This window comes from Paraburkholderia sp. D1E (assembly GCF_052682275.1).
Window position 1 is genome coordinate 4591629 of sequence record NZ_JBQYMB010000001.1, and the last position, 230686, is coordinate 4822314.

Consider the following 230686-nt stretch of genomic DNA (forward strand, 5'->3'; position numbering starts at 1 on the left):
CCCGACCTCTTCCCCGATCCGCGCGCACGGGTGCGCTGGCAAGTGGTGATGGCGGCCGCCTACGGGATCGGCACTGCAGCGGGCCCGTCGCTGGGCGGCTGGATGAGCGAGCATTGGGGCTGGCGTTCCACCTTCCTGATCAATCTGCCGGTCGGCGCGGCGGCGCTCTATTTCATCTGGGCGCATCTGCCCAATCTGCAGCGTCCGCATGAAGGCGAAGTCAAGATCGACTGGCTCGGCGCAGCGCTGGTCGCCGTCGTGCTGGGCGGCCTTCAGGCTCTCATTGAAGCCGTGCCGAAACACGGTCTCACGGCCGGCAACCTGGCATTGGCGGCTTTCGTGGTTGCGGGCGCCATCGCATTGCTGGTGTGCGAGAAACGCGCCACGCATCCGATCATTCCGCTCGACCTGTTCAAGGACGGGCAACTCGTCACGCTATTCATACTGGGCTTCCTGTCCGGCTTCGTGATGTTCTCGCTGATCTTCTTCGCGCCGCTGCTGTTGCAAGGCGGCTTCGGGCTGTCGCCGCAACAAGCCGGTCTGCTCGCTACGCCGATCGCCGCCTGCATCGCACTCGGCAGCCTGCTCAATACGCGCATCGTCATTCACATGAAGAAGCCCACGCAGATTCTGTCGATCGGTTTCGCGCTGCTGCTGTTCGCATCGATCGCGTTGGCGTTTGCCAATCCGGAGACACCGCACGTATGGATCGAATTGCCAATGGTGGCCGTCGGCATCGGCCTGGGTTTCATCCTGAACAATCTGAATGTGTTCGGCCAGGAGATTGCCGGGCGCGAACGCTTCGGCATCACAACGGCGCTGCTGCAGTCCACGCGGATGGTGGGCGGGATGCTAGGCACCAGCATCGTCGCGACCGTGGTGTCGCACCACTATCGCGACGCGGTCACCCGCACGATGAGCGTGCTCGGCGAGCCGGCCGTATCGCAATGGCAGCCGCGCTTCGTCGATCTGCGCATCCTGATCGACGAAGCGTCACGCGTAAAACTGATTACGGATATGAAGCCGTCAGGGCTCAATACACTGGCGCTGATCGACACGGCGCGCGATGCCCTGGTGCAGTCGATTCATATCGGTGTGTGGCTGACGGCGGTGGCAGCGCTTGTGGCCGCGTTGCTCGTGCAGCGCATCTCGCACGTTGTGTTCCGGCGGAGTTGACTGCTTACTGCGCGCCGAGCTTCCTGATCAGCACGTCGAGTTGCGCCAACTCTTCTTCAGTCAGATCGGTCAGCGGTGCGCGCACCGGACCTGCGCTACGTCCGACCAGCTTCGCACCCGCCTTCACGATGCTGACGGCGTAACCCTGGCGGCGGTTGCGGATCGCCAGATACGGCAGGAAGAATTCGTCGAGCAGCTTGCCGACGGTCGCGTGATCGTCCGCGGCAATCGCGCGATAGAAATCCATCGCGGTCTTCGGAATGAAGTTGAACACCGCCGACGAATACACCGGCACGCCGAGCGCCTTATAAGCCGCGGCATAGACTTCCGCGGTCGGCAGCCCACCCAGATACGAGAAGCGGTCGCCGAGGCGCCGGCGAATCGTCACCATCGCCTCGATTTCACCCACACCGTCCTTGAAACCGATCAGATTCGGGCAACTGTCCGCGAGACGTTCGAGCATGTCCGCATTCAGCTTCGAATTTGCGCGGTTATAGACGATCACACCGATGTTCTTCACCGCCTTGCATACTTGCTCGACGTGCGCGGCAATCCCTTCCTGCGATGCCTCGGTCAGATAGTGCGGCATCAGCAGCACGCCACTTGCGCCAAGACGCTCAGCTTCCTGCGCATAGTCGATCGCCACACGCGTCGGGCCACCCGCACCGGCCAGAATCGGTACCTTGCCGCGGCAGGTCTCGGTCGCCGTGCGAATCACGTTGGTGTAATCGCTTCTGGTCAGCGAGAAGAACTCGCCCGTGCCACCGGCGGCAAACAGTGCGGTCGCACCATACGGCGCGAGCCAGTCCAGGCGCTCAGCATAAGTATCGGCGCGGAAATCGCCCTGTTCGTCGAAATCAGTTACCGGGAAGGACAGCAGGCCTTCAGAAACGATCGCTTTGAGTTCTTGCGGTGAGGTCATAGCGTAATAGCTTGATAGCGTGAATTGCGGGTGAGAGCGAACGGCCGCATGGACCACCGCTCAGATCATAGGAGACTCAGCGCACCAGACACGGGCGCTTGTTATCGAACTTCCAGTTCGGAATCAGGTACTGCATGGCAACGCCGTCGTCGCGCGCGCCGAGGCCATGTTGCTGATACAGCGCGTGCGCCTTCTCGATCTCGTCCATATCCAACTCGACACCTAGGCCTGCGGCCTGAGGCACTTTGACCTTGCCGCCGACGATCTGCAACGGCTCACGCGTGAGGCGCTGGCCGTCCTGCCAGATCCAGTGCGTGTCGATCGCCGTGATCTTGCCGGGTGCCGCCGCCGCGACATGCGTGAACATCGCGAGCGAGATGTCGAAGTGATTGTTCGAGTGCGAGCCCCAGGTGAGACCCCATTCGTTGCACATCTGCGCCACGCGCACCGAGCCCTGCATGGTCCAGAAGTGCGGATCGGCAAGCGGAATATCCACGGACTGCAACTGGATCGCGTGACCCATCTGGCGCCAGTCGGTAGCAATCATGTTGGTCGCCGTCGGCAAGCCGGTCGCGCGGCGGAATTCGGCCATCACCTCGCGGCCCGAATAGCCGTTTTCCGCGCCGCACGGATCTTCCGCATAAGCCAGCACGTCGTGCTGGTCGCGGCACAGGCGCACCGCTTCCGCGAGCGACCATGCGCCGTTCGGGTCGAGCGTGACGCGGGCGTTGGGGAAACGTTCAGCGAGCGCCGTGACTGCTTCGATTTCGGCGTCACCGGGCAACACGCCGCCCTTGAGCTTGAAATCGTTGAAGCCGTAACGCGCTTGCGCCGCCTCGGCAAGTCGCACCACGGCCTCGGGCGTCATCGCTTCTTCAGTACGGACGCGCTCCCAGGCGTCGTGTCCGTCCGCCCCACTGGCATATGGCAGATCGGTTTTCTTGCGCTCGCCGATGTAGAACAGGTAACCGAGCATTTCCACTTCGTCGCGTTGCTGGCCTTCGCCGAGGAGTGCCGCGACGGGCACGCCCAGATGCTGACCAAGCAGATCGAGCAGTGCGGCTTCGAGCGCGGTCACCGCGTGAATGGTGGTGCGCAGATCGAAAGTCTGAAGACCGCGCCCGCCGACGTCGCGGTCGGCGAACTGCGTACGCGCTTTGTTCAGGATAGCTTGAAGATTACCGATCGACTGACCGACAACCAACGGGCGCGCGTCGTCGATCGTCTTGCGGATGCTCTCGCCGCCCGGCACTTCGCCGACACCGGTATGGCCGGCACTGTCGCGCAGAATGACGATGTTGCGCGTGAAGAACGGGCCATGCGCGCCGCTCAGATTCATCAGCATGCTGTCACGACCGGCGACGGGCACGACGCGCAGTTCGGTCACGATCGGCGTAGCGTTCGATTGAGATGAGTTCGTGGACATGAGAATGGGCCCGGTTGAATTAGTGAGCCAGCACGTGGGCGTCCGCGTGCTGCACAAGCGCGCTTGAAACCCATGCCGGACAGAAAGTGAGAAATGCGTTATTCACAGTCGACAATTTTCGCCGGTCAGTGGGCTTTGCTATGCAGCGCTTCCGGCAACGTGTCGGAGTTCACACGGCGATTGCGGGTCAGGAAGCTGGCCGCCGCCGCGATCAGCGACGCCACGCCCAGGGCGTACAGGCCACCGGTAATCGAGCCGGTGTGCTGCTGCAGATAGCCGAACGCGGCCGGCGCGAAGAATCCGCCGAGGTTGCCCACCGAATTGATCAACGCAATAACCGCAGCGGCAACGCGTGCATCCAGATAACCCTGCGGAATCGGCCAGAAGAGCGAAGACGCGGCCTTGAAGCCGATCGCCGAGAAGCAGATTGCCACGAATGACAGTACCGGGTTACCCGAAGTCGAGGCGAACAATCCGCACGCCGCGATAACGAGCGCCACGGCCAGCCACGCCTGCTGGAAGCGCCATTTCGCCGACAACACCGCGAAACAGTACATCGCGACCATGGCGATGAGCCACGGGATCGCATTGAACATGCCGACCTGGAAGTCCGAGAGCCCACCCATCTTGCGGATGATCGTCGGCAACCAGAAGGTAGCCGCGTAAATGGTCAATTGGATCGCGAAGTACAGGAAGCAGAACAGCAGAATCTGCGGGTCCTTCAGCAGCTTCATCGCGGGCAGATGCGCACCGCCGTGCGCCTCGCGCTCGGCCTGCTCCGCCGCAATCGACGATTCGAGAATGGTCCGCTCTTCAGCCGTCAGCCACGAGGCATCGCGAATGCGCGACTTCAGCAGCATCCAGCTGACACCGCACAGCACGATCGAGAAAGCACCTTCAATGAGAAACATCCATTGCCAGCCGTGCAGGCCGAAGCCGCGAATGGACAGCAGGCTGCCGGTAATCGGACCGGACAGCACCGACGCGAGTGCGGAACCCCCAAGAAAAACCGCCACGGCCTTGCCCCGCTCCTTTTGCGGCAGCCATTGGGTGAAGTAAAACACTACGCCCGGAAAGAAGCCGGCCTCGGCGACACCGAGCAGGAAGCGCAGCACGTAGAAGGACGTATCGTTCCAGACAAATGCCATAGCGGCCGCGACCAACCCCCAGGTGCCCATGATGCGGGTCAGCCAGGCGCGCGCGCCATACTTCTGCATCAGCACGTTCGACGGCACTTCGAAGAGCGCGTAGCCGATAAAGAACAAACCGCTCCCCAGCCCGTATGCGGCCGCGCCAATGCCGAGGTCCGTCTGCATGTGAGCGTTGACGAATCCGATATTCACGCGGTCGATGTAGTTCGCGATGAACATGATCAGAAAAAGCGGCAGCACGTGCCGCTTGACCTTCGAGACCGCGGACTCAAGCGGGTCGGCGGCCGTGGTGAGAACAGATGTCAAGGGTGTCTCCAGTGTCGGCCACTCCGCGGCCTGCCCGAACGCACCACCATGCATTCGAGCAGGCCGGGTGATCCGGTTCCGAATGCGTGATACGTTGTCTGACGACAGTCTACTACTTTCTATCGACCGATTCCACGGGGGCGTTTACCCTGCCTTGCAAGGCATATACATTGGAACTTCGCCGCGAATATACTGCAACAACATGTCATGCCACAAAAATGCACTAAGACGTCTGATGACTTGAATTCTGCCCAGGAGGCAATCCATGAAAACACTGGCGACGGCGCCCGCCGCCGAACCACAAACGGCGGGGACTGCGACGGCCGAAGAAGATTCACTGTATTCACTGGTCACCCGCAGGCTGATGCCCGTGCTGCTCACCGCGTTCTGCATTGCTTATCTCGACCGGATCAACGTGGGTCTCGCCAAGTTGCAGATGGCGTCCGATCTCGGATTCAGCGACGCGGTCTACGGTTTCGGCGCAGGAATCTTCTACCTGGCCTATGCGATCTTCGAAGTCCCCAGCAATCTGATCATGCATCGGGTCGGCGCGCGCCGCTGGATCGCCCGCATCGCTGTCTCATGGGGACTGGTGTCGATGTGCATGCTGTTCGTGCGCACGCAGGCCTCGTTCTACGCCCTGCGGCTGCTTCTCGGGATGGCCGAGTGCGGCCTCTTTCCGGGCATCATCCTGTATCTGACCTACTGGTACCCGGCCCATCGACGCGGCAGGATCGTCGCGATGTTCATGGCGGCGCTGCCCATCTCCGGGCTGGTCGGCGGCCCGCTGTCAGGCTGGATCATGCAGCGGTTCACCGGCGTATCGGGCCTGCACGGCTGGCAATGGCTGTTCTTCCTCGAGGCGCTGCCGGCGGTGGTTATCGGTATCGTCATCTGGTTTCTGCTGCCTGACCGGGTGGCGGACGCACGCTGGCTCTCCGACGAACAGAAAAGCATCATCGCCGCCAATATCGCCAAAGAGGATGCCCAGAAGCCGACGTCGAACACGCGCAGCGTCTTCACGAGCGGACGCATCTGGCTGATGAGCCTGATGCTGTTCGCGTTCGCCACCGGCAACATGGGTATCAGTTTCTGGCTGCCGACCATCCTGCAGCGTGCAGGCCATGGCAGCGCGCTGAACGTCGGCCTGCTGAGCGCGATTCCGTACGCGTTCGCGGCGGTCGCCATGATTGCCCTCTCGATGAGCTCGGACAAACGGCGCGAGCGCCGCTGGCACCTCGCTTTACCGGCGTTTGCTGGCGCCGCGCTACTGGCGCTCAGCACGGTGTGGAGCAACGACCTGACCATGACGATCGTGACGATGACCGCGGCGTCGATGTGCGTGTTCGCCGTTGCACCGCTGCTGTGGGCTCAGCCGACCGCCCTGCTGAGCGGCGGAGCGGCTGCGGCGGGCATCGCGATGATCAGCTCGCTCGGCAATCTGGCGGGACTCTTCTCGCCTTCGTTGTTCGGCTATCTCACCGTACGCACGCATAGCACGTCGGCAGGGATGTTTCTGCTGGCGGGGTTCATGGTGCTCGGCGGACTGTTGGCGCTGATGACACCGGCACGCCTCGTCAACAAGTGATCGCAGGCGAGCCGCTGCTTTCAAGCGGCGTCCTGTGCCATCCTTTGAGGGAATTTCGGCGCGGCCACCGCGCCTGATTCTGACTGGCGCTATGATGGCCGTATCGAGACGTGAAATGACGTCTCTCGCACACAGCTTGTATTTCCAGCCGATTAGTCACTAAGCCACAGCAATGAGCAGCCTAACTGAGAAGGTGGTGGCCACCCTTTCCGATGAAATCCGACGCGGCGCCCTGAGGCCGGGAGATCGCATCCCGACAGAAGTCGCGATGATGAAGCAGCTCTCGGTGAGCCGCTCCGTGGTTCGCGAAGCGATCTCGCGCCTGCAGGCGGCCAAGGTGGTCGAGACGCGCCACGGCATCGGCACGTTCGTTCTGGAGCCGGCCACGGAGCAGTCCATGCAACTGCCCGCCGCCGACCTGTCCAGCATGCTGGACGTCATGGCCATTATCGAATTCCGTATCGACGTCGAGGCGGCCTCAGCCGCGCTCGCCGCAGCGCGACGGACCGAGCAGAATCTCAGGCAGATTCGTGCCGCGCTGGAGCGTTTCGAGTCCGAACTCGAGCGGGGAAGTACTGACACGCTGGCGCACGACATCGAGTTTCATCTGCAGATCGCGCGCGCAAGTGGCAATCGCTATTTCTTCGATGTACTCAGTCAACTCGGCCGCGCGGTGAGCCCGCGCACGCGCCTCGGCACCGCTGAGATCGCGGAGCTCGACCATATCGAGCACCTGCGCAACGTGCTTAGCGAGCACCAGATGATTTATCGGGCGATCGAACGTCAGGACGCGGACGATGCACGCGCCGCCATGCGGATGCATCTGAGCAACAGCCGCGAAAGACTTCGCCGCGCGCATGAGTTGAGCAAGGCGAGCGGTTAACGGTTAGCGCTAACGCATACGCGAAACGGTCACGACTCATGGCCGGGTCCGGCAACCCGACCAGATGCTGCGCGGCGATCGCGCGCGGGGATGGATTGCCAGACCGGCTCGAAACGAATCTACGGCGTAGGGGCCTCGACATCCAGCCCCATCAACGCCGAACTCAAGGATTTGCCGTGCGCGTCGAGCGCAAGCGAGCGCGTCACGCCTCCGCCGAGCGCATGACCGAGTACGAAGTTGAACGCGGCAATGCCAGGCAGTTCATAACGCACCACGTCACCTTGAACGACATCGCCCAGATGCGCCTTGACCCGCTCCGGTGTCAACACCGCTCGCAGATGCCCATAGTGCTTCGCGTCGTAACAGATCACGGAGATGTTCAGCGTATTGCCCTTGTCGCCGGTACGCGAATGAGCAACCTCACGTAGTTTCATATCAGGCCTCCACCAGTGAGAAAGCGGGCTTCACATGCTCGCGCGGCAACAGGACCGATTGCACCGCGACGACTTCGCGCGATAACTTCGTGACGCCGCCACCGCCCGCCGGACCATTGGTGTAAAGCGTCTCCACCTCATTGCCGATCTGCACCGCTTGCGCCTGCGATGTGGTGCGCCCTGCCACCCGCGCTCGCACCTCATAAGGCTCGGCGTAACCGGCAGCCACCGCTTCGCCATGCAACGCGTTCACGCCGATCAGATCGAAGCGCAATTCGCGCGTTTCCACGCCGGTCAGCGCAAGCCGTTCCCGCACGATATCGAGTGCCAGCCGGGCACGCGCCAGCGCGCCGGGACCGCCGTACGAGATCTGCCCTTCGCCGATATAGCCGTCGAAGTACGCGACGGACACCTTCAGGGTATCCGTACGCGGTGTGCCACGTCCACCGCTCACATGAACGCGATCCGGCGCTTCCCGCCTGACGCGCACCTGGGTGAAATCGGCGACCACGTCCGGTTGCAGATAGCGCTGCGGGTCGTGAATCTCATACAGCAGTTGCTCCTTGCAAGTCGCCTCGGTCACCTGTCCGCCGGATTGCGCGAGCTTGGTGATGACCACGGAGCCGTCGAGCGCCACTTCGGCGATGGGAAAGCCTAGCCTCGCCAGATTGGGGACATCCTTGAAACCCGGATCGGCAAAATAACCGCCCGTGATTTGTCCGGCGCATTCGAGCAGGTGGCCGATCACCGTCGCCTGCCCGAGCGCCTGCCAATCGTCCATCTGCCAGCCGAATTCGTGGATCAGCGGCGCCACGAACAACGACGGATCGGCGACACGTCCGGTCAACACGATCTGCGCACCGGCGGCAAGCGCATCGACAATCGCCGACGCGCCGAGATACGCATTCGCGGACACGAGGCGATCCTTGTACGAAGCGACGCTTTCACCGGACTCCTCGAAGCGGAAATTGCCCTGACGCACGACGTCGAGCACATCGTCCCCGATGACCGCGGCAATCTTCACATCGCCGAGACCGAGCGCGCGCGCGATCTCCGCGGTCTTGCGCGCCGCCGCGAGCGGATTCGCCGCGCCCATGTTCGAAATGATCCGCACGCCGTTGCGTATCGCAGCGGGCAACACGGCCTTCATGCGCGTTTCGAGCAGCGGATCGTAGCCGAGCTCAGGGTCTTTGCTGCGCGCCTGCTGCGCAATCGCAATGGTGCGTTCGGCGAGGCATTCGAACACGAGGTAATCGAGCGCGCCGTATTCCGCCAGTTCGACCGCGGGTTCGATGCGGTCGCCGGAATATCCCGCGCCCACGCCGATTCGCACCTGGCGTCTAGCTTGAGTGGTCATCATGCTGGTCGTATCCATTCAGTGAAACAGTCAAGCTCACAACGAGAAGATCCCTAGCACGACACAGGCAATCGTCATCACGATCGACGCGCCGAACAGCAGAGGGAACGTGAATTTCTGATGATCGGCGAGATCGATACCGCACAGGCCGACCACGAGAAATGTCGCGGGCGTCAACGGGCTGACCGGAAAACCAGTCGTCATCTGGCCGAGCAGCGCGGCCTGGCCGACATGCACGGCAGGTACGCCGAACTGGCCGGCCACCTCGGCAATCACCGGCAGCACGCCAAAGTAAAACGAGTCCGGGTCGAACAGCATGCTCAGCGGCATCGACATCAAGCCGAGCGCGACGGGAATGTGGCTTGCCATCGCGGGCGGCACGAAGCCCACGGCTGCCTGCGCCATCGCTTTCAGCATGCCGCTGCCTTGCATCACGCCAGTGAACACGCCGGCCGCGAGCAGAATGCCGGCCATCATCAACGCGGCGCGCGCGTGAGCGTCAATACGCTTGCGCTGCATGTCCACGTTCGGATAGTTCACCATCAACGCGATGCACAGCCCCACCATGAACATGATGGCCGGTGGAATCTTCTCGCCCATCACGACCATCGTGCCGAGTACGAGCAGCGTCAATACGATGTTGAACCAGAAGTTTTTCGGCCGGCGCAAGGCTTGCTCCTCGGGCGTCAGTTCGCGCTTCGGCATCGGCACCGAACCGCTCGCACCCGTGAGGCCAAGCCGCTTTTCCTCGCGCCGCCCAAGCCAGAATGCCATACCGAAGACAAACACGAGGCCGATTGCCTGCACCGGGATCAGCGGATTGAACAATGCCGAAATCGGCAGATGCAGCGACGCCGACGCGCGGATCATCGGCCCTGTCCATGGCAGAAAGTTGATGCCGGCCGCCATCGAAACGGCCGCGGCCAACACCCGCCGATCCATCTTCAGGCGATCGTAGAGCGGCAGCATCGCGGGAATCGTGACGAGAAAGCAGACCGCGCCGGAGCCGTCCAGGTGAATCAGCAATGCGAGCAGCGTGGTGCCCATCACAATGCGCGTGGGCCGTGTGCCGACGGCCCGCAGGATACGGTCGATGATCGGATCGAGCGTGCCGGCGTCGGTGATGGTGCCGAAGTAGAGAATCGCGAACACGAACATTCCGACCACGGGCGCGAGGCTCTTGAGCCCGTCGATCACAAACTTGCTTGTTTGAAAGCCGAAGCCGCCGATGAGCGACGCCGCGATCGGCACGATGATGAGCGCCACCAGTGGCGACATCCGTTTCGACAGGATCGCGCCGAGCAGCACGACGATGGTGGCCAGCCCCAGCAATGGCAGCATGTGCTTGTCTCCAATGTTGTTTTTTACTGCGATCCAGCGTAAGTTCGAGCCGGCAATAAATCAATTGAAATGATTTGATCACAGCAATTACAAACCATTATGGATCTGAACCTTCGGGACATTCGCGCGTTTATCGCCGTCGCGCAAACGGGCAGCTTCACGCGTGCGGCGACACGACTGCACCTGTCCCAACCGGCCTTGACGGTGCAGATTCGCCGCCTCGAGGAAACCGTGGGCATGCGGCTCTTCGATCGCAACAGCCGCAATGTCGCGCTCACGCCGACCGGCCGCGAACTGTTACCGCTGCTGCAGAAGTCGCTGCACGACATGGAACACGTGCTGATCGACGCGCGCGCGCTCGGCGAGGGTACCAGCGGCACAGTACGGATCGCGTGCCTGCCGACTTTCGCGGCCAGCGTCTTGCCCGAACTCGTGCAGGAGATGAAGAAGGCCGTGCCGCGCGTGAGCTTCCACGTGCGCGACGTGGTCGCCAGCATGGTCAACACGCTGGTGCGCAACGAAGAGGTCGATATCGGGCTGACCGGCGGCGAACTGGATGATGCCGGCTTCGAGGTACTGCACGCGGGCATCGACCGGCTGGTAGCGGTTTTTCCGAAGCGTCATGCGCTGGCACGGCGGCGGCGCATCACGCTGGCCGACCTCGCTGCCGTGCCGCTCGTGTTGACCGCCCCAGGCACGAGCGTACGGGCGGTGGTCGATAGCGCCTTTGCAAACGCTCGCTGTGTGCCGGAGATCGCCTGTGAGCCGACCTACATGATGAGCGCCGTCGCTATGGCACGCGCCGGGCTCGGCGTGACTATCCTGCCCGCGTCGGCTCGCGAGGTTCGAGCGGAACCTGAACTGGTGGTCCGCCCTGTCGACGATCCCGCGTTCACCCGCCCGATTGCCCTCATCAAGAAACGCGGCAGGACCCTGCCGCCCGTCACGGAAACCTTCGTTGCGGTATTGATCGACAAGCTCGGCGACTCAGCGTCGGAGTAAGTACATCGCGCTGCGCGGTGGATATCGGCGGGGGTGCGGATATTCACCGCGCAGGAGAGGAATATCTCCAAAGGGCCTAATAAATCCCCATCGCCCCTTCAACACTGCGCACCATCGAAACCAGCCGCGGCCCGATATCCCCCTCCAACTGATTCTCCTTCAGCAGATAGGAAGGCACCCCGCAGTTGAACACCAGAATCTCGCCGTCGCTCGACGGTTTCATCGGCACGGCGACGGCGTGCACTTCCTGTCGCAAGTCTCCGTACGAGACGCAGAATCCGCGTTCGTAGAAGTAATCGATGCCGCTCATCACCCGCTCGCGAAACGTATTCCATTCGTTCGGCGCCTTGACCGCAATCTCATTGCAAAGCGCCTCGCGGCGCTCGGCCGGCAGCGCGGCGAGCAGCGCCCGGCCCATCGCGGTGCGCACGATCGGATAGCTCAGGCCGATATCCGCCGGCAAGCCCAAAGGTGTCGTGCTGCGGCTGCTTTCCAGATACACGACATTGAGCCGGTCACGCATGCCGAGCGAGACCGAGCCGCGAATCTGATCCGCCAGGTCCTTCATCGAAGGCCGCGCGATCTGCCGCACACTCAAGCTCGCGAGCAACGGATAGCTCAACGACAGCACGGCCGAGCCGAGCTGGAACTTGTTGTTCATACGATTGACGCGCAGGTAGCCGAGGCGCGTGAGCGTGTAGGTGAAGCGCGAGATGGTGGCCTTGGTCATGCCGGTGCGCGCCGCCAGTTCCGCGTTGCCGAGTTGCGATTCGCGTGGCGTGAAGCAATGCAGGATGTCGAGGCCGCGCGCCAAAGTCGTGGCGAATTGCCGGTCGCCGTCGAATTCGTCGGGCACATAGCGGGCCTTCGAATCCAGATAGTCGCTTGTCAGCGCTGCCGCTTTGGAAAGCTTGTTGCTGGCTGCCATGATCGTCTCCTCCAGATAGCCTATTTTGCGCGCCCTGTTCAGCATATCCAAACTCTGTTCTGCAGAGTCGAACAAATCACGCCGTCAGCCTGTAAATCTTCGATAGTAAAGCCATAAATCGACTCACATGACGGAGACAGGCATGACCATGAACCCCTCGCATTTCGACTCAATGCTCGCGGACGTCGCGCGTTTCGTTCGTGAAGAAGCGATGCCGCGCGAAAACGAGATCGAGAAGGCGGATGCCGTGCCGGCGGATCTCGTCGAACGCATGCGCGAACTCGGCTATTTCGGCTGGAGCATTCCGCGCGATTTCGGCGGCGCTGGACTTTCGACAGAGCAACTCGTGCGCGGCGCGTTCGAACTATCGCAAGCCTCGGTGGCATTCCGCGCACGGGTCGGTACCAATACCGGCATCGGTTCGGAAGCGCTCGTCGCCGACGGTACCGACGCGCAGAAGCAGCACTATCTGCCGCGTCTCGCCTCGGGCGAACTAACTGGCGCTTTCGCGCTGACCGAAGCGGACGCCGGCTCGGACGCCACCGCGTTGCGCACCACCGCGCGGCGCGAGGGCGATCACTACATTCTCGACGGCAGCAAGTGCTTCATCACCAACGCGCCGATCGCGGACCTGTTCACGGTGATGGCCCGCACCGATCCTGCCACGCCCGGCGCCGGTGGCATTTCCGCATTTCTCGTCGAACGCGGCATGCCGGGCCTCTCCACCAGCGCGCCTTACGACAAGATGGGCCAGGCGGGCTCGCCGGTTGGCGACGTGGTGTTCAACGCTTGCCGCGTGCCTGCGGCGAATCTGATCGGTGGTGTCGAAGGCCAAGGCTTCCGTACCGCGATGAAGGTATTGAACAAGCAGCGCATTCACCTGGCCGCGCTGTGCACGGGCCCCGCCATGCGGATGCTTGAAGAAGCCGTTGCGTACACGTCGAAGCGCGAGCAGTTCGGCAAGCCCGTCGCCGAATTCCAGCTCGTGCAGGCGCTGATCGCCGAATGCCAGACCGAAATTTTCGCCGCGCGCTCGATGATTCTCGAAACTGCCCGCAAACGCGATGCGGGCGAGGACGTGGCGCTGGAGGCGTCGATGTGCAAGATGTTCGCCTCGGAGATGTGTGGTCGCGTCGCGGACCGCGCGGTTCAGATGCTCGGCGGACGCGGCTATCTCGCGGGCAATGCGGTCGAGAGGTTTTATCGCGACGTGCGCGCGTTTCGCATCTATGAAGGCACCACGCAGATTCATCAGTTGAACATCGCGAAGATCACGCTGCGGCGCGCGGCTGAACGCGATCTGGCGGAACAGAAGGACAGCAAGAAGGACAGCGTGCAAGCCGCCGCTGCGCGTGCAGCATGAACACCGTCATGAACCCAACCACGCACACCGCAAACACGCTCGACATCGACCGGCTCGTCGATCCGCGCTCGATCGCGATCATCGGCGCCTCGAACGATCCGAAATCGATCAGCGGCCAGCCGATGCGCTTTCTCATCCAGCACGCTTACCAGGGCGCGCTGTATCCGGTGAATCCGAAATATGCGGAGATTGCCGGCGTGGCATGCCATGCCAGCATCGCCGCGTTGCCCGCTACGCCCGATCTCGCGCTGATCCTCGTTGCGGCGCGTCGCGTTCCGGACATGCTGCGCCAATGCGGCGAAAAAGGCATCGGCTTTGCGATCATCTACAGCTCCGGCTTTGCGGAAGCGGGCGAAGCCGGCGCCGCATTGCAGCGCGAATGCGCAGACATCGCCAAGGCGTTCGGCATCCGTGTAATAGGCCCGAACTGCCAGGGATTCGTCAGCACGGGCGCCGGCGTCTACGCCGGATTCGGCGCACCGTTCGGCGTCGATTACCGGCGCGGCGGCCTGTCGTTGATTTCGCAAAGCGGAGGTTTCGGTTGCGCGCTATTGCTGATGGCCGACGAACTCGGCATCGGCCTGCGGCATTTCATCACCACCGGCAATGAGGCTGACGTCAGCCTGCTCGATCTTGTCGATGCATGCATCGCGGACCCGCAAACGTCGCTGATCGCCGCGTATATCGAAGGCTTGAAGGATGCGCGGCGTCTCCTCGACGTCGCCAACCGCGCGCTCGACGCCGGCAAGCCGCTGCTCGCATGGAAGGTCGGCAATACTGCCGACGGCGCCAAGGCAGCCGCGTCGCACACAGCGAATCTGGGCGGCGCATCCGCGCTCTATCGCACGGCTTTCCGCCAGACCGGCGTGATCGAAGTCACCGATGTCGCGGACCTCGGCGACTACGCCAAGGCGTTCGAAGCCAAACGCCTGCCGCGCGGCAACCGGATCGCGGTCGTCACGCTCTCGGGCGGCGCCGGCATTCTGATCACCGATGCCTGTGCTGAACGTGGCATGTCGGTGCCCGCGTTGTCGGCCACCACGTTGGAACGGCTCAAACCGGTCGTGCCCGCGTTCGCCTCGCTGAACAATCCGATCGATCTCACCGCGGGCATCCTCGCCGAGCCGAAGATTTTTGCCGACGCATTGCAGATCATTGCCGACGATCCGAACATCGACGCCATCGCGATCATGGCCGCCGCAGCGAGTGGAGAAGTGGCGCGCACAATGGCCGAGGCGATCGTGCGCGTCTACGGGAGCACGACCAAGCCGATGATGCTCGCCTGGAACGCGCGCCGCGATATGGCGCGCGAAGCGTACGAGATGATCGAGACGCATGGCGTGCCGCTGTATGCAACACCCGTGCGTTGCGGACGCGCGTTCGCGGCGTTGTCGGACTATGCGCAGGCGCGGCGGACGCGTGCAGCGGCATGCAGCAATGAACCGCTCGCACCGCCGCAATACGATGTCGAGCAAGCTCACGCGTTGCTGGCCGGTAGCCGGGGCGACCTGACCGAACACGCATCGCAGGCGTTGCTACGCAATTACGGCATCGAGACGCCGAGGAGCGAACTCGCGCATAACCGCGATGATGCATGCGCCATCGCGCGATCAATCGGCTTTCCGCTCGTGATCAAAGTGCAATCGCCCGACATTCCGCACAAGACGGAAGCCGGCGCAGTGCGGGTCGGCATCCGCGATGAAGCGACACTCGCCGACGCTTTCGACGAAATCGCCGCGAACGCGCGCCGCCATGTGCCTCACGCGCGAATCGAAGGCGTGCTGGTGCAGGAAGAGATCCGCGATGCGATCGAGATGATCGTCGGCATCGAGAACGATGCGTCGTTCGGACCCGCTGTGATGTGCGGTCTCGGCGGGATCTACGCCGAAGTGCTGAAGGACGTGACATTCCGGCTCGCCCCGGTCACGCACGCCGACGCCCACGCGATGATCCGCGAACTGCGCGCCTTCGCGATGCTCGACGGTGCGCGCGGCAAACCGCCTGGCGATATCGAGGCGCTCGTCGAAACGATTGTCGCGCTCTCCGCGATGGCGCTCGACCAGCAGACGAGCCTGAAGGAACTGGATATCAATCCGCTTTTTGTGCTGCCCGCAGGCAAGGGCGTGCGGGCCGGCGACGCGTTGGCACGCTGCATGCCGCGCGCGGCCGGCGCCGCGGATGTTGCCAATGCCGCTGCCGCCAGCGACTTGCACGAAAGCGAGCATTGCGCTCCGGCTGTCGTGGACGGATAGTAAGGCGGTGCCAGGCCGCTTTGAGACCGGACGCCGCTGATTTTCCGCACTGCATACAGCGCTCTATACATCGCGCTAAAACCGCACGACGCGTGGCAACACGCATCGCAACAGACACAGCGACGTTCACCGCAGTTGGCATTCTTCGCGAGACCATCATGCACGGCTATTCGCATTCAGGCACATCGAGCACCGACGACCTTACGCCCGTCGAAGTCGAACGCACTTACCGCAAGATCTTTTTCCAGCTGATTCCGTTGCTGTTTCTCTGCTACGTGATCAGCTATATCGACCGCGTCAACATCAGCTTCGCCAAGCTGCAGTTCATGCACGACCTCGGCTTCTCGGAGTCGACATATGGCTTGGGCGCAGGGCTTTTCTTCATCGGCTACGTGTTGTTCGAAGTCCCGAGCAATCTGTGGATGCAGCGTGTCGGCGCGCGCCGCACACTGCTGCGCATCATGTTCGCGTGGGGGCTGGTGTCGAGTCTGATGATGTTCGTGCGCACGCCGACACAGTTCTACGCGATGCGCTTCCTGCTCGGCGTGACCGAAGCGGGCTTCTTCCCCGGCATCATCTTCTATCTGAGCTGCTGGTTTCCGGGCGCGCGGCGCGCTCGCGTCACCGCATTTCTGATGATGGCGACCGCCGTGGCGGGGATCATCGGCGGCCCGATGTCCGGGTTCATCATGACGCGGCTGGCGGGCGTCGGCGGCTTGCCAGGCTGGCAGTGGCTGTTCCTTCTCGAAGGCGTGCCGGCCGTGACGCTCGGGATCGTCGCGTTCCTCATGCTCGGCGACAAGCCGGAAGACGTGAACTGGCTCGACGCGCGCGAGAAAGCGCTGGTGTCGCGTGAACTCGCCGCCGATGAAAAGACCAAGCAAACCGGTCATGTCGACGGGCTGCGCGGCGCGCTCGCGAACCCACGCGTGTATTTCGCGGCGCTCGTCTATTTCGCGGTGATGATGCCGTTCAACGCGATCGGCTTCTGGGCGCCGACCATCATCCGCGACATGGGCGTCGCCAACGTGCTGGACATAGGGCTGCTGTCCGCGCTCGTCTTCATTGCGGCTGCGCTCGGCACCTATGTGGTGGGCGCCAGTTCCGACCGGACCATGGAGCGGCGCTGGCACGTCACGGCAAGCGCTTGCGTCACCGCGCTGGCGTTCGCGCTGCTGCCGGCCGCCGGGCATAACGTCGCGCTCGGCGTGGGTTTGCTGGCGCTGGCGGCGGCTGCGTCGTACGGCTCCTTTGTGGTGTTCTGGACGATTCCGCAAACCTTCCTGCCGCGCTCGTCGGCGGCGGGCGGCATCGCGATGATCACGAGCCTCGGCGGCACCGGCGGTTTCGTGAGTCCGGCGTTCGTCGGCTGGGTCAAGACGCAGACCGGCAGTGCGCAATATGGGCTGATTGGATTGGCGGTCGTGCTGCTGGCCGGGGTCGTGTTGATGCTGGTGGTATTTCCGGCGCCGGGCAGAAGCGTGTCGAATACGGCCGCGCAACACGGGCTCGGGCACACCAATTATTGATGAGGGGAGGCACCGGCGCCGAACCACGCTTCCAGCCTCGGTATCGCCTTACTGACCGAGATTCTGCGGCACGCGCAACGCAGGCACACGGGTTCGCGTGCTGCCGGACGGAACTCCGCTTACCACGACGCGGCATACGTTGACGCTGCCCAACCACGGTCCGGGCACGAAAATCCGTAACCTGGTTGATTTTCTGGTGGCGGCGCTGGCAACCTAGGCGATCCTTGAGTTGCTGAGCTCACCAGGAAGGAACCGTTTATGGAATTCCACGACGACGACCTCACCCATTTCGAAGCGCACGGCGCGGCCCCATTGCCGGTCTCGAACGACCATGGCTACGTGGAGCACGAAGGCGCGCGAATCTGGTACGCGTCATATGGGAGCGGCGCACCGGTGATCCTGCTGCATGGCGGCCTGGGACACAGCGGCAACTGGGGCTATCAGGTCCCGGCGCTGGTCGCTTCGGGGCATCACGTGGTGGTGGTCGACAGCCGCGGCCATGGCCGCAGCACCCGCGATGCACGCCCCTATATGTATGAGCTGATGGCCTCCGACATTCTGGCCGTGATAGACACGCTACAGCTCGACCGGGCGGCGATGGTGGGCTGGAGCGACGGCGCCTGCGTCGCCCTGGTGCTGAGCCGCCTGGCCCCGGAACGTGTCGCAGGCGTGTTTTTCTTCGGCTGCAACATGGATCCAGGCGGGACGAAAGAATTCGTGCCGACGCCGATCATCGATCGCTGCTTTGGGCGGCATGCCAAAGACTATGCGCAACTCTCCGCGACGCCCGCCGACTTCGACGCATTTGTCGGCGCGGTCAGCGAAATGATGAGAACCCAGCCCAACTATTCTGCGCACGATCTGGCCGGGATTCGCGTGCCGGTTGCGATCGTCCAAAGCGAACACGACGAGTTCATCAAACCGGAGCACGCCGAATATCTCGCCCGCAGCATCCCCGGCGCGGCGTTGACTCTCCTGCCTGGCGTGAGCCACTTCGCCCCACTGCAACGGCCGGCGCAATTCAACCGCGTGATGCTCGCTTTTCTGAAGCGTGTTCTTCCCTGAACGGAGCGATCGCGCCTGACGTTTCGCTCCGCCGCGAATGCATGCTGCCCCACTATTTGGCCACAACGCCGAAATTTCACGATGTGGCATGAACCCTTGCTTCGTAAAAAATCGTGGTGCGTGGCACAAATTCGCCATTTCGCAATGTCGCCCCACGTTGCACATCGTAAAACGCAGAATGCAAGTCTTTATTTTTAAACGATATTTTTTGATCGAATGAACCGTCTAACAGGCCCTTGCGCCATGACCCGCTGACGTAGACTCTTTTACAAGAGCCGCCGCTTCATAGGACGCAGCGAAAAGGGTGCAGCGAAAGACGGGACGAAGACGCAGTCGCAGTAAGTCCCCCGCCCGCACATGAAGCAGGTCACGGCATCGCGGTTTTTAATTGGCAATTGGGAGACTAAAAATGAAAGGCTTTCGCTTTGGATCGACCCAGGGAGCGTTCTACATTTTGCCGGGCCAGGATGGTTGGGAGGCAACCTACGGCAACGAAACGCTCGGTGAATTTTCCAGCCCGCAACAGGCTGCCGATGAAGTCGCACGCGGCCTGAGCTGCCCGCAGCTGACGGAGGTGGACACCTCGACGCTCGAGATTCCTGAAAAGCTCTGCGATTGGGAAATCGTTCACGTGTGAGCGCAGGCATGACCGCCGCTCACGTATGCGTAGAAATGACGATGGCGCTCCTGAGGAGCGCCATCGTCTTGCTGACCGCTGACTTTTTTGCCTATCTGAATGCGTTAGGCAACAGCGTCAGAGCCTTATTCAGCACCGCATTCAGACCATCAGGCAATCGCGTCGACGATCTTGTTCAGCGTCGCGCTCGGGCGCATGGCCTTGCTCGTCAGTTCGACATCCGGACGGTAGTAACCGCCGATATCCACCGGCTTGCCTTGCGCTGCACCCAGTTCTTCGATGATCTTCGCTTCGTTGTCGGCCATCGCCTTCGCCACGCCGGCAAACTGCGCCTGCAATGCGGAGTCTTCGGTTTGCGCGGCCAGTGCTTCGGCCCAGTACATGGCCAGGTAGAAGTGGCTGCCGCGGTTGTCGATACCGCCAATCTTGCGCGCCGGCGACTTGTCGTTGTCGAGGAACTTGCCCGTTGCCTGATCCAGCGTTTTGGCCAGAATCTGCGCCTTCGGGTTGTGATACGCGCCGCTCAGGTGTTCGAGCGAAGCCGCCAACGCCAGGAATTCGCCCAGCGAATCCCAACGCAGGAAACCTTCTTCGACCAGTTGCTGAACGTGCTTCGGCGCCGAACCGCCCGCGCCGGTTTCGAACATGCCGCCACCGGCCATCAGCGGGACGATCGACAGCATCTTCGCGCTGGTGCCCAGTTCCATGATCGGGAACAGGTCGGTCAGGTAGTCGCGCAGCACGTTGCCGGTGACCGAGATCGTGTCCTTGCCGGCGCGGATGCGCTCGATCGAGAACTTCGTCGCTTCAACCGGGGTCATGACACGGATATCCAGACCGCTGGTGTCGTGGTCCTTCAGGTATTGCTCGACCTTTCTGATGATCTGGGCGTCGTGCGCGCGAGCCGCGTCCAGCCAGAAAATAGCCGGCGTGCCAGTGGCGCGAGCGCGGTTCACCGCGAGCTTGACCCAATCCTGGACCGGCGCATCTTTGGTCTGGCACATACGCCAGATGTCGCCGGCTTCAACCGCCTGCTCGATCAGCACCGTACCGGTTGCGTCGGTCACGCGGACCACGCCGTTCGCGGAAATCTGGAACGTCTTGTCGTGTGAACCGTATTCTTCGGCGGCCTGCGCCATCAGACCAACGTTCGGCACCGTACCCATCGTGACCGGGTCGAAAGCGCCGTTCTTCTTGCAGTCTTCGATCACAGCCTGGTAGACGCCGGCGTAACAACGGTCCGGGATCACAGCCTTGGCGTCGTGCAGTGCGCCGTCCGCGCCCCACATCTTGCCCGACTCGCGAATCATGGCCGGCATGGAAGCGTCGACGATCACGTCGCTCGGCACGTGCAGGCTGGTGATGCCCTTGTCCGAGTTGACCATGGCCAGTTGCGGGCGTTGCTCGTACTGCGCCTTGATGTCGGCTTCAATCGCTTCACGCGTTTGCTCCGGCAAATCCTTCAGACGCGCGTACAGATCGCCGATACCGTTGTTCGGGTTGAAGCCGGCTTGCGCCAGCGCGTCGGCATGCTTGGTCAGCACGTCTTTGTAGAACACCGACACCACGTGACCGAAGATGATCGGATCCGACACCTTCATCATGGTCGCCTTCAGGTGCACCGAGAACAGCACGCCCTTGCTCTTCGCATCGGCAATTTCCGCTTCGATGAAACTGCGCAGCGCGTTCTTGCTCAGCACCGAAGCGTCGATGATCTCGCCCGCTTGCACGGCCGTCTTTTCTTTCAGGACCTTCGTCGAGCCGTCGGCGGCGATCAGTTCGATCTTCACGGCGCCGGCGGCTGCGATCAGCGCCGATTTTTCGCTGCCGTAGAAATCGCCGCTGCTCATGTGCGCCACGTGCGACTTCGAGTCCGCGCTCCAGGCGCCCATCTTGTGCGGGTGCTTGCGTGCGTAGTTCTTGACCGACAACGGCGCGCGGCGATCCGAATTGCCTTCGCGCAGAACCGGGTTCACGGCGCTGCCCTTGATCTTGTCGTAGCGAGCCTTGACGTCTTTTTCGGCCTCCGTATTCGCTACGTCCGGATACGGCGGCAGCTTGAAGCCCTGATCGCGCAGCTCGGTAATCGCGGCCTTCAGTTGCGGCACCGAAGCGCTGATGTTCGGCAGCTTGACGATGTTCGCTTCCGGACGCGTGGTGAGTCCACCCAGTTCCGCCAGATCGTCGGAACCCTTCTGTTCCGCGGTCAGGTAGTCCGGAAATGCAGCGATGATCCGGCCAGCAAGCGAGATATCGCGCGTTTCAACGATCACGTCGGACGAGCGCGTGAACGCCTTGACGATCGGCAGCAGCGAGTAAGTCGCCAGAGCAGGCGCTTCGTCGGTCAGGGTGTAGATGATCTTCGGCGGAGTGGACATGTTTGATGCTTTGCTAGATGAAGTGTTAGACAGAGCGTTCGTGGCGCTGAGCCCGCGAGTTGCGACGAAGCAGCAAAAACGCAGCGCGACCCACGGCACTACTTTTTACGGCCCGACCGTGAGTATATGCGCGTTTTCCAGTAGCTGCTGCTAAACAAACATATCGCCGCACCGCCCCAAAAGGGGCCGATCCCCGCCACTCAAGGCTTACAGCCTATTACCCTATGTCTTAAGACAGATGTCTTATAGATGACTTACCACGCGAAATAGATTGTTAATGCGAATCAGATGCATTACCATTCGTATGGAATCGCAGTTTGAACCATCCGTTTAACCACCACTCGCTCGCATGCTGCCGTTTCGCACATCTTTGGTGCGCGGCGGCGCCACCCTGCCCAATTCAAACAACATGCAGAATCTATTTGTCGCCAGCCGCTCAGCGCGGCCAACGTTTATGCGCGGCCAACGCCGTACTCCGTCGCTACTCAGTGCGGGGCTTCTCGTCAGCGTCGGTTTATCGTTGTCTACGCTGTCGTCATCGGGCTGGGCGCAGGCGGTGCCGGCAAGTGACGCTGCCGCCACGCTGCCGGCCGTGAGTGTCTCGGCAACGAAAGACACCGCCGTGGCACAGGCCGACACGGTCAGCGCCGGCGCGCTGGGTTCGCGCAAGCAGGTGGACACGCCATTCTCGACGCACGTGGTGACGAGCGACGAGGCGCAGAACCTGATGGCGGCAACCGCCAACGATCTGTTCAAGTACGACCCGGCGGTGTCGACCATCAGCGAAAACGGGATCAGCGAAAACTCCATGTTCACCGTGCGCGGCATGCCGATCGACACGCTGAACAGCATCAAGGTGGATGGCCAGACGTTCCCGTCGTGGGACACGGATCTCTCGCTCGAACCGTTCGAGCAGGTCGAATTGCTCAAGGGCCTGTCCGGCTTCATGTATGGCTTCGGCTCGCCGGGCGGTATCGTCAACTACGTGCTGAAACGCCCGACCGACGATCCGTACCGCAGCATTTCGATCGGCTACAAATCGGCCGGCGTGTTCAGCGAAGCGGTCGATCTGGGTGGCCGTTTCGGCAACGACAATCGTTTCGGCTACCGCCTGAACCTCGTCAATGAAGACGGCAACACGGCGGAAGATCACGGTCACGTGCGCCGCCAGGTGGCCTCGCTTGCATTCGACTTCCGCATTACGCCGGACCTGACCTTTAGCGCCGACGCTTTCTATCAGAAGCGCAAAACCAACGGCACGCTATTCGGCCTGATGTTCGGCTCCGGCCTCGGCATTCCCGACGCAAGCACCGTCACCCATGCGCTGACGCAGCCGCAGAATTACTACCAGACCGAGATGGCCTCGTTCGGCACGGGCCTCGATTACCGCCTCTCCGAAAACTGGCATGCGAGCGTGAAATACCGCTTTGCCAAGGAAAACCGCACTAATTCGGACAGCTTCCTGTATGTCAACGACGACGCGGGCAATTACTCGAACACGCTCTATGCGGCGATGACGCGTTACTTCTATCAGAACGTCGACGCGATGGTGCAGGGCAAATTCAACACCGGCAGCATCAAGCACGACGTCGTACTCGGCGCGGGCTTCGAGACGCAAACCAGCGAGTACAGCAACAGCACAGGCTGGAACGACGGCTACTTCCTTGGCAACGGCAATCTGTACAACAGCACGCTGTTGACCAACGATGAAGTCAGCATCGGCTCGGAGCTGTACCGTCAGCAGCGCACCACGCAGGCCGCCGTGTACGCGAGCGATACGGTGCAGTTCACGTCACGCCTGTCCGCCCTGATCGGCGTGCGCTACACGCAATACCGCGAGCACGTGTACGACCCGAGCGGCGCCGTCTCGTCGCAATACAATGCGGATCCGGTCACGCCGACCTTTGCGCTGATGTTCAAGACCGATCCGTACTCCACGGTGTACGCGAGCTATGTCGAATCGTTGGAACAGGGTGGCGCGGCATCGAACACCAACCTCAACTACCCGGCCACGTTCGGCCCGCTGAAGAGCAAGCAGTACGAAATCGGCTTCAAGACGGACCACAGCAAGTGGGGCGCCAATCTCGCGCTGTTCCGTGTCGATCAGGGCTACAACTATACGAACTCGGCCAACATCTTCGTGCAGGACGGCACGAAGCGCTATACCGGCGTCGATGCAAGCGGCTGGCTTGCGCTGACGAACGAATGGCGCGTGATGGGTGGCGTGATGTGGCTCGACACGAAGGCAGTCGATGTGGACGATGCCAGCGTCGAGGGCAAGCGCGTGTATGGCGCACCACGGTTTACCGTGACCGGTCGTATCGAATACAACCCGTCGTACCTGCGTCCGCTGACGCTGGCGTTTGGTGGGAAGTACGTCGGCAACCAGGCGGTCGACGCGGCTAATACGCAGTTCGTGCCGGCTTATGTCACTTACGATTTGAGCGGCCGCTACGAGACCAAGATTGCCGGGAAAGATGTGACGTTCCGGGCGGGGATCAACAATCTGTTCAACCGCCGTTACTGGACCACGGCATGGGGCTATTACGTGGCGCCTTCGCCGACGCGGACCGCCGTGGCAAGCGCCACGTTGCAATTCTAGTCACGACGCACAATGGGTGCGCCTGCCGCAGGCGCACCCAGCATAGCGGGAATCTCCGCAACCAGCGCGTCGATCGCGCAGCGCGTTTTCAAGGGTAGATATCGACTCTTCGGCCACACCACGTGAATCTCCTGAGAAGGCCGGAAGCAGTTCTCCATCACCGTCACCAGTTCGCCCGTTTCCGCATAGCGAGCCAGCAGCCAGCTCGGCAGCCAGGAAAGGCCGAACCCCGCAATAGCGGCATCGACAATTCCCTGCATGTCGTCGAAAGCAAGCTGCGGCCGAACATCCGCGCGACGGATTTGTCCATTGACGTCGAGCACATCCCATGGGTCAGCGGCCCCGGCCCTCAGGTAAGCAATCACGACGTGCCCACGCAATTCATCCACGTTGCCCGGCGTGCCATGCCGCGCCAGATAGGAAGGAGCGGCGCCAATACTCGCATACTGCATACCGAGCTTTCGCGCCGCGAGGCTGACGCTGTCGACCAGCGGACCGATCCGCACAACGAGGTCGAAACCTTCTTCCACCATGTCCACGAAACGATCGCTAATCGAAATATCGATCCTCAATTGCGGATGCCTGCGCGCGAGCCGGAGCAGCACCGGCGCCACACAATGATGACCAAAGGCCTGCGGCACGCTCACCCGCAAACGCCCTTTGGGTTCGCGCCGCCCTGAATCCAGATCGGCTTCCGCGGCTTCGAGTTCGGCGAGCGCGCGCACGCAGCGGTCGTAATAGGCTTGCCCGTCTTCCGTGAGACTTTGGCTGCGCGTCGTGCGCGTGAGTAAGCGCACACCAAGACGCTTTTCGAGCCGGACAATCACTTTGCCGACCGCCGAGCGCGTCAGGCTCAAGCGTTCCGCGGCCAACGCAAAACTACCCGCCTCCACGACGCGCACGAACGTCGTCACACCATCCAGGATGTCGCTCATCACCTCACCTCATCTAATTGGTTCCCCACAGGACGCATTTCCGGGATCAACACGCGTCAATCGGGACCTAAATTCCCTCTATATTACACAGTCCATGGTGGCTAAGCCCACCGACTATTGAGGTGAATTTCTATGTCCAGGTATCGGATCGCTCCGCCAGGGCGCGACAGGCAACCCCAGGCGGCCGCTGCAGCAGAACGCCAATCGACTTCGCGTAAGAGGCCGGTGGCTCAGGCGGGCCGCCCCTTCCCAATTCCAAAGAACATGCTGGCGCTGGCCGCCGTTTGCCTGTCTTCCTTGATGTTCGGCCTCGAGATCTCCAGCGTGCCGGTGATCCTGCCCACACTCGAACGGCTGCTGCATGGCGACTTCAAGGGCATGCAATGGATCATGAACGCCTACACGCTCGCAGTAACGACCGTGCTGATGGCGACCGGCACGCTTGCGGACCGATACGGCCGCAGACGGATATTTGTCATCGGGATTGCGTTGTTCGGCATCACGTCGTTGATTTGCGGATTCGCGCAGAGCGTACCGACGCTGATCGTCGCGCGTCTGTTGCAAGGTGCGAGTGGCGGCGTGATGTTGATATGCCAGGTGGCGGTCCTTTCGCACCAGTTCAACGAGGGACCGGAGCGCGCCCGCGCGTTCAGCGCGTGGGGCATCATCCTGGGCATTGGGCTAGGCTTTGGGCCGATCATCGGCGGGATGATCGTTGCGTTGTCGGGTTGGCAATGGGTTTTCTGGGTGCACGCGCTGCTCGCCGCCGCCACCTTGATGTTCGTGTTCGGCGGCGTGCAGGAGTCGCGTGATCCCCACGCGCATACGCTCGATATTGCCGGCATCGTCACGCTCTCACTGGCGGTATTCGGCCTCGTGTACTTCATCACGCAGGGCTCGGACATGGGCTTTACGAGCCCGCGCGCGATCTTCATCGTCGTGGCGACGCTGGTGGCCTTCGCAGCCTTTCTTTGGGCGGAGCAACGCAGCGCCCGCCCCATGTTCGACTTTTCGGTCTTCAGGATTCCGCAGTTTTCTGGCGCGCTGATGGGTTCCGCGGGCATGAATTTCAGCTTCTGGCCGTTCATGATTTACCTGCCGATCTATTTCCAGATCGGTCTTGGCTACGACAGCGTGAGCGCGGGATTGGCGCTGCTTGCGTACACGCTGCCGACGCTGCTCTTTCCACCGCTTGGGGAACGGCTCGCGTTACGTTATGGATCCGGAATCGCCATCCCTGTTGGGCTCTTTACGATCGGCCTCGGCTTCATCCTGATGCGATACGGCAGTAGCGCCGCGCATCCGGGCGTGCTGGCCATGCTGCCAGGCTGCGTACTCGCCGGCGCCGGTCTGGGCTTGACCAACACACCCGTCACCAATACGACGACCGGCGCGGTTCCCGCCGAGCGCGCGGGCATGGCCTCCGGCATCGACATGAGTGCACGGATGATTACGCTTGCGATCAATATTGCGTTGATGGGCGCGATATTAATTGCCGGCATTCTGTTTCATCTGAAGGCAAGACTGCCAACGACGATCGACACCCGCCTGCTCGCACGATTGGCCGAGAAAATTGCCGCGGGAGATGTTGAAGCCATCAGAGCGGGAATTCCTGCGTTGGCGCAGATCGATCCCACTGGAACCGCCGTTCACGCTGCACTGATAGAAGGCTTTGGCTGGGTAATGCTATACGGCGGCATCGGTGTATGGGTGCTGGCCGCGCTCAGCTTTTTGATTTCCGGAAGCACGTCGAGAAACCCGAGGCAAGTCAGAGCGGCCACGCCAGCCCCCTCCCTTCCCGCCGACCCTGGCTAAACGTCAATTCGGTAGTTCACGCACCTTCGTTTGATGCGATTTGCATACGTCTTTTTCAGGCAATTTGATTTCGGAGTTGTCTGATTCTCCCTTTGGTCTGCCCCTGCAAAACTCGATTAAGCATTCACTTCATAACGAATGCACCGATCCCTTCTTTGGGGATCGGTGGTCGTCTCGACATGCCCAAAGAGAGACAAAACCATGGGACAGAGTCACCCTGCTACAGCACGAACTGCGTGCCACGCAGCAAAAATGCACCGCATCGGATGCGTGCAGTCGCGCTGGCCAGACCGTCATGACGATCTGGCTGGATGCCAGTGATGCTTCGCTCGCCTCACACTGAACGCCAATCGACAGAGTCCCACGGCCTTCGTCGTCTCCGGTCACCTGCGCTTGTCTCCGGGCTACTGGCATTGTCTTTTCTGACCGGAGCTGCCCACGCTGCAAATCTGTCCCAACTGGCTGACGACGCTATGGCGCATGACGCCACGCTTGCGAGTGCTGAAGCGTCCTATCGCGCCGGTCTGGAGAAGGAGCCCGAGGCGCGCGCCGCGCTGCTTCCGCACCTCGGGCTTACCCAGTCCGATTTCAGGAATGCGATCCATGTCCCGGGACAACCTGCCGCGCCCTATTCCACGGTGGGGGCGACCCTGTCGTTCAATCAGTCGCTATTCAAGTGGGACGACTGGCAGGCCTATCAGGAAAGCAGGCTCTCAGTCGTTGGTGCCGGCTTCACGTTCGCCAGCGCGAAGCAGGATCTCCTCCTGCGTGTGGCCCAGGCCTATTTTGATGCGCTTGCCGCGAAAGATACCTTTCTGCTTTCGCAGGAGCATCTGCGCTCGATCGATGAACAGTTGGGCCTGACCAGGCGAAGCTTTGCACTGGGCGCCGCGACGGTCGTCGACCTGGATGAGGCGCAGGCAGCGTCCGATTCCGCGCATGCCGATCTCGTCAAGGCGCAGGGGGAACTTGCGAGGCGCTACGCCGCGCTGCAAAAGATAGTTGGCCATTCCGTCGATGTGGTTGAACCGCTCGATGCAGACGCAAGCCTCACGACTTTTACATCCAGTTCATCCGATACCTGGGAATCGGTCGCTCAAACATCCGGGCTGGGTGTCAGGCAGCAGCAGATTGCACTTGAGGTCGCAAGGCGAGAGGTCAGCAAGGTGGATGCGGGCTATATGCCAAGCGTGTCGATAGTCGGCAACGCGAGTAACGGCAATGCCGCGTTCATCAACGGACAGACCAACTTCTATACCGGCGCCCACCGGGCTTCATCCGGCGAGATTGGCATCCAGATCAGCATTCCGCTGTTCGACGGCCTTTCAACGTCGAGTAAAAAGCGCGAAGCCCTGGCGCTCAGAGACAAGGCCGAACGCGATCTCGAGGACGCGCGCCGCTCGGCCGCGCTTGATGCCCAGCAGGCATTTCTCGGCGTGCGCGATGGGCTCGCGCAGATCGCCGCGCTACGCACTGCGCAGCGATCCGCCGAGACGGCCCTGCAGTCCGACCGCAAGGGTTTTCGTGTGGGCGTGCGCATCAATGCTGACGTTCTCGACGCCGAGGACAAACTCTTCAGCACGCGGCGCGATCTTGCCAGGGCGCGATACGACACGCTGATGCAGTTCCTCCACCTCAAGGCAAGCGTCGCGCAGCTTGACGAAGCGACGCTTGCACAACTTGACCCGCATGATGGCCAGAAGGCCGCGCCCTCCCAGAAATAAAACATGACGATGTTTCAGGCAATCAGGCGGCATCTGCTATTCGCGACGTTATTTGGCATCGCGAGCAATCTGCTCGTACTGGCCCCCACGCTCTATCTGCTTCAGGTCTACGACCGTGTTTTGCCGAGTCGCAGCCTGGAAACGTTAGCCATGCTGATGATCTTCATGGCGATTTCGTTGTTCATGATGTTTGCGGTGGATGTCGTACGCAACCGCGTGCTGGCGGATCTCGGCCGGCAACTCGCGGACCGACTGGACCGGCTGGCGCTGGCGGCCCGCGTCGAGACACTGGCAAGACGAACGCCTCGGCCCGATCTCGCTACGTCACAGGACGTGGCCGCTCTCCGGTCGTTCCTTTCTGGCGCGGGAGTAACCGCACTCCTTGATATGCCCTGGCTCGTCGTTTATCTCGTGCTCATGTTCCTTTTTCACTGGTCGCTCGGTCTGATCGCGGTGGTGAGCGCAATCATTCTGGTCTGCCTGACGCTGCTCAACGACAGGTTGACGAGAGGCGGAGTCCGCTCCTACATGGCACGTCAGCGCAAGACCGAGCAAATCGCCACGCAGATTGCGCGCAACGCGGAGATTGTGACGGTACTTGGCATGAACGGCACCGTGATTGACGCCTGGGCAGCCCGGCGGAGCCTGGATCTCGACGCTCAGGAGCAGGTAACCGACACGTCAATGTTGAACAGGAATGTCGGTAAGACACTGCGTCAGGCCATTCAGGTTCTGATGATGGCCGCGGGTGCATGGCTCGTTATCAACCAGTATGCAACGGGTGGCGTCATGCTTGCCACGACGATCCTGCTGGGCAAGGCACTCGCTCCGGTCGAGCAGATGCTCGGAAGCTGGAAGCAGCTTACGGAGGTCCGGCAAGGCTGGGACCGGCTGAATGCACTGTATCGCTGGACGGCTGGACGCAGCGCGATCGCGTTACCTCGACCAGAGGGCCGGCTGACTGTCGAGGCACTGACTTTCAGCAGTCGCAACGTCAACGATCAACGGGGCCGTCTTCTGCTTAAGGGCATTCAGTTCGCGCTGAGTCCCGGTCAACTGCTTGTGATTGTCGGCGCCAGCGCATCCGGGAAATCGACGCTTCTGCGGCTTCTGGCGGGCCTGTGGGAACCGCAATCAGGCACGGTCCGCCTTGACGGCGCTGACATTACCCAGTGGCCGCGCGATACGCTGGGACGATATCTGGGGTATGTGCCGCAGGATGTTGAACTCTTTTCCGGCAGCGTGGCAGGCAACATTGCGCGCGATCCCAACCCGGCGAGTAACGATGCCCAGGCGATTGTGCTCGCGGCACAACGCGCGGGCGTGCACGAGATGATCCTCAAATTGCCGAATGGCTATGAAACAGACATCGGTGACTCGGGGGAGACGCTATCAGGTGGTCAACGCCAGGCAATCGCGCTGGCCCGTGCACTCTATGGTGACCCGCGTCTCGTGTTGCTCGATGAGCCAAACGCCAATCTCGACGCCGATGGCGAACGTCAGTTAAACACGGCTCTGCTCCAGTTGAAACGGGACGGGGTAACCGTCGTAGTAGTGACGCACCGGCAGACCGTGCTCTCGATCGCCGACCGCGTAATGATGATGCGCAGCGGACAGATTGAATGCTTCGGCACGCGCGAGCAGGTCGAGGCGTGGGCGCGCTCGAAGGCCCGACCGGCAGGACCTGCGTCGGGCAATGACCACCGTCGGGAGATCGTCGCATCATGAAACTGCGCCCTGTCGTAAAGGACCTGCGCGCACGCATCCGCAGCGCGTTGGCTGACCCGGGCCGATCATTCGAGCCGCAACGGACAGTCGAGCGCTTGCGTTTGCCGCGCAGGGCGATTGCATCGGGGTGTCTTGTGCTCGTCCTTGGGTGTAGCGCGCTAGGCATCTGGGCCGCTCTCGCGCCGCTGTCGGGCGCAGTCGTCGCAGAGGGTGTTGTGCGTGACGATGGCGAACGCAAGACGGTAATGCATCAGGAAGGCGGGATCGTCAAGGCCATCCTTGTGAAAGACGGCGATCATGTCAAGGCCAGACAGGTGCTGCTCACGCTCGACAGCGTGCGGCCCGATGCCGAAGTCTCGGCGCTGCAATCGCAACTGGCCGACGACGAAGCAAAGGCCGCACGGCTCGAAGCAGAACGTGACATGAAGAACTCGGTGATGTTCCCTGTGCAGTTGACCGCCCGGTCGTCGGACCCCGCTATTGCCGCACTGCTGCAGCGAGAGCAAACGCTGTTCGACTCCGAGCGGCAGACTCTGGACGACCAGTTGCGTCTGTTGCAGGAGCAGGCGGCCCAGACCCGCCAGGAAATCGCGACCGAGACTGCGCTTGTACGCACCAGCGGTGAAAGTCTCGGCATTTCGAAGCAGGAGCTTCAGGTCAATGAACAGTTGCGCAGCGAAGGCTACGTGACCGAAACAAAGATGATGGAGTTGCGGCGCGCCGCGGCAGATTATCAGTCACGCCAGCAATCGGATACGGCGGAACTGATTCGCGCGCGACAGAAGCAAACCGATCTCGATCTGAAGATCACTGCGCTGCGCAATGACTATGTGAAGTCGGCCGACACACAGCTGAAGGACACGACGGCAAAAATCCAGCAGGTCACCGATCAGTTACGCCCGGCACAGGATATCGAAACGCGCACCAGGATCGTCGCACCGGTCGATGGCGAGGTCGTCGGACTCATGGTGCACACAATCGGCGCGGCCATCGGTCCGCGCGAGCCGCTTCTCGATCTGGTGCCGTCAGGCACCCCGTTAATTGTTGAAGCGAAGATCAAGCCCGACAACGTGCGCGAGATTCTGCCAGGCAGCAAGGCGGATGTCCGGCTGACCGCGTACAACCCGCGAACCTCTCCGGTACTTGAAGGCACCGTGACGTATCTCTCCGCCGATTCGCTGAACGAGAAGGAGACGCGGCAGCCTTTCTATCTGGCGCATATCGAGATTCCCGCTGACGTCATTGCACACGCGAACAGCGTGGCGCGTGAGCCGATTCAACTCGGGCCGGGATTGCGGGCGGAAGTATTCATCAAGACCCGCTCGCGCAGCGCGTTTGATTACCTGTTCGAACCGCTTTGGGACGGCATCCAGAAATCCATGCGGGACTAGGACACGACTACACGCATATGTACGGAAACATCATGAATAAAAGAACCAAGTCATACGTTGTATTTTTTGCATTTCTGCTGCTGATTCCCATTTCGTACGGCTCAATATTAATTTTCAGTTGCGGACCGCTCAATAGAACGCTGCCAACCAGTCTTTATATTCTGATTGGTTTAGGACTTGCCATCTTCACTGCCGGGTCAGTAATCGGTGCGATATTCGCGATTTTCAGATTGTTCGCGACCACACGCCACAGTTCAGAGGCGGTTATCTCAGGGAATCTGGGGCGATATTTTATCGCAGGATTCGGACTATTCCTGATTGCCTATGTTCTCGTATCCAAAAAAATTTGCAGTTAATTTCAATCAATCTGGAGGCTCAGAGAAAAAGTGCGTTTTATTACCTGTTCGAACCGCTCTGGAACGGAATCCAGAAATCCATGCGAGATTAATCCGTTTTAATTTTAATCGGACGACAACATGCATCAGATGATATTGAAAATCGTAACCTCGACAGTCTGTCTGCTGCCATTGGCGGGCTGCGTCCCTGCCTCTCATCCAGCATCACCAATGGCTTTTGCGCCGATAAAAAGAAACGTTGGCAAAGGAAGAAAATGCACGCCTGAACGGAGACTCGGCAATATTAATCGTCCGGCGCGAGGGATTATAGAATGGAACGGTTCGTTTCTAACTCCTTCTTGGGAGCTGTACGTTATCGACCTAGACACCGAAAAACTGTCAAAAATTGAAAGCGCCCGGACTTTCGAAGGGGGGAAGATGATCGCCCAATCCAATAAAACACTGACCATTGACCTCGATTCCAGTGAGGTTCACGCCGTCGTCGCACTTGCGAATTCCGTCTGGGCAAGCCCAATCGATACTCCCAGCCACCCTATGACCGATGTCGCATGGAATATCGATCTCGTGGATGGGCAAGAAGAAAAATGTGAATCAGGTATGGGTGAGGCGGCAGGAGATGGCAGCCTTCTAACGAATACCATCTACGCAATCTGGAGATCTCATCAGATGGCAGAAAAATAAAGCAACAGATTTTAGCAGATGAGTAGTGGCAGTGCGCTAAATCTCACATGTGATCTTGACACGAGAGGGAAAGGAATTGAATCAAATATCATCTAAGCGTCTTGTCTTGACTTTCATTGCGGGGATTCTGAATTTTCACTCAATGCTTACATTAGCTGACGCCACAACTGAGCGTGAGACGGGAAAATTCACGCCTAAAAACCCTGATGAGATCGCAAAGAATATTTATGACCTTGTCACTCATGACGAGTTGGCGGACGAACAATACTACTCAGAAAAAATGGACGTCGTTATGAAGGGGGGCGAGAAAGGCTGGGTGAAAGATCCAGCGCCATGTGGACTGGCACTAATCCCCAAGATTGATCTAAAACTTGAACAGCGTTTTTCTTACTCTGAAATTCCATGGTTTTTTAATAAAAATTATGGCCGAAATTTTCGTTGCGATCAACCTTATATCAAGGAATTTCTTCCAAACGGAAAAATTGCGGTTCGAGCAGGCATGGAAATAGATTTCAATAAAGCATGCATCACAAAAGGTGATTTAAAAAAATATTTCACGAAGGCGATTTTTTCGCCCGACCGAGGAGGATTCACTATGAAATATCTGCAACAAGGAGAAAATTCTATATATATAGAAATATGGTCAACCGCGTTAGAGAAAAAATGCGTCACCTCAATCACATTGAAACAAAATAGCCAATAAGGATTATAGAAATGACTGATCGCAGTCTTAACTCCCCCATTACCGGTCAAGAATCCATGTGGAACACGATCAAATCCCCCACAACGGAAGAACTGGCACTCATCAATGCGAGTCCACTCCTGGTTCAAGAACTTAACAACTATCAGAGTGCGATTGACAGTGGCACCGCATTACCGTTCGGCAGGTATGACTTATCATCTGTCGGTCTCCAAACTGTTGCCAGCTATAACGGGCAGAATGTCCAGCTGCAAAGCCAGTTCGGCTCCCAGATAATCGGAGAAGATGCAAATAAATTTGTCGGCGACTTGAGCTATGAGCTTGGTCACTTCGTAAATTATCAGAATGACAAGCAGGTCTATGATGCGCTAGGAAATCTTAATCCGAATGACCCAAACTATGGGAGCATGGCGGGATTCCTTGGTAGTCTGGAGGAGGCCGAATCCGAAGCCAATAATTACGCAGTACAGCAACAAATTTTAAATACAACCAGCAAGTCCGGTAATCCGGTTTTGATTAAACTGAATGGCGATGCCAATTCGGACGGCGATTTACAGCCAAAACTTGATGGCGCATATGCTTCAGACAAGGCAAGTGGGATCGATGCGGGGCAGGATCTTAGCAAGTTGACATCGGCGGCTTCAGCGATATCCGGCACGATACCTGTTACCGCGGAACTTGGCCAGCCCATTAATTTCTATGATTACTACAGCGAGAACGCAGGCCCTCTGCACGACTATTTTTATCCAGCATCTACCGGCAGTGCTACTCAGACCGGTGTACAAGGGGCGCAATTTGGTGATCCGACGGAAATATCTTTTAAATATAATCCGGATGGCACGCTGAAGTCCGCCACCGCCGATTTTTCATTGGGCCAGTTCGAGACGGTCAATTTTAGTGGGGCCGCTGTCAGTTCATCCGCCATTGTTGACCAATTCGGCAATGTTGTTTCGCAGACTGTTTACTCGCACAATGCCGACGGCAGCTATGTTGCTAACGTCTATGACGGTCAGGGTCACGCCACCGACCAAGACCAGTTCCACGCAGACGGCTCTGAAGTTGCCTACCACTTTAATAGCAATGGCACGCAGAACGCGACGGTCTACAACGCGCAAGGAACTGAGACCGAGTACGCGACTTTCGGCACCAACGGCACGAAAACGCAGGACGTATTTTTCGACGCCACGACTGGACGCGAAACTCAGGAAAACGATTTCAACGCCGACGGTAGCCAGGTTGACCACATCTTCAACGCTAACGGCACGCAGAACGCCGCGGTCTTCAACGCCGCCGGTCACGAGACCGAGTACGCAACCTTCGGCACCAACGGCGCGAAAACGCAGGATGTCTTCTTCGACGCCACGACTGGACGTGAAACTCAGGAAAACGACTTCAACGCCGACGGCAGCCAGGTTGATCACCTCTTCAACGCCAACGGCACGCAGAACACCGCAGTCTTCAATGCCGCCGGTCACGAAACCGAATACGCGACTTTTGGCACCAATGGCGCCAAGACGCAAGACCTGTTCTATGACGCAACGTCCGGCCGTCTGACGCAGGAGAACGACTTCAATGCCGACGGCAGCCAGGTCGATCATCTCTTCAACACCAACGGCACGCAGACCGCCTATGTGTTCAACGCCGCAGGCCACGAAACCGAGCAGGCAACCTTCGGCGTCAACGGCGCGAAAACGCAGGACCTGTTCTATGACGCAACAACCGGACGTGAAACGCAAGAGAACGACTTCAACGCCGACGGCAGCCAGGTCGATCACCTCTTCAACGCCAACGGCACGCAGACCGCGTATGTATTCAACGCCACTGGTCATGAAACCGAGCAGGCCACCTTTGGCACCAACGGCAAAATAACGCAGGATCTCGTCTATGACGGAGCGACTGGCCGAGAGTTACAGGAGACTGACTACAACACGGACGGCAGCGGCGTCGCACACATATTTAACCCCGACGGGACGCAGAACGCTGCCGTGTTCGATCCGTCAGGCCATGTCTCCGAGTACGCGACGTATGGCACAAACGGCAAGATTACGACCGACGCCTTTTACGATGCAAATGGCCGTGAGACGCAACTGACCGAATACTCTGGCAACCAGACGACCGTCCACATGATCAACGCCGACAATTCGCAGACGGCGACCGTCTATAACAGTAGTGGCGACGAAACTGAATATGCAAAGTTCAATACGAGCGGCCAGAAAACGGACGACTATTTCTTTGACGGATCGACCGGCCGTGAAACGGAATACGACCAGTACGGCAACAACGGCAGCATGACCGCGCATCTGTTCAATAGCGATAACACACAGAACGCTATCATCTTCAATGGGAATGGACAGGAACTGGAATATGACTCGTTCGACAGCAGCGGTAAGCTCACCGGCTTCACCCAGTTCACCTACGGAGCCGGCGGTGGCTATAACGCAATTGCATATGGTCCGACCGGATATGAAACTGGCTGGGCAGACTACGGAAGCAACAACATGCTCGTTTCATCCGGCGGGGGCCAGTACAACTTTACGCTGGGTGATGAATATGGCAGCGGTAGCAACTACCTCGGCTTTGATTGGGGGTTCGAACAGGATATGGGATATTCCACGGATTTTGGATTTTCGTTCTAAATCTTAAGTACTCCTGGTTACATCATTGCTCGCCGCGCTTCGCGCGCGGCGTCCCTTTTTGTTTGACTGAAGGGCCTTCGGCCGGGCGATCGACCCCACCATCCCCACGTACTTTGACCGGGAAAGGAGAGTTCTTTGGGGAAAGCTGGACGTCCGCCCGCGAACGCGGAAGCGGTCGGGCCGAAACAAGGCTATTTATGGGATGAACGAGTCTTTACTATGTGCAACTCCATTTTTTTTCGCTTCCGCATGTCTTATCGCCTATTCACATTTTGCATGAGCTTGTTTATCGCCGGTTGCGCTGGCGACATTACTGCGCCGTATCAACGGCCGAGCGGGGCCAGCCTGCTGCCAGCGCAATACCGATGCACTAAATTTTGCACAGTTGACTTCCTGCAAAACACGTTCAGAGTGCCGAGGCATGGACTGCTTATTGGCCGTGGCGCTATTCTGACGGAGTACGCCGACTGGACGATGGTGGACTATGACTCTCGAAGTCTCACGAGAATTAGAACCGTCGTTGAAAGCAACTCAACGGGACGATCCCAGCTGCGAGTCGTCGAGCGTTCCGATACGCCTCTTAGTCAAAAGGAGATGGCCGCCGTGCAGACTAGCGCTGACAGGATATGGGCGTCGCCCAGCAGCGTGCCCACACAGTTCACGTACCATCGAGTCTGGAACATCTATCTTTTGGATGGCCAAACAGTCCGGTCGGAGTTCGGACCAGGAAATCCGGACGGCCTCGGACGTGAGTTGCAAGACATGCTTGACAGTCTTTGGAATAGTCACCGGTAACAAGAAAGTCATCGTTGCGGACCGCAGACATCCTGCTGCATCGCTATCAAACACAGTATGCCGGACGGCGACGCGATGATCATCCGCGAGACCACGCACCACTTCAGTCCACTGTCGCTTCACCGTTCGACGGTTGGGCGGCGCCTGCCGATTCTGCTGACTGCCGCCGGGCGCGCTTACTTTGCGATGTGCCCCGAGGGCGAACGCGAAGACATTCTCGATTTGCTGCGTTCGGGTGCGGGCGGAGACGAGCAGAAGGCGCTCGCCTCCAAAAATGCGTTGATCAAAAGCCGAGTACGGCGGGTTCGCGCGGACGGCTTCGGAATTAACCCACGGCGATTGGGCCGCGCAGAGCAAAATCGGCGCAGTCGCCGTCGCGATCGTGTCTCAGGCGCGCGCGCCGCAGTACACCTCAGGCCTCAATCCGCACTGCATGCCCAGCCATCATCGCAAGCCCCTCATGCAACGCAGGAAACAGACTCCGATTAAAGTTATTCCAGCGCAGCTCCAGAATGGTATCGTCCTTATCGATCTCAGTGCTCAGCACATCATGAATCACCTCACCCGAATCGATCCCGTTGTCGACGTAATGAAACGAAGCCCCGGTGAGATAAAGCGGCTCCACCTCCACGGTCTCCATCGTCTTCCAGTCGATCACCTTCTTGCCACGCGCCCCATACAAAGCATCGAGCGTCGCATACGCCCCACGCCGCTCATACGGCGACTCCTCCCGCGTTACGCCCGGATGAATATTCACGATCTTGCGCTCGAACAGCGCCCCCGGCCGGACCAGTTCATCGAGAATGATCAACAGTCCATCCAGCACAACGATATCGGCCTTCAGTTCGACCAACGTATCGAGCAAATGCTTCTCAAACCGGCTCTTCCCCGCCACACGCCCCGCGGCCCCAAGCGGCTCACGCCGATAAGCCGACGGAATGGCAAGCAACAGATCATTGACAGCTTTACCCTGCACCCGCAAATTCGGCGGATAGAACCACCGCTTACCCGGCTCATACGAGAACCCATACTCCTTCAGCTTCTCGCGGTCCAACGCGGATCCCGCATCGTCGTCATAGATCACCTTCTCCAACGAATACTGCTCGCCGAGTTCGGTGTCGTTGAGCGCTTCCACGAGCGATTCAAGCACGGACTTCATATACCGCATGCCGCTCCTGTACGCGACATCCTGCCCCGCTTTGTCAGCGGCTGCGTTTCTCAGAGACCAGATGTAAACGAGCTTTTTCTTCGGCATAGTCGGATTGAATGAGTATTGATAGTTGCGAATAAGATGAAAACAACGGGTGTTCGGACAGTACACACCATCACAACAACGATCCGAACACCCACCGCTTACCAGTCGTATCTCGCCGTGGCGATCACCGTGCGCGGATTCCCATAGAAGCAGGTATTCACCGACTGGCAACCGCTCACAAACCGGCGATTGAAAATGTTCTGCCCATTAACCGCGAAACGCCAGTTGCGCATCTCGTAGTGAATCGCCGCGTCGTACACGGTGTAGCTCGGCACGTACAGCGAGTTGTCCGCCGCGCCCGCTGTGCCGCTTTGATAGCGGATACCCGCACCAAAGCCGAGGCCGGCGAGCGGCCCGACGTGCCACGTCCAGTCGCCCCACAGCGAAGCCATCTGACGCGGTCGTGGAATATCCACGGGCCACTTGCCCAGGGTATCGTCGCCGGCCTTGATGTTTTTCACGTCCTGATACACGTACGCGGCAATCACCGAGAAATTACGCGTGACGTTGCCCACCCCGCTCAACTCAATGCCACGCGAGCGCACTTCGCCCGTCTGCACTGACGTACTGCCGGTCGGGTCGAGGGCGAGATCGGGCGTGACGACGTTGGTCTGGTTGATCTGATAGACCGCCGCGTTCAACATCAGATTCTTGCCGGCCGGTTGCCAGCGCAACCCCGCTTCGATCTGCTTGCCCTTGGTCGGTTCGGCAATACCGCCGCCCGCGATCTTCACGCCGATCAGCGGATTGAACGAGGTCGAATAGCTGATATACGGCGACAGCCCGTAATCGCCGAGATACACGAGCCCGACGCGTCCCGAGAAGGCATGATCGTTCTGCGTGAGCCGCGTGCCGCCGGCGAGATCGTTCTGCGTCGTGTCGCTCCAGTCCTGGCGCCCGCCGAGCGTCAGTACCCAGCGCTGCCACTTGATCTGGTCCTGCGCATACACGCCGAACGAATTGAGCGTCGACTTCGTGTCGGTGCGAGGAAACGCGGTGGGGCCACTGAAAATCGCGTTGGTGATCGGCGTATACACCGGGTTGTACATATTCAGACTCGGCCCGGTCGCCATCGACTCGCTATCGGTCGTCGACTGCCGGTTGTATTCAAAGCCAAGCAGTACTGTATGGTCGAGCGGGCCGGTGCGGAATTTGGCCAGCGCCTGGTTGTCAACGTCGAAACGGCTGTAATTCAGCTGATACAACCCGACATAGCGCAGCAGCGACGCCTCCGTGGGATCCGCCGGATCGAGACCACCACCGAACACTTGCCCCTGATCGAGCGACAGGTGCATCAGGCGCGTGTTCTGCCGGAACGTCCAGACCGGATCGAGCTTGTATTCGAACTGATACCCCACCGACCACTGCTTCTTACGATAATGGGAAAACTCCGGATCGCCCGTATAGAGATCCGGTGAAATCTTACCGTTCGGATTCGGCAGAATCGTGCCTTGCGCTGGCAGAAAGTTGTTCGACGCGTCGCCCCAATCCTGCAGATAGGTCGCCTCGACGGTCAGCGAGGTCTTCGCGTTCGGCTGCCACTTCACCGAAGGCGCCAGCGCCACGCGCTGCTCCGGGTTCGGCCCAGTCTGCGAATTGCCGTCGCGTCCTACTCCCTGAACACGATAAGACAGCGTGCCGTCCTTATCGATCTTGTCGCCCACATCGAAAGCGAGTTGCTTGCGCGCGTAATCGCCCACCTGCATTTCGACTTCGCGGATGCGCTCGCCGTTCGCGAGCTTGCTCTGCACGTCGATAATCGCGCCCGGGTCGCCCTGGCCATACAGAACGGAAGTCGGACCGCGCAGCACCGTGATGCTGTCGATCATGTACGGATCGACACGCCAGCTCGAGAGATTGAGCGTATTGGGCACCTGCAGACCGTCGACGAAGACTGTTGGCGTAAAACCGCGCAGCACCGAATACCAGTCGGAGCGCACATCCGAGCCATACGTCGAAAAGCCCGGCACGTAGCGCAAGGCTTCGTTAATGGAAGTCGCGCCGGTTTGCTCGATCTGCTCCGCGGTTACGACGTTGATCGTCTGCGGGATCTCCTTCAGCGCGGTGTCGGTCTTGGTGCCCGTGCTGCTGCGACGAGCGACGAGGCCCACCGTTGACTCGCTTTCAGCCGCCCCTTTGACGCTGATCGAAGGCAGCGTATTGGCTGGCGTTGCGTCCTGTTGTGTTGTGTTGGTTTGCTGTGCGTCGCCCGCTGACTGCGCGGCAGGTTGGGATACCTGCTGCGCCTGCGCATGCCCGGCTGCCGCCGCGTAAAACGCCATGCTTGCCGCGGCTGCGATCGCACGCCGACGCGTGCCTATTGCCCACTCCATCTCTCGATGCTCCAGGTTGTTATGCGGCCAATTGGCCGCGTTTTATTAAAGAGCGAAGGCCATGCGGCCCGTGCGCGTCCCGTTTTCTTCTGTTTGTGTGGTCCGGCTGGTCAACCGGTCTTGTGATGTGTGGCGGGAGAGCGACGCGACGATTTCGTCGGAGCGCAGCGCGAGGACCGACAGCAGCGTGTCGGAAAGCCCGTGGCTGTCTTCACAGCAGCCCTGGAGGTAAATGCGCGGTTTGAAACTCGTGGGCGTGGCAAGCCGGTAATCGCGTTCGACGTTGCCCTGCGCGAGCGCATCGCCCAGATGCGGCGCAAGGCCTTCGAGCAGTTCGAAATGCGTGTCGCGGCGATACCCCGTCGCCAGCACGAGCGCATCGAATTGCTCGGCACGCGCGTGGCCGCTCAGACGGTCGCGCAGCGTGAGTTCGATCTGGCCGTTCGCCGTGCGCACCGCCGTCTCGATGCCCGTGTTGGCCAGCAAGCGATGACGCGGCTCTGCCGCAACGTTCTGCATATAGAGCATTTCGTAGATCTGCTCGATCAGCGGACGGTCGACCACCGCGTAGTTGGTGTCGCGAAAGCGCTCGATCAGCGAACGGCGCCCGTCTCTCGGCTGCGCGTAGACGATATCGGTAAACGCCGGGCTGAAGATCTCATTGACGAACGGACTGTCGTCGGCAGGCTTGAGCGCGCTCGAACGGATCACGAGACTTGCGTCGACATGCGGATAGCGGCGTGTCAGATCGATGAACACTTCCGCCGCACTCTGCCCCGCACCGATCACGGCCACGCGTTTGCGCGCCCCGTTGGCGTCACCCACCACCCGGTCGATCGAAGTCAGATACTTCGACGAGTGCACGATATTGTGCGAACCGAGTGCGGCAAAAGCCTCCGGCACCTGCGCGCCGCCGCCGATACCGACCGACAATGCGCGCGTCACGCGCTGCCACTCGCGGCCCTCTTCGTCGCGCGAAAACACGCGCAGCGCTTCGACTTCGTTCGCGTTACCGGCAGATTTAACCGCTTCGATACCGATCACTGTCTGCCCGTAGTGCGCGCGATCATCGAACGACGCGGCCACCCAACTGAGATAATCGTGAAACTCGACACGCGTCGGATAGAAACTCTTCAGATTCACGAATTCCGCCAGACGTCCTCGCTCGAACAGATAGTTGATGAACGTGAAGCGGCTCTTCGGATCACGTAACGTAACGAGGTCCTTGAGGAAGGAGATCTGCATCCGGCAGTCGTCGAGCAGCATGCCGCGATGCCAGCCGAACTCGGGTTGTCGCTCGATAAAGCAATGTGCGAGGTCTGATACGCCGGCCTCTTCGGCAAGGCGCACGGCAAGCGCCAGATTCGACGGCCCGAAGCCGATGCCGATCAGATCAAATACGGTGTCTCTGTGCATGTCGCAGGTCCTTATCGGTGTGAGCCGGCGCGCCGGATGCGCTGGCCGGAGAAAAATGTTTGTTGGTGGCGTGAGCTTCAACCGGCATCCCGCACCTCGGCGACGGTCGATGCCCCCGCAACGATCCGCGCGCCCAGGCCAGTGAAGCTCGGCGCGGCAAACACGTCGGCAATCGAGAGTGCATGACCGGCTGCTTGCGCCGCGTCGACAAAGCGCACGACGTCGAACGAAGTCGCGCCCGCTTCGAATAGATCATCGTGATGTGCCGGCGTGTTGCCTTCGAAGAGATCGCTCCAGACGCGTTCGAGCGCCTCGGCGAGCCGGGTTGCTTCGTCTTGATGTGCGCCGGGCGCGTTCATGCCAGCAGCAATGGCAGGCGTTACCAGTGCAAACCGCGCCGGCGACGCGCCGAGCGCGTCATGCGGCGCATCGACGAACTGCTGAACCACGTTGACATAATCAGCCGTCAACGCCTCGACGAACCGGCCGTCGACCAGTTCATCCGCATACGAAAACGCACCTGTCACGCGTCCATCCGGATGCTCGACCACGTCGAGCTCCAGTTCGAACACGACGCGATGCCGGACGTCGTTGAAATCGGCGAGCGTGAGACCCGCCCAGTCACGCTCCGCTGCGCCCGCGGGGCGTAGATAGTTGAACATCACCGAGAAAATCGGATTGCCGGGTTCCAGGCGCGGCGCGCGCACCGCCGCGACCACGTCGGCGAAGGGCGTATCCGCATGCGAATAGGCAGCGAGAGCCGCATCGCGAACCTCAGCCAGCAATGTGGCGGGCGTGTGTGTTTCGGCGAGCCGTGTGCGCACGACCACCGCGTTAATGAAGAGCCCGAGCGCGCGGCGTGCGGTCTCGCCCGTCAATTCACGTGTTGATGCCAGAACGCCGACCGGTTGATCGGTCGCGCCGGTTGCACGATAGAACGCGACGTTTAACGCAGCGTGCAGCAGCATCGGCAACGTTGCGTGGACTTCAAGCGCCATCGTACGGGCACGTCGCACCACGTCCGGAGAGAAATCGAACGCGAGGCGGCCCGCGGTCCAGCGCGGCGCTGCGGATCGACCCGACGGCGGCGCCGGTAAAACATGCGCGGGTGCGTCGGCAAGCACGTCGCGCCAGAACGACAGGCGCGCACGCGGCGCCGCGATTGGCAGGACCAGCGCGTGGGGCAAAGGTGATGCCTGGCTCGAAGCCGCGGGCGACGCACCCCGCACGATCGCCACATAGATCGTGCGGACTTCGTCAAGCCACAGGTCGATCGACTGTCCGTCCGACACGATGTGATGCACAACCAGCGACAACACATGATCGTGCTCGCCGACACGCAATAGCCGCACGCGCCAAAGCGGCGCGTCGTCGAGCAGGTCGAATGGCGTCAGCGCATCTTCGTCGGTGAGCGTAACGGCGGCGGCCTCGCGCGCGCTGTCTATGTTATCCGCGGTGTCTGCTGCTTCGAGCGAAAGCAGATCGATCACCGGCAGTTCGAAAGGCGCGATCGTCGCAATCCGTTGGCCCGGCAATTCTCCGTTCCGCTCGACGAGGTGCGTACGCAACGCCGGATGCCGCGCCATGGCCCCGGCAAACGCTTCACGCAATGCATCGGCATCGAGCGGCCCGCGCAGACGCAGCGCGACAGGAATGTTGTAGGCCGCGCTGTCCGGCTGCGCGCGCCACAAGAACCACAGGCTCAATTGCGCGGCAGACAGCGGCAACACGCCTGGCGCTTCGGCAAGCGCGCGCGATTTCGTCGATCCGCTCGCGAAGCCCGAATGCGACCCGGACTCGGCGTTCACTTCGACCACCGCCTCACTCCGCGCCGCAGCCATGACCCGCTGCGCGTACTGAGCCAGAATCGGTGCTTCGAAGAGTGTGCGCACCGACACATCTCGTGCAAGCCGTTCGGCTACGCGTGTCGCCACGCGAACTGCCGCGAGCGAATGCCCGCCGAGTTCGAAGAAGTGATCGCCACGACCGACGCGCTCCACGCCCAGCACCTCCCGGAAAATCAGCGCGAGCGCCGTTTCGAGGCCGGCGCCAGGCGCCTGATAGGCGCGTGCGACCCGCTGCGGCTCCGGCAATGCAGCGCGGTCCACCTTGCTGTTCGCATTGCGCGGCAATGCATCGAGCACGACGATATGCGCGGGCACCATGTAATCGGGCAATGTGTGACGTAGATGCGCGTCGAGTTCGGCGGCGTCCGCCCGCGTGTTGCGCTCGCGCGCTTCCGCGCTCAACTCGACATACGCCACCAGCGCCGCTTGCGCTCCCTTGCCGTGCACGATCGCCACCGCTTCGCGCACGTCCTCATGTGCGGCGAGTTGCGCTTCGATTTCACCCAACTCGATACGCAAGCCTCGCAGCTTCACCTGATGGTCCACGCGACCGATAAAGTCGAATACACCGTCCGCGCGCCGTTTCACCAGGTCACCCGTGCGATAGAGCCGCGCGCCCGGCGCACCGAACGGATCCGGCACAAAGCGCTCCGCGGTAAGCGCGGGCCGGTCGAGATAACCGCGTGCGACGCCCACGCCCTCGCCGCCCAGATACAGTTCCCCGATCACGCCAACCGGCAGCGGATTCAGGCGTGCATCGAGCACATGCGCGGATCGGGCGCCGACCAGCGTGCCGATCGGCAGATAGGCACTGTCGGCGAGCCTTGCGACATCGTCGCTGGGATAGAACATCCACAGCATCGGGGTGATGACGGTCTCGGTCGGCCCATAACCGTTGACGATGCGAGCGTTCGGAAACGCGCGACGCATCAGCGCAAAAGCTTCACGTGAAGTCGCTTCGCCGCCCACCGTCAGCGATCGCAAAGTCGGCGGCGCACCGTGCGCGAGCGCCCATTCCGCAAGCTGCGTCGCGCAACCGGGCGGCACGTAGGTCATCGTCACGCCTTCGCGCACCATCATCCGGCAGGTTTGCGCGGGCGGCCACAGTGTGTCGGCGGTGATCGCTACCGCGGCGCCGGACATGTACTGCGAGAACCATCCCTCGTGAGCACCGTCGAAATTGACCGACTGGAACAACAGGAAGACGTCGTTTTCATCCGCGCCGTAACGCTCAGCAATCGCCGCACAGTGCAGCGCGAACGAACCGTGATCGACCACAACGCCTTTCGGCTTGCCGGTCGAGCCCGAGGTGTAGATCACATAGGCCGCCTGGTGCGGCGAGACGGCAGGCAACGCGGTTGGCGCAGACGATAGATCGCCACGCTGTGGCTCTTCGTCGATCAACCACAAGCGCAGGCGATCCGACGCCGGCAGCGCGGCCAGACTAGCGCGCTCGGTGATGACATGCGTGATCTGCGCGTCATCGAGAATCTGCGCGAGACGCTCGCGCGGATGGCTCGGGTCGAGCGGCACAAACGCGCCGCCGGATTTCAGCGTAGCAATCAGGCCGACCAGCAGATCGACCGAGCGGCCCAGCGCCACCCCAACGCGCATTTCCGCGCTCACGCCGGCTGCCACGAGTTGCAGCGCAAGCCGTGTCGCGCGCGCGTCCACTTCACCGCGTGTAAGCGAACGTTCGAGATCCGCCACGCCGCGTGCATCTGGCCGTGCATGCGCATGATCGGCCACACGCTGGTGAACCGGTCTGAAGGCCTCCTGGTGATTGACTGCCGTGCTGTTCCACGCATCCAGCTGGGCACGCTCGGCGTCAGGCAGCCATTGCAAATCGCCGACCGTCGTCCCGGGCGCGGCCGTTGCATTCGACAGCAATTCGATGAAACGTGCAGCTAGCCGCTCAACGGCATCCGCCTCGAAGAGATCAAGCGCGTAGATGAAGTAGGCATCGACGGAACCGTCGTCGCGTTCCTCGAAGCTCAGCGTCAGATCGAACTTGGCGAACGGTGCTCCCGATGGCAATTCCGTCATGCGAACGCCGGCAAGCGAAGGCAAACGCCGACGCGCACCATAAGCCGCCATCACCTGAAACAGAGGATGGTGGCTCGCACTGCGCACCACACCAAGCGCTTCGACCACCTGTTCGAACGGCACATCCTGATGCGATTGAGCGTCGATGAGCGTTTGCTGCGTCGCTCCAACCAGCGCGGCGAACGGTTGCGTTGCGGCAACAGGCGTCGCGAGCGTCAGCGTGTTCACAAAGAAACCGACGAGGCCAGCCACTTCGCCACGCTCGCGATTCGCGGCGGGCACGCCGATCTGAATCTGCGCCTCAGCCGACGAGCGCGCGAGCACGGCATTGAGCGCTGCGAGCAACACCGCGAACGGCGTAGCGCGCTGGGCATTGGCGAGCGCCTTGACCTGCGTGACAAGCGCGGCATCCAGCACGAACCGATGCCGCGCGCCACGCGCGCTCCGTTGCGCCGGACGCGGCGCCGTCCCCGGCAGCATCAATACGTCGCGGCTCGCATCCAGCCTGGCACGCCAGAATTCCAGCTGACGCTCACGCTCGCCCGCATCGAGCCAGCGGCGCTGCCACAGCGCATAGTCGGCGTACTGGATCGGCAACGGCGCCAGCGATACGGCTTCACTCTTCGCATATGCGTGATAGAACGACGCCAACTCCGCGAGCATCACGTCAGCCGACCAGCCGTCCGACACGATGTGATGCGTCGTCAGCACGAGCCAGTGCGTCGTCGCGTCGAGCCGGATCAAATGCGCGCGCATCAGTGGGCCAAGCGACAGATCGAAGGCCTGCGCTTCATCCGCTTGCGCAATGGCAGCCGCGCGCGCGTCACGCTCATGCGCGGGCAGCGTGCTCACGTCGCTCGCATGCCACGGGCAGCGCGACGGCGCATGCACGGTCTGCAACACGCCGTCCGCGCTCTCGGTGAAGGTCGTGCGCAACGCCTCATGGCGCGCGATTAGTGCATCGCACGAAAGACGCAGTGCATTCGCATTGAGCACGCCGTCGAGCCGCAGACGTTCGGTGATGTGATACGCGGCCAGCTCGTCGATCATGCGCGCATGCAGCCACAGACGCGTTTGCGCGAACGAAGCCGGCACGCTCGCGGTTCGCTCGGCGCGCGGCGGAATCGGCAGCACGCGAAAATCGATGCCGGCTGCGTCGAGCTTCGTGAGAAAAGCCTTGCGCTGCGCGTCCGGCAAAAGCGCGAAACGTGTCGCGAGGGAAAGCAGATCCGGTTTGGCTGTCGTCATGCTGGGTTGTCTCAGTGCTCAATGCTTGTCGGCGTGATGGTTTATTGCAACTCGAGTTCGCCGAGGAGTGCGTCGATCGCACTCGCGGTGTCCTCACCGGCACCCGTACCGCGCTCGGCTAACGCGCGATCGATCGCGGCGGCGCAGCGTTGCAGCGTGCGTTCGTCGAAGAGCGTGCGCAGCGGGAGGATCAGCGTCCAATGCAGATTGGCCTGCGCGTTGGCCTGAGTCGCGAGCAGCGAATGACCGCCGAGCGTGAAGAAATCGTCGTCGCGACCGATCGCTTCCAGATGCAGGACGCGTTTCCATATCTCGGCCAGCTCGCGTTCGGTAGCGGTTTGCAGAGAAGCAACCGCGTCCTCGCCAGATGAAAGACGACGAACCGGTGCGGGCAATGCATGGCGATCGCACTTGCCGTTCGGCGTAACCGGCAGCGCCTCCATGTCAATCAATTGCGCGGGCACCATGTACGCGGGCAACTGGGCACGCAGCGCCTCGAGCAACGCATGCGTGTCGATCGTGTTGTCCACGCCTCGCGCAACATAGCCGACCAGTTGCTCATCACGCACGATCACCACCGCGTCGTGCACACCCGGCTCTGCACGCAGCAAGGCTTCGATTTCACCGGGTTCGATGCGTTGACCGCGCAGCTTCACTTGCGTATCGATACGGCCGAGATAATCGAGGGCACCGTCCGCGCGACGGCGGGCGAGGTCGCCGGTTCGATAGAGACGGGCACCTTCAATGAAAGGATCCGGGACGAAGCGCTCCGCTGTCAGTGCGGCACGACCGAGATAGCCGCGTGCGAGTCCCACTCCGCCTAAATACAGCTCACCGACCGCTCCTTTCGGCAACGGCTGCAACGCCGCATCGAGTACATGTAGTTGCAGGTTCGCGATCGGGCGACCGATCGGCACGGAGACCGCGTTTGCATCACGCGTATCGCAACGCCAGTGCGAGACGTCGATAGCAGCTTCGGTCGGTCCGTACAGGTTGTAGAGGCGTGCATTCGGCAAATGCTGCGCGACGCGCGCCACCAGTTCCGGTGCGAGCGCTTCGCCGCTCGCGACAATCCGCTCGATGCTCGAACAGCGAGCCGCAACTTTGAAATCTTCCAGGTGAGCAAGGAACGCGGCGAGCATCGACGGTACGAAATGCAGCGTTGTGACGCGATGCGTTTCGATTGCCACGACCAGACGTGCCGGATCGCGATGATCGCCCGGCGCCGCAATCGCAAGTTTCGCGCCGACCGCGAGCGGCCAGACAAACTCCCATACCGATACGTCGAAGCCGAACGGCGTCTTGTGCAGCACGACGTCGTCAGCGTTCAGACGATAGGCGTCCTGCATCCACGCAATCCGGTTCGCCAGCGCGCCATGCGTATTGCCGGCGCCCTTCGGCTTACCCGTCGATCCGGATGTGTAGATCAGATAGGCGAGTTGATCGGAGGCGACTTCCACCGGCGCAGCGAGCGTGGCGTCGGCGCTGAGCAGTTCGTCGACGCTCAGAATCCTGACGTCGATGCCTTCGACCGCTGCGGCGACACGTTCACGCAGATGCGGCTGCGTCAGCACGACGGCCGGGTTTGCGTCGTTGAGCAGATAGGCGATGCGCTCGGCCGGATAGTCGGGATCGATGGGCAGATACGCCGCGCCCGCTTTCAGCACACCGATTAGCGCCACCACCATGTCGAATGAACGCTCGACGCACAACGCAACCGCCGTATCCGGCTGAACGCCCACTTCGATGAGCGCAGCCGCGACCCGATTGGCGTTCGCATCGAGCGCGCCGTAGGTCATTTGCTGCGTATCTCCTTGCGGATCGGTGAATTCAAGCGCGATTGCGTCGGGCGATGCGAAAGCAGCTCGCTCGAACTGCCGATGCAACGGCTGCTGCTGCGCTTGCGGCCACGATTGCGTGGTCGCATTGGCGCTCGCCAGCGTGGCGAGATCGTCGGCGGTCGCAATCGAGATCGTGCCGAGTGGTGCATGCGGATCGGCGATCAAGGCGGTCAGGCACGCGGCAAATGCGCTATGCAAAGCGGCCACCCGAGTCGCATCGAGCTGCGCGGTGTCGTAGCCGTAGTCGATCGTGAGCGCCGTGCCGGCTTCGATCACGAGCGTGAGCGCGAAATCGGTGGCCTCGATATTGCGCAGCTCACGCAGCTTGAGGGCGCGTTCGTCGCGTCCTTGCCAGGCTTCATCGACCGGATAGTTTTCGAATACGACCAGCGTGTCGAACAGCGCGCCGCCACCTTGCCCCGCCCACTGCTGGATTTCGTAGAGTGGCGTGTGCGCGTGTTCCGCTGCGGCGGCATTGTCGCGTTGCAATTCGTGCAGCCATGCCGATGCACTGCGTTGCGGCAATGGCGCGGTAATGACCGGCAGCGTGTTGATGAACAGGCCCAGCACGGTATCGGCATCGGCTAGCGCGTCGGGGCGGCCTGCCACGGTTGCGCCGAATGCGACTGCCGTGCGATGTGTCATTCGTTGCAGAGCAAGCGCCCATGCGCCCTGCACCATCGTGTTGACAGTGACTTTCAGACGGCGCGCCGTTTCGGTAAGACGTGTCGTTGTATCGGCGTCGAAGGTTTCGCGGCGCGTGAGATGTTGCGTCACACGTGAGCTTTCCAGGTCGCGATCATGTTCGCGCTCACGGTCGGCGATCAATGTCGGTTCATCGATCAGCGCAAGACGTTGCAGCCAGAACGCACGCTCGCCTTCAGTATCGCGCGCCGCGAGCCACGCGATGAAATCGCGGTAGCGCGTTTTAGCCGGTGCGGCGAACGGTTGCGGACGCCGCGGCTCGATATAGTCGCGCAGTACGTCGGCGAAGAAACGCGCCGTGCTCCAGCCGTCGAGCAGCAAATGATGGCGGGTCCAGACGAGACGCCACGCCTGATCCGTCACGCGGATCAGCGCGACGCGCATCAAAGGCGGGGACGTCAGATCGAAGCCGCGCGCGCGGTCGTCAGTGAGCCAGGTTTCAAATGCGCCGAGTGCACCCTCACCTCGTTCACGCCAATCAAGGATCTCAACCGGCAGGCGTGCCTGGCGATGCACGATCTGCATTGGCGTGGCTTCATCGGGCGTAAACCCGGTGCGAAGGATGTCGTGACGCGGCACGGCGCCCTCAAACGCGGCGCGCAGACGCTCGACGTCCGGATCGATCAGCGTCGCGACCAGTTGATTCACATACGTCGATTGCTCGGGCGCAAACAGCGAGTGAAACAGAATGCCGTGCTGCATCGGCGAGAGCGGGTAGATATCGTCGATGGTGCGCAGATCGAGGGGCAGGCGCTCCAACGCAGCCTGCGTGAGACCTCCCGTACGCGCGAGCGGATAGTCGCCGGGCGTGGCGCCGCCGCCGCGTTGTGCGAGACGCGCCGCGCATGCGGCGCTCAACTCAGCGAGCGCGGCTTCGAAACGCTGCGCGAGCGCGTCGATCGTCGCGCGCTCGAACTGGGTCGCGCCGTACACCCAATGGATTTTTAGCGTGCGTGCGGCATCGCCGTCGATATACGCGTGAATCGCCAGCGCGTTGCCGATCGGACCAGCGGGATCGCGCTCGCAACCTGCGCCGCCGAAACGGGGCACCAAAGCCGCTTCGCGCGGTGCATCGAACTGGCCGAGGTAATTGAAGGTCACATGCGGCCGCGGCACGGCGGCGAGCGCCGCGCGCGGCGTCGCATCGCCGTAGTGGCGGAGCACACCGAAGCCGAGCCCCTTGTTCGGCACCGCGCGCAGTGCGTCCTTAACCGCGCCGAGCGTCGCCGCCGGCGTGCTTTCGACCGTAAACTGCACCGGATAGTGGCTCGTCAACCAGCCGAGCGTGCGGCTCACGTCGGCATCGTCGAATAACGCCTCGCGGCCATGGCCTTCGAGTTCGATGCGGCATCGTGGCATGCCGAGCGACTGCACCAGGGCCGCGATCAGCAATTCGATCATCTGCGTACGGTAGGCCGCGTTTGCCTCGGTCAATGCGGCGCGTGTCAGATCGGCGTCGATCGTCTGGATGGCGGTTTGCGCGTCGGCGTTGCTTGCCTTGGCGTGCGGATGGTCGAGCGGCAGTTCGTCGCAAGGTTCCGTGAGGGCCGCCCAATACGGCACTTCGGCGGCAAATGGCGAGTTCGTTGCGTCGCGCGCCGCATGAGCAAGCCGAGCCGCCCAATCCTGCGCACTCGTGCCGGTCGACGCAAGACGTACCGTGCGGCGTTCGCGCGCTGCACGATAGGCGGTATCGAGATCGTCCAGCAGCACACGCCACGACACACCGTCGACGATGAGGTGATGAATCGCCAGATAAAGCTTTGTCGTTCCGTCCGGCAATAGCGCGGCGAAGGCGCAGACGAGCGGGCCATGCGTCAGATCGAGCGTGCTTTGCAGCGCGTCGAACTGGGCGAGCGCATCGGTTTGGTCGCGTGCGGCAGCAACCGCGAACGGTAGCGCTTCGAACGCGCGCCCGGCGAACGTGATCTGCCATTCTCCAAGCGGGCCGCTCGGTGCGAAACGGTGGCGGAAAACCTCGTGATGCGTCAGCAAGGTTTCGAATGCGCGGGCGAAAGCATCGGTGTCGAATGGTGCCTGGGCATCAAGTTCGATGGACTGGTTCCAGTGACCACGCTGCGGGATATCCAGCGCGAAGAAGCGCAGTTGGGCGGGAGTGAGCGTCGTGCTCTGTCCAGACGTTGACGGCAAACCCTGTGCTTTGGGCGCAGCCGATGTGGAATGCGCTTTCGACGCAGCCGGTGCGGCCGCATCCACCGCTGTTGCAACACAGGCGAGTTGCGCGAGCGTAGGCGCGTCGAACAACTGCTTCGGCGTAAAGCGCACACCGCGTTTGCGTGAGCGCGCGATCACCTGCAACACCAGAATCGAATCGCCGCCCAGTTCGAAGAAGTTGTCGTCGCGGCCCACGCGTTCGGTTTTGAGCACTTCCTTCCAGACGGTGGCAAGTGCCTCTTCCGTCGCCCCTTGTGGTGTGTCGCCTTCTGCAACGGACGGTGTCGGCGCGACGGCAAGCGCGCGCAATGCCGCTCGATCGACTTTGCCGTTCGCGGTCACGGGCAACGCGGCTACGATCAGCAACACCGCGGGCACCATGTAATCCGGTAGGCGCGCGGTCAGCGCTGCACGTAGCGTCGGCTCGTCGAGGCGTGCACCGTTAGAGGACGCCACGAATGATGCCAGGCGCAAACGGCCTTCATGGTCCACAGCAAGCGTCTCCGCCTGAGCGACGCCCTCGAGTGCGCGCAGTGCCGCACTCACTTCGCCAGGCTCGACGCGATAGCCGCGAATTTTCACCTGATCGTCCAGCCGCCCAAGAAAATCCAGCCGACGGTCGGCGCGCAGTCGTACACGGTCGCCGGTTCGATAGAGGCGTTCGCCCGGAGCGAACGGATGCGGTACGAAGCGCTCGGCAGTTGCGGCAGCGCGGTTCAGATAGCCACGTGCGAGGCCTGGACCACCTAGATACAGTTCACCGATCCCGCTAGGCGGCACGCTCGCGCCGTGAGTGTCGAGCACGCACGCATAGGCGTTTGGCAGCGGCAGGCCGAGCGGCACGGTTTGCGTGGGTTGCGTGGGTTGCGCAGCAAGGCCCGCTTGCACGGCGCGAGCGTTCGATAAGCGCAACACGGCCTGCGCCGGCGCGGACGTATCGAAGGTCAATGCGCCAACCGTTGCTTCGGTCGGACCGTAGTGATTGATGACACGGCACGCCGGCTTGAGCGCCGCAATCCGTTCGACAAGCGACCACGGCAGCGTTTCGCCGCCCGTTACCAGCGCGTGGGCGGGCAGCACGTCGGCAGCCTGCTGCGCATCGAGCAGTGCATGCAGATGACTCGGCACGATCTTCAATACGCCGATGTCGCGCGTACGCATTTCGTGAGCGAAGCGATCGGGATCGAACGCGCATTGAGCCGGCAGCAGATGCAGTGTGCGGCCCGAGCAAAGCGCACCGAATAGCGTCGTGTGACCGAGGTCGGCGGCAACGGTGGAGACCATCGCCATCGACGCTCCTGCGGCAAAGGCGAGCTCGTCCAGCATGCCTTCAACGTAATCAACCAGCGCGCGATGCGAGATCACAACGCCCTTGGGCGCGCCGGTCGATCCTGATGTGAAGATCAGATAGGCGGCCTGGTCGGGCAACGGAGCCGGACGCGGGGCGTTGGCGTTGGCGTTGGCGTTGGCGTTGGCGTTGGCGTTGGCGTTGACGTTGACGTTGCGGCCGACGTTGGCCCCGACGCTCACCTCCGCGTTAGCGCCCAAGTTGATACTTGAACTCGCGCTTGCGGCAATCTCCAGCCCAGCAAGCGACGAACCTTGCGCAAGTGCATCGAGATCCAGCGTCGTGGCATCGCCCACCGCCAGCGTGGCTTGCACGCCCCCTGCGGTCAGCATCCATTGCGCGCCGCAGGCATCCACAGCAGCCGCCAACCGCTCGTGCGGCGAAGCTGGATCGAGCGGTACTGCGTAGGCCCCCGACTTCATCACACCAAGCAGCGCCACCGCGAAGCGCACCGAGCGCTCGATACATACTGCAACCGGCTGCTCCGCACCCACTCCACGCCGCTGCAGGGCGAGCGCTATGCGGTCCGACGCGTCGTCGAGTTCGGCGAATGTAAGTTGCGTGTCCGCGTCCGCAAGCGCGACGCGATGCGGCGTTTCACTCGCATGACGCGCGAAAAGCGCAAACACGCTATCTGTCTCAGGCTGAAGCTCGCGTCCATGTCGCGCCGCGCCATATTCAGCCCCATCCGCGCAATCCAGTTCAGCAATCGCGCGTTGCGGATCACGCACTGCATCGGCGACTAGCGCGGCATAGCTGTTGAGCCACGCCTGGGCGGTCGCTTCATCGATGCCGTCGAGTGCATACGCGACCACCAGTTCGATGCCACGCGGATCGTCGGTGAAATCGAGTGCGAGATTGAAGCGCGCAGCAAGATCGAGCCCCGGCGACATCTGCACCGCAGCGCCCGGCAATTCAGCCGTCAATTCCAGATCGAACTGCTGCGCAAATTTGACCTTGAGCCATTCTTCGCCACGCCGCACCGGCGGCTTGACCGCATCGAGCACCTGATCGAACGGCACATCCTGATGCGCGAAAGCATCGAACGCCGAGCGACGCACACCATCGAGCAAGGCGGCGAACGATTGACCTGGCGCGACACGCGCGCGCAATGCGAGCGTGTTGAGGAACAGTCCGACCAGTGGCGCGGTTTCCGCACGTTGCCGATGCGCAATCGGCGCGGCCACTACGATGTCGGTTGCGCCAGTCAGTCGATAGAGCCAAGCGTCGAAAGCAGCCAGCAGCATGGTAAAGGGTGACGCCTGTGCGCGCCGTGCGGTTTCGCGCACCGCGGCGGAGAGCGTTTCCGGCAATCGCAAGGCGAGCCGGCCGCCGCGATAGTCGTGTTGCGGCAGGCGCGTCCGGTCGAGCGGCAATGCCAGCGGTTCGGGCGCAACGCGCAACGCGTCGCGCCAATACGCGAGCTGGCGCTCGCCTTCGCCTGCGGCGAGCCAGTCGCGCTGCCATTGCGCATAGTCGGCGTATTGAACCGGCAGCGTGGGCAATTGCGGCGTGCGCCCCAGGGCGAACGCCGTGTAGGCCGTTTGCAGTTCGTCGAAGGCGCAACGCGAGCTCCAGCCGTCGCTGATCGCGTGATGGGTCGTCAACAGGAAGCGTTGCGTGTTGTTGGTCAGCGTGATGAGCGTGGCACGCACTAACGGGCCGTTCGATAGATCGAACGCTGCGCCGACGTGTTGCTCCATCAACGCCGCAAGCCGCGATGTCCGCTCGCCTTCACTACTGGTGTGCAGATCGACATCGGCAATCCGCACGGGCAATGCGGCATGAATGCGCTGCATGACGATACCCTCGTCCGTTTCGACGAGCGTGGTGCGCCAGGCCTCCTGACGCCCGATCAGAGAATCGAGCGCACGTTGCAACGTGCCGAGGTCGAGTGCGCCCTGCACGTCCCATTGCACGGCGACGTGATACGCCGAGCCGGCGTCCTGAGTTTGCGCGAGGACCCAGAAACGCTGCTGGGCGAATGAAGCAGCACGGTCGACAAACGCGGCGGCTGAAGGCTGCATTACCGTAATTTTCTGGTGCCGGTTCACAGCCGATTCAGTCTCGCTGTTGTCGATCAGCGCCGCGAGTGTCTCGAGCGCTTGATCGTCGAACAGTGCATCGAGCCGTAAATTCACGCGCCATTCGATCCGGATAGCCGCCTGCAATTGCATCGCCGCGAGCGAATCGCCGCCGCGTGCAAAGAACCGGTCGGTGCGACCGATCGGCGTGGGATCGTTCAGGAGTGTTTGCCAGAGGTTGGCAAGCCGCTGCTCAGTGGCGGTCTGGGGCGCGACATAATCGGCAGCGGCCACAACGGGCTGTGCCGCCACGGCATCGCGCAACGCAGCACGATCGAGCTTGCCGTTCAGCGTATAAGGCAGACGGGCGAAGCGCGCGAAGCGATGCGGCAGCCACGCTTGCGGCAAATGCGCAGCGAGATGCGCCTGCAATACTGCGTCGCCGAGCGCTTCCTTCTGTACCACACAGGCGATCAGTTGCGTCCTGCCACCCATTGGTTCAGCGAGCACACCCGCATCGGCGATCGCCGGATGCGTCAGCAGGCATGCCGCAATCTCACCGGGTTCCACACGAACGCCGCGCACTTGCACCTGATCGTCGATGCGGCCCAGATAATCGAACGAGCCGTCCACGCGTTCGCGCGCGAGGTCGCCGGTGCGGTAGATCCGTTCACCCGGTTCGCCATTGGCGTCCGGCAAAAAACGTTCGGCGGTAAGCGCCGCGCGGCCATGATAGCCACGCGCGAGACACACGCCGCCAAGCAGCAGTTCGCCCGCCTCACCGCGTTGCGCCGCGCCTTCGATACGCGCCACGCGGCGCCCGATCGGCCAGCCGATCGGCAGCGACGCGTAACCGTTTCCGACCTCGAGTGCCGGTGTCGTGCCCGGGTCGACCGGCCACAGCATCGGTGAAATCACCGCCTCGGTCGGCCCGTAACCGTTGACGAGCCGGATCGACGGGAACACGCGGCGAATCTCGTCGAAGCTGTCCTGCGACATCGCCTCGCCACCGAACAGCAGCACGCGCAGCGAAGGTGGCACGCCAAGGCGCTCGCAAACGTTCGCGAACTCGCGCAGATAAGCGGGTGGCAGTGTGGTATTGGTCACGCCCTCTCGCAGCATGAAGCCATGCGTGGCCTCTGGCGGAAACGGCGGCGGATCGCTGATCACCACACTGCCGCCCACGGCAAGCGGCACCAGCCATGCTTCGATCGAAACGTCGAAATTCACCGAAGCGAAATGCAGCACGCGATCCGTGCCGTCGATCGGCAACGATTCAGCGAGCGCATCGCCGTGCGCGGCAAGCGGCCCGTGTTCGACGGCCACCGCTTTCGGCGTGCCCGTCGAACCGGATGTGTAGATCATGTAAGCAGCCGCGCGCGGATGCACCGGCTCGTCGTCGCCATCGAAACGCGCAGCGGCGACGTCTGTCAAAACATCGTTTTCCACGTCGAAACACTGCGTGAAACGCGCGCGCATGGCCGCATCGGCGGACGCGTCGACAATGCCGTGAGCAAGACCCGCATCCTGCGCGACCCAGTCGAGCCGTGCCGCCGGATGTCGTGGATCAAGCGCGACGAACACGCCGCCCGCCTTCAGCACGGCGAGTAATGCGACAAACAGATCGCACGAACGCGCGACACATACGCCGACGCGCACCTCCGTCGTGACGCCTGCCGCCCTCAGTTGCGCGGCAAGCCGCGCCGCACGGCTATCCAACTCTCCGCGCGTCAGCCGCACGGTACGTGGCGTGAACGACGCCAGCGCGGGCGCATCGGGTTCGATACGCGCCAGAGCGCGGATTCGGTGGTGCAATGCAATCGGGAAGCTCGTCATGGGCGTGAAATCCGTTAGAACTGGCCGCATCGGCCAAGTCGCAGGCCGCAATGGGCCGCTTCATTGGGTGTGACGAACCGCGACCGAGAATCTTTACCGCTAGCATCGATTTATTCGGACTGCATCGCTTCGATGCGACAAACAGCGATAGACGGTAAATGTTTGCAGCGGCCATTCGTCTATCAAGCGAGGGGCGTGTCTTTGCGCCCCACTGATATGCCGCCCGCATGCGCTGCATTTCACCGATCCCTTGCGACCCACTGCGACCCTTTGCCGATGACCGCTGCCAACGAGCGCTACGACGCGCCACCCTCGCTTTCTCCCACAACCGCCAGTCAAGCCACTGGCAAACCGGCCATGCGCCTGATCGTGGCATTGCTCAAGCGCTCGCGTGGCGCCTTCGCGATCGCGCTCACCGCCTGCGTGCTGAACGGCATCGCGAGCGTGCTGCTCGTCGCGACCTTGAGCCGCGCGCTGTCGCAATCTGGCGCCGCCGACATGTCGCTTGCGATGCGTTTCGCGCTATGCGCGGTAATTGCACTCGTCACACGCGTCATCACCGGCGTGCTGTTTGCGCGGCTCTCGCAGGACACGATGGCGCAACTGCGCGCGCATGTCGCGCGACGCGTCGCCGAGGCCGAGCTGCGCGACGTCGAACGGATCGGCGCGGCGCCCGTGCAGTCGGTGCTGACCGACGACGCCACCAACGTGTCGATGCTGTTCTTCGCGCTGCCGAATCTCGTGATGCACGGTTCGATCGTGTTCGGCTGCCTCGGCTATCTGGCGTGGCTGTCCTGGCCGGTCTGCCTGCTCGCGGTCGCCGCGATTCTGGTCGGTTCGCTCGGCTATCACGCGGGTGACAAGCGGGCCATCGCCTCGCTCGAAGCCGCCGGCCGCTCGCAGGACAAACTGTTCGGCTATCTCGGCGCGCTGTTCACGGGTGCAAAAGAACTGAAATTGCATCAGGCCCGCTCGCGCCAATTCGTCGACGGTCAGCTCGGCTCGGCTATCGACGAAGTGCGCGACCACCGGCGTCAGGCGTTCAGCGCCTATGCGGTCGGGGTCGGCTGGATCGTGTTCCTGTTTTATGTGTTTCTGGGCGTCGCCGCGTTCTGGCCGGCGCTCGGCGTGCACGCCGACACGCCTTCCGCGTCGGGCTATGTCGTGGTGTTCCTGTTCATGCTGCTGCCGCTGGACGGCTTGCTGAACAACGTGCCGACGCTGAATGCCGCGCGTGTCTCACTCGACCGCATCGAAAAGGTGATGAGCGAATTCGGCGCACTGCGCACCGCGCCGCCGCCTGATGAAAACGCGTCACACGCGCCGTACCAGACCCTGACGTTGCGCGACGTCACCCACTCGTATTTCCATGAGCGCGACGAACGGATGTTCCGCGTCGGGCCGGTCAATCTGACTTTCAGGCCCGGCGAGATGGTGTTCATCGTCGGCGGCAACGGCAGCGGCAAAACCACGCTCGCGAAGGTGCTCACCGGCCTGTACGAACCGGAAGACGGCACGATCGAACTGGACGGCAAGCCGATCGGCCTGGCCGAACGCGCCGCGTACCGGCAGCGCTTCACTGCCGTATTTAACGACTTCCACCTGTTCGACGCGCTGCTGGGTATCGTCGATCCGAACGCCGCATCGCGTGCGCAGGCCGACGCCCGCGCGAACGCACTGGTTGCGAAGCTGGCACTCGACCACAAGGTCCAGGTGGTGAACGGCGCGTTCTCGACGCGCGCGCTCTCCACCGGGCAGCGCAAACGTCTGGCGCTGGTCGTCGCGTATCTGGAAGACCGGCCGTTCTATCTGTTCGACGAATGGGCTGCGGATCAGGACCCGCAGTTCAAGGCGGTGTTCTACGAGCAACTGCTGCCGGAATTGCGCTCGCGCGGCAAGACGGTGCTCGTAATCAGCCACGACGATCGCTACTTCCACCTGGCGGATCGCGTGTTGAAGCTGGATAACGGCAGTATCGTCAGCGAGACCTATGGCGCCGCGCAGGCTGTGGAGCATAGTCCGGTTGCAAACGGCACAGTCGGATAAGTGAGTTAGGTGAGATCCACGCCGGGCTTGTTGGCCTGAACGCCCGGTGTGCAGCAACTGCAATAAAGACCTAGCCTGAGGTCGAATAACGCTAATCCGTTTGCCGCCGCTTACTTGCTTGCGGACGGAGCCGGTAGGGAGAGCAGTGTTTCCGTCATCGTATCGGCCATCCGCAACGCGGACATCGGCCCACCAAAACCCCAGATATTCCGTTCGACCAAGCCCACGCGCCCCGCGCTGCGTGCCGGCACGAAGCGCCAGATCGGCGAATCGAGTTTGGTCGCGAGCGGCACGCCGGGTTCCGTCGCGCTGACGAACAACACCGTCAGATTAGGCTTCTTCAACAGATCTTCCGACGTCACATAGGACGTGCCTTCCCGCGTCGGTTCGGCGGGCCACGACTCGAGGCCGAGCGCGTGCGCGACGCCGGCTGCCGTACTGTTGCCGGTAAACGCCCAGTAACGGTCGGGCAATCCCAGCTCCTGTAACCACGCTACCTGTTCGCCTCGGCGGCCGGCTTGCGCGAGGCGTTGCGCGTCGCGTGCAAAACCCGCGTCGACCGTGGCTTCGACTGTGCGCGCCGCTTCCTCGCGGCCCGTCAGGCAGCCGATCGTACGGAGAATTTTGCGGCCCCAATCGAGTTGCGTGACGCGGGCGCCATCTTCGGCGAAGTTCGGACCGTATTTGAATAGCACGGTGGGCGCGATTCGTTCGAGCGCTGCAAAGATCGGCGCGTGGCGCAGGCCCACGCCGAGGATCAGGTCCGGTTTGGCCGCCGCGATCGCCTCGAGACTCGGCTCCTGACGCGTGCCGATGTCCGGTACCGAGGCAAGGCGCGCATCGTCGTAACCGATCCATATCGGGTAGTACTCGGGATCGGCCATGCCGGCCGGAGTAATGCCAAGCGCGGCAAGGTCTTCGGCGAACATGAATTCGAGCACGACAATGCGTTTCGGCCGCATGGGCAACGAGGGACTTGCCTGGGAGACGGCTGGATTGTCGGCGAGCGATGCGCAGGTTTGCTGGGCTTGCGTGCTGGTGCGAACGGCCGGGGCTGCGCTGGTAGCGCGGTTTTCGCCGCTTTCGCGCACGGAGCTGGCTCCGCTGCCCTGCGCGAACGCATGGGAGTTGGCCAACAGCGTGACCGCCATCGCCGTGGCCGCACACACTCGCGTGATCTGTTGCGTTTTCCTCGCGCGACTCGTCAATGCGACGCTCCCTGCAAAGCGATTTCCGCGTCGTTCATCGTCAACAGCAAGGGGCAGCGTCCACACAGTTGCATCTCTCCAGGAATTTCATAACGTACGCGGCACGCGCGTGGCGCGCGAATTCCGTTACGGCGACGCCGACAGGCTGACCGGGTTCGTCTTCGGCTAACGTGGGTTCGTCGCTTGCATCGGGCGTGCCGAGCCAGACATGTGCCAAATGGTGCGCGATCGAGTCCGGCACATATTCCGCGAAGCACTGTGCGTGGAAATCGTCGTTCAATGTGATGGAGAACGAATACCCCTGCTTCTGCCTCACTGTTTGCCCCGCTTCTCGCGCCGAGCCTCGACGATCAGCAACGCAAGCAGATAAGGCGCGCCGATTAGCGCCGTCAGCACGCCTGCAGGAATTTCGCGCGGCGCCAACAGCGTGCGCGCCGCGATATCGGCGACCACCAGCACCAGCGCACCGCACGCGGCGGCGAGCCACAAACGCGTGCGATGCGCACGCGCCCCCAGCATCGATGCAAGATGCGGCGCCATCAAACCGATAAAGCCGACCGGTCCAACCGCGGCCACCGCGGCGCATGCAGCCAGCGTCGCCACGGTCAGCACCAGCGGACGCAGCACGCCGATCGGCAAACCGAGCGCCGCCGCCTGGTCATCGCCTAATGCGAGCAGATCGAGCGGCCGCGCGAGCAGCGCAAACACGGGCACTGCCAGCACGCACCACGGCAGCAACGTCGTCACTTCACCCCAACTGCGCCCGTACGTACCGCCGACCAGCCACACGACGAAACGCGCGGGTTGCACGCTTTGCTGCGTGATGAGCCATTGGGACAGCGTGGTCCATAGCGTGCCGATCACGATGCCTGTCAGCGCGACAGCCAGCGGCGCATAGCGATGCCGTCGGTTAAGCAATAACGTGAGCGCCAGCGTTACGCCGCCACCCGCGAGCGAGGCCATCGCCAGCGTCGAATGTCCTGCGAGCGGCCACGCGACGAGCGCCGCGAGCGTGGCCAAGCCCGCGCCTTGCGTCACACCCAGCACTTCGGGCCCGGCAAGCGGATTGCGCACGATGCTCTGCATCAGTACCCCGCTTGCGGCCAGCAACGCACCTGCCAGCAAGGCACAGATGAGGCGCGGCAGGCGCAACTCGAGTAGCATGCGCGCGAGTTCATCACGCTGATCCAGGACGGCCAACCAGCGATGCAAGCCGATCGTGGTCGGGCCAAACGATGCGCCCGCGCAGACGATCAGGATGCCGAACGTCAGCAATACCATCGCCGTCAACGGCCATGGCCACGCATCGAGCATCCGCACCCAGCGCGTGCCGGCGCGCACGGCAGGACGGTCCTGTCCGGCATGCAACGCGCCCGACCACGCCGCGCCGCTGCGAATCATCGCCAGCATCAAGGGCGTGCCGACGAAAGCGATCGCCACACCGGTCGAGAGCGTCGCGCCGAGATCGAGCGCCTGCACCGCGCTATCGGTGAACAGCACGAGCGCACCGCCCACCAGGGCGGACAACGGCACCAGCACGGCCAGACGCGAGGCCTTCGCACTGCGTGCCTGCCGCAACAGATTCGGTGCGATCAAACCGACATACGACAGCGGTCCCGCCACGCTCACCGCAACGCTCGCGAAACCGACTGCCACCACCATCGCCGCGAGCCGCGTCGCGTCGACGCGCACGCCGGCCGCAGCGGCCGCGTCGTCGCCGAGTGCGAGCGGGTCGAGCGGACGGATCACGAATGGCAACGCAATGAGCGGCAGCACGAGCCAGGCGGCCGCGATCTTCAGACCCGCCGCGCCCGGTTGATACAGACTGCCGCTCGCCCACAGCGACACGCCGACGATGCTTTGCTCGAAAAACGCGAGAATCAGCGTGGTGAGTGCGGAGAACAGCAGCATGCAGACGCTGCCGGCAAGCACGAGACGCAACGGCGTCGCGCGCCAGCCGCCTGCTGCTGCGGCCACGCACGCTGCGGCGGCGAGGCCGCAAACGAACAGCAGCGGCACCGAGGCCACGCCCGCCAGCGACGGCACCAGCATCGCGGCGACCAGGCCGAGTTGAGCACCACCGGTGATGCCAAGCAAATCGGGCGAAGCTAGCGGATTGCGAGTCAATGACTGGAACAATGTCCCTGCTATAGCAAGGCAACCGCCTGCGACCAACGCCGCCAGGATACGCGGCGCGCTCAGGTCGAACAGCAAAATGCCGGCGAGTTGCGCGGCATCGCTGCCCGCAGGCGCGGCAAGCCACGTGCGAAAACCGGGCGCGAGGCGCAATGCAGCCACTACGACGATCAACGCGACGAGCGCGCCCCCGATCATCCCTGCACGGCTTTTCACGGGCGCACGCCAGCCATCGATGACAGACTCGTGACGGCGCAGGCGTTTGCGCGCTGCAAGCGTCGTCATGCGGCGAGGTCCTTGCTCGTGGATACGGCGTCGCTCAATGCCTCGTGGTTGAATCCAGCGCCGGCGATATCCATGGCATTGCCCTCATAGGCCGGCACGCACATCGGTGCGCCTGTCTGCGGATGCGCGATCTTGAGCATCGGCACACTGAAGGTGTCGTTCAGATGACGCGGGTCGAGCATCGCGTCGGGCGACCCGTGGGCGATGATGCGGCCTGCGCGCATCAACACGATTTCGTCGCTGTAGGCCGCCGCCTGATTCAGGTCGTGCAGCACCCAGACGATCGTCAGGCCGCGTTCGCGGTTCAGGCGCCGTAATTCACGCAGGATGTCCAACTGATGATGGATGTCGAGGTACGTGGTCGGTTCGTCGAGCAACACGATCGGCGCCTGCTGCGCAAGCGCCATCGCGATCCATGCTCGCTGGCGTTCGCCGCCTGAGAGCGCTGCGACGTCGCGCGCGGCGTCGTCCGCGAGCCCGCTGGTGACGAGCGCTTCGTCAATGGCCGCATGGTCCGCGTGCGAAAGTCCGCGCAGCCAGCCGCCGTAGGCATAACGGCCGTATGCGACCAACTCGCGTACGGTAAGGCCCGACGGAATCTGGTTGAATTGCGCAAGCATTGTCAGCGTGCGCGCCAACGCACGCCGCCGGTATGAAGCGAGCGGCTTGCCGTCGACTTCAACGCTGCCGGAGCGTGCCGGCTGCAAACCGGCGAGCGTGCGCAGCAACGTGCTTTTTCCGCAACCGTTCGGTCCGCACAAAGCGGTGACGCAGCCGGCCGCGATTGTCAGGTTCAAACCGTGGAGCACGACATGATCGCGGTAGCCGACCGTCAGCGATTGCGCCGCGAGTGCCGCGCCCTGCGTTTTCGTCATTGCGCGGCCGTCCGCTGGTCGTCGTCGCTTCTATCTGTGCGTGTGCCTTTGACTGCGACTTCATCAGCGCCGGTGCCTTTGACTACGCCCTTGCCGTGACCCTCGCTATAGCTCTGCGCCATCGCCACGACAACTTTGCGAGGCCCTTCGAACGGATCGCGCGCATGTGCCGTCAACATGTTGTCGAGCATCAGCACGTCGCCCGTGAGCCATGGAAACACAACGCGCTGCTGATCGAGCACACCGCGGATCTCCGCGAGCGCATCCGCCTCGAGCGGCTCGCCGTCGCCGTAATAGACGTTGCGTGGCACGTTTTCAAGCCCGACCGAATCGATCAAGGCTTCCTGCATGTCTTCATCGAGCGACGAGAGATGGAACAGATTGGCCTGGTTGAACCATACCCTCTCGCCGGTGCGCGGATGGCGTGCTACCGCCTGACAGCGCTCGCGCGTACGCAACAGCAGTTCGCCATCGTCACTGTCACGCCATTCGCAATCAATGCCACGCGTGCGGCAAATCCGTTCGACCACACTCGGGTCGTCCGAACCGAAGGCCTGTTCCCACGGCAGATCGAGCCCTTGCCCGAAGTTGCGGATGTATAGCAGCTCGCGCTTCGCAAAACGCTCGACGAGCACCGGGTCGAGCGCACGATAGATCGCGCGGCTGTCGGCAATCGGTGTCGCGCCGCCAGCGCGCGCGGCGAGCGCACAGTGGAACCAGATGCGCAGCGGCCACTCGCGCGTGTACGACTGCTCGTTATGCAAAGGAATCGAGCGATGCGGCGGATATTCCGTCGACGTGTACACCGCGCCTTCCACCTGACTGCGCGGCGTCGAGGCAAATTCATAACCGATCAGTGGATGCCCGAACGAACCGGCAAAGCTCTGGAAGGCATCGATCGAGGCCACGCGAAAGCCGGTGAACAGCACGCCGCCGGCCTTTTCGAGCGTATCGTCAACGATCGCCTGCAGCAGCGGCGCAGCCTCTTCCAGTGAAATCTCCGCGCCCGAACGCGGCGAGACGACAGTCGGCAGACCCGGCTCGATCAATAAATCGGCGAGCGTGGGCAACGGCATCGAAAGCATGGTCATGCGAACTCCTCTTGCAGAAGCGACGCGACCTGGGGCTCGTCCAGGCCGGCCCGATTACGCTGCGCTCGCCTTCGAGGCGGCCTCGTCCATGTGACGGCGCAAGCTGGCCGGACGCATATCGGTCCACACGGACTCGATATGCGCGAGGCAGGCGACCTTCGGGCCGCTGACACCCACTTCGCGCCAGCCGGCCGGCACGGCGCGGAAGGTCGGCCAGATGGAGTACTGCTCTTCGTCATTGATGACGACCGTATAGACAAGATCGTCCGCCTCGCCTGCTGCGGCGGAAGGGGTTTGCTGTGCTTGCGTCATGATGAATGGCTCAGTCGATGAATGGTCGGGATGCCTCAGCAGACTGCTGATGGATTGCCCCGGAACAGCGGCGGCGGCATCTCGCTCGCCCACCGCATCTACTCAATTGACGTTTGATGCGCGCGCTTTTTTACCGTCGGCGGGCGCGGCCGCTGCAGAAGGCGGGACCCGCCACGCCGCGATTGCAGGCGTCGAGGCAGTCGGCGCAATGCTTCTCGGCATCGCGCACCATGAAATGCACGAGCGTTTGCGAGACGTCGAGCGCGCGCGCCGTGCTTTGCAGCGTTTCCTCGCGCAAGCGCACCATCTCGAACGCCGCGCGGCTGCGCGGCGGCAATTGCTCGAGCGCGTTGTAAACATGCCGCAGCGTGTCGCGCACGAGCAGCGCCGCTTCCGGCGAAGGCTCCGGCGAAGGCACATGCAAGCCATCGTCTTCGTCGGCGTGATAGGTGTTTTCGAGGCTCTGGCGGCGGAATGCATCGATCGACGCATTGCGCACCATGCGGGTCACGTAGGCGACGGGTTGCCGCACGGCATCCTGAGCCGGGAAATCGACCAGTTTGATAAAGACGTCATGCACCACGTCTTCCGCGAGACTCGCGCAACCCACAAAGCCGCGCGCCAGATTGACAAGCATCGGCCGGTTGTCGATCAGCACGTCGAGCAGCGTGCCCTTTTCCCAATCGACAGAACGGGATTCGGTGCGCGCCCGCCGCGGAACCGGAGGACAGGCGACGCCGGCGCTGAAAACAGACATCGGTATCGCTGTTGAAGGCTCCCGCCGGATGAGCACCTCGGCCATAGATTCGCTCCGTATTTCTCAAGGAAGAGCGTCAATCTAACGTAAACGCGAATCATTCTCAATCAAGATTTGGAATAACCTTACATTTCCGATAGTTTCGACGGATGAATCAGGCGCCCACGGGCTGGCGGCTGAAAAGACAGGGACTCAGGGGTCGGTGCTCGGTGCTCGGTGCTCGGTGCTCGGTGCTCGGTGCTCGGTGCTCGGTGCTCGGTGCCCAGCACCGTATCGTCCAGTTCAGGCGGCCACGAAATTACATTAGGTATCCATATCTTTTTTCTTTGCAATTCAAAACAGGGAACAGCCGCGCAATAGTGGAAATCCCTGCCCCGCCTCAACCCGCCTCGCTCGATTCTCTTCCTCACAACGCTTGACACTTTTCACAACGCATCATAAAGTTTGCCTGCAGATCTAGATAAGAGACTATCTGTAAGATGGTCTCTTACGCCTTAGCGGAACACATCCGTGATTTGCACCGCGAACAGCACCGGCCTCTTACAGAAAAACTAAAGGAGACCGATTGTGCAAACGATCGCGATTAAGATTCGTGGCATCGACGATGTCATTTCATTCATCGACTCATGTTCAGGCATTCCCGGTCGAGCCGGCGTTATCTGGTGGCTTGCACTCGGTGGCCTGTTTCTGGACGCATTTTCCAATTCTGCTTTGAGCGCGGGCCTCGGGCCCATGACGCGAGATCTCCATCTCGGCGCGCCTCAAATTGCGCTCATGACGTCGTTTGCGTCCTGGGTCGCCATCGCCTTTAACCCGATCGGCGGCTGGATGGCCGATCGCTGGGGGCGCATCCGTCCTTTAGTGCTGGCCAAATTCCTCGCGGTGATCGGCGCGGTGCTGGTGGTATTCGCACCGGGTTTCGAAGTCATTCTGGCGGGCCGTTTCTTTGTTGGCATGGCGTACGGCATCGACTTCGCGATTGCCATGGCGATGCTCGCCGAGTTCACGCCGGTCAAGCTGAAGAGCCGCCTCAATGCGTGGCAGGGCATGTGGTACACCGCCGTCTGCTCCAACCTGCTGCTCGCCCTGCTCTTTCAATCGTGGCACGTGGGCGATTCGATCTGGCGTTATTCGGTGGCGGCGACCGCCTTGTTCGGCATCGCGATCCTCATACTGCAACTGGTGTTTCTGGTCGAGAGTCCCATCTGGCTGGCGCGCAAGGAACGTCTCGTGGAAACCGCCACCGCGATGAGCCGCATCTACGGACGCACCTTCTCCGCCGCGCCGGTCGAAGAACGCGTGCCGGTGCTGAATCAGGCCACACGTGGGCTCGCGAACGTCGCACTGATCTTTCGCGGCATCTATTTGCCACGCACCCTGCTCGCCGCCACCGTTCAGGTCGGCCAATCCATTCAATACTTCGCGATCGGCTGGTATCTGCCGTTGATCAGCGCCGCGTTGTTCGGCAAGGACTTCGTCTACGCAACGCTCGGCGCGCTGCTGTTCAACGTGTTTGGCATCGTCGGCGGCTTCATGTCGCCGGCCATCGGCAAAAGATTCGGCTTGCGGCGCGCATCCGCATTCGGCTTCGCCGCAGTCTTCGTGATGCTGCTGGCACTCGGCCTGTTCGGCTCGAAGATGCCGCTGTGGCTCGCGGTCATCGTGCCGTCGCTGTTCATTCTGTTTCACTCTTCGGGTCCCGGCGCGAACGGCAAGAGTCTTTCTTCGCTGTCGTTTCGCAGTGAGATTCGCGCGGGCGCCAACGGCGTGATCGGCGCGCTGGGTTCGATCGGCGCCGCGCTGGGTCTGCTGGTATTCCCGCTGTTCCGTGAGCACTACGGGCTCGACAAAACGTTCCTGATTCTGGCGATCGTGCCTCTGGTGGCGAGCGTGATCTGCTTCGTCATCAAGTGGGACCCGACGCGCACCTCCATCACCCCAGACAACGAACCCGATGCGCCGCAATTCAAAAGCGATGCAGAGGAAGCACCCGTCTTCATGAACCCGGCAATCGAGAAATCCCAGCGATGACCCGTAATCAAAACGTTATTCTTGCGATCGACGAAGGAACGTCCGGCACGCGCGCGGCAGTCGTCGGCGCTGACGGACAGGTCTCCTGTCTGGAGTACCAGCCGCTCAGTGTCGACAGCCCGCGGCCGGGCGTCGTCGAGCAGGACGCGAACACCATTCTTGAGAAAACCATCGCCGTGTGCCGCGAGACGCTAACACGCGCGGCCAGCGCGAAGTTGAACGTGGTCGCGCTGGCCATCGCGACACAACGCGCCACCGCCGTGCTGTGGGACACCCACACCGGCCGCGCGCTGGTGCCCGCGATGGTCTGGCAGGACACGCGCCACGCAAGCGAACTGGACCGGCTGGCCGCAAAGTGGGACAGCACGCTGATAGAACGCGTGGGACGCCCTGCCGGCGTGCGCTCGCCTTACCTGTGGGCTGCCCATCACCTGCAAACGACGCCCTCTGTGATCCTCGCACATCGCGAGCGCCGCCTCGCGTTCGGCACCGTCGACACGTGGCTGCTCTGGCATCTGTCCAACGAGCGCGTTCGCGTGACGACGCCGACCAACGCGACCTCGGCGAGTGCGTATCTACTTGCCGACCACCGCTATTTTCTCGACTGGATCGACGCCCTTGGTTTCCCGCAGGCCCTCCTGCCAGAACTTCGTCAGGATGCCGATGAATTCGGTCGAACCCGCCCCGAGGTGCTAGGCATCGACGTACCGATTCTCGCCTGTGCTGGCGATCAGCTGGCAGGCGCGGTGGGCCTCGGCTGCCTCGATCGCGGCCAGTCGATGTGCGTGCATGGCACCGGCAGCTTCGTCGATCTGCTGGTGGGCACGCACATTCCGCCTACCACGGAGACCTCGCACGAAGGCACGCTGACGATGACCGCACGCCGTCAGCACAATGTCTCGCACTACTCGCTCGAAACCTTCGTCGCGACCACCGGATCGGCGCTGAACTGGATCTGCGAGAAATTGCACTGGTTCGACAATCCCGCGCAGATCAGCGCCCTCGCCGCGACGGTGAACTCGGCGCGCGGCGTGACTTTCCTACCCGCCTTGACCGGCTTGCGCGTGCCGCAATTGCAGCCAAACGCACGCGCTTCTCTCAGCGGTATTTCCATCGCCACGACGCAAGCCGACATCGCCTACGCGATTCTTGAAGGCATCGCCCACTCGGTCGCGTTGTGCATCGACGCGAATCAGGCGATCGCGGACGTCGAAGCCACCGAACTGGTGGTCGGCGGCGGGCTGTCGAGCAGCGACACGCTGCTGCAAATTCAAGCCGATCTGAGCGGCATGCCAGTGCGCCGCATGCATGAGAGCAATCGAGCCAGCCTGCGTGGCGCAGCGTTTCTCGCGGGGTCGTCGGGCTTGCTGTGGGATTCGCTGCAGCACGCGCGCACCACTACCGTCACTGAAGCGGTGTTCGAACCGTCGGCGGAATCCGGGGCACGCGCGAAGCGGCGCGCCTCGTGGCATGCAAGGGTCGAGGCGGAGCTCGCCCACGCAAGCGCATTCGATAACAGTCGGGGGGACTGATACACATGTTGTTTATTCCATCGAGAAAGGCCTCGAAAGAACGCGCTGAGATGACCGGCACCGAGCCCTTGCGCATGGTTCGCGACGAGCAACTCGACCGGCTCGGCAGCGAAACATTCGACATCGTGATCGTGGGCGGCGGCGTAACCGGCGCCTACGCGGCACTCGACGCGAGCTTACGCGGCTATCGTGTGGCGCTACTGGAAAAGAGCGATTTCGCTTCGGGCACATCGTCGAAGTCGTCGAAGATGGTGCACGGCGGCCTGCGCTATATCGAGCAAGGCAATCTTGGGCTGGTGCGTCACTCGTTGCTCGAACGGCAGCGTCTGCGCAGAAACGCACGGCACCTGGTGCAACGCTTGCCATTCCTGTTCCCCGTCATGGAGAAAGACGGTGTATTCGACAAGCGCCTCGCCAAAGCCTTCGAAAGTCTGCTGTGGACCTATGACATTGCCGGCGGCTGGCGTGAAGGCATCCTGCATCAGAAGCTGAGCAAGGCGGAAGTGCTGTCGCACTGCCCCACCTTCAACGAAGAGAATCTCACCGGCGGCTTCATGTATTTCGATGCGCGTGTCGACGATGCACGCCTCACATTGAATCTCGCGCGCACGGCGGCGTTTCATGGCGCGGCCGTCGTCAATCACGCGAAGGTCGTCGAGATCACACGCGACGGGCACGGCAGTGTCGACGGCGTGATCGTGCATGCGGACGAGCGCGAGATTCGCGTGCGCGGCGGCGTGGTGGTGATGGCCACCGGCGTCTGGTTGCGCGACTGGAACGGCCGCAGGAAAGACGACCCGGCTGCCTTGCAAATCCGTCCCGCGAAAGGCGTCCACGTTGCGATTCCGTGGCTGAAGATTCGCAACGACTGCACGGTGACGATTCCTGTGCCGGGCCGCAGCCGCCGCGCGACGATCACGCGCTGGGGCAACGTGTCCTATCTCGGCACCACCGACGAAGACTATCGCGGCGATCTCGACGACATCTGTTGCACGCGCCAGGAACTCGACTTCCTGATCGAAGGCGCGCGCTCCGCCTTGAAGACCGATCTGCAAGCCGAAGACGTGGTGGGCAGCATCGCCGGTTGCCGGCCGCTGGTTGGGCCGCCTGGCGGAAAAACGCTGGAAATGAAGCGCAATCACGAGATTCATACCGCGCCGGATGGGCTCGTCACGATCGTGGGCGGAAAGCTCACGACCTCGCGGCACATGGCCGAACAGACCATCGACGCCGCCCAGAAGGTAATCGGCAAACGCGCGAAATGCCGTACGAAGTCGGCGTATCTGCTCGGTGCGGCGGGCTACGACTCGCAAGCGATCGTCGCGTCGGGTGGCTTGTCCGCTCAATTAGGAGAACGCTACGGCACGGAAGCGCGTTTCGTCACCGACATTCTCGAAAGCGATGCGAGCTTGCTGAAGCCGATCGTCGAAGGCCTGCCGTACACCGAAGCGGAAGTGCTTTACGCCATCAGACACGAACTCGCGAGCAACGTGGATGACGTGCTGTCGCGCCGCATCCGCGCACGCCTGATGGCACGAGATGCATCGGCACGCGCCGCCGCGCGGGTGGGTGAAATTTTACAGACGGAGCTCGGCTTGTCCGAGGCGATCGTCGCAAAGCAGGTGAGCGACTACGTCGCCGCCGTCGAACATGAAAAGTCTGTTCTTATGGGAGAAACCGAATGATCAGCAAGGAAGCAATCAAGCGTGGCTATAACCGCGGCAACTATATCGTCGGCGCGCATACTCCGCCGGCTTACGCCGCCACGATCAAGGACACGACCGGTGAGGCCGGTCTGCAACGCGATCCGGTCAAGGTTAGCGCGCAACATGTCGACGCGCTGCGCGCCGTAGCCGACGAAGTCCTGACGCTCGCGCCCGATGTCGTCGCATGGACGCGCGACTGGTGGGCCGCCTCGATGGTGACCGAAACCGCCGGCAAGCCGGCCACGCCGCACGCCGTGATCGTGCGCGTCTCGAAGGTCGAGCAGATTCAAGCGGTCATGCGTATCGCCCACGCAGCAGCGATTCCCGTGACCGTATCCGCGGGACGCAGCAATGTGACCGGCGCGGCACTGCCCGTGCGCGGCGGCATCGTGCTGGATGTGTGTGAGCTGAACCGCCTGGTGGGCTTCGATAAGGAAAGCCAGATCGTCGAAGTCGAAGCCGGCATGTTCGGCGACATCTTCGAAGAGACGATCCAGCGGGACTACGGTATGACGATGGGTCACTGGCCCTCTTCGTATGCGATCAGCACGGTCGGCGGTTGGGTGGCATGCCGCGGCGCGGGTCAGCTCTCGACGCGCTACGGCAAGATCGAAGACATGGTGTTCGGCATGGACGTGGTGCTCGCCGACGGCAGCCTGATCAGCGTGGGCGGCTATTCGCGCGCCGCCATCGGCCCCGATCTGCAGCAGCTTTTCATCGGTTCGGAAGGCACGCTCGGCGTGATCGTGCGTGTGCGTCTGAAGCTGCATCGTCTGCCGGATTACGGCCGTGCGATCGCGTATGGCTTCAAGACCTTCGCGATCGGCCTGGAAGCCTGCCGCCAGATCATGCAACAAGGTGCGAATCCGGCGGCCTTGCGTCTCTACGATGAACTCGAAAGCGGCGTGCAATTCGGCCTGCCGGAATCGAACGTGCTGCTGATCGCCGACGAAGGTCCACGCGAAATGGTCGAGGCCGTGCTGACGATTAGCGAGCGCGTGTGCAAGGAACTCGGCGAGCAGCTGGACGATAAGGTGATCTTCGAGAAGTGGCTCGACACGCGTTACCTCACCGGCAAGAGTGCGGAAGGTTTTAAACGCAGCCCAGGCTTTGTCGCCGATACGCTGGAAATGGTCGGCCCCTGGAAAGATCTGCCGGGCATCTACACCGACGTGGTGGCCGCAATCAACGCTGTGCCCGGCACGCTGGCCGGTTCCGCGCACCAGTCGCATGCGTATGCGGATGGCGCGTGTCTGTATTTCTCGTTGCGCGGCGAAGTCGAGGTCGAGCATCGCGCGACGTGGTATCGCGCGGCATGGGATGCCGCCAACGCCGTGCTCATCAAATACAATGCAGCGTTGAGCCACCATCACGGCGTCGGCCTGTTGCGCGCGCCGTATATGAGCGAATCGCTCGGTAGCGCATTCCCGGTTCTGCAGGCAGTCAAGCGCACGCTCGACCCGAAGAACATTCTCAATCCCGGCAAGCTTGGCCTGACTGACGAGCAAGCTCAAGACGCGAAGCAGTAATCACATGGATAAGTCACTTGGGGCGCGCCTCACGCGCCACCCGGTCATTGCGACGCTCTTCGGCGTCGAGCAGATCGACATCTTTCTGAAAAGCGCCGCTGAAATCTCGATCGTCGCGAATGTCGAATTGCGCAAACTGCACCCGGTGGTCGCGGCCCTGACGAAAGCCGGCAAGTATGTCATCGTCAATATCGACAGCTGCGATGGGCTTTCGCAGGACAAAGGCGGCGTAGAGTATCTGGCGGACATCGGCGTCACCAGCCTCGTCTCGACCCGGGTGGCCACGATCCAGCGCGGCAATCGGGCCGGTCTTGTCACGATGCAGAAAGTGTTCGTGACGGACCGCTCGACCTGGCCGCGCAGCGTGAAGGCACTGGAGCAAAGCGATCCGAATCTGGTACAACTGATGCCTGCGCCGATGCTCTCGCATCTGTCCGCGCAAGACCGCAAGGCTTTGCCGCCGATCGTCGCCTCGGGCTTCGTCTGCAATAAGGGCGACGTATTCGATGCGCTGAAGAACGGCGCCGTCGCGGTATCCACCAGCGACAGCGAATTGTGGAATCAGGATCCTGAACGTTGAAGGTCCCATCTTGTTGGAGTCATCGATGGCTAACGCTTATCTGCAGGTAATCGCGCATTATTTCGCCAAACCCGGAAACGGCGACGCGATTGTGAAGCCCCTCACGGAACTCGCGGTGGCGACCCGCGCTGAACCCAGGAATCTCTACTACGAATTCTTCCGTTCGCCGGTCGATCCCGATCACTTCGTGATTCTGGAAAAGTACAGCGACGCCGATGGCCTTGCGGCGCATCGCGATACGCCGCACTTCCAACGCCTCGGCTTCGGCACCATCATTCCTCTTCTCGACCGGCGCGAAGTCTCGAGCCACATGGTGTCTGGGGACGCAGCATGATGAACGCATTCCGGTTTCAAACCGTGCCGACCATGGTCGTCGAATTCGGCGCGGCGCGCCGTCTCGGCGCTTTGTTGCGCGCGCAGTTTCCGTCGCTCACACGCCTGTGCGTGGTGACCGACGGTTTTCTTCACAAGAGTGGGCTGCTGAATCCCGCGCTCGCCGATCTCGCGGCGCACGGCTGGACTGCCACCGTCATCGACGACGTGATCGCCGATCCGCCCGAGGCATCGTCGCTCGAAGCGACGTCGTGGGCACGCGAGGCCGGCGCCGAGATTGTGCTGGGACTCGGCGGCGGTTCGTCGATGGACGTGGCGAAGCTGATCGCCGTGCTCGCTCCGCAACGGGAGCAGGCACTCACCGAGATGTACGGCGTGAACAAGGTCACGGTGTCGCGCTTGCCGCTCGTGCAGATGCCCACCACCGCGGGCACCGGCTCCGAAGTCACGGCCGTGTCGATCGTGACGGTGGGCGAGGCGAAAAAGATGGGCGTGGTCGCGCCGCAACTGGTCGCCGATCTGGCGATTCTCGACGCGGAACTCACGCTCGGGCTGCCTACTGCCGCAACGGCGGCAACCGGCGTCGACGCAATGGTTCATGCGATCGAGGCGTACACCTCCGCGCATCTGAAAAATCCGGTGTCCGACATGCTGGCGGTGAAGGCGCTCGAACTCCTGTCGCGCAATCTGTTGCCCGCGTGCGAGAACGGCCAGAACCGCACGGCGCGCGAAGCGATGCTGCTCGGCGCAGCATTCGCCGGCCAGGCGTTCGCCAATTCGCCGGTGGCCGCAGTGCACGCGCTCGCCTATCCGATCGGCGGCATTTATCACGTCCCGCATGGTCTTTCGAATGCGCTCGTGCTGCCGCACGTGCTGCGATTCAATGCTGAGGCGGCGGCGCATCTGTACGCTGAGCTCGCCGAGGTGATCGTGCCGGGCATCGCAGGCAGCGCCGAAAGCAAAACGCTGGCGTTGATCGAGCGGCTCGAACAGATGATTGCCACGACTGCCATTCCGGCCCGGTTGCGCGATGTCGGCATCGAACGCAGCGGGCTCGAACGGATGGCGAGCGACGCGATGTTACAAATGCGGCTTCTGGTGAATAACCCCCGGCCCGTTACTGAGGCCGACGCGTTGGCGATCTATACCGCTGCGTTTTAATCAGCGTGAGGCATCAGTAAGTGCGGGGGGCGCTGCGGTGTTTCGCGGCGGCTCCGCGCCGTTACAGCCAAGCGGCGCGTTACGTAACACGCGCGCGGAACATGGCGTGGCCGTTTTAGGCGAAATCGTGTTTTTGACGCCATAAGTTCTCTATTTTTAAATTTTTTTAAACACATATGCGTTGAAACGTCGAGACGACGCTATAACTCGTATTTGGCGCACAACTTGCAACGTTGCCCCCATCAATAGTCGTTCAACGGGGACATCATGCAAAATTTCGCTGGTCGGACAGCCATCGCTGTAGCGACGTCTACATTACTCGCGCTTTACGGTTGCGGATCCAGTCTCAACACCCCCGGTAGCGGACTTGGTGGGGGCGGACTCAGTGGGACTTCCGGGACTTCCGGGGCCATAGGCACTTCTGGCACGTCGGGTACTTCCGGCGGTAGTTCGGGTACTTCCGGTACGTCGGGCGGTAGCTCGGGTACGTCAGGTACTTCGGGCGGTAGCTCGGGTACGTCTGGTACCTCGGGCACTTCCGGTACGTCTGGTACCTCGGGCACTTCCGGTACGTCTGGTACCTCGGGCACTTCCGGTACGTCTGGTACCTCGGGCACTTCCGGTACGTCTGGTACTTCCGGTACGTCTGGTACCTCGGGCACTTCCGGTACGTCAGGTACTTCCGGTACTTCGGGTACTTCGGGTACTTCGGGCACGTCGGGCACGTCGGGTACGTCGGGTACGTCGGGTACGTCGGGCACTTCGGGTACTTCGGGTACTTCGGGTACTTCGGGTACTTCGGGTACTTCGGGTACTTCGGGTACTTCGGGCACTTCGGGCACTTCGGGCACTTCGGGCACTTCGGGCACTTCGGGCACTTCGGGCACTTCGGGCACTTCGGGCACTTCGGGCACTTCGGGCACTTCGGGCACTTCGGGCACTTCGGGCACTTCGGGCACTTCGGGTACTTCGGGTACTTCGGGTACTTCGGGTACTTCGGGCACGTCAGGTACGTCGGGTACGTCGGGCACTTCCGGTACGTCGGGCACTTCCGGTACTTCGGGCACTTCCGGTACGTCAGGCACCTCAGGCACCTCAGGCACCTCCTCCACCCCGATCGGCAACGTCGTCACTCAGGGTGGCAACCTCATCACAGCCGTCGGCACGACAGTCGCCGATACGGGCTCGAAGATCACCGGCACGTCGGTGCCGGGCCTCAACGGCGCAACGACGGCCGATCTCGGCACCGCGATCACCGACCTCGGCAATGGCGTCAAAGTCCTCGGCAACGGCACCGCCGCTGGCCTGGGCACCCTGGGCAGCTCGACCAATCCGCTTGGACCGACCCTGACCTCCACGTCGGGCGTCGTCTCCGATGCCGGCGCCGCCGTCAAGGCGGTCGGCGGTGTGGTGTCGAGCCTCGGCAGCGGACCGCTCGCACCGCTCGCTCCTGTGACGACGACTTTGGGCAGTGTCGTCGGTGGCGTGGGCAGTGGCGTCGTCGCCGTGGGCTCGGGATTGAACAAGGTCCTCACCAGCGGGCCGGTCCAGCAACTCGAGACGCAACTCAGCACGGCGATCAACCCGATCACCACCACCGTCTCGAACACGACGCAAACCATCGGCAACGCCACGGGTCTGGGTGGGCCGCTCAACAGCCTGCTCAGCACGATTGGCAACGGACTCGACGCGGCCGGCCTGAAAGTATCGGGCGCGACCGGCGATCAGGTGGGCAAAGACGTCGGCGGAGTGGTCAGTCAGTTGGGCAAGACCGTGACCAGCACCGGTGGACTGTTCACTGGCGCGACCACCAATCCGCTCGGTCCGATCACGGGCCTGCTCGGCGGCCTCGGCGGCACGGGCACCGGTCCCATCTCCATTCCGCCGCTGACCGGACTGCTCGGCAATCTCGGATCGCTCGGCGGCACAGGCAGCAGCGGCAACCCGCTCGCACCGATCACCGGACTGCTCGGCAACCTCGGTTCGCTCGGTGGCACGAGCGGCAGCAGCGGTAACCCGCTCGCGCCGATCACCGGACTGCTCGGCAACCTGGGTTCACTCGGCGGCACGGGCGGCAGCAGCGGCAACCCGCTCGCGCCCATCACCGGACTGCTCGGCAACCTGGGTTCGCTCGGTGGCACCTCCGGCGCCGGCGGTCCGCTTGCACCGGTCACCGGTCTCGTCAACACGCTGACTTCGACACTGGGCGGCGCAGCGGGCCAAGGCTCATCACCGCTCGCACCGATCACGGGTCTCCTCACCACGGTGACCTCGACTGTCGGCGGCGGCACCGGCAAGACCTCGCCGCTCGCGCCGGTCACGGGCCTCGTGACGGGTCTGACCGGCGGTACGGCCAGCGGCGGTTCAACCGGCACGAGTCTGCTGACGCCAGTGACGAATCTTCTCGGCGGCCTGCTTGGCGGGGTTGCCCCCAGCAAATAAGGCGGGCGAATCAGCAGTACTTCGGCACAGCGGCCGGGCCAAAAAAATCAACAGCCCGGCCGCCTTCAATGTCATGAATACGAGGATGACATGAACTCCACCTTCGATACCGTAGCGCACGTACAAGATATGCGTCCGCGTTCGGCAACACCATTTTCGGTCGGCCTGCTCGGCATCACCGCCGGTCTTGTCACGCTCTGGCTGCTGCGCAACAGCACCGCGCTGGACGGCGCGGCCCGCAGCACCGCGGCCAGTCTCGCGATCATCGCGACCATCGCCGTCTACGAACTATTCGTCGCGCGCGTCTATTTGCGCCCGAGCGCCGGTCTTGCCGGCAGCGCGGTGCGACCACTGAGCACCGCGCGCGTCGGTTTGCGCCTCGCCGCACTGGCCTCCGTGTATGCCGGCATCGGTCTGCTCTACTGGTTGTTGCCCGAGTATCACGGAGCGTTCTACAACCCCTTCTGGTCGCTGATCAACACACTCGCGCCCTATGTGATCGTCGCGGCGCCGTTCTACTTTATGTGGATGGACCGGCATCAGCGCGAAGTCGACGACGCATACCTGCTGTGGGCACGTTTGCTGTTTCGCGGCGAGCGTCCCGCGAATTGGCGACCCGTGCGGGAAATGCTGGCCGGCTGGATGGTGAAGGCGTTCTTCCTTCCGCTGATGATCGTTTATCTCTCGACCAATGCGGATCATCTCACTGCCTCACTGAACAGCGCGCTGGACGTACCCTTTTCTCTCGCGACATTCAGGTTCATGTACGACCTGTCGTTCGCGATGGATCTGATGTTCGGCACGGTCGGCTACCTGTGCACGCTGCGCATACTCGACAGTCACGTGCGCAGCGCCGAGCCGACCACGCTCGGCTGGCTGGTCGCACTGATCTGTTATCAGCCGTTCTGGTCGTTGATCTCGAACCAGTACATTCATTACGAAGGCTCGATGTTCTGGGACAACTGGCTCACTTCATTCCCAGTTATCAGAGTGATCTGGGGCACCGTGATCGTTGCGTTGCTGGTGTGCTACGCGCTCTCGACAATCTCGTTCGGCCTGCGGTTTTCGAACCTGACCAATCGCGGCATCATCACCTCGGGTCCCTACCGTTTCACCAAACACCCCGCCTACATCGCGAAGAATCTGTCGTACTGGATGATCGCGGTACCGTTCATCGAACCATTGGGCTGGCGGCCAGCGGTCACGCACTGCGCCGCACTCCTGGCCGTGAACCTGCTGTATTTCCTGCGCGCCAAAACCGAGGAACGGCATCTGATGAACGATCCCGACTATCGGGCCTACGCAGAATGGATCGCAAGGAATGGGCTATTCGCCAGAATCGCACGCGCGTTTCAATAAGGCGTTTATACGCCAATACAATTTAAATTGTATTTTGCAGCGCACCATTCATCGACAGGCGTAATCACTGCGATTGGATTTTTCCGACCACCGGTAATCAGTTGCCGGTGAAAGCAGACAATTGCTTCGGTGGCGTAAAGGCATAATTTTCGGCGAGCAGGGGATGCTCGCCTCAACGGCATGGCGCACAAGACGTTACGTAACGTCTTGTGCCTTCGTCACGGCTCGCTGCGTAGCGTGAGGACGTTGGCCAAGCCAGCCTTCGGGCGTGAGAACACGAAGCCTTGCACCAGTGCTTCCGGCCATGAGCGCAGCCATTGCAACTGTGCTTTGGTCTCGACACCGTTCACCACGACCTGTACGTCAAGCGCATGGAGCAGATCCAGCAACGCCGACATCACCACGCAGGCACGAGGATCACGCGGAACCGTGGCCATCAGTTCCGGCGCCATCGTGACGGTGTCCACATCGAGCGCGCCGAGTTGTGCGAGCGAGGACGCGCCGTTACCCCACTTGCCCAGTGAAATGCCAGCGCCCGCAGACCGGAGGCCCGCAGTCAAGGTCCGCAGAGACAGGAGACGGGTCGCGTCAACGCTTTCGGGCACTTCGATTTCAAGCAGGTTGGCCGGCACGCCATACGAGCGCGCAATGCGTGTCAGATCGTCGGCAAACGACTCGAGCACCGCAACCTGTGCCGGCACGGTAATCGCGACCGGCAGCAGCGTTATCTTCGCAGAGAGACAGTCGCGCAGTTCGCGGCACACGCCGTCGATGACGAACAAGGCCATCTCCAGCGCGACCTGCGGATGCTCGAGTGGCATCATGAAAATGCCGGGAAGCAACAGCCCGTAGTCAGGATGCGTCCATCGGACCTGCGCTTCGAGGCGCGCCAGCGCTCCGCTTGCCGCGCGGTAGGCAGCTTGAAACACGAGATGAAATTCGCCCGCGCGCAGACCTTCGCTGACGCGGCTGTCGAGTTCGCTCAGTGCCATAGGATCGTCGCGCAAGTCGACCCAATCAGTCTGTTCAGCGCACGCGGCACGCGTGCCGAACGTAGTTGCGAGCGATACGGGCTTTTCATATTCGAGCGTTAGCATGACGTAGGCGCAAATTTTTAACCTGGCTAACGTATGCACATGTCGTGCCAAGCGGCGCGTTCTTTACGCAACGTAACGGCGACCATGACCGAGCAACCCTATCGGGCAATGGTTTACGGCGATACAGATCAAATCTGTCGAAGCGCAATTTCTATCGTCATACGATTGTATGAATCGCGAATGTTACGTAGCGTTTCACCTCGACGTTACGGTGCACCGCGCAGCGAGTTGATTACCACACGTCATTCCCTGCGCACTGGTAAACTGTGACATGCATTGCGAATAAGATCGCTATACAACAAACGGCGAATTAAGGTGTCGCACTGCAACAATAAAATTTGACCGAGAAAAAAAGATTTACTAGTATCGGCACGAACGCAGCATGCAACGACTGCGCATTTCCCACACAGTCATTCAAGGCGGCCGATGCTTCAGATTCCTCTCACCGACACCGACTGGGCTCGCGTCCAGAGTCTCTTTCCTGTGGTCTCGTCAGGCCGCGGGCGACCCCGTCGCAGCGATCGCGAGATCCTCAACGCGATACTCTGGGTGATGCAAACGAAAGAAAAATGGCACAGGCTGCCGGCAACTTTTCCGCCGCAACAGACTTGCTATCTTCGATATATGGCATGGAAAAGAACGGGCGTTCTCGACCAGGTGAATGAGCGCCTGCCTCTGTGCGATCCCGAGCTTTCAACCTGCTGACTCAGCAACAATCACTGCTTCGCATACCACATCGATTCAGAAACGGCCCACTCTCTGCCGGATCGCTTCTGTGATCGCTCGCGCCTGACGTGTCAGACCTTGCCGCTCATCCGATCCATCACCGCCAGTAGATCGGCGAGCGACTGCTTGCATTGCGCCGCATTCGGCGTGCTGGCGCGCAACGCGCTCAGCGAGCGGTCGATCGCTTTGTCGACGGTGTGCCAGTCCGCTGCGGCACGAGGCTTCAAAGAAGGCTCGGCGTCGTCCCAGGCGAGTTCCAGATCTTTGACGCGCGCCTTACCACCCGTAAGGTCGCCCTTGTCGACCAATGCCGCGGTATCGGCGGCGATCTTGCGGAACGGCGACAGGTCGCCGAGCTTCGACGCCTTGACAGGTTCCGCCGCCTCCGCCGATGGAAAACCTGGCCTGCCCGCCTCGCGATGCCCGAAGCTGATAGCGGAAATAGCGATGAAGGAAGCGATGACAGCTTTGCTGAGGGTGCGTTGAGTCATGATTGTTCTCTTCTCTTTGATCCGATATGCGATTGAAAAAGACTGCGTGTACGACTGCTCGAATGAGGCGCACTCAAGGTTCGCGCGCCGTGACAGTACGCGGGGACCGCTGCTCGACCGCGCTCGCGAAAATGACCAGCACGACGATTGCACTGAGGAATAGCACGCTCGTATTGATCGTACCGAGACCGATACCGCCGTATGCACGCGACTGTGAAAGCAGATCGCCAAACGAGGCGCCCAACGGCCGCGTCAGAATGTAGGCAAGCCAGAAAGTGAGCACCGGATTCACGCCAACGTAATAGACAGCGCTCACCAAAGCGATCAGCGCGCCGAATGCCACGACGCCGATCATGAAACCGAGCCCCAACGCTTCAGTCGCGAGATCTCCGGCCGCAGTACCCAGCGCGAATGTGAACAACACAGTCGCCCAGTAGAAAAGCTCCCGTCGCGTCGTGTAGATAGTGTGTATCGACAGCGTGCGCTCGCTGTGATACCAGAGCGCGAACACCACGGCCAGCGCGAGGGCGAACACAATCGTGCTGACATAAAGACTGATGCCGAGCTTGTCGGTCAGTGCGTCGGTAATCTGCGTGCCGACTACACTGACCAGTACCACCGTCAGCCAGTAGATCCATGGCACGTACTTGCGCATGCGAAGTTGCACGGCCAATGCTGCAATCAGTAAGGCGAGCATCATCGCGCCGGTGAGCGCGGTGCCTAGCCCCACGTGCACGGCCAGATAGTCCGCGCCGGTTTCGCCAACCGTTGTCGCCATGATCTTGATCGCCCAGAAGACAAGTGTTGCCTCGGGCACTTTGCTGCGCATCTCAGCAACACGATAAGTCGAGGTCTCTAGCAAGCGGGTTCTCCCATGAACAGGCATTTAATTCGACGTGGCGAGCAGGTGTGCTCGCGCTCGCGCTAACTCAATGCGCCGAATATGCAACGGGAAACCTTATGAATACCTTACGGAGATACCGATAGGCAGAACGCCGTACACACCTTTTTCTATCGGGAGATCGGATGGCGATTCAGACAGACGATCGGCCGATGCATCGCACAAGCACCGGCATCAGCCGCCTTGCCGCCGCCCGCGATGAGATCACGCTGGCGAGGCCCAAAAAAATGCCGTGTGCATACACGATGCACACGGCGTTATGACCACAGGCTTTCAGCAGCGCCTCAACTTAACCGTGCGCCACCTCCCCAGCCTTCAAATCAATGCTTAGAAACGCGTGCGAATACCCGTCGTCAACTCCAACTGGTTCTTCGCGCCGTACGTCGTCGCCACGACATAGCCGTGGTGCAGCTTCATGTAGTCGCCGGCCACATAAAGCTCGGTGCGCTTGGACAGGTGATAGAACATCGAGGCGTACAAGGTCTCCTTGTAGCCGCTGCCAGTGCCCGTATCCGGATCGAAGCTCAGGTTGGCATTGGCAATGCTGCCGTTAGTGTCGAATGCGGCGTTCGTCGTGTGCATCTGCTGATAGCCGATTTCGTAGTCGAGCGGGCCCTTCGGCGCCAGCTTGAACGACACGGTCCACGCATTGTCACGGCGTTGGCCCAACGCCCCCTGATCGCCGGTGTAGTGGAAATAGCCGGCATTCACGCGGAAGATGCTGTACGTGTAATTGCCGCCCACCGAGTAGGCCTTATTGGTGAAGCCGTTATTGTTGACGTGGTTGTAGAACGACGACAGGTTAAACGGACCGCCGTTGTAACCGAGGGCGGCCGTATATGTGGCGTTGTTGCCGAAGCTCGTCTTGTTGCCGAACGCATAACCCGCCGACGCGAAAATGCCGTTATTCCACAGCTTCTTCCAGACGAGCCCGTTCTCGTAACGGGTGCCGGTTGCGCTGCCCGCGTAAAAAATAAGCTGCTTGAAGTTGTTGGTGTTGGTCCAGCCGCCTTCTTCGGTGGTCAGCTTCGCGCTGGTGTACGGGTCGCCGTAGATCGCAGCCGCATCTCGCGCAACCGTGTTCTGGAAACCGGCGGTGAACTTGCCAAAGGTGTCGCTCTCCACGCCCACCCATGCATCGCGGTCGAATATCTGGCCCGGGTCTTCCATGGCGCCGTCGCTCACGCGGTACTCGGCTTCCAACTTGAAAATCGCCTTCAGGCCGCCACCCAGGTCTTCCGCACCCTTCATACCGAAACGGCTGCCACTGAACCACGGCTCGCCGTTGATACCCATTGAAACCACATGCTTGCCATCAGCATTCGCGTTGGTCTGATAAGACACCGCGCTCAGATCAATCAAGCCATAAAGCTGTACGTTCGACTGCGCGTGAGCGCTTCCCATCGCCAATGCGCCGGTGCTCGCCACCAGCAACAAGCTGCTTTTTTTTACCATCGTCCCCTCCGATCCTGCTGCGTTGAAATGATCTGATATCCACTTGAGTAGCAGAACAAAGGATAGTCAGACCAACCCTTCACGCCTCTTTCGCGGAAGTGCAGGAAACGTCGGTGAAAACACTAAACACAACGGTGTTGACAATGGTCGGGCGAGCGATTCAAAACTGCGCCACGGCGCTATAACGCCTCGGCAAACGCTTCGTGCGATACCTCTTCGCGCAGGATGTAGCCGAGCCCGCGCAGGGTCATGATCTTCGCGCTGGAGCATGCAAGGTGCTTGCGCAGGCGGTGAATGTAGATGTCGATGGCATCGGCGCTGGGTTCGTCGTCGAGCGTAAAGACCTTGTCCATCAGCGTGGACTTCGAGACCGTCTTACCTTGCTTCAGCATCAATGTTTCGAGGATCGCGTGTTCGCGCCGCCGTAACGGCAAGGGTTCGTTTTGTAGTACGAATTCGCGGGAATCGAACAGATAGCGCAAATCGCCGCAGTCGATCGACTGGCCTTTGTCGCCAGCCGCCTGGCGGCGGATCAGCGCCTTGATGCGCGCCACCAGTTCACGTGCGTCGAAGGGTTTGACGACATAATCGTCCGCACCGGCCGAGAAGCAGGCCACTTTGTCGTCGGTCGAGCCATTGGCCGTGAGCATCAGCACGGGCACGTTGTCGCGTTTGCGCCGCAGACGCGCCAGCACGTCCTTGCCGCCAATGCCCGGCAGCCGCAGATCGAGCAGCACCGCGTCGTAGCACTGCATGCCGAGCAGCGTCTCCGCCCGCTCGCCGTCCTGCGCCCAGTCAATCACGAAATTCTCGACCTGCATCAGGTTCATCACCCAGCGCGCGAGGTCAGCGTCGTCTTCAACCAGCAGCAGTTTCATCGGTTTCCCCTGAAGTGGCAGCGTCTCAAACCGCTGCCGACCATAGTCGCATCTCGACAGTGACGACCAGACCAACACCACCCTCCCCCGGCTCGAGCGTAACCGTGCCGCCTTGCCGGTAAGCGATCTCGCGCACGATCGGCAAACCGAGGCCGGTTCCGTCGGCGTGACTCGACGCGCGATAGAAACGCTCGAACACGCGCGCCCTTGCCTCGACTCTGATACCCGGCCCATTGTCGATCACCCGCACGATCGCCCGGTCATTGTCACGCCGCGTGTGCACGGTGACGCGGCCGCCGGGTTGCGTATAGCGCAGCGCGTTGTCGACAAGATTGGTCACGAGCGCCGCGGTCAATGCCTCGTCTCCGGTCACATACAGACCGTCTTCCAGTTCTGCGCCCAGATCGATTTCACGGGACTGCGCGAATGCGATCAACTCCTCCAGCACACTCGCGATCAACGCGCTCAGATCGACCCGTTCACGCGCATTGGATAGCGCAGCGGACTCGGCCTGCGCGAGCAGCAATAGCTTGTTGGTCAAGGTGGTCAGCTTGCGGCTGCTTTTATGCATGCCGGCCAGCGCTTCGGTGAGCGGCACGTCCCGATTCTCACGTTGCCGCGCAAACTGGATCTGCGCAACCAGCAGCGCGAGCGGCGTGCGCAACTGATGCGCGGCATCGGAGATGAATTGCCGCTGGGTCGCGGCCTGTTGCCCCATTCGCGCGATGCACTGGTTGATCGCTTCGACGATCGGCCGCAATTCGACATGCAAACGCGCCACGCGTATCGGTTCGAGTTGCGATGCGTTGCGATCGGCGACGTCGTCTTTCACCTTCATCAACGGCCGCAATTCGAAGGTCAGCCCGAGATAGACGAACACCATGGCGAGCACGAGCGTCAGCACCTCGCCGAACAGTTGCGGACGCAACAGGCGCCACACCATGGCATCGCGCGAGCCTTCCGTTTTCGCGACGACCACGACGACTTCTTCGGTGCGGCCCGAGTCGTATAGCTGCCGCACATAAGCGGCCGCACGCACCGCGCGGCCGTCGTCGAGATGGGTGGCGTAAAGCATCGGGACGTCGCCCGCGCCGCGCGGCACCGGCAACTCGAGATTACCGGCCAGCAGGCGGTGGCCGCTCGCTTCGACGCGATAGTACACATTGTCCTGTTCCGGCGACTCGAACAGTTCGAGTGCCGCCGGCGGAATCTGGATCGACACGTTGCCGTTGTCCCAGTCGATGTCCTCGCCAATGATGCGCATTGACGATAGCAACGCGTTGTCCTGAACCAGGTCGGCTGTGGTCTGCGCGTTGCGATACGAAATCATGCCGGAAATGGAAACGAACGCCGCCAGTGGCAGCAAAAGCCACCACAGCAAGCGTCCGCGCAAACTGCCTGAAAACACGATTCGTCGCTCCTCTTTTCCGGAAGCCGGCGCACCTCGCCTCAAGATGCGCCAGCATTCATCTTAAGGCTTCACCTCGTTGACAAACTGATTGGTGAAAGTACGCGACAGATCGATGTGCCGGTCCTTCACCGAAGGATTGAAACCCGCGAGCACTTTCAGCACCGTTTCCGGACCGTCGGCGGGCATCTTGCCGTCGGCCGTGTACATGGGCAGTGAAGCCTTCAATGCGCTGACATAGAGCGCCTTGTCGCTGCCGAGATAGTCTTTCGGCATTTGCGCGGCGATTTCTTCGGCGCTGTGCGTATGCATGTATTGCAGCGTTTTCACGAAGGCGCGCGCGAGTTTGGCCGCTTCCTGCGGGTGCGTATCGAGCCACGCGCTTTGCACGTACAGGCTCGATGCCGGGTAGGTACCGCCGAGCGCGGCGCGCGTGCCTTCCAGCGTGCGCATATCGATCAGCACCTTGGCGTCGCCGGTCTTCAGCAACTGCGAGACGGTCGGCTCGGTAGTCATGCCCGCGTCGATGCGGCTCTGCTTGATGGCCGCGATAAAGCTGTTGTCCGCGCCGACTGGCAGCACCGTGTACTGCGAGCTCGGCACACCCTTGAGATTCGCCAGGTACTGCGTCAGAAAATTGGTCGAAGAGCCGAGCCCGGTCACACCAAGCGTTTTGCCCTTCACGTCGGCCATGCTTTTGATCGTATCGGCCTGCTTCGACGCCACCATCTCCACTTCGCCGGGCACCTGGCCGAATACCACGATCGCCTTCACTTCCTTGCCCTTGGCCTGCAGGTCGATCGAATGATCGTAGAAACCCACCACCGCCTGCACGCTGCCAGCAAGCAGTTCGTTCTCCGCATCGACACCCGCCGGTTGCGACAGGAGTTCGACGTCGAGGCCTTCGGCCTTGAAGTAGCCGAGCTGTTCAGTCAGACGGGCGGGCAAATAGATGAGCTTGGTAATCCCGCCCACCATGATGACGACTTTCTCCGGCGCTGCGGCCTGCGCGGGCGCCGTCGATTGGGCGATCAGAAAAAGTGAAAGCGAAGCCGCGGCAACGGCGCGGACGGCGCGCGAAAGGCGCGTCAAAGCAGGGTTCATTGTGGATGTCTCCGTTATATTCCGCGTACGCGGTAGGCGTTTGATGGATCGCCTGCCAAAAATTCTAGGGGCGCGAATCCTTCCCGAAGCTTTCGCCACGCGTTTCTAGTACCGATCGAGGGTTTGTCCCGACTACCTTTGAAGCCGCCGATTCAAAGCGGCTGGATTAATCGGATTGAATTCCTTCCGCCGCCGCGCGCGGAAACGAGACGCTCACGTGCACGCCTTTGCCGGCCTCGCCCGGTTTGAGCGTGATCTCTCCATGATGCGCGTCCGCGATTTCGCGCACGATGGCGAGGCCCAGCCCCGTTCCTTCCGTGTCTGCCGATGCCCGGAAAAACGGTTCGAACACGCGGCTGCGCGACTCGGCCGGAATCCCGGGGCCGTCGTCCAGCACCGACACGGCGACCCGATCGGCGTCCGCGCTGACCGCGACCGTGACGTGGCCGCCACTGCCGGTATAGCGGATCGCGTTCTCCGCGAGGTTCGAGATCAACGCCTGAAGCAGGCCGCGATGCCCTGCCACCCGCGCGTGACCGTTCAGCTCCGCGCCGAGATCGATGTCCCGGGCCTGCGCGAGCAGCGCCAGATCTTCCACCACTTCCATAGCCAGCGGCACCAGATCCACCGTTTCCACCGCCAGTTGCGTGGTGTCGGCGGCCTCGGCCTGCGCGAGCAACAGCAGCTTGTTAGTAAGTCCGACCATCGAACGGTTGCTGCGGTGCATCGCGGCAAGCGCTTCGTCGAGCGCGGGATTCAGGCCGTCCTGCTGGCGCGCGAACTGCAATTGCGTGCCGAGCAGCGTGAGCGGCGTGCGCAACTGGTGCGCGGCGTCGGCGATAAAGCGCCGTTGCGCGGCCACCTGCACGCCGAGGCGCGCGATACATTGATTGATCGCTTCGACGATGGGCCGTAGCTCGGTATGCAGGCGCTCGACGCGAATCGGCTCGAGCTGCATGGGGTCGCGGTCGGCGACGTCTTCCTTCACTTTCATCAGCGGCCGCAATTCGAAAGTGAGTCCGATGCAGACCAGCGCGACGGCCAGCACGATCATCTCGATCTGCCGCACGAGTTGCGGCTGCCACAGTTGTTGCGCCATTGCGTCGCGCGAGCGCACCGTCTTGCCCACTGTGACTCGCACGCGGCGCGTCGCGCCGTTGTCGTACATCAGACGCACGAGGCCGACCGCGCGCACGGGCTGGCCGTGGAGTTCGGTGTCGTAGTGATCGGCCGTGTCGGACGCGGACGGTGCGCGCTGCGGAAAATCCGGTGTGCCCGCCAGCAGGCGGCCATCGTCGACCCGCACGCTGTAAAACACCTGGTCGCGATACGGCGACACGAACACTTCAAGCGCCGCAGGCGGCACATCCACGCGCAGAAAACCGTCCACCCATTCCACTTCGCCGGCGATCATCCGTGCCGACGAGATGAGTTGATTGTCCTGCACCAGATCCGCCGTGCGCCGCGCATTGTCGTACTCCGCCTTACCGGTGACGAACACGTACAACGCGAGTGGCACCAGCAGCCACCACAGCAGGCGCATGCGCAGGCTATTGGTCATCTTCTTTCTTGCGCAGCAGGTAACCCAGCCCACGCAACGTGACGATCGCGGCCGAACTGCTGTCGAGCTTCTTGCGCAGCCGCGAAATGTAGATTTCGACTGCGTCCTCGCTCGGTTCGTCCGAGAGCGTGAAAATCGCGTCGACTAGCGCGGGTTTCGTCACTGTCTTGCCCAAACGCAGAATCAGCGTTTCGAGCACCGAGCGCTCGCGTGGCGTGACGTTCAGCGGCGCGCCCTTCAGCGTGAACTGGCGCGTGTCGATGTCGAACGCGAGATCGCCGCACAGCACCTCGCTCGATTGCGACGGCGACTGACGCCGGATCGCGACCTTGATCCGCGCAATCAGCTCACGCACTTCAAAAGGTTTGACCAGGTAGTCGTCCGCACCGGCGCCGAGCAGTTCCACTTTTTCGTCGATCGAACCGCTCGCCGTGAGGATCAGCACCGGGGTGGCGTCGCCGCGCTGACGCAAACGGCGCAGCACGTTCTTGCCCGACAGCTTCGGCAGATTCAGGTCGAGCAGGATCACGTCATAGTGATTGGTGCGCAGCAGGCGGTCGGCGGCGTCGCCGTCCTGCACCGCGTCGAGCGCGAATGCCTCCTGCTCCAGCATCTTCGCGAGCCAGTGCGCCAGCGTGGGGTTGTCTTCGATGAGCAGCAGCTTCATGGCGGGGACGGCGAATTGGACGGCAAACGATGGGCAAAATGAGCGGCAAAAGTCAGGACGCCGATTGTGCCGTAAAACAAGGGCTTTGCGCGCGTTCGGCGCGGTTTGCGCAACACGTCGGGACGTTTGCCGCAGGGTTGTGCCCGGGTTGCGCCAAAGTTTCGGGTTAACACCCATGATTTGCGGACAGCCCCGAAAGCTGCCAGAAGGTTTCCAATTTCTATAATCGCCGTCATTCACCCAGAAAGCGCCGCATCCGTACATAGCGGCGACCAAACCAAAGGAGACTGCTTCATGCGTACCTTGCGCCAGATTGCCGCTGTGTCAGGTGTTGCGTTCACCCTTGCCGCCGCTTCAGCCGCGGCTCACGCCGAGAAACTGACGATCATGGTCGGCGGCGCCACCAAAATCATCTATCTGCCGGCCAGGCTCACGGAACAGCTCGGCTACTTCAAGGACGAAGGCCTCGACGTCGAAATCCTCTCGCAACCGGCTGGCGTGGACGCGGAAAACGAACTGCTCGCGGGCGCGGTGCAAGGCGTGGTGGGCTTCTACGATCACACCATCGATCTGCAGAGCAAGGGCAAGGAAGTCCAGGCGCTGGTGATTTTCGGCCAGGTGCCGGGTGAAGTGGAAATGGTCTCCACCAAGGCTGCCGATACGTTCAAGAGCATGGCCGACTCGAAGGGCAAGACGCTCGGCGTGACCGGTCTCGGCTCGTCGACCAGCTTCCTCACGCAATACCTCGCGCAACGCGCGGGCGTGCCGTCGACGCAATACACGCTGCTACCGGTCGGCGCGGACAACAGCTTTATCGCCGCCATCAAGCAGAACCGCATTGACGCGGGTATGACCACCGAGCCGACCGTCTCGCAGTTGCTGAAGACCGGCGACGCCAAGGTGCTGGTCGATATGCGCACGCTGGAAGGCACGCGCGCCGCGCTCGGCGGCACGTATCCGGCTTCGAGCTTCTACGTACAGCGCGCATGGGCGGAGTCGCACAAGGACGACGCCACGAAACTCGCGCACGCGTTCGCAAAGACGCTGAACTTCATCGCGACACATAGCGCGGAAGAGATCGCCGCGAAGATGCCGAAGGACTACTACGGCAACAACAAGGACCTGTACGTCGGCGCGCTGAAGGCATCGCTGCCGATGTTCACGAAGGACGGCAAGATGCCCGCCGACGGTCCGGACACCGTCCTGAAGGTGCTGTCGGCGTTCAATCCTTCGGTGAAGGGTAAGCATATCGACCTCGCCAAGACCTACTCCAACGACTACGTGTCGGCAACGGTCAAGACCGCGGCGAAGTAACGCCGTCGACATAGCGCCCGATCAACATCCAAGAGAACTGCGAGGCACCAGCCGATGAATCAACCCATGTCACGCGATACGCCCGCCATCGAGCTGCGCAACGTATCGTGCCGCTTCATCTCTCCGGACGGCAAGGCGACGATCGCGTTGCGCGACTTCAGCATGTCGGTGGCGCGCGGCGAATTCGTCGCGGTTGTCGGGCCGACGGGTTGCGGCAAGTCGACCACGCTCAGCTTGATCACCGGTTTGCTGAAGCCGACCACCGGCGAAGTGCGCGTGATGGGCGCGCCGGTGGACGGCATCGATCCGCGTATCGGCTTCGTGTTCCAGGCAGACGCCGTGTTTCCGTGGCGTTCGGTGCTCGATAACGTCGCAGCCGGCCCGCTGTATCGCGGCCGCTCGAAATCCGCCGCGTACGACGAAGCCAACGAATGGCTGCGCCGTGTGGGCCTCGACAAGTTCGGCAAGCACTATCCGCATCAACTGTCCGGCGGCATGAGAAAACGCGTGGCGCTCGCGCAAACCTTCATCAACAAGCCGGAAATCCTGTTGATGGACGAGCCCTTCTCGGCGCTCGACATGCAGACGCGCACGCTGATGCAGGACGAACTGCTGCAACTGTGGGGCGGCGCCGGCTCGGTGGTGTTCGTCACGCATGATCTGGAAGAAGCGATTGCGCTCGCCGACCGCGTGTTCGTGCTGACCGCGCGCCCGGCAACGCTGAAGAAAGTGTACGAAATCGATTTGCCACGTCCGCGCGTCACGTCCGAGGTTCGCTACGACCCACGCTTTATCGAAATCTCGCGCGACATCTGGCACGACCTGCGCGAAGAAGTACAGATCGGTTAATCAAGGAACGGCAAACATGTCTACTACCCCTCAACAGACGATGCCTTCGGGTATCGACCCCGCGACGCTCGCACAAGTCGAACGCGTCGCGCAAAAACGCATCCGGCAACGCCATGCGCTGGTGATCTCGCTGCGCATTATCGTGCTGGTGGTTGTGCTCGGCGGGTGGGAATTGTCCGCGCGCCTGAAGTGGATCGATCCGTTCTTCTTCTCGATGCCGAGTGCGATCTTCGATCAGATCATCGACTGGTTCGTGAACGGCACGTCGCAAGGCCCGCTGCTCACCCAGGTTTGGGTCACGCTGGAAGAAACCGGTCTTGGCTTCATCATCGGTTCAGTGGCGGGCGTGGTCTGCGGCATCGTGCTCGGCCGCAACAAGCTGCTCTCCGACGTGTTCAGCCTGTACATCAAGATCGCCAATTCGATTCCGCGCGTGGTGCTCGGCTCGATCTTCGTGATTTCGCTCGGTCTTGGCATGGCTTCCAAGGTGGCGCTAGCGGTGGTGATGGTGTTCTTCGTTGTGTTCGCCAATGCGTTCCAAGGCGTGCGTGAAGCTGACCGTTACATGATCGCGAATGCGCAGATTCTGGGTGCGTCGCGCCGTCAGGTGACGACCTCGGTGGTGATTCCGTCGGCGTTGAGCTGGATTCTTGCCAGCTTGCACGTGAGCTTCGGCTTTGCGCTGGTCGGCGCGGTGGTGGGTGAATTCCTCGGCTCCAAGCAAGGTATCGGCCTGCTGATCTCCACGGCGCAAGGCGCGTTTAATGCAAGCGGTGTATTCGCGGCAATGATTGTGCTGGCGGTGGTCGCACTGGCTGCGGACTATCTGCTGACGGCGATCGAACAGCGATTGTTGAAGTGGCGGCCAGCAGCGGTTTGAGTTGACCGTCAGGTCGTAAAGGGAAAAAGGGCGCCGTCGGCGCCCTTTTTTCGTTCCGCTTTGCTCTCATTCAGCATAACGCGCCGAAGCACGACACGCTTTCGCAATGGCGCGTTTTGCGCTACGTTTGCAACGCTGGCATCACCTGATCGAACTGACACGGCAGTACGCACAGAAAATCCATCCAATCCCCTGCTGGAGCGATGAATATGAGTGACGTCCACGACGGCGAAGCGGCAGCAAGCGAGGCAAACACACCGAATGCGGGGAATGCGCCGAAGGACCAGATCGAACATGTCGTCCTGCTGCTCATGGAAAATCATTCCTTCGATCAGATGCTCGGCTGTCTGGACGAAGTACACGCCGGGTTGGATGGAATACGCAACGCCGCGTCGAAGTCCAACGACGACGGCGAAGGCCATATCTTCTTCCCTCAGGCAACACAAGAGCGACAGATGCAGCACGATCCGGACCACGGATACGAGGCCGTTCTGGCCCAGATCGCGGGAGACAACGGTGGCTTCGTTCGATCGTTCGTGAAGGACTACCCAAAGAGCACCCTCGCCGCGCGGCAGGACGTCATGGGCTATTACCCGCGTGGCTTTCTCCCAGCGTTGCACATGCTGGGTGAGCAATTCACCGTGTGCGACAAGTGGTTCTCATCGTTGCCCGGCCCAACCTGGCCAAACCGTTATTTCGCGCTGACGGGTACGTCGATGGGCGAGGTGGGGATGCCCGAGGGACTCAATGCCCTGAATCCGAGGTGGTACAGCGAGCAAAACCAGGACACGATTTTCGACCGTTTGAATGACAAAGAGAAAACGTGGAAGATTTACTTCTACGACTTTCCTGCGTCACTGCTGCTGAAAAACCAGCGTCGAACGGAAAATCTCGCAAATTACCACCTGTTCGACACGTTCTTCGAGGATGCTGCCGGCCCCGCGAACGCGTTTCCGCAGTTCGTCCTCATCGAGCCAAAATACTTCGGCGAAGCACAGAACGACGATCATCCGCCGCACAACATCATGAAGGCGGAAAAACTGATCGCCGATACTTACAATGCGCTGCGTTCCAATCAGACACTGTGGGAGCGCACATTATTAGTCATCCTGTACGATGAACATGGCGGTTTCTTCGACCATGTTCCACCGCCATCGAATGCAGTGGCGCCCGACGAACACACGGACAGTTTCGACTTCACCCAACTCGGCGTGCGCGTCCCCGCTATTCTCGTATCCCCGTGGTGCGACGCAGGCGTGTGCCATACGCAATTCGATCATTGCAGTCTGCTGAAATACCTCTCCGACAAGTGGGGGCTTGCGCCGCTCGGCAATCGCACGCAGGCTGCGGCAAGCGTCGGACCGGCGATCCGTTCCACCGGCATTGCCCGGTCCGATACGCCAGCTTTTATCCGCGTGACCAATCAATCGCTGATTGCGGAGCACGTGGACCTGGAAAAGAAGTCGTCGAACGGCAACCAGCACGGACTCCATCATTTTGCGGACTACTTGCACGCGGAGCTGGATAAATTGGCCGCGGATTTGGTGGAGTCGGCATCGCACCTCGCCCGTAACGAGACTGGGTGGGTTCTGCTAAAGAGCGCACTCGGCTCCGCGATGATGCGTTTCGGGCAGTGGCTCAGCAAAGACTTCTATCACGCCCGGGATGAGCGTGAAGCGCGCACCAGCCAGGCCTTCACCCGGCTCTCACAGTCCACGAAGGTCCCTGCGGATGCGCCGCAAGACGGCGCCCCAGTCGCGGCATCGCGATCCTAGCAAGCCATACGCAGAGGACTCATCAACCTAAGCCCCTTCTTTTGTTGCAAATATCGCAACAAATCTTACCTGAATTGACGGTTACTCCAGCCAGATCGCAAAACTACAATGTAATCACTGACTACGAACAACACCGCTCGTAGCAAGATAAAGACCGAACTGGAGGTAGTTCATCATGAAATCGCTCATTCAAGCTGTTGTTATCGCCGCTGTGCTGGCCGCTCCTGTTGCTTCGTTTGCTCAGTCGAACCAGCCCGTGACCCGCGCTCAAGTGCGCGCAGAACTGATTCAACTCGAGAAGGCCGGCTACCAGCCGGGCCGTTCTGACCCGTACTACCCGGCTGACATCCAGGCTGCGCAAGCCCGTGTCGCCACGCAGAACGGCACCGCACAAGCCGCAGAAAGCAGCTACGGCGGCGTGGTGAATGGCTCGTCGCAGTCGGGCCACCCGGTTCCGGCGAATGGTCCGAAGTCGATTTACTTCGGCAACTAAGCGGGTAACCCGGCTGGTGACCACGCTGTTCAGCGGAACGAACCACAGAGGCCAGGCCGTTTGCCCTGATCGTCCGCTACGCGCGCAAAACAGCCGCGCGCCCTGATTCAAACGAACTGGCCCGCGACCGAGCATCCCCGATCGCGGGCCAGTTCTGTATTCGATACCTCCGTCATCGGGCTTCCGATGACTTCGCCTGGATCTTCGCGGTCCAGGCGCTTTTTATGTATTCCTCGTCGAAGCCTCAGCGATACCGGGCTGCTTGCGTCATTCGCGGGCGATCAGGTCGCCCACCTGGCCACGCCCCGTGACGAGACAGCTCGACAGGAAATTTTCACCCTGGCTGCTGGCACCGGCGTCACCGAAGCCCTTTTTCAATGCGCCCGACTTGACCAGCTCCGCGCCCTGGTGGCACGTTATTGTCCCCATTTCTCCCGCTTGCGCGCGCATCAGCGCCCTATCCGCCAGCAGATAGCCAAGCAGCAACACCACAGCAATATTGAACGCTTGCCTCATGGATCGTCTCCTCTTTTGAAGAGACTAACGCGAACCATCGATGCAGGATGTTAGGGGTTTCCCGATTGGTGGCAATGCAATGATGCAGATTAAGTTAAGTGGCGCTGCCGCGTTAATCAGCTATGCGGCGTGGCTGGACCTGGCTTGGGTCGTAGAAAGCGGAACTGCCGGATGCCACGTTGCACGCGTTTCGTATTCTGTTCGAACAGCAGATAGACTGCGAACGCGTATACATAGCAGATAACCAGCATGGCCACGAACACCAGCGCGCCCCGGCCGTCAAACTGGATGCGCTGCCCGAACCCGACCGCTGCCACAAAAAGAATGAATGAGAAGTGCGTCAGATACAGCGAATAGGAAAATCCGGAAAAGAGAACCGCGATACGCGACAGCGGCGCAGGATGCAGGCGAACGTTTTCCCAGAGTATGCAGCGCAGGAACACGAAACACGGCACGCCGACGATCCAGTCGTTACTCAACAAGAACATCCGCGACACCACAAGCGCCGCTATAAAAACTGTCCCGCTGGCAAGCGTGAACCATGGCAAACCTGTTCGCGTGCCGCGCGCCGGGAAGCGTTTTTCAAGCAATACGAGTACGACGCCAAGCATCCATAATCCGAACCCGCTCAGAAGCGAGGGAAACGCGATCATCGTGCACAACGCGAACACGCCCGCAGCGATTGCGCCTAATCCGCGACGCTGGCGCAGCAGGACATAACAGGCGGGAAACCACATGTAGTACCAGAACTCATTGGCGAGGCTCCATAGCGGGCCATTGGAGCCATATGTGCCGCACGTGAGTGTCTGCAGGAACGCGAGATTGCACAGCAGCGTCGCCTGGCCGAGATGCGAGGCCACATTGATCTGCTGATCGAATGTGCCCTCAGTCCCCAGATAAAAAGGCCCGCCTGCCAGCGCGATGCCCATGCGGTCCCAGAACAGCGTCAGCAGCAAGGCCGGGATCAGCACGATCCATAGCCGCGACATGCGCTCGGTCAGATAGCGCTGCCAGTTCCATGTCCCCGTTTCGACCTGCCTCAGCACCGAGCCGCCGACGAAATAGCCGCTCAGCAGGAAGAAAACGATCACCGCGGTGTGACCGTAGTTACTGATGAAATAGAATGCCTTGCCCGCAAGTCCAATACCGGTGCTCGTGCGGTAGTCGACGAACAGCAGATTGCGCAAATGACTGATGCACACCGCGCCTGCCGCCAGCGCGCGGATCAGGTCCAAGGTGTCGCAATGTTGTTTGCCGGTGGGTGCCATGAGTGTCTGGAATCGGACAAGGAGGGTTGTCCGCCAAACTACGGCCCACGGCGTTTTTATTCAGTACGCTTGCCCACATTGCATGGGCACCACACGTTATCCGCCGCGATACGGCGGGGCGATCAGATTCGCCCGCAGCGTAGCGAGCTGATCCGTATAGCGCAGCAGCCGCTCAGAGCCGCGCTTCAATCTGCTTGATGCGCTTTTCAACCGCCGCTCGCACGAGGCCATTCGAAGGCACCAGCAGCAGCGACGAGGCGATGATCTGATACACCTGATTGCGCCGGACTTTGGAGACTTTCGCAGGGTCGAGCCAGGCGCCGTTATCCACCAGCAACAGCAGCGTTTCCAGACCGATCAGAATCGGCCACAAACACGCGAGGCGCAAACGCACCGAAAACGCGGGAATGGCCCGGGTGTAGTCCAGGGACTCGCGGAAATGATCCAGTGCCTTGCGTACGAGCTCAACCATCAGAGGCCGCGCGCGAACAGAATTCGCCGGCAGCAGGAGATCTTGCGCGCTCAGGCCATATTGATCGAGCATCGTCTGCGGAAGATAACAGCGGCCGATCCGCAAATCCTTGCCGCAATCGCGCAGCACGTTGGTCATCTGCAGCGCTTTGCCGAAACGCACGCCGCGGCGCGCCATTGTCTCGGGCCGCTCTTTCAGCGTGCCGGGCATGTGCGCGTAGGTCATGGTGGTCCAGAATTCGCCGACGCAGCCCGCCACCAGATAGGTATAGCGGTCGAGTTCATCGTACTCGCGCAGCGCGGCGATCTCCCCGGAACGCTCGTCGGGGAACGTGCGAAGGTCGAATTCCATCCCTTCGGTCAGGGTCGACACGATCCCGCGCACCGCTGTGCGGTCGGACTCGCTCAGTTGCGACAGCACCTCGAGCGCGGGTCCAAGCGATTCCAGCAGGACCTTTTCGTCGGACTGGACCTGTTGGCCCGCCACCTCGGCGGCCATGCGCTGGAACAGCGCGCCGTCGTTGGGGGCGCCGTTGACCTGGTCTCGCAGCGACAGCAGCAACGCAAGGCGTTGCTCGGGCGAGATCAGCGAGGTGTCCGCAATCGTATCGGCCGCGCGCGCAAGCAGGTAGGCCAGACCGATCGGATCGCGCATACCGACGGGCAGCACGCGCAGGGTGAGATAGAAGGAGCGTGAAACGCCTTTCAGGAGCGGGCCGAGAAGAAAGGCCCGGGTCGAATTCGGCATGAGTGGGATCAGGTCAGTATTAGGCAAAAATCAGGCGCTGCCGAATTGTATACGGCGAAACGCCTTTGCCGCGCGACGAGGACCCCGGAGTGAGCGAGCGACGCGTGCCTTAAGCCGCGCCACAAGCGGCCGCGTAAATCACGGCGGGATCGCGCTGCGCCACGTCGTACATCGCTTCGACGAGCGCCGCCCGATGCGTTAGCACCGCGCGCTGGTTGATCGATCCTTTGTCGGTGATCTCACCGAGATCGAGCGAAGGCGCGACGTCCATGAGCCGGATACGGGCGATTGTGGTCGCGCTGCCGGTCGCACTGCGATTGAGCGTCTCCAATAAAGCCGCAAAATGCGCCCGCACGACGGGGGCGCCAATCACCTCCCACGCGCTTGCCGACAAAGGCAATCCAGCCAGTCGCCGGCAATCGTCGAGCCGCGGAAACACCAGCAAGCCGACATCGTCCCGATTCATGCCTGCGACAACCACATCCTGCACATAAGGTGCCCCTTCGGAGATGACCCGTGCCCGCATTGGGCCGACGCTGACGAAGGTGCCCGAACTCAGCTTGAAGTCCTCAGCGATGCGCCCGTCGAACAGCAGGCCGAGTTCCGGTCGCTCGACATCGACAAAGCGCAACGCGTCGCCGCTGCAAAAATAGCCTTCTTCGTCGAATGCGTTGTCCAGCCCGGCAGCGTTGGCGCGCCAATAGCCGGCCATCACATGCGGCCCGCGGTAGCGCGCTTCGAGCTTGTCGCCGATCGGCGCGAGTTTGACCTCGCAGCCATGCGCGGGCAGGCCGACGTAGCCGGCGCGCATGATCGGGCCCGTGGTGAACAGGCACGACGGAGACGTTTCGGTCATGCCGAGTCCGGCCATGATGCGAATGCGCTCGCCGCAATATTTTTCGGTGACGCGTTCGAGCCGGTCCCATGCGGCTTGCGAGAGCCCCGCACCTGCGAAGAAATAGACCTTCACGCGCGAGAAAAACGTCTCGCACAATTGTGCGTCCTGCTCAAGCGCAATCGCCAGTTCTTCCCAGCCCTTGGGCACATTGAAATAGATCGTCGGGGCGATTTCGCGCAGATTGCGCAGCGTTTCCTCGAACTTGCCGTTGACCGGTTTGCCGTCGTCGATATAGAGCGTGCCGCCGTTGTAGAGCGCGATGCCCGCGTTATGGCTGCCGCCAAAGGTGTGGTTCCACGGCAGCCAGTCCACCAGCACCGGCGGCTCGTTCGCGAACTCGGGAAACGTTTCGCGCAACATCTGCTGATTGCTGCACAGCATGCGGTGGGTGGTCGGCACGGCCTTAGGCAGTTTGGTCGAACCCGACGTGAACAGAAACTTGGCGATGGCGTCCGGCCTCACCGCTGCGTGAGCGGAATCGACGGTGGTGGGCACGGTATTCAGCAGATCGCTGAACGGGGTCACGCTGCGTGCCGTTGGTGACTCCTTGGGCGCACTTGCCGACACGACCTCGACATCAGCCGGCAGCGCCGCCTCGATCGCCCTGGCATAGGTGTCATAGCCGTTTACGAAAACCAGGCCCGGCGTCAGCAGATCGATCGTATGGCGCAGCTTGCCGTAGTCGCCCGAAGCGAGTGCATACGCTGGAGAAATCGCTGCATACGGAATGCCGGCCCACATCGCGCCGAGCGCCAGTTGCAGATGTTCGAGATCGTTGCCCGAGAGAATCACGACGGGCCGTTCGACGGAAAGATCGCGCGCCAGCAACGCTTGCCCGATCGCCCGGGCGCTTTGCAAAGCCTTCGCGTAACTCAGGCCGAGCCATTGACCGTCACTGCCGCGTCGCGCCGCCAGCCAACGCGCCGGATGATCGCGCGCTCCGCTCGCGAGCCGGTCAGTCAGGCGTTGCGGATGCTCACCCAGCGGCTCGTCTGCACGCAGGTACCATGTATCGCCGTGCCGTTGTGCGTGCAACGATGACGCGCCGATCGCCGTCGCGCGGTAATGCATCGGCGTGCTGTCTCGCGCACCGGGGATGTTCGATTGTTTCGGCTCGGAATGCAAAGCCTGTCTCCTGTGGACCAGAGTTGGTGCTTCAGCACTTACTCTGGTCCCATACAAAGTTGTGGACCAGAGTTGGCGCTCTTCGCAGCGGCGCAACCTTCTTTGATGCGTTGATGTAGCCCGTGAACCGCTGGCGCTCAGATCGGATAGTGCCGCGGTCCGGTTTGAATCGTGATCCAGCGCAGGTCCGTAAATTCGGCGATCGATGCCTTGCTGCCGAAACGCCCGTAGCCGCTCTTTTTCACGCCGCCGAACGGCATCTGCGCTTCGTCGTGCACGGTCGGCCCGTTGATGTGGCAAATGCCCGATTCGATACGCCTCGCCACATTCAATGCGCGAGATACGTCGCGACTGAATACCGCCGCAGACAGACCATATTCGCTGTCGTTTGCCACCCGGATCGCTTCTTCGTCGCCGTCCACGCGCTGTACCGTTACCACCGGTCCGAAGGATTCCTCGGCGTAAAGTTTCATCTCGCGCGTCACGCCGTCGACAATCGCCGGTTGCATCACGGCGCCTTCAACCGAACAGCCGAGCGGCAGCTTCGCGCCCTTCTCATGGGCATCCTCAACGAGCGCCTTGATGCGTTGCGCGGCTGCCGTACTTTCGAGCACGCCGAGCACAGAATCGGCTGCGGCCGGATCGCCGGCCTTCAAGGTTCGCGCTTTAGCCGCGAGCCTCTCCACCAGCGCATCGGCGATCTTCTGGTCGACAATCACGCGTTCCGTCGACATGCAAATCTGCCCCTGGTTGAAGAACGCACCGAACGCAATGCCGGCCACGGCCGCGTCCAGATCCGCGTCGTCGAGCACCACAACGGGTGCCTTGCCGCCCAGTTCGAGCAAGGCCGGCTTCAGATGCTGCGCGGCATGTTGCGCAACGATGCGACCCACCCGCGTCGAGCCGGTGAAATTGACCCGGCGCACCGCCGGATGCGCGATCAAGCGCTCGACGATCGCAGGTGCATCTTCGGCAGAATGCGTGACGACGTTCACCACGCCGTTCCCAAGACCCGCTTCCTGCAACACGCTGCCAATCAAACGATGTACGCCTGGACAGCCTTCAGAAGCCTTGAGCACGACCGTGTTGCCGCAGGCGAGCGGCATGGCGATCGCCCGCGTACCGAGGATCACCGGCGCATTCCACGGCGCCAAACCGAGCACCACGCCGCACGGCTGACGCACGGCCATTGCGAGACTGCCCGGCACGTCCGACGGAATCACGTCGCCGTCGATCTGGGTGGTCATGGCGGCGGCTTCACGCAGCATGTTGGCAGCTAGCATGACGTTGAAGCCATACCAGTTCGGCATCGCGCCCGTTTCGGCGACACCGGTTTCAATGAATTGCGCCGTGCGGGCGTCCATCAGATCGGCTGCGGCCAGGAGGCGTTTGCGGCGTTCGGTCGGCGCCATTGCCGACCATGCCGGGAACGCGCGCGCGGCGGCTTCCACGGCGGCGTCCGCATCGGCTAATGTCGCGGCCGGCGCGCGTGAGGCCGCCAGGCCGCTGGCGGGATTGATCCGCTCGAAGGTTTTACCGTCCGACGCGCCGCGGCTCTCGCCGCCGATCAACAACGTTACTTCATGCATGTGTCTCGTCTCCTCGCTCTCTCGCCCGTCTCGCCCGTCTTCACGCGCCCGCTTCCTTCCTGTGCGTGAATCATCCGCCTGCATCCACGTTAGCGTCTGCGATGCCTCAGCGCTTGTAGGTTTGCAGACCCGGCTTGATCGCTTTCTCGTCGAGGAACTGCTTCAGGCCCTGCTCGCGGCCACCTTCGGGATCGCGCAGTTGCGCCTGATCGAGCTTGGCGTACAGGTAGTCTTCGTTCTGATCCCAGGTCAGTTCCCGGCAACGCTTGAAGCCGTTCTTCGCTGCGCGGAGCACCACCGGATTCTTTTGCAGCAGTTTCCCTGCGAGAACACGCGTGGCCTCGCGCAGTTCGGCACGCGGTACGCTCCTGTTGACGAGGCCCATTTGCACCGCTTCCTGACCGGTGAATGTCTCGCCCGTCATGATGTAGTAAAGCGCCTGACGATGCCCCACAGTGTCCGCCATCGCCTTGCTCACCAGGTTGCCCGGCGGAATGCCCCAGTTGATTTCGGAAAGCCCGAACACCGCTTCGTCAGCGGTAATCGCCAGATCGCACGCCACCAGCGGCGAAAATCCACCGCCGAAACACCAGCCGTTGACCATCGCAATGGTCGGCTTCGCGTACATGCGCAGCAACTGCCATTGCCAGCGGCACGCATCGCGGCGAATCTTTTCCTGCAGGATTTCCGGGCCGGCGTCGACTTCGCGGAAATACTCCTTCAGATCCATGCCTGCGGTCCACGCGTCGCCCTCGCCCGTCAATACAAGAACCTGCGCTTCGGTGTCCAGTTCGACTGCTTCGAGCACCTCGATCATTTCCTTATTCAGCGTTGGGCTCATCGCGTTGCGCTTTTCGGGGCGATTGAACGTAACCCATGCAATTCCCTCTGCAACATCGACCTTGACGGTGTCCCAACGACCTTCGTAATTCATCTGTTTTCTCCGTGAACGTTGACCGCGACAGCGGCCTGATGAACACATTTAATATCAGGCTACCTGACATGTAAAGTGAAATTTTGCAGACTCGGTGCAAACCCCTATCGGCGGAATCCACCGTGAGGCGCGCTAAGATGCGGGCTAGACCGGACCTCCTGCCCACCATGAGCAAAAATCAGAATTCGCCCGCCGAACCCATCACCACGCGCACCCGCCGCTCTAACCTGCGGCTCGCCTATGTGATCGGCAGTCTCGACCGTATCCTGCGGCGCCGCATGACCGAGGCGCTCGCGCCACTCGGTCTGACGCTCGCGCAGTTCACCGCGCTGTCGGTGCTCGATGCAAAGGGGCAGGCGTCCAATGCGCAAGTTGCCGAGCGCTCCTTCATCACGCCGCAATCCGCCAATGAAGTGATGAACGCTATGGCAAGCCGGAAATGGGTCAGCCGTGAGCCGGACCCAACGCATGGCCGCATCGTGCTGCTGCAACTGACCGATGAAGGGCGAGCCGTGCTGCGCGAATGCGAGCAGGCCGTCAAGGCGATCGAGAAGCAGATGATGGAAGGCACCGATCTCGAAGCAGCCGGCGCAGTACAAACCCACCTCGAAACTTTCGTGCGCAACCTGCGCGGCTAACGTTTCCGTCTCTGCAAACGACTAGGTGTTTTCACCGAAGCATTTCCGCTTGTGTTATCAGCCTACCTGATATTAAATCCAGTCCACGATGCAGCGCATGGAGACACGCTGTATCGCTTCGAGGCAAACGGACAGCAATGCGGGCATCGAACCGATGCGCGGCGTGCTGCGGCTTTTGCTGAACTGTTCCTGAGCATCTCATCGTGACCACCACGGCGGTCTGAATCCGCTTCGTCAAGACTGCCTGGAACCCTATCCGGGCCGGCGCGACGCAACCGCAACCGCAACCGCATCTGCGCAGAGCGGCACACCAGACGGAGACTCGACGCCTGCCGCCCTTCAGCGACACCGGAAAACCACGCATTTTAATAAGGATCACTAACGTGAAAAGAACCGGAACACTCCCCTCGACCGAGGGCCACGCCATGCCGGCAACGTCCAGTCGAACAGGCGCCTTTGTCACACTCGGATTGTGTTTTGCCATCGCTTTGCTCGAAGGGCTCGACCTGCAGTCGGTCGGCGTCGCTGCGCCGCGGATGGCACGCGAGTTCGGTTTGTCGGTGGAGCAAATGGGGCTCGCGTTCAGCGCGGGAACCTTCGGCTTGCTGCCGGGGGCGATGTTCGGCGGACGACTCGCCGACCGGATCGGCCGCAAGCGCGTGCTGGTGATTTCCGCGTGTCTGTTCGGTTTGCTGTCGATCGCGACCGCCCTGGTAAGCGACTTTCACACGCTGGTAATCGTGCGCATGCTGACCGGCATCGGCCTGGGCGGTGCGTTGCCGAACCTGATCGCGTTGTCGTCGGAAGCGGTCGAGCCGCGTTCGCGCAGCACCGCGGTGAGCGTGATGTATTGCGGCATTCCGTTCGGTGGTGTGATCGCTTCGGTGATCGGCGTGCTAAGCGCGGGTGACACCGAGTGGCGTCACATCTTCTACGTCGGTGGCGCAGGACCGCTGGTGCTGGTGCCGCTGTTGCTCGTGTTTCTCGCGGATTCGAAGGCATTCACCAGGGCCGCCAAAGACGGTCATGCGGAGCCCGCGCCGGTCGACGAAATCCTGTTCGGCGGCACACGCGGTTTGTCCACCGTGCAGATCTGGGTCAGCTACTTCTGCACGCTGATCGTCCTCTACTTCCTGCTCAACTGGTTGCCCTCGCTGATGGCGGCAAGCGGCCTGTCGCGCGCCCAGGTGGGCTACGTGCAGATCTTCTTCAACATCGGCGGCGGTATCGGCGCGTTGTGCATCGGCATGTTGATGGACCGCATGCGCCCGGGTGTCGTGGTGGCCGGCATGTATGTCGGGATCATCGCATCGCTCGCGGCGCTCTCAATGGCGCCGGGCTTCGGCGCGCTCGCCACCTCGGCGTTTTTCGCGGGGATGTTCGTGATCGGCGGGCAATCGGTGCTGTACGCGCTTTCTGCGGCGTTTTATCCGACTGCCATGCGCGGCACCGGCGTCGGCGCCGCCGTGGCTGTGGGGCGTATCGGCTCGGTGGTCGGGCCGCTGGCCGCAGGTCAATTGCTGGCGATGGGCCGCAGCGCTTCGACGGTCATCGGCGCGAGCATTCCCGTCACGCTGATCGCCGCCGCGGCTGCGTTGCTGTTGCTGCGCCGTCCGCGCGCCGACGACTGAGCAGCCATACAAGAAAACCCAACAACAACAAACACATTCAATCAACGGTTTGGAGAGACACTTCATGCAAGCACCCGCACGCCTTCTTCTTTGCGGCGCATTGTGCGCTGTCAGCGGCGCAGCAGCAGCCCAATCGAGCGTGACGCTCTACGGCATCATCGACACCGGCGTCGAATACGTCTCGCACGCGAACGCCGCGGGCAATAGCGTTTTTCGCATGCCGTCGGTTACCGGCGAACTGCCTTCGCGTTGGGGCCTGCGCGGCAATGAAGACCTCGGCGGCGGCTATAGCGCGGTGTTCACACTGGAAAGCGGCTTCAACGTGCGCGGCGGCGATCTAGGCCAGGGCGGCCGGCTGTTTGGACGTCAGGCGTTCGTCGGCATCAAGAGTCCGTACGGCACGGTGTCGTTCGGACGCCAGTACACGATGACGTACCTCGCGTTAATGGGCGCGGACCTGATCGGCCCGGATATCTACGGCCTGGGCTCACTCGACGCCTACGTGCCAAACGCTCGCGCTGACAACTCGATCAATTACCTCGGCACCTATGCGGGCCTGACGTTCGGCGCGAACTATTCGTTCGGCCGCGACGCCGCCGGCACCGGCAACTCGCCAGGCCAGGGCACGTGCACCGGCTCGGTGGCCGGGCATGCAACGGAATGCCGCGAGTGGTCGGTGATGCTGAAGTACGACGCGCCGCTGTTCGGCATCGCGGCGTCGTACGAAGAGCAGCGCGGCGGGAGTACAGCGGCGGCGAACTTCTTCGACGGCATCGCGCCGACGCCGCTCCCCAACGCCGCCGACAAGGACATCCGCACCCAGCTCAGCGCATACGCGAACCTCGGCAAGGCAAAGATTGGTGCGGGCTGGCTCAATCGCCGCGTGGAACCGTCGGCCGTCACGATCGCAGACGTGCGCTCGAATCTGTTCTTCGTCGGCGCCTCGTACTTCGTGACGCCCGCCTTCATTGTCGACGGCGAGGTCTACCACATCACCAACAGCGACCACGACACGCGCGCCACGATGGCCACGCTGCGCACCACGTATCTGCTTTCGAAGCGCACCGCAGTCTATGCGCAAGGCTCGTATCTCGCCAACAGTGCGAAGGCACGCTACTCGGTCAGCGCCGGTGGCGGCGGCACGACACCCACGGCAGGCACCGGCCAGACCGGCGTGATGCTCGGCATTCGTCATTCGTTCTAGCTCGGGATGCCCATCCCGTCTCTTGCGCCTTCCCTTCGTTGCATCGTTTTGAAAAAAACGCTGTCGTATTCCCTCTGCACCGCCCTGTAAGCAGCCCCTTCCGCTCCCTTTGCGCACCCTGCGCGCCGGCCGCCCCCACGCTGTTCGCCAAGTGGGGCGCGGCTCGAGGTAGCGTCCCCTTCATCGAATGCCGACACGCATATCGCCGCCCACGAGCGGGAACGCGGATTGCTGCCACGGTTAGTTTGAGCGATAGACGATTCGCCCGGGTCCACTGGCGAGCTGCCGCTCCTTCGCACCTTGAACGGCATATCGACAATGACTATCCGCGAATCTCACACGCCCTCCCAGTCCAACGTGGAAACGGGCGTCCCCGGCCTCGACGAGATCCTGGGCGGAGGTCTGGTCCGCGGCGGGGTCTATCTGCTGGAAGGCATGGCCGGCGCGGGCAAAACGATTCTGTCGAGCCAGATCGGTTTCCATCGTGTAAGCAAGGGCGAAAAGGTGTTGTACATGACCTTGATCGCCGAGTCGCACGACAAGCTGCTGGCGCACCTCAAGGGTCTAAGCTTCTTCGACGAGAGCGCCGTTGCGCAGCAAATGTTCTTCGTGTCCGGTTATCACGAGCTGATGCAGGACGGTCTCGATGGCTTCCTCAAGCTAATTGCCTCGAGCATTTCCGACTACCGTCCGACCCTCATGATCATCGACGGCTTTCGCAGCGCACGCGAATTCAGCGAGACCGAGTTGTCGCTGTCGAAATTCATTCACGAATTGAACGCACTGGTCGCGGCAATGGGTTGCACCACGCTGTTGCTCGCGCCGCTATCCGGCAACGAACCACATCCCGAGCACACACTGGTCGACGGTCTGATCGAACTGAACCGTTATAACGATGGCATGCGCCGCGCGCGCGAAATTGAAGTGCACAAGATGCGTGCACGCAACCATCTGCTGGGCAAACATTTCTTTCGCATCGCCGAAAGTGGGCTCCGGACGTTCCCGCGTCTGGAATCGCAATGCGCCGCGCAACCCGGGCCAGTCGATCTGAAAACGCGACTCGGCTTTGGTCTCCCGCATCTCGACAGTCTGCTCGGCGGCGGTTTTGCCCAAGGTTCCACGACCACGCTGATCGGACCGTCGGGTGTCGGCAAGACCTTGCTTTGCCTGCAGTTTCTCGCAGCCGGTGTGGCGCGTGGCGAACACTGCGTGTATCTGGGCTTTTACGAAGGGCCGCAGCGGCTGATCGGCAAAGCCGAGGCCGTCTCGATCGACCTCGCCGACGCATACAACGACGGCCGCCTCATGATCCAATGGCAACCCGCCATCGAACTCGCAGTCGACGAACTCGCTGCGGTCGCGCTCGCAACCGTCAAGAAGACCGGCGCGAAGCGGATCGTGATCGACGGGGTGGAAGGCTTTCGCGACTCGGCCTTGCGGACTGAACGCTTCGGCCTGTTCCTGAACGCGCTCCTGCATCAACTGCGGGAAGCCTGCGTCACCGCGATACTGACGGAAGAACTGCCGCTTTACGCCGACCCCGGCCACGCGAAGAGCGTGCGGGTCTCCGCGTTGACCGAAAATCTGGTGCTGCTGCGTTACGCCGAAACGGACACGGGTTTGCGACGCATGATTTCCGTGGTCAAGCAACGCGAGAGTGCCCACGATACGTCTCTGCGCGAACTCGTGATTTCGTCGCAGGGCCTCGACGTAATCGGAAGCCCGGTCGGCCCCACCAGCGTCTATCCGGCGCAGGGCCTGTCCGCCACGCTGACGCCGCGACAAAATACCTAGCCGCCCATGAAAACCATCCTGGTCGTGGACGACGAGTTCGACATCCTCACAGTCTGGCGACTGCTGCTGGAACGGCATGGCTATACCGTGCTGACGGCGTCCAACGGGGCCGCCGCGCTTGAACAGATCCGCAAGACCCGGCCCGACATCATCGTGTCGGACTGCATGATGCCGGTCATGTCAGGGCTGCAACTGTGCGCCGCCCTGTTCGCCGACCCCGATCTGCGCGCGATTCCGATCATCCTGTGCAGCGCGGCCGCGGATATCCCCGTGCAGCCGAATCCCACCATCGAATACGCGCGCAAACCGCTTTCATTCGACACCCTGCTCGCCATGCTGAAGCGGATGGCGGCTTGACGGCTAGGTAAAACCCCGAATTCCTGACAAGCGTCACACAGATTAACCTCGTCACACTCATTAAATAGAACATCGTTCTATTAGACAGAACGATACAGGCAAGAGACACTCGAAGGAGAATTCCATGGCAAGCCTGCCGATCGACGCACCCGGCGCGTCACCCCATTCAGGCGCCGGCGCGTCAGCGCTCACGACCGGCATCAACGCGCGCATCGACCGTCTGCCCGCAACGCGCACGGTATGGATGCTGGTGTTCCTGCTGTCGATCGGCGGCTGGTTCGAGTTCTACGATCTGTTTTTTACGGCCTATGTCGGCCCCGGCCTCGTCAAAAGCGGGCTCTACGCGACCACCACCGCATCGTTCTTCGGCGTGTCCGGGCTGGGCGCCTTCGTGGCGGCGTCGTTCGCCGGGCTCTTCATCGGCACGTTCTTTTTCGCGGGCATGGCGGACCGCTATGGCCGCAGAACCGTGTTTACCGTCTCGCTGCTGTGGTATTCCGCAGCCACGCTGATCATGGCGCTGCAAACCAGTGCGCCGGCCATCAACCTGTGGCGCCTGATTGCGGGCATCGGCGTGGGTGTCGAACTGGTGACGATCGACACCTATGTCAGCGAACTCGTGCCAAAACATCTGCGTGGCCGCGCATTCGCTTTCGTTCATCTGGTGCAGTACACCGCCGTGCCATCGGTTGCCCTGCTTGCGTGGTGGCTGGTGCCGCAAACGCCGTTCGGCATCGACGGTTGGCGCTGGGTCGTGATCATCGGCGCGCTCGGTGCGGTGGTGGTGTGGGCCATCCGCCGGCGCGTGCCGGAAAGCCCGCGTTGGCTCGCACAGCAAGGCCGCGCCGCCGAAGCGGAACAGGTCCTGCAAGCACTCGAAGCAAAAATCGCGAAGCAATACGGCAAGCCATTGCCCACCCCTGTCCCAACGGTCGAGCCGGCGACCACCAAGGCGGCCTTCCGCGAAATCTGGCAGCCGCCGTATCGCAAACGCGCGATCACGATGCTCGTGTTCAACCTGTTCCAGGCAATCGGCTTCTACGGTTTCGCGTCATGGGTGCCCACGCTGCTCGTTTCCAAAGGCGTGACAATCACACACAGTCTGCTGTACTCGTTCGTCATTGCAATCTCGAATCCGTTCGGACCGCTGATCGGTATGGCGATTGCGGACCGCATCGAACGCAAGACGTTGATCGTGCTGTCGGCACTTGGCATTGCCGTGTTCGGCAGCCTGTTCGCGATGCAAACATCACCCGCCATGCTGATGACGCTCGGTGTGCTGATCACGCTTTCCGGCACGCTGCTCTCGGTCGGCTATCACGCGTACCAGACCGAACTGTTCCCCACGCGCTTGCGGGCACGCGCCGTCGGTTTCGTTTACTCGATGTCGCGTTTATCCGCGATGTTTTCCGGCTTCATGATCGCCTTCGCGCTGCGCCACTTCCAGGTGCCGGGCGTGTTCGCGTTGATCACTGTGTCGATGGTGATGGTGATGGGCGCGATCGGTATCTTCGGGCCGCGTACCAACAATCGCAACCTCGACGAAATTTCGCATTGAACAAGAGACTTCAAAGATGACGCTGCCGTTGGCTGGAGTGCGGGTACTGGACTTATCGAATGTATTGGCGGGACCGTTCTGCGCGTATCAACTCGCGCTGCTCGGCGCCGACGTGATCAAGGTCGAGCACCCCGAAGGGGGCGACCTTGCGCGGCGCCTGGGTGCGGACAAGGAAGCGTCGACGCGCAACATGGGGGCCTCGTTCGTTGCGGTGAATGCGGGCAAGCAGTCCATCACACTCAATCTGAAAGACCCGCGCGGCAAGACCATCTTGCGCGAGCTAGTCAAAACCGCGGACGTGCTGGTCGAAAATTTCCGGCCCGGTGTGATGACGCGGCTCGGCCTGGATTTCGACGCGCTGCGCGAGGTCAATCCGAAACTCGTGTATTGCGCGATCTCGGGCTTCGGCATGGATGGCGAGTTTTCGAAACGCCCCGCCTACGATCAGATCATTCAGGGCATCTCGGGCGTGATGAGCGTAACCGGCGACGCCAACAGCGCACCGATGCGCGTCGGCTATCCGGTCTCGGACACCGTGGGGGGTCTCACGGCTGCGTTCGGCATCTGCGCTGCGTTGCTCGATGCGCGTGCGAGCGGACACGGACGCATGCTCGACGTCTCGATGCTGGAAGCCACGCTTGCGACGATGGGCTGGGTCGTCTCGAACTATCTGAACGCCGGCGTCACGCCCGTGCCGATGGGCAACGAAAATTTCACCGCCGCGCCTTCGGGCACCTTCAAAACGGGCGACGGGCCGCTCAATATCGCCGCGAACGAGAACAAGCAGTTTGCCAGCCTCTGCCATCTGATCGGCCGCGCCGATCTGCTCGACGACGCGCGTTTTTCCGAGCGCAACGCGCGCAAAGTGAACCGCGCGGCATTGAAGGCCGAAATCGAAGCGGCGCTGGCAAGCGACAGCGCGACCCACTGGGAAGCCAAATTCTTCGAAGCCGGCGTGCCGGCCGGGCGCGTGATGTCGGTGCCGGAGATCCTCGCGCACCCGCATCTGGCGTCGCGCGAGTTCATTCGCGAATTTGCCGCTGACGGTACCACTGAGCGGCAACGTGTGACGCGTGCGGGCTTTCGCCTCTCCGATGGCGACACGGCGCCGACCACACCCGCGCCGGTTCTATCGGCTCACACGCGTGAACATCTCACCTCGCTCGGGTACGACGACGCGCAAATCGACCACCTACGCTCCGAAGGAGTGATCTGAACATGACGCAAGCATTCGACGCCGCCAAGCTCGCCGCCGAGTACTGGAGCACCTCGATCATCGATATTCATCCTGGCTCGATCAAGGTGCGCGGTTTCCCGATTCAGGAGTTGATCGGCAACGTCAGCTTCCCGCAGATGATCTGGCTGATGCTGCGCGGCGAACTGCCTGACGCCGCGCAAGCGCGCTTGTTCGAGGCGGCGCTGGTGGCGTCGGTGGATCATGGTCCACATGCACCGTCGATTGCGATCTCGCGGATGGCGACCAGTTGCGGCTTGCCGTTGAACGGCGCGATGGCCTCGGCGATCAATGCGCTGGATGACGTGCATGGCGGCGCCGGTCAGCAGGCGGTCGAACTGTACGACTCGATTGCCGAACGCATGAAAGCAGGCGCCACGTTGGAAGAAGCCGTCGTGCAAGGTGTCGATGCGTTTACCGCCGAACATGGCAAGTATTTGCCCGGATTCGGGCACCGCTTTCACCCGGTCGATCCACGGGCCATCCGGCTTCTTTCTCTCGTGGACGAAAGCGTCGAACAGAAGAGTATCGGCGGACAATACGCCGCTATCGCGCGCGGAATCGAAGCACTCCTCAAGCAGCGCAAGAACAAACCCGTGCCGATGAATATCGACGGTGCAACCGCCGTGATTTACGCGGAACTCGGTTTTGCGCCGGAACTGGCACGCGGGGTGTTCTGCCTGTCACGCGCGGTCGGCATTCTGTCGCATGCCTGGGAGCAACGCGGACGCAACGAGCGCAACAAAGGCCCGATGCCGCGTCAGATGAGCTACACCTACACGGGCAAGCCCGAGCGTCACCTCTCCTGAACCGCGGCCGCGCGCCGCTGTGCGTTGCGCATCGCGCGCGAGTCGCCGCCCAATGCATCGGTTGCGCGCGCAGCGCAATCGAACAGCGCGCAGAGATTGCCCTCCAGAAACGCCTGATCGATGCGGGAACTCGGGCCCGCGAGTGTGAGCACGCCACGCACACTCTGGCGCACGCCGAATACCGGCATCGAAATCCCGGCCGTCTCGCGATCGCGCTCGCCGATCGACACACAGTAGAAGTCTTCGCGAATCTTCTCGTATGGCTCGCCCGGCGTGCCGCCGAACGCCAGCAATGCGAGGCCGCCCGAGCCGCTTTCCAGCGGCAGCACGTCGCCTTCGCGCACATGAAAACGCACCGCATGCGTTGAGTCCACGCGATGCAGGCACACACGCACCGCCTCGTCGCGTACGTAAAAGGACACGCTTTCGCCGCTCGTTTCCGCGAGTTCGTGCATCAGCGGCACCAGAATATCGCCGAGGTTCAGGCTGCGCTGGTACAGCGCGCCGAGCATGAAAGTCGCGGAGCCGAGTTGATAGCGGCCGTCGTCCAGACGCAGCAGCAGGCGGTGCTGGATCAGCGAGCCCGCGAGCCGCAACAAGGTGCTCTTGTAGAGCCCCGTGCGCGCCGCGAGTTCGGCGAGCGTGAGCGCGGCGTCGTCTGGTCTGAAGGCGAACAGAATCGCGCAAGCACGATCGATGACGGCAACGCCTTCGCTTTCCTTAGAGTTTGATTTGTCCGCTGGCGTTGGCATGAGTTAGCGTAAGTCACGTTGCTTCATATCGAAGCTGAAATTTTACGCCATGACGCGGGGCTGTCATACCTGTCAGCGGTTGTTCTGAGCCGAAACGGCGAGAAAACGGGGGACATGCGCCATTTTTCCCGACAGCAGGCACGCTTACACGTCCACCGGTTCATCCGCGGCTCGTACTCGCCACTATTGCACCGACGCCACCACCAGCGCGCCGACGTTTGCAATCGCCGCATTGCAGCGCGCCGCGTCGCCGTTCGTTCCGGTCAGGTAGACGGTGACGAGAATCGGCCCGCGTCCCGGTGGCCACAGAATCGCGACGTCGTTTGCCGTGCCGTGATCGCCCGTGCCGGTTTTATCGCCGACGCCCCAATCCTTCGGCAGCTTCGCGCGAATCCGTTCGCCGCCGGTCTGATTGGCGGCGAGCCAGGCAAGCAGCTGCGCACGCGACGACGAAGACAAACGCTCGCCCAGCAGAAGTTCGCGCAGGTTGCCGAGCATCGCGTTGGGCGTGGTGGTGTCGCGCGGATCGCCGGGCGTCGCTTCGTTCAGTGTCGGCTCATTGCGGTCCAGGCGTGTGATGCCATCGCCGATACTCCGTGCGAACGCAGTCAAGGCGGCGGGCCCGCCAAAGCTCGCCAGCAGCAGATTGGCCGCGGTGTTGTCGCTGAGCGTAATGGCCGCCTTGCACAAGTCGGCGACGCTCATCCCTGCGTCGCCAGTGAGCTCACGGGTGTGCTTACTGGTGGCCGGCGAGTACGGCACAAGATCGCTTTTAGAAAACACGATGCGCCGTTCCAGGTCCTCCTGTCCGTGATCCACGCGCGTCAGCACGAAACCCGCCGCCAGCAGTTTGAACGTGCTGCACATCGGAAAACGCTCGTCCGTCCGCAAACCGGCGTGCAATCCAGACATCGTGTCGACGATCGAAACACCGAGCCGGCCGCCGCTTTCCGCTTCGATCTGCGCGAGCCGTTGACGGATCACGTCCGCCTTGGCCATGCCGCCGTCCTGCTTCATAGCGCCCGCCTTCACCACTTTCCCGAAAGCGCCTCCACTCCCAACCGCAATCCCAGCTATCGAAACGCCAAGCATCCCACCCGCGAACTTCCGTCTTGTGATCATCGCCGCTCCTTATGTGAAGCCGCAACTATCGGTTTTCCTGCATTCGCTGGCAAACGATGATAAGTTAGTCGATACCCTAGAAAATCTTATGCTTCCGCCATGAGACCGTATCTCCCGTTAAACGCGCTGCGCGCCTTCGAGTCGTCCGCGCGACATCTGAGCTTTACACGCGCCGCGCTCGAATTGAATGTCACCCAGGCGGCCGTGAGCCAGCAGGTCAGAACGCTGGAGGAACGGCTGGGCACCGCGCTCTTCAAACGGCTGCCCCGCGGGCTGGCCATGACGGAAGAAGGTCTGGCACTACGTCCGGTCCTCACGGACGCGTTCGATCGCATCGAAGCCGTGCTCAAGCAGTTCGAGGGCGGCCATTTTCACGAGGTGTTGACGGTCGGCGTGGTGGGCACCTTCGCGGTGGGCTGGTTGATGCCACGGCTCAAGTCGTTTCGCGACGCGCATCCATTTGTCGAGCTGCGGCTGCTGACGAACAACAATCTGGTCGATCTCGCCACAGAAGGCCTCGACTTCGCGATTCGTTTCGGCGACGGCACCTGGCCCGGCTCGCTCGCCACCCGGCTGCTCGACGCGCCGCTCGCGATTCTGTGTGCGCCGGAGATCGCGCGGCGTCTGTCCGAACCTGCGGATCTCGCCAACGAAACCTTGCTGCGTTCCTATCGCGTCGACGACTGGATGACATGGTTCGCGGCCGCCGGCATCCCGCCCCGGCCGATTCGCGGACCGGTGTTCGATTCGTCACGGCTCATGGTGGAAGCGGCCATGCAGGGTGCGGGTATCGCGTTGGCGCCTGCGCTGATGTTCGATCACGAGATCGCCACGGGCCGGCTTGTGCGCCCGTTCGAGGTGGAAGTGCACGCCGGCAGCTACTGGCTGACGTGGTTGAAGGGCAAACCGATGACGCCGGCGATGTTGCTGTTCAGTCAGTGGATCGTCAAGGAAGCGGCGCTGCACACACCAAGCACACCAGGCTAGCAAACTGTCGCGCGGCGATGGCCGTTCATGGCGGGCCGCTCGGCTTGCGGCGGGAACACGTTCCACGAGCCGTCGTCGTGACGAAAAAAGAAGATCGACAGCAAACCGCCCGGCCGCAGTGCTTCCACGCAGACGTAGCGCCGATGCTGCGACGCGCTGTGGCAAAACCGCACGACACGCGCGGGCATCGACGGTGTCGGCGCGAGCCATTTATCAACGGCCCAGTGCAAGGTCTTTTCTGCGGCAACCATGATGCACTCCTTAAATCCTTGAATTCTTTAACTCGTTCCCACTCGCTCACGCGATCTGGGCGGCAACCTGACCATCCTTCACGCCACTTTCGACAAACGCCTTCACCAGACACACCAGCGCGCGCATACCGGCGCGGGGATGCCTTAAGCAGCAATGCACCTGTTCGCTGCGGCTTTCGCCAAGCAGGCACCACGCGCAAAAATGCTCGCAGTTGTTCGTCAGCAGGCGGTAGCGGTTTTCGCCGAGGCGGGAGCGCGCACGGCGTACGGCTTCATCGCCGATGTAGCGGGCGCTGGGCGTCGGGCGGATTGTCAATGGATGACCGGCGGCGAAGCGGGTTAATTCCACCTCTTCAACCGGGCCGCGATGCGCCGAGCTCGCGAAGCCTGCGTAATGGACTACGCGGCCATTACCAACGTAAATGCCGTGATGCTCGTAGCCGCTCCGTTGCGTGACGAGATGCGCGCCGATCGGCAGGTCGATGGTCGACGCTTCATTGCTGCATGCGTCGCGGCCTTCGCTGCTCGTCGGAAGATGGTTCGTGTTCATGGCCGGCCTCGCTTCGATATCCAACACTGTTGCAAGATCTTTTGCATCATCCGGGCCATGTGCGGAAAAGCCTTTGTTTAAAGGGGTGGCAGGAATTGCGAGGTGTTGTGAGCGCAGCATGTGTCCGTAGTGAGCCGACACAATTCAAGGCAATCTGTTGGCAAACGTCGATCATTTGAGGTGTTGGCTGAGCCGCAGCGAGTCGGCGAGTCAGGGGCCGGGCGTCTGCCCAATGTGTTGGGTCTCGCACCGTTGCGCGCGCCCGGATGTTGGTCGTATCCCAACCTCCGCACCTCCGCATGAACAGGCACCCCACGCCAAGCAGGCGGAATCGCCGCGCTTTCAACGGGTTACGAGAAAGCGCGCGCTCGAACCGCAAATTGGCATGGCACTTGCACCATCACGTTCAATTCCTTTTCAACCGCATGCCCGACGCACGCGGCCAACCGGAGAACGACATGGCTTCCATCACAGTGAACGACCTCTCGCTGAACCTCGCGCTCGACCGTAAAGCGATGGCGGCAATCCGCGGCGGCGGCGGTGCGCCGTGGGTGTACGGCTGGATTCAGCCCTATGTGCGGGAAACGCCGAGCATCGGTCCGGTGGTGAACCTGTACGACATCTCGAACAACTTCTATGCTAACCAGATGATCAACACGTTCCAGTCGGTGGATGTGCGCAACACCGGCGCGAACTCGAATATCAACGTCTCGCCCGACGCACGCAGCAGAAACGATACGGTGTAGCCCTTGTGACCTGTCCGAGCCAATTTCGATGGACGTCGTCCGCGCGTTCCGACGCCGGACGCGTCCGTGAAATCAACGAAGATGCCTGCCTCGACCAGCCCGAACCCGGACGCTGGGCCGTCGCCGATGGCATGGGCGGGCACGCAGTCGGCGATCTGGCGAGCCGGATGGTGATCGACGCGCTGAGCCGGCTCGCGCCGCCGCTCGCCATGAAAACCTGTATCGCCGACGCACGGGCACGGCTGCAAAAAGCCAACCGCCAACTGAGGGACGAAGCCGCGCGCCGCCAGGTGCAACGGATTGGCAGCACCGTCATCGTGCTACTCGCGTGCGACCGCTTCTGCGGCTATCTCTGGGCTGGCGACAGTCGTCTCTATCTGTACCGCGAAGGGCAGTTGCGGCAACTCACGCGCGATCATAGTCAGGTGGAAGAGCTCAAGTCGCTCGGCATGATTACCGACGAAGAAGCGCGGCATCACCCGGCGCAGCACATGATCACGCGCGCGGTCGGCGCAACGGATGTACTCGAACTCGATGACGATGCAATCGAAGTCGCGGATGGCGATGTCTTCCTGCTATGCAGCGATGGTCTGAGCAACGAGGTAAGCGATGCGGAAATACTGGCGGTGCTGACTACGGCGGCGTGTGAGCGCGCGTCCGATGAACTGGTTGAGTTGGCTATTGCACGTGGCGGACGTGACAATGTCACCGCGGTCGTGGTGCAAGCTGAAGATCCGTATGCGTCCGACAAAACCTTGCTTAATCCGGCGCCTTGAAAGCATGGGCTTGAAAGCACTACGTCGAATACGTTAAAGGCGCCTTAGGGCACCTCAGCGCACCTCCGCGTACCTCAGGCACGCAGCCTCAGCTATCGCTGTCGTCTTCATCGTGCCCATCAGCGCCGTTTTGGCTCGTGGGTGACGCATTCCGATTGCGGAAGTCCTTTGAATGCAAACCATGCTTCTTCAGGAGCATTTGCAAATGCGAGCGGTTCATATCGATGCGCCGCGCCAGTTCCGCAACGGTGCCGCTCACTTCGCGAAGGCCGCGCTCCAGGAAGGCTTTTTCCGCATCGTCACTCGCGGCGCGCTTCGCGTCGCTTAGCGACATCAGATTCGCCACGCTGATCTGCTCCTGCCCGGTCGCGGCGGCCGCATTCGACAAAACCGCGGCTGCGCCAGGCGCGGCCGGCCGCATATCCATCGGCAGATGATCGATATCCGCCATATCTCCAGCCAGACACGACACGCGATACATCACGTTGCGCAGTTCGCGAATATTGCCTGGATACGCATAGTTCAGCAAAAAGTCCCGCAGACGCGGCGTCAATCTCACCGGCCTGCGTTTTAGCGTGCCCGCGGCTTCATCGCCGAACCATGCGATCAGCAGCGGAATCTCATCGCGCCTTTCGCGCAGCGGCGGCAACGTGACGTGAATCACGCTGAGACGGTAGAACAAATCCTCGCGAAACCTACCCTCTTCGCTCAATTTCCGCAGATTGCGATTGGTTGCCGCGACGATGCGCGTATCGACGGCAATCGTCTCATCGGAGCCCACACGCTGGATCTCGTGCGCTTCCAGCACGCGCAGCAGCTTCACCTGACCGGCCAGCGGCAACTCACCGATTTCGTCGAGAAAGATCGTGCCTGTATGCGCGCTTTCGAATTTTCCCTTGCGGTCATTTGAGGCCCCTGTGAACGCGCCCTTGCGATGACCGAACAATTCCGACTCCAACAGATTCTCCGGAATAGCGCCGCAATTCACGGAGATAAACGGCTTATCCGAGCGCGAGCCATTTGCGTGGATCACCTTCGCCATGAGTTCCTTGCCGGTGCCGCTTTCGCCGTCGATCAACACCGGCAAATCGGTCGGTGCCGCTTTCTCGGCGATTTCGAGCGATTCGAGCAAACGCGGATTGTCGCCAAATGTCCCTTCAAAAATAAAACTGCGCTCGATCAATGCTTTTCTACGCGCGCCACGCGATTGGTCGGCGGGCGCAACAGGCTCAGCGGCCGTTGCGGCCTGCACAAACCGCTCCCTGTGCGAGAGCTGCATGACCTCGTCGCGTAACGAGGTGGCTTGCCGGAGCAGTTTGTCGATGTCGGCACGCTCGAGACGGGATGACCAGCGCAGCGTCGAACGCAGAATTTCGATCCGCTCGATCAGGCCCGCGTACGAAATCGCCGGGCTGGGCTCTTCTACCTGGTCGAGTATCTTCATCACGCACTCAACTGTTTCTGGACCAACTGGTAGTACATGCCGCCGCGCTGGATCAGTTCATCGTGACAGCCCTGTTCGACAATCGCCCCTTCATACAGCACCAGAATCTGGTCCGCTCGCATGATGGTGCTGAGCCGGTGCGCAATGATCACCGCCGTTCTGCCTTTCAGAATGTCGTGCATATTGCCGAGGATATTGCTTTCCGATTGCGAATCCAGCGCCGAGGTCGCTTCGTCGAATACCAGCAGACGCGGATCGTGATACAGCGCCCGCGCGATGCACAGCCGCTGGATCTGGCCGCCGGATAAACCAATGCCACGTTCACCGACAATCTGCTCGTAGCCGAGCGGCATCTTGCTGATGAACGCGTGCGCGTCGGCCATTTTCGCGACTTCTTCGATACGGCGCCGTTCGGGCGCGTCGTCGCCACTTGCTATGTTCTCGGCGATCGTGCCGGAAAACAGCAGATTGCTCTGCATGACATAGCCGATTTGCGCGCGATAGTATGCTTTATCGACCACGCCAAGATCGTAGCCGTCAATGGTCATCTTGCCTTCGGTCGGGGCGTAGAAGCCGACCAGCAGCTTGGCGAGCGTCGTCTTGCCCGAACCGCTGCGGCCTACAATCGCTACCAGTTCGCCGGGCTTGATCTCGAAGCTGATATTTTCCAGTACATACGCCGAATCGTTCTCGCCGTAGCGGAAATAGACCCCGTTGAGGCTGATTTCGCCTTGCAGTTCAGGCAGCATCACGCGCGAAGGCAAATCCTGCGGCTTCTGTTCCGGTTCGATATCGAGCACGTCGCCGAGGCGTTCCATCGCCACGCCTGCGTCGTTCAACATGCTCCATAAGCCGACCAGTCCCATCAGCGGACCCAGCACGCTACCCATGAACGCATTGAAGGCAATCAACTGACCGATGGTCATTTCACGCGCCAGCACCAGATTCGCGCCGACCCAGAGAATGGCGATCGTTGTCGCCGCGTTCAGCAACTGGCTGCCAAGCCCAACAAGAATACTGAAGGCATGCGCGCGGTATTGCACTTCGAGCGCCTTCGCGTACTTCTTCTCCCAGCGCAACCGTACCGGCCGTTCGATGCCCATACCCTTGATGGTCTCGACGCCAGCAAGCGCCTCCATCAAAAATGACTTCGATTCGGTCGACGCCGTGAACACCTCGCGCGCATAGTTCTTGATCTTCGGCGTGGCCAGCGCGGTCAGCGCCATGATCGGTATCACAAACGCGATTAGGACCAGCGTCATCTTCACGTTGTAGACGAACATGATCGTGAAGTAGATGAACACCATCAGCAGGTTGAGCGCGGTGGTCACTGTGGATTCGGTGAGGAAAGCGCGGATCGTCTGGTTCTCCTGAAAGCGCGCGAAGATATCGCCAGTTTTCCGTTTGGCGAAAAACGAAAACGGTAGCGACAGGGTGTGCTTGAAGAACTGCGACATCATCGCGAAGTCCATATTACGCACCATGAAGTTCGCGAGATACGCGCGAATCGACGACATCAGTTGCGAAAACACATTGGCGATAATCAGGCCGCCGATCAGCAGATGCAGCAGGCTGACGTTCTGATGCACGATCACGCCGTCGAGAATGTTCTGGATAATCAGTGGCGGAATCACACCAAGCACCTGAATCACGAAGGTGGCGAGGAACAGGTGGCCGAGAATCTTCTTGTACGGCCTGAGATAGCCCACAAAGCGTATCCACGGCGAACGTGCGGCGGACATCTGCAAGAGATTCGGTCCACCGGTAAATAACAGACAAGTGCCGCTCCAGCCGCGCTCGAAATCCTCCACCGTCATTTTTCTAAAGCCGAGTGCCGGATCGGCAACCCACACGTATTCCTTCGAAAGCCCGTACACCACCACATAGTGATAACCTTCCCAATGCACAATGAAGGGCAGATCGAAACCGCGCAATGAATCGAATGTGCATTGCACGCCGCGTGCAGTGAAACCGAGCGACTCGCCCGCGCGCGCGAGACTGTCGAGTGTGGCGCCTTGTGTCGTGACGTTGGCGAGTTCGCGCAGCTTGCCGAGCGTCATTGGGATGCTGTAGTGGCGGCATACCATGGCGAGACACGCGGCGCCACAATCCATTTCTTCAGCCTGTTCGACCAGCGCGAAGCGTTTGATGACCTTCTCGCCGAACTCGGGTTTGGTCTGCAAATCAAGCATCAAGGGCAACTTGCGCCGCTGTTCGAGGCGCTTTTGCCGTTGCAATTCGCGGTCGCCGTAACGAATCCGCTCATCCAGGACTTCGCGCAGCTTCGGGTTGCGCTCCAGAATGAAATGGACGGTTCGTTCGGGAATCACCAGCAGCCGCGTATCCGTCGTTGCCACGACTGACGCCATCTGCTCCTGCCGCATCAAACACGCTTTCTCGCCGAATATTTCGCCTTCCCCCAGCGTCGCAAGCGTGTAGTCGTGGCCTTCCTCATGACGGACAATGCGCACTCCGCCTTGCCGCACGACATAGAGCCGCCGGTCGTCGCGCCCGTCCTGCTTGAGAATTTCCTTGCCGGCGGCCGCCCGCTTCACGCCGACGCTGCGCACATATTCTTCGAGTTCCGCCTTGTTGAGTTTGCCGCGCAGATCGAACAACTGCGCGACGAACCCACCGGCCGAACTGATCGCCACGTAACTCGCAATAAAGGCCAAGGCAGCCTGATTGCCGGCGAGCACCGGCTCGATCGCGGTGCGAGGAATGAACAGCAGCTCGGTTTTCGCGGACGCCCGCACCGACGCCTCATGCACATACGCGCGCAACATCGCAATGTCGGCGAAAATCTCGCCGGTTTTGCGCACGCCCATGCTGGTTTCCTTGCCGTGTTCCTCGGTGAAGATACGTACCGAGCCCGAGCGAACCACATAAAGGCCGTCAGCTGTCTCGCCTGCTGAACACACTGTCTCGCCAAACGAATAAAAGCGTGCCTGCGCATATTCGGCAAGACGCTCGATCTCGTCGCGCGAAAACGGCGAGAGGATTTCCACCGAGGTGAGAAATTCGGCAGTGGGGGGCGCGGTCTGGGGTGCATCCATGTGCTTGCGGACCTCGGTTCGGCTTTGCGTTACCTGGTATTTCGATTTTGCGTTGCGGCGTCATGTGAGGTGACGCGATATACGCTGGCTAGCGTGCTTCGATCACGTGTTCCTGCGCACGCGCAATCAGCCAGCTCTCACGCAGCAGGCGCCGCACTTCAGCGGCCACATCCGCGTCGAGCGTGGCGGGATATTTCGCCGTCACGGCGAAAATCTCGAAGCACGAGCGATCCGCGGACGGAAACGGCCCCAGCAGATCACCCACCGCTGCATTGAAAATCTTCGCCTCGATATCTGGCTTCAGCGATCCGCGCAGCACCTTGCCAATCACGCCACCGGCTTCGCGGGTATCCGCAATTGAATGCTCGCGAGCCATGTCGGCGAAGCTCTCGGGATCGTCGTGCAGGTACGAGATCATCTCCTTCGCCTTGCCCTCGCTGTCGAGCACGATATGGCTCACCTCGATCGCGTCGAACTTCGGCGAATTCAGCGCGAAGTAATCCCTGATCGCCGCCTCGTTACCGACCACGTCGAGCATTTTTTCCTGATACAGCCCGTCCGTAATGAACGCCTCGAACTCGTCGAGACTCACGGCGAGCGCATCGAGGTACTGATTCATATCCGTCGCGCGATGCAAGCCGCGCACACGGCGGAACTGATCGGCGCGCTGCTGGATTTCGTCCGCAGTGACGGCAATGCCCTGTTTCTTTGCCGCATGCACCGTGAGCTTGTCGCGCACAATCTGCTCGATCAGGCTCTCGAACTGGCCGGTCAATTTCAGAAGACGAATGAACTCGGAAACGTCCACGACTTCGTCATCGATTCGCACTATCGCGGTCATGTCATCCGCTCCTTTGATTGACGTGTAATCGGCGCGCTCAACCTGCTACCTGCCTGAACGGATCGAGACCCAGATCGATCAGGCGCCGCTCGCGCACCACGATCTCCGCGCTCGCCGTCATGCCGTAGCGCAGCGGATAGCGGGTGTCGGCGATCTGGTAGTAGTTCTTGTCGAGCGTGACGCGGCCTTCGTACACCGGCTGCTTGTCCTGCACGGACGGTTTGGTGGCCGGCGAAATATAGGCGAGCGTGCCGCTGATCAACCCATAGCGCTGATACGGGAACGCGTTGAATTTCAGCTTCACGGGCTGGCCCTCGTGCAGAAAAGCACGATCGTGTTCGGCGATTTCGATCTTCAGCACGGGCTTCGCGTCTTTCGGCGCGATGCCGCCGAGCGGCGCGTTCGCCTGAATCTTGTCGCCCCGCTGTGTGGAGGTGACGTCGGTGATGACGCCGGAGACCGGTGCGAGGATCAGCAGGAAATTGTCTTTGTCGATGTTCTCGAAGCGGATCCGCGCGGCGGCTTCGGCCACGAGGCGCGCGGTCTGCAGTTGCAGACGCAGCTTGTCTTCTGCGTCGGTGATATCGCGGACTGCCGAATCGTACTGAAGCTGCAGGTCGGTGGTCTGCTGCCCGCTGGTTTCGAGTTGCGCGTTCGCTTGCGCGTATTCGTGGCTCAGGCGGAAATCCAGTTCCGCGAGTTTCGATTGCGCGACACGGTAGGCGTTATCCGCTTCCATCGCGGCGGTTCGTTTCTGCTCCACCTGCAACTCGGCGATACCGCCGCCACCCGGTTGGGCGAAAAGCCGCGAGTAGCGGTCCAGTTCCTGACGCGCCGCCTCGCGCGTACGGCGCGTGTTGTCGAGCACGCTGCGCGCTTCGTCGAGTTCGGCCTTTTGGCCCTCAGCAAGCTTGGTCGTGCCTTCGGAGACGCGGTTTTCGTGTTGATGCGATTCCACTTCCATCTGCGCCTTCAGCGCGGCCGCCTTGCGCTCCATCAGCGCTTTCTTCTCGGGGAACTGCTTCCAGTCGCGTTCGGCGTCTTCGAGTTTGAGCTGCGCCTGCAGCGCGTTGCTCGCTGCCTCGATCGCACCGCGCGCATTCAGTCGCGCCAGCACGTCGCCCTTCGATACCGGCTGCCCCTCGGCGATGTACAGATCGGCGAGCTCGCCGTCGATCGGCGCATAGATGCGGCGCACCTCCGATTCCGGTGAGAGCGTGCCTTGTGCACTGACGATCACATCCGCGCGACCCACGAACGACCACAGCAAACCGGCCACCACCAGTGCGACCATCGCCCAGATCAGCGCGCGGGCGAGCCGCACCGGCTCCGCGGTCAGAATCGCGATGCCTTCGACGCTGTGGTCCTCCAGCGCCTCCGACAACGGTCTAGGGTGACTGTCGCGTTTCACTCTGCTCGCCTCCAATCAACGCCAGCTTTGCCTTCAACAGCCCAGGGTCCAGCACCATGCGCAAGTCAGTCAGCGAACGGCGCTGCAGATCCGCTTCGGCTTCGATATCCGCGAGCAGGCGGTCGAAGTCGGTGGGATGATCCGCTTTCAGCTGCGTATAGATACGCATGCCCTGTTGCGCGGCGGACTGCGCATCGGAAAGCAGACGCGCCTCGCTGCGAAAGCCGGGCGAAATCCCCGCCTCCAGCCGTTGCGTGCCGCCGATCGGACCGCTCGCCCGATACTGCTTCCAGAGACTTTGTGCGCGCAACAACAGGTCTTGCGCACGCGCCAGTGCTTTGTCGTGCAAAGCGGCGACGTCTTTCTGAACGGATTGCACGAACCACGCGTCCGCCGTTGGGTCAAGACTGGCGTAGAACGACAGCAGGCGTTGGTCGTAATCCTTGCTGCCGCGTGTCTTCTGCAATTCGGTGAACTGGTCGAGCAGCGCTTTCTTGTGCGCCAGTTCCGCTGCGATCACGTCAGACCATGGCCCGGCAGGCATGGTCTGCAAGCCTGTCAGCGCCTGTTGTGCCTCGCCCCGCTGCCACGCCGCGCTCGCTGCGTCATGACGCTGAATGACATCCGCCGACGGCAGGCGGCTCGCAGCCAGTTGCTGAAACTGCACCTGAAATGGCGGCGTATTGAAACGCACCGTTTTCAGCAAGGCGAGCAACGGCGTCAATTGCCGACTAAGCGCGGCGTTCAGCACGTCGGCGTAATGGCGCAAGTCTTCCCGTACACGATCGAGGCCGGCGAGACGCGGATAGCGTTGCGCATAATCGTCGAGGACGGCAGGCAGCGCGTCCGGCTTGTCGCGCGCCAGTTCGGTGCGAATGGTGCCGTTCAGGCGGTCGATGGCGGCGATATACACCGAGTCGTCGCTCTCCAGTTTGCGCAAATGGCTCAGCGCCTGCGCGTACGGCTCCGCAAAAACAGGGACGTACGAGGCAATACGGTCGAGTGCGCGCTGATGGCTCCTGGCGTCGTCGTCCCAACGTTGCAGCAGGCCGCTAATCGTGGCCTCGTCGGTGTACATGCGGATCGGCGCGTCTGCCCCGCCGCGCCCCACCACGAAGCGCTCCAGGTCTCCCACCCACTGCAATTCGCCGACCAGAGAGGCGGCGTCCGCATTGTTTGTACTCAACGCGCTCATCTCCTTGAGCAGCGCGTCGGCCTGATCGAACTGCGCCTTTTGCAGCGTGTTCAGCCAGTTGGGGAGTTTCGCCTTGAGTAGCGCTTCGCTCGCCAATGCGCTGACTTTCGTGTCGGTGGGATGATTCGCCAGGTAGCCGTTTGCCGCCGTCACCGCGCTGGTGTAATCGCCGCTCGCCAGCATATTTCTCAACTCGCGCTCTGAAGAGCCGCGCATGTAGAGCGTCAGCGCAATGATCACCAGAACGACGAAGGCCGCGCCACTCCACCACGCGGCACGATGCACCATCGCGTGATCACTACCCGCAAAGGCTTTGCTGAGTTCGCTCGCGAGTAGACGCCAACGCCGTGATCGGCCCTTCTGTGCGTTTGTTTCATTCGTGCCTTGCCGCGCATGTGCGCCGTTTGCGCCCTGCGCGCCGTTTGTTCTGTTCGTGCCCTTCGCGCCATGTGTGCCATTTACGCCGCTAACACCGCCTGTCAGCGTGTCGCGCTTCGCGTGTGCCGATGCGGCCTGCGCTGCCTCGTTGACTTCGTCTTCGCGTTGTAGCCCCGGGTCGACGCAAAAGATATCGAGGAACGAATGCGCGGCGGCAACGAACGTGGTCTTGTCGGTATCGGCAGCTTCGTCGACGGCGGGATTGAGGAATACCTGGGTCACGGTGGGCTCGACTTCAGGGGGTTTTTGCAGTGTCACCCTGTAGACGAAGTGGTCGCCGCCAAATGCAAGGAGGTCCCCCTCCACAAGCGGCAGCGCGGTTTCGTCGAGCCGCTTTCCGCCGACGAATGTCCCGTTGGTGCTGCCCAGATCTTCGAGGTAGAGTTCGCCACTCTTCAGAAAGATGTGCGCATGGCGCCGCGAGATGTAGTTGACCTGATGCGGATAGCGGTCCTTGTAGCGCGAGAAGACTTCGTCCGCCTTGCTGATGAGAAAGGGGAACGCCTGCACGTCGATGGGCTGAAGCCCGAGGTCGTCGCGTTGCGGCACCAGCAGCAAGCCGGGCACGGGAACCGAGCTGGCAGCAGCGACGATTCGCGCGCGCGGCTCGATACTCACGCGATAGCAAAGCTCGCCGCCAAAGCACAATTCGTCGCCGGCACGCACCCGCGCGGGCGCCTGCCGCACCGCAACGCCGTTGAGTGTCGTGCCGTTCTTGCTGCCAAGATCGGCGACATAGACAGCGCCATGTTCCGTAAAGATGCGCGCATGGCGGCGTGACAGGCGGGTAATCCGTTCAGCGGGATAGTCGGTAAACGGCACCTCGCTGCGCCCGATCGCGAACAGATTATCGACGATCCGGATCGCATTGAGCGCGGGACGCTGCGCGGAGGCAACCGGCGACAGCACCACGTCGAATGTGGAGTCCAGTGTCGCGCGCATCTCAGCAATCGGAGCGTCCCCGTTGGCCATTTTATCTGGATCACTAATCGTTTACCCGCTGCGGCGAGAGCGCAACAGGAACGGAAAGAAGAGTTACGGCGAATAGTGGATGTTCTAGTGAGCCGTGCAGAATCCGGCTCCTTACAAATTTTAAGTCACGCATCGCAAGTGTCAATTTTCAAATCGTCGGTTGCAAGGGCCATTCATGCGTCATATGCAGCCGAAATACGCCGCGCCTCGGATTAGCTCAGTGTTCCTTTACTTCCGTTTGCACATCCACGCTCGGCCAGCCACCGCCCAACGCCTTATAGAGCAACACCGTGTCCGACAGAATCAGTTGATGGTTGGCCAGCAATTCCTGCTGCGCCGCCAGCAAAGTCCGTTCGGTTTCGAAAACTTCCAGTTGCGACACCACGCCAAGGCGTAATTGCGACTGGATCTGATCGGCGACGATTTGCAGACGTGACACCTCCTGCTGCAACTCCACACGCTGCGCCTTGTGCGAATTCAGATTGACCAGCGCGTTTTCCACTTCCTCGAACGCCCCCATCACGGCTACGCGGTACTGTTGTTCGGCGACGGTCGATTGCGCCTTCGTGACCTTCACATGCGCCCGCACACCAGGATCGAGCAGCGGAATGTTGATGCTAGGCATGAATCCGTAGGTGAACGACTTCAGCAAATCGGTCAGCGCGAAACTCGCGGTGCCACCGTGGCCAGTGAGGTTGATGGTGGGCAGTTGCGCGAGCTTGGCCTGGCCGACCAGGTCGTAGGCTTCCAGCACTCTGAACTCGGCGGCCACCACGTCGGGGCGCCGTGCGAGGAGTTGCGCGGGCAAACCGTCGGGCACTACGGGCAATTGCACGCGTTGCTGCAAATGTCCTTTCGGCAACTGGAACTCGCCCGCCGGCACGCCGAGCAGCGTGCATAGCGCGTTGTTCGCGAGATCACGCGAGCGGCGCAGTTCGAGCAACTGATTCGTCAGACGGTTGATCTCGGCCTGTTGCCGTAACACCTGAGTTTGCGGCACGAGGCCGTTGCGGCGTTGACCGTCATAAATGGTGAGAATCTGCCTGTTCGTGACGAGCGTGTGTTGCTGCTGCTCGATCTGGTCGTCGAATTGCAGGATCTGGAAATAGGTACTTGAGACGTTCGACACCAGTTCCAGATAGCCGGCGCGCCAATCCGCTTCGCTCGCGTGGAATTCGGCCTTTTGCGCCTGTACGCCCTTCTCCACTTTGCCCCAGATATCGATGTCCCAGCTCACTTGCGTCGCGACGTTGTACTGTTTTGCAAACGTCTGACCCGTACTCTTTTCGAAATCGGCACCGCCGCCGAGATCCATGGTCGGCAATGCGCCCGCTTTGGCCTCACCGATCTGCGTGCCGGCCACGTCGATACGTGCGGCCAGTACCTTGATATCGAAGTTGCTGGCGATCGCTTTCGCGATCAGCGTGTCCAGATACGGATCGTGGAAACTTTTCCACCAGTCCGGCTCGATGGTCGCGGCCGCCGATACCGGCGAGCCCTTCTGATCCGACCACGACGCCTTGGCCGGTGTATCCGGCCGCTTGTAGTCGGGCATGCTGACGTCGATGCACGCGCACAGCGACAGCGCGCAGGCCGTTGCAGCGCAGAGTCCGCGCAGCGCCGCGGCCATACGGCTTGCACTCGCCGGTTGACGATCCACACAGCACTGCGCCGAAGCGCTGAAAGAGTACTGACGGACCACTGAATCAAGCAACGCTGACACGATTTTCTCCGATGACACCGGCTACGCTGCACGAGGAGAACGCGCTGTTTAAGTAAAGCATGTCCTGCCCGGCTTCACCATCGAAGCGGTGCGGAAATGTCGGCGCGGGGATCGGGCGGTGACGCCAGGGTCGTGTGGAAAGAACGATTGGATGCGAAATCTTTTTGACGCGTTGAGGTGGCGCGTCCCGCGGAGGCCTGAGCGCCTCCGCGGCGGCGGGCGCCGTTCAATACACGTTGATGTTGTTGCTGGAGCTCACATGCGGGTCGATCGTGGTGGTGACACCGGCAACGAACGCTGCGTTGTTGCCGTTCGCGTTCTGAATGTTCATCGTGGTGCTGATCAGTTGCGTGGCGTCGACGGTCTTGCTGTTGTTCGGCGCGTACACGGGCATGAAGTTGAAGTACGACGAAGACGGGCCGAAGCCGCCGCGCACGCCGCTCATGGCCTTGCTGTCGAGTTGGGCGGTGAGGGACAGGTCTTTGATCATTAGCGTGTTCATGGTAAATCTCCTGGAAGGGAAACAGCACAGTCTTGCGGTTGGGTTCGAGCATCTTGTCTGCTCGAGTGTCACTAATGCATGGGCTGTGCCAGTTTCGCTTTCCGTTCCCAAGAAATATTCCGAACGGCTGTAGATAAGGGACTTCGGGGATGGTGTGCCGTTAGACGCAGCGCGACGGCTGCAAAGCACCAGGTTCGCACTGGTGGATCGCAACCAACAACTCACGCGACGGTGTTGGTTGCAACGTGACACTGAAATGGAAAGCCGATCGCACCAACCAAAACCAATACAGGTCAACGCGCAATGACCGTGATCTTCTTCGAGTACACCGGCGGATTGTGCGGCATATGCATGTCGTCGCCCATCAGCAGTTGCAACGTGTGCTTGCCAGGCGGCAGTTGAATCATCGTTTCCGTTTCGCCCGCGCCGAAATGCAGATGATTGCGGTCATTTGGAATTTCCTGGTCCATCGGTGGCAGGTCAGTATCGATCAACAGATGGTGGTGCCCCGTGTTCGGATACTTGACGCCTTTGGGCGCCACACCCATATAGCGCAAGCCGAACCACACCCGAAACGGTTTGTTGGCCTGCACCACCTGCCCGTCGTTCGGATAGCCGATATAGACATGTGCGCCGGCCGGCGACGGTGTCGTGCCGGCCGTGGCGAAATTCGGCGCGGCCAGTGACGCCAATGTCACAAGCGCCGCGAGCGCGATGATCCTGTACATGTTGGTCTCTCCGTCCTGACGGACCCGCTTTGAATGAACGGGACAGCTAGTCTTTTAGTACGGTGATGGTGATCTTCTTCGAATACACCGGTGGTACGTGCGGCACGTGGTGATGGTCACCGAGAATGAGCTGCAATGTGTGCTTGCCTGGCGGCAACTCGATGCGCGCGTCGGTTTCGCCCGCACCGAAATGCAGGTGATTACGGTCCGACGGAATTTCCTGGTCGAGCGGCGGCAGATCCGTGTCGATCAGCAGATGATGATGCCCGGTGTTCGGAATCGCCACGCCCTTCGGGCACACACCCATGTTGCGCAGACCCATGCGGACCCACAGCTTGCCGCCGTGAATCACCGCCCCGTCCGACGGCCAGATGATGTATTCCTCGGCGCCCGGTGGCGAAGGCGTTTGTTCGGCAAGTGCGAATTCGGTCGTTGACGCAATACCGAGCAGGAGAGAACAGGTGGCGCACAAAACCGTGCAGAGCTTTGCAAGGCCCATCTTCGTTCCATGACGTATGTCGAGCACGCCAGGTGTGAGGGTTCTTCGCATTGCGCACTCTCCCGAAGATTGGTCATGGCTGCCTCGGCTGCGCAATGCGCAGCCGGACGCTCCGGCTGAATGTCGCGGGCGCTCGCGTAGTTTCACGTGAGTTCACGGGGCGGATTCACGTCGATGAGCGGCAGTACTATTAAAACGGCCGTACTGCCCTACTTTGTGAATTAGCTTAGGACGTAACTTGCCAAAAAGATACGCCACACTCGTTAACCGTATAACGCATTGATGATGTGCGGACAGTTGTGACGCGCAAACCGCGTGCTATCGTTGTTCATAGGTTGTCGATGGAGAGTCGATAGCGGCATCGATGCTGCACCCGATCCACTCCAACGGCTGACGCGGACGTCTCTGTCGTCGAAACCCTATGTTCTGTCCGGAATAAACAGGATACGAATATGTGGCGAACATTCCTGCTGGTGTGTATGGCCGGGGTCATTCAGATGCATTGGGGCAACGCTTACGCCGCGGCACAGCGTGAGGGCGCGGAGCACGGCGCTGCCGCTACGCGTGCGACAGCCACGTCCATCGCATCGCTCACACTGCAAAAAGACAATACGTTGCTGCCGCGCATCGCGCTGGTGATCGGTAATGACACCCACAGTCAAGATGCAGATCCGGTCCGCGATAATGCGCTGCGCGACGCTGAAGCCATGCGGGACACACTGCGCGCGCACGGCTTCGACGTCATCATGCGCAGCAATGCGACGCCGCAGCAAATGCGGCAAGCCATCCGCGAATTCGGCCAACGTCTGCGCGACGGCGACACCGGACTCTTCTATTTCGCGGGACACGGCATGCAAATCGGACGGCAGACGCTGCTCGTGCCCGCCGGCCTCGATGTACGCACGCCGGCACGGCTCGTCAGCGAAGGCGTCGATCTGAATACCGTATTGCAGGCAATGCGCACGCCGCGTGCCGGTGCACTCAATCTCGTGATTCTCGATACGTGCCTGAACAACCCGTTCTCCAGCGACGTAACGCTCGATGCGTCCGCGCTGCCTGCCAATACGGTGATTGCGTATGCCACTGCGCCGGGAGGGTTTGCAGCCGACGGCATGCATCACGGTGTCTATACGAACACATTGCTGCGAACACTCAACGACACTTCTTCATTGCAGGATCTTGCGGGATTGTTTCAACGCGTCGCGACGCAGGTTAGCGAGGCCACCGGCGGTGAGCAAACACCGTGGATCGCTTCATCGCTTGCCAGCGACGGGAGCCTGAATGGGCCGGTATCCCGCACGGCTATTGCGGCACTCACATTCGCTGCCAGCGACAACCCCATTGTCGCGCTGCACAGCAGAGGCATCCTGCCCAAGGACAGCAGCGAGCAATACGAAATTACCTTCTGGGATTCCATCAAGGACAGCAACTACCCCAGCGACTACGAGGCCTATTTGAAGGCCTACCCGAATGGCCGCTTTGCCACGCTCGCCCACGCGCGCATCGACCGGTTGCGCGCTGCGGCGTCGGGGAGTGCGCCATCCACTTCGCCATCTGCCACGACATCTGCTGCGCCACTGGTTGCGCCAGCGGTTGCACCGGCACAGCAAGCCGCGCGACCCACCCCGCCCGCCAGCGCGGCGCCGCAGGGCCACCCGCACGCCGCCGTGCCGCCGCCAACTGCGTCGACCGCTCCACCTGGCGCACCTTCCACGCCAGCGGTCGCGCAAAAGCCCGCAACGCATGCACCAAGCGCAGGCGAAAGCCGCGATTGCGCCACCTGCCCGATCATGATCGCGTTGCCCGCGGGCGCGTTCTCGATGGGCAGCAGCACCGACGACCCGTCCGAAAAACCCCTCCATCACGTGACCATCGGCGCGCCGTTCGCGATCGGCAAGTACGAGGTGACCGTCGAGCAATGGAACGCGTGTGCCGCCGCGAATGCCTGTCAAAAGCTGACGCCCGAAAACAATACAAACAAAGCGACACCGGCACGCGACCTCAGTTGGGACGACGCGCAACAGTACGTGAAGTGGCTGAGCAAAACGACCGGCAAACCGTACCGCTTGCCGACGGAGGCCGAATGGGAATACGCCGACCGTGGCGGCACCACGACGGCATACTGGTGGGGCGATCAGATGCGCAAGGGCAACGCCAATTGCAAGGACTGCGGCGATCCCTGGCACAAGGAGGGGCCCGAAGCGGCCGGCTCGTTCGCGCCGAATCCGGTTGGCCTGTATGACATGAACGGCAATGTCTGGGAATGGGTCGCCGATTGCTGGCACAACTCCTACCAGGGCGCGCCCACCGACGGCCACGCGTGGGACAGCCCAAGCTGCGACATGCGCGTGATTCGCGGCGGTTCGTGGCGCGAAGGCGGGAGCTACATGCTGAGCGCGACGCGCTTCAAGTACAGCGCGAGCGTGCGCCAGTCGCAAGATGGCTTCAGGGTGGTCAAGGATCTGAAGTAACGCGGTGGCGACCACAGTGGACGCGGGTCATGCTGGGCGGTGGGTGCGTCTTGGGCTGCGAGCGTTTCGGAAGCGGCGGACGATCCCGGCGCGCCCCTTAAGGCGTGTGCGGCTTCGTCGTGATTGGCGCGAAGTCGGCGACGATGTGATCCTGACCGTATTTGCCGGCGATCTGCGCGAGCCGCGTATCCAGTGCGTGCAGATAATCGGCACGTGATTCGCTTTCGGGCCGCGGCTTGTCGAATAGCGGCGCGGGCGTAATCAACAGCACCACCATCTCCGATCCAAACGGCTTCGAAATGATCCAGTCACCGGCGCTGCCGATCGTGGCCGAATAGTGCGGGGGCGCCTGATTGTCTTTCGCACGCGGACTCGGCACCATGTGCACGACGCTGCCGTCGAGCTGGTAATAGTCGAGGTTCACGTACGAGTCGTAAGCGGGCGTGGTCACGTCGACGACCAGCGGATCGCCTTCGCTCAACTGGCCGCCAGGCGGCCGCACATGCAGCGACGCAACGTGGCCCGCCCGCCAGTTGCGGGTCCAATAGGGGGCAAGCGCGTTGATCGTGGCGCATTTGTCGTCGGCGAGTGGCTCAACCTGGAGCGTCAGCGTGTCGACGCCCGGCAATGCCGTCAGCGTGTCCTTCAGATGCGCCGCGCCGTAGCGCTGCGAGACGTAGCCGCGCACTGTCAACGAGTGGTCTTGTGCCGAAGCGGACAGCGCCGAGCACGGCACCTGCGCCAGAACCGGCGCGACGGCGGCCAGGGTCAACGCGGGTTGGGGCGCGGGTGGTTCAGGAGGTTGCGCCTGGGGTGATGACCCGGGCCCCATTGCGGTTAGCGCTGAGGTTGTCCCGACAGATGAGCCTGCGGTCGGTTTTCCGGTGCCCCCAGCGATTGGCGCGGTTGTCGAAGGGGGTTCAGGCGCGCTCGCTACCGTTGCTGCAGCAACAGGCTTCGCGACCGAAGCCGCTTGATCCGCTGACACCTCCGAAGCCGGCTGCGCAGCACTTTGCCGATTCGGCGCTGACCGCAACGCAAACACGCCAACAACCGCGGCGCACACCACTGCAAAACCCGCGAACCCCGCCTTGACCAACGTACCCGATTTCTCCGCGCGCGCTTCGTTGTCGAACTCCGCAATGAAGCGCACGACGCTCGGCATACGCGTGGCACGATCGAACGAAAGCGCGGTACGCAATGCGCGCCACTGTTTGGCATCGAGATTGGGCGGCCGCTGCGGCTTGAAGTCCGCATTGCGGGCCTGTGTCGCCGACAATCGGTCGAACGGATGGTGGCCCGTCAATAACTCGTAGGTAATGCAGCCGAGCGCGTAGATATCGTCGCGCGGGTCCGGCTCGCGATGCTCGATCATCTCCGGACTCGCATACGCGGGCGTCAACGCGCCGAGACTGCCGGGGTCGAACACGGTGGCGTCGCTCTCCTCCTCCGGCCGCTGGAACACGCGGGCGATACCGAAGTCGATCACCTTCACTTCGGCATTCGTCGTGAGAAAGACGTTGGCGGGTTTGAAATCGCAATGTACAAAGCCGTGTTCGTGCGCATAGGCGAGCGCATTGCACATGCCGCGCACAATCGGCAGCGCGGCGCGAACCGGCATTCCCTGATAGCCCGGCGTGCGCAATAGCTGGCTCAGCGGCTTGCCGGTGAGGTACTCCATCGTCAGGTAGACGATCGGTCCGTCGCGGTCGAAGTCGTACACCGCGATGATGTTGCGGTGCGCCAGCACCTGCGCCTTGCGCGCCTCGCGTTGCAGCGCGACGAGTGAATTCGGATTGCCGCGAAACTGGACGTTGAGCACCTTGACCGCGAGATACGGTTTGCGATCCGACGCCTCGAGCTTGCGCAAATCGAGCGCCTTGTAGACCGTGCCCATCCCGCCGACACCCAGACATTCCTCAAGGACGAAGCGGTTGTTCAGCGTATCGCCGGTGCCTTTGATCTGATCGTGTCCCGGCACACTGGCGGCGCTCCCGGCACTTGTGGAGCCTGCCGCGTTCGCCCCACTCGCCGAGCGTACCGACGGTATCTCGACGGTGGTCTGCATGCCGGTTTCTTCGCCGCCGGCCGCCACGTTCGAGACACGCAACTGTTCGATGCGCCGCCGCACCTCGGTGTAGAGATCGTCGGGCAAAGGGGCTTTGCGATGCGCTGCGCCGAGCATGTCCAGCAGCTGCGTGGGACCGAGTCCTTCGGTCGTCAACGTGCTGTCGAGTTGAGCGACGAACTCGTCACGTGACAGCTCGCCGCTCTGATAGTCGCGAATCACATGCGCAAGGCTAGCCATTTGTGCGAAGCGCCCCCGCTGCCGTTGGGCCGGATCGCATGCGACCGGAGCCTTTCGGGCTGATAGAAAACCTGTCGTAACCAGTTACATGTGCCGCTTCGATACTAGCTCCCGACCCGCGCTTTCGCAAACCAGGATTGCCCCGCTGCGTGCACGCCCGGCGAGTGTCTTGCGACATCCAACAGAATCCGGCGCGATGTTGGGTACGCGCCATCAGCGGACAGTTATCTTCGAGTGGCCTTGTTGCGTCTCCGACGCGGCGGCGTGACGCGAAAGCCTTGTGCATCAAGCCTCTGTCAACTTTATTAGGAGGCACAAATGAAACTGGCACAGCCCATGCATTAGTGACACTCGAGCAGACAAGATGCTCGAACCCAACCGCAAGACTGTGATGTTTCCTTCCAGGAGATTTACCATGAACACGCTGATGATCAAAGACCTGTCCCTCACCACCCAACTCGACAGCAAGGCCATGAGCGCCGTGCGCGGCGGCTTCGGCCCGTCCACGTCGTACTTCAACTTCAGCCCGATCGTCGCACCGAACAACAGCAAGCAGGTCAGCGCCACGCAGTTGATCAGCAACGAAATCAACCTTCAGAACGCCAACGGCAACAATGTCGCGTTCGCGGCAGGCCTCGATACGTCGATCGTTCCCTACGTGACGTCGAGCAACAACATCCACGTTTAAAGCCTGATTCGGCGAAGCGGAGGAGCCCTCGGCAATCTCCGCTTCGCTTCGATCACGCCCGTCTTCCGCGCACCTTTGGAGAATCACCATGTCATCCCTCATGATTCGCGATCTGTCCCGCACCCGCGAGCTCGACCGCCGTGCAATGTCGGCGGTGGCCGGCGGCACCGGCAGCAGCGTACCCGGCTTGCCTTCGATGCCCGGCCTTGGCAGCGTCGCCAATGTCAGCGTCTCGGTGGTCCAGAACCTCAGCCAGATACAAACCGTCAACGTCGCCGCGCTCAACAACATCGGCGTGATCGGTGCGGGCTTCGTACCGTTGAACCTGAATGTCAGCCCTTCGCTGTGGGCCGCCAATTACGCCAACATTTAATGGCATGCAGTAGCGCGGAGCCGGGGGCTTCCCTACTGCGGCCTGTTGATATCCCACAGGCGAGCTGCAAGCAGATTTCCTATACTGATAGTGCGACGAGACCTCAGCACACTTAAAGACACACTCGGGCGGCGGCTGGAGAGTCCCACCAGCCCCCGGCTCGATCGCTTCCCTGGAGCCGCCATGGCAAAGCTCGTTATCAAGGACCTTACCGACAGCGTCGAACTCGACCGCGAGGCGATGGCCGCGATTGTCGGCGGTGCACGAATCGGAGCGCGGGCGAGCGTCGCCGTACAGGTGGTGCCGGGATCCGCACGCGTTGTCGACTATCCGCCGGGTTTCCCTGCAGCACATCAGACGATTGCCGATGTGGCCGCTGCTACCTTGGCGCGCAGTTCGCCACGCAGCTAGACCGCCGTTCAGACACTCGCAGCAACGGCACGCGCTTAACGCGCGTGCCGTTTGCGTTTGATGCCTATGCGCTTGACCCGCTTGCCATCCGCATGGGTGCCGGTCGTGCCGGCACCCTGCATGGCGCGCTTCGAACCAGATCGACACTGACATCTTCGACGGCCGTATTAAAAGGTCCCTCTTGTAGGACGCGCGAGATGCCTGCAATTGGAAAACAGACGTGGCGGGCACGCTTTCCCGATGGCGGGTGCTTTGTTCGGTTGACCTGGCGAATGTCCGCACGCAGCGACGTTGGCCGCCGCGCACTCGCTTATGATGCAAACTGGAGACACGCAATGAAATGCATCGTGCCATGACGCCAGCGCTCGACACACCTTTATCCAGCGGACAATTGCTACCGTTTCGCGAGTCGCTGCTAGCAATGCTGGGCATTGCCTTCGTCTCGATGCTGGTGGCGCTCGATCAGACGATTGTCGGCACGGCACTGCCACGCATCGTCGCCGATCTGAAGGGCTTCGATCTGTACGCATGGGTCGCGACATCGTACATGCTGGCTTCGGTGATCACGATTCCGATCTTTGGGCGGCTGGGCGATCTGTTCGGCCGCAAGCCATTTCTGATCGCTGCGATTCTGTTGTTTACCGGTGCGTCGGTATTGTGCGGGTTCGCCACCAGCATGCTGTTGCTAGTAATTTCGCGCGGTCTGCAAGGGATTGGCGGCGGCATTCTGATCGGCACGGTGTTCGCCACCGTCGCCGATCTGTTCCCCAATCCAAAGCTGCGGCTGCGCTGGCTGGTGTTCGTTACGTCTGCGTTCGGTGTCGCCAATATGGTCGGACCGACACTCGGAGGCGTGCTCACACAATACGGCGGCTGGCGGTTGGTGTTCTTTGTCAACGTGCCGGTCGGTCTCGTGTCGCTGCTGTTCGTGCAGCGCTTCTTGCCACCGCTGCATCACCTGCGGCGCAAGGGCCCCGTGCGGCTCGACTGGCTCGGCGCGTTCGTGCTCGCGGTCACGTTCGGCGCACTGCAATTGCTGATCGAATTGTTTCCGAAGCACGGCGTCGACACGCTAACAATCGTGCTGGCCGTCGTGGCGTTGAGTTGTGCGCTGATTTTGTGGCTATGGGAGCGGCGCATCGCGTATCCGATTGTTCCGGTGGATATGCTGATGGATCGTAAGCTCTCCGCGCTCTTCGCAATGTCGGTGCTCGGCGGATTCGCGCTGTTTTCGCTGGTGTTTTATGTGCCGCTGCTGTTTCAGGGCGGCTATGCGATGTCTGCGCACGACTCGGGCATGCTGATCACGCCGTTGCTGCTCGGCACGACTGTAGGCAGCGTGGTGAACAATCGCATCGTCACACGGATTCGTCGCGCGAACGGCATCATGTATATGGGTTTCGCGCTGTCCGCGCTGGCGTGTCTGAGCGTGATCGTACTGAGAGGCACCGAGCCGCATCTCGTGTGGATGTCGTGCATGGGTATCAGCGGTCTCGGGCTCGGTCTGGTGGCGACCAGTCTGACGGTCTGTTCGCAGCAGATCGTCGCACGTGATCAGCTCGGTGCGGCGACGGCACTGCTGCAATCGCTGCGTACTTTTGGTGGGATGCTGGGCACGGTAATGACCGGTGCGTTGCTCGGGCATCTCTACACGCAGGGTGTGCATCGCTCGCTTGCTTCGTATCAGGCGACACAGTGGTTCAAATCGTTTGCGAGCCCCGAGCTGCTGGTGGATCGCGCGGAACAGGCGGCGCTGATCAATCGTTTGGTGAGCGCGGGACATGCGGGCGATGCGATGATGAATTCCGCACGCGATGCGCTCGTGCAGTCGATTCATATCGGTATTCTGATGGCGGGTGCGGCCGCGTTGATCGGGTTGTGCCTCGCGTGGTTCGTGCCGCCGGTGCGGATCAGTTATCCGGAAGCGGAGGTCGTGGCAGGTGGAGGCGCGGCGCAAGCTGATGCGCTTCCGCCGCGGGGGAATGCGCTTTAACGGCGTCGGGTTTGGGGTTTGGGCTTCGGCCCCGATGCCTCTAGTATGTCTCAGTGCGCGGTGACTGTTATTGGCTCGGCAGTTTTCGCAAGTGTTTGCTCACGTAGCCTAGCGTTGGATCTTCTGACGACTTTCACTTTTTTCACCAGTGTTACTTCGTGATCGGCTGTTTCGTCTGTGACTTCGACTCTGCGCGGGCGGTTTCCGAGCACGGCAGCACGCGCTTCATCGTCGAGCAGGAATTGACTGTCGGTTGCGATGATTGAAAATGCGATGTCTTCCAGATCCGCCTGCTCCTTGTACTGTTCAGCACAGTCGACGAGGGCTCGCGCTAACTGCGCATAGTCGTCCAACTTGACTTTGCTCGCCAGCATGACCGTTTGCAAGGTTCTCGCCAACGCGGCGAGATTGGCGAACTGTGCTGCATGTCTCTCGCTCAAATCGGCAGCGGCGCTCGCGATGCGTTTGACCCTCGCGTGAGCGTCAACGTTGTGCGGTTGCTGGAGGGGTGAGGTTTCGACGGATTTGCTCATGGTGCGATTCCCGGTTGCTTCCTTGGATCGCCCGACACTCGCTAGACAGATGGGGTGAGCGGGCACGTAGCAAGGTTGACAGACCGGGAGATGAACCAAACCGGCGGGCCTTGCGGCCCCCTCACTAGCGCCCGCCCATTGAAATGGCACGCATAGCTGAGCACTACCCACTTTCGCAGGTAGTGCGGTTCATCTCAACAGGCTGTCAAACCTGCACCGTCTTGTCTGACGGCAGAAGCAATTTAAACCATCCGTTTTTTGGGACGATCACCGGACGGGTTAATCGCGCGAATTATAACGAATCTTTACATTGCTACCTGAATCGACACCTTCGCTCGCTGCGATGCAGCATGTTGAACGCTTGAACGATTCCATCCGTTAAACACCGATCGAGAGTGAAGAGCTTGACGTTGAGTCTCGTCGCCGTGGAAAAAATGACGAGACTACGGTTGTCGGATGAGGTGCGGGATAGGTAGGCGTTTTGCCTGTCTTTGTGCTGTCAGACGTGCCCTCATTGGCTCCACCCTTGCAGGCGTTTGTATTGCTACCTTTGTACTGCGTCTGCCGGACGAACTTTGTAGAGAACTGCTGCTTTGGTTCGCCAACTCAAACGGCTCTTTCGCCATGATAGTGATGCGCTCAACGCATGACCTCACGTTGCCGGGCCACCCCACGTCCACTCGTTCTTTGCTTTTCCGCCTGCGTCTTCAGGTTGGGAGACACTCACTTGCGCCGTTTCACATGAGTCGTTCTGATGCGATCTTGCGGGCAGAGGCATCATCATTGAAGGCTAGACAAGCTACGCCTTGAAATGCTTCCGCGATCGAAATAGCCCTGAAATCAAGGCAAATTCGAATCGCCGTTCATACGAAATTCGGTAAGATACCTTGACCTGGTGATTCTGATTTCTTACTATTGGCGTCGACGTTTGCGCAGCTACTAAGAACCGATTCTCACCAAAGAGCGCGCACATAAAAATAAAAGCTAAACATCGAGGTCTTTCGGGGTTCTTGCATGACCATGGATGAAGACATCGCGCACGTCGCGCGTGTGATGGCGCCGTCGCTGCGCGCCTTTCGGGGTGAACCTGTGCTGCTGCCGGCTTACTGGCGCAAACGATTACAGCGCATACAGGATGAGTTCCCGCTGACCGAACTGCAAACGTTTCAAATCCGACATCTGCTTGGGGAATTGGATCGGTTTGAGGCGGAGAGGGGGGGTGGGGTTTAGAGAACAGAACGGTGGTTTTCCAGTAGCAGGGCTATGGGTATCAACGGTTGCTAAAGAGATCCGCAGCATCGCTGGCATATCCATCGAATGTACGTCCTTCGACAACAGTAGCTATTTCCCGACGTTACCAACGGCATTTACCCAATAGCATCGATTCTGATGTCGTTGCCTGTGAACGCCGCGAGCAACGTTTATTCGCTGGCGGGCGCAGCACGACGCGGCTATTCTCTGCAGACGCCGGTCACGGGCTTCGCGATCACAATCGGAAACAACGTCGATGTTCTTGGCTTGGAGCCTGCCGGCACGCTTGCGACAGGTACGATCTGTGATGCCGAGCGCGCTGACCGTAAACCCGAACTCAGGGCAAACAGTTGCGAACGCACCGACGACTCTTGCCCGCCGTGGTTCATTCCGCTAGAAATACAACAGCATCACCAAGTGGTATCGGCAGGGCCGAACTAGGCGGTTAGGGACGCGCCGGTCGCGACGTCTTTGGCCTTCTTTTGCTTCAGCAAGCCCACGATGAAATGCCGGCACGGTAATTCAATAACGAAGTGGCAGATTGCTCCTGCTGCCACTACCAGACCGATCTCAGCGAGCAGAATTGCACCTGCATAGTCACCGATATTCTGGATGCGCGATGACCTCACCATCTGATTGCACACGATCTGCACCACCGGATGAATCAGATAGATCGAGAACGAAATCTCGCCAAGAAAGACGGTCACACAATTGCCAAAAATCGCACGAGACATTCTTCGGCCGTAAGCGACGCCAGAAATCAGCACCATGACAACCGGCAGTAGCAGCATCCACGACGGCCAGTCGGCCACGGAGAAGTACGCCAGCGCCGCCAGCGCATAGATGATGTCGAGGTCCCCCAGCCTAGGCATATGCCGCCATCTGAACAGCCAATATCCCGCGAGGAATTCCGGAACGATTCGAATGAACCCATCAGTTGTAAATCCGACACCAACATCCCGATAACCGTATGAATAGGTGCAAAGAGCCAGCCAGCAGAGAACGACGAGCACGCCAGTTACCCGTTGTTTAAACCGCTGCAGCACCAAGACACACAGCGGAAACAGAAACAGGTAGGCAAACCACTCTGCACTGATTGACCACGACACGAAGTTCCAACTGATCTGGCTCTCCAGCCCCCATGCATGCACCATCAAAAGGTTCTCGACGGCCGAACGCATCGTGTAAATCACTTGGCTGTGGGCGAACTCATGGCCCGATCTAACGGCAGTTAGCCACATCACAACCACTATTAGAAAAGTAGCGAGGTGAAGCGGATAGATACGTGCTATCCGTTTGGTTATGAAGGCCCCGTAGCTGCCTAAGTTGAAACTGTTCTCCCGATAGGTAGGGATGTACGTGTAGGACAGGATGTAGCCGCTCAACACGAAGAAAATGTCGACGCCCCATACCCAGTGTTTCGTGATGTGCGTCAGTCCCAAGCCAACTACCCCGGCGTTGTCGGAATAATGGTAGATCACGACGAGCAGAGCTGCGAAAGCTCTAAGCCCCGTCAGCGTATCTATCTTTCTCATTGTTCCCCCGTCGAAACAAAATTGCTTGGTCATCTCGCATTCGAGCATGAACCTGCCTCAACTGCCACGATGAGCGCTGGTCAATCGCTTTTTCTGCATCGCATCCGTGGCGCCGAATATCACTCGGCAACAAACTATTTTAAGCTAGTCAAAAGAAGCTCAATATCACGCGCGGTGCACGTGTTTGCAATTTGAACGTCGTTCCTTCCGCCCATTACATTGTCAATATGCAAGGCAATTTTTTGGGATCGCGGGTGCTCCAGGAAATGGATAGGGCGGCGAAAGATCTGGCGAATCTCGAACCCATTCCTTATCGCCGTCGCATAGAGCCATACATCGTCGGCACGCGGCGCGCAGGAAGCAAACTCTCGGCCCGCCAATTTTAGACACAACAAATAATTCTTCGGATAAATCACTCCCGAAACCCCTGTAGCGAAATTCAAATAGCTTGCTTCAGAGGTGCTACACGGCTGCCAAAACTGATACGGCGCTATGCCGATTTCACTTACCTCAACACGATGTGCGCGGTAGCAAACTATCGTGTCCGGAGTGCGACGATTTTCTTCCGTAAGTCGCTTTAGCCAGTTTCTCGAATAAAATATATCGTCGTCGGCCGTAACCAATAATTCCGGTAGTTCGCCGGATTCTATGACAGGAAAATATTTTGTATGTGGACCAAAATTTTCGCAAAGCCTCACCGTTAACCCTCTCCGTTGGAGGCGCTTGAGGGTTTCGGGCAGATTTTCAAATATTTTTTTCTCATTAATCCACAAAATCAATTGTCCGGGCTTGCAAACTCCTTTTCCAATCGATTCTATCGTACAAAAGACCGTCTCAATCCGTGAACCATGCGATGTTAATGAAACTGTCACGCCCCCTTCTGCAGCAATGATAGGCTCACGCGACCATCTGTTAATTAATAAATATATAAATTCAAAAATAAACGAAAGATAATATGCAAGGTCGCGGCGCAATCTACGCTTAACCCTAAACCAGAAAGTTACCTCTCTCACTTACCCTCCCAACACTTAATTTTTATAAAAACTATACGAAATAAATAAAATTCACACCGAAAACTTATAATCATCATCAATCAAAAAAATAATTTCCGACGACCTACTAAGGTCAAAATTGAGGAGAATAAATTAAATGAATTTATATTCAATCTCAAAATCCGAAGTGCCGTAAACATTTTGAGATTCCTGTTTTTTATTTTCACCTGCACACTGTCATTTAACGAATCTCTGATCTCAAGTGCAATTTCCCTTTTTCTTGCCCCGAGACCTCTGCCTCACGCGATCCGCATGTGCAGCACGAGCTCGGCGGTCGGCACCGCGCGCCCCCAAAAGCGGACAGTCTGGCGAGACCCGCTACAAACTTTTCAGAAGATTGTCGATTTTCGATCATCAGCTTCGTCGTCAGGTTATTCACACCCAAAGGATCTCCCATGAAATACCTCGGCTTGGCCTACTTCACCCCCGATAAATTTGCCGCGATGGCGCCAGACGACGTCAAGAAATTGGTGAGCCAATGCCCCAAATTGGACGACAAGATGCGGGCTACCGGCAAGGTACTGATTTCCGCATCGCTTGGCGATCTGGACAACTGGAGGACGCTCCGCCCGCGCAGTGGCAAGACGCACGTCACCGATGGGCCCTATACCGAGTCGAAGGAAGTCGTGGGCGGCCTGTTCATCATCGAGGCGGATACCCATGACGAGGCGTTGCGCATCGCCTCCATGCACCCGGCGGCCACGCTGGGCGAAGAAGGTGGATGGGTCGTCGAGCTTATCCCCGTGGATTTCTACTGGGCCCGATGAGGGCTTGGACGGGTGTCTCAAATATGCGTTGGCGCTCTGTTCTCCTCAAACACCTTCACGGCTTCGTGAGTCATCGCGGCGATGCTGCTTCTGGGCCGAGCGGCGACGCCTGTGATCGACCCTGAGCGGACCCTCGATGAAGCACTGAACGGTCATTCAAACGCCTCCGTACACAGGTCTTTATTCACAATTTCTCGGCAAACTACGTCGTCTGGGTGTTCCACCAACGTTCTGCCTCATCAAGGTGAGCGCACACGCGTTCCGCAACCACCGTCGGGGAGACACCTTGGTCGAATCTGAACCAGTGGTCGGTATTGGGTCCGGGCGAGCCCAATCTGTGACGTTGGCTCGGGTGAAGGTCGTGCGTCGTCAGTGTCGCAGCAGGGATGAATTGTCCCCAATGGGTGGTGAAGCCCTCGACGCCACACGAAGCTATTTCCACAACGAAGCCTCCACCGTGGCGGTCAAACTGAACCGTAAGAAGGTCAACCCTGTTTTCACGTTGTCTTCTGAAATGAGGCAGGGTTCCTTTGAATCCCAACCGGCGAATTGCGGGCGTTCGAATTCGCTATACGGCGGGCGTACGAGCTACGATATGCGCCGCCTAACCGAAACTTAACGCGTCATTCAGCAGTTCGAGAGTTTCAAGTGCTCGTCCTGCAAAACCGATTCCCCGATGAGATGCAATGCCAGGATCCGTGGGATTGATTCTGATGATCCGGGAACCGACACGCTCGCTAAAATTACGAACGGTGGGGATAGTCTTGCCAGCTCCAATCTCTATGACGGCAGGTTGTTTGACGGAAGCAAGCCAGTTATTCAAGCGAGATTCTTGTGCTTCTGTGCGCAGAGCGATCCAGTCAAAATCCCCGAACATAAGAATATTGGGCCGCGCAAGAGCTCCACAATGTGGGCAGGTCGGCAGATCGCTCAGCAGACGGCAGTTGACCTCGTCGACAACGGGCTCAAACGCATCCGCCGACCACATCGCGTCGGAACAGAATTCCGAGCACTGCATTACGTGGATGGAGCCGTGGCACTCCGCTACGAGTCCCTCGTGAAACCCAGCTTTTTGAAATTGACCGTCGACATTGCTCGTGAAGACCGCCGTGCTGCCCGGCATATTTTCAGCCCAGCGACGAAGCAACTGAAAGCCTTTGTGGGGCGTAGTGCGCCGATATATCTGAAGCCGGTGGCCATAGAACCCCCAGCAAAGCTCCGGAGATCTGGCTAACGCTCGCGGGTTTGCCATGTCCTGGAACGTCAATTGATGAGCCCTGAGCGCCGGATAGGATTGCCAGAATCCCTCAGCGCCCCGAAAGTCTGGGAGACCCGAGTCGACCCCCATGCCTGCCCCGGCCGTGACGAGCAAGCCGTCTGCCTGACGGAGCCACGAAACAGCGCGTTTCAATTTCTCGTCTTCGTCCATCGAATCCACTCTTCCAGAACCGGGTTGCCACTCGCTTTGATCTGGATATCCACAGATCTCTGCACCCTCACGGTGACAATAATGCGGTGCGGCCACCGGTTCGACAAGCGGATCAATTTTTTACGGTTGTCTTCGAAAGACTCCTAAGCGGTCATCCAAACCCATTGCTGTCAATGCCCCTTGATGGCCGGTTGCCGTCGGATGAGCGCGTGCGAGCCCAGACTAAGTAACAGTCGGCTGATGCCCTCAGAGGGGAAGTTCGTGTGCCACAGATTTGCTGCAGCAATGGTGGAAAACCACATCTGACGGGCCATGCGCCTGTCATTTCATCCCCTGAACTCATGGACATCCACGTAGATTTCAATGAAGACAGGTGGGCCGGATTGAATGAATCGTCAGGCCGCAAGGTTCAACTGCCAGGACACACCAAACCGATCGCTGACCCAGCCGAATTGCTGGCTAAATCCGTAATTGTCCAATGGCATCAAAACCTGACCGCCCTCGGACAAGATGCCAAATACACGCTCCAGTTCTATTTTTGCATCGAATTCCACGAAGGTAGAACTCGCAGGCGTGAACGAGAAGTGGTGCTTGATCGGGCTGTCGGAGCACATGAACTCTCGTCCACAAATTGTGAATACCGCGACCTTAATCGTGCCCACTGGACCTGGCTCGCCCTGAGCATAGCGCTCAGCCCGCACCATCCGTGAATCAGGAAATGTGGAGAAATACAAATCCAATGCAGCCTGCGCATCGCCATCTTGAAACATAAAAAAGGGTCTGGCTATTGTCATGAAGCACCTCGATGGTGGGATTGATTTGAAGTCTAAATTCAGTAGTTGCTGCGAGCAGCCTTGAGGAGTTCAAGAATGCTCGACGCGTGGCTCAATTTAGATCCGTCCGATCTTGCGACCCAGTATGCCATTCGTGACAACCGCGAGCGGCCGTACTACGAACATTAGATCGCAGCCTGGCTGGGCGGTGATGCCGCGCAGTTCGAGCCTGCCCTCCGCGTCGGCAAAGCAACTTTGGGCGTCCCAATTCGACACGTTTCTTCCGTTCGCGCCCTCTCGCCGCAACGACGCCTTTCCGCTGGATTGTGTTGAAAAAGTCTTGTTTTGGATCAGGGCGCTGGAGTTGGCACGACGTTATCGAGTTGTGACGATCGGCGAAGCGGTGAATTTGAGCGAGGCAAGCATGGGTCGGGTCGGGCAGTAATCAACGCTGTGCGGCCGGTCGGCCATCACGGTGCAACGTGGTCGAGCGCACAGACGACCGATGGAGCTTCGTGGTCTGGTTGAGGGGTTTGGACTCCCCGCCCCACCAGGAGTATCCCGTTCAGACTGCGCAACCACAATGATGAGTACATGGATACATGAGCTGCCGTTATGGTTGATGGCACTTGTCACTTTCGGTGCGATATTTCTCGCGGGCGCGACCATCCATCTCGTCACCGGATGGCTTGCTGCCGGTCGACATGGGCGATCATTCAAGGCAATTTCGCCTGGTCTGCTTTCTCCACTCGGTATCATATTTGGCTTATTTATCGCCTTCACGGCCTCGCAGGTCTGGAACGATACAGCGCGAGCCAATGTCGCGGTGGCCACTGAAGCGAGTGCGCTGCGATCGGTTATTGTCATGTCTGCCGTTTTGCCAGAAGAAGCCCAGACCGAACTGCGAAGGATGGTCCGAGACTACATCCAGTACACCGCGACGACTGAATGGCCGCTCGTGGCGAAGGGAGCCGTCACACTTAACGTTACTCCTCCCACGCTGTACAACGCACTGAAGTTCACGCTATCCCTGCCAGTCGTTACGCCCGGGCAGCAGACGGCGCAGCGCGAGGTCGCAGCGTCCCTGCAGCATGCTCTCGAAGTGCGCAGCGAGCGCATCCTGATCAGTCGCAGCGAAGTGAATGGTGTCAAATGGTTATGCCTGGCGTTTCTGGCGGTGTGCCTGCTGTTCGCCATCGCGTTCGTTCATTGCGACAACCGGCTGACATCTGCCGTGGCCATCGGTCTGTTTTCGGTGGCACTCGCCACAACCGTTTTGCTCATCCTCTCCCATGATCGGCCCTTTACAGGGGAAGTCGCGTTGACGCCGGAGCCGTTGTTGCAGGTGATGCCTGAGAATCGCTGACCGTTGTCGGCTGATGCTGCTGAAAAGTCACGACACGCAATCTTCCCACCGCCGGTAAGAAAATCGATTTCTCAGATCGGCCTCCAAGCCGCTCGCAGGACTCGGTTAAGGGTTGAACAACCTTTGCAGACCTCGCGACGTTGACCTCCGCCGACTTTTTCAACAGCATCCGCTGTAGAACGCTCATTCAATCTTTCGCCTCGGCCCGGCGTACCCGCAGGGTCAACATCGATTGCTGAAGCAACTTGTCTTAGACGCTAGATGGTTTCGGACGGCCGAGCTTGACCATTTGCCGGAACATGAACTGCGGCGCAACGCGGCTGGCGATCTTCAGTACATTGCTCACGCCTGGACGGATCTCGAGTTTCCCGGCTTCGATATGCGGCACATATCAGCGAGTCTCGGTTGGTTGTTGTATGTCTCAAAGTGGCTGAACCCAGCCGGATGACGACCGACCCGGTTCGACCCACTGCCGCCCTCAGCTTTCTCCAAAGCGGCCGTTGGAGGCTATGCTTTCCACCCCCTCATCCAATTTGAACAGTAGTCTCGTGATCACCCGCCGAGAAACGGCTCACTTTCTTCGTCAGCGACGATAGTGCGCGCTTCAGACAGAAAGACGCCTGCAGCCAGTAGGAGACCAGCCGCCATGCTGGCATAGAGTGCGATAAAACGTTTCTATCTGTGTTTGCAGAACGGGACATGCGTGAAGGCACAGGAGTCTCCGCAGTCATGAGCCGGAATCTGGTCCGTTCGCAAGCCGAAATTGTAAGAGGAACGCGCCTGCACCCCGTACAAATGAGCATTGAATGTCCATTTGCCGCTCGGCCCTCTTGTGTGAGTCGACTGTTCGGCGGTTGCTGTCATTCAGGCAACGAGCTCGGTGAGGTTGCTATAGGTTGCTTTCCTGCCGTTCGCGCATCGACTGTTCCCAATGTCCTTGTCTCGACGTCAGCGCGAGCGTGCTCGCCACCCGCTGCGAACGGCGGATCAAGCGCCATCCAGTAGGCTGGAGATGTCGGCGAGCGCATAGGTTCGTCCGACCCGCGTCAACAAGAACCTTCGTGGACTCGTCATATTTGCGGGCCCCTGCAGGATATGACATATTCACCGCCAACCGCTTCCAGCGAGACCCCTTTAGTTCGGAGGTCCACTGACGGAAACACAATATACTTCCTATCAGTGACAAGCGAATCCGCAGCAAGCTCGAAGCCGCCGACTTTCCGGTAGTCAACGCGATCCTGTCGCTGCGGAAAAACTGACGCTGGCAGTTGAGCCAGCCACACTGGAGACAAGGAGCGCAAGCGGTGACGAAGCAAGAACTATTGACGATCATTTCCTTCGCCGAGAAGGCGCGTACGTTGTCAAACGAGTGTCTGGGGATCAACGAGGCAACCTGGGACATTCTGCTTTTCGTAATCCGCAGGCATTTGGAGAACAAGCTGGTTACAGTAACCAGCCTGGCACACGCCGCGAATATGCCCTACAGCACGGCAGTGCGAAAGATCGACCAGATGCTCGCGGAGGAACTGATCATCAAGCGCGAGCGCACTACGACCGGGAAATCGTTCTCCCTGCATCCCAGTGAGGACATGCTAGCCCGCTTTCACGACTATGCACTGCGGATGAAGGACATAGTCGCTCAGACCTTTGGGTTTCCAACTGACGGCGAGGGACGCAGTAACTACTATTTCGGTGCGTCCTATATGGCCGCCAACATTATCTCGGGGCCTGCAATCCTGCGGCAGGGCATCGGGGTCAAGAATACGATGCGGTTTCTGTTCACCGACGACCCGACGTTTCTCATTCTGGCGGGGGCTCAAAAGGAACTCGAGCAATGGTTGGGTGGTAAGGTCGAGATCACTTGCGCATCGATAGACGATGTTCGAACACTGACCCTCGACGATGCCCGGCGGGCAGTTTCTCATTACGACATCATCGACTTCGACATGCCGTTGATCGGCGAATATGCGGAGAAGGGTGTACTGATGCCGATTGATGCTCTGCTCGAAAGTAGCAACATACATCCCTCCGACTTCCATCCGGCAAGCTGGAATGCCGCGAGCTACGATGGAGTACGGTACGGCGTTCCAATCGAGCCAACCGCCGAGCTATTTTTTTATCGGACAGATATCTTCGAATCTCTCGGTCTCGCGCCTCCCACAACCATCGACGAAACATTGCGGGCTCTTCGTCTACTAAAGAAGGAGCGTCCGGACATCGCTGGAGTCGCTTTTTGCGCGGCACGCGGAACCGCAATCGCGCAAACGTTCTTACAATTATTGGGTGACTTCGGCCGGTCACCGCTTGATTTGCCGATGATCGACGAGGATTTCGACCTTTCCCAACTTTCTCGGGGGCGGATCGCATGCGTGATCGACAGCCCGGAAGGCCTTGCGACAGCAGAGTATCTTCTCGCTCTCAAGGAATTCGCCCCACGAAACCTACTGGACCTCGCTTGGGACGACGTCGCACAACTGTATGCCGAAGGGAAGATTGCGACTGCATACATCTGGTCGGTTCGCGCAGCGCGCTTCGAGTTTAACCCGGCGTCGGCTGCCTACAGGCGGTCTGGTTATCTTCCTCATCCGCGTGCGGGGGGAGCACGATGCATCTCGCCAATGGGTGGATATGCTCTTGGTATCCCCAGGAACATTGATCCGAAACGTGTCGAGATGGCGTGGCGCGTTGTCCAATATCTTACGTCTCCCGAACTGATCAAGTATTACGTCCAGAATGGCTGCCTGGTCAGTCCGCGCTTTAGCGTCAGTGCAGATCCTGAGGTCAAGGGCATGAGTGGCGTCATCGAGACGATAGATACACTCGCGCAAAACGATCAACTGAAGTATTGGCAGCGTCCCCCAATCCCGGAGTTTTCAGGGATGGTGTCTATCCTCGGCGAGGAGATTCATCGAATGATGCGCGGCGAGCTCACGCCAAAAGAAGCGGTGGTCCGGTCTCAACAACGTATCGACCGCATCCTTCAGGCTCGCCAGAGTTAAGGCAACCGGTTATGCAGAGAGTCAGCGCGTTCGCTCGGAATTGAGGTTCAGGACCCCGCGCTCAAGATGACCAGGGCTTTCAGCGCCGAAAACGATTCCTCCAGGGCGAGCCTGATAGACGAAATCAAGTATCTATATAGGACATCCAGAAAATTTCCGTCGGGCGCAATGTCAGGCGTGTGTCTCATTCATTTCGAAATCAGCGTGGACCGCAACCGAATACAACATCTGCGTCGAGATACTTACCGTCCTCGCTAATGTTGCGCATCGCCATTTCCCCTGTGATACAGCATCGAGTTCAACGATAAAACTCGCAGGTGCGAAGAGAAGTGCGCTGTCGTGAAATGACTTTCTTCACGAGAAGTAAAGGGAAACGCAGCGCGTGTGACCCAGGATCTGCTCGAGTGGGTCGCAACAGTCAAGGGGCTTCTTCGCAGTATTGGGCGAGAGATTCGACGATCGCTGCGTCGCAGCAAGCTGGAGGCCGGGTGCGCACCAATGCGAACAGGATGCCGGCCACTGTTCCGCGACAGGCCGGACCGTCCATAAAAAGTCCAAAATGAACTTTTCTCAAAGTGGACACCTACGCGCTTTGATTTTGTTTGCCCGTCTTCAATAATCAGAGCGCAGTTTTCCACGTAGAGGAACAAAAAATGGCGGATAGGTGGAGTGAGATAGAGTTGTTCGTCCTGACTGCCGAACTGGGCAGCCTCTCGAAAGCTGCCGATAGACTCGACATGTCGAACGCTTCGGCAAGTCGCACGCTGAGCGCGCTCGAAGAACGTCTGGGGGCGCGCCTCATAGAACGAACTACCCGGAGGATGTGGCTGACCGACGTTGGGCATGATTACCACCGGAGATGTTCCGCAATGCTTGCAGAAATGGCAGAGGCAGAATCGATTGTCTCCGACGAATGCGTGGTCGCTCGCGGCGTTTTACGGGTAACGAGTTCAGTCTCGTTCGCGATGATGCACATTGCCCCAGCACTCCCCGAGTTCAGGAAGAGGTACCCGGACCTTTCCGTGCAGATTGTGGCGGCGAATCAATATCAGGATTTCATCGAGGCGGGGATCGATGTGGCAATACGTACCAAGGAGCATGAACACGACTCCGGAATCACCGTGCGGAAGCTCGCCGAAACCCGGCGAGTGATCGCTGCCTCACCGGCCTATCTACAACTGCACGGACGTCCTCGTACACCGGAAGATCTGGAGAAACATCAGATGCTGGTTTACAACCTCGCAGCCGATCCCTATATGCTTCACCTACGCAAGGGAGAAGAGGAACGTCACATCCGGATCGAAAGCGTGCTCGATTCAAACGAAGGCCAAGTCATCGTTGGCGCTGGTAGGGCGGGCCTGGGAATGGTCATCCAGCCTTTGTACATCATCTACGATGACATTGTGTCGGGGAGGATCATCCCGGTTCTTGAGGACTGGAAGCTGCCGCCGCTCACGATCAATCTTGCGTATCAGAGCCGTAAGTATCAGCCCGCGAAAATTCGCGCTTTCACAGAGTTCCTCATCGAACGGGTGAAGAATCTGGACCTGGAAAAACGATGGCTGGCGGAGGCTGCGTGACTGGTCGTATGCGCCGACCTGGCACATGCCCGGTTTATCCATGATGTTGAAACAGGCAGACGCCGATCATCGGCAAGGCGCGCTTCCGTCCCATGCATTCTGAAGCAAGGACCGAAGTGACTCGCGTTCGATCGGGCGTGGATTCCAGTACGGGTTGGACAGAGCGATCTCGCATGCTCGATCCAGGTCAGATTCCTGCATTCCTATCTCGCGCAACCCCGAAGGGATGTTGAGTTCGCGCCCCAACTCGAAGACTCCACGCGCGGCGCTTTCACTTCCGAGGGCCCGGGAAATTCGGGACATCGCATCAGGCGCAGCGTCGCTGTTGTATGCCAGCGCGTGGGGCAACACGATAGCGTGTGTTTCCGCATGTGGCATATTGAAACTGCCACCAAGGGTATGACAGAGCTTGTGATGCAGAGCCATCCCCACATGGCCCAGTACATTTCCGCACATCCACGCGCCGTAAAGGCAATCACTGCGTGCCGACAGGTTGTTGGGGTCTGGTTTGATGCAGCGCAATCCTGCGGCCAACGCACGTATTCCGTCCTCTGCCATGAGCGACATAACAGGATTGCCATCGCGTGCGTAGAGTCCTTCCGCGGCGTGAGCGATTGCATTAAGGCCGCTCACGAACGACAAGCCGAGCGGTAAGCTCAACGACAACATCGGATCGTAGATGACAGTCTTGGGCAGAACTCGCGCGTCACGTCCTGTACGCTTTAGTCCGTCCTCTGTGAGCCCATAGATGGGCGTCATCTCGGAGCCAGCATAGGTAGTTGGAATCGCAATGATCGGCAAACTCGACTCAAGGGCGATCGCTTTGCCGAGACCGATCGTAGATCCTCCGCCTATCGCAACCGCGCAGTCGGCCCCGACGCTTCGCGCATGGTCGCGTGCACGCCTTGCAATTTCAATCGGCACGTGCATCTGCGCTTCCGCAAATACGCTTGCGCTCAGCGGCCCCAGCAAATGCGCAACTTCGGTTGCCTGTCCTTCCTGCTCCGGGGTGCAAAGGATGAGAGACTTTTGAGCGCCGAGCGCGTAGACCTCTTCCGCAACACGCGCGAGAGCACCCGCGCCAAAGACTACTTTCGAAGACTGCGAGGTGTAAACGAAATCGTACATCGAAGCATCCTTACCTGTCGTTATGCGCGGTTGGGGTTGAGTAGGCGTCGAGCAAGTCACCAGTTCAAAGGCCTATCTGGCGCCATGTTTTCTTGTTCTGTCATTGATCGAGAGCGGCGGTTTTGTGCTTCCGCCCTTCAACTTCGCGGAACTGCTGCATCGTTGTGTCGAACGCCCGTGCCGCCATTTCATTCAGCGGTAGTTTTCGCAATTCGGTAGAGATGATTTCCACGCCGTACCATTCGCCATTGAATCCAGCGTTTTGCACCGCTTCGATGAAGCCCGGATTGTCGAGGTCACCTTCGCCACACAGCTTGCGGCGGAAGACCGTGTCTTCGAGCAAGCTTCCCTCGGTTGCCGAGTTCGCGTCGTCGAGTTCAACCGCCTTGATGAATTGCGGCGGGATCTTTGCAATTTCGCTGAAGTCGATACCGCCGCGAACCATGTGCCAGATATCCAGGAGGAGGCCTCCATTCGGCTGATTGGCTTCCTGCACAATAGCTAAACCATTTTCTAGCGTATTCACGATCGAAAATGGCATCACTTCAATCGACACGTTTGAACCAACCTCGGCGGCCTCCAGACACAGCTTCGCGAACTCATCCGCCATCCGGACGAAGTTTGGCGAGCGCTGATCGAGCACGCTCGCAGCAACCTTCACATTCTTCATGCCCAGCTTGGCACCGAGTTCAAAAATCACGCGGCGAGCGCGATCCGATACTGCGCGTTCTGGACCATCCCGGTACCAGTCAACGAGGAACTCAAGCTCAAAGTGCCTGATCCCATTGTCTTCGAGCATATGCTTGACAGTGTCGGAGCTGATCTTGTCGAGCGTCGCCACCAGGTCCTCGTGAATAACGCCGATGCCTCGCCAGCCCGCTTTAGATGCAGCCTCGATCCGTGCCTGTAACGAGTAAGGACTGATCGATGGGCGGAGCGGATCCACGTCTCCGGCAAGAGTCCAGTATGCGGCCAGCAGATCAGTGTCACGTGTGCTCACTTGGCTTACTCCAAAAAGCGAAATTTGAATATCTAATGATGGGCGCGAGAGTCGAACGGGCGATGTCAGGCTCTCAAGACACAATAATCGCGGAGCAAAGCCCGGACGGGAGACGTTGCAAATGTCCCCGGCGTCCTTTTTGTGCTGGCCGACTGGAGATCGGCAACCGTCATACAGGCACCAGTTCTGCGAAACGATTGTTGATACGGTTGCCCGAGGCGTCCAGTTCGTCCAGTCGTTCCTCGAGTTGTTCATAAAGGAGTTTGCCGGCGCGTTTTTTGAACTCGCCAGCCACCAACACCGTGTCGACGTTTGCCGCGCTTCCTTGCATCAGCACAGCAGACACAGGATCGTGCACCGGTCGCATACTCAATCCGTCTGCGCGGATCAAAACGACGTCGGCCTGCTTTCCTGGTGTCAGCGATCCGACCCGGTCCTGCAGCCCTAGCGCCTCGGCGCCGCGAATCGTTATCCAACTGAGCGCTTCGGATGTGGAAATCGTGGAATGAGCGGGCAACTGTCCGCCGTCCGCCCGAGCTCGTGCATTGTCCAACGCTCGCTGCGAGGCCAGCGCTACGCGTGCTACTGTGAACATGTCACCCGCGATGGCTGACTCAAGGTCGACTCCAAGCGAGGGCGCACCGCCTGCATCACGTAAACGACCTGTTATCGGATGGCCGTGTCCCTGAGTCATTTCGGTCTCGGGCGCGACAGAGAATGTGACGCCGCGACCGACCATCATCCGAAGTTGCGCGGCACTTAAGTTGTTACCATGAACGACGTTGGTGGTCGGGCCAAGAAGGTCACGCTCGGCCAGACGTTCCCAGCCATCCGGTGTTTTCGCTTCGAGCCCTGCGCAGTGCATGCTGGTGATCAGCTTGAACTCGGCTGCAAGCTGGAAATCGTGCTCCGACACCTCGTAAGTCGAGTAATGAGGACCAAGGATCGCCATGCCGAGTCCGACTCGCGCGTCGCGGCTTGTGAACCTGTTCTTCACCAGGCGCTCGATTTCGCTGCGCGGATGGGGGGTCTCGCTGAAGTGCTTCTGACCAGGTTTTGGATCTGGCTTGGGCGAACCGTGAAAATAGACCGCGCGAATCCCGGATTCGAGCAGCCCGTCAATCGCACGGTCTGTGTGTTCAGGCGTCGAATTGTTGTGGCACCAATCGCCCAGTGTGGTCGTGCCAAGATTCAACTGATTGAGCGCGCCCACCAACGTACCGATGTAAAGGTCATTCGGATTGAACAACGTGGCGAGTCCGGCATGAACACTGCGGAAATAGGTGGGCAGCGTCCAGTTTGCTGCCACTCCGCGAAGCGCGGTCTGCCACGTGTGCATATGCGCGTTGATGAGCCCCGGGATGACAATGCACCCGGTAGCGTCGAGTAGCTGTGCATCATGCGCCTGGATCGACGGTCCCACCGCAACGATCAGGTCGTTCTCGATCAATACGTCGAAGCGGCCATTGCCGATGGCCGGATCCATCGTGATGACATGACCGCCTGTAATCAGCAGCTTCATCGACGCGTCTCCTTTCTATGAATTGGGGGCATACTCAGTCGAAGGCGAAACGTCTTGTCTTCGCTTCGACGCCACTGCCAGATTAGCTGTTCAACAGTTTGCGCTGCATGGCCACGAGAGCGAAGGCTTTCAACTGAGCGGTGACGATCTCGCGCGTCTGCTGGTCCGTGATGGTCCTGCCCTCGACATCGACCTTGCTCGCGGCTCCACCCACCATGACCTCTGGTTTGTTCAGCACCTGCGCGTCGAGGAACACCATACTCTGGCGCAAGTGGTATTGCGCGCGGGCGCCTCCAAAGATGCCGGGCGAGGCTGACTGAATGGCGACAGGTTTTCCTGCAAGGGGTGTTGTCGGAAGACGCGACAGCCAGTCCAGCGCATTCTTCAGAACGCCGGGGACGGAGTAGTTGTATTCGGGGGTAACGATGATGACCCCGTCTGCTTCACGGATTGCGTTGCCAAGATCGAGCACCGATTGCGGGAAGCCCTCCGTCTGAACATCGGCATCGTAGTGAGGAAGTAGCCCAACCGAGGGCAGCTTCGTCACAGTCACGTTCTCCGGTGCCAACTCTGGCAAGGAATCCGCAATGGCAGCGTGGAAGGAAAGACGACGCAAGCTTCCGACAAGCGTAACGAAGCGCAACGAGTTTTGATCAGGCATTATGTTCCTTGGAAAAATACTTGCATGATGGCTACGGGTCAAAGTTTTCTAGCGGTAGTGGCTCGGGCAACCGTCCGAGTCAGATCAGGCGTTCGCCGCCGTAGTCTCTTGTCTTTCAGCATCGGCCATTGGATCGATGGGATAGTCGACCTGAAAACGCGCCGTTCTTATATCGCCAAGCCGCTCTCGCACTCGCAGGTGTTCCGGATGCGTCGCGTAGGCATCAAGAGCGGCCAGTGAGTCGAACTCGGTGACCAGTACGGCGTCACACGCATAATCGACTGCACTCGAATCTAGTCCGACCTCGAGTCGGAGCATGCCGGGAATTCGACCGCGTAACGCCTCGAAGCTCTCCTTGACGAGCCGGCGAGCTTCCTGACGTTCGTGCGGTGTTTCACCGCGCACTCGCCACATGACAATATGTCGGATCATGCCGAAACCTCCGCCGGATTCAGTATGAAGTCGTAGTTGACCGTATAAAACGGTTTTTCCATTTTCGAGCCGTCGGGTGCCAAACCGGCATCGTGCTGGACCCAGTCAGTAATTAAGGTAGAGCGAACGCCAAACACCGCGTCAGAATTCAGATACCGATCGCCGTCTCGGAATACATGGGTGATGAGAGTGTCGTAGCCGGGCGCTTTGATCATGAAATGCAGGTGTGCCGGGCGCCACGGATGTCGCCCCAACGCTTCCAGCATCCGGCCCACGGGGCCGTCGTGGGGAATCGGGTATGCCTCCGCAAGGATCGAACGAAAATGAAACCGACCGTCAGGGCCGCTGCGCAGGCTGCCGCGCGCCTGATGGGATACGACTGCCGAGCCTTCGGACGGTCTTTGCACGTCGTAGTAGCCGTCTTCGTCGGATTGCCACACGTCGATTTGTGCGTTCGACACAGGGGTACCGCCAAGGCCGCGGACCTGACCGCTCACAAAACACGGCTCGCCTCGCGCGCCGTTCGCGATATCGGCACCGTTTTCATATTCCGGCGCTCCCTCGACGTAGAAGGGGCCAAATACAGTAGCTTCCGTGCATTCGGTCGGCTTTTTGTTGTTCTGCGCCATTACCAGCATAGAAAGGCCAAGCGTGTCCGAAAGCAGAATAAATTCTTGCCGCTTGTCGTCGGTAATCTGTCCCGCCTCGGTGAGAAACTGAATGGCCTTGAACCACTCCGCCTCGGTGAGCTGGACATCGCGCGCGAAGCTATGGAGATTCTGCACCAGGCTGGTAATGATCGTGCGAAGCCTGGCGTCGCAGCGATCATCCATTGACGCAAGTACAGCCTGCGTAATGGTGTCTTCGTTGATGTTGAGCATCGCTGTCCTCTCCGTTGTGCGCATATGGATGAGACGACAGGTTAACGGCCTCGTAACGGGAAAAAAATGCGCTATAGCGAAATGACATTTCCGCCTGGTGGATAAATCAAAAGAATGTCCGCTGGACTTCGTAGCACATATTCCCCGCATCCATTAACGAAGGGTCACCCGTTTCTCTCGAGTGCTGGCGCGCGGTTGTCATTGCCTCGGGCTAATCCTGATGAGGTTTTCCATAGGACTGCTTTATCGCGGGGATATTTCCGCTCACCGGAAATATGATTTCGCGAATACGCATATTTCTTTAGTCCGCGTTCGCATAGTCTCTAGCCACCGGGTAACAGAAGCCGACAAGGGCTACCAGATCACCTGATACAAACTGGCTTAGAAGGGGACCATCAATGAAAGCAGTACGGTTTCACGGCAAGCACGATCTTCGCGTCGACGATGTAGATGCGCCGGCCGCGCCGGGATATGGGCAGGTGCTTATTGCGCCAACATTTTGTGGGATCTGCGGCTCTGATCTTCATGAATACGATCACGGCCCGACGTGGACGTCAGCGGACCCGAACCCCTACAGCAGCGCTTCTCTGCCGCAGATCCTTGGCCACGAATTCGCGGGTCGCGTCATCTCGGTCGGCGAGGGCGTCAGTACAGTTGTCCCGGGTGATCGCGTTTCCATCCAGCCGCAAACCGGACCGCGAGACGACTATTTTGGGCAAAGAAACGTCCCGTTCCTTGGGCCGAAGGCCTCTGTCATTGGCTTGAGTTGGCCGTGGGGTGGAATGGCGGAACTTGCGATAGTGAATGAGGGCAACGCGATCCGGCTGCCAGATTACATCACCGATCAACAAGGTGCGCTCGTCGAGCCGGCAGCAGTTGGTGTACATGCAGTGGACCGATCTCAAGTTCGACCCGGCGGAAGCTTGCTGGTGACCGGCGGCGGGACTATTGGCGCGATGACTGCGCTCGCGGGCCGCGCCGCAGGCGTTTCCCGAATCTTTGTCAGCGAACCAAACGCCAATCGGCGCAAGCGCATTGAGGGCCTCGGCATCGGGGCTGTCGTTCTCGATCCCACTGTCAGCGACATCGGGAAAATCATTCGTCAAGAAACGGAAAACGGCGTGGGTGTCGATGCTGCAATCGAGTGCTCGGGTAATGGCCGTGCGTTGAACGCATGCGTTGATGCAGTGAAACCGCAGGGAACGATTGTTCAGGTCGGCCTCATGGGAGGGAAGGTTGAAGTAGAGCCGTTCCGCTGGACCGTGAAGGACATCACCATCAGAGGCTCGTTGAACTATCCGATAACGATCTGGCCTCGGATCTTCGAAATGATGCGAAGCGGTTTATTCCCCGTTGAAAAAATTGTCGACGCTGAAATCAGTATGTTCAACGCCAAGAACGACGGCTTTGAGGCGTTGCTGGCCAAAGAGAGTTCCAAGCTCAAGATTCTGGTGGCGATGCCACAGTAGTCGAGACAACGGGCGATACAGCGGATTTTCGACGAAGACGAAAACGGTACCGCAAATAGCGAATATTAGATAGGAGATAGAAAGTGGACCGACTCAAAGGAAAAGTCGCTCTGATCACCGGAGCCGCACAGGGCATCGGACTGTCAGTAGCGCAGATTTTCGCACGCGAAGGCGCCACGGTGATTGCGGCTGATATCAAGCTGGCTAGCGATTCGGATGGCTTCGACGTTCGGCAGCTTGACGTGTCCTCGCCTGCGGATTGGTCACGCGTTGTGGAGTCGGTGGTTGCCAAACACGGGCGCATCGATGTACTCGTCAACAATGCTGGCATTGTCGGCTGCTATGAAACGCTGGACGGCACCGATCTGGACAGCTGGCAGAAAGTGCTCGCCGTCAATCTCACCGGCAGCTTCCTTGGCATCCAGGCGGTACTCCCCTCAATGCGCGCAATGCGCAAGGGCTCGATCATCAATTTCTCGTCCATGTGGGGCATTGTTGGGGTCGCGGGGGCTGCCGCCTACGCTGCAGCGAAAGGCGGCGTACGAAACATGACAAAGAACGCGGCCGTGACCTACGCGCCCGAAAATATTCGCGTGAACTCCGTTCATCCTGGATTGATCCGGACCCCTCTGGTTACGGATCAGTCCGACGAAATGAACGCCGGGATCATCGCAAAGACGCCGATGGGACGCATGGGTACGCCGGAGGAAGTCGCGAACGTCTGTTTGTTCCTCGCCAGTGACGAGTCCTCGTTTATGACTGGTAGCGAACTGGTGATCGACGGTGGATATCTCGCCCAGTAGCAGTATGCGATGCGTGAACGCGGGCGGCGATCGTCTCAAGGTCCCAAAAGAAGTGCTTTCATCGACGTTGACTGGTTTCATTAGCACGGTCGGCGAATTTCTCAATAGCCTTCAGCTTTCGCTGCAGGCGTAAGGCAGATGAAACGTATGTCTATCGATCTTCTCTCTCAATTTGGCCGGCGCGTGCGAGTGGGCCTCGTCGGCGGCGGAAAGGATTCCGTCATCGGTCGTACTCATCTTGTCGCCATGCGGGCCGACGGACTTTACGATGTAGTCGCTGGCGCGATGTCAGTTGATCCCGAGGTCGCGAGAGCTTCCGCGCAGGCCGAATTGATCGACGAAGATCGCATCTACACCGACTTTCGTGTGATGGCAGAGCGCGAGGCGGCGCGTGAGGACCACATCGATGCGGTGGTGATCGCCACCCCGCCTCAATTGCATTTCGAAGTGGCGAGCGCATTCATGGAAAAAGGGATCGACGTCATCTGTGAAAAGCCGCTCACCCGTGATCTCGGCGAGGCGCAACGCCTCAATGAGCTCGTCCAGCGCCACGACCGGATATTCCTCCTCACGCATTGCTACACCGGTTATCCGATGGTTCGCGAAGCGCGCGCGTTGATAGCCTCGGGCGCACTTGGCAAGATCCAATGTATTGAAGGCGAACTATGCGCAGGCTTTGTGGTTGACCCCCAGAATCCTGATCGCCATTGGCGGTTTCGCGAATCGGCGATGGGCAAGGGCGTCCTGGGAGAAGTTGGCTCTCACGCCCACCATATTGTCTCGTACATCACCGGACTTCGCGTCGAGGAAGTCTCCGCCGAAATGACGACTTTCGCCGAGGAGCGTGAAGTGTATGACAACGCCTATTTGACAGTACGCTTCGAAGGTGGCGCTCGAGGTCGACTGCGGGGTAGCTATGTCGCAGTCGGAAACGACCATGGGCTTTCATTCCGGATTTTTGGAGAGAAGGGCAGTCTCACGTGGGTTCAGGAAGAACCGGAAGTTCTTTGGTTCAAAGCGGCTGGCAAGCCCGCGCTGAGGCTTGCTCGGGGCTACAACTGCCTTTCGCCTGCAGCGGCCGCCTCGACGCGTTTCACGGCTGGACACCCCGAAGGTTACGCACTTGCCTTTGCAAACCTGTACTCGGATTTCGCGAAGGCGCTGATGGCCAAGCGTCTTGACTTGCCTTATCAGTCATACCTCGACGGCATTCCAGGCATTTCGGACGGAGTGGACACGATGGCGCTGATCGACGCTGCTGTTCGTTCCAACGATAAGGGCGGAGCTTGGACCGCGCTTACACGACCAGAGATCGGGTTGCCTGGAAGAAGCTGAGTTCGAATCTGAGCTTGAATTTTCATTGAGAACCCAGTTGGCCTTCCTAAGGCCAGGTTCCGTCACGATCTGGCGAACGTGACACCGTAGAGCTTTTTAAATCAGATTGGAGACAATGATGCTTAAGAAATTTTTGTTTGGCCTGACCGCCATGAGCTTGCTGGTAGGTGCGGCATCAGCGAAAGAGCTGACTTCGGTCGGCGTTACGGTCAGCACTCTCGGCGATCCTTTCCAGACTGCTGTTGTAAAGGGCGTCACCGATCGCGCAAAGCAGATCAATCCGAACGTGAAAGTCACAGCGGTGGCCTCTGACTACGACCTGAACAAGCAGTTTTCCCAGATCGATAATTTCATCGCGGCAAAGGTCGACCTGATCATGCTGGTCGCCGCCGATCCACAAGCAATCTTGCCTGCGGTCAAGCGTGCAGAAGCGGCGGGGATTCCAGTAGTTGCGGTTGATGTATCCGCGGAGGGTGCCAAGGCGACCGTGCAGACCAACAACATCAAGGCTGGGGAAATGGCGTGCCAATACCTGTCGGACAAGCTCGGCGGGAAAGGCAAGGTCATTATCCTGAACGGTCCGTCTGTTTCTTCCATCAAGGATCGCGTCAAGGGTTGCAAGGAAGTGCTGAGTAAAGGAAATTTCGAAATCCTTTCCGACAATCAAAATGGCAAGGCGACACGTGATGGCGGTCTCGCTGTCGCTCAATCGCTCATGACCCGGTTCCCGAAGATTGATGGCATGTTCACTGTCTGTGATCAGGAAGCCATTGGCGCTGACCTGGCGGCAAAACAGATGAATCGCAAGGACTTCGCGATCGTCAGCATCGATGGTTCCCCCGAGGTCGAGGTCTCGCTCAAGCAGTCGGGTTCCTTGATTCAGGGGTCGGTGGCTCAGAGTCCGTACGGGATGGCGATGAAAGCCCTTGACATTGGCAACGACATTTTGAAGACCGACAAGGCTCCGTCAACCCCGGTTGTAGCTCCTCGACCCCAAACTGGTCACGCGTGACAACGTTGGGTCATATAAGGGCTGGGCTATGAACTGAGTTTGGTGCATCGCGGCGTATGCCGCGATGCATGCGGTCCCCGCACGCGCTTTTGCGTGCGCACCAACCAGCACATACAAGGAGACATGATGCCTACGGATAGTGGGATTCCTCTGCTCGAGATGCGGAACGTCAGTAAGACGTTCGTCGGCACAAAGGCTCTCGATAACGTCAATCTGCGCGCATGGGGTGGTGAGGTTCTTGCACTGATGGGGGAAAACGGCGCAGGGAAATCGACGCTTATGAAGATCCTCTCAGGTGCCTATGAGGCTGATGTGGGCAGTGAGATCCTGATCGATGGCCAGCCGGTAACCATCGGAAATCCGTTGGAAGCGAAAAAGCATGGCGTATCAATTATCTACCAGGAATTGAGCCTCGCTCCCAATCTTACCGTTGCTGAAAACATCTATTTGGGGCGAGAGGTTGTAACTCACGGAATGGCAAATCGCCGGGCAATGTATGCAGGCTGTCGCGACGTACTGGAGCGACTCGACGCTCCCTTCAATGCTCGCACGCTGGTCGGTACGCTTTCGATCGCAGAGCAGCAACTGGTAGAAATTGGCCGTGCGCTGCATGCGAAGTCCAGGATTCTGGTGCTGGACGAGCCCACCACCGCGCTCTCATCTCGCGAATGTGAGAGGCTGTTCGCACTGGTCAGGCAGCTGCGCGCAGAAGGCATCGCCATCATTTATATTAGCCACCGCATGGAAGAGGTCTATGACCTCTCCGATCGTGTGTCCGTACTGCGTGATGGGCGGTACGTTGGCACGATCGAGCGTGCCGAGCTATCCGCGCAGACGATCGTCAAGATGATGGTTGGTCGGGATCTATCGACCTTCTACATGAAAGAGCACGATTCCGGTGGTAGCCGTGGTCCAGTGATATTCGAAGCAAAGGACATTACCGACGGCGACAAAGTCAAGCCGTGCAGTTTCCAACTCCATCAAGGCGAGGTGTTGGGCATTGCCGGGCTGGTCGGCTCCGGACGTACTGAGCTGGCCCGATTGATTTACGGGGCCGATGAGAAAACAGGCGGGAAGATTTTTATCAATGGTCAAGAACTGAACATCCGTCAACCCTCGGACGCTCTCAAACATGGCCTGGCATACCTGACGGAAGATCGTAAGGCACTTGGTCTCTTTCTAGACATGTCGTGCGCCGAAAACATCAATATCGGCGTCATCGTTCCAGATGCCCGTCACGGCGGTTTTCTTAATCTCGCAAAAGGCAAAAGCCGCGCCAACTCGGCATTTCAGCAACTTGGCATTCGGGCGGCGAGCCCCCTGGTCAATGTTGGCAGCCTCTCCGGAGGAAACCAGCAGAAGGTTTTGCTGTCCCGTTGGCTTCAGATCGGGCCAAAGGTCCTGATTCTCGACGAGCCAACGCGTGGGGTGGACATCGGTGCGAAATCGGAGATTTATCGCCTGATCGACGACCTGGCTCGCCAGGGAATCGGTGTCGTGGTGATATCAAGCGAGTTGGCGGAAATCATTGGAGTTTGCGATCGCACTCTTGTGATGCGCGCGGGCCATATCGTCGGCGAGATCGGCGGCCCCAACAAGGAAGCAATTACGCAAGAAAACATTATGGCCCTGGCGGCAGGTGCCAATGCATCCCTTGATGCCGCTTGATACCCAGAATTGGAGACAATCATGAACAAATCAACCGTTAGCGGTTCCACCACGGCCAAGAAACTGACAGATGGCATCGGCATGTCAGCCCATAAGGTGTACGTGCGCAGGCTGATTAGCGCAATCGGCATGCTGCCGGTGCTGATCATTCTTTGCTTCGCCTTCAATCTCGCCACTCAAGGCACATTCTTCACGGGCCAGAACATAGCCATTGTGTTGCAACAGGCTGCTATCAACACAGTCCTGGCCGCAGGGATGACCTTCGTCATTCTCACAGGTGGCATCGACCTTTCAGTCGGCTCGATGCTGGCTACCGCGGCGATGACAGCCATGATCTGTTCTCTCAGTCCATCGTTCAGCGCGTTTGCGCTCCCGGTCGGACTTTTGACGGGGGCCGTGCTGGGGGGAATCAATGGCTTGCTAATCGCGTATCTCCGGCTTCCACCCTTTATCGTCACGCTCGGATCGCTTACCGCCGTGCGAGGACTCGCCCGTTTGTTCGGTGACGACGGTACGGTGATGAATCAGAATCTGAGCTTCGCGTGGATTGGTAATGCAAGTTTCCTGGGCGTGCCTGTACTTGCGCTCATTGCACTCGCTGTAATCACGGTCTCGTGGTTCATCCTTCGCCGTACTGTGGTCGGTATCTGGATCTACGCACTCGGTGGAAATTCTGCGGCAGCCCGTCTCTCCGGCATCAAGGTCAGCCTGATCCTGCTGTTCGTCTACGTCGTCTCTGGACTGCTTTCTGGTCTCGGTGGTGTGATGTCCGCGGCGCGGTTGTACGCTGCAAATGGATCGCAGGTCGGGCAGGGTTATGAACTCGACGCAATTGCAGCGGTCATTCTCGGCGGAACGAGCTTCGTGGGTGGCGTAGGTTCAATCTGGGGAACCCTGGTTGGTGCATTGATCATTGCAGTACTTTCCAATGGCCTCGTCATCTTCGGCGTGTCCGACATCTGGCAGTTCATTATCAAAGGGCTCGTGATTATTGCTGCCGTGGCGCTCGATCGCTTCCGCCGCAGCGATGAGAACCACACCTAGTTATCGACAAGCGTAATCGAAGCACGACAGTCAATAAATTTACGCGTTTGGGCTTGCCTTCTGCGTGCTTCGGTCGGCCGCGATCGATGTTCGAGCAACGCAGAAAATGGTGGAAATCTCGAGTGACAAAAATGCTCTGCCGCGCGACGTCGAACACAGATCTGATCTTCATGGCGGCGCTTAAGGCCGAAAACGTGTAGGCATCGCAGACGTATCCGCCTTTCCAGCATGGCCATCCTCGACGCGACGTTGATGCCGGCAAGGCGTCTGCGTCCGCGTGCGCGCGTAAGGTACGGTGATTGGCCCGGGCGAGTTTTGATCTGTTTGTGTGCACGCGCACGTGCGTTGACGTCATTGTCGAACAAGAACCGCAATGAGAGTGTCATTTCGTGCGTACGCAATCGCGAGCACTACCTGATCGACGGATCAATCTACAAGGCTTCTAAAAACAATAGAACTTAAAAAACAGACTCATATATTTAGCATTACATATTTATAGAAAGCGTCTTTTCACAGTTTGGAGAAACGAGAAAAAGGTGAAGCGTATCATTCTTGGATCGCTGACGATGAGCCTGGCAGTTGCAGCGAGTGCTCAAAGCAGCGTTACGCTGTATGGGCTTGTCGATAATGGTTTGCAATACGAGACCGGCTTGCCGAAAGGGAATCGTTGGGCGGCCGAATCGGGAAATTGGGCTGAATCGAGATTGGGTCTGAAAGGACTCGAGGACATCGGCGCGGGCACGTTCGTGACGTTCCAACTGGAGTCCCGGCTTAACACGGAGAATGGGACTTTCGCGAATGGCTCCTTCTTTGAGGGCCAGGCAACCGTGGGGATGACTAATGCAACCTACGGGTCATTCCGTATCGGTAACTTCGGCGCCAGTGAGTTGCTTCAATACGCGGGTATCCTTGACCCTCAACAGACGCAGAAGTATTCGTTTGGCACACTTGTGCGAGGCCGCATGTTCCCGCAGGCGGCGAATGGTGCCGAATACCTGTCACCAAGTTTCGGAGGATTTACCGTTCAAGGTCAATACAATCTGACCAACTCGACTACTTGGAACGCCGGTAACCCAGGGAGCGTTCCCAGCCAACTGGGAACATCAACCGGACTCGGCAGTTCTCAAGGCCGTGATGACGGCATAAAGTTGGAATATAAAGCGCATAGTCTCGATTTCCAGGCCATTTACGATGAGATGCGCGACGGAAATGGGAAGTTCAGTAACGTCTATCTCGCTTCGCGCTCGATCTTTGCGGGTGGGTCTTACGTCTGGGGCCCTGTGACGTTCTATGCAGGGTACCAGCACCTTAGCGCGCCCGACGCGTCAAATGTGGGCTATTACGGAACAGCAAACCCGTCCGCGTTGCCAGCAGGCACTTCGCTACCTACTACGGTAGATGACGAATGGGTCGGCGCTCAGTGGGCGGTGACGCCCTCGACGTTCCTGACAGGCGCGGTGTATCACGCGAATGCAAACAACGGGAACGGAAATGCAACGTTGTTCACGCTTTCCGGTGCGTATCAGCTTTCGAAACGTACTCGCCTTTATTCCGAACTCGGCTATTTGCATAACAGTGAGACCTCGAATCTTGGACTTAACGGTGGACTGTACGGAGCAAACACGAATAACGATCCGGTGAACGGAAACATGTCGAGTACTAATCCGAACTTCGGTCACAGCCAGTTCGGTGCTTTTGCGGGGATCGCTACGCAGTTTTAAGCGTAGGAGGCCGGGGCGGCGGTGCGAATAATCGGTTGGGCCACCGCTCTTAGACATGTAAAACGACGGCAGTGGTCGCGAACGTGACGAAATCGCATCAAGGATGCGATGAAAGAAAAGGCTGCCTTCTTCCGTTACCATTTTCATGGAGACGAAGATAACTTCTAGACGAATCAAGGGTTCGACGCCGGCTTAGACGTAAGCTGTTCACCCTTCCCTTTGGGGGCCAGGATGGGTCGGGGGCTGGCATTCGTTGATGTTGGCAGCAGACGTTCGCCATGGCTGTCAACGAATGGCTGGTCTGAGGCAGTGAGCAGGCATAGCAAGGCCAATGGACGAACGGCGGCTCAGGCCGAAGACCGGTCCGTCGCAGAACCGCAAATGCGACTATGACGCAAGGCGCACGAGGGATAAGGCCGAATGATGGATTTAGGGCGCTGAAAGGTATCATCTACGACGAGCCCCTGCCTGCCGTGCCTCCCCAACCCTACTTCACCGCCCCCAACGCCAACCCCTTCACCAGGAACCGCTGCAACCAGGCAAACACAATCGAAACCGGCAACGTCGCGCAGAGGGTAGCGGCCATCACCAGATGCCACTCAACGACGTACTTGCCAGCGACCATGTCAGTCACCTGCACAGTAAGAGTCTTATTCTCCGGCGACCGAATCAACGTATAAACAACCGCAAACTCATTCCACGCATTAATAAAAGTAAAGATCGCCGTCACAACAATCGCAGGAACCGCAAGCGGCAAGAACACCTTAAAAACAGCCCGAGTCCTCCCACACCCCTCCAACCACGCCGCCTCTTCCAGATCCCTTGGCACCGTCTGAAAGTAAGAAGACAACATCCAAACCGCAAACGCGATATTGAACGCAGCATAAGAAACGATGACCCCAATCTTGGAGTCGACCAGATTCCCATCCCCATAAGGAATCATCGCCGCGAGCCGGAACAAGCCCACCACCAGCAAAATCGGCGACAACATCTGCGTCACCAGCAGAAACTGCGAATACAGTCCCTTCCCACGAAACGGAAACCTAGCCAACGCATAAGCCGCCGGCAAGCTTACCGCCAACGCCAACGCAGTCGACAAGAAACTAATCACACAGCTATTCCTCAGCGCGACACCAAAATTAGCCGCAACCCACATATCCGAAAAATTGCTCCACTGCCAATGCACCGGCAACCATCTCGCCGGATAAACAAAGATCTCAGTAGCCGGCTTCAACGCCGTAAAAAACATCACCGCAAACGGAAACAGCACGGCCACAACGAGCGGCGACAGCGCCAACCAGCACCACAGCGAGCGCTTCATCTTGACGCTAAGACTCATGACGCCTCTCCTTCTTTCGCGGGCTGCAGGCGCAGATAAGCGATCGAGAAAACGAACAGCATAACGAGCATGATCAGCGACACGGCCGCGGCCTGGCCGGGACGTCCCAGCCTGAATCCAAGCTCATAGAGATACGTGACGAGAATGTGCGTGCCGTTATCCGGCCCGCCTTGGGTCATCACCCAGATGATCGGGAAAGAATTGAACACATAGATCACGTTCAACAGAATCGTCATGTTGATGAACGGCCGCAAGAGCGGCATCGTCAGCTTGCGAAACTGCTGCCACGCACTGGCGCCATCCATTCGCGCCGCTTCATAAATATCGCCCGGCACCGACGACAACCCGCCCAGCAGAATCGTCACCGTAAAGGGAATCGACACCAGAATGCCGACGGCGATTTCCACGGGAAACGCGAGTTCCGGCGTCGCAAGCCAATGTATCTGACCGTGGATCAAGCCAAGCCGCTCCAACGTGACGTTGACCATGCCGTAGTCGTCGTTGAAGGCCCAGCGCCACACCACGGCGGTCATCGTCAGCGAGACGGACCACGGCAGCATCACAATCGTGCGCGCCACGCCGCGTCCATAGAAATCCTGATTCAGAATCAGCGCAACCGGCACGGAAATCAGCACCGTGCCGCCCACCACGCACACGGTCCAGACAACCGTTCGTCTGGCTGCGGCAAGAAAGTTTGGATCGGTGAAAACCGTAATGAAATTCTGCAGACCGCTGAAATCGCGGATCGCACCGAAGCGCGAGACCTCGTGCAGCGATTGCCACACGATGTTGAAAATCGGATAGCTGATGATGAAAAGCGCCAACACCAGACTCGGCGCAATCAGCAACCAGGGCGCCTGGAGGCGCGAAGAAGCGGAACGGCTCATGCGTGCTCGATCGTAAGACGCGCTCATGTTAAAAAATGGGCGCGACGGGATGGGCCGGATAGTGCATTAGGACCGAAACGCGCGCCGCCTTCACAACGGCGGCGCGCGTTCCGTGTTCAGCATCGTGCTACGAGACTACGCAATCACTTACCGAGCGACTTGTTCGCTTGATCCGCCGCGGCATTCAACGCATCAGCAGGCTTCGCCTTGCCCAGGTAGACCGATTGCATTGCATCGGTCACGGCCTTCGCGGTGTCTTCCCAACCGGTCACGGTCGGCGCGAAGTGAGCCGTCGGCAGCAGCGCGACGAAAGCTTTGGTATCCGGATCGTTGAACGCCGGATCGGTCGCCTCAGCCTTGGTGGTCGGCAGGAAACCTTCGGTCTTCGTGAACTCGACGCGCGGTTCCTTCGTGAACAGATAGTCGAGGAACTTCCATGCCGACTTCTTCACCTTCGAGTTCTTGAACATCACGATCGAGTCGGTCACGGCATAGGTAGCGTGCGTCGTGCCCATCGGGATCGGATCGATACCGTACTTCAGATTCGGCGCTTCCTTCTTGATCTGCTTGGACAGGAACGGTGCCGAAATCACCATCGCAACGCGGCCTTGCTTGAAGAGGTTTTGCACGTCTTCACGGCTATAGCCGGTCACGCCAGGTTGCGTCAGACCCTGGTCGATCATCGTCTTGTACAGCGTGGCCGCCTTGATGCCGGCCGGCGAATTGAACGCCGCCTTGCCGTCCTTGCCGACCACATCGCCGCCGTTGGTCCACAGCGCGTAGTAATAATAGACGTCGGTTTCGATTTCCTTGCCTTGCAGACCGAAGCCGGCAATGCCCTGCGCCTTCAGTTTCTTCGACGCATCAATCACGTCATTCCACGTCTTCGGACCGTCGGGGTAGCCGACCTTCGCGAGCAGATCCTTGTTGTAGTAGAGCGCGCGTGCCGAAGCCGCGATCGGCAGGCCGTACACCTTGCCGTTGATTTCACCCGGGGCGAGGAACGGGCCGATGAAGCGATTCTTGAAGCTCGCGTCCATGTAGCCGTCGAGCGGCTCAGCCACGTCGTCCTTCACGAAGTCGAGCAGCCAGCGCGTGCCGACGATCGCGAGGTCGGCGTTAGCGTTACCGGTAATGTCCGTCTGCAGTTTCTGTTGCAGCGTGTCCCAGCTCACGTCTTCGATCTTGATCGTCGTGCCGGGATTGGCCTTCTCGAAGCTACGGGCCATTTTTTCGAAGTACGGCGCGGTCGCATCGCTGTAATGCGCGACCGTTACGCGGACCGTGTCGGCGTGAGCCGCGACGGCAATACCTGCAAACGCGAGCGCCACGGCAACTTTGCCTAGCGCGAGGGAAGCACGGGCATGCAACGACATTTCTCTCTCTCCTGTGTCGATCGGAGTTCGCGCTTTAGCACTTTCTCCGGTCCCATCCAACGATGGTGGGGGGTGGTCTGCTGCCGTCGCCGGCCGCTTTGGGTTAAATTGTTTGAAAAAATCCTACATGACGCAAAATAGCTTGTCACGTAGGGTCTGCCATATTTCTTCTCGGCAAGTTTTGTGCATAAGATGCTGTAAAGCAGGGGTATTCTGCGTAACGCGAAGTCACGGATACCCAATCTTCGGGATGACTAGACAACTACGCAGCGTCAGGTTTGTAGGAAATTTACACGCTGGAACGGCGCTGAACGGGGTTGAGGAGCGAGGGCGGACATGAATCGTGTGGTGTTGGTAACGGGCGCTTGCGGTGGCATCGGCAGCGTGTTGTGCAAGCGTTTCGTGGAGCAGGGCGATACCGTGCTGGCGCTCGATATCGACGCGGTTGCGCTGAGCGGATTGACGGTGCAGTTAGGCGAGACACACGTCACGCCAATCGCGGTCGACCTCGGCGATGCTGCGGCAGTGCAGCATGCAGTGGCCGAAGCGGTGAAGACGCGTGGTCCGGTGGACGTGCTAGTCGCCAACGCGGGTGCCGCCAAAGGTCTGACGCTCGCCACGACCGACGCCGCCAGTTGGCAACGCGACATCCATTTGAATCTGAACGGCACGTATCACACGGTGGAAGCGGTGCGCGCGTCGATGATCGAGCGGCAGAAGGGCGCGCTGGTGCTGATCGGCTCGGTGAACGGCATGGCCGCGCTCGGGCATCCGGCGTATAGCGCGGCGAAGGCCGGCCTCATCAGCTACACCAAAGCGCTGGCGATCGAACTGGGCCGTTACGGCATTCGCGCGAACATTGTCTGTCCGGGCACGGTGAAGACGCAGGCATGGCAGGCGCGCGTCGACAAGAATCCGCAGGTCTTCGAGGATCTGAAGAAGTGGTACCCGTTGCGTGACTTCGCGACGCCCGACGACATTGCCGACGCGGTGCTGTTCCTCGCATCGCCGATGGCGCGCGTGATAACCGGCGTCGCATTGCCTGTCGACGGTGGGCTGATGGCCGGCAACCGTTTGATGGCGGAAGAACTGACACTCGAATCGCTTTGAATCGTTTTGAACTGCTTTGACCGGATAGCGCGACGTGTTCTTTGCTCGATGAAACAAGGCAGCACGTTCGTATGACAGCACGACGATGAGGACAGCATGGCAGCAGTGCAACTGAGCGGCATCTTCAAACGCTATGGCGACACGCAAGTGGTGCACGGCATCGATCTCGACATCGACGACGGCGAGTTCGTCGTGCTGGTCGGCCCATCGGGTTGCGGCAAGAGCACACTGATGCGCATGGTGGCGGGGCTCGAAGAAATCAGCGGCGGCGATCTGATGATCGGCGGCACGCGCGCGAACACGCTCGCGCCGCAGCAGCGCAATATTTCGATGGTGTTCCAGAGCTACGCGCTCTATCCGCATCTGTCGGTCTACGAGAACATCGCGTTTGGGCCGCGAATTCGCAAGGAATCGTCCGCGAGTTTCAAGCCGCGGATCGAAGCCGCCGCGAAGATGCTGAACCTCGGCGGTTATCTGGATCGCTTGCCGCGTGCGCTGTCGGGTGGTCAACGTCAGCGGGTGGCAATGGGCCGCGCGGTGGTGCGTGAGCCGTCGCTGTTTCTGTTCGACGAACCGCTGTCCAATCTCGACGCCAAATTGCGCGTGCAGATGCGCACGGAAATCAAGGCATTGCATCAGCGTCTGAAGAATACGGTGATCTACGTCACGCACGATCAGATCGAGGCGATGACCATGGCGGATCGCATCGTGGTGATGAACGCGGGGCGGATCGAGCAGGTGGGCCGCCCGCTCGATCTGTACGACCGTCCCGCGAATCTGTTCGTCGCGAGCTTCCTCGGTTCGCCGTCGATGAATTTTGCTGAAGGCGTGTTGACGAATCGCGCGGATGGACAGGGCTTCGCGTTGAAACTCACTGACGGTGGCGAGATCGTGCTGGAGGGTACACCCGCTTCCGCCGTTGTCGGCGCCAAGGTCACGCTCGGCGTACGTCCCGAGCACATTGAAACAATGGCTGACAAGCCGGACGCCACCATAGAAGTCGAAGTGGTCGAGCCGACTGGCGCCGAGACTCATTTGTACGGGAAAATAGGTGGCAGCACGTGGTGCGTGACGACTCGCCAGCGCTCGAAAGTCGAGCCCGGTCAGCGCGTAACGCTGCGTCTGCCGGCTGAGCATATTCATCTGTTCGATACGGAGAGTGGACGCAGACTGGTCTGAACCGCGTGTTGCCGCGCTTGAGGCTGATCCAGGCTGATTCAAGCCAACTGAAGCTGCGACGCGACGCGGATTCATCTAACCCTTAAGGAACACCGGGTGTCCGCACCGAACTTGATCCCCCACATCCGCGGCGCGCTGGCCAATTTGCGGCCCGCCGAGCGCAAAGTTGCCGAGATGGTGCTGAGCGACGTCGACTTTGCGATGCGCGCGAGCATCACGGAACTCGCGCAGCGCGCGGACGTGTCCGAGCCTTCGGTCACGCGCTTTTGCCGCGCGATCGGTGCGCATGGTCTGCGCGACTTCAAGATGCAATTGGCGCAGAGCGTGGCGGGTGGGGTGCCGTATGCGTCGACGGCGGTTTCGCGTGATGATGACGTTCAGACGTTGATGGACAAGGTCGGCGAAGCCGCTGTTGATGGGATTACGCATGCGTGTGGTGCGTTGGACCCGGCGGTGTTTGAGAGTGCGATTGCGGCGTTGTCGAGCGCGGGGCGGGTTTTCTTCTTTGGCGTCGGGTCGGGGTCAGGACTTGTTGCGCAAGATGCGGCTTTAAGGTTTTTGCGGCTCGATATAGCGGCTACGGCGTTTACCGATGGTCATTTGCAACGGCTTTACGCGGGGCTCATGGAGCCGGGTGATGTGGCGTTTGCGATTTCGCATTCGGGCCGCAGCGTCGAAGTGAACGAAAGCATTCAGATCGCCAAGGAGCGTGGCGCAACTACGATTGCGCTGACGAATGTCGGCTCGCGCCTGGCGTGGCTGGTCGATATTCCGCTGCTGTTGCGCGTGCCGAGTCCGATCGATCCGAATACGCCAGGCGTGTCGCGGCTCGTGCATCTGTGCATCATGGACGCGCTGGCTATCGGCGTCGCGTTGAAGGCACGGCCCAATACACTCGAAAAAATGCGGAATGCGAAGGCGCGGTTGTCGTCGCATGAGCCGGAGGCGGCGGGGGATTGACCACGCTGCACGATGGCCGCTTCAAGAACCCTGCGACAAACGTGCGAACAATCACGCAGCCTGAGGACGCCAGGCGATCATGCCTGCCGTCCGCGCTCGAACTTCTGGCGAGGCCAAGCAGGTCGCAACGGCCTCGTATCCCGGCGTACCTGGATAGGGGGCGACTAGAGTGGGCGGGCTGTGATTGGCTGGGCACAAAATAATGGATTCATCGGGGCCGATTGCGGCCAGATCCAGAATCGCTGAAGAGCGCGTCATCAGAAACAAGGAGCGCGCACCAAGCCTGGCGCGTTGGCGAAGATGGATGATCAACGCCTCCTGCGTGGCCTGATCCAGGCCTTGCTCCACCATGTCCACGACGACGGCCGACCCTTCGGATTCCAGGCCAACGAGCAGGGCGCTGAGGGCTTCCGATTCTGCTGCGCCTTCATCGATGAGCCACGCCAGAGTCTGATCAACGCGTGATCTGAGCGCCGCATCCGTTTCCAGGCGGGCGAGAGTCTCGGCGTATCCCTCGTGTGCCCGTTCGAGGCCCAGAAATGCGGCATTCGGTAGATTCTCGGTCAGGCACTTTGCCAGCCGTGTCTTGCCGCTTCCCAAAGGACCGATGATGTAGTTCAGCGGTCGGATTTCACGGAGTTCGAATCGTTCGCCGCCCCAAGGCCAGGGAAGATCGAAGGCCGTGCTGAGTCCGGCGGAAGGGTTGACCAGGCGTGCCAATTCTCCGTCTGCAGGCGCCTGACCTCGAGCAAGATCAGCCCGAAGCCCCTTGACCTTGGCTATCGTATCCACGAGCTGGCGAATGCCCGCTTCAAGCGTCGCTTCGTGGGCAGCCAAGGCGGGCTCCAGACTCTGAGGGTCGCCTTTCAGCACCTGTGCCACCTGGGCGAGGCTGAGGCCAAGCGCGCGCAGGGCAACAATCTCCGCTGCACGATTCATCTCGTCGGGACCATAGGTGCGATAGCCGGAGACCGTGCGTGCCGGCGTCACCAGGCCTCGCTGCTCGTAGAGTCGCAGGGCTTTGGCCGAGACGCCGAGCCGTCTCGCCGCTTCGGAAGCACTCAAAAATGGGGTGGAACAACGCATGAGTCACCTCTTCGTTTGCTGACCACGCACATCATGGAGTTGGCCCTTGGGGCCGAGTCAATGGAATAGTTACAGCGCGGCTTCAAGGCGTCGCCGCCATCCACCCAAACCGCCGCGACAACCTCAGCGTTGCCGCGCGCAAAGTTTGCGCAGGGCCGCCCGTGAGCTCGCTATCGAAGCTCCCGCTCGGACCCATCAGCGCGAGCACGAGGCAGATGCTGCCGGTATGGTCCAGCACCGGCGCGGCCAAGGTGTCGATGCCCGGCACGGGCCGGCTCAATGCAGTATCGATGCCGTCCGCACGGATTTGCGTGAGCCGTTGTGCGTAGGCTTTTGTCTCCCCCGCCGGCGCCCCTGCTAGCCGCAAATGATCCTGCACCAGCAGACCATGACGCACATCGTCCGCGACATATGCGGCAAACACCCGCCCGATCGCCGTATTCACCAGCGACATCACCGTGCCGACCCGCAAGCTCACATGCAGCGGCCGCGCCGATTCCTCCAGACGCACGACGGTTGGCCCGAGCGGCCCGAGCACCGCCATCGCGACACTCATCCCCGTCGATGCTGCCAGTTCGACCACTTCCGGCTCAGCCTCACGCGTCGGCGATAAACGCTGCAAGCCGATCAACCCAAGCTCAAGCGCCAAAGGCCCGGCTTCGAAACAACCCGAAGCGTCCCGATCGAGCAGTCCAATTTTGAGCAGACTCACCAGATGCGGAAACGCTTTGGCCGGCGGCATGCCCGCAGCCGCTGCAAGGTCGCGCAAGCTTAATGGCCGCGCGGCCGCAACCAGTGCGCCAAGCAACTCGCCGGTGCTATCGAGCGACTGGATGCCGCGCTGCGGCTTCGCATGCGCGGAAGCAGCGGAAGCGCCGGAGGCGGAGTAAGAGGTGTCGAGAGAGTCGGTCACGATGCAGAGGAAGCTAGCAGGGAAGGCGTTGCCGCAAGTTCGGCGCTGATGTCATGAGCCGCAGCAAGCAGCGCGCGCGCCGTCGGGCCATCGGCGGCGACGTCGATCGCGCCGGTCGAGCCGATCACGGTTAGCGCGAGGCACAAGTGGCCGTCGGCGTCGAGCACCGGCGCGCTCAAACTGCTGATACCTGGGCTCGGCGCATCCACGCTGCATTCCAACCTGTGCACGCGGATTGCATCTAAAGCTGCTTCGAACGCGGCGCTTTCGTCGGGCGGTGTCATCGCGCTACTCGCCGCGCCCGACTGATTCGCCCACATCCCCTCCACCGCGTCGCGCGGCAGAAAAGCGCAAAACACGCGACCCGTCGACGTGGCCGGCAGCGACATCACCGTCCCCACATGCAGATTCACATGCAGCGGAAAGCCGGCATGCTCGTAGCGGACGATGGTCGGCCCTTGCGGCCCGGCAATGCAGATCGCGACGCTGAATCCGATCGCCTCGGCCAACGCCGCCACCCGCGGCACGGCGGCGCGAAACGCCGGCTGGTTCTCCAGGTGCATCAACCCAAGCCGCAACGACAGCGGCCCGGGTTCATAACGGCCTGACAGTTCGTCCCGTTTGATCAGACCTAAGCGGCTCAGGCTCACCAGATAAGCATGTGCTTGCCCCGGCGCGATCTGCGCGGCGCTGGCGAGATCGGACAAGGCAAGCGGGCTGCGCGCTTGCGCCAGCGCCAGCAACACGCGGCCGCCCACTTCAACGCTCTGAATCCCGCGCTGTGTCTTGCTGCCATCCACTGTCTCGCTGCCGCCCGCGCCTTTGCCGGTGGCCGGTTTCGCTGCTTTGCTCACACCTGCGCTCGTCCGTAAAAAGGGTCCATGTTAGCCGAAGCCCGGGCGAAAGCCCGCACCCCTCTGTCCTCATCTTAGGCGCTCAGAGATTTGTGTATAGCGATACATTTCGCTATTGACAAATAAACTGGCCCGGCCATAAGATGCATTCACCCCGACATACCGGTGCAGTCACAGAGTCAAAACGGGGCGAGACAACCTCCAATACAGTCAGCCAGCGCATCTGAGCGCGCAGCCGGCGTCTCGCCTCACATTCAACTTTTGAGGGAGACAAGCATGGCAAAGGCATTCGCATCCCAGGCCGACCTGGAAGTCAAGAAAGTCACGTGGACCAAGTTGTCCGAGAACGCCTACGCATACACCGCTGAAGGCGATCCGAACTCGGGTGTGATCATTGGCGACGACGGCGTGCTGATCGTCGACACCACCGCCACGCCGGCCATGGCGCAAGACCTCATCGCGAAGATTCGCAGCGTGACCGACAAGCCGATTAAATACGTCGTGCTGTCGCATTACCACGCGGTGCGCGTGCTTGGCGCGTCGGCATATTTCGAAGAAGGCGCGCAACAGGTGATCGCGAGCCGCGGCACGTACGAGATGATCGTCGAGCGTGGCGAAGCGGACATGAAGTCCGAAATCGAACGCTTCCCCCGTCTCTTCGCCGGTGTCGAAACGGTGCCGGGCCTGACGTGGCCCACGCTCGTGTTCGAAAAGGAAATGACGTTATTCCTCGGCAAGCTCGAAGTGCGTATCGCGCACCTGGGCGCCGGTCATACGAAGGGCGATACGGTGGTGTGGCTGCCGTCGCAGAAGGTGTTGTTCTCCGGCGACCTGGTCGAATACGACGCAGCCTGTTACTGCGGCGATGCACAGCTTGAACAATGGCCGGCCACGCTTGAAGCGCTGCGCGCGTTGAAGGCCGAGAAGCTGGTGCCGGGCCGCGGTCCTGCATTGACTACGCCGGAAGACGTCAACAAGGGTCTCGATTACACGAAAGACTTCGTCACCACGCTGCTGCAACAAGGCCGCGAAGCGGTCGAACAGAAGCTCGACCTGAAGGCCGCCATGGCGCACACGCGCAAGGCCATGGACCCGAAGTTCGGCCACGTGTTCATCTATGAGCACTGCCTGCCGTTCGACGTTTCACGTGCTTTCGACGAAGCGAGCGGTATCACGCATCCGCGCATCTGGACCGCGCAGCGCGATAAGGACATGTGGGCCGCTTTGCAAGCCTGATTGATAACAGCATAGGAACGCTGGAAAGCGTCAAGCAGAGCAGAGAAGGACGGAGACACAAGATGAGCATCAACTACCAGACGCTGTCGTTCGACTATCAGCCTTGCCGCGAACAAAGCAGGCAAAGCGGTGCGGATCAGGCGGCCTATCCCGTGATCGTGGTCGGCGCGGGGCCCGTGGGCCTCGCTACCGCGATCGATATCGCGCAGCAGGGCGTGCCGGTCGTCCTGGTGGACGACGATTGTTCGTTGTCCACCGGTTCGCGGGCGATTTGCTTCTCGAAGCGCTCGCTCGATATTTTCGACCGGCTCGGCTGCGGGCAACGCATGGTAGACAAGGGCATTAGCTGGAATGTCGGCAAGGTGTTCCTGAAAGATGAACTGGTGTACACGTTCAATCTGCAGCCGGAAGCGGGCCACAACCGGCCCGCGTTCATCAACCTGCAGCAGTACTACGTCGAAGGCTTTCTGCTCGAACGTGCGCAGGAAATGTCGAATCTCGAGATCCGCTGGAAGAGCAAGGTGGTTGGCATGCAGCAGAGCGGTACGCCTGGCACTGCTCAAGCTAGCGTGACGTTGACCGTCGATACGCCTGACGGTCAGTACGCGCTGTGTGGCCGCTATGTGGTGGCCGCCGACGGCTCGCGCAGTCCGATGCGCAATCTGATGGGACTCGACAGCCACGGCGTCACGTTCAAAGACCGCTTCCTGATCGCCGACGTGAAGATGGAAGCGGAGTTTCCGACCGAGCGCTGGTTCTGGTTCGATCCGCCGTTTCATCCGAATCAGTCGGTACTGTTGCATCGTCAGCCGGATAACGTGTGGCGGATCGATTTCCAGTTGGGCTGGGACGCGGACCCGGTGCTCGAAAAAACGCCGGAGCGGGTGATTCCGCGCGTGCGTGCGTTGCTCGGGGCGGACGCGAAGTTTGAGCTGGAATGGGTCAGTGTCTATACGTTTTCGTGTTTACGCATGGATCGTTTCCGGCACGGCAACGTGTTGTTCGCGGGCGATTCCGCGCACGGCGTGTCGCCGTTCGGTGCGCGCGGCGCGAATAGTGGCGTGCAGGACGCGGAAAACCTCGCATGGAAACTGGCAATGGTGCTCGAAGGCAAAGCCTCCGACGCCTTGCTCGACACGTATGCGAGCGAGCGCGAATTCGCTGCAGACGAAAACATCCGCAACTCCACCCGTTCGACCGATTTCATCACGCCGAAGAGCCCGATTAGCCGCGTGTTCCGCGACGCCGTGCTGAAGCTCTCGCGCCAGCATCCGTTCGCGCGGCAGTTGACGAATAGCGGTCGCTTGTCGGTGCCGGCTGTGTTGCATGATTCCCCGCTGAATACATTGGACAGCGACAGTTTCGAAGGTCTGATGGTGCCGGGCGCATCGTGCGTCGATGCGCCCGTTCATGCAGCCGGGCAAGCGGCATGGCTATTACAGCAGCTTGGTCAGCAATTCACGGGCGTGTTGTTCTGCGGCTCGCAAGGAATCGATCAGGCGATGCAAGCTGCGCTGGATGCATTACGCAGCGGTCCGATTCCGCTGAAACTCGTTGTGGTGACGAGTGGCGATGCGCAGGTCGCAGCGGCTTCGGGTGCGAATGTGGTGCACGACGTCGACGGTCTTGCGGCCGCTCGTTACGACGCTAAGCCCGGTACGTTCTATCTGATTCGCCCGGACCAGCATGTCTGCGCGCGTAGGCGGCAACTCGACGTGAGCTTTGTGGAAAGTGCCTTGAAGCGAGCGTTGTGCGTTGAAGGTACGGCCTGAAGTTTTTGGCCTATCCGGTGCACGCAGAAAACACAGCGAACACAGCCTAGGCGGCAAACGCAGCACATCGGCAAAAGAAAAAGCAGGAGACAGTCATGGCATTGAACACGCAACCCAACCTCGCCCGCCCCGACGATTTCTACGAGGCGCTGATCGACATGCATCGCGATCTGGACGACGCGCAGAGTCAGTCGGCCAATGCGCAACTGATCCTGTTGCTGGCCAACCATATCGGCGATCACGCGACGCTGCTCGAAGCGATGCGGCACGCACGCGAAGGCGTGACCGATGCTGCGGGACAGGGCGCACAGGCGCATCCGCTGGCTGCGTGACCAAGTGTCATAAGTGTCATTCCACGCGGATTACGCTGCTGCGGGGCATCGGGGCATCGGGGCATCGGGGCATCGGGGCATCGCATGTCGCCATGATGCCGGTGTCGAAGCCCACGCAGTTTTACGTGCTACGGTGCCGTTCGGCGTGCCGAAGAAAGCGACACGCATCTAAAGATCGAACAGACTCGAACGCCAGATCGGGTAGAGTCGTGTCTATCCCTTTGCGACCGCGCGTCTAACGTCCGAACCTTCACGATGTATTCGATCGAACCCGTTCCATTACCGCATGCGGGCCTGTCCGACGTTTCCTTGTGGCGAGTCGATTTCGCTTTCGATACGTCGCTGGAGGATGCTGCCTTCGCGTCACTCAGCGATGAAGAACGCACGAGAGCCGGCAACTTTCGCCGCCACGAAGACGCGCTTCGTTTCGCGTCCGTGCGCGTGGCGCTGCGCGAACAACTCGCGCAGTATCTCGGCATTGCGGCACACGCCGTCCGATTCACGAGCGACGCAAACCACCGGCCTCACCTCACCGATTCCAGCGTGCTCGATTTCAACGTATCGCATGCGGGCACACATGGGCTCATCGCCATGTCGCCTAAGCGGCGCGTCGGGGTCGATATCGAACATCAGAGCGACAAGTTCGATTGGCATTCGATTGCGGCATTGACGCTCGATGCGAGCGAAGCAGCGTGGATCGAGCGCCTTGAGGTTGATCAGCAACTCGCCGCGTTCTACGACGCATGGGTCGCCAAAGAAGCGCTAGTCAAGACGACGGGTGTGGGCATCACGCGTGGCTTGCAGCATCTGACGGTGCTGCCGCGTGACAGCACCGAGGTGACGCTGCGCAACCAGATTCCAGAAGACATGAATGATGTTGCTGCGCAATGGATCGCGGCGCCGGCTGGCTATTCCGCATGCGTGGCATGGTCGACGAAAACGTTCGCGCGTTAGAACACGTACCTTCCTTTCGCGCAATCATACACACGCAGCACACGCAGCCTGCGGCACACCACCCTACGCGCCTGATTCACCAAACACACAAGCCTTCGGCCACCCAAACGCATACACGTGCGTAACCGGCTGCGCGAGTGCAACCGCCGCACGAATCTTGCCCGACATCGGCAGATCGAGCACATGCCAGCAACCATGCTCCGCGAGGTCGAACGCGCAGGCTGCGGCATCGCACGACAACATATCCAGATCGATATCGACCGGCGCATAGCGCAACGCATTGCACAAGCTGCCGTAGCGCGCGCGTTGGCGTGAGTCTTCCGGTGTGTCACCTGGAGCGGCGATCGGGGGAGGGACGACGACGCTGAGACCGAGCGTTGCCGGCGCAATGCCGATTACGATCCAGATACCGCCGTACGCGATATCGATCGTGATGCCTCGACCGTCGTGCGGATGACGCGCGTGCAGTTTTTCGTTGCCGTCGTCCTGCAAATCGACGGTGCGCGGCTCGCAGTCGAACAGATTCGCGACGATCCAGCGCGTCACCACGCGCGCGCTGATAAAGCGTTTGCGTAACGCCGAGTTCGGATGCAACCGTGCGCGTTCGCGCTCGACCTTCGACAGCCACGTCTCGCCTTCCTGCACCGGCACCGGTAGCCATTCGCAACGGAACCGCCACAGATGCAACTCACCCGCGCGTGGCGCGGCGGCGCTGCGCGGATAGTGGCGCGTCAATGGGCGCGAGACAAATTTCGGCGTGACCGCGCTGACAATAGCGGGCGCAATTCGAGCACCTTGATCGGCTTGCGAGGCGTTAGCGTTATTCGCCGCCTGCGAGTCGATGCTGTCACGCACACGCGACGGCGCGAGATAAGCGAGTTCCAACGGCATACGGTCGGTCCTCAATGCATATAGGTGACGCGCCGTGCTTGCACGTCGAGTTCGACACCGGCGTCGAGCAGATCGATGGCGAACCAGCGGATCAACTTCAACACACCGCTGACAGCCGGTGCCGGCAGCCATTCGTTCAGCATCCGCAACGCGGCGCCGCTGTGCGTTTTTTGCAGCAGTGCAATGGTTTGCAGGATCACGGCTTCGTCTTTGCCGAGATCGCTGGCGCAGCGGCATCGCATGTCGAGCGGACGATAAGACACGTGCATCAGCGAACGCATCAGCAGATCGAAATGTTCGATGCCGTCCTGCCGTAAGCCCACGCCGCTCAGGATGTCGCGCCAGTGCACGCCGCCGCGCGCCGTTTCACAAGCCGGCCGCAGCCAGGTGCGCACGGCGCTGAGCACTGTGCGGTCGGGCGCGTCGTGGGTATCCGTGACGTGATCGTCGACCAGTTCGGGACGGCTGCTGTATTGAGAGCGGAAGTTCATCGATGCTCCTGAATGGACACAGTCCAATGAGTCGCGCCGGCCTGATCGGATGAGGGCCGCGTCGCAGGCCAGCGCATGTCGCGTGCGACGGATAGACGGTGACGCGGTGTTCGCGTCGGTGCCTGCTTCAAGTTTTGGCCGGCTGCGGCGGCAGCCATTCGCGCACATGTTCGCTACGTGGCGGTCGCGCCGTTTCTTGCCCGGGGTTTTTCGGCGTGCCGACAAAGAGAAAGCCAAGCAGTTGCTCGTTTGGCCCGAAGCCCAATGCGTCGTGCAGTTGCGCTTCATAGCTGTCCGCTCCCGTGGACCAGAAACCGCCATAGCCCAGCGCGTGGATCGCATTCAGCATGTTCATCGTGGCCGCGCCGACCGACAGCAATTGTTCGATCTCCGGCACTTTCGAATGGGGCGAGAGCGCCGCCCCGAGCGCGATCACGAGTGGCGCGGCGTAAGCCTTCTGCCGCCGGTGCGCATGCGCGGAGCGCGGCTCGCCGGGCGAACGGGCGCAAGCGATGTCGACCAGCACGTCGCCGAGGTGGCCGCGTGCGTCGCCGCGGATCGTGACGAAGCGCCACGGCCGCAGATCGCCGTGATCGGGCGCGCGCAAGGCAGCGTCGATGATCAGATCGAGCTCGGCGTCGGCCGGACCCGGTTCGGTGAGCGGCCATTGGGACTGGCGCGACAGCAATACTTCAAACGCGGCCGGCGCCTTGGATCGAGGGGCGGCGTGCGGCGACGCGGCGGCTATATGTTCGCTTTCGGTTTCAAGGCGGCTGATGTCTAGCGTGATCATGATTTCGGTGTTCGGCTGATGGTATGGACTTCATGATGAGGCAATTTGTCAGTAAATGCAAATCATTCGCATTTAGAAAATGAATTGGACAGCGCGTTGCAGCGTGGGTTGGTAGGGGCTGCGCGCGGACAGAAGGCGTTGCAGTCCAGCCTCGGGCGTCTGATCCGCAACTAACGGTCAGTCACAGCGAGCGCCCCCAGATATGATGGTGAAATGCCGCAGCCAGCCTGCCGCATCCTTGTCTACCCACGCTAGCCAATGCCGACAAAATCTCTCGACGCCGCATCGAACACCAATTCCACCTCCGCCGAAGCGGCGCAGCGCCTGCCCACCTTGATGCTGGCCGCCGGCCTGTCGTTAGGCAGCGCGATCGCGCTGGGCCTTGCGCGCTTCGCGTACGCGTTGCTCTTGCCGTCGATGAAACTCGATCTCGGCTGGAGCTTCGCTCAAGCCGGCGCGATGAATACCGCCAATGCGCTTGGCTATTTGCTGGGCGCGCTCGCTTTTCCGCGGCTCGCGCGCCGCTGGTCGGACGGTACGTTGTTCGGCGCCGGTTGCGTGGCCACGGCGCTTCTGATGGCGATCAGCGGTCTGCTTGCCGACACGCATTCGCTACTCGCGTTGCGCGTGATCACCGGTGTGAGCAGCGCGGCGGTCTTCATCAGCGGCGGCGTGCTGGCGGCGCGGCTTGCATCGGCGAGACCGCACGACGCGGGACTTGTTCTCGGCTTGTATTACGGCGGGACCGGATGGGGCATCGTCGCCTCGTCGGTGCTGGTGCCGCTGACGATTCTCAACGTCGCACATGGCTGGCAATTTGCGTGGTTCGCGCTGGCCGTTGCGTGCGCCGTGTTCGCCGCGATCGCTATCGGCGCCGCGAGGAAAATCGAACGCGTGCACGCGAGCGGGTCTTCGACCGCACAAGCTCCGATACCGCCGACGCGCCACGTTGGCCGCGTTTCAGCCCCGCACTGGCAGGCTATGGATTGTTCGGTGTCGGCTATATCGGCTACATGACGTTCATCGTCGCGCTGCTGCGCAACGCGGGCATGAGCGCGGTGGTGGTGACGGGCTTCTACCTGTTGCTCGGCGTGGCGACGGTGGGTTCGGCGCGCTTGTGGTCTGGTTTGCTCGACCGCATGCGTGGCGGTCACGCGCTCGCGATACTCAACGGCTTGCTCGCGGTGGCGACGCTGTTACCCGCGTTGTTCACGCAACCGTGGGTGGCGTTCGTCTCCGGCGTGCTGTTCGGCGCGACGTTTCTCTCGGCCGTCGCGTCGACCACGGCCTTCGTGCGCCACAATCTGCCGGTGAGTCACTGGGCCAAGGGCATTAGCGCATTCACGATCGTGTTCGCGTTCGGACAGATCGTCGGGCCGATGGTGATTGGCTGGGTCTCGGATGGCGCCGGTCTCGCACGTGGGCTGGTGTATTCCGCGTTGCTGCTGGCGGCCGGCGCGGTGTTGGCGGCTTGCCAGAAGCCGTTACGCGGAGTCTGAGCCCTAAATCTGCACCGACGGAATACTCTTCATACACCGCAGTGCAAACATCGAGCGGCTGTGACGGATGCCGGCGATCTTGTAGAGCTTCTCGCGCAGAAACCGCTCGTAGCCGGCTGTACCGTCGACGGCCACTTTCACCAGATAGTCGTAATCGCCCGACACCAGGTACGCTTCCAGCACTTCAGTCAAGGTGGCCAGTTCGGCGCCGAAGCGGGCGAGGGCGTCATCGTCGTGACGGTCGAGCGTGACCTCGAGCAGCACGACATCGGCGAAGCCGAGCTTCTGCTGGTCGAGCAACGCAACGTAGCCGCGGATATACCCCTCGGTCTCCAACTGACGCGTGCGATTCCAGCACGCAGTGGTCGACATGCCGACCAGTTCGGCGAGCTCCGCATTGCTCAGGCGCGCGTTCTTCTGCAGCTCGCGCAGGATCTTCCGATCCTGGTTGTCCAGTGGGCGATTTCGGGCTGTCATGGCATTCTCGGAAGCTTGTTCGGATAAATGCCATTCTAGCGGAAGATCATCCTGTATTAGGCGAATGGATGGATTGCTTTAAGAAGCCTATCCAGCCTGCGCCTGGGTATATTTTCAGGGTGCATTCATGCCCGGGACAACCGTCCGGGCCGCGGCCCCGGGCCAGCGGTTCCGCGCGGCCACAAGCTGCCATCCGGTGTCTCGCTGTCTTCTTCACAAGAAGGCGGCACGCGGGCGAATTCCGGCGTTACCAGCGCCTGAAGACGCGCTCGCCGGGCATGGACGCATTTTTCTCTTTCAGCTGTGTTTGTTCGGCGCTCTTACCGCGCTTTGTACCGCGACATTGCGATAGACGTCACGACAGAACTGCATACCGCCTTCATGCGTGCCGTTAATGGCCGCCGCGATATGCACCGCACCTTCAACGGGTTCAGGCACCGGCGGATTGACAAGCGCCGCGTCGGTGGCGAGTGGATCGGTAGACGAAGCCCGCATGATGCCGATGCCCTTGATCGTCACGGCGAGACAAGGATCGGGCACTTGTGGACCATGGGTGGCGGCGACGTTGAAGTTGATGTTCAGCGTCCAGAAGCCCTCGTGAATGTTCTGATGAATGATCACTGCCTTCACCACGTCCTGATGTGACAGCGTGTATTCGTTGTTTGCCATGGATCCCTCCTTGCTCATACGCAGTCTGTGCGTACGCGTGCAGATATGGCATTTTGCGCGGGCTAGGGGGCCTAGTCTTACGCGCCGTTTTGTACAGCGCAAGTGAAAAGACATGCGCACCGAGGTGCCGCTTTGCATTGACGAATGGAGGGCGCACCCGGGTGCGAGCATCTCGGAACGCGCGGCCGCTGGGATAGGCAGGGCCGCGCGGAATGACATTCAGGTGAACTGCTTATGTTGCAAATGATTAGTGGAAAATGAGGTATAGGATAACCAGCACGATCAACGGAACGCCAAGAAGCCAGCCGAGAAGGTAAGGCATGATCTGATCTCCTTTCGCATTGAAGTTTGAATGCGATGGTGTCTCAGCATCCGGCGTGCCTAATGGTATTCGTGTGCTACCGCAGCCCTGCGGGAGCGGCCCAAACCCCCGCTAGTCATGGCAAATTCTCCCTTAGCACAATACTGAACTGCACGGGCTTAACGTCACTCAGCGCATCGCGCTTCTCACGCACGTTGCGGAAAATCCGCAAGCAATTCCCCACCATGGCCTGCGGTGTTTGTGTGATCAATGCATCCATCGTTCCGTCGATCAGCAGAGCCCGCGTGTCGGGCGTCAACCCGTGCCCGACAAACAGGATCTTCTGATCGGAGCGTGCTTCCACAATCGCGCGAGCGACGCCGTCCGAACCACCACCACTGTTGTAAATCCCCGCGAGATCGGGATGCTGTTCCAACAGCTTGCGCGTCTGCGCATAGTTGCGCTCGCTGTCGTCGTGTCCTTCGCGAAGGCCAATCACCTTGACCGAAGGAAACGTCGATTCGATCAGATGCAGAAAACCGATCTCACGTTCCTCATGCCCACGATAGTTGAGGCTGCCTGCCAGCATCGCGATCTTTCCGCTCGGCCGTGGCCCCATGAAGCGCCCCAATAGCAACGCTGCCGTGCGTCCTGCTGCGCGATTGTCGATGCCCACATAGGCCAGCCGTCGCGCATTCGACAAATCGGAAATCAGCGTAATTGCCGGTACGCCCTGGTCGGCCAGCGTATTCACGGCATCGCGTACGACGGGATGCTCGAGCGCCATGAACACCACGCCATCCGCACGTTGTCCGTAATGCAGTAGACGGTCGGCGAGTTCTTTCGGGTTGAAACTCTCGACGTAGTGAACGCGGCATTTCATGTCCAACGCGTTCCACTGCTCGTGCGCGAAGTCGATGTAGTCGCCGAGCATGTGCAAATAGCGATTGGTGCCGGCCGGCAAAAGAAACGCGATGCGCATCGGTCTTGAAGCTGACGCGACAGGTGCTTCCGGCGTCAGCAGATAACCGAGTTGCGCGGCCGCTTGAAGCACGCGTTGCGCAGTGACGGCGCGCACGCCTTCGCGGCCATTGAGTACGCGATCCACCGTGGCGGTCGAAACGCCGGCGGCGCGCGCAATGTCGGGAATGCGCGCGCGTGCAGCGGCGGTGAGGAGAAGCGGTTCGGACATAACAGTCCTTCGCAGAGTGGAAGTCCATCAAAAACCATCAAGTTCGCGGTTTGACAGCCATTGCCGCGGACGCCTAGTCTTGCAGCTATCACATGACGACTGATACGCAGTGACCGGAAATCAAGGCGGTGTCAGCAGGTGATGAGGTTTTTTGATGGATTCGAAGTCACATCAATTATAAGCAAGGAGACACCCAAATGACCAACCTCGCGAGACGCACGTTGCTGCGTGCCGCTGCCGCCGTGCCGGTTGCCAGCGCGCTGGGCTTTCCGGCGATCGTGCGCGCGGCGTCCGGCCCGGAGTTCGTGTTCAAGTACGGCAACAATCTGCCGCTCACGCATCCGCTGAACGTGCGCTCGCAGGAAGCGGCCAATCAGATCAAAGAGGCGTCGAAAGGGCGCATGGAGATCCGGATATTCCCTAACAACCAGCTCGGCGGCGATACCGACATGCTTGCGCAGGTGCGCAGCGGCGGCATTGAGATGTTCACGCCGTCGGCGCTGGTGGTGTCGACGCTCGCGCCATCGGTGGCGATCAATGCGGTCGGTTTCGCCTTCAGCGACTACAACCAGGTGTGGAGCGCGATGGACGGCAAGCTCGGCGCCTACGTGCGTGCGGCGATGCAGAAGGCCGGGCTCGAGTCGTTTGAAAAGATGTGGGACAACGGCTTTCGTCAGACGACCACCAGCAACGGCCCGATCACCAGCGCGCAGAACATGCGCGGGCTGAAGATACGCGTACCGGTAAGCCCGCTTAGCATCGACATGTTCAAAGGCCTCGGCGCCGCACCAACCAGCTTGCAGTTCAGCGAAGTCTATTCGTCGCTGCAAACGCATATTGTCGATGCGCAGGAAAACCCGCTGCCGATCGTGCAGGTCGCGAAGCTCTACGAAGTGCAGAAATTCTGTTCGTTGACCAACCACATGTGGGACGGCTACTGGTTTGTATTGAACCCGCGCGCGTGGCAACGTCTGCCGAAAGACTTGCAGGGCATTGCTAGCGACGCCTTCAATCAAAGCGCGTTGAAGCAACGCGAAGACGTTCGCAAGCTTAACGACGCTGCCGTTGCGGATCTGCAAAGCAAAGGCTTGGCGATTAATCGTCCGGCACCGGACACGTTCCGCGCGGCGCTGCGTCAAGCGGGCTTTTACGCCGAATGGAAGGGCAAGTTCGGTACGCAGGCGTGGGACCTGCTCGAACAATCGGTCGGCAAGCTGGCTTAGGCGTGAGTCGTGATCGTGAATCGCGAAGCGTGAAGCGTGAAGCGTGAAGCGTGAAGCGTGAACGCTGAGTTGTAGGCCCTGACCGTGCAGCACACCGGTGAGCAAGAGACGAAACGCGGCGAGCGGCCGCGAGGAGGCATCCGCATGTCGAATCACGCATTGAATCCCACCGAGGCGGCCGTCGCGTTGCACGCGGCGAGCCTGCCGCGCCGCTGGCTGAGAACCTTCGATCGCGGGCTGATTGCGCTCGTCGAAGTCTGTGCGGCGGCGCTGCTGGCGGTGGAGATCGTCGTGATGCTGGCGGGCGTGATCTGGCGTTATGCACTGCATCAGCCACTAGTGTGGTCGGACGAACTCGCCGGGATTCTGTTCCTGTGGCTCGCCATGCTTGGCGCCGTGCTCGCGTTGCGGCGCGGCGAACATATGCGAATGACGGCTTTCGTTAGCCGCCTTTCGCCGGAGCGGCGCGCATTCGTCGATACGCTGGCGATTGCCGCATCGATTGCATTACTCGCGTTGTTGATCGGACCTGCGTACGACTATGCGTCCGGCGAGGCGGCGATCATTACGCCTGCGCTTGAGATCAGCAACGCATGGCGCGCGCTCGCGTTGCCGATCGGTGCCGCCCTCATGCTGATCGTCGGGCTGATTCGTCTCGCGCAGGTGAGCCGCGTGCGCGACGTGCTGATCGTGCTCGTGATGGTTGCCCTATTAGGCGTGGTGGCTGTGTTCGGCGGTCCGTGGTTCCAGACGCTCGGCAAGGTCAACCTGGTGATCTTCTTCGTCGGCGTGGTCGCGATCGGCATTTTTTCGGGCGTGCCCATCGGATTTTCTTTCGCGCTTGCCACGTTCGGCTATCTCGGTCTCTCGACCTTCACGCCGCTCGAGGTCGTGGTCGGCCGCATGGATGAGGGCATGTCTCATCTGGTATTGCTGGCCGTACCGCTGTTCGTGTTTCTCGGCTTGCTGATTGAAATGACCGGCATGGCGCGCGCAATGATCGAGTTTCTTGCGAGCCTCGTCGGTCACCTGCACGGCGGTTTGTCGTTCGTGCTGATTGGCGCGATGTATCTGGTGTCGGGCATCTCCGGTTCGAAAGTCGCGGACATGGCGGCGATTGCACCGGTGCTGTTCCCGGAAATGAAAAAGCGCGGCGCTTCTGAAGGCGATCTGGTTGCGCTGCTTGCCACCACTGGCGCGCAAAGCGAAACCATCCCTCCGAGCATCGTGCTGATTACGATCGGCTCAGTGACGGGGCTGTCGATCTCCGCGCTCTTCACCGCGGGGATGTTGCCGGGCGCCGTGCTCGCGTTGATCCTCTGCGTGGTGGTGTGGTGGCGCTATCGCAAAGAGGACCTGAGCGGCGCGCAGCGTTTCAACAAGCGGCAGATCGGGCGCCTGTTCGTCGTGTCGCTGCCCGCGCTGGCCTTGCCGTTCGTAATCAGAATGGCGGTGGTTGAAGGTGTGGCGACGGCGACTGAAGTGTCGACCATCGGCATAGCGTATTCGATGGTGATTGGGCTGCTCGTCTACCGGCGGTTCGAATGGAAGCGCCTCGGCCGCATGCTGGTGGACGCGGCCACCTTATCGGGCGCGATCCTGTTCATTATCGGCTGCGCAACGGCCATGGCGTGGGCGCTGACGCAATCCGGCTTCTCGCAGGACCTCGCGCAATTAATGGGTTCGATGCCCGGCGGCGCGTATGGCTTTCTCGCGGTGTCGATCGTCGTGTTCGTGATGCTGGGCAGTGTGCTCGAAGGGATCCCCGCTATCGTGCTGTTCGGGCCACTGCTGTTTCCGATCGCCCGACTCGCGGGCGTCAACGAAGTGCACTATGCGATCGTCGTGATCCTGTCGATGGGCGTGGGTCTGTTCTCGCCGCCGTTCGGCGTGGGCTACTACTCGGCATGCGCAATCAGCAAGGTCAATCCCGATGCGGGCATTCGTCCGATCATCGGCTACATGGGTGCTTTGATCGTCGGTCTGATTCTGGTCGCGGCGATTCCCTGGATTTCTATCGGTTTTCTCTAAGGTCTCTTTTAAGTCTCTAAACAGGTTCGACATTCGGGCGCTGCGTTCCCGCTGCGCCGGGGCGTCGCTCGTCTTTCAAAAACTGGCAGCATCGGGAGAGTTTTATGAGTCGTTTCTTTGGCGAGATCCGTCAGGCGGGGTATGTGGTCCGCGATATCGAGGCCGCAATGGACTACTGGAGCCGTGTGCTCGGTGTGGGTCCGTGGTTCTACAACGAACGCGTGCCGATCGAGAATTACACGTATCGCGGGCAATCGTACGACGTGCATAACTCCGTGGCGTTGGCGAATTCGGGCTCGTTACAGGTCGAACTGATCCAGACACGCAACGATGCGCCGTCCATGTATCGCGACTTTCTTGCTGCGGGCCACACCGGCTTGCAGCACAACGCGTATTGGACCACTTCATTCGACGCAGACCTCGTGCGTTTGCAGGAGCAGGGCTTCAAAGTCGCGATGAGCGGCGAAGTGGGGCGCAACGGACGCTTCGTTTACTTCGACACTGAAAATCATCCGGGCACGGTGATCGAGTTGTCGGAAATCGCCGGACCAAAAGGCAAGCTGTTCGACATGATCTATGCGGCCTCGCGTGATTGGGACGGCCGTGATCCAGTGCGCAAGTTTCCCGATCTGAGCGCGCTATGAACGCAACGTTGCAACGGCAGAGCATCAACGACGATTGCCTCGAAGCCGACTATCTGATCGAGACGCCGCTCGATCCTGCACGTGTTGCCGATGTGATGGCAGGCGAGCAGTCGAGCGGCACCTTTGTGCGGGTCGCCAACGAGTCTGACGCACTGCGCGCGCGCAGCCGCGCGAGCGTGGTGCGGATCGAAGAACTCGAATCCGCCGCGCAGCCCAGTTTGCCGAGTGCATGGCTTGCGCGTCAGGGCACGCCGGGGCCGTGGCGGCGCGCGCGTGTCACGCTGTCGTTTCCGCTGGCCAACATCGAGGCGAATTTGCCGACGCTTGCCGCGACGGTCGCCGGCAATCTGTATGACCTCGGCGAAGTGACCGGCATGCGCTTGTTGTCGTTGCGCTTGCCGGCGTCATATCGTGCGCGCTTCGAATTGCCGCGTCATGGCGTAGCCGGTACACGGGCGCTGACGCAGGTCGCCGGCAGGCCGATGATCGGCACCATCATCAAGCCAAACGTCGGCCTGAGTGCTGAAGAAACAGCAGCACTGGTGCGCGAGTTATGCGAAGCGGGCGTCGATTTCATCAAGGACGATGAGGTATGCGCGAATCCAGCACATGCTCCGTTCGCCGAGCGTGTGCGCGCGGTGATGAAGGAAGTGCGTAACTACCGCGAGCGCAGCGGCCGCCCGGTGATGGTCGCATTCAATATCACCGACGACCTCGACGCCATGCGCCGTCACGCTGAACTCGTCGAGCAGGAAGGCGGCAGTTGCGTGATGGCGAGCATCAACTGGTGCGGCTTTTCCGCGATCCAGACACTCCGCCGCGCGACGCCGCTCGTGCTGCACGCACATCGCAACGGCTACGGCATGATGTCGCGCGATCCGGCGCTTGGCATGTCGTTTCAGGCGTATCAAACGCTCTGGCGTTTGACGGGTGTCGACCATATGCATGTGCACGGCCTCGCCGGCAAATTCGCGCAGAGCGATGCCGAGGTGATCGAGTCCGCGGGCGATTGCGCCACGCCGCTCGCGCCGGGTTGCGACGATATCGTGCTGCCTGCGTTTTCGTCAGGACAATGGGCGGGCACCGTGCAAGCGACATTCGACGCCGTGCGTTCCACCGACTTGCTGTTCATGTCGGGCGGCGGCATTCTCGCGCATCCGGACGGTCCCGCAGCGGGCGTCACGAGTGTTAGACAGGCATGGGAAGCGGTGCAGGCGCGCACGCCGCTGGAGACTTACGCCGAACATATGCCGGAATTGCGGCGCGCGTTGGAATTTTTCGGCAGCCGTACGTGAGCGATACACCGGAACGGGAGGCGAGCGGCAATGAGTGACATCAGCGGCGATGGCCCCGCCTATGGCTTCTACGGCGACGACTTTACGGGCGCGACCGACACGCTGGCTCATCTCGCCCGCGCTGGCTTGAGCACTATGTTGTTCTTCGCCCCGCCGGATCCCGCTCGGCTTTCGATGCTGGGGCGGCTTGACGCAGTCGGCATCGCAGGCGCGGCGCGGACCATGCCACCGCACGAGCAGCAGCCGGAGCTTGCGCGCGTGGGCGCCGCGTTCGCCGCGCTTGGCGTGCGCGTGATGCACTACAAAGTGTGCTCGACTTTCGATAGCGCGCCGCAGACCGGCAGCATCGGCGTGGCCATTCGCACGTTGCGAGCGTACTGCGCGAATCCATTGGTCGCGGTGGTGGGCGGTCAACCGAATCTGCGTCGCTATTGCGTGTTCGGCGAACTGTTCGCGGCGGCCGGTGCGGATGATCATCAACAGTCGATCTACAGAATCGACCGTCATCCGACCATGAGCCGTCACCCCGTCACGCCGATGAATGAAGCGGACTTGCGGGTCCATCTGCAGCGCCAGGGGCTGGAAAATGTGCAATCGATCGACTGGCGTTGCTATGCACTTGGCGACGCGGCGCTGCAAACAGAACTGGCCTACAGACTCGAATCGAAACCTGACGCCGTGCTATTCGACGTGCTCGACGACTTGCATTTGCGTGCGATTGGTCGGCTGATTGCAGGGCAAGCCACAGCACGGTCGCCATTGCTGGCGGTCGGGGCGAGCAGCGTGGCGCAGGCCTACGCCTGTGCGCTCAACGATGCGGGTGAACGTGGAGAAGTGAATGCTGCGCCTGCTTCGCTGGCTCGTGCACGCGGACCGGTGTTCGTGCTGGCCGGCAGTCTTTCGCCTCTGACTGAAGTGCAGATCGCCGCCGCGCATTCCTATCTGCGTGTAGAACTGGACCCGCTGCAAATGACCGGCGATGCCGCGTCGGACTATCTGGCCACGCGTGTCGCCGCAATCGCCGGGCCATTGCGCGACGGCCGCAACGTGCTCGCTTTCACGACGCGCCGAGCGGCGCACGCAGAGGAAGCTGCACACAGTGCGTTGCCGCAACTCGCCCACGCGTGTGCTGCGCTGCTGAAAGCGGTACTCAGCAAGGTGAGATTGCAACGCATCGGAATTGCAGGCGGAGATACATCGAGCTTTGCTGTCCGGGCACTCGAGGCGTGGGGGCTGTCGTATCTCTCGCCTCTATCGGCAGGCGTCACCGTGTGCCGCCTGCATGCCGATAGAAAAGAACTCGACGGCATGGAGATCATGCTCAAAGGCGGCCAAATGGGCGACGCCGATCTGTTCGAGCAACTGCTGAAGGGCTACAACACCCATACCTGATGCCTGAACTGGCGCCGGCCGCCGGATACCCATGCAACGAACTGCATCGATATCCGGCGGCCGACCTGGTTTTGAACTGCTGACCCGCGTGCTTCACGCCGGCTATATCACGCCTGCAACGACCAGCACGATCACGACGATCACCACGATGCCGATACCGCCTGTCGGTGCATAACCCCATGAACGGCTATGCGGCCACGTCGGAAACGCACCGATGAGGAGAAGGATCAGCACAATCAGAAGAATAGTTCCCAACATATTAATCACCTCCGCTTGGGTTGATAGGACCTTCCGGTCACGACAGCCATGCAGCACGCAGTTAGGCGCGCTTGCGAGAAGGCAGTATCGATGTCCTGATTCAGCAACCCATGTGCCCAAGACGAAAAGCGCGGGGTGAATTGTTTAAAACGGCCGTTGAGGTTCCGCGTTCGTACGACGGGCACTGTCCCGATCGGTCGACAGACGAGCGATTCAACTCACATCTCGCGATCTGTCTGGTCCCGTAGAAGCGCGTCTTCTTTCTCCATTCTTCATACCTTTGCCGCGTCGTACAACTCGCCACTTCCGCCACTTGATTGTTGGGGCCGTTACGGGCGGTGTTACGTAACGAGCGCGTTACCGAACACGATTTCCCGTCATTTTTTGCGTCCCTTCTGAGGCCCAAGGTCAGGAAAAACGCATATATGACAAGGGTTTGCCCCATATCCCCAGATCAATTGTGAAAGAACTCTGACGATTGGCATGCTTGCTGCTTTATAGGTAGTGCGGTGCACAACACAGACAAGACAAGCAGTAGGTGGTTTTGAAGTTCGAGTCAACGGCTGGCCTGGTCGGGGGTTATCAGGTCTGTCTCCTCAGCGCACAAGCGGTGGGATCTTTTGTTCGGATCTTATCGTGGCGGCGTTTTGCCTGAGTACCCAGGTTGCACGGGTGCGAGCGGCTTGCAGTGAATCCCCCATTGTTGTTTAGCAACGTCCAGACGTTTGGTTTCGCGCTGGATGAGTGAATTCAAAGTTGATTGCATTGCGCGCTTCTTCGCGTGCCGGGGTGGTGTTGTTATCGCGAAGAGCGTGGTGGTTGAAGCCTGAGAGACATGAGCTGTTGAAGCGAACACAAGTTCAGCAGCTCGACAAGAACGTTTGGCGCGAGAGACCAGCGCGGGGATAAGAATGGATACGGCGAATTTTGCGCATCAAAGAAGAACGATTCCGGGGTTGCAAAGCCTGATTGCACGCTTGCTCGATGTGGTGCTTGTCGTCCTTGGGGCGGTGGCTGCGTCGCAAGTGCGATTTGAAGATCTCACGCAGAGCCGTATCGATACCGCATTTGTCGCGTTTGCCGCAGCTTTTACGCTGGTTCTGTTTCCCGTATTCGGCGTCTACGGTTCATGGCGTGGGCGAGCACGCCTGCGCATGGCCGGTCAGGTGTCGCTGGCGTGGCTCGTGGTTCAAAGCTGTGGTCTGGTGCTGATGTTCTCGCTGCATCGCACGGATTTCATCTCGCGTCTCTGGTTTGCCTATTGGATGGCAATCACGGGCGGCGCGCTGATTGTGTCGCGTCTGGTTGTGCACGCTGTGCTTGCACGCGTTCGGCACGCTGGGATGAATCTCCGCCGGGTTGCGGTTGTGGGGTGTGGGTCGCATTGCCACCAGGTCGTGCGCAATATCGAAGGCTCGACGACGAGCGGATTTCGTGCAGTGGCGGCCTTTGATGTGCGGCCGGTGGTGGGGACGATAGGCTCAGGTGTGCCGGTGTACGACGACATCACCAAGTTCGCCGCTTACGTGAGGACACACGATGTGCAGGAGTTGTGGCTTGCGTTGCCACTCTCCGAGGAACGCACGCTGTCGCGTTTTGTGGCTGAGTTTCGCGACGACCTCATCAACGTGCGTTTCGTGCCCGATATGCGCAGTGTGGCGTTGTTCGACAGCGGCATGATCGACCTGATCGGCATGCCCGCGATCAACCTGGTTGCGTCGCCGGTGCCGGCTCGCGCTTTGGTGAAGAAAGAGATCTTCGATCGCGCGTTCGCCGCCTGCGTGCTGCTTTCGATTGCTCCGTTGCTGATCGCGATTGCAATTGCCGTAAAGCTCTCCTCGCGTGGACCGGTATTTTTCACGCAGAAGCGCAAGGGTGCGGATGGACGCATCTTCAAGATCTACAAGTTCCGCTCGATGCGTCCTCATGACGTAGAAGCGGGTCAGGTGAAGCAGGCCACGCGCGGCGATCCGCGTGTTACGCGAGTGGGTGCGTTTCTCAGGCGGACTAGCCTGGATGAGTTGCCGCAGTTCTTCAATGTACTGCGGGGCGATATGTCGGTAGTGGGGCCCCGGCCTCATGCGATTGAACATGACGAGCTTTATCAGAAAGTAGTGAACGGCTATATCCACCGGTACCGGATCAAGCCGGGGATCACCGGATGGGCGCAGGTCAACGGATTCAGAGGGGAGACAGACCAGATCGAGAAGATGCAAGGGCGCGTCGAACACGATCTGTATTACCTGCGTAATTGGTCGTTTGGGCTCGACATGCGGATTGTTGCGGCGACGATAGCGAAGGGTCTGGTTCATAGCAACGCGTACTGACACCTGAACACAATAAAAAACACATGGCCAATAAATTACGCGGACAACAACCCCGGTCGGCGCCGAGAGCGCTGGCGCTAGCTGCAGCTTTAGCGTTCTCCGCTTCAGCGCAAGCGGCCGACCCCGCGCTCAATGCGCTCGGGCAAGCGGGTGGCTTGGTGATTCCGTATGCGTTTGCACTGCCCGAAGGGACGGTGGAGACGCAGTACAACAACTACATTGATCCACGCTACGGAAAGAAAGCGACGGGCGCGCAGATGTATTGGGGAGCAGTGGGCTTGCTGCCTTACGTGGAACTGTCCGGGGGGCTTGCCAATTACCCAGCGAATGTCCCGGCTCCATTCAGCAATGCCGACCACTTTCTGTTCCGTCATCTGATGGGCGACGTTAAGTTCGAAGTGCCGAAGTTCTTTAAGTATCAGCCGAGCATTGCATTCGGTATGACCGACATTGGCGGCCAGACGCATTTCTTCCGTTCGAAATACGGCGTGGTGTCGCAAGCGTTTGGACCGGTGACATTGACGGCGGGTTACGGTCAGGGCGATCGCCTCGATGGTTTGTTCGGTGGCGCGCAAGTCTCGCTGTGGAACACAGGCTTGTCTCTGCTCGCGGAAGACGATTCGAAAACGCCTTATGCCGGTGTGCGTTATCAGTCTCCGCGGATTAGCTGGCTAGCTGATGCGAACGTGATCGGCACGTTCATGCGTTCGATCCGCTCGACGGATGGTGTGTCGCCGCGCACGTCTTTCTCGGTGGGCATTCAGATTCCATTGGGCAAGCGCTTTAGCGGTGCACGTTGTGCCGACGGCTTGTGCGAGGGACCGCAAGTGCCCGCAGCCCAGACAGCGGATGCCGACGATGACGGTCTGATCCGTCTCGGCAGCCTGCAACCGGTGGACACGCGTGCTGCCACGGGTAACAGCAATGCGTTGGCTGCGGCGCCGATTACGTATGTACCGCCGCTGCAGTCGTATGCGTCGGTGATGTTGAGTGATGTGATGGCGGCCAAATCGTCGGGAGCGCAGTCGCCTGCGATTCCGGAGGCGCTGGACACCTCCGCGCTTGACGAAATCGCCGCACAACTGTTTGCGGCCGGCCTCGAGCGCGTGCGCGTCGGGATGAGCGGCCGGGATCTGGTGGTCGAGTACGAGAACCATCGCTACAACCAGAACGAAGCTGACGCACTCGGCATTGTGCTCGGTGTGGCGAGCGTAAATGCACCGCACGGCACGGACAAGATTCACGTGGTCATCAAGAAGGCCAATGAGCCGTTAGGCGAAGTCATTGTTGATCGCGACGCATTTGAGCAGTTCGTTGAGGGCGGTGCGCCGGCGGCTGCCAGCGCCTCAATGACAATGCGCACGCGCCCGACATACGACGCGGACTCGATCGCATGGCATGGCAATGAACACACGCATGGACTGACGCGTATTCAGATTGAGCCGGTTGTCAGTTACCTGTACGGCACTGAGTACGGCAACTTCGATATCTCACTCGGCGCCAACATTGAAGGGTTCGTGCCGCTTTGGCGTGGTGCGGAGTTGTACGCGAGTTATATCGCACCGCTCTACAACACAAAGAACATGGACGAAGGCCGCGTGTTTAGTGACTACCGCCTGCGCGGCGGCCTGAATGCGGTCGCATTGGCACAAAGCTTCTGGGTCATGCCGCAAGTATTCAATGTGGCATCGATCGGCAAGTTCGATTACTCGTACGTTGGTGTGCAAAACGAAACAACCGTGTTTGTGCCGGGGCGCCCCGATCTGATTCGTTTGCGGCTCGCCTATTTGCACCATGAGCCGGGCCATGACGAATTGCCGAGTGAGAAGAATGCCGAGCTGACTTACCGCTGGGTGCAACCGTCCTGGAAGCTGTGGATCGAAGCGGGCGTGGCGCGCTTTGTGGGTGGAGACAAGGGGCCGGTCGCGACGCTGACGCGCTGGTTCGACGACGTATCGGTGAGCGTGCATGGCGAGCATAGCGGCCAGGGAACGTTTGTGGGTGCCGCAATCAGCTTCCCGTTGACATTGCGTCAGGGCATGAAGCCAGGGATCAGCCAGGTGTACGGCTCTGAACAGTTCGGGCTGGATTTCCGCACGCGAGTGGGATCGACCAATTATCTGTCGGCCAATGCGGCGGAGAACATGGCTTTCCCGTATAGCACGCAGCAGTACTTGTTGAATCAGGGCCGCTTTAGCGGCGAGTACTTCTCGACTCAGCTTTACCGGATGCGCGATGCGTATCTGCGTTACGGGCGACCAGGTAGTGACGGAACAAAGCCGAAGCCGCAAGTGAGCGTGCCTGCTGTATCGACGGGCGTCGCGCTTTCACATGGCGTCTGCGGAAGCGGTTTGCAGGGTGTAAGCGACGGACGGGCGTTGGTGCCGGTCAATTGTGAATGACTTTCTTTGGAGATAAGCGATGAAGCTTCTAAACGGCGCCACGCTGCGCGCGCTGCAATTCGGATCGATGGCTCTCGCAACCAGTGCGCTGGTCGCATGCGGTGGGGGAACCAGTAGTGGTGGCTCGCCAGTTGGGACGGTGAGCGGTACGGCGGCAGTTGGTGCGGCACTGGCTAACGCCAGTATCACGCTGACGTGCAAGAACGGCTCGGGTAGCGCAACGGCCAATTCCAACGGTGCGTATTCGGCCACGTTCGCGTTTGACGGTCCTTGCACGATTACGGCGACCGGCGGCGCGATCACGATTCACTCGTTTGCAGCCGGCGCGGGTACGTTCAACGTGACGCCGTTGACGGAATTGCTGTTGGACTACATCGCAGGGCAATTGGGCACGACTGTTAGCGGGCTGCTCTCGGGGATCACTTCGAACGCGTCGTTTCAAAGTGCGCTGTCGAATAGCACGGTGATTGCGAATGCTGAGGCGGCGGTTGTGGCGCTGATCAAGAGCACGTATGGGATCACGCTTTCCTCTTCTTCGTTCCTGACGGTTTCGTTTACGCCCGGCGCGCCGGGTGCGGATGCGGATCTCGATACGTTGCTGAAGGCTGGGGCGATTACGAGTACTGGGCTGCCGGCGGCTTCGTTATCTGCAGCTGCGCAGGCGGCTGGGGCAGCGGCTCCGATTTCGAGTGGAAGTGGTGGGGCGACGGGTGGTACGGGTGGAAGTGGTGGGACGGGGACTACGACGAAGTAGCGTTTTGTGATTCCGTGGCCACCAATAATACTTCGCGCGAACGGTTTGGTCGCTTAAGTGACGGCGACCTTTCCTCGCAGACGAAGAACTGGATGCAAATCGAGGTGAATGTGATGAGACTTTTTTGGAAAATACGAGCGATCGGCGTAGAGCGCTTTGCAACACTGGTTGTGCGCCGATTTGCTCTAATCGCCCTTGTAACGACCTTTGCGGGATGTGTAGTTGCTCCCGGAATGCGAATGACCGGTCCTGCTTCGTTACCTGTAACGAATGGCGACCGCGAGACACCGCCGGTTGAACTCCCAGTTCCGATCGTCGATATCAACATCGCGCTTATCAAGAAAACGCGCGATGAGGCCGCTCTGGCGGGTGACTCGCAATTGGCAAATCTAGTGGGAACCCCGAGCGCTTATCTTATTGGCGCGGGAGACGTGCTGCAAATTACCGTTTGGGACCATCCGGAATTAGCCGCGGCCTTAGGAACTCAGACGCAGACGAATAGTCGCCCCTTCGACCCGGTTCCTGGCTTCATCGTAGACAGCAGCGGAAATGTCCAATTTCCCTACGTCGGAGCAATTCATCTCGCGGGATTGCGTCCCGACGAGGCTCAGAACAAACTATCGCAAGAACTTGCAAAAGTTTTTGTCAAACCGCAAGTGACTATAAGAGTTGCTTCGTTTCGCGCGCGTCAAGTCTACATCGATGGGGAAGTGCATACGCCTGGTGCCGTTCCCATAAACGACATTCCAATGACGCTATACGAAGCGATCAACCGTGCAGGCGGATTCAGTCCGGCAGCTGACCAGAGCCGAATGACACTCGTCCGCGACGGGGTCTCCTATCCACTGGATCTCTCCATGATGCTTGATCATGGTGAAAATCCTTCAAAAATTCTGCTCAGAAATGGTGATTTGTTGCGGATAGTTTCCCGCGACGAAAACGGCGTGTTTGTAATGGGCGAGGTAAATAAGCCTGCAACTGCTATACCGTTACAGAATGGAAGACTTACGCTGAGCGATGCTATTTCCCAGGCGGGTAGTCTGAATACGAATAGCGCCGATGCCGCCCAAGTTTATGTGATTAGGGGGTCCCTAGGCACAACACCCCAAGTCTTTCACTTGGACGCGCACTCGCCCGTGGCAATGATATTGGCAAATCAATTTCAATTGCAGCCAAAGGACGTTGTGTACGTAGATGGAAATGGATTGGTCAGATTCAGTCGCGTGTTAAGCCTCCTTTTGCCGGCTATCAACGCGGGTCTAACTACGGCGATCGTGACAAAATGATCGAAAATATATTGATGGTTTGCGAAGGGAACGTGTGTAGAAGCCCGATGGCAGCCGGTCTGCTCGCGAATGAGATGCCGTTCGCCTCGGTCTCGTCCGTCGGCATCAATGCGATGCTTGGCCATAATCCCGAGCCATTGGCTATCGAGTTAATGAAGCAGCGCGGTATAAGCATAGAAAACCACGTTGCAACCGCGCTCAACATGGATCACATCAAGTCAGCGCAGTTGGTATTGACGATGAGTACTTCGCAGCGGCAGTGGATCGAAAGTAAATATGTGTTCTCGCGAGGAAAGGTTTATAGGTTGGGTGATCACGAGAATTTTGACGTGGCAGATCCTTATCGAAGGGGACGTCAAGCTTTTGAGGCGTCCCTAGCTCAAATTGAGTGCGGTTTGCAAAATTGGATCCAACTAATCAATAGCTTGGCGGTCACCGTATGAACTTCCTATCCGAAAACCGTGCCGCTGAATCTCTAAGCGATGACGAGGTACATTGGGCAGAGCATATTACCGTCATGGTAGAGAATTGGCGATTGATTGCTGCGGTAGCGTTAACGATATTTATTTTTGGCGTTGCATATGTCTACTTGGCTCGCCCGGTTTATCGTGCAGACGCAATGATTCAGGTCGAAGACAGTGCAAATGCAACGAAGGATGCTTTGGGTGACATTGCGTCCATGTTTGATAATAAGCAAACAGCCGCTGCTGAAATTGAAATCATACGTTCACGCTTGGTCACAGCTCAAACGGTACAGCGTCTTCATTTAGACGTTTCAGCGCAACCGCGATATTTCCCGATCGTTGGCGGTGTGATCGCACGACACTCTGATACCACAAACCCAGCTCCTGCCAAGTTGGGAATGAGCCAGTTTGCATGGGGTGGTGAGAGCATTAGCGTCTCCCAATTTGAAGTGCCCTCAGATTATTACGGGGACAAATTCGTCTTGGTCGCCGAAAAGGCAGGCTCCTTTACTCTCCGCGATCCGGACGGCGAGGTGCTTTTCCGTGGCGTGACGCTGAAGCAGCAAGCCGCGAGGTTTGCCAACGGCGAAGTTCGAATTCTTGTGGACAAACTTGTCGCTCGTCCAGGTACGCAATTCTTGATCCAAAGATTTTCGACGCTTGACACGGTTGCCAAGCTTCAAGACTCTTTGCTCATCTCAGAGAAGACGAAGCTGTCTGGTGTAATTGGTGTGTCACTCGATGGATACGACGCGCAAGCTGTCGCTGGTGTCATCAACACAATTGCGACGGCCTACGTACAACAGAATATTGACCGAAAATCGACCGAGGCTCAAAGCACGCTCAAGTTCTTGGACCAACAACTTCCTGATCTAAGAAAACAGCTGGATGACGCCGAGGAGCGGTACAACGCGTTCCGTAACAAGCATGGTACTGTCGACTTGACCATGGAGAGCAAGCTTCTCTTGGAACAAGTCGTCGATAGCAAGGCGAAGCTGACGGAACTTAAGCAGCAGCGGCTGGAAATGGCTCAAAGATTTACGGAGACACATCCGGCAATTGCGGGCATTAATGCTCAGATTTCTGCGCTCGAATCGCAACAGTCTGACTTCGACGCACGCGTAGCGAGCCTTCCGAACACCGAGCAGTCGGCTCTTCGACTTCTCCGCGACGTCAGGGTCGATACAGAGCTATATACCAATCTGCTCGACAGCGCTCAGCAATTGCGAATAGTAAAAGCGGGTGAGGTGGGAAACGTTCGGGTTGTTGATTTTGCAGTCATCCCAGAAAGCCCAGTTAAGCCCAAAAAGATTCTTCTAATTCCCGTTTTCGGAGTGGTAGGCCTGATCTTGGGACTAGCTGCCGCATTTATTCGGAAGTCGCTGTACGGCGGAGTTGAAAATGCCGAGAAAATCGAGGAATCCCTTGGGGTTCCCGTTTACGCGGTAATACCTCATAGCGAGGCCCAACTCAAGTTGGCGCGTGCGATTGAACGCGGTCGAGCAGGGCAACACGTCCTGGTGACGTCAGCGCCAGAGGACGTCGCGGTCGAAGGTGTTCGTAGCCTGCGAACGGCGCTTAAATTTAATACCGTGGGCGCAAGAAACAATATCATCATGATTACAGGGCCGAGGCCTGAAGTTGGAAAGTCGTTTTTGTCTGTCAATCTCGCCGCAGTGTTGGCTATTGGCGGCGAACGAGTCCTTCTTATCGATGCTGATATGCGCCGCGGCGACGTTCACACCTATTTTGGCATTTCGAAGCTCCCCGGTCTATCCGAGTTGCTCTCGGGATATGCAGCAGAAGAGCTTGTGAACCGTGATGTGCTGCCGGGTTTGGATGTCATTGTCAAAGGAACCTTGCCGCAGAACCCGGCGGAACTTTTGGCAAATGGAAGGCTAGATTTAGCGCTCAAACTATTTTCCTCCCAGTACGACGTCGTCATTGTAGATACTCCCCCCGTCCTTGCGGTCACAGACGCAACGATAGTTGGGAAGTCCGCAGCGACGACTCTTCTTGCAATACGTCACGGTCGGCATCCAATGCACGAAATAGCTGCATGTGCTAAGCGGCTTCGGACTGGCGGAGTCTCGCTCAAGGGAATTCTCTTCACTGATGTCCCCGCGCGAAAGATAGGCTACGGGGCCTACAACTCAGGCTATTACGCGTACGAAAGTAAGCACTAATGCCGCGCTCCATGCAGTGTGCCACGCGTAAATCGAAACTTAGTGCGAGAGGGAGCGCCCGAGGATGAAAATACTCTACATATGCAGCCTTTACGAGCCGCACGTTGGCGGAGGTGCAGAAATTTCGCTTCGAAACCTAGTTAAAGGTATGCGCGCACGTGGCCATGAGGTCACGGTATTAACAACGGGACCAGCGGCCGGACTCGTCATAGACGTCGTAGATGAGGTAAAAATTTATCGGGCCGGCCTGAAAAACATCTTCTGGCATCACTCTGTTAAGCAAAGAAATTCGCTGGCGAGAATGTTCTGGCATATTAAGGATTCCTATAACGAATCGATGCGCGACTACGTACGGCTTGTAATCGAAAATGAGCGGCCCGACGTGGTGAGTTGCCACAACTTGACAGGTTGGTCCATCTCGGCATGGGATGAAATCAGAGCTGCGAATGTGCCATTTGTCCAGGTGCTGCACGATCTCTATCTTGTGTGTGCCCGAAGCAATAGGTTTCGGGCGGGGAGCGTCTGTCAAAAACCTTGCAACGAGTGTCGATTTTTGCGAAAGCGTCACGCTCGCGCGTCGATGGCAGCATCGGCCGTAGTCGGCGTTAGTCAGTACATTCTGAATGTCATGCGCGACAGCGGGTACTTCGCTGGAGTACTAGGTAAAACTATTTACAACGCTAGAAACATTCCGCTTATTGACGTCACTGAGCCGACCAATAGTGTCCCAGTTAAATTTGGCTATATTGGAACGCTTTCCGAGGCAAAAGGGGTTGAGTGGATGCTTGAAGAATTTCAAGCATCGAAAGCTGAGGGTACTTTATATCTTGCCGGTAAGGGAGATCAGCGATACGAAACATATTTAAAGGATAGATTTGCCTCTTCAAAAGTGGTATTCGTGGGTTACGTTGAGCCTCGGGAATTCTTTCAGAGTGTGGAAGTTTGTATCGTTCCTTCTCTCTGGCCCGAACCGCTTGGAATGGTCGCGGCGGAGGCTTGCGCGTACGGCATTCCTGTAATAACCACGCGTCAAGGCGGACTCCCGGAAATTATCAAAGACGGCATCAATGGTTTTTTGTGCGATACAGAAGATAAACACTCGTTACGTCGCGCAATCGAGAAAATGACTTCTGATCCATCTGTCTATATTTCGCTAGCAAAAAATGCGCGAGCGTCGGTCCAAAGTTTTATCGACCCCGATCAAATGCTTAAGAAATATGAAGATCTGTTATTTGACGTTCATCTGGCGCAAGAAGGGGCCACGATATGACCTTATTCGTGCAAACCCGAAATATTGTTAATCGGAGCTCGTTGTCAAACCGAGGAATCGTTGCATTTTGTATTGTTTCTTCTTTGCTTCTTACTGAAACGTTTTCCGGTGCGCTTCGCTATTACCTCGATCAATTTGGTCTCGGAGCAGCACTTACAGCACCAAAGATGCTGGCAGTAGCATTTGTTTTATTCGAAATGGGTACGCGGAAAAGCACTCATTTTCTACTGCTGCCTATTCTCACTGTTGCCGCATATTCATGTGTAGCGCTTTTTCATGGTGTCCCGCTAGAGAATATTCTTTTCTCATATTATACATGGTCGCCGATTCTCCTTGGCATCGTCGTACATAAATACATTCACCAAAGAAGATCGTTCCTATTGTTATTGCTGTTTTGCGCAATCGCCTCTGGCGTGGGGGTTCTTGTAAACAGTTTTAGGGATCTTCCTTGGCAAGGTTATATGTACAAAATTGGCGATACTCAATTGGAGGGGAGTCGGGACTGGAACGCCTTCGATGTGGCGCGGCTGGCTGGCTTTGCGCGTATTTCAGTTTCAGCTGCAATCGGAATTGCATTGCCGATATTATACGTAACGCCAAGTATAAAGAATTATATAGTGCGCAATGGAATTTTAGCTGCATCCTTGATTCCAATATATCTAACCACCCATAAGGCTTCGATTGTTGCTTTAGCTTTGGGCGGACTTGTATTGAAGACGTACCGAACGAAAGGGTTGGTATTAATTGTTTGTGCAACTCTACTTGGTGCCGCAATTTGGCTTCCGTTTTCGACGACTTTCGAAAATTACGTAATAGACATGCACGACGATGTCGACCTTCTGCTCTTTGCGTCCTTTGATGACCGACTTAATAACACATGGCCTGACTTTATTGATGTCGCGACTCAGTTTGCAAATCCAATTACGGGTGTTGGTTTTGGGGCGGTCGGGTCTTCTTTGCGGATATTTGAGGTCCCAGCGCTTTTGGGGCGAGGGGGCGGCGATTTGGCAGTCTCGGATAATACCGCATTGGCACTTTGGGGCTCTTTTGGGGCTTTAGGAGTAGCTATTTACGCTTCGCTATTTTTTGTTTTCAAACGCTTATACAGTTACGATGTGGTGGCCTCACGTGGTTTGATTGCTGTCGCGATTGCAATATTTGTAATTGGTATTTTTACAGATATTCCGGAGTCGCTTGTGTGTATGTTTTTTATCGGTTTGATAATCGCTCAAAGTAAAATGTACTTGCAAAATGGCGTTTCACGCTTCGAATCATCGCAAAAAATGAGGCGTCAACATGTGTAAAGATCAGCTGAGTATTCAATTCCGCTCCGTGATTCTACCTGCATTAATTATTCTCTTAAGTGGTGCCAAATTGGCGCAGGCTGATGTGACGCAGACCATACAACCGACAGTCAACGTCTACCAGTCCGTAGCCGCGTTGGAAAACGACAACGCGTTGCGCCCGAAAGAGGGGACGATCGCGGTTGTGCTTGGGTACAGGTACCCCGGAGACGGCGGGGGTGGACAATTCTTTTTCAGTCCTTCTGATTCTCGCAAGGCAAACGGCGGGACAGTGCTGCCCGTTCGTGGCGTGGAGGGTGGGCGCTGGAACCGTATATATGCCGGCTCGCGATACGTTACCTACTTTGGAGCCACAGGCGACGGTAAGACAGATGATACGGCGGCCGTCCAGAGTGCTGTCGACGATACGCCCGACGGCGGCCAATTGGTGTTTCCATTGGGGAAATATGTGGTTTCAGGGATACGGGTCAGCCGTCCTATAAAACTTCTCGGCGAAGGTGTTTCAAAATGGGAATCCCATGGAGCAGAGCTTTTAGCCAAAGGGAACCAAGCCTTTGTTTTAGCGTTTAGTCACGAGTCAGATACGGTTCCGGGCGTAGCTCTTGGCGGAGAAATATCCAATCTCGCGCTCGAAGGCGGAGGACACGCGCTAAGTGAAGGCGTTTTCGTGGGGCTAGGGTTCTCCGAAGTGACGATTCGAAACCTCGAGATTGGTCACGCGATTGGAAATGGAGTCCGACTTCAGCACTGGTTCGAAGGAAAATTTGAAAACGTTTTCTTTAATTCTATAGATGCGAGTCATAGCGACGCCGTGTTTTTTATTGGACCAATAATTCTCAAAAATTTGGCTGCTAACGTTAATAATCTTCGCATATACGCCTCCCGTTTTGAAGGCAACTTCGGTACATATATTAAATCCGATTCACGAGCTAATTTGGATATTTTTGTCCTGTCAAATTGTAAATTTGAGTGGTCCGGGCAAACTTGGCATGCTGCCGAACATTTCCCCTTGTTCGATCTAGATGCTGCTTTTCGCGTGCAGATTTTTTCAAATTCAATTACTCAGTTCCGATTTGGGAGAAACTACTCCCCGATATTGACGGTGGCTGCGGGTAGTGGAAGTCTCCCAACTTCCCGTGGGGCAGGGATTAAATTTTTTAATAATGACTTTAGTGGTCTTGATAACGACACAGTTTTGTTGGATTCACGAAGCGATGCTGTTGCACAGTGGACAAATAACACTATCATGGATTCGTCGTTCTCGAAAAAAGTCGGTTCAGAATCACCTCGAAAAAACATAGTTATGGATGATTTTTTGAAGTATGACCATTTTTAATAAATTTACCGGCCACGCCAGATTGATAAATATATTTATTTTATAAATTTTCCTCCAAATGATCTATGCAGATTTGCGTTGGCCGGCACACACCGGCATTGGAAACGTGATGTCGGCCTACCTTAGTCGACGTCCGGCTTTCTTGCAACTGGAGCATCTGGATCTCACGACTAAGATTGGAAGTCCGCTGTCTCCGATAGCGCTTGGTAGCGGACTCCGAAATAGACGAGATGCAGGTGTTTTTTGGAGCCCTGGATTTGTGCCGCCGCTGCGCTCTCCGTGTCCTAGCGTAGTCACAATTCACGATCTAACCCATCTTCACTATTATTCAAGGTGGCACAGGATCTATTATGAATTGGTGTTTAAGAGATTGTTATTGCAATGCTCTGCCATTGTCTGCGTTTCAGAATATACTAAGAGTGAGTTCTTGGAATGGTCAAATATCGATCCAAAAAAAGTTCACGTTGTTCTAAATGGAGTGCATGAAAATTTCTTTGGAAAACACGAGCCACTGAATTATAAATTCAAATATATTCTGTACCCCGGGAATCGTCGAAAATATAAGAATCTGGATCGACTTTTCGCGGCCTATGCCGCTTCGGTATTGCCGAAACAGAATGTTAAATTGATGCTTACTGGTATTCCCTCTGCAGAGCTTACGTTGCTGGCGAGGAAATTGGGCATTGAAGCCAACGTTGTTTATTCGGGGATTGTAAGTGACCAAGACATGCCGCGGCTATATAGCGGTGCGTTGATGGTGGTGTTCGTTTCGCTATATGAGGGATTCGGGCTGCCGATCGTCGAAGGAATGGCGTCAGGTGTACCAGTGATCACATCAAATGTATCCGCAATGGCAGAAATTGGGGATAGTGCTGCCGAATTAGTTGACCCGTATTCGGTCGATTCTATAAAAGAAGCGATCAATAAAATCGCGACAGACAAAGAAGCACGTTCGGATTTAATTAGAAAGTCAGCAATACACGTTAAAAAGTTTGATTGGGGAAAATCGGCTTGCCGACTTTGGGAAATCGTGGGTGAATTTGAAAATTAAAACAATGGCCGAAGCGAGGGAACACCGGGGGGAATATGATTTCATTCGAAAGAATAAATGCAATTATCGTGAATTACAAAACGGCTGATTTGACGAGAAAATGTGTCGAATCTTTAATCGCACTAAACATTGCGATAGCCGAAGACATAGTGATTGTGGACAATTCGTCGCCTGATAATTCTTTTCAACAACTTAAGAAAACACTACCTGCAGATGTCCGACTGGTGCGAGCGTCGGTGAATCGCGGTTTCGGATCAGGCGTCAATTTTGGAATGGTTGCATGCAGACATGACCTAGTGATAGTTCTGAATCCCGATACATACTTTACTGATAGAAGTATCGAGCGCGCCATAAAAGTCATGAAGAGCGAGTCGGATATTGGGCTTGTGGGATTGGACCTCGTGTATCCGAATGGGCGACGCCAATACTCTGCGAGGCGGTTCTATTCAGTTCTTGATATCTTGGCTCGTCGGTCGCCGCTGGGAAAGCTGAGTGGCTTTAGACAGCGTGCCGAAACGCACATGATGTATGACTCTTGGCGGCAGGACTTGCCCTTTGAAGCGGAATGGGTAATGGGAACTGGATTTATTGTTCGGCGAGAAATTTTTGAGGACCTCGGTGGCATGGACGAGAGATATTTCCTGTACATGGAGGACGTTGATTTTTGTGCGCGAACGTGGCAAGCGGGGCACAGAGTTGTCTGCGTCCCTGGAGCACATCTGACTCATGAGCACCAGAGAGAATCCGCGGCTGGGATTTTCAGCTGGGCAGGACGCAAGCACTTAAAAAGTCTTCTACTTTTTCGGAGCAAATATCGTTTGCCGTGGGGCGAGCGACCAGGTATCGACGGGTTGGCGCGCAGATAGGTGCTATCCATACAGTGAAATAGTGCGCGGCGAATTGTTCAACTACCAAGGACTTTTGTTGACACCCTGATCCGACCGGACATGTGTTCGGACCTGAGAATCAACCGGCTTGTTTTTGGCGGTCAACAAATGAAACGTACTATTCTCTTTATTAAGATCTGTGTTGTCTGTAAGACTGTCGTTTCCGAAGTTCAAAAGTGGGTTGACGCTAACTGCCAGTTCGACCGGTGTCATTGGATAACCAGCGTCTTGATTGCTAGTCGAAAGCAGATCGTCTGATGGTCCCCCGAGTAGCTGCTCGTCGCGGACAATCTGCTGGTGTAGGTCCGGTGTCGCTCCATGGTCAGCGTTCGAATTTATCTTGTGACGGGACTGCGGATCAATCGAGCGTTTGAGTAATGCTGCATACGACTGAGCAAGGTCCTTTGCCGATCCGCTCGTGCCGTAAGGGGAGTCCTGATTGAGCGTCTGACCAGATGCGAAGCAAGATACCGCCAGAGTCAATATCGCGATGACTGTTTTAGATTTGAATTTTGATGACATCGTAGTCCAGAGCATTGGGTAAGCTGAGTTTTTGATGGTTCCATGATCATTGTCTACCAAAAAGACTACAAATGGCCAAAATAATTTAGACAGGTTGGACTTTTGGTTTGAAGTCGAACGGCGCGACAACTTCGATAGCAGTTCGAAAGAAAACTGTCTTTAAGCACGCGACGAGGGAATGATAACGCGTGGGTATCATCGAAATATTGGCTGGGATTAGCAGGGTTACGTCAGTGTCGGAAAATCTACGGCGGATTAGCTTGGTAGATGCATAGTAAAGCTTTAATTGATTTAAATTTCTTAACCAACTTCGTATCAATGGATATGCAGCAAAATCGAACCGAGGCTGATTCTCGTTTTAAAAAAATGGCCAAAAACGCGCAGGTGAGCCTGTTTTTTTTGGTTTTAGTTTTGGTCGCAACATTTGTATCGAGAGCTGTTTTCATTCACAAAATTGGCGCAAATTTTATCGGGTTAGCGACTACGATTGTAAACATTGTGGGGTTTTTAAATCTCGCAGAAATGGGTTTTGCGTCTGTCGTTGCATTTGCTCTCTATGGTCCGATCATGACAAAAATAGATCCGAGATTTCGGCTATTGTGAATGTATTTGCGTACATTTATCGCCGAATCGGTTTTGTAGTGATGGGCGTTGGAGTTGTTGTCGGTGTTTTCATTCCATATTTTTTCCGATCGTCAGGCTTCTCTACGGGCACGATTATCGCAACTTATTTTATTTACCTGTCGACAACTATAATAGGATTTTTCTTTAATTATCGTGAAATATTATTGGTTGCAGATCAAAAAAATTACGTCAAAATTAGTATCTTCAATAGCCTAAAGCTCTTGAAGTTGGGCGTGCAGGTAGTTGCCGTTTTATATTTTGACCAAAAAATATTTTGGTGGTTAGGGCTCGAGTTGATTTCGCTGGTTGCTTATGTGAATTTCCTGAACATAAAAATATCGCGTGTTTATCCGTGGCTCGATGTAGACGTAAGTTCCGGAAAAATCTGTCGCGACTATCTGGTTATATATAAAAAATCAAAACAGGCCTTTGTGCACAAACTTGCGGCTGTTGTTCTTCAACAGACAAGCCCGATATTTGTATTTATATTTTTGAATTTGCAGGTTGTTACAAAATATACCAACTACACGATCATAATAACGGCACTTACTTCTGTGATTGCTGCGCTATTCGATAGTACCAACGCAGGCGTTGGGAATTTAGTTGCGGCACGGAATTTAAAGCGAACCTTTGGCGTCTACTGGGAGCTTCAAGTGTCACGTTTTTGGCTTGCAGGTGTTGCAACTTTCACCTTGTTCAGCACCGTTGATTTATTCATAAGCGCGTGGGTCGGTGAGGCATATATTTTGCCGAAATCAGTAGTTACCATGTTGGCGGCTGGGTTCTTTATTACAGTAGCGAGAAAGACGACCGATGAGTTTATTTCTGCATCCGGTCTATATCACGACACAGCGGCTCCACTTGCTGAAGCTATCATAAATATCTCGGCAACGATCATATTGGGCAAGATGTATGGAGTTTTAGGAATTGCGACGGGCTCGGTTTTTAGCCTGTTGATTATCGTCGGCGTGTGGAAACCTATATTTCTGCATAAGGAAGCGTTAGGTGGGAAAGTTCATGTCTATTTTTTTAAGACTGCTGGTTTTTTGCTAATACTTCTATTCTTGCATTTTTAACAAATAGAATCGGAATATTGAGATTTGAGTCGCAGCGGATGCTGGATTTTGTGGTCGTGTCGATTCAGCGTTGCGTCGTATTTGGTGGCATTTGATTTTCTCTATTTTTTATCATTTTCAATGATATGCGGGTATTGGGTCGGCGATTTCGGCACCATGTTTCCTTGAAGCGAGGGTAGCATTATGTCTGGCAAAAGAATATCGATATCAATAATAGTTCCTATTTTCAATATTCAAGCGTATCTAAGGGAGTGCCTGGAAAGCATAAAATCGCAAACCTTTCCGGATTTCGAAGGTGATCCTGATAAATGATGGTAGCACCGATAAATCTCCAGAACATTGAAGGAATTTTGCGAACTTGATAATCGGTTCAAGATTTTTAATAAAAAAAATGAAGGCCTGGCCCGAGCAAGGCAAGACGGATTTGAGAGTGGCTTGTGGCGAATATATTTTTAATTATACGGGGATGATTTATTGTTGATGACGCTTGAAAACTTATATCGAAGAGCTGGCGAGAGTGATGCCGACATTGTGGGAGGGAGTCATCAGCGGGGACGCAGTGAGTCGAGGTCTTGAATTGGTAGCTCGGGCTGAGGAAGTTTTGACGCGCGCCGGATTTCTGAACATGATGTTTTCGGAAAATTATTTCTACGTCTGGCGTAATTGATTCGAAGGACCTTGCTTTGTCCGGAGCCAAGTGTTTATGAAGGTATTACATACGGCGAGGATACCGTTCTTACCATAATCTCGTTTCTCTGCTGCAGATGCAGCGACGCAGAACGAAGCGGTGCCGGGTGGTTGTGAGGTTGACGACACGCGGTGCGGTTTTTGGTAGTGAATGCGAAATCGATCTTTAAAAATTAACAGCCGATAAGTGTGGGCGCTTGATGCGCGACGCGGCGGTGGGTCCTTCGGGGCCTGCTGCAAAAGCGAAAGTATCAAGTCTCACACTAGTATTAAAGGAAGGTTTTCCTGCTGGGGTGGAAACACGGCGGCAGGATGATCATTCGTCAGTACGTTGAGTGAGCGACCGGGTTCGAAAGAGCCCGAAAAACAGTAACAGGTTTGAACTGAAGAGTTTGATCCTGGCTCAGATTGAACGCTGGCGGCATGCCTTACACATGCAAGTCGAACGGCAGCACGGGGGTAACCCTGGTGGCGAGTGGCGAACGGGTGAGTAATACATCGGAACGTGTCCTGTAGTGGGGGATAGCCCGGCGAAAGCCGGATTAATACCGCATACGCTCTACGGAGGAAAGGGGGGGATCTTAGGACCTCTCGCTACAGGGGCGGCCGATGGCAGATTAGCTAGTTGGTGGGGTAAAGGCCTACCAAGGCGACGATCTGTAGCTGGTCTGAGAGGACGACCAGCCACACTGGGACTGAGACACGGCCCAGACTCCTACGGGAGGCAGCAGTGGGGAATTTTGGACAATGGGGGCAACCCTGATCCAGCAATGCCGCGTGTGTGAAGAAGGCCTTCGGGTTGTAAAGCACTTTTGTCCGGAAAGAAAACTTCTGCCCTAATACGGCGGGAGGATGACGGTACCGGAAGAATAAGCACCGGCTAACTACGTGCCAGCAGCCGCGGTAATACGTAGGGTGCAAGCGTTAATCGGAATTACTGGGCGTAAAGCGTGCGCAGGCGGTCCGCTAAGACAGATGTGAAATCCCCGGGCTTAACCTGGGAACTGCATTTGTGACTGGCGGGCTAGAGTATGGCAGAGGGGGGTAGAATTCCACGTGTAGCAGTGAAATGCGTAGAGATGTGGAGGAATACCGATGGCGAAGGCAGCCCCCTGGGCCAATACTGACGCTCATGCACGAAAGCGTGGGGAGCAAACAGGATTAGATACCCTGGTAGTCCACGCCCTAAACGATGTCAACTAGTTGTCGGGTCTTCATTGACTTGGTAACGAAGCTAACGCGTGAAGTTGACCGCCTGGGGAGTACGGTCGCAAGATTAAAACTCAAAGGAATTGACGGGGACCCGCACAAGCGGTGGATGATGTGGATTAATTCGATGCAACGCGAAAAACCTTACCTACCCTTGACATGTATGGAACCTGGCTGAAAGGTCGGGGTGCCCGAAAGGGAGCCATAACACAGGTGCTGCATGGCTGTCGTCAGCTCGTGTCGTGAGATGTTGGGTTAAGTCCCGCAACGAGCGCAACCCTTGTCCCTAGTTGCTACGCAAGAGCACTCTAGGGAGACTGCCGGTGACAAACCGGAGGAAGGTGGGGATGACGTCAAGTCCTCATGGCCCTTATGGGTAGGGCTTCACACGTCATACAATGGTCGGAACAGAGGGTCGCCAACCCGCGAGGGGGAGCCAATCCCAGAAAACCGATCGTAGTCCGGATCGCACTCTGCAACTCGAGTGCGTGAAGCTGGAATCGCTAGTAATCGCGGATCAGCATGCCGCGGTGAATACGTTCCCGGGTCTTGTACACACCGCCCGTCACACCATGGGAGTGGGTTTTACCAGAAGTGGCTAGTCTAACCGCAAGGAGGACGGTCACCACGGTAGGATTCATGACTGGGGTGAAGTCGTAACAAGGTAGCCGTATCGGAAGGTGCGGCTGGATCACCTCCTTTCTCGAGCTAGACGTGTCAAAGCGTTGAGCGCTCACGCTTATCGGCTGTGAAATCAGGACAGATACGCAGACAGACTCAGGGGTCTGTAGCTCAGTTGGTTAGAGCACCGTCTTGATAAGGCGGGGGTCGATGGTTCGAATCCATCCAGACCCACCACTGTTTCTGCGGTGGCTGCAGCTAACCGGTGAGGACCCCGGGGCGAACAGGTTGCGTGATCTGTATGACTGGGGGATTAGCTCAGCTGGGAGAGCACCTGCTTTGCAAGCAGGGGGTCGTCGGTTCGATCCCGTCATCCTCCACCAATCTTCAATGCCTAGCGTTCGGTATTTACCGAGCTTTATGCATTGGCGATTGAGCCAGTCAGAGTGATATGAAGCAGAGCTTTATATCGGCTGTCGTTCTTTAACAATCAGGAAGAAGTAGTAAAGAGATTCACGAAAGCGTGTCTAGAGATGGGCATGTGAGTAGGTGAATCAGGGTTGTGATTGTATCAATGTATGAAAAGGGAAATCGAAAGATTGCTCTTGGAATACGGCGCAACACGAATACTCAACCTGTAGCGACTGTGACGAAACACTTCATCCCCCGTGGATGCAGTGCGAGACACACCCGTTATAGGGTCAAGCGAACAAGTGCATGTGGTGGATGCCTTGGCGATCACAGGCGATGAAGGACGCGGTAGCCTGCGAAAAGCGGGGGGGAGCTGGCAAACGAGCTTTGATCCCCCGATGTCCGAATGGGGAAACCCACCTCTATTGAGGTATCCATGGCTGAATACATAGGCCATGAGAAGCGAACGCGGTGAACTGAAACATCTAAGTAACCGCAGGAAAAGAAATCAACCGAGATTCCCAGAGTAGTGGCGAGCGAAATGGGACCAGCCTGTACTCTTTATCTTCATTGTTAGTCGAAGGCTCTGGAAAGTGCCGCCATAGCAGGTGATAGCCCTGTAGACGAAAACAGCGAGGAAGAACTGGGTGTACGACAAGTAGGGCGGGACACGTGAAATCCTGTCTGAAGATGGGGGGACCATCCTCCAAGGCTAAATACTCGTGATCGACCGATAGTGAACCAGTACCGTGAGGGAAAGGCGAAAAGAACCCCGGGAGGGGAGTGAAATAGATCCTGAAACCGCATGCATACAAACAGTAGGAGCCTCCTTGTGGGGTGACTGCGTACCTTTTGTATAATGGGTCAGCGACTTACATTCAGTGGCAAGCTTAACCGATTAGGGAAGGCGTAGCGAAAGCGAGTCCGAACAGGGCGTTCAGTCGCTGGGTGTAGACCCGAAACCAGGTGATCTATCCATGGCCAGGATGAAGGTGCGGTAACACGTACTGGAGGTCCGAACCCACTAACGTTGAAAAGTTAGGGGATGAGCTGTGGATAGGGGTGAAAGGCTAAACAAACCTGGAAATAGCTGGTTCTCTCCGAAAACTATTTAGGTAGTGCCTCGTGTATCACCTTCGGGGGTAGAGCACTGTCATGGTTGTGGGGTCCATTGCGGATTACTACGCCATAGCAAACTCCGAATACCGAAGAGTGCAATCACGGGAGACAGACATCGGGTGCTAACGTCCGGTGTCAAGAGGGAAACAACCCAGACCGCCAGCTAAGGTCCCCAAATATTGCTAAGTGGGAAACGAAGTGGGAAGGCTAAAACAGTCAGGAGGTTGGCTTAGAAGCAGCCATCCTTTAAAGAAAGCGTAATAGCTCACTGATCGAGTCGTCCTGCGCGGAAGATGTAACGGGGCTAAGCAATATACCGAAGCTGCGGATGCACATTTATGTGCATGGTAGGAGAGCGTTCCGTAAGCCTGCGAAGGTGCATTGAAAAGTGCGCTGGAGGTATCGGAAGTGCGAATGCTGACATGAGTAGCGATAAAGGGGGTGAAAGGCCCCCTCGCCGTAAGCCCAAGGTTTCCTACGCAACGTTCATCGGCGTAGGGTGAGTCGGCCCCTAAGGCGAGGCAGAAATGCGTAGCTGATGGGAAGCAGGTTAATATTCCTGCACCATTGTTAAATGCGATGGGGGGACGGATCGCGGAAGGTTGTCCGGGTGTTGGAAGTCCCGGTTCCTGTGTTGGAGAAGGCGCTCAGGCAAATCCGGGCGCGCAATTCAAGGGCATGGGACGAGCCGCTTAGGCGGTGAAGCAACTGGAAGTGGTTCCAAGAAAAGCCTCTAAGCTTCAGTTTAACAAGACCGTACCGCAAACCGACACAGGTGGGCGAGATGAGTATTCTAAGGCGCTTGAGAGAACTCGGGAGAAGGAACTCGGCAAATTGGTACCGTAACTTCGGGATAAGGTACGCCCCTGTAGCTTGATGCGCCTGCGCGCAAAGGGTGAAGGGGTTGCAATAAACTGGTGGCTGCGACTGTTTAATAAAAACACAGCACTCTGCAAACACGAAAGTGGACGTATAGGGTGTGACGCCTGCCCGGTGCCGGAAGATTAAATGATGGGGTGCAAGCTCTTGATTGAAGTCCCGGTAAACGGCGGCCGTAACTATAACGGTCCTAAGGTAGCGAAATTCCTTGTCGGGTAAGTTCCGACCTGCACGAATGGCGTAACGATGGCCACACTGTCTCCTCCCGAGACTCAGCGAAGTTGAAGTGTTTGTGATGATGCAATCTCCCCGCGGCTAGACGGAAAGACCCCATGAACCTTTACTGTAGCTTTGCATTGGACTTTGAACCGATCTGTGTAGGATAGGTGGGAGGCTATGAAGCGTGGACGCCAGTCTGCGTGGAGCCGTCCTTGAAATACCACCCTGGTTTGTTTGAGGTTCTAACCTTGGCCCGTGATCCGGGTCGGGGACAGTGCATGGTAGGCAGTTTGACTGGGGCGGTCTCCTCCCAAAGTGTAACGGAGGAGTACGAAGGTACGCTAGGTACGGTCGGAAATCGTGCTGATAGTGCAATGGCATAAGCGTGCTTAACTGCGAGACCGACAAGTCGAGCAGGTGCGAAAGCAGGTCATAGTGATCCGGTGGTTCTGTATGGAAGGGCCATCGCTCAACGGATAAAAGGTACTCTGGGGATAACAGGCTGATACCGCCCAAGAGTTCATATCGACGGCGGTGTTTGGCACCTCGATGTCGGCTCATCTCATCCTGGGGCTGTAGCCGGTCCCAAGGGTATGGCTGTTCGCCATTTAAAGAGGTACGTGAGCTGGGTTTAAAACGTCGTGAGACAGTTTGGTCCCTATCTGCCGTGGGCGCTGGATATTTGAAGGGGGCTGCTCCTAGTACGAGAGGACCGGAGTGGACGAACCTCTGGTGTACCGGTTGTCACGCCAGTGGCATCGCCGGGTAGCTATGTTCGGAAGAGATAACCGCTGAAAGCATCTAAGCGGGAAACTCGCCTTAAGATGAGATATCCCCGGGGCTTCGAGCCCCTTGAAGGGTCGTTCAAGACCAGGACGTTGATAGGTCAGGTGTGGAAGCGCAGTAATGCGTTAAGCTAACTGATACTAATTGCCCGTAAGGCTTGATCCTATAACAGGTGTGTTTTGCGTGATGAGTTAGCACTTCAGTGCTTACTCAGGACCACCCCCGAAGGGGGCAGGGACACACGACGCACGGTTGAGATCAGTGTTGTGCCAGAAACAACACAACTCCCGCTGGTGAGCATCACCAGAAACTACTTCTTCCAGATTGGCTGTATTGCTCCCCGAGCAGTACGGCAACAAGTCATGCCTGATGACCATAGCGAGTCGGTCCCACCCCTTCCCATCCCGAACAGGACCGTGAAACGACTCCACGCCGATGATAGTGCGGATTCCCGTGTGAAAGTAGGTAATCGTCAGGCTCCCCTGCAGTAACAGAAACCCCACCCCTCAACGGTGGGGTTTCTGCGTTTACCGCAGCGCTGGAGTCACTATATAAGTGAGAGCTATGAGTTTGGAACGGTCAGTCAAGCCTTGACAGCAGGCGGTTGTTCCCTCATAATCATCAGTTCTCTGCGGAGGGGTGCCCGAGTGGCTAAAGGGGGCAGACTGTAAATCTGTTGGCTTACGCCTACGTTGGTTCGAATCCAACCTCCTCCACCAGAATGCAAGTTGTAGCAGTAGTTGGGAATCCATGGATCCTTGCGGGTGTAGCTCAATGGTAGAGCAGAAGCCTTCCAAGCTTACGACGAGGGTTCGATTCCCTTCACCCGCTCCAGCAACAAAGAAGTAGCGCCCATGTGGCTCAGTGGTAGAGCACTCCCTTGGTAAGGGAGAGGTCGGCAGTTCGATCCTGCCCATGGGCACCAGAAGTACTCGGTGATTGTTTGCGCGCGGCGCAACGTACGGATAAATCCTCTTAGGAGTCGAAAATGGCCAAGGGTAAGTTTGAGCGGACCAAGCCGCACGTGAACGTCGGCACGATCGGTCACGTTGACCACGGCAAGACCACGCTGACGGCAGCGATCACGACGGTTCTGACCAAGAAGTTTGGCGGCGAAGCGAAAGCATACGACCAGATCGACGCGGCGCCGGAAGAAAAGGCACGTGGTATCACGATCAACACGGCGCACGTCGAGTACGAAACGGCTAACCGCCACTACGCACACGTCGATTGCCCGGGCCACGCTGACTATGTGAAGAACATGATCACGGGCGCAGCGCAGATGGACGGCGCGATCCTGGTGTGCTCGGCCGCAGACGGCCCGATGCCGCAAACGCGTGAGCACATCCTGCTGGCGCGTCAGGTTGGCGTTCCGTACATCATCGTGTTCCTGAACAAGTGCGACATGGTGGACGACGCTGAGCTGCTGGAGCTCGTCGAGATGGAAGTTCGTGAACTTCTGTCGAAGTACGACTTCCCGGGCGACGACACGCCGATCATCAAGGGTTCGGCCAAGCTGGCGCTGGAAGGCGACACGGGCGAGCTGGGCGAAGTGGCGATCATGAATCTGGCCGACGCGCTGGACACGTACATCCCGACGCCGGAGCGCGCAGTTGACGGTGCGTTCCTGATGCCGGTGGAAGACGTGTTCTCGATCTCGGGTCGCGGCACGGTGGTGACGGGTCGCGTTGAGCGCGGCGTCGTGAAGGTCGGCGAAGAAATCGAAATCGTGGGTATCAAGCCGACGGTGAAGACGACCTGCACGGGCGTGGAAATGTTCCGCAAGCTGCTCGACCAGGGTCAGGCAGGCGACAACGTGGGTATCCTGCTGCGCGGCACGAAGCGTGAAGACGTGGAGCGTGGTCAGGTTCTGGCGAAGCCGGGCTCGATCAACCCGCACACGCACTTCACGGCTGAAGTGTATGTGCTGAGCAAGGACGAAGGCGGCCGCCACACGCCGTTCTTCAACAACTATCGTCCGCAGTTCTACTTCCGTACGACGGACGTGACGGGCTCGATCGAGTTGCCGAAGGACAAGGAAATGGTTATGCCGGGCGACAACGTGTCGATCACGGTGAAGCTGATCAACCCGATCGCGATGGAAGAAGGTCTGCGCTTCGCAATTCGCGAAGGCGGCCGTACGGTCGGTGCTGGTGTCGTTGCCAAGATTCTCGAGTAACGCCAGATAGTTCTCGTTAATCGGTAGTTTCGGGGTTGGCGGCGTCGTCAACCCCAAAATGGTTTAGGGGTATAGCTCAACTGGCAGAGCGTCGGTCTCCAAAACCGAAGGTTGGGGGTTCGATTCCCTCTGCCCCTGCCAACTCACGCGTCGTATATGACGCTTCGTTAAGGTGTTATGGCGAATCCTTCCGTCGAAACTGTAAATACATCCGGCGACAAGCTGATGCTCGTCGCTGGCGTATTGTTGGTCTTGGCCGGGTTCGTGGGGTTCTTCTGGCTCAGCGGCCAGGAATGGTACGTCCGCGGAGCCGCCTTGGCTGTTGGCGCTATCGCGGGTGTTGCAGTCGGTCTTCTCTCCGCGCCTGGCAAGGGTTTCATCGCTTTCGCCAAAGACTCGTACAAAGAAGTTCGTAAGGTTGTCTGGCCGACTCGTAAAGAGGCCACCCAGACAACACTCGTAGTGTTCGGCTTCGTGTTCGTGATGGCGATCTTTCTTTGGATTAGCGATAAATCCATCGAATGGGCGATTTTCTCGGTGATTCTGGGTTGGAAATGATATGAGTGATACTCCGGCATCCCCGAGCGGCAAACGTTGGTACGTGGTGCACGCCTACTCCGGCATGGAGAAGAGCGTGCAACGTGCGCTTCAGGAGCGCATTGAACGTGCTGGCATGCAAGACCAATTTGGTCAGATCCTTGTTCCGACTGAAGAAGTGGTCGAGGTGAAAGGCGGTCACAAATCGGTGACCGAGCGTCGTTTCTTCCCGGGCTATGTCCTTGTGGAAATGGAAATGACGGACGAAACGTGGCACCTCGTGAAGAACACGGCAAAGGTGACGGGTTTCGTCGGTGGGGCGCGTAATCGTCCGAGTCCGATTTCCCCGCGGGAAGTCGAGAAGATCATGTCGCAAATGCAGGAAGGCGTGGAAAAGCCGCGTCCGAAGACCCTGTTCGAAGTAGGCGAGATGGTTCGGGTGAAGGACGGTCCGTTCACGGATTTCAACGGCAGCGTCGAAGAAGTGAACTACGAAAAGTCGCGCGTCCGTGTTTCCGTTACAATCTTTGGCCGCGCAACGCCGGTCGAGCTGGAATTCGGCCAGGTCGAAAAGTTGTAATCCAGAATTCTACGGGGCACACCAATCGGTGCGTCCCGTATTTCGCGCTTACGGTCCGCGTAATGGCCGTTGAGGAGCGTAAGTAGTCTGTTTTCCGGCGAACGCGCGCTACTACTCACTGAATGTCCGCTTGTACCACGGCGGCGTTCCTAAGAGGTTTTCAAAATGGCAAAGAAAATCATCGGCTTTATCAAGCTGCAGATTCCTGCAGGTAAAGCCAACCCGTCGCCGCCGGTCGGTCCGGCACTGGGCCAGCGCGGCCTGAACATCATGGAGTTCTGCAAGGCGTTTAACGCGCAGACTCAAGCTATGGAACCGGGTCTGCCGATTCCGGTCGTGATCACCGCGTTCGCGGACAAGAGCTTCACGTTCGTTCTGAAGACGCCGCCGGCTACGGTTCTGATCAAGAAGGCAGCGAAGATCGACAAGGGTTCGGCCAAGCCGCATACCGATAAGGTCGGCAAGATCACTCGCGCTCAAGCTGAAGATATCGCCAAGGCCAAGATGCCTGATCTGACGGCGGCTGATCTGGACGCAGCGGTTCGTACAATCGCTGGTAGCGCCCGCTCGATGGGCATCACCGTGGAGGGCGTGTAAATGGCTAAGCTTTCAAAGCGTCTGCAAGCATTTGCAGCCAAGGTTGATCGTCAAAAGCTGTACGCGGTCGACGAAGCTCTGTCGCTCGTGAAGGAATGCGCAAGCGCGAAGTTCGACGAGTCGATCGACGTTGCAGTGCAACTCGGCATCGACGCGAAGAAGTCGGACCAAGTGGTTCGCGGTTCGGTCGTACTGCCGGCTGGTACTGGTAAGTCGGTTCGTGTGGCCGTGTTCGCACAAGGTGAAAAGGCCGAGCAAGCTCGTGCAGCTGGCGCAGAAATCGTCGGGATGGAAGACTTGGCTGAACAAGTCAAGGCTGGCAAGCTGGACTTCGATATTGTGATCGCTTCGCCGGACACGATGCGCGTTGTCGGTACGCTCGGTCAGATTCTCGGCCCGCGCGGCCTGATGCCTAACCCGAAGGTTGGCACGGTTACGCCGGACGTCGCGACTGCCGTCAAGAACGCCAAGGCTGGCCAGGTGCAATTCCGTGTCGACAAGGGCGGTATCATCCACGCCACGATCGGCCGTGCTTCGTTCGAGCCGACGGCTCTGCGTAGCAACCTGAACGCTCTGGTCGACGCGCTGCAAAAGGCGAAGCCGGCAACGAGCAAGGGTGTGTACCTGCGTAAAGTTGCGCTGTCGAGCACGATGGGTGTTGGCGTTCGCGTCGACCAGGCATCGATCGCAGCACAGTAATAAATTCATCGCCTCGATGTGAGTCGAGGCGGTTTTATGGGCTTTGGGCGGTCGCAAGATGGCAGTTTGCATCGTGCGGCCGGTTGTCAAAGACCGTTGGCGGGAACGCAGCAGGTAGGCGGTCCCTTAATGTAAAGCCAACGCAGATGGCGAACCCGAAAAGGTTTTGTAGTGATGAAGCCGTTGGATGTCCGCAGAAATGTGGGGATCGGGCGGTCGAAATACTCCTGACTGGTCGGACGCCGTTATTGAACGCGGTACACAAGGCGCACGCTGCGTGTATCGAATCTGGAGGTTAACCGTGCCACTCAATAAAGAAAGCAAGCAGGCCGTCGTCGCTGAGGTTGCCGCGCAAGTCGCGAAAGCCCAGACCGTGGTTCTGGCTGAGTATCGTGGGATCACGGTTGGCGATCTGACCAAGCTGCGCGCGAAAGCGCGTGAGCAACAGGTTTACCTTCGTGTGTTGAAGAACACGCTGGCGCGTCGCGCTGTTGAAGGTACCCCGTTTGCTTCTTTGGCAGAGCAGATGACCGGTCCCCTGATCTACGGCATCTCGGAAGATGCCATTGCTGCTGCTAAGGTCGTCAACGACTTCGGCAAAAGCAATGACAAGTTGATCATCAAGGCTGGTTCCTACGAAGGCAAGGTGATGGACAAGGCTGGCGTGCAAGCGCTGGCAAACATCCCGAGCCGCGAAGAACTGCTCTCCAAGCTGTTGTACGTTATGCAAGCACCTGTTTCCGGCTTTGCGCGCGCTCTGGCCGCGCTGGCAGAAAAGAAACAAGGCGAAGAAGCTGCTGCGTAACGCACTTCAGTCGAGCGTGATTGATCGCTGGCTGTATCCGAATTCAATTTAGGAGTATTTCAAATGGCAATCGCAAAAGATGACATCCTCGAGGCAGTAAGCTCGATGTCGGTTCTGGAACTGAACGAGCTGGTTAAGGCGTTCGAAGAAAAGTTTGGCGTGTCGGCAGCTGCTGTTGCAGTGGCAGGCCCGGCAGGCGCAGCTGCAGCTGTCGCTGAAGAGCAAACCGAATTCACTGTCAACCTGACGGAAGTCGGTGCGAACAAGGTTTCGGTCATTAAGGCTGTTCGTGAACTGACGGGTCTCGGCCTGAAGGAAGCGAAGGACTTGGTTGACGGTGCACCGAAGCCTGTTAAGGAATCGGTACCGAAGGCTGCTGCTGAAGAAGCCAAGAAGAAGTTGGAAGAAGCCGGCGCGAAGGCTGAAATCAAGTAAGTTTCGGCGCGTTGTGCGAAGGCTGGCGGTTTTCCACCGCCGGCCTTTTTGTGCTTTGTGGGGACCACGTTTTTGCCAGCCGATTTCGGCAAGAACAGGGGCCCCAGAGGCCAAAGAGAATCGTCTATCGGCAGTATTGACCGGTGTTTCTCTTTGTCTTCTGAAGCGACTGCAGAAGGCAAGTTTGGTCGGGTAGCGGGCAACACAGGCATCCGCTGCCGTCAGCCAGCGGTTGGTAGCGGCCAACCACCAAGCTTCTAGGCTCGTTCAGGCCATCGGACGGCCATCGGGTCTCAGTCGGTGAACACTCGGGTTGTCTCATCAAGGTATCCTGCCTCGACAACAATGCCCGCCGTGATTCGGAGATCGTATGCAATATTCCTTCACCGAGAAGAAGCGCATTCGCAAGAGTTTTGCGAAGCGCCCCATCGTTCACCAAGTACCTTTCCTGCTGGCTACCCAGCTTGAATCATTCAGCACGTTTCTGCAAGCAGACACGTCGTCCACGCAGCGCAAGCCGGAAGGCCTGCAGGCTGCGTTTACATCCGTTTTCCCGATTGTTTCGCACAACGGGTTCGCACGTCTGGAGTTCGTCAGCTACATGCTGTCGCCGCCGGCATTCAACATCAAGGAATGTCAGCAGCGCGGTTTGACTTACTGCTCGGCACTGCGCGCGAAAGTGCGTCTGGTGCTGCTCGACAAGGAGTCGCCGAGCAAGCCGGTCGTCAAGGAAGTGAAGGAACAAGAAGTGTATATGGGCGAAATTCCGCTCATGACGCCGACTGGTTCGTTCGTGATCAACGGCACGGAACGTGTGATCGTTTCGCAGCTGCACCGTTCGCCGGGCGTGTTCTTCGAACACGACAAGGGCAAGACGCACAGCTCGGGCAAGCTCCTGTTCTCGGCACGTATCATTCCTTACCGCGGTTCGTGGCTCGACTTCGAATTCGATCCGAAGGACGTGCTGTACTTCCGCGTCGACCGCCGCCGCAAGATGCCGGTCACGATCCTGCTGAAGGCGATTGGCCTGACGCCGGAACAGATCCTCGCAAACTTCTTCGTGTTCGACAATTTCACGCTGATGCCGGAAGGCGCGCAGATGGAATTCGTGCCGGAGCGTCTGCGTGGTGAAGTCGCACGTTTCGATATTACGGATCGTGACGGCAGCGTGATCGTCCAGAAGGACAAGCGGATCAACGCCAAGCATATTCGCGATCTCGACAACGCGAAGACGAAATTCATCTCGGTTCCGGAAGACTATCTGCTCGGCCGCGTGCTGGCGAAGAACGTCGTCGACGGCGACACGGGTGAAGTCATCGCTAACGCGAACGACGAAATCACCGAAACCGTCCTCGAGAAGCTCCGCGAATCGAAGATCAAAGACATCCAGACGCTCTACACGAACGATCTGGATCAAGGTCCGTACATCTCGTCGACGCTGCGTATCGACGAAACCGCGGACAAGATGGCCGCTCGCATCGCGATCTACCGCATGATGCGTCCGGGCGAACCGCCGACCGAAGAAGCAGTCGAGGCGCTATTCAACCGTCTGTTCTACAGCGAAGACGCATACGACCTCTCCAAGGTGGGTCGTATGAAGTTCAACCGCCGTGTCGGTCGCGACGAAATCGTCGGTCCGATGACGCTGCAAGACGACGACATCCTCGCAACGATCAAGATCCTGGTCGAACTGCGCAACGGCAAGGGCGAAGTGGACGATATCGACCACTTGGGCAATCGTCGTGTGCGTTGCGTCGGCGAACTGGCGGAAAACCAGTTCCGCGCAGGTCTCGTGCGTGTGGAACGTGCTGTGAAGGAACGCCTCGGCCAGGCCGAAAGCGAAAACCTGATGCCGCACGACCTGATCAACTCGAAGCCGATTTCGTCGGCGATTCGCGAGTTCTTTGGTTCGTCGCAGCTGTCGCAGTTTATGGACCAGACCAACCCGCTGTCGGAAATCACCCACAAGCGCCGTGTTTCGGCACTTGGCCCGGGCGGTTTGACGCGTGAGCGCGCTGGTTTTGAAGTCCGCGACGTGCACCCGACTCACTACGGTCGTGTGTGCCCGATTGAAACGCCGGAAGGTCCGAACATCGGCCTGATCAACTCGCTCGCACTGTACGCGCACCTGAACGAATACGGCTTCCTCGAAACGCCGTATCGCAAGGTTGTGGACAGCAAGGTGACCGATCAGATCGACTATCTGTCGGCGATCGAAGAAGGCCGTTACGTGATCGCTCAGGCGAACGCGGCGGTGGCTGCTGACGGCTCGCTGACCGACGAACTGGTGTCGTCGCGTGAAGCAGGCGAAACGCTGATGGTTACGCCGGACCGCATCCAGTACATGGACGTGGCGCCGTCGCAGATCGTGTCGGTGGCAGCATCGCTGATTCCGTTCCTCGAGCACGATGACGCGAACCGCGCATTGATGGGTTCGAACATGCAGCGTCAGGCTGTGCCGTGTCTGCGTCCTGAAAAGGCCGTGGTTGGTACGGGTATCGAACGCACGGTGGCAGTCGACTCGGGTACGACGGTTCAGGCATTCCGCGGTGGTGTGGTCGATTACGTCGACGCAGGCCGTATGGTGATCCGCGTGAACGACGATGAAGCCGTTGCTGGCGACGTCGGCGTGGACATCTACAACCTGATCAAGTACACGCGTTCGAACCAGAACACGAACATCAACCAGCGCCCGATCGTGAAGGTCGGCGATATCGTGTCGCGCGGCGACGTGCTGGCTGACGGTGCATCGACCGACCTCGGCGAACTGGCTCTCGGCCAGAACATGCTGGTCGCGTTCATGCCGTGGAACGGCTACAACTTCGAAGATTCGATTTTGATCTCGGAGAAGGTGGTTGCTGACGACCGTTACACGTCGATCCACATTGAAGAACTGAACGTCGTAGCTCGCGATACGAAGCTCGGACCGGAAGAAATCACGCGCGACATCTCGAACCTGGCTGAAGTGCAACTCGGCCGTCTCGATGAATCGGGCATCGTCTATATCGGCGCGGAAGTCGAAGCAGGCGACGTGCTGGTCGGTAAGGTCACGCCGAAGGGCGAAACCCAGCTGACGCCGGAAGAAAAGCTGCTGCGCGCGATCTTCGGTGAGAAGGCTTCGGACGTGAAGGACACGTCGCTGCGCGTGCCGTCAGGCATGAGCGGCACCGTGATCGACGTGCAAGTGTTCACGCGTGAAGGCATTCAGCGCGACAAGCGTGCGCAACAGATCATCGACGATGAACTGAAGCGTTATCGCCTCGACCTGAACGACCAGCTGCGTATCGTGGAAGGCGATGCATTCCAGCGTCTCGCACGTATGCTGACCGGCAAGGTCGCGAACGGCGGACCGAAGAAGCTCGCGAAGGGTACCAAGATCGACCAGGCTTACCTGGAAGATCTCGACCACTACCACTGGTTCGATATCCGCCTCGCGGACGAAGAAGCAGCGGCACAGCTCGAAGCGATCAAGGACTCGATCGAACAGAAGCGTCACCAGTTCGATCTGGCGTTCGAAGAAAAGCGCAAGAAGCTCACGCAAGGCGACGAACTGCCGCCGGGCGTGCTGAAGATGGTCAAGGTGTATCTGGCTGTGAAGCGTCGTCTGCAGCCTGGCGACAAGATGGCCGGCCGTCACGGTAACAAGGGTGTGGTGTCGAAGATCGTTCCGATCGAAGACATGCCGTACATGGCCGATGGCCGTCCGGCTGACGTCGTGCTGAATCCGCTCGGCGTGCCGTCGCGGATGAACGTGGGTCAGGTTCTCGAAGTACATCTGGGTTGGGCCGCGAAGGGTCTCGGCTGGCGTATCGCCGAAATGCTGCAGCGTCAGGCGAAGATCGTTGAACTGCGCGAATTCCTGACCAAGATCTACAACGAGTCGGGCCGTGCTGAAGAGCTGGACAGCTTCACAGACGACGAAATCGTCGAACTGGCGAAGAACCTGCGCGAAGGCGTGCCGTTTGCAACGCCGGTGTTCGACGGTGCGACGGAAGAAGAAATGTCGCGCGCGCTGGATCTGGCATTCCCGGACGACATCGCTAAGAATCTCGGCATGACGCCGTCGAAGAACCAGGTGCGTCTGTATGACGGCCGCACGGGTGAGATGTTCGAACGCACGGTGACTGTCGGCTACATGCACTACCTGAAGCTGCACCACTTGGTCGACGACAAGATGCACGCACGTTCCACGGGCCCGTACTCGCTCGTGACGCAGCAGCCGTTGGGCGGTAAGGCGCAGTTTGGTGGCCAGCGTTTTGGTGAAATGGAAGTGTGGGCGCTCGAAGCGTACGGCGCATCGTACGTGTTGCAAGAAATGCTGACGGTGAAGTCGGATGACGTGGCGGGCCGGACCAAGGTGTATGAGAACCTGGTCAAGGGTGATCACGTGATCGACGCTGGCATGCCGGAATCCTTCAACGTGCTCGTGAAGGAAATCCGCTCGCTCGGTATCGATATCGACCTCGACCGCAACTAATCGGACTACGGAGAGAAAGCAATGAAAGCTCTGCTCGATCTATTCAAGCAAGTCCAACAGCCTGAAGTTTTTGACGCGATCAAGATCGGTCTGGCCTCGCCAGACAAGATCCGTTCGTGGTCGTTCGGTGAAGTTAAGAAGCCGGAAACCATCAACTACCGGACGTTCAAGCCGGAACGCGATGGTCTGTTCTGCGCGAAGATCTTCGGGCCGATCAAAGACTACGAATGCCTTTGCGGCAAGTACAAGCGCCTGAAGCATCGTGGCGTGATCTGTGAAAAGTGCGGCGTCGAAGTGACGCTCGCGAAGGTGCGTCGCGAACGGATGGGCCACATTGAGTTGGCCTCGCCGGTCGCTCACATCTGGTTCCTGAAGTCGCTGCCGTCGCGTCTGGGCATGGTGCTCGACATGACGCTGCGCGACATCGAACGCGTGCTGTACTTCGAAGCATACGTGGTGATCGACCCGGGCATGACGCCGCTGAAAGCGCGGCAGATCATGACCGAAGAGGATTACTACAACAAGGTCGAAGAGTACGGTGACGAATTCCGTGCCGAGATGGGCGCGGAAGGCGTTCGCGAACTGCTGCGCGCGATCAACATCGACGAACAGGTCGAGATGCTGCGCACTGAACTCAAGAACACGGGTTCGGAAGCGAAGATCAAGAAGTACGCGAAGCGCCTGAAGGTGCTCGAGGCTTTCCAACGTTCGGGCATCAAGCCGGACTGGATGGTGCTCGAAGTGCTGCCGGTGCTGCCGCCGGAACTGCGTCCGCTGGTGCCGCTGGATGGCGGCCGTTTCGCGACGTCGGACCTGAACGACCTGTATCGCCGCGTGATCAACCGTAACAACCGGTTGAAGCGTCTGCTCGAATTGAAGGCGCCTGAAATCATCGTCCGCAACGAAAAGCGGATGCTGCAGGAAGCTGTCGATTCGCTGCTCGACAACGGTCGTCGCGGTAAGGCAATGACCGGCGCGAACAAGCGTCCGCTGAAGTCGCTCGCTGACATGATCAAGGGTAAGGGCGGTCGTTTCCGTCAGAACTTGCTCGGTAAGCGCGTTGACTACTCCGGTCGTTCGGTGATCGTGGTCGGCCCGACGCTCAAGCTGCATCAGTGCGGTCTGCCGAAGCTGATGGCGCTCGAACTGTTCAAGCCGTTCATCTTCAACAAGCTGGAAGTGATGGGTGTTGCTACCACCATCAAGGCTGCGAAGAAGGAAGTCGAGAATCAGACAGCCGTGGTGTGGGACATCCTCGAAGAGGTGATCCGCGAGCATCCGGTCATGCTGAACCGTGCGCCGACGCTGCACCGCCTTGGCATTCAGGCTTTCGAGCCGGTGCTGATCGAAGGTAAGGCTATCCAGCTGCACCCGCTCGTTTGCGCGGCGTTCAACGCCGACTTCGACGGTGACCAGATGGCTGTGCACGTGCCGCTGTCGCTTGAAGCGCAGATGGAAGCGCGTACGCTGATGCTGGCGTCGAACAACATCCTGTTCCCGGCCAACGGCGATCCGTCGATCGTGCCCTCGCAGGATATCGTGCTCGGCCTGTACTACGCGTCGCGTGAAGCTGTGAATGCCAAGGGCGAAGGCCTGACGTTCACCGGCGTGTCGGAAGCACTGCGCGCTTACGAGAACAAGGAAGTCGAGCTGGCCTCGCGCGTCAACGTGCGGATCACGGAAATGGTCCATAACGAAGACACGTCGGAAGGCGCGCCGAAGTTCGTGCCGAAGATTACGCTGTATCCGACGACCGTTGGCCGTTCGATCCTGTCGGAAATTCTGCCGCCGGGTCTGCCGTTCTCGGTGCTGAACAAGCCGCTGAAGAAGAAGGAAATTTCGCGTCTGATCAACACCGCATTCCGCAAGTGCGGTCTGCGTGAGACGGTGATTTTTGCCGACCAGCTGATGCAGATGGGTTTCCGTCTGGCCACGCGCGCCGGTATTTCGATTTGCGTCGACGACATGCTCGTGCCGCCGCAAAAAGAACAGATCGTCGGCGATGCTGCGAAGAAGGTGAAGGAATACGACCGTCAGTACATGTCGGGTCTCGTCACGTCGCAAGAGCGCTACAACAACGTGGTCGACATCTGGTCGGCAACGTCGGAAGCGGTCGGCAAGGCGATGATGGAACAGCTGTCGACGGAACCGGTGGTCGATCGCGACGGCAACGAAACGCGTCAGGAATCGTTCAACTCCATCTACATGATGGCGGACTCGGGTGCTCGTGGTTCCGCAGTTCAGATTCGTCAGCTGGCCGGTATGCGTGGACTGATGGCGAAGCCGGACGGCTCGATCATCGAGACGCCGATTACGGCGAACTTCCGTGAAGGCCTGAACGTGTTGCAGTACTTCATCTCGACCCACGGTGCACGTAAGGGTCTGGCTGATACGGCACTGAAGACGGCCAACTCGGGTTACCTGACGCGTCGCCTGGTCGACGTGACGCAGGATCTGGTGGTGGTCGAGGACGATTGCGGTACGTCCAACGGCGTCGCCATGAAGGCGTTGGTCGAAGGCGGTGAAGTCGTCGAAGCACTGCGTGACCGTATCCTCGGTCGCGTGACGGTGGCTGACGTCGTCAATCCTGAATCGCAGGAAACGCTGTACGAAACGGGCACGTTGCTCGACGAAGACGCGGTCGAAGAAATCGAACGCCTCGGCATCGACGAAGTGCGCGTGCGTACGCCGCTTACTTGCGAAACGCGTTACGGTCTGTGCGCAGCCTGCTATGGCCGCGACCTGGGTCGTGGCTCGTCGGTCAACGTTGGCGAAGCAGTCGGTGTGATCGCTGCTCAGTCGATCGGTGAACCGGGCACGCAGCTCACGATGCGTACGTTCCACATCGGTGGTGCGGCGTCGCGTGCGGCAGTGGCTTCGTCGGTTGAAGCCAAGTCGAACGGTACGGTGCGTTTCACTGCGACCATGCGTTACGTTACCAACGCGAAGGGCGAGCAGATCGTCATTTCGCGTTCGGGCGAAGCCATGATCACCGACGACCACGGCCGCGAGCGTGAACGTCACAAGGTGCCGTACGGCGCGACGCTGTTGCAACTGGACGGTGCGCAGATCAAGGCCGGCACGCAACTGGCGACGTGGGATCCGATGACGCGTCCGATCATCACCGAGTACGGTGGTATGGTGAAGTTCGAAAACGTCGAAGAAGGCGTGACGGTTGCCAAGCAGATCGACGATGTGACGGGTCTCTCGACGCTGGTCGTGATCGACGTGAAGCGCCGCGGTTCGCAAGCGTCGAAGACGGTGCGTCCGCAGGTCAAGCTGCTCGACGCGAACGGCGAAGAAGTCAAGATCCCGAACACCGAGCACTCGGTGCAGATCGGCTTCCAGGTCGGTGCTCTGATCACCGTGAAGGACGGTCAGCAAGTGCAGGTCGGTGAAGTGCTGGCACGTATCCCGGTTGAATCGCAAAAGACTCGCGACATTACCGGTGGTCTGCCGCGTGTGGCCGAACTGTTCGAAGCGCGCTCGCCGAAGGACGCCGGTATTCTGGCGGAAGTCACGGGCACGACGTCGTTCGGTAAGGACACGAAGGGCAAGCAGCGTCTCGTTATCACGGACCTCGAAGGCAATCAGCACGAGTTCCTGATCGCGAAGGAAAAGCAGGTTCTGGTGCACGATGGTCAGGTCGTCAACAAGGGCGAAATGATTGTCGACGGGCCGGCTGATCCGCACGACATCCTGCGTTTGCAGGGCGTCGAAGCGCTGGCGCGCTACATCGTGGACGAAGTGCAGGACGTGTATCGTCTGCAGGGCGTGAAGATCAATGACAAGCACATTGAAGTGATCGTCCGTCAGATGCTGCGCCGTGTGCAGATCGTCGATAACGGTGACACGCGCTTCATCATGGGCGAACAGGTCGAGCGCTCGGATATGCTCGACGAGAACGACCGGATGGCTGCGGAAGACAAGATCCCGGCAACCTACGACAACGTGCTGCTCGGTATCACGAAGGCATCGCTGTCGACCGATTCGTTCATCTCCGCGGCGTCGTTCCAGGAAACGACTCGCGTGCTGACCGAAGCAGCGATCATGGGCAAGCGCGACGATTTGCGCGGGCTGAAGGAAAACGTGATCGTTGGTCGTCTGATTCCGGCTGGTACGGGTCTCGCGTTCCACAAGGCACGCAAGAGCAAGGAACTGTCCGACCGCGAGCGTTTCGATCAGATCGCAGCGGAAGAGTCGTTCGAATTCGGTACGCCGGAAACTCCGGCCGCCGAACAGCAGCACTCAGGCGAGTGAGTCCCGGCGGCGCAAGCCGCTCGGGCTCACCAGCCAGCGAAGCCGCTCAGTTTCGACTGAGCGGCTTTTTTTATGCGCCTCATTTTTGTGCGGTTTTGTGGATTCGAAGGCCAAACGGCTAACGTTTGTGCAAAGCGCGGGCGCAGCACGAATCGGTTGGTAAAATTCGTGTCACCGGCATTACGCTGCTTCTCTCAAATTCTCATGTCCCGTCCGCTCGAAATCCTCAACGAAGTCTTCGGTTACCCCGCGTTCAGAGGACAGCAGGGCGAAATTGTCGAGCACGTCGCCGGCGGCGGCGATTGTCTCGTGCTGATGCCGACGGGCGGCGGCAAGTCGTTGTGTTATCAGATCCCATCACTGGTGCGGCGCGAAGCTGGATGCGGAGCGGGGATTGTGGTGTCCCCGCTGATC

At 59.5% G+C, this 230686-nt stretch carries 171 protein-coding genes, 6 tRNA genes, 3 rRNA genes and 7 pseudogenes (2 of these 187 only partly in view); 111 read left to right on the top strand and 76 right to left on the bottom strand.

Annotated elements, in window-relative coordinates:
• Positions 1-1176, top strand: partial view of an MFS transporter gene (locus ACUN0E_RS20560; RefSeq protein WP_445567811.1) — the 3' portion only. 333 nt of this gene lie to the left of the window's left edge; the window shows 1176 of its 1509 coding nt (coding positions 334-1509); its start codon lies beyond the left edge, outside the window; its stop codon occupies positions 1174-1176.
• A gap of 4 nt (positions 1177-1180) precedes the next feature.
• On the opposite strand, the gene kdgD is transcribed toward ACUN0E_RS20560, so the two are convergent.
• From kdgD to ACUN0E_RS20575, 3 genes are all read right to left on the bottom strand, one after another.
• Positions 1181-2098, bottom strand: a complete 918-nt coding sequence (kdgD, locus tag ACUN0E_RS20565) for a 5-dehydro-4-deoxyglucarate dehydratase (RefSeq protein ID WP_445567812.1) — start codon at positions 2096-2098, stop codon at positions 1181-1183.
• Positions 2099-2174: 76 nt separating this feature from the next.
• Positions 2175-3524, bottom strand: coding sequence for a glucarate dehydratase (gudD, locus tag ACUN0E_RS20570; protein WP_408236692.1), 1350 nt, complete (start codon positions 3522-3524; stop codon positions 2175-2177).
• A 125-nt stretch (positions 3525-3649) separates the two neighbouring features.
• Positions 3650-4981 (bottom strand): MFS transporter, encoded by a 1332-nt coding sequence (locus tag ACUN0E_RS20575; RefSeq protein WP_445567813.1) that lies wholly within the window; start codon positions 4979-4981, stop codon positions 3650-3652.
• Between the two features lie 265 nt (positions 4982-5246).
• On the opposite strand from ACUN0E_RS20575, the gene ACUN0E_RS20580 reads away from it, so the two are divergent.
• Together ACUN0E_RS20580 and ACUN0E_RS20585 are read left to right on the top strand one after the other, a co-directional pair.
• On the top strand, positions 5247-6569 hold the full coding sequence (locus tag ACUN0E_RS20580; RefSeq protein WP_445567814.1) for an MFS transporter: 1323 nt from the start codon (positions 5247-5249) through the stop codon (positions 6567-6569).
• A 172-nt stretch (positions 6570-6741) separates the two neighbouring features.
• On the top strand, positions 6742-7452 hold the full coding sequence (locus tag ACUN0E_RS20585) for a FadR/GntR family transcriptional regulator (RefSeq protein WP_408236701.1): 711 nt from the start codon (positions 6742-6744) through the stop codon (positions 7450-7452).
• Between the two features lie 119 nt (positions 7453-7571).
• Here the strand turns inward: ACUN0E_RS20585 and ACUN0E_RS20590 are convergent, their stop codons facing one another.
• Genes ACUN0E_RS20590 through ACUN0E_RS20600 form a run of 3 tightly spaced genes read right to left on the bottom strand, consistent with a single transcriptional unit; the run spans position 7572 to position 10584 of the window.
• Positions 7572-7886 (bottom strand): AtuA-related protein, encoded by a 315-nt coding sequence (locus tag ACUN0E_RS20590; protein ID WP_445567815.1) that lies wholly within the window; start codon positions 7884-7886, stop codon positions 7572-7574.
• Position 7887: 1 nt separating this feature from the next.
• Positions 7888-9246 (bottom strand): acyclic terpene utilization AtuA family protein, encoded by a 1359-nt coding sequence (locus ACUN0E_RS20595; RefSeq protein WP_445567816.1) that lies wholly within the window; start codon positions 9244-9246, stop codon positions 7888-7890.
• Between the two features lie 33 nt (positions 9247-9279).
• The gene (locus ACUN0E_RS20600; RefSeq protein WP_445567817.1) at positions 9280-10584 is read right to left on the bottom strand and encodes a CitMHS family transporter; all 1305 of its coding nucleotides are present in this window, start codon (positions 10582-10584) and stop codon (positions 9280-9282) included.
• A 99-nt stretch (positions 10585-10683) separates the two neighbouring features.
• Here ACUN0E_RS20600 and ACUN0E_RS20605 point away from each other — a divergent pair, with 99 nt between their 5' ends.
• Entirely contained in the window at positions 10684-11586 is a 903-nt protein-coding gene (locus tag ACUN0E_RS20605; protein ID WP_408236713.1) for a LysR family transcriptional regulator, read from the top strand.
• A 76-nt stretch (positions 11587-11662) separates the two neighbouring features.
• Here ACUN0E_RS20605 and ACUN0E_RS20610 read toward each other — a convergent pair whose 3' ends face one another.
• A complete protein-coding gene (locus ACUN0E_RS20610; protein ID WP_408338367.1) occupies positions 11663-12514 on the bottom strand; it encodes an IclR family transcriptional regulator in 852 nt (283 codons plus the stop codon).
• Between the two features lie 142 nt (positions 12515-12656).
• Between ACUN0E_RS20610 and ACUN0E_RS20615 the strand changes: the two genes are divergently transcribed.
• The 5 genes from ACUN0E_RS20615 to ACUN0E_RS20635 all read left to right on the top strand — a co-directional run bounded on the left by ACUN0E_RS20615 (position 12657) and on the right by ACUN0E_RS20635 (position 19360).
• A complete protein-coding gene (locus ACUN0E_RS20615) occupies positions 12657-13877 on the top strand; it encodes an acyl-CoA dehydrogenase family protein (protein ID WP_408236719.1) in 1221 nt (406 codons plus the stop codon).
• Positions 13878-13885: 8 nt separating this feature from the next.
• The gene (locus ACUN0E_RS20620) at positions 13886-16129 is read left to right on the top strand and encodes an acetate--CoA ligase family protein (RefSeq protein WP_445567818.1); all 2244 of its coding nucleotides are present in this window, start codon (positions 13886-13888) and stop codon (positions 16127-16129) included.
• A 158-nt stretch (positions 16130-16287) separates the two neighbouring features.
• On the top strand, positions 16288-17658 hold the full coding sequence (locus tag ACUN0E_RS20625; protein ID WP_445567819.1) for an MFS transporter: 1371 nt from the start codon (positions 16288-16290) through the stop codon (positions 17656-17658).
• Between the two features lie 258 nt (positions 17659-17916).
• Complete coding sequence (locus ACUN0E_RS20630) at positions 17917-18723, top strand: alpha/beta fold hydrolase (protein WP_445567820.1); 807 nt, start codon at positions 17917-17919, stop codon at positions 18721-18723.
• Positions 18724-19132: 409 nt separating this feature from the next.
• Positions 19133-19360, top strand: coding sequence for a hypothetical protein (locus ACUN0E_RS20635; protein WP_408236728.1), 228 nt, complete (start codon positions 19133-19135; stop codon positions 19358-19360).
• A 149-nt stretch (positions 19361-19509) separates the two neighbouring features.
• On the opposite strand, the gene ACUN0E_RS20640 is transcribed toward ACUN0E_RS20635, so the two are convergent.
• The gene (locus tag ACUN0E_RS20640; protein WP_408519931.1) at positions 19510-21738 is read right to left on the bottom strand and encodes an NADP-dependent isocitrate dehydrogenase; all 2229 of its coding nucleotides are present in this window, start codon (positions 21736-21738) and stop codon (positions 19510-19512) included.
• 409 nt (positions 21739-22147) lie between these two features.
• Between ACUN0E_RS20640 and ACUN0E_RS20645 the strand changes: the two genes are divergently transcribed.
• On the top strand, positions 22148-24340 hold the full coding sequence (locus ACUN0E_RS20645) for a TonB-dependent siderophore receptor (RefSeq protein WP_445567821.1): 2193 nt from the start codon (positions 22148-22150) through the stop codon (positions 24338-24340).
• On the opposite strand, the gene ACUN0E_RS20650 is transcribed toward ACUN0E_RS20645, so the two are convergent.
• Positions 24337-25275, bottom strand: a complete 939-nt coding sequence (locus ACUN0E_RS20650) for a LysR substrate-binding domain-containing protein (RefSeq protein ID WP_408236737.1) — start codon at positions 25273-25275, stop codon at positions 24337-24339. The two genes, ACUN0E_RS20645 and ACUN0E_RS20650, sit on opposite strands and share 4 nt — an antisense overlap.
• A gap of 264 nt (positions 25276-25539) precedes the next feature.
• On the opposite strand from ACUN0E_RS20650, the gene ACUN0E_RS20655 reads away from it, so the two are divergent.
• From ACUN0E_RS20655 to ACUN0E_RS20695, 9 genes and pseudogenes are all read left to right on the top strand, one after another.
• Positions 25540-27090: an MFS transporter gene (locus ACUN0E_RS20655; RefSeq protein ID WP_445570491.1), complete on the top strand. Its 1551-nt coding sequence runs from the start codon at positions 25540-25542 to the stop codon at positions 27088-27090.
• Between the two features lie 320 nt (positions 27091-27410).
• A complete protein-coding gene (locus ACUN0E_RS20660; protein ID WP_445567822.1) occupies positions 27411-28814 on the top strand; it encodes a TolC family outer membrane protein in 1404 nt (467 codons plus the stop codon).
• A 9-nt stretch (positions 28815-28823) separates the two neighbouring features.
• Positions 28824-30542 carry a type I secretion system permease/ATPase gene (locus tag ACUN0E_RS20665; RefSeq protein WP_445570492.1) on the top strand — a complete coding sequence of 573 codons (1719 nt, stop codon included), beginning with the start codon at positions 28824-28826 and terminating at the stop codon, positions 30540-30542.
• Complete coding sequence (locus tag ACUN0E_RS20670) at positions 30539-31933, top strand: HlyD family type I secretion periplasmic adaptor subunit (RefSeq protein ID WP_445567823.1); 1395 nt, start codon at positions 30539-30541, stop codon at positions 31931-31933. The genes ACUN0E_RS20665 and ACUN0E_RS20670 overlap by 4 nt, the downstream gene beginning before the upstream one ends.
• Before the next feature lie 32 nt (positions 31934-31965).
• The gene (locus ACUN0E_RS20675) at positions 31966-32289 is read left to right on the top strand and encodes a hypothetical protein (protein WP_445567824.1); all 324 of its coding nucleotides are present in this window, start codon (positions 31966-31968) and stop codon (positions 32287-32289) included.
• Positions 32290-32409: 120 nt separating this feature from the next.
• The gene (locus ACUN0E_RS20680; protein ID WP_445567825.1) at positions 32410-32970 is read left to right on the top strand and encodes a hypothetical protein; all 561 of its coding nucleotides are present in this window, start codon (positions 32410-32412) and stop codon (positions 32968-32970) included.
• A 76-nt stretch (positions 32971-33046) separates the two neighbouring features.
• Positions 33047-33673 (top strand): hypothetical protein, encoded by a 627-nt coding sequence (locus tag ACUN0E_RS20685; RefSeq protein ID WP_445567826.1) that lies wholly within the window; start codon positions 33047-33049, stop codon positions 33671-33673.
• Between the two features lie 11 nt (positions 33674-33684).
• Positions 33685-36306, top strand: a complete 2622-nt coding sequence (locus ACUN0E_RS20690) for a hypothetical protein (protein ID WP_445567827.1) — start codon at positions 33685-33687, stop codon at positions 36304-36306.
• An 855-nt stretch (positions 36307-37161) separates the two neighbouring features.
• Positions 37162-37498 (top strand): annotated as a pseudogene (locus ACUN0E_RS20695) (DNA-binding transcriptional regulator); the annotation flags it as partial.
• Between the two features lie 15 nt (positions 37499-37513).
• On the opposite strand, the gene ACUN0E_RS20700 reads toward ACUN0E_RS20695, so the two are convergent.
• The 5 genes from ACUN0E_RS20700 to ACUN0E_RS20720 form a co-directional block, all read right to left on the bottom strand.
• Positions 37514-38356: a formyltransferase family protein gene (locus ACUN0E_RS20700; protein WP_445567828.1), complete on the bottom strand. Its 843-nt coding sequence runs from the start codon at positions 38354-38356 to the stop codon at positions 37514-37516.
• Positions 38357-38454: 98 nt separating this feature from the next.
• Positions 38455-40689, bottom strand: a complete 2235-nt coding sequence (locus ACUN0E_RS20705; RefSeq protein WP_445567829.1) for a TonB-dependent siderophore receptor — start codon at positions 40687-40689, stop codon at positions 38455-38457.
• A 45-nt stretch (positions 40690-40734) separates the two neighbouring features.
• Positions 40735-42105 carry a lysine N(6)-hydroxylase/L-ornithine N(5)-oxygenase family protein gene (locus ACUN0E_RS20710; protein WP_445567830.1) on the bottom strand — a complete coding sequence of 457 codons (1371 nt, stop codon included), beginning with the start codon at positions 42103-42105 and terminating at the stop codon, positions 40735-40737.
• Between the two features lie 77 nt (positions 42106-42182).
• Entirely contained in the window at positions 42183-47246 is a 5064-nt protein-coding gene (locus ACUN0E_RS20715; protein ID WP_445567831.1) for an amino acid adenylation domain-containing protein, read from the bottom strand.
• 41 nt (positions 47247-47287) lie between these two features.
• The gene (locus ACUN0E_RS20720; RefSeq protein WP_445567832.1) at positions 47288-57175 is read right to left on the bottom strand and encodes an amino acid adenylation domain-containing protein; all 9888 of its coding nucleotides are present in this window, start codon (positions 57173-57175) and stop codon (positions 47288-47290) included.
• 276 nt (positions 57176-57451) lie between these two features.
• On the opposite strand from ACUN0E_RS20720, the gene ACUN0E_RS20725 reads away from it, so the two are divergent.
• The gene (locus tag ACUN0E_RS20725) at positions 57452-59221 is read left to right on the top strand and encodes a cyclic peptide export ABC transporter (protein ID WP_445567833.1); all 1770 of its coding nucleotides are present in this window, start codon (positions 57452-57454) and stop codon (positions 59219-59221) included.
• Positions 59222-59331: 110 nt separating this feature from the next.
• Here ACUN0E_RS20725 and ACUN0E_RS20730 read toward each other — a convergent pair.
• The 7 genes and pseudogenes from ACUN0E_RS20730 to ACUN0E_RS20760 form a co-directional block, all read right to left on the bottom strand.
• Positions 59332-60344 (bottom strand): annotated as a pseudogene (locus ACUN0E_RS20730) (ABC transporter substrate-binding protein).
• Positions 60345-60425: 81 nt separating this feature from the next.
• Positions 60426-60548: pseudogene (locus ACUN0E_RS20735) on the bottom strand (siderophore-iron reductase FhuF); the annotation flags it as partial.
• Between the two features lie 193 nt (positions 60549-60741).
• On the bottom strand, positions 60742-62850 hold the full coding sequence (gene fhuB / locus ACUN0E_RS20740; protein ID WP_445567834.1) for a Fe(3+)-hydroxamate ABC transporter permease FhuB: 2109 nt from the start codon (positions 62848-62850) through the stop codon (positions 60742-60744).
• Entirely contained in the window at positions 62847-63725 is an 879-nt protein-coding gene (locus tag ACUN0E_RS20745) for an ABC transporter ATP-binding protein (RefSeq protein ID WP_445567835.1), read from the bottom strand. The genes fhuB and ACUN0E_RS20745 overlap by 4 nt, the downstream gene beginning before the upstream one ends.
• Positions 63722-64816: a TauD/TfdA family dioxygenase gene (locus ACUN0E_RS20750; RefSeq protein WP_445567836.1), complete on the bottom strand. Its 1095-nt coding sequence runs from the start codon at positions 64814-64816 to the stop codon at positions 63722-63724. Before ACUN0E_RS20750 ends, ACUN0E_RS20745 begins: the two co-directional genes overlap by 4 nt.
• A 54-nt stretch (positions 64817-64870) precedes the next feature.
• Positions 64871-65128 carry an MbtH family protein gene (locus tag ACUN0E_RS20755; protein WP_408233114.1) on the bottom strand — a complete coding sequence of 86 codons (258 nt, stop codon included), beginning with the start codon at positions 65126-65128 and terminating at the stop codon, positions 64871-64873.
• 130 nt (positions 65129-65258) lie between these two features.
• Positions 65259-65930: an RNA polymerase factor sigma-70 gene (locus ACUN0E_RS20760; RefSeq protein ID WP_408390418.1), complete on the bottom strand. Its 672-nt coding sequence runs from the start codon at positions 65928-65930 to the stop codon at positions 65259-65261.
• Between the two features lie 522 nt (positions 65931-66452).
• Between ACUN0E_RS20760 and ACUN0E_RS20765 the strand changes: the two genes are divergently transcribed.
• The 9 genes from ACUN0E_RS20765 (at position 66453) to ACUN0E_RS20805 (ending at position 78558) form a co-directional block, all read left to right on the top strand.
• Positions 66453-67916: an MFS transporter gene (locus tag ACUN0E_RS20765; protein ID WP_445567837.1), complete on the top strand. Its 1464-nt coding sequence runs from the start codon at positions 66453-66455 to the stop codon at positions 67914-67916.
• Positions 67913-69448 (top strand): FGGY family carbohydrate kinase, encoded by a 1536-nt coding sequence (locus tag ACUN0E_RS20770; protein ID WP_445567838.1) that lies wholly within the window; start codon positions 67913-67915, stop codon positions 69446-69448. Before ACUN0E_RS20765 ends, ACUN0E_RS20770 begins: the two co-directional genes overlap by 4 nt.
• A 5-nt stretch (positions 69449-69453) precedes the next feature.
• Positions 69454-71133 (top strand): FAD-dependent oxidoreductase, encoded by a 1680-nt coding sequence (locus ACUN0E_RS20775; RefSeq protein WP_445567839.1) that lies wholly within the window; start codon positions 69454-69456, stop codon positions 71131-71133.
• The gene (locus ACUN0E_RS20780) at positions 71130-72683 is read left to right on the top strand and encodes an FAD-binding oxidoreductase (RefSeq protein WP_445567840.1); all 1554 of its coding nucleotides are present in this window, start codon (positions 71130-71132) and stop codon (positions 72681-72683) included. Before ACUN0E_RS20775 ends, ACUN0E_RS20780 begins: the two co-directional genes overlap by 4 nt.
• 4 nt (positions 72684-72687) lie before the next feature.
• Positions 72688-73263, top strand: a complete 576-nt coding sequence (locus ACUN0E_RS20785) for a glycerol-3-phosphate responsive antiterminator (protein ID WP_445567841.1) — start codon at positions 72688-72690, stop codon at positions 73261-73263.
• Between the two features lie 25 nt (positions 73264-73288).
• Positions 73289-73597: a putative quinol monooxygenase gene (locus ACUN0E_RS20790; protein WP_445567842.1), complete on the top strand. Its 309-nt coding sequence runs from the start codon at positions 73289-73291 to the stop codon at positions 73595-73597.
• Complete coding sequence (locus ACUN0E_RS20795) at positions 73597-74757, top strand: iron-containing alcohol dehydrogenase (RefSeq protein ID WP_445570493.1); 1161 nt, start codon at positions 73597-73599, stop codon at positions 74755-74757. The genes ACUN0E_RS20790 and ACUN0E_RS20795 overlap by 1 nt, the downstream gene beginning before the upstream one ends.
• 411 nt (positions 74758-75168) lie before the next feature.
• Positions 75169-77199 carry a collagen-like triple helix repeat-containing protein gene (locus ACUN0E_RS20800; RefSeq protein WP_445570494.1) on the top strand — a complete coding sequence of 677 codons (2031 nt, stop codon included), beginning with the start codon at positions 75169-75171 and terminating at the stop codon, positions 77197-77199.
• Between the two features lie 90 nt (positions 77200-77289).
• Positions 77290-78558, top strand: coding sequence for an isoprenylcysteine carboxylmethyltransferase family protein (locus tag ACUN0E_RS20805; RefSeq protein ID WP_445567843.1), 1269 nt, complete (start codon positions 77290-77292; stop codon positions 78556-78558).
• A gap of 218 nt (positions 78559-78776) precedes the next feature.
• Here the strand turns inward: ACUN0E_RS20805 and ACUN0E_RS20810 are convergent, their stop codons facing one another.
• Positions 78777-79655, bottom strand: coding sequence for an EAL domain-containing protein (locus ACUN0E_RS20810; RefSeq protein ID WP_445567844.1), 879 nt, complete (start codon positions 79653-79655; stop codon positions 78777-78779).
• 426 nt (positions 79656-80081) lie between these two features.
• Here ACUN0E_RS20810 and ACUN0E_RS20815 point away from each other — a divergent pair, with 426 nt between their 5' ends.
• Positions 80082-80360, top strand: coding sequence for a transposase (locus ACUN0E_RS20815; RefSeq protein ID WP_408233146.1), 279 nt, complete (start codon positions 80082-80084; stop codon positions 80358-80360).
• Positions 80361-80452: 92 nt separating this feature from the next.
• On the opposite strand, the gene ACUN0E_RS20820 is transcribed toward ACUN0E_RS20815, so the two are convergent.
• The 8 genes from ACUN0E_RS20820 to ACUN0E_RS20855 form a co-directional block, all read right to left on the bottom strand.
• Entirely contained in the window at positions 80453-80872 is a 420-nt protein-coding gene (locus ACUN0E_RS20820; RefSeq protein WP_445567845.1) for a histidine kinase, read from the bottom strand.
• 73 nt (positions 80873-80945) lie between these two features.
• Positions 80946-81701, bottom strand: coding sequence for a COG4705 family protein (locus tag ACUN0E_RS20825; protein WP_445570495.1), 756 nt, complete (start codon positions 81699-81701; stop codon positions 80946-80948).
• Positions 81702-82100: 399 nt separating this feature from the next.
• Positions 82101-83228 (bottom strand): porin, encoded by a 1128-nt coding sequence (locus tag ACUN0E_RS20830; RefSeq protein WP_408233152.1) that lies wholly within the window; start codon positions 83226-83228, stop codon positions 82101-82103.
• A gap of 179 nt (positions 83229-83407) precedes the next feature.
• Positions 83408-84106: a response regulator gene (locus ACUN0E_RS20835; RefSeq protein WP_445567846.1), complete on the bottom strand. Its 699-nt coding sequence runs from the start codon at positions 84104-84106 to the stop codon at positions 83408-83410.
• Positions 84107-84131: 25 nt separating this feature from the next.
• A complete protein-coding gene (locus ACUN0E_RS20840) occupies positions 84132-85514 on the bottom strand; it encodes a sensor histidine kinase (protein WP_445567847.1) in 1383 nt (460 codons plus the stop codon).
• A gap of 63 nt (positions 85515-85577) precedes the next feature.
• Positions 85578-86618, bottom strand: coding sequence for an ABC transporter substrate-binding protein (locus tag ACUN0E_RS20845; protein ID WP_445567848.1), 1041 nt, complete (start codon positions 86616-86618; stop codon positions 85578-85580).
• 166 nt (positions 86619-86784) lie between these two features.
• Positions 86785-88179: a sensor histidine kinase gene (locus tag ACUN0E_RS20850; RefSeq protein WP_445567849.1), complete on the bottom strand. Its 1395-nt coding sequence runs from the start codon at positions 88177-88179 to the stop codon at positions 86785-86787.
• Positions 88169-88846, bottom strand: coding sequence for a response regulator (locus tag ACUN0E_RS20855; protein ID WP_445567850.1), 678 nt, complete (start codon positions 88844-88846; stop codon positions 88169-88171). Before ACUN0E_RS20855 ends, ACUN0E_RS20850 begins: the two co-directional genes overlap by 11 nt.
• 294 nt (positions 88847-89140) lie before the next feature.
• On the opposite strand from ACUN0E_RS20855, the gene ACUN0E_RS20860 reads away from it, so the two are divergent.
• The 5 genes from ACUN0E_RS20860 (at position 89141) to ACUN0E_RS20880 (ending at position 94157) form a co-directional block, all read left to right on the top strand.
• Positions 89141-90160 carry an ABC transporter substrate-binding protein gene (locus ACUN0E_RS20860; protein WP_408339298.1) on the top strand — a complete coding sequence of 340 codons (1020 nt, stop codon included), beginning with the start codon at positions 89141-89143 and terminating at the stop codon, positions 90158-90160.
• Positions 90161-90214: 54 nt separating this feature from the next.
• The gene (locus tag ACUN0E_RS20865; RefSeq protein ID WP_408233170.1) at positions 90215-91009 is read left to right on the top strand and encodes an ABC transporter ATP-binding protein; all 795 of its coding nucleotides are present in this window, start codon (positions 90215-90217) and stop codon (positions 91007-91009) included.
• 16 nt (positions 91010-91025) lie between these two features.
• Complete coding sequence (locus ACUN0E_RS20870; protein ID WP_408233173.1) at positions 91026-91889, top strand: ABC transporter permease; 864 nt, start codon at positions 91026-91028, stop codon at positions 91887-91889.
• Positions 91890-92098: 209 nt separating this feature from the next.
• Positions 92099-93664, top strand: a complete 1566-nt coding sequence (locus tag ACUN0E_RS20875) for an alkaline phosphatase family protein (RefSeq protein ID WP_445567851.1) — start codon at positions 92099-92101, stop codon at positions 93662-93664.
• A 175-nt stretch (positions 93665-93839) separates the two neighbouring features.
• Positions 93840-94157, top strand: a complete 318-nt coding sequence (locus ACUN0E_RS20880) for a DUF4148 domain-containing protein (RefSeq protein ID WP_408339302.1) — start codon at positions 93840-93842, stop codon at positions 94155-94157.
• A gap of 267 nt (positions 94158-94424) precedes the next feature.
• Here ACUN0E_RS20880 and ACUN0E_RS20885 read toward each other — a convergent pair whose 3' ends face one another.
• The 6 genes from ACUN0E_RS20885 to ACUN0E_RS20910 all read right to left on the bottom strand — a co-directional run bounded on the left by ACUN0E_RS20885 (position 94425) and on the right by ACUN0E_RS20910 (position 101706).
• The gene (locus ACUN0E_RS20885) at positions 94425-94673 is read right to left on the bottom strand and encodes a hypothetical protein (protein WP_408233181.1); all 249 of its coding nucleotides are present in this window, start codon (positions 94671-94673) and stop codon (positions 94425-94427) included.
• A 116-nt stretch (positions 94674-94789) separates the two neighbouring features.
• Positions 94790-95941 carry an acyltransferase family protein gene (locus ACUN0E_RS20890; protein WP_445567852.1) on the bottom strand — a complete coding sequence of 384 codons (1152 nt, stop codon included), beginning with the start codon at positions 95939-95941 and terminating at the stop codon, positions 94790-94792.
• A gap of 172 nt (positions 95942-96113) precedes the next feature.
• On the bottom strand, positions 96114-97160 hold the full coding sequence (locus ACUN0E_RS20895; protein ID WP_445567853.1) for a phytoene/squalene synthase family protein: 1047 nt from the start codon (positions 97158-97160) through the stop codon (positions 96114-96116).
• A 109-nt stretch (positions 97161-97269) separates the two neighbouring features.
• A complete protein-coding gene (locus ACUN0E_RS20900) occupies positions 97270-99183 on the bottom strand; it encodes a feruloyl-CoA synthase (protein WP_445567854.1) in 1914 nt (637 codons plus the stop codon).
• Between the two features lie 137 nt (positions 99184-99320).
• Positions 99321-100772: an aldehyde dehydrogenase gene (locus tag ACUN0E_RS20905; RefSeq protein ID WP_445567855.1), complete on the bottom strand. Its 1452-nt coding sequence runs from the start codon at positions 100770-100772 to the stop codon at positions 99321-99323.
• Between the two features lie 106 nt (positions 100773-100878).
• The gene (locus tag ACUN0E_RS20910) at positions 100879-101706 is read right to left on the bottom strand and encodes a p-hydroxycinnamoyl CoA hydratase/lyase (protein ID WP_445567856.1); all 828 of its coding nucleotides are present in this window, start codon (positions 101704-101706) and stop codon (positions 100879-100881) included.
• Between the two features lie 167 nt (positions 101707-101873).
• Between ACUN0E_RS20910 and ACUN0E_RS20915 the strand changes: the two genes are divergently transcribed.
• The 8 genes from ACUN0E_RS20915 (at position 101874) to ACUN0E_RS20950 (ending at position 110931) form a co-directional block, all read left to right on the top strand.
• Positions 101874-102344 (top strand): MarR family winged helix-turn-helix transcriptional regulator, encoded by a 471-nt coding sequence (locus tag ACUN0E_RS20915; RefSeq protein ID WP_445567857.1) that lies wholly within the window; start codon positions 101874-101876, stop codon positions 102342-102344.
• Between the two features lie 425 nt (positions 102345-102769).
• The gene (mhpT, locus tag ACUN0E_RS20920) at positions 102770-103975 is read left to right on the top strand and encodes a 3-(3-hydroxy-phenyl)propionate transporter MhpT (RefSeq protein WP_445570496.1); all 1206 of its coding nucleotides are present in this window, start codon (positions 102770-102772) and stop codon (positions 103973-103975) included.
• Between the two features lie 64 nt (positions 103976-104039).
• Positions 104040-105179, top strand: a complete 1140-nt coding sequence (locus tag ACUN0E_RS20925; protein WP_445567858.1) for a porin — start codon at positions 104040-104042, stop codon at positions 105177-105179.
• Positions 105180-105497: 318 nt separating this feature from the next.
• On the top strand, positions 105498-106973 hold the full coding sequence (locus ACUN0E_RS20930; protein ID WP_445567859.1) for an RAD55 family ATPase: 1476 nt from the start codon (positions 105498-105500) through the stop codon (positions 106971-106973).
• A gap of 6 nt (positions 106974-106979) precedes the next feature.
• Positions 106980-107330, top strand: coding sequence for a response regulator (locus tag ACUN0E_RS20935; protein ID WP_408233208.1), 351 nt, complete (start codon positions 106980-106982; stop codon positions 107328-107330).
• Positions 107331-107454: 124 nt separating this feature from the next.
• Positions 107455-108888, top strand: a complete 1434-nt coding sequence (locus ACUN0E_RS20940; protein WP_408233211.1) for an MFS transporter — start codon at positions 107455-107457, stop codon at positions 108886-108888.
• 16 nt (positions 108889-108904) lie between these two features.
• Positions 108905-110104 carry a CaiB/BaiF CoA transferase family protein gene (locus ACUN0E_RS20945; protein ID WP_445567860.1) on the top strand — a complete coding sequence of 400 codons (1200 nt, stop codon included), beginning with the start codon at positions 108905-108907 and terminating at the stop codon, positions 110102-110104.
• A gap of 2 nt (positions 110105-110106) precedes the next feature.
• Positions 110107-110931, top strand: a complete 825-nt coding sequence (locus tag ACUN0E_RS20950) for a citryl-CoA lyase (RefSeq protein ID WP_445567861.1) — start codon at positions 110107-110109, stop codon at positions 110929-110931.
• On the opposite strand, the gene ACUN0E_RS20955 is transcribed toward ACUN0E_RS20950, so the two are convergent.
• Together ACUN0E_RS20955 and bla are read right to left on the bottom strand one after the other, a co-directional pair.
• A complete protein-coding gene (locus ACUN0E_RS20955; RefSeq protein ID WP_445567862.1) occupies positions 110919-111683 on the bottom strand; it encodes an IclR family transcriptional regulator in 765 nt (254 codons plus the stop codon). The genes ACUN0E_RS20950 and ACUN0E_RS20955 overlap by 13 nt on opposite strands.
• A 183-nt stretch (positions 111684-111866) precedes the next feature.
• On the bottom strand, positions 111867-112805 hold the full coding sequence (gene bla, locus ACUN0E_RS20960) for a class A beta-lactamase (protein WP_445567863.1): 939 nt from the start codon (positions 112803-112805) through the stop codon (positions 111867-111869).
• A 99-nt stretch (positions 112806-112904) separates the two neighbouring features.
• Here bla and ACUN0E_RS20965 point away from each other — a divergent pair, with 99 nt between their 5' ends.
• Positions 112905-113792: a LysR family transcriptional regulator gene (locus ACUN0E_RS20965; protein ID WP_445567864.1), complete on the top strand. Its 888-nt coding sequence runs from the start codon at positions 112905-112907 to the stop codon at positions 113790-113792.
• Here the strand turns inward: ACUN0E_RS20965 and ACUN0E_RS20970 are convergent.
• Together ACUN0E_RS20970 and ACUN0E_RS20975 are read right to left on the bottom strand one after the other, a co-directional pair.
• Positions 113789-114043, bottom strand: coding sequence for a hypothetical protein (locus ACUN0E_RS20970; protein WP_408233229.1), 255 nt, complete (start codon positions 114041-114043; stop codon positions 113789-113791). The two genes, ACUN0E_RS20965 and ACUN0E_RS20970, sit on opposite strands and share 4 nt — an antisense overlap.
• 46 nt (positions 114044-114089) lie before the next feature.
• Positions 114090-114593, bottom strand: a complete 504-nt coding sequence (locus ACUN0E_RS20975; protein ID WP_408391541.1) for a lecithin retinol acyltransferase family protein — start codon at positions 114591-114593, stop codon at positions 114090-114092.
• 458 nt (positions 114594-115051) lie between these two features.
• Between ACUN0E_RS20975 and ACUN0E_RS20980 the strand changes: the two genes are divergently transcribed.
• Together ACUN0E_RS20980 and ACUN0E_RS20985 are read left to right on the top strand one after the other, a co-directional pair.
• On the top strand, positions 115052-115339 hold the full coding sequence (locus ACUN0E_RS20980; protein WP_054035641.1) for a hypothetical protein: 288 nt from the start codon (positions 115052-115054) through the stop codon (positions 115337-115339).
• A gap of 5 nt (positions 115340-115344) precedes the next feature.
• A complete protein-coding gene (locus tag ACUN0E_RS20985) occupies positions 115345-116115 on the top strand; it encodes a PP2C family protein-serine/threonine phosphatase (protein ID WP_445567865.1) in 771 nt (256 codons plus the stop codon).
• Positions 116116-116203: 88 nt separating this feature from the next.
• On the opposite strand, the gene ACUN0E_RS20990 is transcribed toward ACUN0E_RS20985, so the two are convergent.
• The 9 genes from ACUN0E_RS20990 to ACUN0E_RS21030 form a co-directional block, all read right to left on the bottom strand.
• Positions 116204-117562 carry a sigma-54 interaction domain-containing protein gene (locus tag ACUN0E_RS20990; protein ID WP_445567866.1) on the bottom strand — a complete coding sequence of 453 codons (1359 nt, stop codon included), beginning with the start codon at positions 117560-117562 and terminating at the stop codon, positions 116204-116206.
• Positions 117559-120615 (bottom strand): peptidase domain-containing ABC transporter, encoded by a 3057-nt coding sequence (locus ACUN0E_RS20995; RefSeq protein ID WP_445567867.1) that lies wholly within the window; start codon positions 120613-120615, stop codon positions 117559-117561. Before ACUN0E_RS20995 ends, ACUN0E_RS20990 begins: the two co-directional genes overlap by 4 nt.
• An 88-nt stretch (positions 120616-120703) precedes the next feature.
• Entirely contained in the window at positions 120704-121456 is a 753-nt protein-coding gene (locus ACUN0E_RS21000; RefSeq protein ID WP_408233246.1) for a peptidylprolyl isomerase, read from the bottom strand.
• A 37-nt stretch (positions 121457-121493) separates the two neighbouring features.
• The gene (locus ACUN0E_RS21005) at positions 121494-122867 is read right to left on the bottom strand and encodes an HlyD family efflux transporter periplasmic adaptor subunit (RefSeq protein ID WP_445567868.1); all 1374 of its coding nucleotides are present in this window, start codon (positions 122865-122867) and stop codon (positions 121494-121496) included.
• Positions 122845-125472: an FHA domain-containing protein gene (locus tag ACUN0E_RS21010; RefSeq protein WP_445567869.1), complete on the bottom strand. Its 2628-nt coding sequence runs from the start codon at positions 125470-125472 to the stop codon at positions 122845-122847. The genes ACUN0E_RS21005 and ACUN0E_RS21010 overlap by 23 nt, the downstream gene beginning before the upstream one ends.
• 217 nt (positions 125473-125689) lie before the next feature.
• Positions 125690-127102, bottom strand: a complete 1413-nt coding sequence (locus ACUN0E_RS21015; RefSeq protein ID WP_408391573.1) for an efflux transporter outer membrane subunit — start codon at positions 127100-127102, stop codon at positions 125690-125692.
• 319 nt (positions 127103-127421) lie between these two features.
• Positions 127422-127697: a hypothetical protein gene (locus ACUN0E_RS21020; RefSeq protein ID WP_408339340.1), complete on the bottom strand. Its 276-nt coding sequence runs from the start codon at positions 127695-127697 to the stop codon at positions 127422-127424.
• A gap of 293 nt (positions 127698-127990) precedes the next feature.
• On the bottom strand, positions 127991-128425 hold the full coding sequence (locus ACUN0E_RS21025; RefSeq protein ID WP_408233258.1) for a DUF4399 domain-containing protein: 435 nt from the start codon (positions 128423-128425) through the stop codon (positions 127991-127993).
• Positions 128426-128471: 46 nt separating this feature from the next.
• Entirely contained in the window at positions 128472-128975 is a 504-nt protein-coding gene (locus ACUN0E_RS21030; protein ID WP_445567870.1) for a DUF4399 domain-containing protein, read from the bottom strand.
• A gap of 446 nt (positions 128976-129421) precedes the next feature.
• On the opposite strand from ACUN0E_RS21030, the pseudogene ACUN0E_RS21035 reads away from it, so the two are divergent.
• Positions 129422-130129: pseudogene (locus ACUN0E_RS21035) on the top strand (caspase family protein); the annotation flags it as partial.
• On the top strand, positions 130112-131395 hold the full coding sequence (locus ACUN0E_RS21040; RefSeq protein WP_445570497.1) for an SUMF1/EgtB/PvdO family nonheme iron enzyme: 1284 nt from the start codon (positions 130112-130114) through the stop codon (positions 131393-131395). The pseudogene ACUN0E_RS21035 and the gene ACUN0E_RS21040, both read left to right, overlap by 18 nt.
• Before the next feature lie 97 nt (positions 131396-131492).
• On the opposite strand, the gene ACUN0E_RS21045 is transcribed toward ACUN0E_RS21040, so the two are convergent.
• On the bottom strand, positions 131493-133703 hold the full coding sequence (locus ACUN0E_RS21045; protein WP_445567871.1) for a protein kinase domain-containing protein: 2211 nt from the start codon (positions 133701-133703) through the stop codon (positions 131493-131495).
• Positions 133704-134118: 415 nt separating this feature from the next.
• Here ACUN0E_RS21045 and ACUN0E_RS21050 point away from each other — a divergent pair, with 415 nt between their 5' ends.
• The 4 genes from ACUN0E_RS21050 to ACUN0E_RS21065 all read left to right on the top strand — a co-directional run bounded on the left by ACUN0E_RS21050 (position 134119) and on the right by ACUN0E_RS21065 (position 137168).
• Entirely contained in the window at positions 134119-134391 is a 273-nt protein-coding gene (locus ACUN0E_RS21050) for a hypothetical protein (protein ID WP_408233270.1), read from the top strand.
• 88 nt (positions 134392-134479) lie between these two features.
• Positions 134480-134764: a hypothetical protein gene (locus tag ACUN0E_RS21055; protein ID WP_445567872.1), complete on the top strand. Its 285-nt coding sequence runs from the start codon at positions 134480-134482 to the stop codon at positions 134762-134764.
• A 183-nt stretch (positions 134765-134947) separates the two neighbouring features.
• Positions 134948-135175 (top strand): hypothetical protein, encoded by a 228-nt coding sequence (locus ACUN0E_RS21060; RefSeq protein WP_408508714.1) that lies wholly within the window; start codon positions 134948-134950, stop codon positions 135173-135175.
• 340 nt (positions 135176-135515) lie between these two features.
• Positions 135516-137168 carry an MFS transporter gene (locus ACUN0E_RS21065; protein ID WP_445567873.1) on the top strand — a complete coding sequence of 551 codons (1653 nt, stop codon included), beginning with the start codon at positions 135516-135518 and terminating at the stop codon, positions 137166-137168.
• Between the two features lie 50 nt (positions 137169-137218).
• Here ACUN0E_RS21065 and ACUN0E_RS21070 read toward each other — a convergent pair whose 3' ends face one another.
• The gene (locus ACUN0E_RS21070) at positions 137219-137701 is read right to left on the bottom strand and encodes a hypothetical protein (protein WP_408233282.1); all 483 of its coding nucleotides are present in this window, start codon (positions 137699-137701) and stop codon (positions 137219-137221) included.
• A 1014-nt stretch (positions 137702-138715) separates the two neighbouring features.
• On the opposite strand from ACUN0E_RS21070, the gene ACUN0E_RS21075 reads away from it, so the two are divergent.
• Both ACUN0E_RS21075 and ACUN0E_RS21080 read left to right on the top strand, forming a co-directional pair.
• Positions 138716-138931, top strand: coding sequence for a hypothetical protein (locus ACUN0E_RS21075; RefSeq protein ID WP_445567874.1), 216 nt, complete (start codon positions 138716-138718; stop codon positions 138929-138931).
• A 159-nt stretch (positions 138932-139090) separates the two neighbouring features.
• Positions 139091-139393, top strand: coding sequence for a hypothetical protein (locus ACUN0E_RS21080; RefSeq protein ID WP_445567875.1), 303 nt, complete (start codon positions 139091-139093; stop codon positions 139391-139393).
• On the opposite strand, the gene ACUN0E_RS21085 is transcribed toward ACUN0E_RS21080, so the two are convergent.
• Together ACUN0E_RS21085 and ACUN0E_RS21090 are read right to left on the bottom strand one after the other, a co-directional pair.
• The gene (locus ACUN0E_RS21085) at positions 139390-140520 is read right to left on the bottom strand and encodes an acyltransferase family protein (RefSeq protein ID WP_445567876.1); all 1131 of its coding nucleotides are present in this window, start codon (positions 140518-140520) and stop codon (positions 139390-139392) included. The genes ACUN0E_RS21080 and ACUN0E_RS21085 overlap by 4 nt on opposite strands.
• Positions 140521-140621: 101 nt before the next feature.
• The gene (locus ACUN0E_RS21090; RefSeq protein ID WP_445567877.1) at positions 140622-141500 is read right to left on the bottom strand and encodes a hypothetical protein; all 879 of its coding nucleotides are present in this window, start codon (positions 141498-141500) and stop codon (positions 140622-140624) included.
• Between the two features lie 434 nt (positions 141501-141934).
• On the opposite strand from ACUN0E_RS21090, the gene ACUN0E_RS21095 reads away from it, so the two are divergent.
• Positions 141935-142306 carry a YciI family protein gene (locus tag ACUN0E_RS21095; RefSeq protein ID WP_408242166.1) on the top strand — a complete coding sequence of 124 codons (372 nt, stop codon included), beginning with the start codon at positions 141935-141937 and terminating at the stop codon, positions 142304-142306.
• 202 nt (positions 142307-142508) lie between these two features.
• Here the strand turns inward: ACUN0E_RS21095 and ACUN0E_RS21100 are convergent, their stop codons facing one another.
• From ACUN0E_RS21100 to ACUN0E_RS21110, 3 genes are all read right to left on the bottom strand, one after another.
• Positions 142509-142871 (bottom strand): DUF4304 domain-containing protein, encoded by a 363-nt coding sequence (locus tag ACUN0E_RS21100; RefSeq protein WP_445570498.1) that lies wholly within the window; start codon positions 142869-142871, stop codon positions 142509-142511.
• Between the two features lie 39 nt (positions 142872-142910).
• The gene (locus ACUN0E_RS21105; RefSeq protein ID WP_445567878.1) at positions 142911-143735 is read right to left on the bottom strand and encodes an SIR2 family NAD-dependent protein deacylase; all 825 of its coding nucleotides are present in this window, start codon (positions 143733-143735) and stop codon (positions 142911-142913) included.
• Positions 143736-144130: 395 nt separating this feature from the next.
• Positions 144131-144529: a VOC family protein gene (locus tag ACUN0E_RS21110; protein WP_408242338.1), complete on the bottom strand. Its 399-nt coding sequence runs from the start codon at positions 144527-144529 to the stop codon at positions 144131-144133.
• A 601-nt stretch (positions 144530-145130) separates the two neighbouring features.
• On the opposite strand from ACUN0E_RS21110, the gene ACUN0E_RS21115 reads away from it, so the two are divergent.
• From ACUN0E_RS21115 to ACUN0E_RS21125, 3 genes are all read left to right on the top strand, one after another.
• Complete coding sequence (locus ACUN0E_RS21115) at positions 145131-145874, top strand: bestrophin-like domain (RefSeq protein ID WP_408242340.1); 744 nt, start codon at positions 145131-145133, stop codon at positions 145872-145874.
• A gap of 1304 nt (positions 145875-147178) precedes the next feature.
• The gene (locus ACUN0E_RS21120; RefSeq protein WP_445567879.1) at positions 147179-148873 is read left to right on the top strand and encodes an ABC transporter substrate-binding protein; all 1695 of its coding nucleotides are present in this window, start codon (positions 147179-147181) and stop codon (positions 148871-148873) included.
• Between the two features lie 653 nt (positions 148874-149526).
• Positions 149527-150453, top strand: coding sequence for a LysR family transcriptional regulator (locus ACUN0E_RS21125; RefSeq protein ID WP_408242012.1), 927 nt, complete (start codon positions 149527-149529; stop codon positions 150451-150453).
• 66 nt (positions 150454-150519) lie between these two features.
• On the opposite strand, the gene ACUN0E_RS21130 is transcribed toward ACUN0E_RS21125, so the two are convergent.
• From ACUN0E_RS21130 to ACUN0E_RS21155, 6 genes are all read right to left on the bottom strand, one after another.
• Complete coding sequence (locus ACUN0E_RS21130; protein ID WP_445567880.1) at positions 150520-151581, bottom strand: maleylacetate reductase; 1062 nt, start codon at positions 151579-151581, stop codon at positions 150520-150522.
• Between the two features lie 100 nt (positions 151582-151681).
• The gene (locus ACUN0E_RS21135) at positions 151682-152581 is read right to left on the bottom strand and encodes a sugar phosphate isomerase/epimerase family protein (protein WP_408340815.1); all 900 of its coding nucleotides are present in this window, start codon (positions 152579-152581) and stop codon (positions 151682-151684) included.
• 169 nt (positions 152582-152750) lie between these two features.
• Entirely contained in the window at positions 152751-154103 is a 1353-nt protein-coding gene (locus tag ACUN0E_RS21140) for an amidohydrolase family protein (RefSeq protein WP_445567881.1), read from the bottom strand.
• A gap of 82 nt (positions 154104-154185) precedes the next feature.
• A complete protein-coding gene (locus ACUN0E_RS21145; protein WP_445567882.1) occupies positions 154186-154764 on the bottom strand; it encodes an NADPH-dependent FMN reductase in 579 nt (192 codons plus the stop codon).
• An 84-nt stretch (positions 154765-154848) separates the two neighbouring features.
• On the bottom strand, positions 154849-155196 hold the full coding sequence (locus tag ACUN0E_RS21150; protein WP_408242022.1) for a Dabb family protein: 348 nt from the start codon (positions 155194-155196) through the stop codon (positions 154849-154851).
• Positions 155193-156077 carry an intradiol ring-cleavage dioxygenase gene (locus tag ACUN0E_RS21155; protein ID WP_408242024.1) on the bottom strand — a complete coding sequence of 295 codons (885 nt, stop codon included), beginning with the start codon at positions 156075-156077 and terminating at the stop codon, positions 155193-155195. The genes ACUN0E_RS21150 and ACUN0E_RS21155 overlap by 4 nt, the downstream gene beginning before the upstream one ends.
• Positions 156078-156475: 398 nt before the next feature.
• Between ACUN0E_RS21155 and ACUN0E_RS21160 the strand changes: the two genes are divergently transcribed.
• The 7 genes and pseudogenes from ACUN0E_RS21160 (at position 156476) to ACUN0E_RS21190 (ending at position 165129) form a co-directional block, all read left to right on the top strand.
• The gene (locus ACUN0E_RS21160; protein ID WP_445567883.1) at positions 156476-157546 is read left to right on the top strand and encodes a zinc-binding dehydrogenase; all 1071 of its coding nucleotides are present in this window, start codon (positions 156476-156478) and stop codon (positions 157544-157546) included.
• A gap of 83 nt (positions 157547-157629) precedes the next feature.
• A complete protein-coding gene (locus ACUN0E_RS21165; protein ID WP_445567884.1) occupies positions 157630-158349 on the top strand; it encodes an SDR family NAD(P)-dependent oxidoreductase in 720 nt (239 codons plus the stop codon).
• A gap of 138 nt (positions 158350-158487) precedes the next feature.
• Positions 158488-159684, top strand: coding sequence for a Gfo/Idh/MocA family protein (locus tag ACUN0E_RS21170; RefSeq protein ID WP_445567885.1), 1197 nt, complete (start codon positions 158488-158490; stop codon positions 159682-159684).
• Between the two features lie 115 nt (positions 159685-159799).
• Positions 159800-160733: pseudogene (locus ACUN0E_RS21175) on the top strand (ABC transporter substrate-binding protein).
• Positions 160734-160819: 86 nt separating this feature from the next.
• Entirely contained in the window at positions 160820-162364 is a 1545-nt protein-coding gene (locus ACUN0E_RS21180) for a sugar ABC transporter ATP-binding protein (protein WP_408242034.1), read from the top strand.
• Positions 162365-162484: 120 nt separating this feature from the next.
• A pseudogene (locus ACUN0E_RS21185) lies at positions 162485-163408 on the top strand (ABC transporter permease subunit); the annotation flags it as partial.
• Positions 163409-163974: 566 nt separating this feature from the next.
• Positions 163975-165129, top strand: a complete 1155-nt coding sequence (locus tag ACUN0E_RS21190; RefSeq protein ID WP_445570499.1) for a porin — start codon at positions 163975-163977, stop codon at positions 165127-165129.
• Between the two features lie 487 nt (positions 165130-165616).
• On the opposite strand, the gene ACUN0E_RS21195 is transcribed toward ACUN0E_RS21190, so the two are convergent.
• The 3 genes from ACUN0E_RS21195 to ACUN0E_RS21205 all read right to left on the bottom strand — a co-directional run bounded on the left by ACUN0E_RS21195 (position 165617) and on the right by ACUN0E_RS21205 (position 168731).
• Positions 165617-166468: a carbohydrate ABC transporter permease gene (locus tag ACUN0E_RS21195; protein ID WP_408242036.1), complete on the bottom strand. Its 852-nt coding sequence runs from the start codon at positions 166466-166468 to the stop codon at positions 165617-165619.
• Complete coding sequence (locus ACUN0E_RS21200) at positions 166465-167355, bottom strand: carbohydrate ABC transporter permease (RefSeq protein WP_408242038.1); 891 nt, start codon at positions 167353-167355, stop codon at positions 166465-166467. The genes ACUN0E_RS21195 and ACUN0E_RS21200 overlap by 4 nt, the downstream gene beginning before the upstream one ends.
• 143 nt (positions 167356-167498) lie before the next feature.
• On the bottom strand, positions 167499-168731 hold the full coding sequence (locus ACUN0E_RS21205) for an ABC transporter substrate-binding protein (RefSeq protein ID WP_445567886.1): 1233 nt from the start codon (positions 168729-168731) through the stop codon (positions 167499-167501).
• Between the two features lie 336 nt (positions 168732-169067).
• Between ACUN0E_RS21205 and ACUN0E_RS21210 the strand changes: the two genes are divergently transcribed.
• From ACUN0E_RS21210 to ACUN0E_RS21220, 3 genes are all read left to right on the top strand, one after another.
• Positions 169068-169841 carry an SDR family oxidoreductase gene (locus ACUN0E_RS21210; RefSeq protein ID WP_445567887.1) on the top strand — a complete coding sequence of 258 codons (774 nt, stop codon included), beginning with the start codon at positions 169068-169070 and terminating at the stop codon, positions 169839-169841.
• Positions 169842-169937: 96 nt separating this feature from the next.
• A complete protein-coding gene (locus ACUN0E_RS21215; RefSeq protein WP_408391451.1) occupies positions 169938-171020 on the top strand; it encodes an ABC transporter ATP-binding protein in 1083 nt (360 codons plus the stop codon).
• Between the two features lie 96 nt (positions 171021-171116).
• Positions 171117-171980 (top strand): MurR/RpiR family transcriptional regulator, encoded by an 864-nt coding sequence (locus ACUN0E_RS21220; protein ID WP_408233379.1) that lies wholly within the window; start codon positions 171117-171119, stop codon positions 171978-171980.
• A gap of 51 nt (positions 171981-172031) precedes the next feature.
• Here the strand turns inward: ACUN0E_RS21220 and ACUN0E_RS21225 are convergent, their stop codons facing one another.
• The 3 genes from ACUN0E_RS21225 to ACUN0E_RS21235 form a co-directional block, all read right to left on the bottom strand.
• Positions 172032-173066 carry a MerR family transcriptional regulator gene (locus tag ACUN0E_RS21225; RefSeq protein WP_445567888.1) on the bottom strand — a complete coding sequence of 345 codons (1035 nt, stop codon included), beginning with the start codon at positions 173064-173066 and terminating at the stop codon, positions 172032-172034.
• An 82-nt stretch (positions 173067-173148) separates the two neighbouring features.
• Complete coding sequence (locus ACUN0E_RS21230; RefSeq protein ID WP_445567889.1) at positions 173149-173979, bottom strand: IclR family transcriptional regulator; 831 nt, start codon at positions 173977-173979, stop codon at positions 173149-173151.
• Positions 173976-174833, bottom strand: coding sequence for an IclR family transcriptional regulator (locus tag ACUN0E_RS21235; protein ID WP_445567890.1), 858 nt, complete (start codon positions 174831-174833; stop codon positions 173976-173978). Before ACUN0E_RS21235 ends, ACUN0E_RS21230 begins: the two co-directional genes overlap by 4 nt.
• Before the next feature lie 276 nt (positions 174834-175109).
• Between ACUN0E_RS21235 and ACUN0E_RS21240 the strand changes: the two genes are divergently transcribed.
• The 4 genes from ACUN0E_RS21240 to ACUN0E_RS21255 all read left to right on the top strand — a co-directional run bounded on the left by ACUN0E_RS21240 (position 175110) and on the right by ACUN0E_RS21255 (position 179127).
• Positions 175110-176069 carry an MBL fold metallo-hydrolase gene (locus ACUN0E_RS21240; protein ID WP_408339404.1) on the top strand — a complete coding sequence of 320 codons (960 nt, stop codon included), beginning with the start codon at positions 175110-175112 and terminating at the stop codon, positions 176067-176069.
• A gap of 62 nt (positions 176070-176131) precedes the next feature.
• Positions 176132-177841 carry an FAD-dependent oxidoreductase gene (locus ACUN0E_RS21245; protein WP_445567891.1) on the top strand — a complete coding sequence of 570 codons (1710 nt, stop codon included), beginning with the start codon at positions 176132-176134 and terminating at the stop codon, positions 177839-177841.
• 95 nt (positions 177842-177936) lie between these two features.
• A complete protein-coding gene (locus ACUN0E_RS21250; protein ID WP_445567892.1) occupies positions 177937-178173 on the top strand; it encodes a DUF2783 domain-containing protein in 237 nt (78 codons plus the stop codon).
• 255 nt (positions 178174-178428) lie between these two features.
• Positions 178429-179127 carry a 4'-phosphopantetheinyl transferase family protein gene (locus ACUN0E_RS21255; protein WP_445567893.1) on the top strand — a complete coding sequence of 233 codons (699 nt, stop codon included), beginning with the start codon at positions 178429-178431 and terminating at the stop codon, positions 179125-179127.
• A gap of 63 nt (positions 179128-179190) precedes the next feature.
• On the opposite strand, the gene ACUN0E_RS21260 is transcribed toward ACUN0E_RS21255, so the two are convergent.
• From ACUN0E_RS21260 to ACUN0E_RS21270, 3 genes are all read right to left on the bottom strand, one after another.
• Positions 179191-180018, bottom strand: a complete 828-nt coding sequence (locus ACUN0E_RS21260) for a hypothetical protein (RefSeq protein ID WP_445567894.1) — start codon at positions 180016-180018, stop codon at positions 179191-179193.
• An 11-nt stretch (positions 180019-180029) separates the two neighbouring features.
• On the bottom strand, positions 180030-180509 hold the full coding sequence (locus ACUN0E_RS21265; protein WP_408233352.1) for a hypothetical protein: 480 nt from the start codon (positions 180507-180509) through the stop codon (positions 180030-180032).
• Between the two features lie 127 nt (positions 180510-180636).
• Complete coding sequence (locus ACUN0E_RS21270; protein ID WP_445567895.1) at positions 180637-181302, bottom strand: nitroreductase family protein; 666 nt, start codon at positions 181300-181302, stop codon at positions 180637-180639.
• Positions 181303-181560: 258 nt separating this feature from the next.
• Between ACUN0E_RS21270 and ACUN0E_RS21275 the strand changes: the two are divergent.
• Positions 181561-182801, top strand: a pseudogene (locus ACUN0E_RS21275) (YbfB/YjiJ family MFS transporter).
• A gap of 3 nt (positions 182802-182804) precedes the next feature.
• Here the strand turns inward: ACUN0E_RS21275 and ACUN0E_RS21280 are convergent.
• The 3 genes from ACUN0E_RS21280 to ACUN0E_RS21290 all read right to left on the bottom strand — a co-directional run bounded on the left by ACUN0E_RS21280 (position 182805) and on the right by ACUN0E_RS21290 (position 185440).
• Positions 182805-183278, bottom strand: coding sequence for an Lrp/AsnC family transcriptional regulator (locus ACUN0E_RS21280; protein ID WP_408233343.1), 474 nt, complete (start codon positions 183276-183278; stop codon positions 182805-182807).
• A gap of 297 nt (positions 183279-183575) precedes the next feature.
• Positions 183576-183947, bottom strand: coding sequence for a hypothetical protein (locus ACUN0E_RS21285; RefSeq protein WP_408339393.1), 372 nt, complete (start codon positions 183945-183947; stop codon positions 183576-183578).
• 437 nt (positions 183948-184384) lie between these two features.
• Positions 184385-185440: a LacI family DNA-binding transcriptional regulator gene (locus tag ACUN0E_RS21290; protein ID WP_408233338.1), complete on the bottom strand. Its 1056-nt coding sequence runs from the start codon at positions 185438-185440 to the stop codon at positions 184385-184387.
• Between the two features lie 197 nt (positions 185441-185637).
• Between ACUN0E_RS21290 and ACUN0E_RS21295 the strand changes: the two genes are divergently transcribed.
• The 5 genes from ACUN0E_RS21295 (at position 185638) to ACUN0E_RS21315 (ending at position 192025) form a co-directional block, all read left to right on the top strand.
• Positions 185638-186663 carry a TRAP transporter substrate-binding protein gene (locus tag ACUN0E_RS21295; protein WP_325047203.1) on the top strand — a complete coding sequence of 342 codons (1026 nt, stop codon included), beginning with the start codon at positions 185638-185640 and terminating at the stop codon, positions 186661-186663.
• A gap of 144 nt (positions 186664-186807) precedes the next feature.
• Positions 186808-188694: a TRAP transporter large permease gene (locus ACUN0E_RS21300; RefSeq protein WP_445567896.1), complete on the top strand. Its 1887-nt coding sequence runs from the start codon at positions 186808-186810 to the stop codon at positions 188692-188694.
• Positions 188695-188798: 104 nt separating this feature from the next.
• Positions 188799-189338 carry a VOC family protein gene (locus tag ACUN0E_RS21305; RefSeq protein WP_408521334.1) on the top strand — a complete coding sequence of 180 codons (540 nt, stop codon included), beginning with the start codon at positions 188799-188801 and terminating at the stop codon, positions 189336-189338.
• Complete coding sequence (locus ACUN0E_RS21310; protein WP_445567897.1) at positions 189335-190633, top strand: ribulose-bisphosphate carboxylase large subunit family protein; 1299 nt, start codon at positions 189335-189337, stop codon at positions 190631-190633. The genes ACUN0E_RS21305 and ACUN0E_RS21310 overlap by 4 nt, the downstream gene beginning before the upstream one ends.
• A 30-nt stretch (positions 190634-190663) precedes the next feature.
• Positions 190664-192025 carry a four-carbon acid sugar kinase family protein gene (locus ACUN0E_RS21315; RefSeq protein ID WP_445567898.1) on the top strand — a complete coding sequence of 454 codons (1362 nt, stop codon included), beginning with the start codon at positions 190664-190666 and terminating at the stop codon, positions 192023-192025.
• Positions 192026-192127: 102 nt separating this feature from the next.
• Here ACUN0E_RS21315 and ACUN0E_RS21320 read toward each other — a convergent pair whose 3' ends face one another.
• A complete protein-coding gene (locus ACUN0E_RS21320) occupies positions 192128-192283 on the bottom strand; it encodes a DUF3309 family protein (RefSeq protein ID WP_201073954.1) in 156 nt (51 codons plus the stop codon).
• A 911-nt stretch (positions 192284-193194) separates the two neighbouring features.
• Between ACUN0E_RS21320 and ACUN0E_RS21325 the strand changes: the two genes are divergently transcribed.
• From ACUN0E_RS21325 to ACUN0E_RS21375, 11 genes are all read left to right on the top strand, one after another.
• Positions 193195-194610 (top strand): undecaprenyl-phosphate glucose phosphotransferase, encoded by a 1416-nt coding sequence (locus ACUN0E_RS21325; protein ID WP_445567899.1) that lies wholly within the window; start codon positions 193195-193197, stop codon positions 194608-194610.
• A 23-nt stretch (positions 194611-194633) separates the two neighbouring features.
• On the top strand, positions 194634-197012 hold the full coding sequence (locus ACUN0E_RS21330; RefSeq protein ID WP_445567900.1) for a YjbH domain-containing protein: 2379 nt from the start codon (positions 194634-194636) through the stop codon (positions 197010-197012).
• Positions 197013-197031: 19 nt separating this feature from the next.
• Positions 197032-197766, top strand: a complete 735-nt coding sequence (locus ACUN0E_RS21335) for a carboxypeptidase regulatory-like domain-containing protein (protein ID WP_445567901.1) — start codon at positions 197032-197034, stop codon at positions 197764-197766.
• Positions 197767-197879: 113 nt separating this feature from the next.
• Positions 197880-199052, top strand: coding sequence for a polysaccharide biosynthesis/export family protein (locus ACUN0E_RS21340; protein WP_445570500.1), 1173 nt, complete (start codon positions 197880-197882; stop codon positions 199050-199052).
• A gap of 14 nt (positions 199053-199066) precedes the next feature.
• Positions 199067-199495, top strand: a complete 429-nt coding sequence (locus ACUN0E_RS21345) for a low molecular weight protein-tyrosine-phosphatase (protein ID WP_445570501.1) — start codon at positions 199067-199069, stop codon at positions 199493-199495.
• Entirely contained in the window at positions 199492-201702 is a 2211-nt protein-coding gene (locus ACUN0E_RS21350; RefSeq protein ID WP_445567902.1) for a polysaccharide biosynthesis tyrosine autokinase, read from the top strand. Before ACUN0E_RS21345 ends, ACUN0E_RS21350 begins: the two co-directional genes overlap by 4 nt.
• Before the next feature lie 64 nt (positions 201703-201766).
• Entirely contained in the window at positions 201767-202972 is a 1206-nt protein-coding gene (locus ACUN0E_RS21355; RefSeq protein WP_445567903.1) for a glycosyltransferase family 4 protein, read from the top strand.
• Positions 202969-204276: a hypothetical protein gene (locus ACUN0E_RS21360; RefSeq protein WP_445567904.1), complete on the top strand. Its 1308-nt coding sequence runs from the start codon at positions 202969-202971 to the stop codon at positions 204274-204276. Before ACUN0E_RS21355 ends, ACUN0E_RS21360 begins: the two co-directional genes overlap by 4 nt.
• Positions 204269-205612: a glycosyl hydrolase family 28-related protein gene (locus tag ACUN0E_RS21365; RefSeq protein WP_445567905.1), complete on the top strand. Its 1344-nt coding sequence runs from the start codon at positions 204269-204271 to the stop codon at positions 205610-205612. The genes ACUN0E_RS21360 and ACUN0E_RS21365 overlap by 8 nt, the downstream gene beginning before the upstream one ends.
• Positions 205613-205721: 109 nt before the next feature.
• Complete coding sequence (locus ACUN0E_RS21370) at positions 205722-206663, top strand: glycosyltransferase family 4 protein (RefSeq protein WP_445567906.1); 942 nt, start codon at positions 205722-205724, stop codon at positions 206661-206663.
• Between the two features lie 35 nt (positions 206664-206698).
• Positions 206699-207529, top strand: a complete 831-nt coding sequence (locus ACUN0E_RS21375; protein ID WP_445567907.1) for a glycosyltransferase family 2 protein — start codon at positions 206699-206701, stop codon at positions 207527-207529.
• A gap of 42 nt (positions 207530-207571) precedes the next feature.
• On the opposite strand, the gene ACUN0E_RS21380 is transcribed toward ACUN0E_RS21375, so the two are convergent.
• Complete coding sequence (locus tag ACUN0E_RS21380; protein ID WP_445567908.1) at positions 207572-208072, bottom strand: hypothetical protein; 501 nt, start codon at positions 208070-208072, stop codon at positions 207572-207574.
• A gap of 267 nt (positions 208073-208339) precedes the next feature.
• On the opposite strand from ACUN0E_RS21380, the gene ACUN0E_RS21385 reads away from it, so the two are divergent.
• The 22 genes from ACUN0E_RS21385 to recQ form a co-directional block, all read left to right on the top strand.
• Positions 208340-208675, top strand: coding sequence for a hypothetical protein (locus ACUN0E_RS21385; RefSeq protein ID WP_445567909.1), 336 nt, complete (start codon positions 208340-208342; stop codon positions 208673-208675).
• Positions 208672-209772, top strand: coding sequence for a hypothetical protein (locus ACUN0E_RS21390; protein WP_445567910.1), 1101 nt, complete (start codon positions 208672-208674; stop codon positions 209770-209772). Before ACUN0E_RS21385 ends, ACUN0E_RS21390 begins: the two co-directional genes overlap by 4 nt.
• Positions 209773-209955: 183 nt before the next feature.
• Positions 209956-210084 carry a glycosyltransferase gene (locus ACUN0E_RS21395; RefSeq protein ID WP_445567911.1) on the top strand — a complete coding sequence of 43 codons (129 nt, stop codon included), beginning with the start codon at positions 209956-209958 and terminating at the stop codon, positions 210082-210084.
• Positions 210085-210839: 755 nt separating this feature from the next.
• Positions 210840-212370, top strand: a 16S ribosomal RNA gene (locus ACUN0E_RS21400).
• A 79-nt stretch (positions 212371-212449) separates the two neighbouring features.
• Positions 212450-212526, top strand: a tRNA-Ile gene (locus ACUN0E_RS21405).
• 70 nt (positions 212527-212596) lie between these two features.
• Positions 212597-212672 (top strand) — tRNA-Ala (locus tag ACUN0E_RS21410).
• 316 nt (positions 212673-212988) lie between these two features.
• Positions 212989-215868 (top strand): 23S ribosomal RNA (locus ACUN0E_RS21415).
• A 200-nt stretch (positions 215869-216068) separates the two neighbouring features.
• A 5S ribosomal RNA gene (gene rrf / locus ACUN0E_RS21420) occupies positions 216069-216181 on the top strand.
• Together the 16S, 23S and 5S rRNA genes with 5 tRNA genes alongside form the textbook arrangement of a ribosomal RNA operon.
• A 155-nt stretch (positions 216182-216336) precedes the next feature.
• Positions 216337-216422, top strand: a tRNA-Tyr gene (locus ACUN0E_RS21425).
• A 41-nt stretch (positions 216423-216463) separates the two neighbouring features.
• Positions 216464-216537: transfer RNA gene (locus tag ACUN0E_RS21430), tRNA-Gly, on the top strand.
• A gap of 16 nt (positions 216538-216553) precedes the next feature.
• Positions 216554-216628: transfer RNA gene (locus ACUN0E_RS21435), tRNA-Thr, on the top strand.
• Positions 216629-216691: 63 nt separating this feature from the next.
• Positions 216692-217882 (top strand): elongation factor Tu, encoded by a 1191-nt coding sequence (gene tuf, locus ACUN0E_RS21440; protein WP_063497539.1) that lies wholly within the window; start codon positions 216692-216694, stop codon positions 217880-217882.
• Positions 217883-217947: 65 nt separating this feature from the next.
• Positions 217948-218023 (top strand) — tRNA-Trp (locus ACUN0E_RS21445).
• A 36-nt stretch (positions 218024-218059) separates the two neighbouring features.
• Positions 218060-218440: a preprotein translocase subunit SecE gene (gene secE / locus ACUN0E_RS21450; RefSeq protein ID WP_046567533.1), complete on the top strand. Its 381-nt coding sequence runs from the start codon at positions 218060-218062 to the stop codon at positions 218438-218440.
• A 1-nt stretch (position 218441) separates the two neighbouring features.
• A complete protein-coding gene (gene nusG / locus ACUN0E_RS21455; RefSeq protein WP_007180147.1) occupies positions 218442-218999 on the top strand; it encodes a transcription termination/antitermination protein NusG in 558 nt (185 codons plus the stop codon).
• A 165-nt stretch (positions 219000-219164) separates the two neighbouring features.
• Entirely contained in the window at positions 219165-219596 is a 432-nt protein-coding gene (rplK, locus tag ACUN0E_RS21460; RefSeq protein WP_074262715.1) for a 50S ribosomal protein L11, read from the top strand.
• The gene (gene rplA, locus ACUN0E_RS21465; RefSeq protein ID WP_408241263.1) at positions 219597-220295 is read left to right on the top strand and encodes a 50S ribosomal protein L1; all 699 of its coding nucleotides are present in this window, start codon (positions 219597-219599) and stop codon (positions 220293-220295) included.
• Between the two features lie 301 nt (positions 220296-220596).
• A complete protein-coding gene (rplJ, locus tag ACUN0E_RS21470; RefSeq protein WP_054043370.1) occupies positions 220597-221100 on the top strand; it encodes a 50S ribosomal protein L10 in 504 nt (167 codons plus the stop codon).
• Positions 221101-221163: 63 nt separating this feature from the next.
• Positions 221164-221535 (top strand): 50S ribosomal protein L7/L12, encoded by a 372-nt coding sequence (gene rplL / locus ACUN0E_RS21475; protein WP_172318043.1) that lies wholly within the window; start codon positions 221164-221166, stop codon positions 221533-221535.
• Positions 221536-221905: 370 nt separating this feature from the next.
• Positions 221906-226012, top strand: coding sequence for a DNA-directed RNA polymerase subunit beta (gene rpoB / locus ACUN0E_RS21480; RefSeq protein WP_445567912.1), 4107 nt, complete (start codon positions 221906-221908; stop codon positions 226010-226012).
• A 21-nt stretch (positions 226013-226033) separates the two neighbouring features.
• On the top strand, positions 226034-230272 hold the full coding sequence (rpoC, locus tag ACUN0E_RS21485) for a DNA-directed RNA polymerase subunit beta' (protein WP_408241258.1): 4239 nt from the start codon (positions 226034-226036) through the stop codon (positions 230270-230272).
• Positions 230273-230476: 204 nt separating this feature from the next.
• On the top strand, positions 230477-230686 hold the 5' portion of the coding sequence (recQ, locus tag ACUN0E_RS21490) for a DNA helicase RecQ (RefSeq protein ID WP_445567913.1). The gene runs 1638 nt beyond the window's last position; 210 of the gene's 1848 nt are visible here — the first part of the coding sequence; it begins with the start codon at positions 230477-230479; its stop codon lies off the right edge, out of view.

Coding starts and splice junctions, on each gene's coding strand:
- ACUN0E_RS20905 (WP_445567855.1), bottom strand. CDS start 100,772: ATGCATGAAGTAACGTTGTTGATCGGCGGCGAGAGCCGCGGCGCGTCG.
- ACUN0E_RS20785 (WP_445567841.1), top strand. CDS start 72,688: ATGGATAAGTCACTTGGGGCGCGCCTCACGCGCCACCCGGTCATTGCG.
- ACUN0E_RS21305 (WP_408521334.1), top strand. CDS start 188,799: ATGAGTCGTTTCTTTGGCGAGATCCGTCAGGCGGGGTATGTGGTCCGC.
- ACUN0E_RS21300 (WP_445567896.1), top strand. CDS start 186,808: ATGTCGAATCACGCATTGAATCCCACCGAGGCGGCCGTCGCGTTGCAC.
- ACUN0E_RS21285 (WP_408339393.1), bottom strand. CDS start 183,947: ATGGCAAACAACGAATACACGCTGTCACATCAGGACGTGGTGAAGGCA.
- ACUN0E_RS20700 (WP_445567828.1), bottom strand. CDS start 38,356: ATGCCGAAGAAAAAGCTCGTTTACATCTGGTCTCTGAGAAACGCAGCC.
- ACUN0E_RS20680 (WP_445567825.1), top strand. CDS start 32,410: ATGCATCAGATGATATTGAAAATCGTAACCTCGACAGTCTGTCTGCTG.
- ACUN0E_RS20810 (WP_445567844.1), bottom strand. CDS start 79,655: ATGCTAACGCTCGAATATGAAAAGCCCGTATCGCTCGCAACTACGTTC.
- ACUN0E_RS20725 (WP_445567833.1), top strand. CDS start 57,452: ATGACCGCTGCCAACGAGCGCTACGACGCGCCACCCTCGCTTTCTCCC.
- ACUN0E_RS21355 (WP_445567903.1), top strand. CDS start 201,767: ATGAAAATACTCTACATATGCAGCCTTTACGAGCCGCACGTTGGCGGA.
- ACUN0E_RS20715 (WP_445567831.1), bottom strand. CDS start 47,246: ATGACGACAGCCAAACCGGATCTGCTTTCCCTCGCGACACGTTTCGCG.
- tuf (WP_063497539.1), top strand. CDS start 216,692: ATGGCCAAGGGTAAGTTTGAGCGGACCAAGCCGCACGTGAACGTCGGC.
- ACUN0E_RS20815 (WP_408233146.1), top strand. CDS start 80,082: ATGCTTCAGATTCCTCTCACCGACACCGACTGGGCTCGCGTCCAGAGT.
- ACUN0E_RS21200 (WP_408242038.1), bottom strand. CDS start 167,355: ATGAGCCGTTCCGCTTCTTCGCGCCTCCAGGCGCCCTGGTTGCTGATT.
- ACUN0E_RS21025 (WP_408233258.1), bottom strand. CDS start 128,425: ATGTACAGGATCATCGCGCTCGCGGCGCTTGTGACATTGGCGTCACTG.
- ACUN0E_RS21210 (WP_445567887.1), top strand. CDS start 169,068: ATGAATCGTGTGGTGTTGGTAACGGGCGCTTGCGGTGGCATCGGCAGC.
- ACUN0E_RS21170 (WP_445567885.1), top strand. CDS start 158,488: ATGAAACGTATGTCTATCGATCTTCTCTCTCAATTTGGCCGGCGCGTG.
- ACUN0E_RS21030 (WP_445567870.1), bottom strand. CDS start 128,975: ATGCGAAGAACCCTCACACCTGGCGTGCTCGACATACGTCATGGAACG.
- ACUN0E_RS21350 (WP_445567902.1), top strand. CDS start 199,492: ATGAACTTCCTATCCGAAAACCGTGCCGCTGAATCTCTAAGCGATGAC.
- ACUN0E_RS21045 (WP_445567871.1), bottom strand. CDS start 133,703: ATGGCTAGCCTTGCGCATGTGATTCGCGACTATCAGAGCGGCGAGCTG.
- ACUN0E_RS20875 (WP_445567851.1), top strand. CDS start 92,099: ATGAGTGACGTCCACGACGGCGAAGCGGCAGCAAGCGAGGCAAACACA.
- ACUN0E_RS21060 (WP_408508714.1), top strand. CDS start 134,948: ATGGCAAAGCTCGTTATCAAGGACCTTACCGACAGCGTCGAACTCGAC.
- ACUN0E_RS21115 (WP_408242340.1), top strand. CDS start 145,131: ATGGCACTTGTCACTTTCGGTGCGATATTTCTCGCGGGCGCGACCATC.
- ACUN0E_RS20880 (WP_408339302.1), top strand. CDS start 93,840: ATGAAATCGCTCATTCAAGCTGTTGTTATCGCCGCTGTGCTGGCCGCT.
- ACUN0E_RS21195 (WP_408242036.1), bottom strand. CDS start 166,468: ATGAGTCTTAGCGTCAAGATGAAGCGCTCGCTGTGGTGCTGGTTGGCG.
- ACUN0E_RS21180 (WP_408242034.1), top strand. CDS start 160,820: ATGATGCCTACGGATAGTGGGATTCCTCTGCTCGAGATGCGGAACGTC.
- fhuB (WP_445567834.1), bottom strand. CDS start 62,850: ATGACGACGCTTGCAGCGCGCAAACGCCTGCGCCGTCACGAGTCTGTC.
- ACUN0E_RS20775 (WP_445567839.1), top strand. CDS start 69,454: ATGTTGTTTATTCCATCGAGAAAGGCCTCGAAAGAACGCGCTGAGATG.
- ACUN0E_RS20690 (WP_445567827.1), top strand. CDS start 33,685: ATGACTGATCGCAGTCTTAACTCCCCCATTACCGGTCAAGAATCCATG.
- ACUN0E_RS21280 (WP_408233343.1), bottom strand. CDS start 183,278: ATGACAGCCCGAAATCGCCCACTGGACAACCAGGATCGGAAGATCCTG.
- ACUN0E_RS21155 (WP_408242024.1), bottom strand. CDS start 156,077: ATGCTCAACATCAACGAAGACACCATTACGCAGGCTGTACTTGCGTCA.
- ACUN0E_RS21095 (WP_408242166.1), top strand. CDS start 141,935: ATGAAATACCTCGGCTTGGCCTACTTCACCCCCGATAAATTTGCCGCG.
- ACUN0E_RS20945 (WP_445567860.1), top strand. CDS start 108,905: ATGACGCTGCCGTTGGCTGGAGTGCGGGTACTGGACTTATCGAATGTA.
- ACUN0E_RS20860 (WP_408339298.1), top strand. CDS start 89,141: ATGCGTACCTTGCGCCAGATTGCCGCTGTGTCAGGTGTTGCGTTCACC.
- ACUN0E_RS20845 (WP_445567848.1), bottom strand. CDS start 86,618: ATGAACCCTGCTTTGACGCGCCTTTCGCGCGCCGTCCGCGCCGTTGCC.
- ACUN0E_RS20825 (WP_445570495.1), bottom strand. CDS start 81,701: ATGCGCAGCAAAGTGCCCGAGGCAACACTTGTCTTCTGGGCGATCAAG.
- ACUN0E_RS20780 (WP_445567840.1), top strand. CDS start 71,130: ATGATCAGCAAGGAAGCAATCAAGCGTGGCTATAACCGCGGCAACTAT.
- ACUN0E_RS20650 (WP_408236737.1), bottom strand. CDS start 25,275: ATGAGCGACATCCTGGATGGTGTGACGACGTTCGTGCGCGTCGTGGAG.
- gudD (WP_408236692.1), bottom strand. CDS start 3,524: ATGTCCACGAACTCATCTCAATCGAACGCTACGCCGATCGTGACCGAA.
- ACUN0E_RS21330 (WP_445567900.1), top strand. CDS start 194,634: ATGGCCAATAAATTACGCGGACAACAACCCCGGTCGGCGCCGAGAGCG.
- rplL (WP_172318043.1), top strand. CDS start 221,164: ATGGCAATCGCAAAAGATGACATCCTCGAGGCAGTAAGCTCGATGTCG.
- ACUN0E_RS20830 (WP_408233152.1), bottom strand. CDS start 83,228: ATGGTAAAAAAAAGCAGCTTGTTGCTGGTGGCGAGCACCGGCGCATTG.
- ACUN0E_RS21010 (WP_445567869.1), bottom strand. CDS start 125,472: ATGGCCAACGGGGACGCTCCGATTGCTGAGATGCGCGCGACACTGGAC.
- ACUN0E_RS20855 (WP_445567850.1), bottom strand. CDS start 88,846: ATGAAGCTGCTGCTCATCGAAGACAACCCCACGCTGGCGCACTGGCTC.
- ACUN0E_RS21125 (WP_408242012.1), top strand. CDS start 149,527: ATGGCGGATAGGTGGAGTGAGATAGAGTTGTTCGTCCTGACTGCCGAA.
- ACUN0E_RS20665 (WP_445570492.1), top strand. CDS start 28,824: ATGTTTCAGGCAATCAGGCGGCATCTGCTATTCGCGACGTTATTTGGC.
- ACUN0E_RS21150 (WP_408242022.1), bottom strand. CDS start 155,196: ATGATCCGACATATTGTCATGTGGCGAGTGCGCGGTGAAACACCGCAC.
- ACUN0E_RS20600 (WP_445567817.1), bottom strand. CDS start 10,584: ATGCTGCCATTGCTGGGGCTGGCCACCATCGTCGTGCTGCTCGGCGCG.
- ACUN0E_RS20850 (WP_445567849.1), bottom strand. CDS start 88,179: ATGACCAATAGCCTGCGCATGCGCCTGCTGTGGTGGCTGCTGGTGCCA.
- ACUN0E_RS20630 (WP_445567820.1), top strand. CDS start 17,917: ATGGAATTCCACGACGACGACCTCACCCATTTCGAAGCGCACGGCGCG.
- ACUN0E_RS20790 (WP_445567842.1), top strand. CDS start 73,289: ATGGCTAACGCTTATCTGCAGGTAATCGCGCATTATTTCGCCAAACCC.
- ACUN0E_RS21130 (WP_445567880.1), bottom strand. CDS start 151,581: ATGTACGATTTCGTTTACACCTCGCAGTCTTCGAAAGTAGTCTTTGGC.
- ACUN0E_RS20625 (WP_445567819.1), top strand. CDS start 16,288: ATGCACGGCTATTCGCATTCAGGCACATCGAGCACCGACGACCTTACG.
- ACUN0E_RS21110 (WP_408242338.1), bottom strand. CDS start 144,529: ATGACAATAGCCAGACCCTTTTTTATGTTTCAAGATGGCGATGCGCAG.
- rpoC (WP_408241258.1), top strand. CDS start 226,034: ATGAAAGCTCTGCTCGATCTATTCAAGCAAGTCCAACAGCCTGAAGTT.
- ACUN0E_RS21375 (WP_445567907.1), top strand. CDS start 206,699: ATGATTTCATTCGAAAGAATAAATGCAATTATCGTGAATTACAAAACG.
- nusG (WP_007180147.1), top strand. CDS start 218,442: ATGAGTGATACTCCGGCATCCCCGAGCGGCAAACGTTGGTACGTGGTG.
- ACUN0E_RS20705 (WP_445567829.1), bottom strand. CDS start 40,689: ATGGAGTGGGCAATAGGCACGCGTCGGCGTGCGATCGCAGCCGCGGCA.
- ACUN0E_RS20610 (WP_408338367.1), bottom strand. CDS start 12,514: ATGGCAGCCAGCAACAAGCTTTCCAAAGCGGCAGCGCTGACAAGCGAC.
- ACUN0E_RS21295 (WP_325047203.1), top strand. CDS start 185,638: ATGACCAACCTCGCGAGACGCACGTTGCTGCGTGCCGCTGCCGCCGTG.
- ACUN0E_RS21265 (WP_408233352.1), bottom strand. CDS start 180,509: ATGAACTTCCGCTCTCAATACAGCAGCCGTCCCGAACTGGTCGACGAT.
- ACUN0E_RS20710 (WP_445567830.1), bottom strand. CDS start 42,105: ATGCACAGAGACACCGTATTTGATCTGATCGGCATCGGCTTCGGGCCG.
- ACUN0E_RS20745 (WP_445567835.1), bottom strand. CDS start 63,725: ATGACGAAAACGCAGGGCGCGGCACTCGCGGCGCAATCGCTGACGGTC.
- ACUN0E_RS20890 (WP_445567852.1), bottom strand. CDS start 95,941: ATGGCACCCACCGGCAAACAACATTGCGACACCTTGGACCTGATCCGC.
- ACUN0E_RS20930 (WP_445567859.1), top strand. CDS start 105,498: ATGACTATCCGCGAATCTCACACGCCCTCCCAGTCCAACGTGGAAACG.
- ACUN0E_RS21085 (WP_445567876.1), bottom strand. CDS start 140,520: ATGACCAAGCAATTTTGTTTCGACGGGGGAACAATGAGAAAGATAGAT.
- ACUN0E_RS20595 (WP_445567816.1), bottom strand. CDS start 9,246: ATGATGACCACTCAAGCTAGACGCCAGGTGCGAATCGGCGTGGGCGCG.
- mhpT (WP_445570496.1), top strand. CDS start 102,770: ATGCCGGCAACGTCCAGTCGAACAGGCGCCTTTGTCACACTCGGATTG.
- ACUN0E_RS21070 (WP_408233282.1), bottom strand. CDS start 137,701: ATGAGCAAATCCGTCGAAACCTCACCCCTCCAGCAACCGCACAACGTT.
- ACUN0E_RS21345 (WP_445570501.1), top strand. CDS start 199,067: ATGGTTTGCGAAGGGAACGTGTGTAGAAGCCCGATGGCAGCCGGTCTG.
- ACUN0E_RS21270 (WP_445567895.1), bottom strand. CDS start 181,302: ATGATCACGCTAGACATCAGCCGCCTTGAAACCGAAAGCGAACATATA.
- ACUN0E_RS20865 (WP_408233170.1), top strand. CDS start 90,215: ATGAATCAACCCATGTCACGCGATACGCCCGCCATCGAGCTGCGCAAC.
- ACUN0E_RS21335 (WP_445567901.1), top strand. CDS start 197,032: ATGAAGCTTCTAAACGGCGCCACGCTGCGCGCGCTGCAATTCGGATCG.
- ACUN0E_RS20795 (WP_445570493.1), top strand. CDS start 73,597: ATGAACGCATTCCGGTTTCAAACCGTGCCGACCATGGTCGTCGAATTC.
- ACUN0E_RS21225 (WP_445567888.1), bottom strand. CDS start 173,066: ATGCGTTGTTCCACCCCATTTTTGAGTGCTTCCGAAGCGGCGAGACGG.
- ACUN0E_RS20655 (WP_445570491.1), top strand. CDS start 25,540: ATGCTGGCGCTGGCCGCCGTTTGCCTGTCTTCCTTGATGTTCGGCCTC.
- ACUN0E_RS21020 (WP_408339340.1), bottom strand. CDS start 127,697: ATGAACACGCTAATGATCAAAGACCTGTCCCTCACCGCCCAACTCGAC.
- ACUN0E_RS21015 (WP_408391573.1), bottom strand. CDS start 127,102: ATGGCCGCGGCGCTGCGCGGACTCTGCGCTGCAACGGCCTGCGCGCTG.
- ACUN0E_RS20805 (WP_445567843.1), top strand. CDS start 77,290: ATGAACTCCACCTTCGATACCGTAGCGCACGTACAAGATATGCGTCCG.
- ACUN0E_RS21340 (WP_445570500.1), top strand. CDS start 197,880: ATGAGACTTTTTTGGAAAATACGAGCGATCGGCGTAGAGCGCTTTGCA.
- ACUN0E_RS20910 (WP_445567856.1), bottom strand. CDS start 101,706: ATGAATTACGAAGGTCGTTGGGACACCGTCAAGGTCGATGTTGCAGAG.
- ACUN0E_RS20980 (WP_054035641.1), top strand. CDS start 115,052: ATGGCTTCCATCACAGTGAACGACCTCTCGCTGAACCTCGCGCTCGAC.
- ACUN0E_RS21380 (WP_445567908.1), bottom strand. CDS start 208,072: ATGTCATCAAAATTCAAATCTAAAACAGTCATCGCGATATTGACTCTG.
- ACUN0E_RS21310 (WP_445567897.1), top strand. CDS start 189,335: ATGAACGCAACGTTGCAACGGCAGAGCATCAACGACGATTGCCTCGAA.
- ACUN0E_RS21000 (WP_408233246.1), bottom strand. CDS start 121,456: ATGACCGCGATAGTGCGAATCGATGACGAAGTCGTGGACGTTTCCGAG.
- ACUN0E_RS21065 (WP_445567873.1), top strand. CDS start 135,516: ATGCATCGTGCCATGACGCCAGCGCTCGACACACCTTTATCCAGCGGA.
- ACUN0E_RS20750 (WP_445567836.1), bottom strand. CDS start 64,816: ATGACCATGCTTTCGATGCCGTTGCCCACGCTCGCCGATTTATTGATC.
- ACUN0E_RS20660 (WP_445567822.1), top strand. CDS start 27,411: ATGCTTCGCTCGCCTCACACTGAACGCCAATCGACAGAGTCCCACGGC.
- ACUN0E_RS21075 (WP_445567874.1), top strand. CDS start 138,716: ATGACCATGGATGAAGACATCGCGCACGTCGCGCGTGTGATGGCGCCG.
- ACUN0E_RS21105 (WP_445567878.1), bottom strand. CDS start 143,735: ATGGACGAAGACGAGAAATTGAAACGCGCTGTTTCGTGGCTCCGTCAG.
- ACUN0E_RS20995 (WP_445567867.1), bottom strand. CDS start 120,615: ATGGATGCACCCCAGACCGCGCCCCCCACTGCCGAATTTCTCACCTCG.
- ACUN0E_RS21245 (WP_445567891.1), top strand. CDS start 176,132: ATGAGCATCAACTACCAGACGCTGTCGTTCGACTATCAGCCTTGCCGC.
- ACUN0E_RS20675 (WP_445567824.1), top strand. CDS start 31,966: ATGAATAAAAGAACCAAGTCATACGTTGTATTTTTTGCATTTCTGCTG.
- ACUN0E_RS20590 (WP_445567815.1), bottom strand. CDS start 7,886: ATGAAACTACGTGAGGTTGCTCATTCGCGTACCGGCGACAAGGGCAAT.
- rplA (WP_408241263.1), top strand. CDS start 219,597: ATGGCTAAGCTTTCAAAGCGTCTGCAAGCATTTGCAGCCAAGGTTGAT.
- ACUN0E_RS20940 (WP_408233211.1), top strand. CDS start 107,455: ATGGCAAGCCTGCCGATCGACGCACCCGGCGCGTCACCCCATTCAGGC.
- ACUN0E_RS21290 (WP_408233338.1), bottom strand. CDS start 185,440: ATGTCCGAACCGCTTCTCCTCACCGCCGCTGCACGCGCGCGCATTCCC.
- ACUN0E_RS20640 (WP_408519931.1), bottom strand. CDS start 21,738: ATGTCCACTCCGCCGAAGATCATCTACACCCTGACCGACGAAGCGCCT.
- ACUN0E_RS20755 (WP_408233114.1), bottom strand. CDS start 65,128: ATGACGCAAGCACAGCAAACCCCTTCCGCCGCAGCAGGCGAGGCGGAC.
- ACUN0E_RS20975 (WP_408391541.1), bottom strand. CDS start 114,593: ATGAACACGAACCATCTTCCGACGAGCAGCGAAGGCCGCGACGCATGC.
- ACUN0E_RS20585 (WP_408236701.1), top strand. CDS start 6,742: ATGAGCAGCCTAACTGAGAAGGTGGTGGCCACCCTTTCCGATGAAATC.
- ACUN0E_RS21255 (WP_445567893.1), top strand. CDS start 178,429: ATGTATTCGATCGAACCCGTTCCATTACCGCATGCGGGCCTGTCCGAC.
- rpoB (WP_445567912.1), top strand. CDS start 221,906: ATGCAATATTCCTTCACCGAGAAGAAGCGCATTCGCAAGAGTTTTGCG.
- ACUN0E_RS21160 (WP_445567883.1), top strand. CDS start 156,476: ATGAAAGCAGTACGGTTTCACGGCAAGCACGATCTTCGCGTCGACGAT.
- ACUN0E_RS20645 (WP_445567821.1), top strand. CDS start 22,148: ATGCAGAATCTATTTGTCGCCAGCCGCTCAGCGCGGCCAACGTTTATG.
- ACUN0E_RS20870 (WP_408233173.1), top strand. CDS start 91,026: ATGTCTACTACCCCTCAACAGACGATGCCTTCGGGTATCGACCCCGCG.
- ACUN0E_RS20615 (WP_408236719.1), top strand. CDS start 12,657: ATGACCATGAACCCCTCGCATTTCGACTCAATGCTCGCGGACGTCGCG.
- ACUN0E_RS20770 (WP_445567838.1), top strand. CDS start 67,913: ATGACCCGTAATCAAAACGTTATTCTTGCGATCGACGAAGGAACGTCC.
- bla (WP_445567863.1), bottom strand. CDS start 112,805: ATGATCACAAGACGGAAGTTCGCGGGTGGGATGCTTGGCGTTTCGATA.
- ACUN0E_RS20895 (WP_445567853.1), bottom strand. CDS start 97,160: ATGCCGAATTCGACCCGGGCCTTTCTTCTCGGCCCGCTCCTGAAAGGC.
- rplK (WP_074262715.1), top strand. CDS start 219,165: ATGGCAAAGAAAATCATCGGCTTTATCAAGCTGCAGATTCCTGCAGGT.
- ACUN0E_RS21080 (WP_445567875.1), top strand. CDS start 139,091: ATGTCGTTGCCTGTGAACGCCGCGAGCAACGTTTATTCGCTGGCGGGC.
- ACUN0E_RS20760 (WP_408390418.1), bottom strand. CDS start 65,930: ATGGCCGAGGTGCTCATCCGGCGGGAGCCTTCAACAGCGATACCGATG.
- ACUN0E_RS21215 (WP_408391451.1), top strand. CDS start 169,938: ATGGCAGCAGTGCAACTGAGCGGCATCTTCAAACGCTATGGCGACACG.
- ACUN0E_RS20955 (WP_445567862.1), bottom strand. CDS start 111,683: ATGCCAACGCCAGCGGACAAATCAAACTCTAAGGAAAGCGAAGGCGTT.
- ACUN0E_RS21250 (WP_445567892.1), top strand. CDS start 177,937: ATGGCATTGAACACGCAACCCAACCTCGCCCGCCCCGACGATTTCTAC.
- ACUN0E_RS21360 (WP_445567904.1), top strand. CDS start 202,969: ATGACCTTATTCGTGCAAACCCGAAATATTGTTAATCGGAGCTCGTTG.
- ACUN0E_RS20950 (WP_445567861.1), top strand. CDS start 110,107: ATGACGCAAGCATTCGACGCCGCCAAGCTCGCCGCCGAGTACTGGAGC.
- secE (WP_046567533.1), top strand. CDS start 218,060: ATGGCGAATCCTTCCGTCGAAACTGTAAATACATCCGGCGACAAGCTG.
- ACUN0E_RS20965 (WP_445567864.1), top strand. CDS start 112,905: ATGAGACCGTATCTCCCGTTAAACGCGCTGCGCGCCTTCGAGTCGTCC.
- ACUN0E_RS21055 (WP_445567872.1), top strand. CDS start 134,480: ATGTCATCCCTCATGATTCGCGATCTGTCCCGCACCCGCGAGCTCGAC.
- ACUN0E_RS21140 (WP_445567881.1), bottom strand. CDS start 154,103: ATGAAGCTGCTGATTACAGGCGGTCATGTCATCACGATGGATCCGGCC.
- ACUN0E_RS21315 (WP_445567898.1), top strand. CDS start 190,664: ATGAGTGACATCAGCGGCGATGGCCCCGCCTATGGCTTCTACGGCGAC.
- ACUN0E_RS20820 (WP_445567845.1), bottom strand. CDS start 80,872: ATGACTCAACGCACCCTCAGCAAAGCTGTCATCGCTTCCTTCATCGCT.
- ACUN0E_RS20670 (WP_445567823.1), top strand. CDS start 30,539: ATGAAACTGCGCCCTGTCGTAAAGGACCTGCGCGCACGCATCCGCAGC.
- ACUN0E_RS21320 (WP_201073954.1), bottom strand. CDS start 192,283: ATGTTGGGAACTATTCTTCTGATTGTGCTGATCCTTCTCCTCATCGGT.
- kdgD (WP_445567812.1), bottom strand. CDS start 2,098: ATGACCTCACCGCAAGAACTCAAAGCGATCGTTTCTGAAGGCCTGCTG.
- ACUN0E_RS20605 (WP_408236713.1), top strand. CDS start 10,684: ATGGATCTGAACCTTCGGGACATTCGCGCGTTTATCGCCGTCGCGCAA.
- ACUN0E_RS20835 (WP_445567846.1), bottom strand. CDS start 84,106: ATGAAACTGCTGCTGGTTGAAGACGACGCTGACCTCGCGCGCTGGGTG.
- ACUN0E_RS20970 (WP_408233229.1), bottom strand. CDS start 114,043: ATGGTTGCCGCAGAAAAGACCTTGCACTGGGCCGTTGATAAATGGCTC.
- ACUN0E_RS21240 (WP_408339404.1), top strand. CDS start 175,110: ATGGCAAAGGCATTCGCATCCCAGGCCGACCTGGAAGTCAAGAAAGTC.
- ACUN0E_RS21365 (WP_445567905.1), top strand. CDS start 204,269: ATGTGTAAAGATCAGCTGAGTATTCAATTCCGCTCCGTGATTCTACCT.
- ACUN0E_RS21260 (WP_445567894.1), bottom strand. CDS start 180,018: ATGCCGTTGGAACTCGCTTATCTCGCGCCGTCGCGTGTGCGTGACAGC.
- ACUN0E_RS21190 (WP_445570499.1), top strand. CDS start 163,975: ATGAGCCTGGCAGTTGCAGCGAGTGCTCAAAGCAGCGTTACGCTGTAT.
- ACUN0E_RS21385 (WP_445567909.1), top strand. CDS start 208,340: ATGCATAGTAAAGCTTTAATTGATTTAAATTTCTTAACCAACTTCGTA.
- ACUN0E_RS21145 (WP_445567882.1), bottom strand. CDS start 154,764: ATGCCTGATCAAAACTCGTTGCGCTTCGTTACGCTTGTCGGAAGCTTG.
- ACUN0E_RS21325 (WP_445567899.1), top strand. CDS start 193,195: ATGGATACGGCGAATTTTGCGCATCAAAGAAGAACGATTCCGGGGTTG.
- ACUN0E_RS20935 (WP_408233208.1), top strand. CDS start 106,980: ATGAAAACCATCCTGGTCGTGGACGACGAGTTCGACATCCTCACAGTC.
- ACUN0E_RS20885 (WP_408233181.1), bottom strand. CDS start 94,673: ATGAGGCAAGCGTTCAATATTGCTGTGGTGTTGCTGCTTGGCTATCTG.
- ACUN0E_RS21205 (WP_445567886.1), bottom strand. CDS start 168,731: ATGTCGTTGCATGCCCGTGCTTCCCTCGCGCTAGGCAAAGTTGCCGTG.
- ACUN0E_RS20915 (WP_445567857.1), top strand. CDS start 101,874: ATGAGCAAAAATCAGAATTCGCCCGCCGAACCCATCACCACGCGCACC.
- ACUN0E_RS21050 (WP_408233270.1), top strand. CDS start 134,119: ATGAACACGCTGATGATCAAAGACCTGTCCCTCACCACCCAACTCGAC.
- ACUN0E_RS20925 (WP_445567858.1), top strand. CDS start 104,040: ATGCAAGCACCCGCACGCCTTCTTCTTTGCGGCGCATTGTGCGCTGTC.
- ACUN0E_RS21370 (WP_445567906.1), top strand. CDS start 205,722: ATGTCGGCCTACCTTAGTCGACGTCCGGCTTTCTTGCAACTGGAGCAT.
- ACUN0E_RS20720 (WP_445567832.1), bottom strand. CDS start 57,175: ATGACGAGCTTCCCGATTGCATTGCACCACCGAATCCGCGCTCTGGCG.
- ACUN0E_RS20635 (WP_408236728.1), top strand. CDS start 19,133: ATGAAAGGCTTTCGCTTTGGATCGACCCAGGGAGCGTTCTACATTTTG.
- ACUN0E_RS21395 (WP_445567911.1), top strand. CDS start 209,956: ATGTCTGGCAAAAGAATATCGATATCAATAATAGTTCCTATTTTCAAT.
- ACUN0E_RS20580 (WP_445567814.1), top strand. CDS start 5,247: ATGAAAACACTGGCGACGGCGCCCGCCGCCGAACCACAAACGGCGGGG.
- ACUN0E_RS20620 (WP_445567818.1), top strand. CDS start 13,886: ATGAACCCAACCACGCACACCGCAAACACGCTCGACATCGACCGGCTC.